The sequence below is a fragment of the Lentzea sokolovensis genome, assembly GCF_033949975.1.
Lineage (GTDB): Bacteria > Actinomycetota > Actinomycetes > Mycobacteriales > Pseudonocardiaceae > Lentzea > Lentzea sokolovensis.
The window spans coordinates 113,629-344,314 of sequence record NZ_JAXAVU010000013.1 but is presented as its reverse complement, the minus strand read 5'-3'; the positions used below and the strand labels follow the sequence as shown (position 1 = coordinate 344,314).

General features: G+C 69.3%; 212 protein-coding genes, 1 tRNA gene, 3 pseudogenes and 3 riboswitches (2 of these 219 running past the window's edge). Of the genes and pseudogenes, 109 read left to right on the top strand and 107 right to left on the bottom strand.

Translation table 11 applies throughout. From position 1 onward, the window contains the following. On the bottom strand, nt 1-5,750 hold the 5' portion of the coding sequence (locus SK854_RS32785; protein ID WP_319979003.1) for a LamG domain-containing protein. 838 nt of this gene lie to the left of the window's left edge; only the first 5,750 of its 6,588 coding nucleotides appear in the window; its start codon is at nt 5,748-5,750; the stop codon falls past the left edge of the window. Nucleotides 5,751-5,898: 148 nt separating this feature from the next. Here SK854_RS32785 and SK854_RS32780 point away from each other — a divergent pair, with 148 nt between their 5' ends. The 23 genes from SK854_RS32780 (at nt 5,899) to SK854_RS32670 (ending at nt 40,621) form a co-directional block, all read left to right on the top strand. After that, nucleotides 5,899-8,697 carry an AfsR/SARP family transcriptional regulator gene (locus SK854_RS32780; protein WP_319979002.1) on the top strand — a complete coding sequence of 933 codons (2,799 nt, stop codon included), beginning with the start codon at nt 5,899-5,901 and terminating at the stop codon, nt 8,695-8,697. 59 nt (nt 8,698-8,756) lie between these two features. Continuing rightward, the gene (locus SK854_RS32775) at nt 8,757-10,235 is read left to right on the top strand and encodes a peptidoglycan DD-metalloendopeptidase family protein (RefSeq protein ID WP_319979001.1); all 1,479 of its coding nucleotides are present in this window, start codon (nt 8,757-8,759) and stop codon (nt 10,233-10,235) included. A 520-nt stretch (nt 10,236-10,755) separates the two neighbouring features. Then, nucleotides 10,756-14,175 carry a penicillin-binding transpeptidase domain-containing protein gene (locus tag SK854_RS32770; RefSeq protein WP_319979000.1) on the top strand — a complete coding sequence of 1,140 codons (3,420 nt, stop codon included), beginning with the start codon at nt 10,756-10,758 and terminating at the stop codon, nt 14,173-14,175. Further along, nucleotides 14,172-16,262, top strand: coding sequence for a protein kinase family protein (locus SK854_RS32765; protein ID WP_319978999.1), 2,091 nt, complete (start codon nt 14,172-14,174; stop codon nt 16,260-16,262). The genes SK854_RS32770 and SK854_RS32765 overlap by 4 nt, the downstream gene beginning before the upstream one ends. Nucleotides 16,263-16,266: 4 nt before the next feature. Further along, nucleotides 16,267-16,551 carry a hypothetical protein gene (locus SK854_RS32760; protein WP_319978998.1) on the top strand — a complete coding sequence of 95 codons (285 nt, stop codon included), beginning with the start codon at nt 16,267-16,269 and terminating at the stop codon, nt 16,549-16,551. Between the two features lie 13 nt (nt 16,552-16,564). Continuing rightward, nucleotides 16,565-18,304, top strand: coding sequence for a hypothetical protein (locus tag SK854_RS32755; RefSeq protein WP_319978997.1), 1,740 nt, complete (start codon nt 16,565-16,567; stop codon nt 18,302-18,304). Next, nucleotides 18,301-20,220 carry a hypothetical protein gene (locus SK854_RS32750; protein WP_319978996.1) on the top strand — a complete coding sequence of 640 codons (1,920 nt, stop codon included), beginning with the start codon at nt 18,301-18,303 and terminating at the stop codon, nt 20,218-20,220. The genes SK854_RS32755 and SK854_RS32750 overlap by 4 nt, the downstream gene beginning before the upstream one ends. A 2-nt stretch (nt 20,221-20,222) precedes the next feature. Beyond that, nucleotides 20,223-21,602, top strand: a complete 1,380-nt coding sequence (locus SK854_RS32745; protein WP_319978995.1) for a hypothetical protein — start codon at nt 20,223-20,225, stop codon at nt 21,600-21,602. After that, nucleotides 21,602-22,096, top strand: coding sequence for a hypothetical protein (locus SK854_RS32740; protein ID WP_319978994.1), 495 nt, complete (start codon nt 21,602-21,604; stop codon nt 22,094-22,096). The genes SK854_RS32745 and SK854_RS32740 overlap by 1 nt, the downstream gene beginning before the upstream one ends. Then, a complete protein-coding gene (locus SK854_RS32735; protein WP_319978993.1) occupies nt 22,096-22,692 on the top strand; it encodes a hypothetical protein in 597 nt (198 codons plus the stop codon). Before SK854_RS32740 ends, SK854_RS32735 begins: the two co-directional genes overlap by 1 nt. Then, nucleotides 22,685-25,378, top strand: a complete 2,694-nt coding sequence (locus SK854_RS32730) for an NACHT domain-containing protein (RefSeq protein ID WP_319978992.1) — start codon at nt 22,685-22,687, stop codon at nt 25,376-25,378. The genes SK854_RS32735 and SK854_RS32730 overlap by 8 nt, the downstream gene beginning before the upstream one ends. 99 nt (nt 25,379-25,477) lie before the next feature. Continuing rightward, on the top strand, nt 25,478-27,103 hold the full coding sequence (locus SK854_RS32725) for a serine/threonine-protein kinase (RefSeq protein WP_319978991.1): 1,626 nt from the start codon (nt 25,478-25,480) through the stop codon (nt 27,101-27,103). Continuing rightward, on the top strand, nt 27,100-28,641 hold the full coding sequence (locus SK854_RS32720) for an SPFH domain-containing protein (protein WP_319978990.1): 1,542 nt from the start codon (nt 27,100-27,102) through the stop codon (nt 28,639-28,641). Before SK854_RS32725 ends, SK854_RS32720 begins: the two co-directional genes overlap by 4 nt. Beyond that, a complete protein-coding gene (locus tag SK854_RS32715) occupies nt 28,628-30,184 on the top strand; it encodes an Hsp70 family protein (protein ID WP_319978989.1) in 1,557 nt (518 codons plus the stop codon). The genes SK854_RS32720 and SK854_RS32715 overlap by 14 nt, the downstream gene beginning before the upstream one ends. Nucleotide 30,185: 1 nt before the next feature. Continuing rightward, nucleotides 30,186-32,651 carry a hypothetical protein gene (locus SK854_RS32710; RefSeq protein WP_319978988.1) on the top strand — a complete coding sequence of 822 codons (2,466 nt, stop codon included), beginning with the start codon at nt 30,186-30,188 and terminating at the stop codon, nt 32,649-32,651. A 10-nt stretch (nt 32,652-32,661) separates the two neighbouring features. Beyond that, a complete protein-coding gene (locus SK854_RS32705) occupies nt 32,662-33,507 on the top strand; it encodes a hypothetical protein (RefSeq protein ID WP_319978987.1) in 846 nt (281 codons plus the stop codon). A gap of 3 nt (nt 33,508-33,510) precedes the next feature. Further along, nucleotides 33,511-34,725, top strand: coding sequence for a hypothetical protein (locus tag SK854_RS32700; protein WP_319978986.1), 1,215 nt, complete (start codon nt 33,511-33,513; stop codon nt 34,723-34,725). An 11-nt stretch (nt 34,726-34,736) separates the two neighbouring features. Continuing rightward, nucleotides 34,737-35,183 (top strand): hypothetical protein, encoded by a 447-nt coding sequence (locus tag SK854_RS32695; RefSeq protein ID WP_319978985.1) that lies wholly within the window; start codon nt 34,737-34,739, stop codon nt 35,181-35,183. 181 nt (nt 35,184-35,364) lie between these two features. Next, nucleotides 35,365-37,023: a SpoIIE family protein phosphatase gene (locus SK854_RS32690; RefSeq protein WP_319978984.1), complete on the top strand. Its 1,659-nt coding sequence runs from the start codon at nt 35,365-35,367 to the stop codon at nt 37,021-37,023. Nucleotides 37,024-37,101: 78 nt separating this feature from the next. Continuing rightward, nucleotides 37,102-37,905, top strand: coding sequence for a GAF and ANTAR domain-containing protein (locus SK854_RS32685; RefSeq protein WP_319978983.1), 804 nt, complete (start codon nt 37,102-37,104; stop codon nt 37,903-37,905). Nucleotides 37,906-37,972: 67 nt separating this feature from the next. Next, nucleotides 37,973-38,377, top strand: a complete 405-nt coding sequence (locus SK854_RS32680; RefSeq protein WP_319978982.1) for an ATP-binding protein — start codon at nt 37,973-37,975, stop codon at nt 38,375-38,377. 172 nt (nt 38,378-38,549) lie between these two features. Beyond that, complete coding sequence (locus SK854_RS32675) at nt 38,550-39,221, top strand: response regulator transcription factor (protein WP_319978981.1); 672 nt, start codon at nt 38,550-38,552, stop codon at nt 39,219-39,221. Further along, a complete protein-coding gene (locus SK854_RS32670) occupies nt 39,218-40,621 on the top strand; it encodes a sensor histidine kinase (protein WP_319978980.1) in 1,404 nt (467 codons plus the stop codon). The genes SK854_RS32675 and SK854_RS32670 overlap by 4 nt, the downstream gene beginning before the upstream one ends. Here SK854_RS32670 and SK854_RS32665 read toward each other — a convergent pair whose 3' ends face one another. Next, nucleotides 40,622-42,394 (bottom strand): sugar phosphate isomerase/epimerase and 4-hydroxyphenylpyruvate domain-containing protein, encoded by a 1,773-nt coding sequence (locus tag SK854_RS32665; RefSeq protein ID WP_319978979.1) that lies wholly within the window; start codon nt 42,392-42,394, stop codon nt 40,622-40,624. Beyond that, nucleotides 42,384-43,232, bottom strand: coding sequence for a shikimate dehydrogenase (locus SK854_RS32660; protein WP_319978978.1), 849 nt, complete (start codon nt 43,230-43,232; stop codon nt 42,384-42,386). The genes SK854_RS32665 and SK854_RS32660 overlap by 11 nt, the downstream gene beginning before the upstream one ends. Before the next feature lie 110 nt (nt 43,233-43,342). Between SK854_RS32660 and SK854_RS32655 the strand changes: the two genes are divergently transcribed. From SK854_RS32655 to SK854_RS32635, 5 genes are all read left to right on the top strand, one after another. Beyond that, complete coding sequence (locus SK854_RS32655; protein WP_093600852.1) at nt 43,343-43,984, top strand: TetR/AcrR family transcriptional regulator; 642 nt, start codon at nt 43,343-43,345, stop codon at nt 43,982-43,984. Between the two features lie 75 nt (nt 43,985-44,059). Further along, the gene (locus tag SK854_RS32650; protein WP_319978977.1) at nt 44,060-45,364 is read left to right on the top strand and encodes an MFS transporter; all 1,305 of its coding nucleotides are present in this window, start codon (nt 44,060-44,062) and stop codon (nt 45,362-45,364) included. A gap of 64 nt (nt 45,365-45,428) precedes the next feature. After that, nucleotides 45,429-46,775, top strand: coding sequence for a hypothetical protein (locus tag SK854_RS32645; RefSeq protein ID WP_319978976.1), 1,347 nt, complete (start codon nt 45,429-45,431; stop codon nt 46,773-46,775). Between the two features lie 266 nt (nt 46,776-47,041). After that, nucleotides 47,042-48,391: an endo-1,4-beta-xylanase gene (locus tag SK854_RS32640; RefSeq protein WP_319978975.1), complete on the top strand. Its 1,350-nt coding sequence runs from the start codon at nt 47,042-47,044 to the stop codon at nt 48,389-48,391. A gap of 76 nt (nt 48,392-48,467) precedes the next feature. Then, a complete protein-coding gene (locus SK854_RS32635; protein ID WP_319978974.1) occupies nt 48,468-49,901 on the top strand; it encodes a WGR domain-containing protein in 1,434 nt (477 codons plus the stop codon). 37 nt (nt 49,902-49,938) lie between these two features. On the opposite strand, the gene SK854_RS32630 is transcribed toward SK854_RS32635, so the two are convergent. Genes SK854_RS32630 through SK854_RS32620 form a run of 3 tightly spaced genes read right to left on the bottom strand, consistent with a single transcriptional unit; the run spans nt 49,939 to nt 56,227 of the window. After that, nucleotides 49,939-52,632, bottom strand: coding sequence for an AfsR/SARP family transcriptional regulator (locus tag SK854_RS32630; protein ID WP_319978973.1), 2,694 nt, complete (start codon nt 52,630-52,632; stop codon nt 49,939-49,941). A 21-nt stretch (nt 52,633-52,653) separates the two neighbouring features. Beyond that, a complete protein-coding gene (locus SK854_RS32625; protein WP_319978972.1) occupies nt 52,654-54,741 on the bottom strand; it encodes a glycoside hydrolase family 2 protein in 2,088 nt (695 codons plus the stop codon). Nucleotides 54,742-54,787: 46 nt separating this feature from the next. After that, complete coding sequence (locus SK854_RS32620; RefSeq protein WP_319978971.1) at nt 54,788-56,227, bottom strand: IucA/IucC family protein; 1,440 nt, start codon at nt 56,225-56,227, stop codon at nt 54,788-54,790. A gap of 21 nt (nt 56,228-56,248) precedes the next feature. Between SK854_RS32620 and SK854_RS32615 the strand changes: the two genes are divergently transcribed. Continuing rightward, a complete protein-coding gene (locus SK854_RS32615; protein ID WP_319978970.1) occupies nt 56,249-57,592 on the top strand; it encodes an IucA/IucC family protein in 1,344 nt (447 codons plus the stop codon). Here SK854_RS32615 and SK854_RS32610 read toward each other — a convergent pair. Then, complete coding sequence (locus SK854_RS32610; RefSeq protein WP_319978969.1) at nt 57,582-58,595, bottom strand: hypothetical protein; 1,014 nt, start codon at nt 58,593-58,595, stop codon at nt 57,582-57,584. The genes SK854_RS32615 and SK854_RS32610 overlap by 11 nt on opposite strands. A 72-nt stretch (nt 58,596-58,667) precedes the next feature. After that, nucleotides 58,668-59,015: a hypothetical protein gene (locus tag SK854_RS32605; RefSeq protein ID WP_319978968.1), complete on the bottom strand. Its 348-nt coding sequence runs from the start codon at nt 59,013-59,015 to the stop codon at nt 58,668-58,670. A 178-nt stretch (nt 59,016-59,193) separates the two neighbouring features. Between SK854_RS32605 and SK854_RS32600 the strand changes: the two genes are divergently transcribed. From SK854_RS32600 to SK854_RS32585, 4 genes are read left to right on the top strand one after another with little or no spacing between them, the layout of a single operon-like run. Continuing rightward, on the top strand, nt 59,194-59,724 hold the full coding sequence (locus SK854_RS32600; protein ID WP_319978967.1) for an NUDIX hydrolase: 531 nt from the start codon (nt 59,194-59,196) through the stop codon (nt 59,722-59,724). Then, the gene (locus SK854_RS32595; RefSeq protein WP_319978966.1) at nt 59,724-60,584 is read left to right on the top strand and encodes a cobalamin-binding protein; all 861 of its coding nucleotides are present in this window, start codon (nt 59,724-59,726) and stop codon (nt 60,582-60,584) included. The genes SK854_RS32600 and SK854_RS32595 overlap by 1 nt, the downstream gene beginning before the upstream one ends. Next, the gene (locus tag SK854_RS32590; RefSeq protein ID WP_319978965.1) at nt 60,575-61,546 is read left to right on the top strand and encodes a D-cysteine desulfhydrase family protein; all 972 of its coding nucleotides are present in this window, start codon (nt 60,575-60,577) and stop codon (nt 61,544-61,546) included. Before SK854_RS32595 ends, SK854_RS32590 begins: the two co-directional genes overlap by 10 nt. Nucleotides 61,547-61,572: 26 nt before the next feature. Further along, nucleotides 61,573-62,205, top strand: coding sequence for a GTP pyrophosphokinase (locus tag SK854_RS32585; protein ID WP_406601855.1), 633 nt, complete (start codon nt 61,573-61,575; stop codon nt 62,203-62,205). 20 nt (nt 62,206-62,225) lie between these two features. Here the strand turns inward: SK854_RS32585 and SK854_RS32580 are convergent, their stop codons facing one another. Continuing rightward, entirely contained in the window at nt 62,226-63,047 is an 822-nt protein-coding gene (locus tag SK854_RS32580) for a MerR family transcriptional regulator (RefSeq protein WP_319978963.1), read from the bottom strand. 102 nt (nt 63,048-63,149) lie between these two features. Here SK854_RS32580 and SK854_RS32575 point away from each other — a divergent pair, with 102 nt between their 5' ends. The 3 genes from SK854_RS32575 to SK854_RS32565 all read left to right on the top strand — a co-directional run bounded on the left by SK854_RS32575 (nt 63,150) and on the right by SK854_RS32565 (nt 65,072). Next, nucleotides 63,150-64,073: an anti-sigma factor RsbA family regulatory protein gene (locus SK854_RS32575; protein WP_319978962.1), complete on the top strand. Its 924-nt coding sequence runs from the start codon at nt 63,150-63,152 to the stop codon at nt 64,071-64,073. 216 nt (nt 64,074-64,289) lie between these two features. Beyond that, a complete protein-coding gene (locus SK854_RS32570) occupies nt 64,290-64,643 on the top strand; it encodes a DUF742 domain-containing protein (protein ID WP_319978961.1) in 354 nt (117 codons plus the stop codon). Between the two features lie 48 nt (nt 64,644-64,691). After that, nucleotides 64,692-65,072 (top strand): LapA family protein, encoded by a 381-nt coding sequence (locus SK854_RS32565; protein ID WP_406601854.1) that lies wholly within the window; start codon nt 64,692-64,694, stop codon nt 65,070-65,072. Here the strand turns inward: SK854_RS32565 and SK854_RS32560 are convergent. Beyond that, nucleotides 65,026-67,650: a helix-turn-helix transcriptional regulator gene (locus SK854_RS32560; protein ID WP_319978960.1), complete on the bottom strand. Its 2,625-nt coding sequence runs from the start codon at nt 67,648-67,650 to the stop codon at nt 65,026-65,028. The two genes, SK854_RS32565 and SK854_RS32560, sit on opposite strands and share 47 nt — an antisense overlap. Before the next feature lie 281 nt (nt 67,651-67,931). Here SK854_RS32560 and SK854_RS32555 point away from each other — a divergent pair, with 281 nt between their 5' ends. Together SK854_RS32555 and SK854_RS32550 are read left to right on the top strand one after the other, a co-directional pair. Continuing rightward, a complete protein-coding gene (locus SK854_RS32555; protein WP_319978959.1) occupies nt 67,932-70,475 on the top strand; it encodes an AAA family ATPase in 2,544 nt (847 codons plus the stop codon). A gap of 56 nt (nt 70,476-70,531) precedes the next feature. Further along, nucleotides 70,532-71,047: an EF-hand domain-containing protein gene (locus tag SK854_RS32550; RefSeq protein WP_319978958.1), complete on the top strand. Its 516-nt coding sequence runs from the start codon at nt 70,532-70,534 to the stop codon at nt 71,045-71,047. Here SK854_RS32550 and folE read toward each other — a convergent pair. Continuing rightward, on the bottom strand, nt 71,035-71,583 hold the full coding sequence (gene folE / locus SK854_RS32545) for a GTP cyclohydrolase I FolE (protein WP_319978957.1): 549 nt from the start codon (nt 71,581-71,583) through the stop codon (nt 71,035-71,037). The genes SK854_RS32550 and folE overlap by 13 nt on opposite strands. Nucleotides 71,584-71,638: 55 nt before the next feature. Here folE and SK854_RS32540 point away from each other — a divergent pair, with 55 nt between their 5' ends. Then, the gene (locus SK854_RS32540) at nt 71,639-72,316 is read left to right on the top strand and encodes a helix-turn-helix transcriptional regulator (protein ID WP_319978956.1); all 678 of its coding nucleotides are present in this window, start codon (nt 71,639-71,641) and stop codon (nt 72,314-72,316) included. Here the strand turns inward: SK854_RS32540 and cobN are convergent. Next, complete coding sequence (cobN, locus tag SK854_RS32535) at nt 72,277-75,840, bottom strand: cobaltochelatase subunit CobN (RefSeq protein WP_319978955.1); 3,564 nt, start codon at nt 75,838-75,840, stop codon at nt 72,277-72,279. The two genes, SK854_RS32540 and cobN, sit on opposite strands and share 40 nt — an antisense overlap. A gap of 35 nt (nt 75,841-75,875) precedes the next feature. Then, nucleotides 75,876-76,010, bottom strand: a riboswitch (cobalamin riboswitch). Nucleotides 76,011-76,018: 8 nt separating this feature from the next. Between cobN and SK854_RS32530 the strand changes: the two genes are divergently transcribed. From SK854_RS32530 to SK854_RS32520, 3 genes are read left to right on the top strand one after another with little or no spacing between them, the layout of a single operon-like run. After that, nucleotides 76,019-77,050: a hypothetical protein gene (locus SK854_RS32530; protein WP_319978954.1), complete on the top strand. Its 1,032-nt coding sequence runs from the start codon at nt 76,019-76,021 to the stop codon at nt 77,048-77,050. Next, nucleotides 77,047-77,667, top strand: coding sequence for a precorrin-8X methylmutase (locus tag SK854_RS32525; RefSeq protein WP_319978953.1), 621 nt, complete (start codon nt 77,047-77,049; stop codon nt 77,665-77,667). The genes SK854_RS32530 and SK854_RS32525 overlap by 4 nt, the downstream gene beginning before the upstream one ends. Beyond that, nucleotides 77,664-79,130 (top strand): precorrin-2 C(20)-methyltransferase, encoded by a 1,467-nt coding sequence (locus tag SK854_RS32520; protein ID WP_319978952.1) that lies wholly within the window; start codon nt 77,664-77,666, stop codon nt 79,128-79,130. The genes SK854_RS32525 and SK854_RS32520 overlap by 4 nt, the downstream gene beginning before the upstream one ends. Here the strand turns inward: SK854_RS32520 and SK854_RS32515 are convergent. The 5 genes from SK854_RS32515 to SK854_RS32495 form a co-directional block, all read right to left on the bottom strand. Then, nucleotides 79,102-79,803 carry a cobalt-precorrin-6A reductase gene (locus tag SK854_RS32515; protein ID WP_319978951.1) on the bottom strand — a complete coding sequence of 234 codons (702 nt, stop codon included), beginning with the start codon at nt 79,801-79,803 and terminating at the stop codon, nt 79,102-79,104. The genes SK854_RS32520 and SK854_RS32515 overlap by 29 nt on opposite strands. Next, nucleotides 79,800-80,540: a precorrin-4 C(11)-methyltransferase gene (gene cobM, locus SK854_RS32510; protein WP_319978950.1), complete on the bottom strand. Its 741-nt coding sequence runs from the start codon at nt 80,538-80,540 to the stop codon at nt 79,800-79,802. Before cobM ends, SK854_RS32515 begins: the two co-directional genes overlap by 4 nt. Continuing rightward, nucleotides 80,537-81,691 (bottom strand): precorrin-6y C5,15-methyltransferase (decarboxylating) subunit CbiE, encoded by a 1,155-nt coding sequence (gene cbiE, locus SK854_RS32505; RefSeq protein ID WP_319978949.1) that lies wholly within the window; start codon nt 81,689-81,691, stop codon nt 80,537-80,539. The genes cobM and cbiE overlap by 4 nt, the downstream gene beginning before the upstream one ends. Next, nucleotides 81,672-82,052, bottom strand: coding sequence for a TIGR03618 family F420-dependent PPOX class oxidoreductase (locus SK854_RS32500; RefSeq protein WP_319978948.1), 381 nt, complete (start codon nt 82,050-82,052; stop codon nt 81,672-81,674). The genes cbiE and SK854_RS32500 overlap by 20 nt, the downstream gene beginning before the upstream one ends. 74 nt (nt 82,053-82,126) lie before the next feature. Next, a complete protein-coding gene (locus SK854_RS32495; RefSeq protein WP_319978947.1) occupies nt 82,127-84,676 on the bottom strand; it encodes a chitobiase/beta-hexosaminidase C-terminal domain-containing protein in 2,550 nt (849 codons plus the stop codon). Nucleotides 84,677-84,824: 148 nt separating this feature from the next. On the opposite strand from SK854_RS32495, the gene SK854_RS32490 reads away from it, so the two are divergent. Together SK854_RS32490 and SK854_RS32485 are read left to right on the top strand one after the other, a co-directional pair. Then, nucleotides 84,825-85,667, top strand: a complete 843-nt coding sequence (locus tag SK854_RS32490) for a helix-turn-helix domain-containing protein (protein WP_319978946.1) — start codon at nt 84,825-84,827, stop codon at nt 85,665-85,667. Further along, nucleotides 85,639-85,821 carry a DUF397 domain-containing protein gene (locus SK854_RS32485; RefSeq protein WP_319978945.1) on the top strand — a complete coding sequence of 61 codons (183 nt, stop codon included), beginning with the start codon at nt 85,639-85,641 and terminating at the stop codon, nt 85,819-85,821. Before SK854_RS32490 ends, SK854_RS32485 begins: the two co-directional genes overlap by 29 nt. On the opposite strand, the gene SK854_RS32480 is transcribed toward SK854_RS32485, so the two are convergent. Genes SK854_RS32480 through SK854_RS32465 form a run of 4 tightly spaced genes read right to left on the bottom strand, consistent with a single transcriptional unit; the run spans nt 85,799 to nt 89,935 of the window. Beyond that, the gene (locus SK854_RS32480) at nt 85,799-87,463 is read right to left on the bottom strand and encodes an aminotransferase class V-fold PLP-dependent enzyme (protein ID WP_319978944.1); all 1,665 of its coding nucleotides are present in this window, start codon (nt 87,461-87,463) and stop codon (nt 85,799-85,801) included. The genes SK854_RS32485 and SK854_RS32480 overlap by 23 nt on opposite strands. A 1-nt stretch (nt 87,464) precedes the next feature. Then, a complete protein-coding gene (locus SK854_RS32475) occupies nt 87,465-88,223 on the bottom strand; it encodes an amino acid ABC transporter ATP-binding protein (protein ID WP_406601853.1) in 759 nt (252 codons plus the stop codon). Next, nucleotides 88,210-89,043 carry an amino acid ABC transporter permease gene (locus SK854_RS32470; RefSeq protein ID WP_319978942.1) on the bottom strand — a complete coding sequence of 278 codons (834 nt, stop codon included), beginning with the start codon at nt 89,041-89,043 and terminating at the stop codon, nt 88,210-88,212. Before SK854_RS32470 ends, SK854_RS32475 begins: the two co-directional genes overlap by 14 nt. Then, nucleotides 89,033-89,935: an ABC transporter substrate-binding protein gene (locus SK854_RS32465; protein ID WP_319978941.1), complete on the bottom strand. Its 903-nt coding sequence runs from the start codon at nt 89,933-89,935 to the stop codon at nt 89,033-89,035. The genes SK854_RS32470 and SK854_RS32465 overlap by 11 nt, the downstream gene beginning before the upstream one ends. A gap of 134 nt (nt 89,936-90,069) precedes the next feature. On the opposite strand from SK854_RS32465, the gene trxA reads away from it, so the two are divergent. The 8 genes from trxA (at nt 90,070) to SK854_RS32425 (ending at nt 94,681) form a co-directional block, all read left to right on the top strand. Beyond that, nucleotides 90,070-90,450 (top strand): thioredoxin, encoded by a 381-nt coding sequence (gene trxA / locus SK854_RS32460; RefSeq protein ID WP_319978940.1) that lies wholly within the window; start codon nt 90,070-90,072, stop codon nt 90,448-90,450. A gap of 33 nt (nt 90,451-90,483) precedes the next feature. After that, nucleotides 90,484-90,873, top strand: a complete 390-nt coding sequence (locus SK854_RS32455; RefSeq protein WP_319978939.1) for a phage holin family protein — start codon at nt 90,484-90,486, stop codon at nt 90,871-90,873. Further along, nucleotides 90,870-91,223 carry a DUF3618 domain-containing protein gene (locus SK854_RS32450; protein ID WP_319978938.1) on the top strand — a complete coding sequence of 118 codons (354 nt, stop codon included), beginning with the start codon at nt 90,870-90,872 and terminating at the stop codon, nt 91,221-91,223. Before SK854_RS32455 ends, SK854_RS32450 begins: the two co-directional genes overlap by 4 nt. Further along, nucleotides 91,220-91,489 (top strand): DUF4235 domain-containing protein, encoded by a 270-nt coding sequence (locus tag SK854_RS32445; RefSeq protein WP_319978937.1) that lies wholly within the window; start codon nt 91,220-91,222, stop codon nt 91,487-91,489. Before SK854_RS32450 ends, SK854_RS32445 begins: the two co-directional genes overlap by 4 nt. Nucleotides 91,490-91,574: 85 nt before the next feature. After that, nucleotides 91,575-92,423, top strand: a complete 849-nt coding sequence (locus SK854_RS32440) for a chorismate transformation enzyme, FkbO/Hyg5 family (RefSeq protein ID WP_319978936.1) — start codon at nt 91,575-91,577, stop codon at nt 92,421-92,423. Between the two features lie 38 nt (nt 92,424-92,461). Then, entirely contained in the window at nt 92,462-92,980 is a 519-nt protein-coding gene (locus SK854_RS32435) for a VOC family protein (protein ID WP_319978935.1), read from the top strand. Nucleotides 92,981-92,993: 13 nt separating this feature from the next. Beyond that, nucleotides 92,994-94,082: an S-(hydroxymethyl)mycothiol dehydrogenase gene (locus SK854_RS32430; protein WP_319978934.1), complete on the top strand. Its 1,089-nt coding sequence runs from the start codon at nt 92,994-92,996 to the stop codon at nt 94,080-94,082. After that, on the top strand, nt 94,082-94,681 hold the full coding sequence (locus SK854_RS32425) for an MBL fold metallo-hydrolase (RefSeq protein ID WP_319978933.1): 600 nt from the start codon (nt 94,082-94,084) through the stop codon (nt 94,679-94,681). Before SK854_RS32430 ends, SK854_RS32425 begins: the two co-directional genes overlap by 1 nt. On the opposite strand, the gene SK854_RS32420 is transcribed toward SK854_RS32425, so the two are convergent. Both SK854_RS32420 and SK854_RS32415 read right to left on the bottom strand, forming a co-directional pair. Then, entirely contained in the window at nt 94,678-95,067 is a 390-nt protein-coding gene (locus SK854_RS32420) for a hypothetical protein (protein ID WP_319978932.1), read from the bottom strand. The two genes, SK854_RS32425 and SK854_RS32420, sit on opposite strands and share 4 nt — an antisense overlap. A 2-nt stretch (nt 95,068-95,069) precedes the next feature. After that, complete coding sequence (locus SK854_RS32415) at nt 95,070-95,828, bottom strand: enoyl-CoA hydratase/isomerase family protein (protein WP_319978931.1); 759 nt, start codon at nt 95,826-95,828, stop codon at nt 95,070-95,072. Nucleotides 95,829-95,932: 104 nt separating this feature from the next. Between SK854_RS32415 and SK854_RS32410 the strand changes: the two genes are divergently transcribed. The 3 genes from SK854_RS32410 to SK854_RS32400 all read left to right on the top strand — a co-directional run bounded on the left by SK854_RS32410 (nt 95,933) and on the right by SK854_RS32400 (nt 99,268). Then, a complete protein-coding gene (locus tag SK854_RS32410; RefSeq protein WP_319978930.1) occupies nt 95,933-96,901 on the top strand; it encodes a DUF2332 family protein in 969 nt (322 codons plus the stop codon). 11 nt (nt 96,902-96,912) lie between these two features. Beyond that, on the top strand, nt 96,913-97,830 hold the full coding sequence (locus SK854_RS32405) for a hypothetical protein (RefSeq protein ID WP_319978929.1): 918 nt from the start codon (nt 96,913-96,915) through the stop codon (nt 97,828-97,830). Between the two features lie 70 nt (nt 97,831-97,900). Continuing rightward, the gene (locus SK854_RS32400) at nt 97,901-99,268 is read left to right on the top strand and encodes a glycoside hydrolase family 28 protein (RefSeq protein WP_319978928.1); all 1,368 of its coding nucleotides are present in this window, start codon (nt 97,901-97,903) and stop codon (nt 99,266-99,268) included. Here the strand turns inward: SK854_RS32400 and SK854_RS32395 are convergent, their stop codons facing one another. After that, nucleotides 99,269-100,003, bottom strand: coding sequence for an SDR family oxidoreductase (locus SK854_RS32395; RefSeq protein ID WP_319978927.1), 735 nt, complete (start codon nt 100,001-100,003; stop codon nt 99,269-99,271). It abuts the gene before it with no gap. Between the two features lie 68 nt (nt 100,004-100,071). On the opposite strand from SK854_RS32395, the gene SK854_RS32390 reads away from it, so the two are divergent. Next, nucleotides 100,072-100,854, top strand: coding sequence for a helix-turn-helix transcriptional regulator (locus tag SK854_RS32390; RefSeq protein WP_319978926.1), 783 nt, complete (start codon nt 100,072-100,074; stop codon nt 100,852-100,854). Here the strand turns inward: SK854_RS32390 and SK854_RS32385 are convergent. Further along, the gene (locus tag SK854_RS32385) at nt 100,851-101,669 is read right to left on the bottom strand and encodes an esterase/lipase family protein (RefSeq protein WP_319978925.1); all 819 of its coding nucleotides are present in this window, start codon (nt 101,667-101,669) and stop codon (nt 100,851-100,853) included. The genes SK854_RS32390 and SK854_RS32385 overlap by 4 nt on opposite strands. Before the next feature lie 221 nt (nt 101,670-101,890). Between SK854_RS32385 and SK854_RS32380 the strand changes: the two genes are divergently transcribed. After that, the gene (locus SK854_RS32380; RefSeq protein WP_319978924.1) at nt 101,891-103,447 is read left to right on the top strand and encodes a WS/DGAT/MGAT family O-acyltransferase; all 1,557 of its coding nucleotides are present in this window, start codon (nt 101,891-101,893) and stop codon (nt 103,445-103,447) included. Between the two features lie 128 nt (nt 103,448-103,575). Further along, entirely contained in the window at nt 103,576-104,001 is a 426-nt protein-coding gene (locus tag SK854_RS32375) for a hypothetical protein (protein WP_319978923.1), read from the top strand. Here the strand turns inward: SK854_RS32375 and SK854_RS32370 are convergent. Genes SK854_RS32370 through SK854_RS32360 form a run of 3 tightly spaced genes read right to left on the bottom strand, consistent with a single transcriptional unit; the run spans nt 103,911 to nt 106,274 of the window. Then, a complete protein-coding gene (locus tag SK854_RS32370; protein ID WP_319978922.1) occupies nt 103,911-104,825 on the bottom strand; it encodes an alpha/beta fold hydrolase in 915 nt (304 codons plus the stop codon). The two genes, SK854_RS32375 and SK854_RS32370, sit on opposite strands and share 91 nt — an antisense overlap. Before the next feature lie 46 nt (nt 104,826-104,871). Continuing rightward, nucleotides 104,872-105,708, bottom strand: coding sequence for a hypothetical protein (locus tag SK854_RS32365; RefSeq protein WP_319978921.1), 837 nt, complete (start codon nt 105,706-105,708; stop codon nt 104,872-104,874). Next, a complete protein-coding gene (locus SK854_RS32360) occupies nt 105,705-106,274 on the bottom strand; it encodes an RNA polymerase sigma factor (protein WP_319978920.1) in 570 nt (189 codons plus the stop codon). Before SK854_RS32360 ends, SK854_RS32365 begins: the two co-directional genes overlap by 4 nt. Before the next feature lie 71 nt (nt 106,275-106,345). On the opposite strand from SK854_RS32360, the gene SK854_RS32355 reads away from it, so the two are divergent. Then, complete coding sequence (locus SK854_RS32355) at nt 106,346-107,251, top strand: phosphotransferase (protein WP_319978919.1); 906 nt, start codon at nt 106,346-106,348, stop codon at nt 107,249-107,251. Here SK854_RS32355 and SK854_RS32350 read toward each other — a convergent pair. Further along, on the bottom strand, nt 107,248-108,978 hold the full coding sequence (locus SK854_RS32350; RefSeq protein ID WP_319979253.1) for a discoidin domain-containing protein: 1,731 nt from the start codon (nt 108,976-108,978) through the stop codon (nt 107,248-107,250). The two genes, SK854_RS32355 and SK854_RS32350, sit on opposite strands and share 4 nt — an antisense overlap. 235 nt (nt 108,979-109,213) lie before the next feature. Between SK854_RS32350 and SK854_RS32345 the strand changes: the two genes are divergently transcribed. Genes SK854_RS32345 through SK854_RS32315 form a run of 7 tightly spaced genes read left to right on the top strand, consistent with a single transcriptional unit; the run spans nt 109,214 to nt 115,267 of the window. After that, on the top strand, nt 109,214-109,303 hold the full coding sequence (locus SK854_RS32345; RefSeq protein WP_319978918.1) for a putative leader peptide: 90 nt from the start codon (nt 109,214-109,216) through the stop codon (nt 109,301-109,303). Nucleotides 109,304-109,344: 41 nt separating this feature from the next. After that, entirely contained in the window at nt 109,345-110,460 is a 1,116-nt protein-coding gene (locus SK854_RS32340; RefSeq protein WP_319978917.1) for an ROK family transcriptional regulator, read from the top strand. A gap of 44 nt (nt 110,461-110,504) precedes the next feature. After that, nucleotides 110,505-111,464: a TauD/TfdA dioxygenase family protein gene (locus SK854_RS32335; RefSeq protein WP_319978916.1), complete on the top strand. Its 960-nt coding sequence runs from the start codon at nt 110,505-110,507 to the stop codon at nt 111,462-111,464. Next, nucleotides 111,464-112,486, top strand: a complete 1,023-nt coding sequence (locus SK854_RS32330; RefSeq protein ID WP_319978915.1) for an ABC transporter substrate-binding protein — start codon at nt 111,464-111,466, stop codon at nt 112,484-112,486. Before SK854_RS32335 ends, SK854_RS32330 begins: the two co-directional genes overlap by 1 nt. Beyond that, a complete protein-coding gene (locus tag SK854_RS32325; RefSeq protein ID WP_319978914.1) occupies nt 112,483-113,316 on the top strand; it encodes an ABC transporter permease in 834 nt (277 codons plus the stop codon). Before SK854_RS32330 ends, SK854_RS32325 begins: the two co-directional genes overlap by 4 nt. Beyond that, a complete protein-coding gene (locus SK854_RS32320) occupies nt 113,292-113,954 on the top strand; it encodes an ABC transporter ATP-binding protein (protein WP_319978913.1) in 663 nt (220 codons plus the stop codon). The genes SK854_RS32325 and SK854_RS32320 overlap by 25 nt, the downstream gene beginning before the upstream one ends. Continuing rightward, nucleotides 113,951-115,267: an LLM class flavin-dependent oxidoreductase gene (locus SK854_RS32315; RefSeq protein ID WP_319978912.1), complete on the top strand. Its 1,317-nt coding sequence runs from the start codon at nt 113,951-113,953 to the stop codon at nt 115,265-115,267. The genes SK854_RS32320 and SK854_RS32315 overlap by 4 nt, the downstream gene beginning before the upstream one ends. Here the strand turns inward: SK854_RS32315 and SK854_RS32310 are convergent. Next, on the bottom strand, nt 115,256-116,116 hold the full coding sequence (locus SK854_RS32310; RefSeq protein WP_319978911.1) for a patatin-like phospholipase family protein: 861 nt from the start codon (nt 116,114-116,116) through the stop codon (nt 115,256-115,258). The genes SK854_RS32315 and SK854_RS32310 overlap by 12 nt on opposite strands. Nucleotides 116,117-116,161: 45 nt before the next feature. Then, nucleotides 116,162-117,259, bottom strand: a complete 1,098-nt coding sequence (locus SK854_RS32305; protein ID WP_319978910.1) for an alkaline phosphatase family protein — start codon at nt 117,257-117,259, stop codon at nt 116,162-116,164. Between the two features lie 49 nt (nt 117,260-117,308). Between SK854_RS32305 and SK854_RS32300 the strand changes: the two genes are divergently transcribed. Further along, on the top strand, nt 117,309-119,636 hold the full coding sequence (locus tag SK854_RS32300; protein ID WP_319978909.1) for a Tex family protein: 2,328 nt from the start codon (nt 117,309-117,311) through the stop codon (nt 119,634-119,636). Between the two features lie 54 nt (nt 119,637-119,690). Here the strand turns inward: SK854_RS32300 and SK854_RS32295 are convergent, their stop codons facing one another. Further along, nucleotides 119,691-120,929, bottom strand: a complete 1,239-nt coding sequence (locus SK854_RS32295; protein WP_319978908.1) for an ABC transporter substrate-binding protein — start codon at nt 120,927-120,929, stop codon at nt 119,691-119,693. A gap of 266 nt (nt 120,930-121,195) precedes the next feature. Between SK854_RS32295 and SK854_RS32290 the strand changes: the two genes are divergently transcribed. Beyond that, on the top strand, nt 121,196-122,734 hold the full coding sequence (locus SK854_RS32290) for a phytoene desaturase family protein (protein ID WP_319978907.1): 1,539 nt from the start codon (nt 121,196-121,198) through the stop codon (nt 122,732-122,734). Here the strand turns inward: SK854_RS32290 and SK854_RS32285 are convergent. The 7 genes and pseudogenes from SK854_RS32285 to SK854_RS32255 form a co-directional block, all read right to left on the bottom strand. Further along, complete coding sequence (locus SK854_RS32285; RefSeq protein ID WP_319978906.1) at nt 122,728-123,594, bottom strand: ABC transporter ATP-binding protein; 867 nt, start codon at nt 123,592-123,594, stop codon at nt 122,728-122,730. The genes SK854_RS32290 and SK854_RS32285 overlap by 7 nt on opposite strands. A gap of 26 nt (nt 123,595-123,620) precedes the next feature. Beyond that, the gene (locus tag SK854_RS32280) at nt 123,621-123,998 is read right to left on the bottom strand and encodes a GntR family transcriptional regulator (protein WP_319978905.1); all 378 of its coding nucleotides are present in this window, start codon (nt 123,996-123,998) and stop codon (nt 123,621-123,623) included. A gap of 44 nt (nt 123,999-124,042) precedes the next feature. Beyond that, nucleotides 124,043-125,011: an ABC transporter permease gene (locus SK854_RS32275; protein WP_319978904.1), complete on the bottom strand. Its 969-nt coding sequence runs from the start codon at nt 125,009-125,011 to the stop codon at nt 124,043-124,045. A 224-nt stretch (nt 125,012-125,235) separates the two neighbouring features. Then, nucleotides 125,236-125,742 (bottom strand): annotated as a pseudogene (locus SK854_RS32270) (ATP-binding cassette domain-containing protein); the annotation flags it as partial. Nucleotides 125,743-125,809: 67 nt separating this feature from the next. Next, nucleotides 125,810-126,439: a DUF4041 domain-containing protein gene (locus SK854_RS32265; RefSeq protein ID WP_319978902.1), complete on the bottom strand. Its 630-nt coding sequence runs from the start codon at nt 126,437-126,439 to the stop codon at nt 125,810-125,812. Between the two features lie 75 nt (nt 126,440-126,514). Continuing rightward, the gene (locus SK854_RS32260) at nt 126,515-127,273 is read right to left on the bottom strand and encodes an LLM class flavin-dependent oxidoreductase (RefSeq protein ID WP_319978901.1); all 759 of its coding nucleotides are present in this window, start codon (nt 127,271-127,273) and stop codon (nt 126,515-126,517) included. A gap of 41 nt (nt 127,274-127,314) precedes the next feature. Beyond that, entirely contained in the window at nt 127,315-127,785 is a 471-nt protein-coding gene (locus SK854_RS32255) for a hypothetical protein (RefSeq protein ID WP_319978900.1), read from the bottom strand. Between the two features lie 304 nt (nt 127,786-128,089). On the opposite strand from SK854_RS32255, the gene SK854_RS32250 reads away from it, so the two are divergent. After that, a complete protein-coding gene (locus SK854_RS32250) occupies nt 128,090-128,641 on the top strand; it encodes an NlpC/P60 family protein (RefSeq protein WP_319978899.1) in 552 nt (183 codons plus the stop codon). Here the strand turns inward: SK854_RS32250 and SK854_RS32245 are convergent. Both SK854_RS32245 and mug read right to left on the bottom strand, forming a co-directional pair. Then, complete coding sequence (locus SK854_RS32245) at nt 128,631-131,465, bottom strand: AfsR/SARP family transcriptional regulator (protein ID WP_319978898.1); 2,835 nt, start codon at nt 131,463-131,465, stop codon at nt 128,631-128,633. The genes SK854_RS32250 and SK854_RS32245 overlap by 11 nt on opposite strands. 191 nt (nt 131,466-131,656) lie before the next feature. After that, nucleotides 131,657-132,151: a G/U mismatch-specific DNA glycosylase gene (gene mug, locus SK854_RS32240; RefSeq protein WP_319978897.1), complete on the bottom strand. Its 495-nt coding sequence runs from the start codon at nt 132,149-132,151 to the stop codon at nt 131,657-131,659. 38 nt (nt 132,152-132,189) lie between these two features. Here mug and SK854_RS32235 point away from each other — a divergent pair, with 38 nt between their 5' ends. Beyond that, nucleotides 132,190-132,651 carry an HAD domain-containing protein gene (locus tag SK854_RS32235; RefSeq protein ID WP_319978896.1) on the top strand — a complete coding sequence of 154 codons (462 nt, stop codon included), beginning with the start codon at nt 132,190-132,192 and terminating at the stop codon, nt 132,649-132,651. Here SK854_RS32235 and SK854_RS32230 read toward each other — a convergent pair. The 4 genes from SK854_RS32230 to SK854_RS32215 all read right to left on the bottom strand — a co-directional run bounded on the left by SK854_RS32230 (nt 132,648) and on the right by SK854_RS32215 (nt 135,752). After that, nucleotides 132,648-132,965 (bottom strand): sunset domain-containing protein, encoded by a 318-nt coding sequence (locus SK854_RS32230; protein WP_319978895.1) that lies wholly within the window; start codon nt 132,963-132,965, stop codon nt 132,648-132,650. The two genes, SK854_RS32235 and SK854_RS32230, sit on opposite strands and share 4 nt — an antisense overlap. A 10-nt stretch (nt 132,966-132,975) precedes the next feature. Further along, on the bottom strand, nt 132,976-133,431 hold the full coding sequence (locus tag SK854_RS32225; protein WP_319978894.1) for a hypothetical protein: 456 nt from the start codon (nt 133,429-133,431) through the stop codon (nt 132,976-132,978). 74 nt (nt 133,432-133,505) lie between these two features. Further along, entirely contained in the window at nt 133,506-135,158 is a 1,653-nt protein-coding gene (locus SK854_RS32220) for a bifunctional metallophosphatase/5'-nucleotidase (RefSeq protein ID WP_319978893.1), read from the bottom strand. Nucleotides 135,159-135,248: 90 nt separating this feature from the next. Continuing rightward, nucleotides 135,249-135,752 carry a hypothetical protein gene (locus SK854_RS32215; RefSeq protein WP_319978892.1) on the bottom strand — a complete coding sequence of 168 codons (504 nt, stop codon included), beginning with the start codon at nt 135,750-135,752 and terminating at the stop codon, nt 135,249-135,251. Nucleotides 135,753-135,861: 109 nt separating this feature from the next. Between SK854_RS32215 and SK854_RS32210 the strand changes: the two genes are divergently transcribed. The 4 genes from SK854_RS32210 to SK854_RS32195 are packed head-to-tail and all read left to right on the top strand — an operon-like array spanning nt 135,862 to nt 141,519. After that, nucleotides 135,862-136,587: a response regulator transcription factor gene (locus tag SK854_RS32210; protein ID WP_319978891.1), complete on the top strand. Its 726-nt coding sequence runs from the start codon at nt 135,862-135,864 to the stop codon at nt 136,585-136,587. Next, nucleotides 136,565-137,959: a sensor histidine kinase gene (locus SK854_RS32205; protein WP_319978890.1), complete on the top strand. Its 1,395-nt coding sequence runs from the start codon at nt 136,565-136,567 to the stop codon at nt 137,957-137,959. The genes SK854_RS32210 and SK854_RS32205 overlap by 23 nt, the downstream gene beginning before the upstream one ends. A gap of 18 nt (nt 137,960-137,977) precedes the next feature. After that, nucleotides 137,978-139,699 (top strand): ArnT family glycosyltransferase, encoded by a 1,722-nt coding sequence (locus SK854_RS32200; protein WP_319978889.1) that lies wholly within the window; start codon nt 137,978-137,980, stop codon nt 139,697-139,699. Then, the gene (locus SK854_RS32195) at nt 139,696-141,519 is read left to right on the top strand and encodes an ArnT family glycosyltransferase (RefSeq protein ID WP_319978888.1); all 1,824 of its coding nucleotides are present in this window, start codon (nt 139,696-139,698) and stop codon (nt 141,517-141,519) included. Before SK854_RS32200 ends, SK854_RS32195 begins: the two co-directional genes overlap by 4 nt. Nucleotides 141,520-141,522: 3 nt before the next feature. Here the strand turns inward: SK854_RS32195 and SK854_RS32190 are convergent, their stop codons facing one another. The 8 genes from SK854_RS32190 to SK854_RS32155 form a co-directional block, all read right to left on the bottom strand. Further along, nucleotides 141,523-142,338: an SGNH/GDSL hydrolase family protein gene (locus tag SK854_RS32190; RefSeq protein ID WP_319978887.1), complete on the bottom strand. Its 816-nt coding sequence runs from the start codon at nt 142,336-142,338 to the stop codon at nt 141,523-141,525. A gap of 11 nt (nt 142,339-142,349) precedes the next feature. Continuing rightward, nucleotides 142,350-143,522, bottom strand: a complete 1,173-nt coding sequence (locus SK854_RS32185; RefSeq protein WP_319978886.1) for a hypothetical protein — start codon at nt 143,520-143,522, stop codon at nt 142,350-142,352. 284 nt (nt 143,523-143,806) lie between these two features. After that, a complete protein-coding gene (aspS, locus tag SK854_RS32180; RefSeq protein ID WP_319978885.1) occupies nt 143,807-145,618 on the bottom strand; it encodes an aspartate--tRNA ligase in 1,812 nt (603 codons plus the stop codon). A gap of 66 nt (nt 145,619-145,684) precedes the next feature. Further along, complete coding sequence (locus SK854_RS32175; protein WP_319978884.1) at nt 145,685-146,059, bottom strand: hypothetical protein; 375 nt, start codon at nt 146,057-146,059, stop codon at nt 145,685-145,687. Nucleotides 146,060-146,064: 5 nt separating this feature from the next. After that, nucleotides 146,065-147,096 (bottom strand): HEAT repeat domain-containing protein, encoded by a 1,032-nt coding sequence (locus SK854_RS32170; protein ID WP_319978883.1) that lies wholly within the window; start codon nt 147,094-147,096, stop codon nt 146,065-146,067. 62 nt (nt 147,097-147,158) lie between these two features. Next, on the bottom strand, nt 147,159-148,328 hold the full coding sequence (locus SK854_RS32165; RefSeq protein ID WP_319978882.1) for a S8 family peptidase: 1,170 nt from the start codon (nt 148,326-148,328) through the stop codon (nt 147,159-147,161). A 118-nt stretch (nt 148,329-148,446) separates the two neighbouring features. Further along, on the bottom strand, nt 148,447-149,520 hold the full coding sequence (locus SK854_RS32160; RefSeq protein WP_319978881.1) for a S8 family peptidase: 1,074 nt from the start codon (nt 149,518-149,520) through the stop codon (nt 148,447-148,449). Between the two features lie 79 nt (nt 149,521-149,599). Continuing rightward, nucleotides 149,600-150,760 (bottom strand): S8 family peptidase, encoded by a 1,161-nt coding sequence (locus SK854_RS32155; RefSeq protein WP_319978880.1) that lies wholly within the window; start codon nt 150,758-150,760, stop codon nt 149,600-149,602. A 181-nt stretch (nt 150,761-150,941) separates the two neighbouring features. On the opposite strand from SK854_RS32155, the gene SK854_RS32150 reads away from it, so the two are divergent. Next, on the top strand, nt 150,942-151,847 hold the full coding sequence (locus SK854_RS32150) for a hypothetical protein (protein WP_319978879.1): 906 nt from the start codon (nt 150,942-150,944) through the stop codon (nt 151,845-151,847). On the opposite strand, the gene SK854_RS32145 is transcribed toward SK854_RS32150, so the two are convergent. The 8 genes and pseudogenes from SK854_RS32145 to SK854_RS32110 all read right to left on the bottom strand — a co-directional run bounded on the left by SK854_RS32145 (nt 151,787) and on the right by SK854_RS32110 (nt 161,038). Further along, nucleotides 151,787-152,590, bottom strand: a complete 804-nt coding sequence (locus SK854_RS32145; protein ID WP_319978878.1) for an alpha/beta fold hydrolase — start codon at nt 152,588-152,590, stop codon at nt 151,787-151,789. The genes SK854_RS32150 and SK854_RS32145 overlap by 61 nt on opposite strands. A gap of 13 nt (nt 152,591-152,603) precedes the next feature. Beyond that, entirely contained in the window at nt 152,604-153,743 is a 1,140-nt protein-coding gene (locus SK854_RS32140; protein ID WP_319978877.1) for an acyl-CoA dehydrogenase family protein, read from the bottom strand. Nucleotides 153,744-153,745: 2 nt separating this feature from the next. Continuing rightward, complete coding sequence (locus tag SK854_RS32135; protein WP_319978876.1) at nt 153,746-155,587, bottom strand: ATP-binding protein; 1,842 nt, start codon at nt 155,585-155,587, stop codon at nt 153,746-153,748. A 5-nt stretch (nt 155,588-155,592) separates the two neighbouring features. After that, nucleotides 155,593-157,143, bottom strand: coding sequence for an acyl-CoA carboxylase subunit beta (locus SK854_RS32130; RefSeq protein ID WP_319978875.1), 1,551 nt, complete (start codon nt 157,141-157,143; stop codon nt 155,593-155,595). Continuing rightward, the gene (locus SK854_RS32125) at nt 157,143-158,255 is read right to left on the bottom strand and encodes an acyl-CoA dehydrogenase family protein (RefSeq protein WP_319978874.1); all 1,113 of its coding nucleotides are present in this window, start codon (nt 158,253-158,255) and stop codon (nt 157,143-157,145) included. The genes SK854_RS32130 and SK854_RS32125 overlap by 1 nt, the downstream gene beginning before the upstream one ends. Further along, nucleotides 158,252-159,732: pseudogene (locus SK854_RS32120) on the bottom strand (acyclic terpene utilization AtuA family protein). Before SK854_RS32120 ends, SK854_RS32125 begins: the two are co-directional and overlap by 4 nt. A 47-nt stretch (nt 159,733-159,779) precedes the next feature. Next, a complete protein-coding gene (locus SK854_RS32115; RefSeq protein ID WP_319978873.1) occupies nt 159,780-160,514 on the bottom strand; it encodes a TIGR03084 family metal-binding protein in 735 nt (244 codons plus the stop codon). Continuing rightward, the gene (locus SK854_RS32110; protein WP_406601865.1) at nt 160,511-161,038 is read right to left on the bottom strand and encodes a TetR/AcrR family transcriptional regulator; all 528 of its coding nucleotides are present in this window, start codon (nt 161,036-161,038) and stop codon (nt 160,511-160,513) included. The genes SK854_RS32115 and SK854_RS32110 overlap by 4 nt, the downstream gene beginning before the upstream one ends. 126 nt (nt 161,039-161,164) lie before the next feature. Here SK854_RS32110 and SK854_RS32105 point away from each other — a divergent pair, with 126 nt between their 5' ends. Next, nucleotides 161,165-161,896, top strand: coding sequence for a putative protein N(5)-glutamine methyltransferase (locus SK854_RS32105; RefSeq protein WP_319978871.1), 732 nt, complete (start codon nt 161,165-161,167; stop codon nt 161,894-161,896). A gap of 19 nt (nt 161,897-161,915) precedes the next feature. Continuing rightward, nucleotides 161,916-162,263: a nuclear transport factor 2 family protein gene (locus SK854_RS32100; protein ID WP_319978870.1), complete on the top strand. Its 348-nt coding sequence runs from the start codon at nt 161,916-161,918 to the stop codon at nt 162,261-162,263. A gap of 48 nt (nt 162,264-162,311) precedes the next feature. Here SK854_RS32100 and SK854_RS32095 read toward each other — a convergent pair whose 3' ends face one another. Next, on the bottom strand, nt 162,312-164,306 hold the full coding sequence (locus SK854_RS32095; protein ID WP_319978869.1) for an intein-containing Rv2578c family radical SAM protein: 1,995 nt from the start codon (nt 164,304-164,306) through the stop codon (nt 162,312-162,314). A 26-nt stretch (nt 164,307-164,332) separates the two neighbouring features. Here SK854_RS32095 and pnuC point away from each other — a divergent pair, with 26 nt between their 5' ends. From pnuC to SK854_RS32080, 3 genes are read left to right on the top strand one after another with little or no spacing between them, the layout of a single operon-like run. Beyond that, the gene (pnuC, locus tag SK854_RS32090; protein WP_319978868.1) at nt 164,333-164,902 is read left to right on the top strand and encodes a nicotinamide riboside transporter PnuC; all 570 of its coding nucleotides are present in this window, start codon (nt 164,333-164,335) and stop codon (nt 164,900-164,902) included. Continuing rightward, on the top strand, nt 164,899-165,960 hold the full coding sequence (locus SK854_RS32085; RefSeq protein ID WP_319978867.1) for an AAA family ATPase: 1,062 nt from the start codon (nt 164,899-164,901) through the stop codon (nt 165,958-165,960). The genes pnuC and SK854_RS32085 overlap by 4 nt, the downstream gene beginning before the upstream one ends. A gap of 34 nt (nt 165,961-165,994) precedes the next feature. Next, nucleotides 165,995-167,326, top strand: coding sequence for a YibE/F family protein (locus SK854_RS32080; protein WP_319978866.1), 1,332 nt, complete (start codon nt 165,995-165,997; stop codon nt 167,324-167,326). Here the strand turns inward: SK854_RS32080 and SK854_RS32075 are convergent. After that, nucleotides 167,247-167,600, bottom strand: a complete 354-nt coding sequence (locus SK854_RS32075) for a DUF1304 domain-containing protein (RefSeq protein ID WP_319978865.1) — start codon at nt 167,598-167,600, stop codon at nt 167,247-167,249. The genes SK854_RS32080 and SK854_RS32075 overlap by 80 nt on opposite strands. A 45-nt stretch (nt 167,601-167,645) precedes the next feature. Between SK854_RS32075 and SK854_RS32070 the strand changes: the two genes are divergently transcribed. After that, nucleotides 167,646-168,482, top strand: a complete 837-nt coding sequence (locus SK854_RS32070) for a spermidine synthase (RefSeq protein ID WP_319978864.1) — start codon at nt 167,646-167,648, stop codon at nt 168,480-168,482. A 46-nt stretch (nt 168,483-168,528) separates the two neighbouring features. Here SK854_RS32070 and SK854_RS32065 read toward each other — a convergent pair whose 3' ends face one another. From SK854_RS32065 to SK854_RS32055, 3 genes and pseudogenes are all read right to left on the bottom strand, one after another. Beyond that, on the bottom strand, nt 168,529-169,155 hold the full coding sequence (locus SK854_RS32065; RefSeq protein WP_319978863.1) for a hypothetical protein: 627 nt from the start codon (nt 169,153-169,155) through the stop codon (nt 168,529-168,531). Between the two features lie 89 nt (nt 169,156-169,244). Next, a pseudogene (gene hisS, locus SK854_RS32060) lies at nt 169,245-170,504 on the bottom strand (histidine--tRNA ligase); the annotation flags it as partial. Then, a complete protein-coding gene (locus SK854_RS32055) occupies nt 170,501-171,196 on the bottom strand; it encodes an MBL fold metallo-hydrolase (protein ID WP_319978862.1) in 696 nt (231 codons plus the stop codon). The gene SK854_RS32055 and the pseudogene hisS, both read right to left, overlap by 4 nt. A 114-nt stretch (nt 171,197-171,310) precedes the next feature. Here SK854_RS32055 and SK854_RS32050 point away from each other — a divergent pair, with 114 nt between their 5' ends. Continuing rightward, complete coding sequence (locus SK854_RS32050) at nt 171,311-172,168, top strand: peptidylprolyl isomerase (protein WP_319978861.1); 858 nt, start codon at nt 171,311-171,313, stop codon at nt 172,166-172,168. A gap of 68 nt (nt 172,169-172,236) precedes the next feature. On the opposite strand, the gene SK854_RS32045 is transcribed toward SK854_RS32050, so the two are convergent. From SK854_RS32045 to SK854_RS32030, 4 genes are all read right to left on the bottom strand, one after another. Further along, nucleotides 172,237-174,522: a RelA/SpoT family protein gene (locus SK854_RS32045; protein ID WP_406601852.1), complete on the bottom strand. Its 2,286-nt coding sequence runs from the start codon at nt 174,520-174,522 to the stop codon at nt 172,237-172,239. A gap of 215 nt (nt 174,523-174,737) precedes the next feature. Further along, nucleotides 174,738-174,917, bottom strand: coding sequence for a DUF397 domain-containing protein (locus SK854_RS32040; protein ID WP_319978859.1), 180 nt, complete (start codon nt 174,915-174,917; stop codon nt 174,738-174,740). Continuing rightward, nucleotides 174,892-175,746 carry a helix-turn-helix domain-containing protein gene (locus tag SK854_RS32035; protein WP_319978858.1) on the bottom strand — a complete coding sequence of 285 codons (855 nt, stop codon included), beginning with the start codon at nt 175,744-175,746 and terminating at the stop codon, nt 174,892-174,894. The genes SK854_RS32040 and SK854_RS32035 overlap by 26 nt, the downstream gene beginning before the upstream one ends. Nucleotides 175,747-175,824: 78 nt before the next feature. Continuing rightward, complete coding sequence (locus SK854_RS32030) at nt 175,825-177,039, bottom strand: HNH endonuclease signature motif containing protein (protein ID WP_319978857.1); 1,215 nt, start codon at nt 177,037-177,039, stop codon at nt 175,825-175,827. A 283-nt stretch (nt 177,040-177,322) separates the two neighbouring features. Here SK854_RS32030 and SK854_RS32025 point away from each other — a divergent pair, with 283 nt between their 5' ends. Further along, nucleotides 177,323-177,598, top strand: a complete 276-nt coding sequence (locus SK854_RS32025; RefSeq protein ID WP_319978856.1) for a hypothetical protein — start codon at nt 177,323-177,325, stop codon at nt 177,596-177,598. A gap of 26 nt (nt 177,599-177,624) precedes the next feature. Next, the gene (locus tag SK854_RS32020) at nt 177,625-177,909 is read left to right on the top strand and encodes a hypothetical protein (RefSeq protein ID WP_319978855.1); all 285 of its coding nucleotides are present in this window, start codon (nt 177,625-177,627) and stop codon (nt 177,907-177,909) included. 55 nt (nt 177,910-177,964) lie between these two features. Here the strand turns inward: SK854_RS32020 and SK854_RS32015 are convergent, their stop codons facing one another. The 7 genes from SK854_RS32015 to ruvC form a co-directional block, all read right to left on the bottom strand. Continuing rightward, nucleotides 177,965-178,456, bottom strand: a complete 492-nt coding sequence (locus SK854_RS32015; protein ID WP_319978854.1) for an adenine phosphoribosyltransferase — start codon at nt 178,454-178,456, stop codon at nt 177,965-177,967. A 23-nt stretch (nt 178,457-178,479) separates the two neighbouring features. Further along, nucleotides 178,480-179,634: a protein translocase subunit SecF gene (secF, locus tag SK854_RS32010; RefSeq protein WP_319978853.1), complete on the bottom strand. Its 1,155-nt coding sequence runs from the start codon at nt 179,632-179,634 to the stop codon at nt 178,480-178,482. Between the two features lies 1 nt (nt 179,635). Continuing rightward, nucleotides 179,636-181,423, bottom strand: coding sequence for a protein translocase subunit SecD (secD, locus tag SK854_RS32005; RefSeq protein ID WP_319978852.1), 1,788 nt, complete (start codon nt 181,421-181,423; stop codon nt 179,636-179,638). 129 nt (nt 181,424-181,552) lie between these two features. After that, nucleotides 181,553-181,903, bottom strand: coding sequence for a preprotein translocase subunit YajC (gene yajC, locus SK854_RS32000; RefSeq protein WP_319978851.1), 351 nt, complete (start codon nt 181,901-181,903; stop codon nt 181,553-181,555). A 94-nt stretch (nt 181,904-181,997) separates the two neighbouring features. Continuing rightward, nucleotides 181,998-183,011: a Holliday junction branch migration DNA helicase RuvB gene (gene ruvB, locus SK854_RS31995; RefSeq protein ID WP_319978850.1), complete on the bottom strand. Its 1,014-nt coding sequence runs from the start codon at nt 183,009-183,011 to the stop codon at nt 181,998-182,000. Next, a complete protein-coding gene (ruvA, locus tag SK854_RS31990; protein WP_319978849.1) occupies nt 183,008-183,589 on the bottom strand; it encodes a Holliday junction branch migration protein RuvA in 582 nt (193 codons plus the stop codon). Before ruvA ends, ruvB begins: the two co-directional genes overlap by 4 nt. A gap of 133 nt (nt 183,590-183,722) precedes the next feature. Next, nucleotides 183,723-184,292 (bottom strand): crossover junction endodeoxyribonuclease RuvC, encoded by a 570-nt coding sequence (gene ruvC, locus SK854_RS31985; protein WP_266040685.1) that lies wholly within the window; start codon nt 184,290-184,292, stop codon nt 183,723-183,725. Nucleotides 184,293-184,438: 146 nt separating this feature from the next. On the opposite strand from ruvC, the gene SK854_RS31980 reads away from it, so the two are divergent. The 4 genes from SK854_RS31980 to SK854_RS31965 are packed head-to-tail and all read left to right on the top strand — an operon-like array spanning nt 184,439 to nt 187,670. Then, complete coding sequence (locus SK854_RS31980; RefSeq protein WP_319978848.1) at nt 184,439-185,923, top strand: GGDEF domain-containing protein; 1,485 nt, start codon at nt 184,439-184,441, stop codon at nt 185,921-185,923. Beyond that, a complete protein-coding gene (locus SK854_RS31975; RefSeq protein ID WP_319978847.1) occupies nt 185,920-186,351 on the top strand; it encodes a cupin domain-containing protein in 432 nt (143 codons plus the stop codon). The genes SK854_RS31980 and SK854_RS31975 overlap by 4 nt, the downstream gene beginning before the upstream one ends. An 18-nt stretch (nt 186,352-186,369) precedes the next feature. After that, a complete protein-coding gene (locus SK854_RS31970) occupies nt 186,370-187,173 on the top strand; it encodes an alpha/beta fold hydrolase (RefSeq protein ID WP_319978846.1) in 804 nt (267 codons plus the stop codon). Then, entirely contained in the window at nt 187,170-187,670 is a 501-nt protein-coding gene (locus SK854_RS31965) for a S1 RNA-binding domain-containing protein (RefSeq protein WP_319978845.1), read from the top strand. The genes SK854_RS31970 and SK854_RS31965 overlap by 4 nt, the downstream gene beginning before the upstream one ends. Here SK854_RS31965 and SK854_RS31960 read toward each other — a convergent pair. Both SK854_RS31960 and SK854_RS31955 read right to left on the bottom strand, forming a co-directional pair. Further along, nucleotides 187,657-188,259: an alpha/beta hydrolase family protein gene (locus tag SK854_RS31960; RefSeq protein ID WP_319978844.1), complete on the bottom strand. Its 603-nt coding sequence runs from the start codon at nt 188,257-188,259 to the stop codon at nt 187,657-187,659. The two genes, SK854_RS31965 and SK854_RS31960, sit on opposite strands and share 14 nt — an antisense overlap. Nucleotides 188,260-188,278: 19 nt before the next feature. Beyond that, nucleotides 188,279-188,962, bottom strand: a complete 684-nt coding sequence (locus SK854_RS31955) for an SDR family oxidoreductase (RefSeq protein WP_319979252.1) — start codon at nt 188,960-188,962, stop codon at nt 188,279-188,281. Nucleotides 188,963-189,012: 50 nt separating this feature from the next. Here SK854_RS31955 and SK854_RS31950 point away from each other — a divergent pair, with 50 nt between their 5' ends. After that, nucleotides 189,013-190,047 (top strand): serine hydrolase, encoded by a 1,035-nt coding sequence (locus SK854_RS31950; RefSeq protein WP_319978843.1) that lies wholly within the window; start codon nt 189,013-189,015, stop codon nt 190,045-190,047. Nucleotides 190,048-190,158: 111 nt separating this feature from the next. Here SK854_RS31950 and SK854_RS31945 read toward each other — a convergent pair whose 3' ends face one another. Genes SK854_RS31945 through SK854_RS31935 form a run of 3 tightly spaced genes read right to left on the bottom strand, consistent with a single transcriptional unit; the run spans nt 190,159 to nt 193,116 of the window. Continuing rightward, nucleotides 190,159-190,965, bottom strand: coding sequence for a sugar phosphate isomerase/epimerase family protein (locus tag SK854_RS31945; protein WP_319978842.1), 807 nt, complete (start codon nt 190,963-190,965; stop codon nt 190,159-190,161). After that, on the bottom strand, nt 190,947-191,981 hold the full coding sequence (locus tag SK854_RS31940; protein WP_319978841.1) for a dihydrodipicolinate synthase family protein: 1,035 nt from the start codon (nt 191,979-191,981) through the stop codon (nt 190,947-190,949). The genes SK854_RS31945 and SK854_RS31940 overlap by 19 nt, the downstream gene beginning before the upstream one ends. After that, nucleotides 191,974-193,116 carry a Gfo/Idh/MocA family protein gene (locus SK854_RS31935; protein WP_319978840.1) on the bottom strand — a complete coding sequence of 381 codons (1,143 nt, stop codon included), beginning with the start codon at nt 193,114-193,116 and terminating at the stop codon, nt 191,974-191,976. The genes SK854_RS31940 and SK854_RS31935 overlap by 8 nt, the downstream gene beginning before the upstream one ends. Before the next feature lie 122 nt (nt 193,117-193,238). On the opposite strand from SK854_RS31935, the gene SK854_RS31930 reads away from it, so the two are divergent. The 3 genes from SK854_RS31930 to SK854_RS31920 all read left to right on the top strand — a co-directional run bounded on the left by SK854_RS31930 (nt 193,239) and on the right by SK854_RS31920 (nt 196,702). Beyond that, nucleotides 193,239-194,255: a LacI family DNA-binding transcriptional regulator gene (locus tag SK854_RS31930; RefSeq protein ID WP_319978839.1), complete on the top strand. Its 1,017-nt coding sequence runs from the start codon at nt 193,239-193,241 to the stop codon at nt 194,253-194,255. A 114-nt stretch (nt 194,256-194,369) separates the two neighbouring features. Continuing rightward, complete coding sequence (locus SK854_RS31925; RefSeq protein ID WP_319978838.1) at nt 194,370-195,680, top strand: hemolysin family protein; 1,311 nt, start codon at nt 194,370-194,372, stop codon at nt 195,678-195,680. After that, nucleotides 195,677-196,702: a hemolysin family protein gene (locus SK854_RS31920; protein ID WP_319978837.1), complete on the top strand. Its 1,026-nt coding sequence runs from the start codon at nt 195,677-195,679 to the stop codon at nt 196,700-196,702. Before SK854_RS31925 ends, SK854_RS31920 begins: the two co-directional genes overlap by 4 nt. Here the strand turns inward: SK854_RS31920 and SK854_RS31915 are convergent. Both SK854_RS31915 and SK854_RS31910 read right to left on the bottom strand, forming a co-directional pair. Beyond that, nucleotides 196,699-197,031, bottom strand: coding sequence for a cupin domain-containing protein (locus SK854_RS31915; RefSeq protein ID WP_319978836.1), 333 nt, complete (start codon nt 197,029-197,031; stop codon nt 196,699-196,701). The genes SK854_RS31920 and SK854_RS31915 overlap by 4 nt on opposite strands. Continuing rightward, nucleotides 197,031-197,807, bottom strand: coding sequence for a carbon-nitrogen hydrolase family protein (locus SK854_RS31910; RefSeq protein WP_319978835.1), 777 nt, complete (start codon nt 197,805-197,807; stop codon nt 197,031-197,033). Before SK854_RS31910 ends, SK854_RS31915 begins: the two co-directional genes overlap by 1 nt. 55 nt (nt 197,808-197,862) lie before the next feature. Between SK854_RS31910 and SK854_RS31905 the strand changes: the two genes are divergently transcribed. Beyond that, a complete protein-coding gene (locus SK854_RS31905; protein ID WP_319978834.1) occupies nt 197,863-198,480 on the top strand; it encodes a GntR family transcriptional regulator in 618 nt (205 codons plus the stop codon). Here the strand turns inward: SK854_RS31905 and SK854_RS31900 are convergent. Then, entirely contained in the window at nt 198,441-199,802 is a 1,362-nt protein-coding gene (locus SK854_RS31900; protein WP_319978833.1) for an MFS transporter, read from the bottom strand. The genes SK854_RS31905 and SK854_RS31900 overlap by 40 nt on opposite strands. A 46-nt stretch (nt 199,803-199,848) precedes the next feature. Between SK854_RS31900 and SK854_RS31895 the strand changes: the two genes are divergently transcribed. The 3 genes from SK854_RS31895 (at nt 199,849) to SK854_RS31885 (ending at nt 201,874) form a co-directional block, all read left to right on the top strand. After that, nucleotides 199,849-200,529 (top strand): DUF2848 domain-containing protein, encoded by a 681-nt coding sequence (locus SK854_RS31895; protein ID WP_319978832.1) that lies wholly within the window; start codon nt 199,849-199,851, stop codon nt 200,527-200,529. Between the two features lie 87 nt (nt 200,530-200,616). After that, the gene (locus SK854_RS31890; protein WP_319978831.1) at nt 200,617-201,207 is read left to right on the top strand and encodes a dihydrofolate reductase family protein; all 591 of its coding nucleotides are present in this window, start codon (nt 200,617-200,619) and stop codon (nt 201,205-201,207) included. Next, complete coding sequence (locus SK854_RS31885) at nt 201,191-201,874, top strand: hypothetical protein (protein ID WP_319978830.1); 684 nt, start codon at nt 201,191-201,193, stop codon at nt 201,872-201,874. The genes SK854_RS31890 and SK854_RS31885 overlap by 17 nt, the downstream gene beginning before the upstream one ends. Here SK854_RS31885 and SK854_RS31880 read toward each other — a convergent pair. Then, entirely contained in the window at nt 201,871-203,337 is a 1,467-nt protein-coding gene (locus SK854_RS31880; RefSeq protein WP_319978829.1) for a multicopper oxidase family protein, read from the bottom strand. The two genes, SK854_RS31885 and SK854_RS31880, sit on opposite strands and share 4 nt — an antisense overlap. 139 nt (nt 203,338-203,476) lie before the next feature. Then, nucleotides 203,477-204,133, bottom strand: a complete 657-nt coding sequence (locus SK854_RS31875) for an SDR family oxidoreductase (RefSeq protein ID WP_319978828.1) — start codon at nt 204,131-204,133, stop codon at nt 203,477-203,479. A gap of 82 nt (nt 204,134-204,215) precedes the next feature. Between SK854_RS31875 and SK854_RS31870 the strand changes: the two genes are divergently transcribed. After that, nucleotides 204,216-204,644: a winged helix-turn-helix transcriptional regulator gene (locus tag SK854_RS31870; RefSeq protein WP_319978827.1), complete on the top strand. Its 429-nt coding sequence runs from the start codon at nt 204,216-204,218 to the stop codon at nt 204,642-204,644. Nucleotides 204,645-204,654: 10 nt separating this feature from the next. Further along, complete coding sequence (locus SK854_RS31865; RefSeq protein WP_093604692.1) at nt 204,655-204,900, top strand: hypothetical protein; 246 nt, start codon at nt 204,655-204,657, stop codon at nt 204,898-204,900. Here the strand turns inward: SK854_RS31865 and SK854_RS31860 are convergent. Beyond that, the gene (locus SK854_RS31860; protein ID WP_319978826.1) at nt 204,897-205,334 is read right to left on the bottom strand and encodes an iron chaperone; all 438 of its coding nucleotides are present in this window, start codon (nt 205,332-205,334) and stop codon (nt 204,897-204,899) included. The two genes, SK854_RS31865 and SK854_RS31860, sit on opposite strands and share 4 nt — an antisense overlap. A gap of 19 nt (nt 205,335-205,353) precedes the next feature. On the opposite strand from SK854_RS31860, the gene SK854_RS31855 reads away from it, so the two are divergent. After that, on the top strand, nt 205,354-206,226 hold the full coding sequence (locus SK854_RS31855) for a 3-methyladenine DNA glycosylase (protein ID WP_319978825.1): 873 nt from the start codon (nt 205,354-205,356) through the stop codon (nt 206,224-206,226). A 63-nt stretch (nt 206,227-206,289) separates the two neighbouring features. After that, entirely contained in the window at nt 206,290-207,996 is a 1,707-nt protein-coding gene (locus SK854_RS31850; RefSeq protein ID WP_319978824.1) for a substrate-binding domain-containing protein, read from the top strand. A 17-nt stretch (nt 207,997-208,013) separates the two neighbouring features. Here SK854_RS31850 and SK854_RS31845 read toward each other — a convergent pair whose 3' ends face one another. Together SK854_RS31845 and SK854_RS31840 are read right to left on the bottom strand one after the other, a co-directional pair. Further along, on the bottom strand, nt 208,014-208,826 hold the full coding sequence (locus tag SK854_RS31845) for an aldo/keto reductase (RefSeq protein WP_319978823.1): 813 nt from the start codon (nt 208,824-208,826) through the stop codon (nt 208,014-208,016). After that, on the bottom strand, nt 208,814-209,785 hold the full coding sequence (locus SK854_RS31840) for a helix-turn-helix transcriptional regulator (RefSeq protein WP_319978822.1): 972 nt from the start codon (nt 209,783-209,785) through the stop codon (nt 208,814-208,816). The genes SK854_RS31845 and SK854_RS31840 overlap by 13 nt, the downstream gene beginning before the upstream one ends. Before the next feature lie 49 nt (nt 209,786-209,834). Between SK854_RS31840 and SK854_RS31835 the strand changes: the two genes are divergently transcribed. The 4 genes from SK854_RS31835 to SK854_RS31820 are packed head-to-tail and all read left to right on the top strand — an operon-like array spanning nt 209,835 to nt 211,686. Continuing rightward, nucleotides 209,835-210,212 carry a DUF3224 domain-containing protein gene (locus tag SK854_RS31835; protein ID WP_319978821.1) on the top strand — a complete coding sequence of 126 codons (378 nt, stop codon included), beginning with the start codon at nt 209,835-209,837 and terminating at the stop codon, nt 210,210-210,212. 2 nt (nt 210,213-210,214) lie between these two features. Continuing rightward, on the top strand, nt 210,215-210,874 hold the full coding sequence (locus SK854_RS31830) for a maleylpyruvate isomerase family mycothiol-dependent enzyme (RefSeq protein WP_319978820.1): 660 nt from the start codon (nt 210,215-210,217) through the stop codon (nt 210,872-210,874). Between the two features lie 11 nt (nt 210,875-210,885). Continuing rightward, nucleotides 210,886-211,491: a class I SAM-dependent methyltransferase gene (locus tag SK854_RS31825; RefSeq protein WP_319978819.1), complete on the top strand. Its 606-nt coding sequence runs from the start codon at nt 210,886-210,888 to the stop codon at nt 211,489-211,491. A 12-nt stretch (nt 211,492-211,503) separates the two neighbouring features. Further along, nucleotides 211,504-211,686, top strand: a complete 183-nt coding sequence (locus SK854_RS31820) for a hypothetical protein (RefSeq protein WP_319978818.1) — start codon at nt 211,504-211,506, stop codon at nt 211,684-211,686. Nucleotides 211,687-211,733: 47 nt separating this feature from the next. On the opposite strand, the gene gcvP is transcribed toward SK854_RS31820, so the two are convergent. From gcvP to SK854_RS31775, 9 genes are all read right to left on the bottom strand, one after another. Beyond that, a complete protein-coding gene (gene gcvP, locus SK854_RS31815) occupies nt 211,734-214,625 on the bottom strand; it encodes an aminomethyl-transferring glycine dehydrogenase (protein ID WP_319978817.1) in 2,892 nt (963 codons plus the stop codon). A 49-nt stretch (nt 214,626-214,674) separates the two neighbouring features. Further along, nucleotides 214,675-214,782, bottom strand: a riboswitch (glycine riboswitch). A 3-nt stretch (nt 214,783-214,785) separates the two neighbouring features. Further along, nucleotides 214,786-214,881: riboswitch (glycine riboswitch) on the bottom strand. A 56-nt stretch (nt 214,882-214,937) separates the two neighbouring features. Beyond that, on the bottom strand, nt 214,938-215,909 hold the full coding sequence (locus tag SK854_RS31810) for a Clp protease N-terminal domain-containing protein (RefSeq protein WP_319978816.1): 972 nt from the start codon (nt 215,907-215,909) through the stop codon (nt 214,938-214,940). A gap of 91 nt (nt 215,910-216,000) precedes the next feature. After that, entirely contained in the window at nt 216,001-216,567 is a 567-nt protein-coding gene (locus SK854_RS31805) for a MerR family transcriptional regulator (protein WP_030476305.1), read from the bottom strand. A gap of 304 nt (nt 216,568-216,871) precedes the next feature. Continuing rightward, nucleotides 216,872-217,345, bottom strand: coding sequence for a bifunctional nuclease family protein (locus tag SK854_RS31800; protein WP_030468959.1), 474 nt, complete (start codon nt 217,343-217,345; stop codon nt 216,872-216,874). A gap of 150 nt (nt 217,346-217,495) precedes the next feature. Beyond that, entirely contained in the window at nt 217,496-218,050 is a 555-nt protein-coding gene (locus tag SK854_RS31795; RefSeq protein ID WP_319978815.1) for a MerR family transcriptional regulator, read from the bottom strand. Between the two features lie 33 nt (nt 218,051-218,083). Next, entirely contained in the window at nt 218,084-218,533 is a 450-nt protein-coding gene (gene garA / locus SK854_RS31790; protein ID WP_093604716.1) for a glycogen accumulation regulator GarA, read from the bottom strand. Between the two features lie 113 nt (nt 218,534-218,646). Then, nucleotides 218,647-219,030, bottom strand: a complete 384-nt coding sequence (gene gcvH, locus SK854_RS31785; RefSeq protein ID WP_319978814.1) for a glycine cleavage system protein GcvH — start codon at nt 219,028-219,030, stop codon at nt 218,647-218,649. Between the two features lie 42 nt (nt 219,031-219,072). Further along, nucleotides 219,073-219,654, bottom strand: a complete 582-nt coding sequence (locus SK854_RS31780; protein WP_319978813.1) for a CDP-alcohol phosphatidyltransferase family protein — start codon at nt 219,652-219,654, stop codon at nt 219,073-219,075. Between the two features lie 122 nt (nt 219,655-219,776). Then, the gene (locus tag SK854_RS31775) at nt 219,777-219,992 is read right to left on the bottom strand and encodes a hypothetical protein (protein ID WP_319978812.1); all 216 of its coding nucleotides are present in this window, start codon (nt 219,990-219,992) and stop codon (nt 219,777-219,779) included. Nucleotides 219,993-220,245: 253 nt separating this feature from the next. Between SK854_RS31775 and SK854_RS31770 the strand changes: the two genes are divergently transcribed. Then, on the top strand, nt 220,246-220,914 hold the full coding sequence (locus SK854_RS31770) for an ANTAR domain-containing protein (RefSeq protein WP_319978811.1): 669 nt from the start codon (nt 220,246-220,248) through the stop codon (nt 220,912-220,914). Nucleotides 220,915-221,065: 151 nt separating this feature from the next. Next, a complete protein-coding gene (locus SK854_RS31765) occupies nt 221,066-221,425 on the top strand; it encodes an STAS domain-containing protein (protein ID WP_245822551.1) in 360 nt (119 codons plus the stop codon). A gap of 9 nt (nt 221,426-221,434) precedes the next feature. Here the strand turns inward: SK854_RS31765 and SK854_RS31760 are convergent, their stop codons facing one another. Continuing rightward, entirely contained in the window at nt 221,435-222,100 is a 666-nt protein-coding gene (locus tag SK854_RS31760; RefSeq protein ID WP_406601864.1) for an ATP-binding protein, read from the bottom strand. 137 nt (nt 222,101-222,237) lie between these two features. On the opposite strand from SK854_RS31760, the gene SK854_RS31755 reads away from it, so the two are divergent. Then, nucleotides 222,238-222,636 carry an ATP-binding protein gene (locus SK854_RS31755; RefSeq protein WP_319978809.1) on the top strand — a complete coding sequence of 133 codons (399 nt, stop codon included), beginning with the start codon at nt 222,238-222,240 and terminating at the stop codon, nt 222,634-222,636. Further along, a complete protein-coding gene (locus SK854_RS31750) occupies nt 222,633-223,445 on the top strand; it encodes a SigB/SigF/SigG family RNA polymerase sigma factor (RefSeq protein WP_093604728.1) in 813 nt (270 codons plus the stop codon). Before SK854_RS31755 ends, SK854_RS31750 begins: the two co-directional genes overlap by 4 nt. On the opposite strand, the gene SK854_RS31745 is transcribed toward SK854_RS31750, so the two are convergent. The 7 genes from SK854_RS31745 to SK854_RS31715 form a co-directional block, all read right to left on the bottom strand. Then, nucleotides 223,418-223,735 (bottom strand): WhiB family transcriptional regulator, encoded by a 318-nt coding sequence (locus SK854_RS31745; protein WP_319978808.1) that lies wholly within the window; start codon nt 223,733-223,735, stop codon nt 223,418-223,420. The two genes, SK854_RS31750 and SK854_RS31745, sit on opposite strands and share 28 nt — an antisense overlap. Before the next feature lie 73 nt (nt 223,736-223,808). Then, entirely contained in the window at nt 223,809-225,542 is a 1,734-nt protein-coding gene (gene argS, locus SK854_RS31740; protein ID WP_319978807.1) for an arginine--tRNA ligase, read from the bottom strand. An 86-nt stretch (nt 225,543-225,628) separates the two neighbouring features. Further along, a complete protein-coding gene (locus SK854_RS31735) occupies nt 225,629-226,309 on the bottom strand; it encodes a M50 family metallopeptidase (protein WP_319978806.1) in 681 nt (226 codons plus the stop codon). 98 nt (nt 226,310-226,407) lie between these two features. Next, on the bottom strand, nt 226,408-227,079 hold the full coding sequence (locus SK854_RS31730) for a DUF4383 domain-containing protein (RefSeq protein ID WP_319978805.1): 672 nt from the start codon (nt 227,077-227,079) through the stop codon (nt 226,408-226,410). 71 nt (nt 227,080-227,150) lie between these two features. Next, on the bottom strand, nt 227,151-227,813 hold the full coding sequence (locus SK854_RS31725; RefSeq protein ID WP_319978804.1) for an SAM-dependent methyltransferase: 663 nt from the start codon (nt 227,811-227,813) through the stop codon (nt 227,151-227,153). Between the two features lie 119 nt (nt 227,814-227,932). Then, nucleotides 227,933-228,004: transfer RNA gene (locus tag SK854_RS31720), tRNA-Glu, on the bottom strand. A 142-nt stretch (nt 228,005-228,146) separates the two neighbouring features. Then, nucleotides 228,147-229,517: a PucR family transcriptional regulator gene (locus SK854_RS31715; protein ID WP_319978803.1), complete on the bottom strand. Its 1,371-nt coding sequence runs from the start codon at nt 229,515-229,517 to the stop codon at nt 228,147-228,149. Between the two features lie 82 nt (nt 229,518-229,599). On the opposite strand from SK854_RS31715, the gene SK854_RS31710 reads away from it, so the two are divergent. Beyond that, on the top strand, nt 229,600-230,686 hold the 5' portion of the coding sequence (locus SK854_RS31710; RefSeq protein WP_319978802.1) for a sodium:solute symporter. It continues 338 nt past the right edge of the window; only the first 1,087 of its 1,425 coding nucleotides appear in the window; its start codon is at nt 229,600-229,602; its stop codon lies off the right edge, out of view.

Genomic DNA, 230,686 nt, shown 5'->3' with positions numbered 1-230,686 from the left:
AAGAAGCCGGACGGGCTGCCGTTCACCTTCTCCCGGCCGAGCACCACGTTCCCGGTCGCCTGCCACAGCACCACGTTGTTGCGCGTGCCGGCCAGTTCACCGTTGAGGTACAGGCGCAACTGCCTGGCCGCGTAGTCGTAGACGCCGTTGACGTGCGTCCACTCCCCCGCCTTGGGCGGCACCGACGAGGCCACGTAGGTCAACTGTGCGTTGTCGGTGTCCGACGCGGCCGCGCCGAACACCCACCGCTGCAGGTCAGGCCGGTACTGCAACACGAAACCGCTGTTGCGGTCACCGTCCTGCGAGGCGATCGTGGCCACCCGGTCGGTGCGGTCGAGCTTCGCCCACGCGGCCACCGTGAAGCTGTCCCTCATCGACAGTCCGGACGGGGTGACTGCGGTGCCCGCGACACCGTCGAGCTGAAGGGCCTTGCCGCTCACGCCGGCGCCGAAGCCGGTACCGGTGCTGAGCGACGCGGTGGCCTTGCGCCAGGTGATGTCCTTCGCCGCGCCGTCGTCGAACCGGTAGAACGCCAGGTCGCGGTCTGGCATGTCGTCGTGGATCCGGCGTGCCTCCCCGTCGCTGACCGCCTTCGAGTACACCCTCGGGTCGTCGATGCTTCCCCGGTGGAACGCCGCGTTGGCGCCGTTCACCTTCGCCCGGCCGAACGTGAGCGGACCGGACGACGGCAGCACGGTGATCCCGGTCTGCGCACCGGACAGCAGGCCGTTGACGTAGAGCCGGACCTGCTTGAGGTTCGCGTCGTAGGACAGCGTGAGGTGGGTCCACTCGAACGGTGTCGCGGCCTCGCCCGAGGTGAGCACCGCGACCGCCGCGTTGTCGGTGTCCGCGCCCGTTGCGAGCACGGCCCACTTCTTCGAAACGCCGTGGTAGGCAAGCGAGAACGCGCTTTGGCGCGCCGCGTCCTGTGCGAGGACGGTCCGGTTGCCCGAGCCGGTGTCGGTCAGGAACGCCCACGCCGACACCGAGAAGCTCTGGCCGGTGTCGACCACGCCCGCGGAAGTCCCGCCGTAGCCGGTGGTGCCGTCGAACGTCGCGGCCGCGCTGGCCATGCCACCACCCCAGCCGGTACCGCCCTGGAAGGTGATCCGCTGGTCCCGTCCACTGGCGTCGTCGCCGTTGTCGTTGAGCTTCCAGTGCCCCGCGTCCGCGACGGGCAGCGTCGTGGCACCCTGCTGCGCCGGGTAGGACCGGTAGAGGCCCGTGATGCGGTCCTTGTCGAGCTGACCGGTGTAGAGCCGGACGTCATCGACGCCGCCCTTCCACTGCGCGGCCGCGGTGCCGCCCTCCTTGCCCCGGCCGATCGCGAGTGCGCCGGTGGCCTGCCACGCGGTGCCGAGCGTGCCGTCGCCCACCCTGGTTCCGTTGACGTACAACCACATCTTCTTGCTCGTCGGGTCGTAGACGCCCACCAGGAACGTCCACTGGTCCGTCTCGGACGGGAGCGTGGACACCGCTGCCTTGGTGACCCGCCCGTTGTCCTGCTCGGGCATCTCGAACGTCCACGCCCCGAGCTGGCTGTTGTCGTCGTCGATCACGTGCCCGAGGCGGAACTTGCTGGCGGTCGGCCCGTCCACGGTGACGGCATCCATCCGGCAGACCCGCGCGTCGCACGTCTTCTCACCGAGCCGCACCCACGCCGACACGGTGAACGCCTGGTCGAGCCGCACGTCCACACCTGAGGCCGTCGCGGAGCCCGTGCCCGCGAAGGTGACGCCGTTGCCGACCCGGCCGGGTGCGAACGCCGCGTCACCGGCCAGCGTCACCGGCCGCGAACCGGCCGCGTCGGCGGCGTTGCGGCCGCTGCCCTCGTCGAACGGGTAGTTGTGCGCCAGTGTCAGGTCCCGGCCGGCCATCGCCTGGATCTCCGCGGCGAACAACGCCCTGGAGTACACGCTGACGTCGTCGATCGAGCCCTTGAAGTACTCGACCGGCGCACCCCACTTCGCCCGGCCGATCTGCACCCCGCCGGCGGCGTTCCAGGTGTGCGCGTGCGGGACCGATGAGGCCAGCACACCGTTGACGTACAACAGGACCTGCTTCGCACTCGCGTCGTACACCGCCACGAGGTGCGTCCACTGTCCGATTTGGACCGCCCCGCCGACGGCCTCGTCACGCGCGCTGTCCGTGCCGTCCTTGGCGAACATCACGAAGCCCCACTTGCCGTCCTCGCGGGCTCGCACCTTGAAGCCGCTGACGTTCGCGCCGTCCTGGGACACCACGGTGGTCAGGCCCTTGTTCTCGTCGGCCCGCGCCCAAGCCGCGACCGCGAAACTGCGGTCGAGGTCCACGGCGTGCGGGGTGGACACGGCGGAGGCGCCGTCGAGCCGCAGAGCGAGGTCGTTCGGGTCGGGCATGCTCGACTGGCCGCCGACGTACGCGGTCGCGCCGACCGGCGTGCCGTGCCGTGCAAGCGCGGAGGAGTCCTGCAGGTTGCCGTCGAACCTCCAGCTGCCCGCCGCCACGCTGTCGCGGGAGACGATGCCGCGCACCTCCTCCGGCGCCACGGCTCGGCTGAACACGCGGACCTCGTCGAGTGAGCCGCGCCATTCGAAACCTGTGTCGCCGTGCCACTTGCCGCGCCCGATCATCAACGGCCCGGTGGCGTTGAAACCCTTGGTGCGCGATGCGGTCGCCTCCAGCTCACCGTTGACGTACAGGCGGATCTGCCGCGCCTGCGCGTCGTAGACACCGGTGAGGTGCGTCCAATCGCCGATCTTCGCCCGCGAGGTGCTCCACACCCCCTCCGCCGGCTTGTCCTTCGCGTCCTCGGTGGGCAGCACGAACTCCCAGTTCCCGCCGCCGTCCATGCGCTGGCGGTAACCCAGGTAGAACGCGCTCATCACCGAGCCCTCCTGGGTGACGGCACCGGACGGGTGTCCCGGCGCCAGCTCCTGCTCCTGACGCACCCACGCGGACACCGTGAAGCTCTGGTCGGTGCGCACAGCGGGTTGCCCGGTGGTCACGTGGCCGGTGGTGTCCTCGAACTTCACCGCGCCGCCGACCGCGCCGTCCCCGACGAACTTCGCCTTGCCCTGCAGCACACCCGCGGTGCCACCCGCCACCGCGTTCGCCGCGGTCGCCCCCTCGCCGTCGTCGAACTTCCAGTGGCCGACCTGCACCGAGTCCCGGCTCACCACCGAGCGGATCTCGGACTCGGACAGGATCCGGTCGTAGACCTTCAGCTCGTCGACCGCGCCGGCGAGGTGGTCCAGGCCCGGGTTCGAGTCCCACTGCGTGCGCCCGACGCGGAGCTCACCGGTCGAGTTGACCGGGGCGACGAGCCGCTTCTGCGTGTCCGACAGCACACCGTTGACGTAGAGCCGCAGTTCGTTCGCGGGTGCGTCGTACACGGCCGTCAGGTGCGTCCACACCCCGAGTTGTGCGGTGGTGGCCGACCACGCGGTGTCAGCCCACTTGTCGGAGGCGTCCGGGTTGACCATCGCGAACACCCAGCGGCCGCCGTCGTCCGGCCGGTACCACAGGGTGAAGCCCGCGAAGCGGTTGCCGTCCTGGCTCACGATCGCCCGCGAACCGGTGCCGTTGTCGACCTTCGCCCACACCGACACCGACAAGCTCGTGTCGGTGCGCACGGTGTTCGGCGCGGAGGCGTACCCGGTGCCGCCGTCGAGTTGGAGCGCCGAACCGACCGCGCCGGAGGCGGTGTAGCTCGCGCCACCGGTCAGCGTCGCGTGCCGATCGCCGAGGAACGCGCTGTCCCGCGCGTTGCCGTCGAACGACCACTGCGCCAGCGGACCGTTTCCGGCACGCACGTAGATGTGGACCTTCTTGGTCGGGCTGCGGTGCCCGGCACGGTCCACGCTCTGCACGTACAGGTCGCGAGGACCGTCACCGGGCGGAGCGATGTCCAGCACCGCCTTGCCACCCAACGCGTCCGCGTCGACCTTCGTCGACGGCGGGTCGTTCCAGCCGTACAGGTAGTGGTCCACATCGGACACTCCGGCCGCGTCGAAGGTGAACCGGCCCGGCACCCCCGCGCCACCGTGCCACCGGTTGTCCTCCTGGTACAGCACGCCGGTGACGTTCGGTGCCTTGTCGATCCCGATCCGGTCGACCTTGAAGCCCGGTCCGTTCTTCCAGTCACCACCGTCGTTGGCGGGGTCACGGCCCCACAGCGTCCACGTGACGTTCTGGTCGTGCCGGTCGCGCAGGTCGACGGTCGTGCTGAAGACGTTGCCCGACCGCATCGTCGGGCCTTCGACGTGCGTCTTCACTCCGCCGTAGACGTCCCACACCGCCGTCAGCTGGTCGTTCTCCGCGTCGGTCAGCTTGCCCTTGAGCCGGATGAAGTCGTCACCGACGTACGGCACGCCGCCGCACCACCTGCACGCCGTGAGCGGTGGGTCGGTGACGAGCTCCACCGGCGGGTTCGGCCGGGTGTTGTAGTTGACGACGATCTTCGTGCCCGCCGCGTCGTACTTGCGCCACGCGTACTTGTCACCCTCGTTGGCGGCCTTGATGAAGTAGGCGGACCAGCCGTTCGGGTTGATGAACTGGCCGACGCTGAAGCCGACCGGCTTGTAGCCCGCGCAGCCCTCGTAGTTCGCACCGGCCGGGCTGGTGTCGACGTACGTGCCGCCTGGTGCGTTGTTCCAGCTCGTGCCCGACCCGAAGGTGTCGTTCGCGATCCACAGCTCGTGGTCGCGGGTGTTGCAACTGGGCCCGTAGACGACCGTCGCGTTGAAGTCCGCGCTGATGATCCGTTTGCCGCGCAGGAAGTCCGTGTTGAACTGGAAGTACGAGCGCGCGACGTTGACGCCGCCGCAGAAGTCCCAGCCGTTGCAGGTACCGACCTTCGCCCACGTGTCCACGTCGTTGCCGCCGTACCAGTGAATGCTGTCCGGCTTGCCGCTGAAGACCTTCGTCCAGTCCTTGCGGTCGTTGGTCCACCAGTCCGGGTCGATGGTGACCGGGTACTGGCCGGTGGTCAGCAGTTCCTGATCCGGTAGGAGCGTCAGCGAGGTCGCGTCGACCGCCAGCCCGACCTTCGCCTGCTTGCCGGCGGCATCCCACATGATCGTCGGCGGCGTGCCGAGCACGACCTCGCCCTCGCCGTCCACGGCCTCCAGACCGCCCTCCCGCGTGGCACGCACCGTCAAGCCGTCGTGCGTCAGTCCGAACCGGATGCTCTGCGGCTTCGCCTTGGCGTCCTTGACCACCACGTGATGGGTCACCCCGCTGGCCTGTGTCCTCAACACCAGGTCAACGCCGGGAAGCACGTCGCGGTAGGTCGCGGTCGCGCCCTCGACCACGGGCGCGGGCAGCTCACCTGGCCACGTCAGCGCGACCGAACGCTTCGGGGTGCCGATCGTCAGCAACGGCCCGTTGCCGCCCTTGGACAGCACCACGTCCACGCCCGCTGCCTTGGGGACGAGGCCGCCGGCACCGTCGACCAGTGCGGGGTCCGCGTCGGCCCACTTGCCGTCCTTGCGCACCCGCACCGGCACGGCGTTGATCTCGGCGGTCAGCGTGCCGTCCGGCTGCGCGGCCACGACGCGCGTCGGCGTCGTCAGATCCGCGACGGTGACCGCCTCACCCTGCCGATGCGCCGCCGTCAGCGCGGCGGCCGTGTCCGGTGCCTCGTCCACGTGCTCGACGGGTGCGGGTGCGTCCCACTTCGGCAGCGACGTCACAGTGACCGCCGCGGCGCCGAGCACCACCACCACTCCCACAGCCAGCCGTCTCCAGCCGGCACTCGCACGGTTCATCGCCGCACACCCCCCATCGTCACCAGCCCGTCCCTCGCGGGCCGCCGCTCATCGTCGATGCGGGTGATCACGCGGAACAGGTCACGAACCGGCAATCTGTGACCGGTCGGACTGGTAGGAAGATCGAGGGCGGACCAGGGCGGGTGTGGTGTCGTGGTCGGGGGAACGGGGCGAAGGGGCGTTGCGCGTGGCCGTGGTGGTGCGCCTGCTGGGCGAGGTCAGCTCGGAGGTCGACGGGCAGCCGGTGGACCTGGGCACACCCAAGCAACGGTGCGTGCTGGCCGCGCTGGCCGTGGACGCGGGCCGGGTCGTGCCGATGGACCGCCTGGTCGAGCGGGTCTCGGGCGCGGACGCGGCGCATCGGTCACGGGCGACGGTGCAGAGCTACATCTCGCGGTTGCGTCAGGCGCTGGCCGGCGCGGGTGGCGTCAGCATCGTGCGCCGTTCCGGCGGCTACGCCCTGGTCGCCGACACGGCCGAGCCGGTGACGGACCTGCACCGGTTCCGCGACCTGTGCGCCCGTGCCCGCGGCGATGACGTCCAGGCGGTGCGGGTGTGGACCGAGGCGCTGGCGCTGTGGCGGGGACAGCCGCTGACCGGCGTGGAAGGCGAGTGGGCCGAGGCCGAACGCGACCGGCTCGCACAGGAACGGCTGGCCGCCGAGCACGACCTCGCCGACGCCGTGCTGCGGCTCGGGAAAGGCGGGCAGCTGGTGAACGAGCTGTCCGCGCGGAGCGCACGGCAGCCGTTGGACGAGCGGGTGACGGGGCAGTACATGCTCGCGTTGCACCAGGCCGGCCGCACCGTCGACGCACTGGACGTCTACCGGCGGGTCCGGGCGCGCCTGGTCGAGGAACTGGGCACCGAACCGGGGGCGGCACTTCAGGACCTGCACCAGCGGCTGCTGAACTCGGACTCCGTCCCCGCCGGTGCCTCCCAGGGCCCGCGAGCGTTGGTGCCCAGGCAGCTGCTGATGGCACCCACGCCGTTCGTCGGCCGCGAGGACGAACTGGCCGCCCTGGACGCCGCTCTGAACACCTCCGCCGTCGCGGCCATCGTCGGTTCTGGCGGCATCGGCAAGTCCTGGCTCGCCCTGCACTGGGCGCACCGGCACGCCCACCGGTTCCCCGACGGCCAGCTGCACGTCGACCTGCGCGGCTTCAGCGCCGACGGCGACGTGCTGTCCGCCGCGTCCGCCGTGCGCGGTTTCCTCGACGCCCTCGGGGTCGAGCCCGGCCGCATCCCGGTCGAGCCGCACGCTCAGGCGGCGTTGTTCCGCAGTCTCGTGGCGGACAAGCGGATGCTGCTCGTGCTCGACAACGCCGCCGACACCGCCCACGTCACCCCGCTGCTGCCGGGCGGCGGGTCGTGCGCCGTGCTGGTGACCAGCCGCAACCGGCTGCCCGGCCTCGTCACCGGGCACGGCGCCCGGCACGTGGTCCTCGACGTCCTCGGCGACACCGAGTCACGCGACCTGCTCGGCGCGAGGCTCGGGACCGCACAGGCCGAGGCGGAACGCGCCGCGGTCAAGGACCTGGTGGAACTGTGCGGCGGGTATCCGCTGGCGTTGAGCATCATCGCGGGGCGCGCCCACACCGGTCCCGGCTCGTCCCTGCCCGCTCTCGCCGCCGAGCTGCGCGAAAGCCTCCTCGACGTGCTCGACGAAGGCGACCCCGCCGCGAGCCTGCCCGCCGTGTTGTCGTTGTCCTACAACGCGTTGACCGCCGCGCAACGAGCGCTCTTCGGATTGCTCGCCATCGCCCCGGGGCCTGGCATCGGCCTGCCCGCCGCCGCGTCCCTCACCGGTCTGTCCCAAGCCAGGACCAGGACCGTGCTGCGCGGTCTGGAACAGGCGTCGCTGATCAGTCAGGACGCCTTGGGCCGCTACGGCATGCACGACCTGATCCGCCGCTACGCCGACGACGCCGCGCACCGCGACCTGGCCGAGCAGCAACGGGAGTCGGCGTTGCGACGGGTGATCGGCTTCTACCTGCACACCGCCCACGCCGCCGATCGCCTCGTGTACCCGCACCGCGTGGACGTCCTGCTCGACCCGCCCGCACAGGGTTGCTCACCCCAGCCGCTGCCCGACTCGGCCGCGGCCGTGGTCTGGTTCGACGCGGAACACCTCTGTCTGCTGGCCGCCCAGCACGTCGCGGCGGAGCTCGGGTGGCGGCAGGCCGTCTGGCAGCTGGCGTGGTCGCTGTCCACGTTCCACCAGCTGCGGGGGCACCACCACGACCAGGTCCGCACCTGGCAGGCCGCGCTGGTCGCGAGTGAGCTCCTGCCCGACCCCGCCGCCACCGTGCTCGGCCATCGCCAGCTCGGCCTCGTCCACGCCGAACTCGGCCGGCGCGAGCAGGCACTGGACCACCTGCTGCGGGCTCTCGCCCTGGCCGAGCAGCACCACGACGTGACCGCTCAGGCCCACACCCACACGGCCCTCGCCAGGGCGTACGAGCAGCAGGGAGACGACAGGAGGGCGCTGGAGCACTCCGTCCGGTCCCTGGAACTCTGCCGCGTGCTCGGCAACCCGGTGTGGGAGGCGGGAGCGCTCAACGGCGTCGGCTGGTACGCCGCCCGGCTGGGCGAGCACGACCGGGCACGGGAGCACTGTCAGGCCGCCCTGGCCTTCTACCGCGCGCACGACGACCCGTCCGGTGAGGCGGGTGTGCTGGACAGCCTCGGCTACATCGCCCACCTCGCCGGTGACCACGCGCAGGCCGTGGACCACTACCGCCGATCCCTGGCGCTGCAACGAGAACTCATCTACGACTACGCGATCGCGGAGGCCCTGGCCGGACTCGGCGCTCCGCACGCCGCGCTCGGCCAGTTCGACGAGGCGCGCGCGGCGTGGCAGGAGGCGCTGGAGATCTATCAGCAGCAGGGCCGGACCGAAGAGGCACAACGGATCCAGGAGCGACTCGACTCCCTCGACCGCGGCTGAACTGCGCTTTGCAGAATCCTGCAAAGGATTCACATGATCGGCCGGACATCGTGACCGGCATGAGCACGCCAAGTACCAGGAACACGCCGGGAGTCCGGTCTTTCCTCCTCGTCGCCGCGATCGTCACGTCGTCGCTGGCGGTCGCGACACCCGCACAGGCCGCCGCGCCCAGCCTTGAACTGCCGTTCGTGTGCGGTACCTCGTGGGACGGCAACTCCGGCGACAGCAACGCGCACCGCAACAAGGAAATCGACTTCAACGCGACCGGCACGAAAGGCGACGCCGACAAGGGCAAGCCCGTCGTCGCCGCTGCCGCCGGCACCGTCAGGTGGGAGGGCGGCGAGAACTCCGACTACGGCAACTACGTCGAGATCGATCACGGCGACGGCTACTCGACGTTGTACGCCCATCTCGACCAGAAGTCCGTGGGCACCGGCGACACCGTCCAGCAGGGCGAGCTGATCGGCACGGTCGGCAACACCGACGGCAACTCCCCCGGCATCTCCGCGCACCTGCACTTCGAGTTCCGCAACCGGGGCAGCGGCCAGAGCTACCCCGACTACATCAGGCCCGCGTCGTTCCACGGCAACCCCTTCGACTACGCGACGGGCAAGGAGACGTTCGTCAGCCAGAACTGCGGCACGCAGACGCCGCCGACGATGCCGGGTGTCTCCTCGGTGTCGCGGGCGGACGGGTCGATCGACGTGTTCGCGGTGACGTCCGACTACCGCCTGAAGCACCGGAACTTCTCGGCCGGCAAGTGGTCGTGCTGGTCCACCCTGCCCGGCAACGCCAAGATCAAGGGCGACCCCGCCGCCGTGGTGTCCAACAACGGCAACAGGATCGACGTCTTCGCCCAGGGCATCGACAACCGGCTCAAGAAGCTGACCTGGATCGCGGGCCAGCAGTGGTACGACTGGGCCGACCTCGGCACCTACGCCATCACCTCCTCCCCCGCGGTGACCATGCGGTACGACACCGGATTCGACGTCTTCGCCCGCAACGCCACCAACAAGATCGTCTACCGCCACTTCAGCATCGCCGACGGCTGGGTCAACGACTGGGCGGGAATCGGTGACAACTGGAGCACCGTCACCGCCACCAGCGCGCCCGCAGCCGTGGCGAGCGCGGACGGCACCCGGATGAACGTCTTCACCAGGGCACCGGACGGCAGCCTGCTGTCGGTGATGTGGACCAGCGGCGCCGGTTGGTACAACTGGGCCGACCGCGGCGGCAACTACGTCGGCCGTCCCGCCGTCACCACGCGCGGCGGCACCAGCCTGGACCTGTACCTGCGGCACAACGACAGCAGCCTCGTCCAGTGGTACTCGCCCGACGGCGCGGACTTCACGACCTACAAGCCGCAGGACTTCGGCGGCTACATCACCACCAGCCCGACCGCGACCACGTGGGGCAACCAGCGGATGGACGTCTTCAGCCGCAACAGCAACGGCGACCTCATCCAGAAGTTCTGGACCGCCGGCAACAACTGGACCCCCTACATCGGCCTCGGCCCCGTCGGCGCACCCGCCTGCTGACAGAACAACCCCACGATTCGGCCGTTGCGGCTCCTCGCCGCAACGGCCGTTCTGTCGTCGTCGGCCCCGTCACCCGAATGAGTTGAACTTCGACTGCAACAAGACCGGGCGATAGCGCGTTCCAGCAGCATGCGGAGTCGAAGTCGACGCCGCACTCACGAGGAACTTCGACCCGGAGGTAATTGGCCACTTTCTGACAACGAAACCCCGCCCCGCCGCTCGCCGACATGGGCACACTCTGCGGTGACGACGTCGATCCGTTGCCGCGCAACAGACTCCGCCGCTAACGCGGTGCCATAGAAATCGCGAATCAGCGGCGCTCAAAGGCCTTTTCGAGCGCGCGGAAGAATGTCGAGTCTACGTCGCCGGGAATATCCAGAATGTTCACCGCCGCGCGTAACGCGGATCGATGCGGGTCCGATCAGCAATGTGGTTCAACGGGAGCGCGACTCACCGCGTCTCCCCATTCAGCAATCAGTGACGTTCATCCCTGTTCAGGAATCGGAGGGCTGCAGCGGCGATGAGTAACGGCCTCTCCGCATACTTGTCGATGTTCTTCGGCGGGACGGCAGGTTTCAGCCGGCTGTTCGTTCTGCTCGGGCTGGCGCTGGCCGTCGGCAACGGGCTGCGGTTCCTGACCAGCAGGCCCTCGGTGGCGATCGGCGCGCTCGGCTCGCCGCAGCCGGGGCGGTTCTTCACCGTGCCCGCCGTGCTGGTGCGCGGAGGTGTTCCGAGCCTGTGGTGGCCCTTCGCGCTGCTGTGGCTGGGGTTCTGGTTCGGCACCGGGTTCCGGACCACGCACTGGTCGCTCGCGGTGCTGGTGCTCGTGCTGGTCGCGGTGGCGTTCGGGCTGCACCTGCTGAGGGCGGCGCACGGACGGCGCGGAGAAGAAGTGGTGTCCGGGCCGGCGTTGGCGGTGTTGCTGACGACGGGGGTGCTCGTTCTCTTCGGGTTGTTGCTCACCGTGCGGCTGGAGGTCGTGCGCGATCCGGGTGTCGGGTTTCTCGGTGCGCTCGAAGGGGATGCCCCGGCGGCGGCGCTGACCAAGGTGATCCTGCCCGCCGCGGTGCTCGCGGCGGCGCTGGCGCTGCTGGCGCTGAAGTTGCGGCCTGGGCGCATCCGGTTCGAGCGGCCGCGGCACGACCGGTGGCACGCGGGCGGGCTGGCCGTGGTCTTCCTGCTGTTCGCGGCGCCGCTGCTGGGCGACGGGCAGCTCACGCTGGGCGGGATCGCGACGCCGGAGTACGGGAAGATCATCTACCTCGCGGTGCTCGCGATGATGCTCGCGGACCACGCGTACGGGTTCCGGATCGAGCGCGACTCGCTGCGGAACGCGAAGAACGACCCGAGGCTCGCGATCAAGGCGCGGCGGCATCTGCTGTACCCGTTCGCGTTGTTCGGCGTGGTCGGTGTCGCCAGCACGCTCAAGTCCGACATCGGACCGTTGATCCCGGTGTTCGCGGCGACCGTGACCATGGTGTGGCTCGTGGTCCGCGCCGAGGTGTCGAAGTCGCTGTACGTGAGCGGCCAGCGCGGTGCGAAGCGGTCGATGGCCGCGACGCGGACCGCGTGGACGTTCGTCAAGCCCGCGGTCGTGCCGCTGCTCGCGCTGGCGGCGCTGGGGCTTCTGGTCATGGTGACCACCTCGTACATCACGACGCGGTGGGAGACGCAGCGCAATCCGTGGGTCTACAACTGGGCACAGTCCTGTGTGGACGCTCCGCGGGGAGCGGCACCACCGGTGGCTCCCCCGGGAACCGAGGTGTGCCAGGAGACTCTCGCCGGCGGTTTCGCCAGCACGAACTCGCAGATCGCGCAGTCGCTCGCCACCATCGCCGACGGCGGCATGTGGGGCCGCGGACTCGCCGACACGACCTCACGGGGATTGCCCGCGGGCAGCTCGGACCTCGTGCTCGCGGTGATCTGGAGCAAGCTCGGCGGCTTCGTGGTGCTGCTGCTCAGCGCGTTGCTGGCGCTGCTGGCCGCGGCGCTCGCGAAGCTGTCCCGCACCACGGGCCAGGCCGCCTCGCCGGAACGGCTGTTCATCGGCGGGTTCGCGGGCATGGTGCTGGTGCAGTTCCTCTTCGTGCTGGCCGCGACGGTCAACGCCGTGCCGCACTCGGGCATCACCGCGCCGTTCCTGTCCTACGGCGTGCAGTCCACGGTCGCGCTCGGCCTCGGCGTGATCATCGCGGTCGCGCTGCACTACCGGACGGAACCGCGACCCCAGCCGCCGCTGAGACCGAAGCAGGCGCTGAGCCTGAGCTTCTCCCCCGTGCTGCTGGCGTTCCTGACCTGTCTGATGCTCGCGTGGGGCGTCACGGTCTGGCCCTACACCGGTCTCGCGGAGAACCGGCCCTTCTGCGCGACGACGTCGGCCGTGGTCGACGCCGAGCGGTGCTCGACCGACCGGATCGCGCACGCCCGCACGTCGGTCGAACTCGTCGTCGGCGGAAAGGCGCAGTACGTGCGCAAGGGCGCCGACCCGACCTGGGCACCGGTGGGGCAACCCTCCGTCGCGCTGGCCGATCTCGCCGGGATCGTCGACGGCAGTGCGTTGAACGACGCCCTGTCGAGCGGATCCGGCACGTCGCTCGCCGAACGCGTCGGCCCGGCCGCGATCGCGACGCCGGGTTCGGTCGAACTGTCGGTCGACCCCGCGCTCCAGGCCGCCATGGCGACGGCGCTGCGGACGCCCTCGGCCGGTGCCGGCCCGCTCGCCGGTGGACTGGTCGTGCTGGACGCGCGCACCGGGCACGTGCTCACGTCGGCCAGCGCGCCGACCGAGAACGCCCGCGCCACCGCCGACGTCACGGTCACGCCGGAGATGGAGAACTTCCTCACCGCGCACCGGAAGTACTACCACCGCAAGAAGGACGGCACGCCGGACGAGACGCGGCCTTGCAACGCGGACCAGCCGACCGCGGAAGAACGCGCAGGCTGCGTTCGCTGGGGTCTGCGCGCGGATCCCGGCCCGCGTTCGGACGAGGTGCAGGCGGGCCTGCGTGCTTACGTCGGAGGCCTGGAGGGCGTGGCGCTGCCGGGCCCGACGGTCAACCGGGCGCTCGGCAAGCGGTACGGCCTCGGCTCCACGTTCAAGGTGGTCGTCGCGGCGGCGTACCTGCGCCAGCCGGGCACCACCGCCCAGGACCTGATCCCCGCACCGCTGTTCCTGGAACTCGGTGGCCAGCGGATCAACAACTACGGCAAGGCCCTCTGCCCCGGCACGTCCCCCGACGGGAAGATCTCACTGACCCAGGCGCTCGCGGTCTCCTGCAACACCGCGTTCGTCCAGCTCGCGGGCAAGATCGGGTGGCAGAGCGTCGAGGAGACGGCGAAGGCGTTCGGGTTCTCGCTCACCGGGTCCGAGCCGGGGCCCGCGTGGCTCGCCGGGGTGACCGCGGGCGTGGATTCCGTTGTGCCGCACGGCCTCGCGGCGTCCGACATCGGCAACCCGGTGCTCGGCGGCGGCGAGGTCGAGGGCACGCCGCTGCAGATGGCCGCGGTGATGGCCGCGGTCGCCGGCGACGGCACCACGGTCCAGCCGTCGCTGGTCACCTCGGTCACCGACCCGAACGGCGGGCAGCGCCGCCCGGTCACCGGTGAGACGCGCAAGGTGCTGGAACCCGCGCAGGCCGAGCAACTGCGGCAGGCGTTGTCCGCCACCACGACCGCGGGCACCGCGACCGGACTGTCCACTGCGGACGGACGGGAGCTGTGGGTGAAGACCGGCACGCACGTGCTGGTGGAGGACGACGCGGCGGCGCCGGAAGGACAGTTCGTCCGGCAGATCGCGTGGCTCGTCGGCGCCATGCCGACGCCGAAGGGACCGGTGTCGTTCGCGGTCGCCGTCGAGACGAGCGACGAGCAGGCCGGGGCGGCGCGAGTCCGCCTGCTGGCGCAGCAGGCGATCAACAAGGTCACGGAGGTGCGCGGATGACCGCCGACATCGACCCCCGCTTCGAGGAGGCGGCGCGGATCGAGGCCACCACGAGGTTCCACGAGTTCCTGGTGCGCGAGAAGGCACCGGCGAGCGGCGTGTGGCTGGTCAAGATCCGGATCGTGACGTCGCGCCCGCTGTCCGACCCGGTCCGGGCGAAGATCCGCGAGTCGCTCCTCGACGTGCGCGGCGGCCACCGCGACGTCCGCACCAGGGTCACGTTCGTCGTCGACCCGGTCGTGCCGCGCGGCTGCGAGGTGCGCTGCGACGCGGCGGAGGCGGGCCGCGAGGAGGTCTCCGAGCCACCCCAGGAGTTCGACGACGACCAGTCCGAACTGCTGGTGCTGAGCTGGGGCACCCTGCGGTTCGAGTTCGTGCTGTCGGCGAGCCCGAAGTGGTTGCCGTTCGGCCGTCCGCACGCCAGGGACGACTACGGGCCGGGCGTGGTGCTCCCCCGCTCGATGCTCGCCGTGCCGTCCGGCAGGCTGCTGGACTTCCGCTTCCACAACGGGAAGCTGGAGCTGCGTCGGTTCCCGCACGGCCCGCACATCGCGGTGTCCGCCGACGACCACCTGCTGATCGCCGAGCAGAGCCCGCACGTCGTCGGCCGCCGCGGCCGCATCACCTACACCGACGTGAACACCGGTCTGGGCTGCACGCTCGACTACGAGCTGCAGGACTGGCTGGTCGGACAGCCGAGCGTGCCGGGCGAACCCGACCACCTGGACGGCTCGCCGCACCCCACCGTGCACGAGACCGGCCGGATCCTGCTGATCGAGCCGCCGTCCACCGCGAACAAGCCGGAGGAACGGCTCTTCCCGGTGCCGTCGAGCAGCCCGGAACGGCCGATGCGGCACCTGGTGACGCAGGTGCTCTACTCCGTGGCCACCGAGCAGGACCGGCCCGCACACCGCTGGCACGTCAAGATGTACCGCTGCGCGACCCCGCAGCACGCCGCCCAGCTGCGCCGCTACCTGCGCACCCAGGCCGTGCTCATCGAGCAGGTCAACGCCTCGGTCGGCGGCACCGCGCAGGCACCGCCGTGGGTGATCACGCCGGTGCACGTGCTGTCCGGCAGGACCGGTCTGACCGGGCCACCGCAGGCGACGGATCTCCTGATGCCGGAACACGAGGTGGTGTCCGACCCGGAGAACCGGCTGTCGGCGTGGTTCGGCGTCGCCGACCGGCCCCAGCCCGCCTGTTTCGTCCTCGTCGTGTCGCCGCTGCTGACGACGGTCGGCTGGCCCAGGGCGGACATGCGCACGGTCGCGCCGGGAGTCGAGCAGCTGCCGGAGCTGCGCACCCTCGCGATCGGCCTGGACGCCATGCACAAGCGGGACATCGCGCACTGCGACATCAAGCCGGCGAACGTCTGCCGCTACCTCACCGCGAACAACCGCAGCGGGTACGTGCTGATCGACGGCGACTCGGTGGCGCGTGCCACCGCGCAGTTGCCGGAGCTGAGGTTCAGCGCCGCCTACGCCTCACCGGAGGTGCTCCACCAGCGGCACCGCATGCGGGCGCCCGGCAGGGAACGGCAGGAGATCGACCTGCGCGAGCACGACCGGTTCGGCTTCGCGCTGGTCGTGCTCACCGCCGTCGCCGGCGAGGACCGGGTCGCGCCGATGCTGACGCAGGACGACGACGGCCGGCGCACGGTCGACTCGCCGGACGTCGTGGCCGGTGCGCTCGCGGCCTACTGGCCGGAGCACTGGCGGCCGTTCGCGAAGGTGCTCGCGGCGCCCTTCCAGCCGAGCGCGCTGAGCGGCGACGAGTGGAGCGCGACCAAGTGGATCGACGAGCTGCAGTCGCTCATCCGGACTCGTCCGTCCACACAGGACGATCGAAGCGAGGACGAGCCGCTGCCCCCGGTCGGCAGGCACGCGCGGCACGTGGACGAGATCCGCGCGGAGGTGCGGGCGCAGCCGCCGGGGCACAAGAACCGCGTCCCCGCGGTCGTCGCGGCGGTGCGGCGGCACCAGTTGTCCGTGGCGCGGCACGCGTACTGGCGGGAGGTCGCGGTGCTCGGCCTGCTGCCGATGGCGATCCCGCTGATCCTGCTGTTCGGCCTGTGGATGGGGAGGTGATGTCGTGCGCTACGAGGAGACGCTGCCCGGTGCGTTGCGCGACGCGGTGAGCCGGGTGTGCCCGCCGCCGGACTTCGACGAGTCGATCCGGCACGTGATCGGCGACTGGGTGCTGTGGGAGGAGCCGACCGCGACGGTCGCGCGGCGTGAGGCCGAGCCGCACGTGCACGGCTATCTCGAACAGGCGGCCGCGGCGGGAGCGACGTGCGGCAGGGCGTTCGCCCGGATCGTCCTGCTGCCGGTCACGGCGTTGTTGCTGGTGCTGTTCGTCCTGCTGGCCCTGCTGTGAACGGAAGACGCGAATGACGTGGTCCCACAACCTCAACCAGCTCAGGCGATGTCCCGCGTGCGACGACGACCTGGGTGTCCCGCCGTCGCACGCCGAGGACGGCTCCTGGCGACGGCCGAGCCTCCTGCTGGAGGTGTGCGGTACCGAGCGCGGCGCGATGGAGTGGCGGCTCAGCTCGTTCGACAAAGCAGTCGAGGCGCAGTCGAAGGGCTACCACCGGTCCCGGCCCGGCTGGGTGTACCGGATGTGCGGTGACGGCCACGTCTTCCTCGACCACATCAGGATGACCGGCGAGAGTGTCGGTACGGAGTGGACGGTCGACGACTTCGACGTGGCCGCCACGATCGGCGGCGTCGCGGCCGGCAAGAGCTACCTGGTCCTGCGCACCCTGCACCAGCAGCTGTCGGTGAGCGGCCTGCCGCACATCACCTCGCCGGACCGGCCGATGCAGGTCAACAGCCACACCGTGGACTGGCTGGAGGACACGCCGCTGCAGGTGCTGCTGCAGAACTACCGCGAGACCGAGGAGAAGGGGCTCCCGCTCGGGCCGACGGTGCTGCGCACCACGGTGCCGTTCCACTTCCTCAGCGCCAACATCTCCCCCGACGTCGTACCCGCTCTCCTCGAACTGCAAGAAAAGCTCGGCGGCGAGGGACACCTCGACCGGTCGTCGTGGGGACGGCGGATCCGTCAGCCGATCCTGTGCCGGTACCAGATCGGCGGCAAGCGGGTGCTCGTCGCGATCGCCGACCTCGCGGGTGAGCAGTTCGCGAAGTCGGCGCTGGAGGACGACTACCACCAGCGGCTGCTGCGCAACTACGGCACCCTCACCTGGGTCATCGACCCGGCGATCGCGAAGCCGTTCGCCGCGTTCATCCCCGAGGACACCGCCGAGGAGACGATCGCGGCCAGCGTCCGGCCGGGTGAGAGCGTGAACAACGACCTGCGCGGCGTGCTGAACCAGCGCAACGCGGTGCAGCGCCGGGTCGCGGGCACCCTGGCGCAGGAGTCGAGCCCGCTCGCGTCCAACATCGGGGCGCGGCAACACGTCCTGGTGTGCATCACCAAGATGGACCTCGTCCACCTGGGGTTGCGCCGGGGCAGGAGACTCGACGAACTCGGTGCGCCAGGGGCGATCGTCAAGGGCGCCGCGCGGTATCTGGCGGAGCTCGCGGTCCGGTTCAGCGGGCCGAACCGGAGGATGGTCGAGGACGCGGCCCTGCACTCGATCCTCGACCCGATCGACCGGACGCGGCACGAGCCGAACCTGTTCGAGGCGACCGTGCGCCAGTTCGCCACGGCGATCGTGGAGCACCACGCGAACCCGGACGCCTGGTGGAACCTGGTGCACGTCGGTGGTGGCGCGGTGATCGAGGTGCGCGAGGGCGAGCACTCGTCGGTGCTGCCCGCGAGCCGGATCCTGTTGCCGTCACTGGACTCGCACATCGCGGGCGCGCTCACGCCGCACCAGTCGGCGGTGCTGCGCACCAGGGACCTCGTCATGTCCGCGCTGGGGTGCGGCATCGCGTTCGCGCTCGGGTTCGAGCAACGCGTCGAGTCGATGCTCGGGCAGAAGTGGCGCGACGTCCGGTTCTTCCTGTGCTCCCCGCTGGAGCACGCGCCCGTCCGGGTCGCCGCGACGAGCGAGCTGATCGAGCCGCAGGACGCGAGCGCGGTCTTCCCCGATGTCGACGAGAGATCAGCGGCACTGTCCCAGTTGCTGCTCTGCCTGCTCCGGAGGATGCGGCCGTGACCGAACACGTCGTCGTTGAGTGGGGTGACCACGCCGGCAGCGGCTTCGCGCCGTACGCCGATCCGCGGCGGGGTGAGGCGCCCGCACCCGCGTTCGTCAGGGCGGCGAACGACCTGCAGGACGAGATCGTGCCTCAGCCGCCGGAGGACGCGCGCGACAACGACCGGTTCCCGGTGTGGGGACTGCAGAAGGTCGACGTCGAGGACCACGGTCCGCACTGGTGCTTCACCGTGCAGGGCCGGGGTGGCGCGTTCGGGCGGGCGGGCAGCTGCCAGTTCCTGTTCGCGCCCGTCACCGCGGATCCCGCCGAGGTGTGGGCGCACGGCGTCGCACTGATCGGCAGGGACGGCAAGCTCGGTCACGAACCGCGCCCGGTCCCGCCGCACGGTGTGGACCCGTCTCTGCTGCTGGGGCCGCTCACGGCGCTGGCCGAAGGTCGCAGACGCGTCGCGGTGGCCGGCCCTCCCGCCGAGGTCGCGGCCGTGATCGGCTGCCTCGTCACGGCGTTGCCGAGCGCGGTGGTGGCCGAGCACATCTGGATGACGTTCCCGCTGAGCACGCCGGTGCTGGACAAGCGTCCCAGCGTCACCGGACGGTGGCCGGCCGAGCAGTCGGACACGCTCAGCGCCCGGCGGGTCGCGCGCTGGCTGGAGCCCGATCGGGACGAGCTGCCGGAGTCCCTCCCCCGTCGCGCGGACGAGGCGCTCGGGTGGCTGGCGCAGCTCGCCGCGGCCGGGCGCCGCACCCCGGCGCACCGCCGTTCGTCGTCGTTGCGGGCGTTGCTGGACCTGATCATCGCCGAGGAACTGGGCATCACCGAGGCGGACATCGCGAACCTGGTGCACACGCACGACCAGCGACTGCGCAACGGCACCAACCCGGACATGGTGCTGCGGTGGGCGACCCAGCAACCCGGCTCCGCGATCAGCGAACTGCTCCGGAACCCGCCGCAGTGGCTGGAAACGCTGCTGTTCGACGGGTTGATGCACGCGCAGCTGCACGCCGGACCCGGCCAGAACCCGGCGCTCTTCCCGCCCGCGCACGCCGCCAGCGGCAACTGGCACGCGCGGCTCGCCGACCTCCTCCGTGCGCGTCACCCCCAGCAGGAGGAGCTCCAACGGTTCGTGCGCGACCACGTGGTCGCGCCCGGCAAGCCACTCGGCACGCCCGATCTCGTGCAGCACTGGCGGAACTGGCTGGTGAACCTCGGCGTCTCGCCGAACGATCCGTCCATCTTCCCGTTGCCCGTCAAGGACATCGCGGCCGCTCTGATGCAGACCGGCCGGATCTCCGACCCGCACCAGCAGTTCCTGCGGGCCTCGGGCGATCCGGCCGAGGCGATCAGGTCGGTCGTGCAGCGCATGAAGCACGTGACCCCGGCGGGCGCCGCCGTGCTGATGGCGGTGCCGGACAACTCCGAGGGCAGGGTCCAGGTGCTCAAGACCGTGCTCGCGCACAACACGTTCCGCGAGTCGGAGGCCGCGGCGTGGCTCGTCGAGCTCATGACGACGACCGGGTCGAGCCGGGTGAAGGAGGCGACGGTCATCGCCGGGACCCAGCACCTCGAGAAGGCCGGGCCGCTGCCCGCCACGTTCCTGGCGTCGGTGCTGGAGTACTGGAGCGTGCTGTCGGAGGAGGAGCCCGTCGCACAGGTGGTGCTGCGGGACGCGGGGGTTCTGTTGCGTCCCAAGACACCTGCCAGGAGAGCACCTTCACCGATGCCGCGGCAGGACGACGGCTGGCCGGTGCGCGACGAACCGGCGCGGTCGCTCGCGCTCGTCCCCGAGCCCGTCCAGGAGGACGACCGGGCCGACGACGGACAGGGCTCGTGGTGGGCCGTGTCCGCACTGGTCGCGACGTCGGTGGTGGTCGTGCTCTTCCTGCTGGTGAGCGCCGTGCTCGGTCGATTGGGGTAGTGATGACCGAACCGTTGTCCGCGGCCCGGCAGATGGCCGCCCTGACCAAGGCCGCCATGTCCACGATGGACAGGACGGCCGGGGTGTCCGCCCGCAACCGTCCTCCGCACCTCGCCCAGCTGCACGGCGTCCTGGAGATCGCCGTGCAGCAGGCCAAGCAGGTCGAGTCGAACCCGGCGGCCGCCGACCGCGACGCCGACCTGTGGCGGCTGCGCGAACCCGGCTACCTGCGGGCGATCTGCGAACACCCGCCCGCACACCCCGGCAACGCGCTGGTGCTGCTCCCGGTCGTCCTCACCTGGTCCGCGCTCGGTGTCGCGGAATGGCGCTACGTCGAGCAGTACACGTCGAGCGATCCCGGCGCCCGCCCGTCGTTCTTCGCGGACTGGCTCTCCCAGCCCTGGTACCTCGGTCCGGTGATGCTGTCGCTGGTGATCGTCGTGACGGTGCTGTGGATCATGCTGAACCACCGCCGCACCTGGTCGTCGCACCGCCGCGCCGACACGATCGACCGCGTCGCACACCAGCTCGAGGTGGACCTGCTCCCGCCGCTCGCCGTCCTGCGTGCCCAACTGGGCACGTCGTCGCCGGAACAGCAGACGCGCGAGGCGGCCGCCACCCTGGCCGGTGCCGCGCAACGCCTCGGCGAGGCCTCCTCCCGCCTGGCCGCCGCCTCCGAGGTGGTGGACCGCCTGGGCGCGGTGGCCAGGGAACTCGTGGCCGCCCTGCCGGACCTCGCCCGCCAGGTGGACGCGTTCTCCGCGGTGCAGCAACGGTTCGGCGAGCAAGCCGGCGAGATCGTCACCGCGGTGGCACCTCTTGAGACCGTGGTGGCCGATGTCGGCGTCGCGGCGGCCCTGGCGCGCGAGGCCTCGGCCACCTCCGGGGAGGTGGTGCGCGCGGCGACCGTGCAGACGTCGCTGGCCCACGACCTCTCCACCCGCAACGCCGCACACCGCGACCTGCTGGAGGAGGCGCAGAAGCCGTTCTCCGCGGCCGCCGACTCGGTCGCAGGTGCGGCGGATCGCTTCCAGGCCACCGTGTCCGCGCTGCAGGAGACCACCGGCAAGTTGCGGGAGACGATCCGCGAGGTGAACTGGCTCGCGATGGTGTCCGACGGTCTGCGCCATCCCACCGAGCACCCGGACCACGTCCAGCCCGGCCACACCGAGCCACGCCGCCACGGTGACCAGCCTGGCAACGGCGACCGGCCAGGCCACACCGACTCGCCAGGCCACACCGACTCGCCAAGTCATACCGGCTCGCCAAGTCACGCCGACCGGCCAGGCCGCACCGAGTCGCCGGGCCACACGGACCCGCCAGGCCACACCGGCTGGTCGACGCCGCCCGACCAGGCCACACCTCCGGGCCAGGTGGCGTGATGGCGCGCAGGCAACCGGTCAACGCCCTCGGCATCGCCGGCTGGCTCTTCGCGGAACTGGCCCTGGTGCTGATGATCGTCGCCCTCGGGTCGGACGATCACGTACCGGCGGCGGCCCGACCGGCCACCCCGTCCGCCTCACCCGCCCCGACCACGAGCACCACCGCCTCGCCGGAAGGCCTGTCGCTGACCACGAAGTCGTTCATCATGTCCGTGGACGGGTCCAGCGCGGGCGTGGTGGACGAGTTCCGCCGCAGGCTTCTCGACGAGGTCGGGCCGGACGCGCGGGTCGGGCTGATCCTGGTGTTCGGGAAGTCACGCGACCCGTCCGTGCCGACGCAGGGAACCCTGGTCTCGCAACAGCTCAAGGACCTGGTGGTGCCGGCGGGCCTGCCCCAGCTGAGCACCATGAACGACATGCGTGCCTACCTCGGGTCGGACGGCGCGCCCGGTGACGCCAAGGTCGAACTGTTCCTGCTCGGCGGCGGCCGCTGATGCGGCGGCGCGGTCCGGACGTCGTCGTGGTCGACGGGTCAGGCGCGGAGCGCGGCTCTGCGCTGTGCTCTGTCCTGGGACGCAACGGACTTACCGCGGAGCCCGCGTCCGCTTTGGACATCAAGACGCATCCGAAGGCGCGCGTGCTGCTGCTGATGCCCGTTGACGAGCTGCCGGACGACGGGCATCACGTGCTGTCCGTGGTGGCCGGGCTGCGCGGACGGTTCGAGGGGCGGTTCGTGGTGGCGTGGCACGTGCCGCACCGGGTCCGCGCCAAGGTCGCCGCCACCATCGGGAACAGTGCCGCGTTGCTGCTCGGCACCAGCTGGCAGCGGGAGCTGGCGCGGCACGCCACGGCCTTCGACGCCGTGCGGTGCCGGGACCGGCAGGTGCGCGAGCTCATGTCGGCGCGGCGGATCGGCGGCAAGGCCGTCGAGCGGTTCCGCGCCGACCTCGACGCGGTGGATCCGTTGGCACTGCACGACATCACCGCGCAGGTGGCCGATCACGGGGAGGAGACGCGGCTGTTCTGGCCGCCGCCGGAGTCGATCGTCGAGGCGCTCCGGCTCCGGAACGCGGCGGTGCCCGGTGGCTGAGTACCGGAACGTCTTCAAGGGGACCGCCGACAGGGTGTTGCAGGCGGGGTACGTGCGGACCGTGCGGTTCGACGCGTCCGGAGACGTGCCGGTCGACGAGGCGGTGCGCGATCTGGCGCCGTTGTTCGCCGACGTGCTCGCGGACGGGTTCACCGGACGGCGGTGGCTGATCGAGCAGATCGACGGGTTCGTGGCCGAGCAGCCGTGCGGTCATGTCTGGGTGGAAGGGGATGCGGGCGTCGGGAAGACCGCGCTCGCGGCGCATCTCGTCCGCGAACGGGGCTGGGCCGGGCACTTCTCACGGCTGACGCTCGGCGGTTCGGCCAAGGTCGCGCTGCGCAACCTGGCGGGGCAGCTCGCACGCGATCACGGGCTCGCGACCGACGGTCTGCTGCCCGAACGCTGGTGCACGCCGGAAGGGTTCCCGGCGTTGCTCGCCAAGATCACCCCTCCGCTCGTCCTGGTCGTGGACGGCGCCGACGAGGCCGAGCAGGTGGCTGGCGCACAGCCGTGGGGGCTGCCGATGGAGCTGCCGCAAGGGGTCTTCGTGGTGGGCACCTACCGGACGGGCAGCCCGCCGCCGAGATCCACGGCACCCGCTGCGGTGGTACGGCTCTCCGCGACCGATCCTCGCAACGTCGCCGACGTGGCAGAGCACTTGGCCCAGGTCCGGCCCGACGCCGCCGGTGAACTCGTCGAACGCTGCGGCGGCGTGTGGGTGTACCTGCGGTACGTCCTCAACGAGATCCAGCTAGGCACCCGCACCACCGCCGACCCGCTGCCGAAGGACCTGGCGAGGTACTACGTCGACACGCTGGAGCGGTGGAGCCGGACGGACGCGCTGCTGCCGCTCCTCGCGACCCTGGGCGTCGCGGGTGAACCGCTCGACGCCAGAACCCTGGCCGCACTGTCCGATGTGGACGAGAATGCGGTGAGGGAACACTGCCACCGGACGCTGCGGCCGTTCCTCGGCGCCGTAGACGGGCAGGACGGCCGCGGTTTCGCGCTGTACCACGCCAGTCTGCGGGAGTTCCTCGCCGGCGTGCGCCCCGGCGACGAGAGTCCCGAGCAGGACTGGAAGTGGTGGGATTTCCTGCGGTCGGCCACCATCGCCGCGCACGACCGGATCGCGGAGCACCACCTGACCGGAACGGTCGACGACGGCTATCCGCTCAGGCACCTGGCACGCCATCTCGTGGGCGCGGGTCGCGACGAGGACCTGCACCGGCTGCTGCACGCGGACGACGCGAGCGGAAGGCCCATGTGGTTCGCCGCGCACGACCGAGCCGGCACGGTCGACGGTTTCCTGTCCGACGTCGAGGTCGCGCGCGGCCTCCATGCCTCGACGACCGACCAGGCGCTCGCTGAGAAACAGCCCGCATCAACGCTGTGCGACGAGGTCTACTACCAACTGGTCACGGCTTCGGTCGTCAGCCGTACCAACGCGATCCCCGCCGAACTGGTCGCCGCACTCGTCACCGGCGGCGTGTGGACGCAGGCTCGTGCGGTCACCCACGCACTCAGATTGCCCACGGCCACGGCGCGAGCACACGTGCTGGCCGTGCTCGCGGCCGAGACCGCCGCACAGGACGTCCTGGACCTGGCGCTCGCCCAGGCCGGGAAGGTCAGCTCCCCGTATCCCCGCGCCGAGGTGCTGCTCAAGCTGGTCCCCCACCGCCCCAGCCTCGCCGCGGAGGCGTTGCAGGCCATCGAGGAAGTCGCCGGTGAACACGAACGGGCCGGCGCCATCGCGGACCTGGTTCCCTGGCTGAGCGACCTCGGCGCCGCGCGCACGCTGGCGGAGGACCTCACCAACCCCCACGCACGAGCGCGCGCGTTGACCGCGCTCGGCGACCGGACCGGCGCCCTCGAAGCGGTGCGCACGATCAGCAGCGAAGAGGACCGGGCCAATGCGCTCGCCGTCCTCGCGCCGCACCTGTCCGACGCCGATTCGGCCGAAGCCCTGGCCGTGGCCGGGACCATCACCGGACACCACCGCGCCGCCGCTGTGGCAGCGCTGACCACAAGGACACCGGCACCTGATCGCAAGCCGATCCAGGAAGCACGGGACGAGGCCTTCGCGATCGCTGATCCGTGCGACCGTGCCGAAGCGTTGACGCGACTCGCACCCCTGCTGCCCATCGCGCAACGACGAGAAGCGCTGACCGAAGCACTCGCCGCCGCCACCGCACCCGACGACGGCGGCCGGGACCTGCCCGCGGGCCTGGACTGGCCGGGCCTCACCGCGACCCGCAGCCGGCCGGACACCCTGACGACGATGTCGGCCTACCTGAAGAGAAGACAAGAACCCGTTGTCCAGCAAGGAACCGATCTCGACACCCTCCTGTCGCGAGCGACCACCCACACCGACGACCGCTCCCGGTCCCGCGCACTCACCGAACTGGTGCCACACCTGTCCACGCCCGCCCAGCTCACCGCCGCGCTCGCCTCGACGCCGTACGGGGACCGGGATCTGCTCTGCGCGGTGCTGCTGCGAGCCGGCGACGTGGTGGCCGACGACGCGGTCTTCGTCGCCCTCCTCCGCCACGCGCTGAGCAGCGGCGGCCGCGTCACCTGCACGGCGATCCTGGCCGCGGCGCTGCCCAGGATCGAGGGCCTCGCCGGGGACGACGCGGCGGAGCGGCTCGAGGCGGCGCTGCACGACGTGCACCGGCGGTGGCCGTGACCCAGTGGCCAATAAGTGGACAAAAGCCCAGTTCACAGTCGTTCGATCCTACGATTCACCCATCAGGCGGCACCTGTTGCGACATCACGAGGACGACCGATGAGTGAGGTGACCGCCCTGGGGCCCGGTGATCCGCGGCGGCTGGGGCCGTACCGGCTGCTCGGCAGGCTCGGCGCGGGCGGCATGGGCGTCGTGTACCTCGCCGTCTGGCCCGGCACCGATCGGCAGGTCGCGATCAAGGTGATCAACCGGTCCTACGCGGAGGTCCCGAAGTACCGCGTCCGGTTCGAACGCGAGGTCCGGACCGCGACGTTGATCAGGTCCCCGCACGTCCCGCGGCTGCTGGACGCGGAACTGGAGTCCGACGAGCCGTACGTGGTGACCGAGGTGGTCCGCGGCACGAGTCTCGCCGGCCTGGAAGAAGGCCTCGCCCCCGATCGGCTGCTGACCGTGGCGAGGGACACCGCCCAGGCGCTCATGGACATCCACGCGCACCAGATCGTGCACCGCGATCTCAAGCCCTCCAACGTGATGATGGCCGGCGAACGGGCGGTCGTGATCGACTTCGGGATCGCGGCCGACCTGGCCGACCTCGTCCGCGTGACCACCACCGGCCACGTCGTCGGGACGCTGCCCTACCTGGCGCCCGAACTGGTGGACCCGCGGCGGGCGGCACCGGCCTCGCCCGCCTCCGACGTGTTCTCCTGGGGCTGCCTGCTCTACTTCGCCGCCACCGGCCGGGCCGCCTTCTCCAGCGCGGGAACCACGCTCACCCAGCCGATCCCGGACCTCACCGGCGTTCCGGGCGTTGTCCGCGAACTGGTCGCGCGCACCCTCGACAAACGTCCCGAACGACGCCCGTCGGTGCGGAGCATCCTGGACGAGCTGGCCACCGTGGGCGCGGAAGTGGTGCTGTGCGGCGGGAACGGGCGAAGCCACACCGCACGCCTGCTGGCCGTGCTGCTCGACAACGGACTGGCCGTGCGGGTGTCGGCCGACCCTGATTCCCTTGCCGACGCGCGGGTTCTGGTCGTGGTCGTCTCCGAACGGCCGGACGCGGCGGTGCGGGACATGCGGCTCGCGGCGAGGCAGCGCGGGGTGACCGTGCTCGTGGTGCTCGCCGGCGGCCACCACGAACCGGACGTCTTCCTCGACGCCCGCACCGGAGCGCTGCCCGATGCCACTCAGCTGCGGGCCCTGCGCGTTCTCGCGATGGGCTGGGACACCGTTCCGGTCCCGGAGTTCTTTCCCACGGCACCGCTCGACGCCACGGCAGCGCTCGACCCCGCGGTGGCCGAGATCGCCGCCGCACTCGCCGAGGGCGACCTGGTGACCGCGGATCTGCACACCACGGCGGTGTTGCTGGCCGCGGCGGGCTGCGCGGACCACGGCTGGGCAGGGCTCGACGAGGTCGCGTCCATCGGCGAACGGCTACTGCGGGACTGCGCGCGCGTCTGGCACGAAGGCACGGACGGCAAGCACGGTTTCCTGGCTCAGCGCCTGCTCATGACGGACCGCACCGGGACCGAGGTCGCCGACCTGGCCCACCTGTTCGGCTGGGGCGACCCGCTGGGCATTCCGGCCGACTACCCGGTCTGGGTGACGTGTGCGGGACCCGGGTTCTTCCCGACCCTGCGCCACGAAGTCCCGTCAGACGCTTGGTTCGACAACTGGAACATCACTGTTTCCGCACTCTACGGGCGAATCCGGAGTGAGTTCTCATGATCGTGGTCATCGTTGTCCTCGTCCTGCTGGCCGTGGCGTTCACCGCCGCGGCGGTGCCGATCCTGCGCAGGATGCGGTATCTCCCGCTGCACCGGTACGCCGTCGCGACCCGCAGGTGGGGCCTGCCCGCGCCGAACCAGTCGCGGGAGGAGTTCCTGCTCCGACGCACGCGGATCGTGCGAGGCGGGCAGACGATCCCGCCGTGGTCGTGGCTGTACGACATCCACGAGTACGACTACATCAGCATCCCGACGGGCACCGTGGGACTGGTCAAGGCCAAGATCGGCGCCAACGCGCCGGCGGGCCGCAGGCTGTCCAGGTACGTCGAGTGCGACCGCTTCCAGAGCGTCACGATGTTCCTCAAGGGCGACTGCGAGCAGGGCGTACAGCCGGAGCTGTTGCGCGGCGGCGAGGCGTACGCCATCGACCCGCAGGTGTTCGACGTGTACACAGTGGACACTCTGCCCGCCGACTTCCCGGCCAAGGCGGACGACCTGCAGCTGGTCTCCGTCGACGCCGAGGACGTCGGCGTCGTCATCGTGACCGACGCGCCGGCACCCGACGACCTGCGCGCGCCCGCGCCCAAGGTGGACGGGCACAACAACTTCCAGAAACCGTGGGAGTTCCTCTGGAACGGCGGGCGCAGCGGGCCGCAGACCGACATCCTGCCGGGCGGCGCGACCTACGCGATCAACCCGCTGTTCGCACGGGTCGTGCACATCCCGACCCGCGAGCTGACCCTGACCTGGGGCACCAAGTCCGGCACCGAGGACCGCTACGACTCGGAACTGGGCCCGCTGCGGGTGACCATCCAGGGCTTCCAGCTGGAAGTGGAGCTGACCCAGACGCTGTCCATCCCTCCGCACGCCGCGCCGTTCCTGGTCAAGCGGTTCGGTGAGGAGGCGGACGGCGACATCGGCGACCACAAGTCCACCGCCGTGAAACGGTTCGTGGGCAGGGTTCTGGGCGAGAAGGTTCGGGGCTACTTCAACGAACGCGCCAGCGGCGGCGAGATCGACAGGTTCCTGCACGAGCTCGCCGACCTGCGCGGGAAGCTGAAGGTCCAGATCACCCAGGCGCTGGCCGAGGTCCAGGTCGACGCCGGCGAGACGACGATCGGCGAGATCCGGTTCGCCTCCGACGAGCTCAACAAGGAGTACCGCGAGTACGTGGTGCTGCAGCAGCGGTTCCGGAAGCTCGAGCAGGAGCTGCTCAGCCAGCACGTGGCCAACGACATCGAGCACGCCCGGCTGCAGGTGCACAAGGCGAAGCTCGCCGCCCAGCTGGACGTGCTGATCGAGCGGCTGGGTCTGGATCACGTCAGGGACGAACGCAAGCTGGACCGCGATGTCCTGCGCATTCCACCGACCTACATCGTTGCCGGCATCGGGACGGGCGCCGAACCGATCGGCCCGTCGCGGCCGTCGGAACGGATCGCGATCCCCGCGTTCGACGCCGCCGAAGGGCTGGACGTGTTCGACATCAGCCCCGGTCTGCCGTCCCGGAACGAGAGGACCGAGACCGGTGCCCCCGAATGAACAGGCCCGGCCGGTGCTGGGCATCGACCTGGGCACCACCTACACGTGCGTGGCCGGGATCGACCGGCGGGGCGAGGTCGTGCTGCCCAACGCCGACGGCGAGTCGATCACACCGTCGGTGGTCTACTTCGCCGACGACGGCACGGCTCTGGTCGGCAGTGCCGCCGTGGCCCGGCGCGATCAGGAACCCGGCCGGGTCGTCTCGCTGATCAAACGGGAGATGGGCAGGGCCGACGTCACCGTGGACGCGGGCGGGCGCCGCTACCACCCGCAGCAGGTGTCGGCGGTGATCCTGCTCAAGGTCGTCCAGGACGCGTTGCGGCACCTGGGCCGTGCGATGCCCGCGACAGGGCCGGTCGCCGACGCGGTGGTCGCCGTGCCCGCCTACTTCGGCGCGGCCGAGCGCAAGGCCACCGCCCAGGCGGCCCAGCTGGCGCGGCTCAACCTGCTCGACCTGGTCAACGAACCCGTTGCCGCGGCGGTGGCCCACGGCCTGCACCGCGGCGGCGAGCGCACCGCGATGGTGTACGACCTCGGCGGCGGGACGTTCGACGTGACCGTCATCCAGGTCCGGCCGGACGGCCCGGCCAAGGTCGTCGCCATCGAGGGCAACCACCGCCTCGGCGGGGCCGACTGGGACCGGCAGCTGACCGAGCTCCTGCTCGGCAGGCTGAACTCCGCCGCGGAATCGCTGCGCGGCGACCCGAAGCTGATGGGCGGCCTGGTGCGGCAGGTGGAACAGCTCAAGATCGCCCTGACCGGCGCCGAGCGCCACACCGCGCTGATCACCGTCCCCGGTGGCGCGGAGCACGCCGTGACGATCACCCGGGACGAGTACGAGGAGGCCACCGCCGACCTGCTCGGCCGCACCGTCGAGCTGACCCGCGACGCACTGGAGAAGGCACGCCCGCACGGCGTCGAGAAGATCGACGATCTGTTGCTGTCCGGCGGTATGTCCCGCACTCCGGCGGTGGCGCGCCGGCTCGCCGAGGAGCTGCCGGAACTGCCCGCCGCCCGGCTGGCCCACGACGCCGACCACACCGTCGCCAAGGGCGCGGCCCGGCTGGCGTGGCACGCCCTGGGCCACGACACCATCGACGAGATCAGCACCGTCACCGCCAAGGGGTACGGGGTGGCGGTGGTGCGCGACGCGGCCCGTCCCGCGCTCGGGCACGGGGTGCTGTGGATGATCCCGCCCGGCGCGGACGCCCCCGCGGTGCGACGGCATCAGGTGTGCACGATCCGCGACGACCAGCGCCGCATGGCGATCCGGGTCTACGAGTCGGCCACCGGGTTCGTGCACGGAGACCTCGCGGACGATCCGGCCGACCACGTCGGCCTGGTCGCGGGCGAGATCACCGGACTGCCCGCGGGTCTGCCGAAGGGCGAGCCGGTGGAGATCTGCTTCGAGCTGAAGGCCGACGGCGTCCTGCGGGTGCACGCCCGCGCGGGCAACGGCGCGTCTCTGCGGCTCGACGCGGAGGTGGCCGGGGCGATGACCGAGACCGAGATGAGCGCGCCGCTGCCGGGAATCCGTCGCTGACATGACCTTCAGCGAAGAGTCCTATGTGGATGAGGTGCTCGTGCCGGTGTGGACCGGCTGGTCTCCGCACCGCAACTACTTCCGGGTGTACCGCCTGCCGCCCCACCCTCGTCAGGCTGAGGTCGACGCGGCACTGGCCGACCTGCCCGCACGGTGGGGAACGCCCGAGTTGCGTCTGCACGCGGTGGCCTGCGAACGCCTGCACGCCTGCCACGCCACGGCCATCGCGGTGCTCGGCGACCCCGCCGCCCGCGCCCGGCACCGGGAGTTCGTGGAACGTGAGCACCAGGCCCTCGTCGAGGTCGTCCGCCACCGTCTGCACGGAGCGCCGGCCCTGGCCCGTGACGACGTCGCCGCCGTGGTGCGCGTCGCCGGTGGCCGGTGGAGCACTCCCGACGTGGTGGCCGCGCTGCACGCCGTCGGCGCCGCCGTGCGCGAGCCCGTCCCGCTGCCGCGCACACCCCGGCCGAAGCGCTGGCAGACGTTGCGCGAGCACCTGGCCGACCTTCCGCACGACTCGTTGTGGGAATACCTGTCCCGCACCGCGGAACTGCGCGGTGCGGACACCACCCCGGCCGAGGTGGAGACGCGGCGACAACGTTTGCGGGTCTCGCGCGACCGGGCCGCGGACGCCGAACGGGCCGTTCTCACTCTCGTCCGGCTGTGGGCGGCGGCGCCCGGTGGCCTGTCCGCCGCACTCGCGCACGACCTGCTGGCCGAACTCGCCGCCGCGACGGTGTGCGGCTATCAGGCCGTGCGAGACCTGGCCTCACCACAACGTTGCGCCGCGACCCTTTCCTCCGATCCCGACGCAGTGGCGTACGCCGTCTGGTGCGCTCGCGAGGAGGCGGCGTGGACGGAGGCCTACTTCGCGGCGGTCGACGAGCACCGGCTCCCCGTCGCGCTGGACCTGCTGGAGTCACGCCCGCTGCCCGACTCGTGGGCCCGCGTTCGCGACGGGCTACGCGCCCAACTCGACCGTCTGCTCGCAGATCTTGCCCGAGCTCGCGAGGCGGAGGCCGCGAACCCCGAGGACGCCGCCGCCCGTTACCTTGCGATCGATCGCGAGCTGACGGACCCGGCTGTCGACGAGGGTCTTCTCCGTTGCCCTGCCGCCGCTCCTGCCGCGGTGTCGGCCACTGTGGACGGTGCCGCGGTCGTCGTGGACTGGCAGCCATCGCCTTCCACCGCGGGAAACATCGGCTACCGGGTGAGCCGCGGAGCGACGCTGCTGGCCGAGAAGGCGACCGCGCCTCTCGCCGACCTCGAAGCTCCAGCCGGCGTGCCCCTGATCTACACCGTGACGACGTTGCGTGATGGCGTGCCAGGGGGAACCGCGGCCGCCGAACCGGTCGCGGTGCTGCCCGAGGTGACGGACCTGAGGCTCGTCACCGAACCGGGAGTCGTCTTCGGGCGGTGGAAGCTGCCGCCGGGGGCGTCGCGGGCGGTCGTCCGGCGCACCGGTTCCGACGTGCCCGCTGACGAGACCGGCTTCACCGATCGGAACGTGGAGCCCGGAACCGCGTACACCTACCGGGTGCTGGTCGAGTACGCGACGCTCCGCAGCCCCGGCATCGACGTCCGGGTGGTCTGCCTGGGCGAGCCGGACGCCGTCACCGACCTGCGGGCCGTGGCGGCGGGCGACGTCGTCGACCTCACCTGGACACCTCCGCACGGCGACGAGGTCGAGATCCGGCTGCTCACCGCGCCCGAGGCCGCGCCGGGTGGCGTGGTCCGGCTCGACCAGGCCGCGCTGGCGGGACCGGTTGTCGCCACGAGCCGGTGCGGACGCGTCCGGGTGCCCGCCGCCGACCTCGCGGGCGGGCGCACGCTGGTGCCGGTGACCGTGTCGGGACCGGTGGCCACCATCGGCACACCGGCGACCGTCGACATCTCGTCCGTGGAGGTGACCGGCCTGCGCGCGGTGCGGCTCGGCCCGCAGGTCCAGCTCTCCTGGCACTGGCCGGCCTGGGCGCGGGAGGTGCTGGTGGTGTGGCGGCACGGCGGCCCGCTCGCCGGACCGGACGACCCGGCGGCACACCGTTGGCGCGTCACGAGAACCGCCTACCTGAGCCGCGGAGCGCGACTGAACGCGGCCGAGGCGGGCAGTCACCGGTTCGGAGTGTGCGTCCTCGGCGACGGGCAGCTCGGTCCACTTGCGACGGTCGAGTCGCCCTGCCCGGTCCAGCTGCGCTACCGGCTGCACGGGCGGGCGCGCACGTTCGCGGTGGAGGTCGAGTGCGACGCGGACCTTCCCGACGTCGTCGTTCTCGGGAAGGAGGCCCGGCGGCCGCTGGATCCCGACGACGGTGTCGTGCTCGCGACGGTGCCGGGCGGGCAGCGGGCCGGCCGGGCAGAGTTCACCGTGCCCGCCGAACTGCGCGGGCCGGTGCACCTGCGGGCGTTCGCACTCGACGACTCGATGTGGGTGTGCCATCCCGACCCGCGCGACCTCGTCGTGCGGTGATCGGAGCGCCATGATCTGCCCGTACTGCCGGACTCGGTGCTCCGGCGACCAACTGCTGATGAGCTGCGGGCCGCTGTGCGCGTCCGCACGACCGTTCCCGGTGAAGGCCCTGCGGCGCAACCGATGCCCGCACGGCCGCGTTCCGCTGGCCCGGCGCGTCTGCCCGGCCTGCGGACGCGCCGTTCCCCGCGAGTACGCCGAGGCGACGGGCCGCGCGATCGTCGTGGTGGGAGAACGCGAAGCGGGCAAGAGCACGTGGATCTCGGCGGCCGTCCGCCAGTTCGAGACCGGCGAGGCCGCGCTGGCGGGACTGTCCGTGCACCTGCTCGGCGAGAGTTCCCGCAACCGGTACGCGGACCTGCGCACACTCACGACAGAGCCGCTGCTGATGAGCATCCGGTCGGTGAGCGCCAAGCCGTCGGTGCTCGCGCTGTACGAATTGCCGGAGGACGACTGCCCGCCGGACGTCATGGCCACCGCGGCGGGGGTGGTGCACGTGATCGACCCGGTGCGGCTGCCCGGCGTTCGCACGCTGTTCGGCCTGGAACCCCAGCCGACGCGACTCACGCCGTGGGCACACCAAGTCCCGACGGCGATGACGGTGAGCAAGCTGGACCTGATCCGGGACATGTTCACCGACGGCTCCCCGCTGCGGCGCCCCGGCCTGCAGGACCGCGGTCACGTGGAGTCGGACAGCCTCGACGTGCACCACGAGGTCGAGGCCTGGCTGGCCCGGTGGGGCGGCATCGAGACCCCGTCCGGTCATCGCTGCTTCGCGCTGTCCGCAGTGGACGGACAGCGGGTGGCGGAACCGTTGCTGTGGCTGCTCTCCCAGCTCCGCGCGACGAGGACCTGAGCCGTGGGCGTCTTCGCTGTCGTGGCGTTCGTCGTCCTCGCGCCGCTCGCCCTCGTGTCGTTCGTCGCGGCGTTCGCGGCGAGCACGGCGATCGGCATCGCGACCGCGATCCGCAGCCCGGCCCGCCAGGAACCGGCGCACCGGACCGGCGAGGATCCCGCACACCGGCTCTACCTGGCAGGCCCTGCGCTCCAAGACGTCGTGCGACTGAGCCGCGCCGCCGTGCACGCGACCTGTCGCCGGCTCGTGGCACTGCCGGATCAGGAGTTCCCGGACTCGATGTTCGCCCGGATGTGGCGCAGGCGCTCGATCAGGAACCTGGACGGGCCGCTGATCCTCCCGCCCGCGGGCCTGGCAGGCGGGTACGCGCTGGGGTTCCTGACCGTGACGCTGCTGATCGCGGCCGTCACAGCCCTGCACGCGGTGCTGGCGGGCACGGTCGTCCTGGCCGTGCGCGGCACGGCGTGCGGCCTGCGCTGGTTCGAGATCATCACGCTGACCCTGCGCGGCATCACCACCGAATGCGGCACGTGCGAGCAACGGGTCCGCCCCGCGTACACGTGCGCGTGTGGACGGGTCCACCACGACCTCGTCCCAGGCGTCCTGGGCGTCTTCCGGCGAACCTGCCTGTGCGGCCACCGCCTGCCGGTGCTTCTGCTCAACGGCAAGCACTCCCTGCCCGCGAGCTGCGGCCGGTGCCACACCCCGCTGCCACCGCTGGCGCAGTCGGTCCCCGCCGTGCACCTCGCGATCGTGGGCGGCACGGCGGGACGGGCGGCCTTCGCCGATGCCGTCCCGGCGCACGGCATTCTCCTGGGAGAAAAGAACTCCCGGCGCCGAGTGCACCTCCACGACGTCATCGGCGACACGTTCGAGCACGCCACGGTCCTCGGACTGGCCGGCGGCGTGATCCTCGTCGTCGATCCGTTCGCCGGTCCCGACCCGAAACTCGTGCTCGACCGCGTGACCGAGGCGCAGACCGAGCTGCGCGGAACCGCGATTCCACTGGCCGTGGTCCTCACCGGCACCGACGCGCCGGCCACGGGAGACCACTCGATGACCATCAGGCAGTGGCTGCTCGACCACGGCCGCGTCGACCTGGTGAACACCGCGCGGAACCACTTCACCCGAGTCCGCTACTTCGTGGCCGCCGACGCCCCCTGGGCGCCCGTCCTCTGGCTGCTGGGCCACGTCCCACCTGGGCGTTCGGCGGTATGATCCGGCGCATCATGGGCGAAGGCACGGAGGACCCCGCGGGCAACGGCGACGCCGTCATCGACGACCCCATGCTCACCACGCCGCTGGCCAGGATGATGGCGCTGGCGATGGGCACGGACGTCCGCGTGTTCGAGGTGCCCGTGGCACACAGCGCGGGACTCGCGGGCCTGGTCGGCGTCGGCTCCGGCCCGGACGGCGAGCCGCAGTGCAAGATCGGGCTCACCGACGACCTGGACGACGGCCTGCGCGCCGACGTGCTCGCGTTCGGCCTGGCGGTGCTCGTCGGCACGCCGGAGATCCTCGACGAGAGCCCGGACGGCGTCCTCGGCATCAGCAGGGAGCGGCTGCCCCAGGCCGGCAACGGCCCCGGCAATCTGGCCTGGCACATGCTGCAGACGTGCGGGCGCGAGTCGCCGTCCGCGACGTTCCGGCTGATGATCATCCAGCCCGACCTGTAACCCGCGCCGGCTCGAACACCGCGCACTCACCCGCACGTCCTCTGTGGACCTGCCGTGCCTCCGTCAGGCTGATTCCGTGTTTACCCGCGCCAGGAGCCGGGTATGAAGATTGCCGGAAGTACCGGCATGCCAAAGAACCTGGAGCCAAGCCTGTGTGGTGAGACAGGAGGAACGACCAGTCATGTGGTTCGTGGACGGGAAGAACGCGGAGTTCCTCAACGGCGCGCCGGCGGGCACCATCGACCTCGCCCGCGGCCTCGCCGGGTCGGGCCGGTCGTTGCCGGAGATCGCGGCGATGATCGAGCGGGCGCCGGTGGGCTTCGCCGTGGTGGACGAGCGGATGCGGTTCCTCTACGCCAACCCGGAGTTCGTGTCGATGCACGGCCTGGCGGGCAGTGACCACGTCGGGCTGACGGTGAGCGAGGTCGTCTCCCCCGCCTATGAGGCCACGCTGGAACCCCACGTCGCCGAGGTGCTCGGGGCCGGTGCCGTCCACCGCGACGTCGAGACCCGTGCCGACGTCGGAAACACCAGGAAACAGCTCCTGCTCAACCTGTTCCCGCTGTGCGATCACGAGAACGAGGTGATCGCCGCCGTGGTGGCGGTGCAGGACCTCACCAGGTCCCACGAGGTCGCCGAACTCGAAGGCCTGCGCGTGGAGGCCGAGTGGGCCGACCGGCTGGACCGGACGCAACGCGTGGGCGGCACGGGTTCCTGGGAGATAGAGCTGCGCAGCGGCAGGATCGTGTGGTCGGCCAACCTATGCCGCATCGCCGGTGTCACCCACTCCCCGAACACGCTCGAGGAAGTCCTCGCGCTCGTGCATCCCGAGGACCTCGAACCGGCCAGAGCGTCCTTCACCGGCCTCACCCTGCACTCGCCGACACCCGACATCGAATACCGGCTGTGCACGCCCGACGGCCGTGTCGTCGTGATCTCCGCGATCGCCGAGGCGGTCGCCGACGCCACCGGAACCGTGGTCGCGCTGCGCGGCATGTGCGTCGACCGCACTGCCCGGCGAACGGCCGAGGCCGACGCGCGGGCCGCCGTGGTACGGGCGGACGAGATGACGGAGCAGCTGAAGGACGAGCGGGAGATCGTGCTGCAGTTGCAACGGGCCCTGCTCCCGCCGAGCATTCCCGCCGTCGAGGCGACCGAACTGGCCGTGGCCTACCAGCCCGCGAACAGCTCGGCCGGTGTCGGCGGCGACTTCTACGACGCCTTCCCGCTCGCCGACGGCAGGCTCGCGATCGCGGTCGGCGACGTGATCGGCCACGACATCAGGGCCGCGGTCACGATGGGCAGGGTCCGCAGCGCCATCCGCGCCTACGCGATGCTGGACCCGCTTCCCGAGCGCGTGCTGCGGGACCTGAACCTGCTAGTCCACTCCGGCAACGACATGACGATGACGACGGTGTTCTACGGCGTTTACACGCCGTGGGACGGCACTCTCCGCTACGCCAACGCCGGTCACCCTCATCCGCTGCTGGTCCGCGACGGCGTCGCCCGTCCGATGGCGCACCGGCACGGCCTGATCACGGGCGCCGTGAAGCACGCCGAGTACCTCGCGTTCGAGACGTCCCTTCGCCCGGATGACGTGCTGGTCGTCTACACCGACGGGCTCGTGGAACATCGCCACGACGACATCGACACGGGTGTCGAGAAGCTGTGCGCCGCCGTGACTGCGCCGCACCTGCCCGAACGCCTCGACGAGCTTGTTCCGGCGGTCATCAGCGCCGTCGCTCCCGAACAGGGTCGCGACGACGTCTGCGTCCTCGCGCTGCGCCCCAGACCGGATCCGCCCAAGTTCACCGCGGCGAGACCGGACCCCGCACGGTGAACAGCCCTACGATGCTCTAGCGAGCGTCGAGCAGCCTGCGCCGTGTACTCCCCCAGGCGAAGTAAGGAGTGCGGCGGCATGGCCGACGAAACAAGAACGTTCCCGCCGTCACCGGATCACCCGGACGACGACCGGCCTGATCTGGTCGAACGTCTCGACGAGACGACGGAAGCGCTCGCGGTGCTGCGCGACGCGCTGACCGGCGAGGAAGACCTGAACGAGGCGCTGCAGCGGCTGGCGGAGACAGCGGCCAAGGCGATCGTGGACGCCGACGCGGTGACGGTCTCGGTGCTCAAGCTGGACCAGACGCACACGGCGGCCGCGACCGACCAGCTTCTCGTCGAGGTCGACGAGAAGCAGTACAGCGCCGACCGCGGTCCGTGTCTGGAGGCCGCCCGCACCCTGACGGCCGTCCGCGCGGTGGTCGGCGAGCACCTCAACGAATGGCCCGAGTTCGAGACGGCCGCGGCGGCACACGGCATCCGCGCCTACCTGTCCGTGCCCGTGGTGCTGCCGGCGTCGGAGAGATCCGAGGCGCAACACGTGGGCTCGCTCAACATCTACAGCCGCACCGCGGCCGCTTTCGATCCGTTCGACGAGAGCCTGATGCGCCTGTTCACCACCGCGGCCTCGGCCACGATCACCAGCGCGCAACGGTGGCAGCGCTCCCGCAAGCACATCCAGTACCTGGAGCAGGCGCTCGAGTCGCGTGCCGTCATCGAACAGGCCAAAGGCGCACTGATGGCCGCGTACGAGTGCACGGCGGACAAGGCCTTCACGATGCTGGTCGAGCGCTCCCAGCGCGAGAACGTCAAGCTCCGCCAGGTCGCCGTCACCCTCCTGCAGACCGTTACCCGCTCAGGTGAGCCCGGCAACGGTTGATCGCTTCGCTGAGCGGGCATCCCATCGGCGACGCACAAGGCGTGACATCGCGAAGGAGGGCGCAGTGATGAACGGCAGAACCTCTTCGGATGCCGCGCACGTCCTGGAACTCGACCGCGACGCCACCGACCTCGGCAGGATTCGCCGGTGGACCGAGGCCGCCCTCCCCGGCGTGCACCAGGACGAGCTCGTCGACGTGCTGCTGGTGGTCACGGAGCTCGTGTCGAACGTCTACGACCACGCGCGGTTCCCGGCACGTCTCCGGCTGCGGAAGTCCGCCGAGCCGTGCACGGTCACCATCGCGGTCGAGGACGCCTCCCCGTCGAAGCCCGTGTTGCAGCCGGTCTCGCCCGACTCGGTGCGCAGCCGCGGCCTGGTGATCGTGAACCAGCTGGCCAAGCAGTGGGGCGTGGTCCAGCGCAGGGTCGGGAAGTCCGTGTGGGCGCTGGTCCCGTGCCCGCTCACCTCGTGAGGTGATCAGAAGGTGGCAGCGCCGCTCCCCCCGCTGCGCCGCCACCTTCTCCCCCGATCGCGGATCCCCTCATCCACGCGGCAGAGCCTGCCAGGGTGAACCTGAAGGGACGCTGAAAGAACCTGAACCGGATTTCAGGACGCGATCATGAGCGATGCGGCACGCTGCTCCCATGCGCGTGCTCGTCGTGGAGGATGATCCCCGTCTCGCCGACCTGCTCACCCGCGGCCTGACCGCCGAAGGGTTCGCCGTCGACGTGGAGCGCACCGGCACCGACGGACTGTGGCGGGCGCGGGAGCACCCGTACGACGTGATCGTCCTGGACATCATGCTGCCCGGTCTCAACGGCTACCGGGTGTGCCAGGAGCTGCGGGACGCGGGCGTGTGGACGCCGATCCTGATGCTCACCGCGAAGGACGGCGAGTTCGACGAGGCCGAGGGCCTGGACACCGGCGCGGACGACTACCTGACCAAGCCGTTCTCCTACGTGGTGCTGGTGGCCAGGCTCAGGGCGCTGGCCCGGCGGTCGCGCACCTCCCAGCCGGTGCTGCTGCGGGCCGGTGACCTGGTGCTCGACCCGGTCAGCCGGGAGTGTCACCGGGGCACCGCGCGGATCGACCTGAAGGCCAAGGAGTTCTCGGTGCTGAGCTTCCTGCTGCGGCACGCGGGCGAGGTCGTCACCAAGACGGAGATCATCGACGGGGTGTGGGACGCGGCGCAGGATCCTGACCCGAACCTCGTCGAGGTCTACATCAGCGCACTCCGCCGCAAGATCGACGCACCGTTCGACCGGCGGAGCATCACCACCGTGCGAGGTGTCGGCTACCGGCTGGTGGACCGATGAAATCCTTGCAGGTCAAGGTGACCGTGCTGGCCACGGTGATCACCGCGGTGCTGATCGGGCTCGCCGGAACGCTCATGCTGACGGCGCAGCGCCGGCAGATCGCCGACCAGACCGCGGACAGCTCGCGTGTGCACTACATGTGTTCCAGCCAGAACTGCGTCGAGCTGCGCGCGCAGACGACCGCCCCCACGCCCAGTGCGCTGGTCCGGTACGCGAGCACCGAGGTGCGGCCGGAGTTGTCGATGTGGCCGTTCACCGGACTCGGCGAGACCCCGTACCAGGTGATCGGGAGAGGGCCGCACCCCGACGAGGAGTTGACGCTGACGGTCGTCTACCAGGCACAACAGCAGCTGAACAACGCGACGCTGGTCCTGTTCGGCGTGCTCGCCTCGATCACCGCGCTGGTGTCGGTCACGGTGCTGGCCGCGGCCAGCCGGGTGCTGCGGCCGGTGGAGGCGATGCGGGCCGAGGTCGCCGAGATCAACGAGCACAACCTCACCCGGCGCGTCCCGGTGCCGTCCTCCGACAACGAGATCGCCCGGCTGGGCAAGACGCTGAACGAGACGCTGGACCGGATGCACCGGGCCGTCGAGGACACCCGCAGGTTCGTCGGGGACGCCTCGCACGAGCTGCGCAGCCCGCTGGCCGCGTTGCGCGCCGAGCTGGAGATCGCGCTCTCCCACCCGCACCTGGCCGACTGGACCACCGTCGTGAAGGCGGCGCTGGAGGACGCCGAACGGCTGCAGGAGCTGACCACGGATCTGTTGCTGCTGGCCAGGTTGGACGCCGACGCACTGGACAGGCAGGACACCGTCGACCTCACCGCCGTGGTGCGGCGGGAGGTCTCCCGCCGTGGGACGGTCACCCTGGAGGCCGACGACCATGTCCTCGTTCCCGGGCGGCAGGCCCAGCTGTCCCGGCTGCTCGGCAACCTGCTGGACAACGCCGAACGCCACGCGGGCACCGCGGTCGTCGTGCGCCTGCGCGGCGGGCCTTCCGCGACACTGGAGGTCATCGACGACGGCCCCGGCATCCCCGAAGCGGACCGGGAACGCGTCTTCGACCGGTTCACGCGGCTCGACGAGGCCCGCACCCGTGCCGCGGGCGGCGCCGGTCTCGGGCTCGCGATCGCCCGGCGCATCGCCACCAGGCACCACGGCACGCTGGAGGCCACCGACGCCGAGGGGTTCCGCGGAATCCGTTTCGTGGCAACGATTCCGACCGGTGTTCCGCTGCCGAGGAAAGCCGCCGCGCAGCAGCGCGCGGGCGACGAGGTGTGGCAGTTCCTCAACGGCTCGATCGTCCCGACGCACGGCCACATCCCCGAACCGCGCCCGGCTCCCGGGCAGGAGCTGGAGTGGGAGCTCATCTTCGGGGAGCACCCGCCGGTGCCGAGGTGATCAGGTGCGGGCGAACCGCCGCGCCTCGTGGTGGGCTGCCATCCGGACGGGCGCGTTGACCACCCCGAACCCGCGGTAGCCGCCGATCCGTTCGACCACCTCGAAGAACACCCTCGCACCCGCCAGTTCGGTGTAGAAGTGCAGGTACTCACCGAACTCGTCGCGGTCGTAGAGCACCGAGTTCCGCCGCAGCGCGCCGACCCGATCGGCCGGCAGATTCGTGCGCGCCATCAGGTCGTCGTAGTAGTTGCCGGGGATGTCGAGCAGCCGTGCGCCCAACTCCCGCAACGTTTCCGCGCACGCGACCGCGTCGGCACAGGTGAACGCGATGTGCTGGGGCTCTGCCACCGCCGGTGCCCAGCCCCCGCGCCGGACCAGCGCGCAGTCCAGGGTGAGCCGGACGCCGCCGCCACTCACGCCGCGCCCGCGCACCAGGCCGAACGGCGCCGCGAACTCCGCCGTCACCCCCGGTTCCAGGCCCAGCACCGACCGGTAGAAGAGACCGGCCTCGTCGAAGTTGTCGAACGGCTGGGTCAGCGCGACGTGGTCGATGCCGGTGATGCCGGCCTCCGGCGCCGACTCCCCGGTCGGCACGAAGTCGCCGAGCCAGTCGTCGTCCGCGCACAGGAAGATCTCGGTGCCGTCGGGTGCGGCGATCGCCGTCAGCGGCGCCTCGCCAGGACCGGCCTTGCGTGCCAGTGGGGGCGCGAGCAGGACCTTCGCGCGCAACGCGGCGGCGGCCGGGTCCGGCACGGACACGCCGAGCGCACCGATCGCGCCGAGTTCGCCTTCCGCGTTGACCAGCACGCGCGCTTCGCCCTGCGTCCACAGCTCCACCGGCTTCGAGCGATGCACGCCCGTCCGCGTGAAGCCCAGCACGCCGAGGTCGGACTCCCCCACGACCTCAGCGAAGGCGTAGCCGGTCGGAACGGGCGCGGCGGGAACGTCCAGCAACCGCAAGGAGTCCTGCAGACCGACGAGCGACCGCATGGCGTCGACCGCGGCGCGGTGCGGGTCGGACTGGCGGAAGACGTCGTTGAACACCTCGAGCGAGAGCGGACCGCGGTACCCGGCGTCGAGGACGTCACGGGTGAAGGTGGTCAGGTCGAAGTCGCCCTGTCCCGGGAAGAGCCGGTGGTGGCGGCTCCACGGGAGGACGTCCATCGGCAACGTCGGCGCGTCGGCGAGCTGCAGGAAGAAGATCTTCTCGCCCGGGATCGCGCGGATGGCCCTGGGATCGTCCCCTTTGGACAGGATGTGGAAGCTGTCGAGGCAGACGCCGAGGGACGGATGCCCGGCGCGGCGCACGATCCGCCACGCGTGCTCGTAGCCGTTGACGTACCTGCCCCAGGCGAGCGCCTCGTAGGCGATGCGCAGGCCGCGTTCGCCCGCGCGCGTCGCGAGCAGGTGCAGCTGTTCCGCGGCGAGATCGTCGTCGTCGATGGCTTCTGGCGAAACGGAAGAACACACCAGCACGGTGTCCACGCCCAGTTCCGCCATGACGTCGAACTTCTGCTCGGCGCGGCGGAGGTTGGCGGCGAGCACGTCCGGCGGCACGGCCTCGAAGTCGCGGAAGGGCTGGTACAGATCGATGCTCAGGCCGAGGTCGGCGCAGCGCTGCCGGATCTCCGCCGGGCCGCGGCGGTCGGCGAGCAGGTCGTTCTCGAAGAGCTCGATGCCGTCGAAACCCGCCTCGGCGGCCGCGGTCAGCTTGTCGTCCAGGGTTCCGGACAGGCACACGGTGGCGATGGCGGTGCGCAGCTCAGGACGCATGAGCGGGCTCTCCTTCCAGCTCCTCGAAGTGCGCGAGCATCCGGTCGGCGTCCGGTTCGACGCCGGTGAACAGCCGCAACGACTCCGCGGCCTGCAGCACGACCATCCCGCCGCCGTGCAGCACCCGGCAGCCTCGTGCCCGTGCGGCGGCGAGGAGTGCGGTCTCCAGCGGCCGGTAGACGATGTCGGCGACCCAGAGTTCGTCCCGCAGCAACGACTCGTCGAGTGGCAGGCCGGGATGTGCCGCCATACCGGTAGGAGTCGCGTGAACGAGACCGTCCGCCGTGCGCACGGCCTCAGGGGTGCAGGTGGTGGCCCGGCCGACGCCGAAGCCGCGCTCCAGTGCCGCCACCAGCTTCGCGGCACGGTCCTGGTCGACGTCGTGGACGCCGAGGTGGCCGATGCCGAGCGAGAGCAGCGCGTGGGCCACAGCGGCGCCCGCCCCGCCCGCGCCGAGCAGGACGACGTTGCGCATCCCGGCGTCCGGCAGGCCCCGGCTCAGACTGCGGGCGAACCCCGTCGCGTCCGTGTTGTGGCCGATCGCCCTGCCGTTCTCGAAGACCACGGTGTTGACGGCGCCGAGCGCGGCGGCCTGTGGGACGAGTTCGTCGAGGTGCGGCAGGATCGCCTGCTTCGCCGGATGGGTGATGTTGAGGCCGTCGAACCCCTCGGCCCTGGCCTGCGCCAGCACCTCGTTCAACGGCAGTCCGATGACGTCGAGGTCGAGCAACCGGTAGCTGTAGCGCAGCCCGAGCTCGGCGGCCTCGCGCTCGTGCAGCGCCGGGCTCAGCGACGGGCCGATGCCGGAGCCGATGAGCCCGATCAGGTAGGTGGTCACCCGGCCTCCACTTAATGTACGAACTAGTGAGTTCACTATACCGCTCCGAGTCGCCTGCAGGAAGTGCTGCTCTAGAGTTGGCTGGTCATCCGCAGATCGAAGGGGGCTCGGTGGCCGCACCGCCGTCATCCGATGAGCGCCAGCGGGACAAGGACCGCACCCGCGCCGACATCCTGGACGTAGCCACGCGGGAGTTCGCGGACAAGGGCTACACGGGAGCGCGGGTCGACGAGATCGCCGAGCGCACCAGCACGACCAAGCGGATGATCTACTACTACTTCGGCGGCAAGGAACAGCTCTACATCGCCGTTCTGGAGCAGGCCTACCTCGCGATCCGGGCGCTGGAGGCCGAGCTCGACGTCGAGCACCTCGAACCGGAGGACGCCATCCGCCGGCTCGCGGAGCTGACCTTCGACCACCACGAGGCGCACCCCGACTTCATCCGGCTCGTCAGCATCGAGAACATCCACCGCGCCGAGCACATCGCGCGCTCGGAAGTCCTGGCGGGACTCGCGAACCCGGCGCTCGACGGCCTGACGCAGATCCTCGAACGGGGCCGCGCGGCCGGCCGGTTCCGCGACGACGTGGACCCGCTCGACGTGCACATGGTGATCAGCTCGTTCTGCGTCTTCCGGCTCGCGAACCGGCACACGTTCGCCGCCATCTTCGGCAGGGACATGCTCGACCCCGGCCGCCGCGAGCACTACCGACGCATGCTCGGTGACATGCTGATCGACTATCTGACCAGCTGAAATCTCACTCTTGACACACGGGGGTCACATATCCGACCTTGTATTAACTAACTAGGTCGTACATGGGAGTACGCCGTGACCACATCGATGGCCCGCAAGACTGCGCTGGCAGCCTGGATCGGCAGCGCCCTCGAGTACTACGACTTCTTCATCTACGGCACCGCCGCCGCACTGGTCTTCAACAAGGTCTTCTTCCCCGCCGCCGATCCGGCGACGGGCACTCTGCTCGCGCTCGGCACGTTCGGCGTGGGCTACCTCGCCAGGCCGCTCGGCGCGTTCATCCTCGGCCACGTCGGGGATCGCTTCGGCCGCAAGAAGGTCCTCGTCTTCACGCTGCTGCTGATGGGCGTGGCCACGTTCGCCGTCGGCTGCCTGCCCACCTACGCCACGGCAGGTGTCCTCGCACCGATCCTGCTCGTCTTTCTCCGCCTGCTGCAGGGAATTTCGGCCTCGGGCGAGCAGGCGGGTGCGAACTCGATGTCGCTGGAGCACGCCCCGGACAACCGCCGGGCGTACTTCACCAGCTTCACGCTGAGCGGCACGCAGGCGGGGCAGATCCTCGCAACGGCGATCTTCCTGCCCGTGGCGGCACTTCCGCAGGAGGACCTGCTGTCGTGGGGCTGGCGCGTGCCGTTCTGGTGCAGCGCGATCGTCGTGGTGGTCGGCTTCGTCATCCGCCGCAAGATCGACGAGACCGCGGAGTTCAAGCGCACCAAGACGGCGAAGCTCCCGGTCGCGGTGCTGTTCCGGACGCATTGGAAGGACGTCCTGCGGGTCGTCCTCGCGGCCACCATCGCCTCGGTCAGCACGATCTTCACCGTCTACGCCCTGAGCTACGCGGTGAACACGATCGGCCTGGCGCGCACGCCGATGCTGTGGGTCGGCGTGCTGGCCAACGTCGTCGCGCTGGCCGCGATCCCGTTGCTGGCAGGGCTTTCCGACCGGATCGGCCGCAAACCCGTGTTCCTCGCGGGCTGCGGCGCGTGCGCGATCCTGATCTTCCCGTACCTGTGGTCGATCTCCATCGGCGCGTACGGACTGGTGTTCGCGCTCGGCATCCTGCTGTTCGGCGTGTGCTACTCCGCGATCAACGGCATCTGGCCATCCCTGTACGGCGAGATGTTCAGCACCGAGGTCAGGCTGTCCGGCATGGCGATCGGCACGCAGATCGGGTTCGCCATCGCGGGCTTCGCGCCGAGCGTGGTGGCGGCGATCGGGTCCGGGCGAGACGACTGGCTCGGCGTCGCGATCTTCACGGCGGCGGTGTGCGCGCTCAGTGCGACGGCGATCGCGACGGGACGTGAGACGTACAAGCGTCCCACGGCCGAGCTCGGCCGCCTGCCGCAGGAAGCACCTGTCGGGGCCTCATTGGGCCGTTGAGTGGTGACCGGGGCGGCTCCGCCGGGGTGCAATGATCCGGCGGAGTCGCCAACGGAGGTGTGCCATGCGAACACGGTTCGTGGTGTCGTTGCTGGGGCTCGTGCTACTCGCGGGTGGTGCGCCCGCGGTGGCCGAGCCACTGCACGTGCCCGGTGACCAGCCGTTGCCCGGTTACACGATCGTCAACCCTCCGCTGGCGCCGGAGGTGATCGACGGGCGGCCGACGAGGGTGCTGCAGGGCGTTCACAAGCACTCCGCGTACGTCGTCGAGGTGCCCGCGAAGTGGAACGGCCGGCTGGCCATGTGGGCGCACGGATACCGCGGCACCGGCACCGTGCTCACCGTGGACCCGCCGGCGTACGGCCTGCGCACCCGGATGCTCGGCCAGGGTTACGCCTGGGCCGCGTCCTCCTACTACAGCAACGGATACGACGTCCGTGCCGGCGTCACGGCGACGCACGACCTGGCCCAGCACTTCGGCACTCTGGTCGCCAGACCGAAAGAGGTGTTCGTCGCGGGGGTGTCGATGGGCGGGCACGTCATCGGCCGTTCACTGGAGCAGTATCCGGGCTTCTACGACGGCGCTCTGCCCATGTGCGGTGTGCTCGGCGACCACGAGCTGTTCGACTTCTTCCTCGACTACCAGCTGACGTCGCAGGCGCTCGCCGGGATTCGCGCCTATCCGATCCCGGCCGACTACCCGACGGCCGTGGTGCCGCGCATCCAGGAGAAGCTGGGGCTGACCGGACTCGTGCCCGGCGGCCCGGACACCGTCACGGACCGGGGCGCCCAGTTCCGCGCGAACGTCGTCGAGCTCAGCGGCGGACCGCGTCCTGGCTCGACGCCTGCTTTCGCGTACTGGAAGGACTTCCTGTTCAGCCTCGCCTCGCCGGCGAACGACAGCGCGCCGCTCGCGCTCGACCCCGGCCGGCTGGCGACCAACCTCGGCACCCGGTATCGGCCGAACACCCCGGTCGATCTCAACCGCCAGGTACAGCGGGTGGCGCCGCGCGACTGGCGGACCCGCCTCTCCCCCGCGCTCACCGAGGTGCCGGGCATCGCGGGCAGGCCACAGGTTCCGGTGCTCTCGTTGCACGGCCTGGGCGACCTCTTCGTGCCGTTCTCGATGGAACAGGACTACCGGACCGACGTCGCCCGCCACGGTCAGTCGAAGTTGTTGGTGCAGCGGGCGATCCGCACGGTGGACCACTGCGAGTTCTCGCCGGCGGAGGCAGGTGCGGCGTGGGACGACCTCGTGGCGTGGACCGGCCGCGGCCGCAAGCCCGCCGGTGACGCGATCGGCGATCGTGACGCGGTCGCCGCGCCCGGTTTCGGCTGCCGGTTCTCCGATCCCACCGCCTACAGCGGTCCCGGCACCCGCAGGTTGTTCTCGCCCTGTCCGGTGAACTGAAGTCGATGGCGGTTTCGAAACTTTGCCGTTCGACGTCCTTCACCGCGACGCCGGGCGGGGCATTCACCTGGAAGTTCGACGAATTCGACAGGTGATTCAACGGATTCGACGGCTCTTGATTCGTCGAACCGATCCGGTCGACACTGCTGGAAGTTCGATTCGGGCGGTATGTGGATTTGGCGCAATCCCTGCCGCCCGCACCGAACGGTGTGTTGACCGATCCACTCCACCCGCCTCTCGCGGGTGCTTCTCAGAAAGCGCCGAAAATGACGCTGACAGCGAAGTCAGTCGCACGAGTCACGCTCGTGTCAGCCCTTCTCACCGCCGTCGCGGGTGCCGCGATCATCGGAGCCTCGCCCGCCAGTGGCGCCGCCTCCACACTGGGCGCGGCGGCCCAGCAAAGCGGCCGCTACTTCGGCACCGCGGTGGCCGCGGGCAAGCTGGGCGACTCGACCTACACCGGGATCCTGAACCGCGAGTTCGACATGGTCACGGCCGAGAACGAGATGAAGATGGACGCGACTGAGCCCAACCAGGGCCAGTTCAGCTACGGCAACGCCGACCGGATCGTGAACCAGGCGCGCAACCAGGGCAAGCGGGTGCGCGGGCACGCACTGGCATGGCACTCGCAACAGCCCGGCTGGATGCAGAACATGTCCGGCTCCTCGCTGCGCAACGCGATGCTGAACCACGTCACGCAGGTCGCGACCTACTACCGCGGCAAGATCTACGCCTGGGACGTCGTCAACGAGGCCTTCGCCGACGGCAGCAGCGGCGGGCGCCGTGACTCCAACCTCCAGCGCACCGGCAACGACTGGATCGAGGCGGCGTTCCGCGCGGCCCGTTCGGCGGACCCGAACGCGAAGCTCTGCTACAACGACTACAACACCGACAACTGGTCGCACGCCAAGACCCAGGGCGTGTACCGAATGGTGCAGGACTTCAAGTCCCGCGGCGTGCCGATCGACTGCGTCGGCTTCCAGGCGCACTTCAACAGCGGCAACCCGGTGCCGTCCAACTACCACACCACCCTGCAGAACTTCGCCGCTCTCGGCGTGGACGTGCAGATCACCGAGCTGGACATCGAGGGCTCCGGCAGCTCGCAGGCCCAGCAGTACCAGGGCGTCACCCAGGCCTGTCTCTCCGTCCCGCGATGCACCGGCATCACCGTGTGGGGCATCCGCGACTCCGACTCGTGGCGCGCGTCCGGCACCCCGTTGTTGTTCGACGGCAACGGCAACAAGAAGGCCGCCTACACCTCGGTCCTCAACGTCCTGAACAACGGCACGGACCCCGGTCCGACGAGCACCACCAGCACGACCACCACCACGTCGTCCAACCCCGGCGGCGGGGGCTGCACGGCGACGTACTCCGAGGGCGAGAAGTGGAGTGACCGCTTCAACGGCAACGTCACCGTCTCGGGCACCGACAACTGGATCGTCACGGTCACCGTCAGCTCGCCCCAGCGGATCATCGCCACCTGGAACACCAGTGCCTCGTGGGACTCGGCCAACGTGATGACCGCGCGCCCCAACGGCAACGGCAACACGTTCGGCTTCACCATCCAGCACGGCGGCAACTGGAACTGGCCGAGCGTCTCCTGCCGCGTCGGCTGATCGACCGAGGTCGCCGGAATTGTCGGACCCCCTTGCTACGGTCGGTTTCAGCTGATCAACGCGAGGGGGAAAGACAGTGGCCGCTGCCACCACCTACCTGGAGCTGTCGGAGTCCGGCGGAAGTGCGCACAAGTTCTACGAGGTGGTCGTCGCCGGCACGACGGTGACCATCACGTTCGGCCGCATCGGTGAGCGCGGGTCCACTCGCGAGTCCACGTTCGCCGACGAGGCGAAGGCGGTGAGCGCGGCCGAGAAGAAGATCGGCGAGAAGGTGCGCAAGGGGTACGCGCCCGCGGTCAAGGGACAGCGGGCGCGGCGGGCGATCACGCGGCGCGAGATCACGAGCGTGCAGTCGAGTGCCCGGCAGGCGCCCGTGTTGTGGCGCTTCCACTCCGGCGCACCGGCTTTCGGCATCTTCATCGGCGAGGACGAGGCGTGGGTCGGCAACGAACGCGGTGACGTCTTCACGCTCGCGCACGACGGCCGGGTGACGGGGCGGTACGGCCTTCCGGACGGCGTGAAGTGCATCGTCGCCGACGACTTCTGGATCTACGCGGGCTGCGACGACGGCCGCGTGTACGACCTGGGCGGCAAGGTTCCGCGCGTCGCGTACGAGATCGCCAACGACGTCGACATCTACTGGCTCGACATCGACGACGGCGTGCTCGGCGTGTCGGACCGGCAGGGCGGCATCACGATCGTCGACCACGAGGACGAGTTCCAGTGGTCGCGCCGCAGCACGGGCGACAGCGCGTGGATGGTGCGGTGCGCGCCGGAAGGGGTGTTCCACGGGCATTCTCGCGGCGTCACGCACTACGCGGCGCGCAGCGGTGATCCCGTGTGGCACGCCGAGACGGTGGGCGCCGTGCTGTTCGGCTGGCAGGAACCGGCTGAGGTGTTCGCGGGCACCAGTCGCGGCTGGGTGCACCGGTTAGCTCGCTCGAACGGTGCCGAGAAGGCGCGTTACCGTTGTGACGCCGCGGTTTTCTCGTGCGCCACCTCACCGGGCGGCGACTACGTGTTCGCCGGCGACAACCACTCGTCGGTGTACTGCTTCGCGGCCGACGGCACGCGGTTGTGGAAGCTCGGCACGGGCTGCGGTTCCGCCTACTCCATGCAGTACCGCGACGAGCGCCTGTACATCGTCACGACCGATGGTTCGCTGGCGTGCATCGACGCCAGCCCGGCGGCGATTCACGCTGCCGAGCAGGGAGAACTGCCGCAGCGCAGCGACATCAAGGCCGACCACTGGCAGCGCGTCGAGGCCACGGCCGCGGTCGAGACCGTGGTGGCCAGTGCGGTTCCGGCCGGTGGCGTCGTCGTGGAATGCGTGCAGGACGGCGGCCGTCTGCGCGTGCACGTGATCTCGGACGGATACGACCGCGCTCGCGCCGTGCAGTTCCCGAAGGACATCCGCGTCCCCGGTGCGCGCTATCTGGTGACCGAGATCCACACCTCGGCGAGCGGCGGCTTCTACCGCGCGAGGGGAGAGATCAAGCGGCTCCTGTGATCGCGGCAGGCGTTGCGCCGGCTGGGGATCTTCTCCTTCACCGGGTGAGCAGGTCGTGAACGCGCTCGGTCTCCGCCTTCATCCCACGATGGAGGTAGATGCCGAGCGCTTCCCGCCACACGGCTTCGGCGCGCGAGTGCCTGCCCAGAGCGACGAGGGTGTGGCCCAGCCGTTCGAGGCCGTCCGCGAGCCCGAGGAGGTGTCCCAGTTCCCGCACCACGGCGATGGATTCCTCGTAGTGCCGGGCGGATTCCTCGTAGTGGCCACGGCGGTGGGCGACGAGACCGAGACACGTCAGCACGGCCGCCTCACCGGTGCGGAAGCCGTGCCTGCGGTGCCGGGTGAGTGCGAGGCGGCTGTAGCCGCGCGCCGCGTCGAGCTGCCCCAGGGCGGCCGCGTGCCAGCCCATCTGCGCGAGCGCACGCGCCTCCCACCTGGGTTCCCCGACGGCCCGGTAGAGCTCGAGCGCCTGGCGGGCGTGCGTCAGGGCCTGACGAGGGTCCTGCTGTCCCCAGGCGACGCCGAGCGAGTAGTGCACGCCGGCCAGGTGCACGGTGTCGTCGCAGTGCTCGGCCAGGGCCAGGGCCCGGTGGAGGTGCTCGACGGCGATCTCGTGGTGTCCCAGGGAGATGTGGGCGACGCCCGTCATGCGTTCGGTGTTCGCGAGCACGGCCGGATCGTCAAGGTGCCCGGCGGCCTTGGCGGCCAGCCGCCACGTCGTGAGCCTGGCCCGCACGAGCCCTCGCCGGACCGTGAACGTGTGCAGGTGCCACGCCAGCAGCCACGTGACGGCGTATCGCCGCTGGTCGAGCGCGCATTGCTGGGCGGCGACCAGGCACGCGAACTCGGCCTCGAACCACGCCTGCGCCGTCGCGTCGTCCGGCACCGGGTCGAGGTGGACGTCGCCCGTGACGTGGTCGAGCGGCGACGGGAAGCAGATCTGGTCCATGACCTCTTCCGCCACCCGCGCGGCCTGCACGTAGTGGTCGAGCACCCGCCGCGAAGCGTCCTCCCGCACCCGTTCCGGCAGGTCCTGGGCGACCGTCGTGGCGTAGGCGCGGACCAGGTCGTGCATCCGCCATCGGCCAGGAACGTCCTGGTGCAGCAGGGAAGCCTCTTCCAACGCCCGCAGCACCTGCCTGGCCCGTGCCGGTGCGACTCCGAGGAGGTTCACCGACGCGGCCAGACCGATGTCGGGGCCGGGAGCGATGCCCAGCAGCGCGAACGCGTCGCGCAGCCGAGGACAGAGAGCGCGCAACGACCACGACAGCACGGCGGGCAGGCTGGCGGACGGTTCCTCGCTGTCGAGCACGTCGATGACGGCTTCGTCCAGTTCGGCGGCGAGAGTCGCCAACGGGAGGCCCTGCCTCATCTGGGCGTGGGCGGCGACGATGCTCAGCGCCAGCGGGAATCCCCCGCACACCGCGATCAGCCGGTCGGTGGCGAGCGGCTCGGCCTCCAGCCGGCCCGCGCCGAGCCTGTCGGTGAGCAGCGCGCGGCCCTCGGCCTCGGTGAGCTCGCTGAGCAGCAGGTGCTGGGCCGCGTGCCGGGTGATCAGGCCGGGCAACCGGTTGCGGCTCGTGATGATCACGGCGCACTCGTCGTCGCCCGGCAGCAGCGGCACGACCTGGTCGGTGCAGGCGGCGTTGTCGAGCACCAGCACCATCCGCCTGCCCGCGACGAGCGAGCGGAACAGCGCCGCGCGCTCCTGGGTGCAGGCGGGGATGCGGCCGGGTTCGACGGACAGCGCGTGCAGCAGGCCTCCCAGCGCCTCCCCCGCGGTCATCGGCTCCTCGGTCGGGGAGAAGCCGCGCAGGTCGACGAACAGCTGACCGTCGGGGAACCGGCCGGCGTGCCGGTGCGCCCACCGCAACGCGAGTGTGGTCTTGCCGATCCCCCCGGTGCCCGCGATCGCCGAGACGGCCGCGGTGCGGACGGCGTCGAGGCGGTCCAGTTCGTCCCGGCGCCCGACGAACGTCGCGGGCTCCGAAGGCAGTTGCCGCGGCACCACCGGAATCGTCCTGGCCGCGGCCAGCCGGGGATCGGCGACGAGGATCCGCTGGTGCAGTTCGCGCAACGCGGCGGACGGCTCGGTACCCAGCTCCGCCAGCAGCCGCTCGCGGACCTGGCGGTAGTGCTCCAACGCGTCGATGCTGCGCCCTGACCGGTGCAGTGCCACCAGGTACTGGCCCGCCACGCGCTCGTTCAACGGGTGCCGCGCGACCCGTGCGGACAGCTCGGCCACCAGCTCCCCGCCCTCACCGGCGGCCAGCCGCGCGTCGACGAGTTCGTTCGATGCCGCCAGCCGCTCCTGCTCCAGCCGGTCGCGTTCCTCGCGCACCCACTCGCCGTCGAGGCCGGTCAGCGCCTCCGCCCGCCACAACGCCAGTGCCTGGGTCAGCAACCCGATCGCGTCGCCCTCCCGCGCACGGGCCCGCAGGTCCTGGAACCGCAGCAGGTCGATGGCGTCACCGGTCAGGACGTACCCGCCGGACCGGTGCGCGATCTCCAGCCCGCCGATCCCGGCCACCGCCCGGCGCAACCGCGACACGTAGCTGTGCAACGTCGTCCGCGACCGGGGCGCCGCATCGACGCCCCAGACCCGCTCGACCAGCCGCTCGACCGGCACGACCTTCCCCGCGTCGACCGCCAGCGCCGCCAGGACGCACCGCTGCCGGGGCGGTCCCAGGTCCACCGCTCCCGCGCTCACTTCTCCCAGAAGACGCAACACCCGGCGTCACCTCCGGAACACTCACGCGGCAGCGAGCGTCCAGGTTGCCGTGTCGGAGTAAGTCCGTCCGTCGCGCGTGCCGGTGATCGTCACCGTGTTGGCGCCCGGCCGCAGGGTGATCGGCCAGGTGTGGATGTGGTCGGCGGCCGGTGGCTTCGGGGCGCCGACCGCCACGCCGTTCACCGTGAGCTGCACGTTGTCGGTGGTGCCGTAGGCGCGAACGGTGGTGGCCGCGACCGTGCGCTGGGTCCAGCGGGCGCTGTTCAGGTGCACGAACGGGGTGTTCGTCCAGTTCGCCTTGTACAGGTAGAAAGCGTCTTTTCGGGTGTTGCGGTCGTAGGTGACCAGGCCCTTGTCGTTGCGTCCCAGCGTGTCGCCCTCGGAGCGGCTGTCGACGGCGAAGTCGAACATGTTCCAGACGAACGTGCCCCACAGGTACGAGCGCGTCTTGATGTCCGCCCAGTGGTTCTCGTGCACGAGGGTCTGGTACTCCTCGGGGTGCCAGCGCGAGGTCGTCACGGGCGGGCGCGGGTTCTCCTCGTGCTGCGCGATGCTGCCGCCGGCGCCGTACTCGCTCAGGGCGATCTTGCGGGCCGGGTCGCGGGCGTGCAGGCGGTCGGCCCAGCCGCCGGGGCCGGTGCTGCTGGTGTCGTACCAGCCGAAGTACTTGTTGTAGGCGGCCAGTTCCGCGTGGCCCGACACCGGGTCGAGGTCGCCGATGTGGCTCGCGTAGGTCGAGTGCCGGCCGGAGTCCTCGGCCCGGACTGCGGCGGCGAGGTCGCGCAGGAGGTTGTTGGTGGCGGTGTTGCTGGTCTTCTGCTCGTTGCCGATGCCCCAGAACGCGATGGACGGGTGGTTGAAGTTCTGCCGGATCATCTCCAGCAACTGCTGCTGGGCGTTCGCGCGGAACGCCGCGCTGTCGGTGATCTCGTTGACCAGCGGGATCTCCGTCCACACCACGTACCCGCGTTCGTCGGCGAGGTCGTAGACCTGCTCGGCCTGCTGGTAGTGGGCGGTGCGCAGGGCGTTGACGCCCATCTCGTCCATCAGGTCGAAGTCCTGGCGCTGGTTCGCGGGCGTCACGGCCCAGCCCGCGTTCAACCTGTCCTGGTGGGCGTTCACGCCGTGGAGACGCAAAGGCCTGCCGTTCAAGGAGAATCCGGTGTCGGCGTCGACGGCGGTGGTGCGCAGGCCGAGCGGTTCGGTGACGACGTCCTTCACGACGTTCGTGTCGGCGTCGATGATCTCCACGCTCGCGCGGTAGAGGTACGGGTCGGCCTTGCCGTTCCAGCGGTGCGGACGCGCGATCGTGACCGTCTGCAGGGTGTCGAACCCGGTGGCGGCGTTGACGGAACGGGTCGCGGACGTGGTCTCGCCGACGATGACACCGGCGTGGTCGGCGACGACCGTGCGGATCTTGACCCGCGCCGTGGAGGCGCGGTTGTTCCAGGCCTTGGTGGTCACCTCGACGCTCGCGGACGCGTCGCTCAGAGACCGTTGCCTCAGATGGACACCGGGACCGCCGGAGTCGCCCATGCGCGCGGCGAGCAGGTCCAGCGCGGTCAGCGAGACACCCCGGTAGATGCCGCCGAAGAAGGTGAAGTCCGCGGAGATCGGGGCGATGTCGGCCTTCGCGGCGTTGTCGGCCTTGACCGCGATCACGTTGTCCTGCCCCAGTTTCAGCGCCGCGGTCGCGTCGAACCGGAACCCGGCGAAGCCGCCGCGGTGCTGGCCCAGCTTGACGCCGTTGACCCACACGTCCGCGACCTGGTTCACCCCGTCGAACTGCAACCACAGCCGACGCCCGGCCAGCGTCGTGGACGGCGTGAAGTGCTTGCGGTACCAGCCGATTCCCCGGTAGTAGTTCGCTCCGCCGTCCTGACCGTCGGTCGCGTTCCACGTGTGCGGGACGCTGACCTGCGACCACGCCGCGTCGTTGAATCCCGGCGCCTCGGCACCGGCGGCGTCCGCACGCAGGAACCGCCAGCCCGCGTCGAGGCTCACCTGCGCGCGTGTCACCGGTGGCACGTAAGCCGAAGCCGCTGGTGTGCCGACGAACATCGCCGAGAGCAGAAGCAGCGGCAGGAGGAACGCCGGCAGACGTGTCATGTCCCTGAACGTATGGGCGCGATGAAAACGGTGTCAACGAAAGGAGCTAGTTCCGGTACAACGGGTTCGGGCAGTCGACGTACCGGCTCGCCGCGCCCTCCGCGCGTGTCCAGCGCAGCAGCAGGTTCGCCTTCGCGGGCACGAACCGGCTCTCCAGCAACGACATGACCTGTTCACATCCGTGATCTCTTGCATACGCAAGGAAAACAGACCGTGCCTCGGCCCACACGTCGAGACCGGGGTGCCGGACCAGCACCGCGCCGGCGATCTCGATCAGGTGGTTGACGATCAGGCAGTACCGCAGCCGCTCCCAGCCCCTCGCCTCGGAGACCCCCCGCGATCCGTCCAGTCCGTCCATTGAGGACAGCAGATCGGCATGGCGAGGAAGCAGCCGCATGCCTTCGGGGTCGCGGTAGATCGCCTGCACCGGCATGCCCGCGGAGTCCACGCCCACCAGAACGTTCTGCAGGTGGCACTCCATCACGATGCCGTGCGCGAAGAACGCGTGCAGCACCGGAGGAACGACGACCGAGACGTACTGCCGGAACCAGCGCAACGCGCTCCCGGAATCCAGTCCGTCCAACGGGTTGCCGTCGAAGCCCTCGCTGATTCCGGCCGCCAGCAGCGGGGTCACGCCGGGAAGGACGTGCTGCCGGACGCCGTCGCGCACCACGACCGCCAGGCCCTCGAACGAGTCCGGGGAGGTCCGGTAGCCGCGGTCGATCAGGAAGGCCGCGCCGGGGAAGTCCGCCGCGATGTCCGCGAACACCGGTCTCAGCAGACGTGCGAGCGGCGGGATCCAGCGCAGGTCGTGCTCCCACAGCCGGCGCACGTCGTTGGTGATCTGCACGTCGAGGCTGAACTTGTAGAACAGATCCGCCGGTGGGTCGTAGACCGTCCGCACCGACGACGTGGGCCACACCTCGTGCTCCGCCACCGCACCCGTGAGGCCCAGCAAGGAAAGTTGCCACGGATGCGCGGGCAGCACACCGGCGGGCAGCGGCACCTCACCGTCGTCGATGAAGTCACCTTCCAGGTGCGCCAGCGAGAAGCTCGCGTGCACCTCGGGTGAGTACGGCAGCCACTGCGAGGCGGGCAGGCCACCGCGGCCCTTCGGCGCGGGGTGATAGCGGTGCCCGGCGATCAACGCCTGCTCGGAACGCCGGTAGAGGTCGGCGGGGGCGGGGGCGCGGGCGTCGAGGACGGCGGCGATGGCCGATCGCGAGCCCGCGATCTCGTCCAGGAAGCCAACCGGCGGGTCGCCGAGTTCCTTCGTGATGAGCACAGCGAGTTCGTGCCACGACAACGGCTGCCACGATCCGCTGAACACCTCGGGATCCGACAGCCAGCGCCCCTCCCGCACCCGCAGCAGAACGCCGGTGCGGGGCAGGCGGATCGTGCCATTCGCCCACTCCCCCACCTCGCGGCGCAGGCAGTTCAGCAGGGCCGTCGTGGTGATGGCGTCGGGGTCAGTGCTGGCGTCCACCGGTGTCCGCTTCCTGTGGGGATGTGTCAGGATCAGATCATTCTGACGCAGACACCGGTCGAGTCCGAGTTCGCCGCAGCGCTGGACGAAAGACGTGCCGAAAGGTTCATCGCGGCGCTGCCGGGAGCCCGTGCGGCGATCCTCGCGCGCCTGCTCCGGGCGTTCGCGATCGAGCCGTTGCCGCAGGTCAGCGTGCATCCGGCCGAGTACTCGCATCCGGTCGGCCTCCTCACCGCACTGCGCTGGCGCCGCGCTGAGAGCCTGATCACGGAGGTCGCCCACAGCGTCGCCGGACTGGCCCTGTCCCGCACGACGAGCCCGCTCACCACGCCGTTCCTGAGCAGGTCACTGGAGGAGCACGAGCAGAGCGTCGTCGACGGCCATCCGCTGCACCCCTGCTGCCGCAACCGCACGGGGTTCACCGCCCAGGACCACCTCGCGTACGGCCCAGAGCACCGCCCGATCGTCCGGCTGCGACTGCACTCCGCGCCGAGTCACGTGGTGTTCGGCGACTGGCCCGACGAGCTTCGCGACGGCGAGCGGATCCTCCTGCCCGTGCACCCGTGGCAGGCAGACCGGCTGAACGTGCCTGCCGAGGGCACCCTGGACGCGAGCCCGCTGATGGCGCTGCGCACTCTCTCGACCGGTTCCTGGCACGTGAAGACGACGCTGAGCGCCCAGATCACCTCGGCCGTGCGGGACATCTCCGGCGGCTCGATCGCGACCGCGACGACGGTCTCCGACTTCCTGAGCGCGGCCGTCGAGGGCATCGAACTGCAGCACAACCGGGCATCGGCCGCGGTGCTGACCAACGGTGAACCGGACCGCAGGCTGGGCGTGATCCTGCGTGACAGACCCGTGCCACGCGAGGGCGAAACCCTGCTGCCCCTGGCCGCGTTGAGCGCCTGGCGGATCCCCGACCCGATCGAGTGGCTCGCCGAGTTCGCCGAACTGACCGTGCCGCCGTTGATGACGCTGTTGGCGCGCGGCGTCGCGTTGGAGGCGCACGAGCAGAACCTGCTGGTGGGCCTGGTGAACGGCAGACCGAGCCGGGTGATCTACCGCGACCTGGCCGACATCCGCGTCAGCCCGCGCGCCGATCTGCCCGCACGACTGCACGCGGACCCGGAAGCCTTGCGCGCCAAGACGTTCGCGACCTTCTTCGCGACCGCGCTGACCGGGTTGATCGGCGCGGTCGACGCCCCGGACGCCGACCTGTGGGACGTGGTGGCGAAGACCGTCCCGGACACGCCGGACCGGCACGCGTTGCTGAACGACCCGCTGCCGGCCAAGCCGCTCACGTTGATGCGACTCGACCCGAAGACGACTGCCTGGGCGTACCTGCCCAACCCGTTCAGGCGCTGAGCAACGCCGAGCGGTGCTGCCACGCCAGCGACAACAGTGCGGCACCGGCTGCCTGCGTCGGCTCGTGATGGACGAAGCGCTCGACGTTCTCCGCCGTGAACGGCAGCCCGCGCAGCACCTCGCCCTCCTCGTTGTGCGACACCAGATCGCCGAACAACTCGTCGAACTCCCCCGCCTCGATCACCGCGACCGTCAGCACGTCGGTGGCGAACGTCAGCGGATCCACGCCCATGCCGAGGTAGAACACCCGCGCGGCCGCCGTCAGCCGCCGCGCGAACGGCCAGGCCGCGTAGTCGACGGTGTGGATCTCCTCCGCCCCCAGCATCTCCTCGGCGAACTCGCGGATCATGCAGTGCCACAACGAGAAGTCGTCCTCGGACGAGCCCTGGAACACGCCGACCGGCAGCACCTGGAACATGCCTCCCGCGTGGCCGACGCGCTTCGGGTCACGCCAGTGCAGGAAGAACGTCGCCTCCCCGGACGCCTCGTCGTGCCGCAGGGTGAGGGTGCTGATGGCGACGTTGACCGGGCGGCGTCGGGGATCGCACGGATCACCGACCGCCGAACGCGACGGCAGCGCGCCGATCCGGCCGAGTTCCCGCGCCGCGTACTCGTGGGCACAGGCCTCGCCGACGTCGATGCCGTCGAAATAGGTGCCGAGGCCGAACGTCAGGTGCCGGCCGGAGAAGCCGAGCAGCCGGTAGGTCTCGCGGTTCTGGAACACCGCGGGCGACGCGAGCGCGGCCATCGCCGCCGAGTAGCTGCCGAACCCGTCCGGCAGCAGGGAGGCCGGCACGCCGGGCAGTTCCGCGGACGTCTTCAGTTCGAGCGAGAGATCGGCCAGCGGGATCGGCGCGGCCGGCATCCAGTCCAGCGACGTGAGCAACGGCGTCCCCGCGACCCTGGGCACGTCCGGGTACTCCGAGACCGCCTTCATGGCCAGCGCGTGGCGGTGTTCGAGCAGGTGGGCGCGCACTTCGAGCCACTCGGCAGACGTCGGCATGGCGCCATTGTGCCGACGACACGGGGAAATGACCGGACCACCTGCTGGCCCGGCCTCCTCACCCTGCGGCGGTCAGGCCCGCCAGCGCCGGGACGCGTGGACGACTTCGCCGACCGCGCGTGCCAGGCTTCCGTCGGCGTCGACGTGGCTCTCGTAGTGCGCCGGAAGCGGCTGGGCCACCTCGGGCGGTGCCTCGTACGAGTCGCTGTCCTCCCACCGCAGCCTGCGCGCCGTCTTCACGAACACGATCGCCGCGGCCAGCAGCAACACCCCGAGCACGGCCGGCCACCAGACCGATTCCGCGACCGCGATGGCGAACTGGACCTGGGCCACCACGACGAACACGACGGTCAGTCCGACCACCGACCACGGGGCCGAACCGCTCTCGTGTCTGCGCTTGGCGGCACCGGTTGCCCCCATTGGCGTCACCTCCACCGATGTTGCCGTGGACATCGGCGATTGATCGCACGGAGTTACAGGTCCAAGCGTACTCCTCGGTCGTTTGGTTGCAGACCGTCATTTTCGGGACGTCCACCCACCGGTGCGAAACCCCTGTACAGCACGTGCGCGATTCACCCGGTGGTGTGATCATCAACTGGTGTCCGCACTGCACGCGGGGAATCCCGCCTCCTTCGCCGCCGATGTCCTCGACGAGGGTCCGGCCGAGCTCGAGCACGTGCCGGGAGTGGCGTCACGACGCCCCACCAAGACGTGCGCGGGCGGCGCGCTGATCCGTGATTCCACCGGACGCGTGCTGTTCGTCGTGCCGACGTACAAGGCGGTGCTGGACATCCCCGGCGGCATGACCGAGGACGACGAGTCCCCGAAGGCGGCGGCGCTGCGGGAGATCCACGAGGAGCTCGGTCTGTCGCTGACGCTCGGGCCGTTGCTGGTGGTGGACTGGACGCCGCGCAACGGGGTCTGGCGCGACTGCCACCAGTTCGTGTTCGACGGCGGCGTCGTGGACGACGCGACGGCGTGCGATCCCGAACTGGAGGGCGTGCTGTACCTGACATTGGACGAGGCACGGCACCGCGTCTACCCGTCCCTGCACCGGCGGCTCACCCTCGCCGTCGAGGCCCTGGAGAGCGGTTCCACGCGGTACGCCGAGTTCGGCCGGGAGGTCTGATGCGGATCGTCTCGCTGCTGCCCGCGGCCACCGACGTCGTCGCCGAACTGGGACTGGTCGAGCACCTGGTGGGACGCACCCACGAGTGCGACTGGCCGGCCGAGGTCGAGGGCGTCCCCGTCGTCACGAGCACCGGGATCGACCAGAACACCCTGAGCAGCCGGGAGATCAACTCGACCGTCCACCACGGGTCGTCGCTGTACGGCCTGGACGCGGACCTGCTGAACGACCTCAAGCCGGACGTGATCCTCACCCAGGACCTCTGCGACGTCTGCGCGATCTCGTACCGCAAGGTCACCGACACGGTCCGAATGATGGACGTGGGCCCGAAGGTGCTCAGCCTCGAACCCTCCACTTTGGACGAAGTACTGGGTTGCCTGAAGACCGTGGGCGACGTCCTCGGTGCCGACAGCACGGACAAGATCGCCGCACTGCGACACCGCATCGGGAACATCGAGCGCCAGACCAGGAATCTCGCGCACCCGCGAGTGGCGGCGATCGAGTGGCTCGACCCGGTGTGGCCCGCGGGTCACTGGGTTCCCGAGCAGATCGCGGCAGCGGGTGGCATCCCGCTGATCGCGGAGAAGGGCGAGCACACCAGGCCGATCACCTGGCAGACCGTCCACGACGCGCAGCCGGACGTCGCCCTCCTGATGCCCTGCGGCTTCCCGGTCGAACGGACGCTCCAGGAGCTGCCGCACCAGCCACTGCCCGAGACGTGGGTCCTGGATGGACCGTCGTACTTCAACCGGCCTGGGCCGCGCGTGGTGCGCGGAATCGAGGTCCTCGCCCACGTTCTGCACGGAATCGGGCAGAAGCCCTCCAAATCCGAGGCCGTTAAGCTCGAACCATGGACCTGAGCGCGTTCCCCCGAGTCTCACTGGGCACCTGGCCGACCCCGCTGGAGGACGCCCCGAGGCTCGCGACCGAGCTCGGCGGCCCGCCGGTCCTGATCAAGCGCGACGACGTCAACGGCCTCGGCGCGGGCGGCAACAAGCTGCGCAAACTCGAGTTCCTGCTGGGCCAGGCCATCGAGCAGGGCGCGGACACGATCATCACGTTCGGCGCGCTGCAGACCAACCACGGCCGGCAGACCGCGGCGGCGTGCGCGAAGCTCGGCCTCCGGTGCGAGCTCGTGCTCACGGCCAAGGTGCCGATGAAGGGCGACGCGTACGAGAGGTCCGGCAACGTCGTCCTGGACCACATGTTCGGCGCAAACGTGCACGTCTGCGCGGACGCCGACGAGACCGTCCAGGCGTACGAGAAGATCAACCACGACAAGGCCGTCACGCTGCCCGTCGGTGGTTCGAACGGACTGGGCGCGCTCGGCTACGTCGCGGCGGCCATCGAACTCGTGGGACAGCTGAACGAGCGCGGCATCGACAACGCCACCATCGTCGTGCCGGACGGCAGCGGCGCCACGGCGGCCGGGATCGCGCTCGGCACCGAACTGCTCGGCTGGCCCGGCACCGTGCACGCCGCGAGCGTCTCGCACACCGCCCAGGACGCCGAGCGGGAACTGCGGAACCTCGCCACCGACGCCGCCGCCCTGCTCGGGCAGCCGGCCCCGGAGCTCGCCCACGTCACCGTCACCGACGACACCATCGGGCCTGGCTACGGCGTGCCGACGCCGGAGATGTGGAGCGTGCTGAAGCTCTTCGCGCGGACGGAGGGCGTGATCCTCGACCCGGTCTACACCGGCAAGGCCGCGGTGAAGTTCCGCGAGATCGCCCCGCACAGCGACGTACCGGTCGTGTTCCTCCACACGGGTGGTCTTCCCGGCTTCTACGGGTACGCGCCGGAGGCCGTGGCCCAGTTCTGATCCGGAGTGATCAGTACTCTGGTGTGGTGACCGACCTGGCCGACGACCTGAGCCTGCTGCGCGACCTCGAACGACGTTTGCTCGTCTACAAGTTCGCGATCGAGGAGCTCATGACGAAGCTCCGCATCCTCAGCGAGGAGTTCGACTCGGTCCACCAGCACGACCCGATCGAGCACATCACCAACCGCGTGAAGAAGCCAGAAGGCATCCTGGAGAAGCTGCGGCGCAAGGGCTTCCCGCTCGACCTCGACGCGATCGGCGACTGGCTCGACGACATCGCGGGCGTGCGGGTGGTGTGCCCGTTCGTCTCGGACGTCTACCGGGTCAAGGCGATGCTCGCGCGCCAGCACGACGTGGAGATCCTGCGCACCAAGGATTACATCGCCACACCGAAGCCGAACGGCTACCGCAGCCTGCACCTGATCGTGCGCATCCCGGTGTTCCTGTCGGACCGGGTCGAGCACGTGAAGGTCGAGGTGCAGCTGCGGACCATCGCGATGGACTTCTGGGCCACGCTGGAGCACAAGCTGTTCTACAAGTACGACGACAGCCCGCCCGCGGACTTCGTGGGCGAGCTGATGTCGACGGCGATGATCGCGGCCCAGCTGGACGACCGGATGGAGTCGCTGCACCGGCGCATCCACCAGGACGACCACTAGGCCGGGCCGCGATCGCCCTCCTACGGCTTGCTGATCTCCAGCTGCAGCTCGGTCACCCAGTCGGCGGGGTCGCCCTCGCCGTAGTTCAGGTACACCTCGCGGGCGAACCCGTTCTGCTTGTACCCGTGCGCCTCGATCCACGCCGCGACGGCCTGGTAGGTCACGTCGACGTCGTCCATGGTGCCGCGGTGCACGACGGTCGCCGCCTCGGCCAGCGCGGGCAGGTCGACGACCTCGAACTCGTAGGCCGGCGACGACTCGACGGCCACGGTCACCCCGGCGTGCACGACGACCTGGTCGCCCTCGGCGGGCTCGTAGGTGGCGATCCCGTAGCCGGACGGCGCGACCCCCGCACGGCCCAGTCGTTCGAAGAGCTGCGGGTACAGCGGCTGGATGACCGGGCCGATGTCCTCGGGCCCGTACGAGGCGGCGGTCGCGGTCAGCCGGGCGACGCGGACGGCGGGAACGGGCTTCACAACGATCTCGTCGGTGGGCATGGCGCCTTCTCTTTCGATGGCACGGAGACGTGCCTCAACCCGCCGCAGCCGCGACTCGTCCGCGAGGATCTGCTGCCGCAGCTCGGCGCGCCGCAACGAAAGCATGCCGTGCAACTGCTCGACGGAAAGCTTTTCGTCGAGCACCACACGCACCTGGTCGAGCGTCAGACCGAGGTCCTTCAACGCGAGCAGGCGGTTGAGTCGTTGCAGCTGGGCGGCGGTGTAGAAGCGGTAGCCGGTGGCCGGGTCGACGCGGGCGGGCAGGAGCAGCCCGACCGCGTCGTAGTGGCGCAGCATCCGCACCGACACCCGCCCCAGATGGGCGAAGTCTCCGATGGTGAACATGACTGCTCCTGTGTAGGGGCTGACACGGTGTGAGGGTCAAGAAATGATGGGTTTGAGCAACGCACCGGGTGGACATCCTGGGACGTTGACGAGAGGTGGCACATGACGTTCGCACATCCGGCGCTCTTCTACTCAGATGAGGACTCCTACATCGACGGGACCGTGCCGTTCGTCATGGAAGGTCTCGCGAGCGCCGAACCGGTCGCCGTGGCGGTGCCCAGCACGAACCTGGAGCTGCTCAAAGAGGCGCTGAGCGGGTTCGCCCACCTCGTGACGTTCATCGACATGGCGGACACCGGCCGCAACCCCGGCCGGATCATCCCCGAGCTCCGCGCGTTCGCCGACCGGCACCGCGGGGCCGTCCGCATCATCAGCGAGCAGGTGTGGGACCTGCACACCGACGTCGAGTACCCGGCGTGCGCGCTGCACGAGGCGCTGGTCAACTACGCGTTCAGCGGCCGTGACCTGAGCATCCTGTGCCCCTACAGCATCACCACCCTCACCCACGACGTCCTGGCCGACGCCGAGAAGACCCACCCGGTCGTGATCGACGCGAGCGGCCACCGTCCCAGCGACCACTTCCACCCCGCACGGGTGGTCGTCGCCGCACACTCGATGCCGTTGCCCATCCCGTCCGACGCGGTGAGCACGTCCGCCGGTGCCGGGACGATGGCGGCGGTGCGCGCGTTCGCCCGTGAGCAGGCCGTCAAGCTCGGTTTGTCCCATGGTCGCGTCGACGACTTCGCGCTCGCGGTCACCGAGCTCGCGACGAACAGCGTGCGGCACGGCGGGGGCGAGAGCACGGTCCGCGTCTGGGCCGAACCGAAAAGTATTGTTTGCCAAGTCAACGACAACGGGCACATCACCGATGTTCTGGCCGGCCGAACGCCTGTTCACGCAAACGAACCAGGCGGTCGCGGTCTGTTGCTCGTCAACCGTTTGGCGGACCTCGTGCGCACCCAAACGACGTCGTCGGGCACTGCAATCCAAGTCAGATTCGATCTGGGTGACAAAAAGGCAACGTGATCCACATACATTTGGGCGACTTCGTTATAGCTTGAGCACGTGCACGACGAGGAAGCGACGGCAATCGGTTACACGGGGGCGCGTTTCGGGTCGCCCGCGACCCGTAGACGGCTACGCGCCGACGGAAGTGAAGACTTCACTGGCGCGGAGACGCAACAACTGCCCCGTCAGCAACCGTTGCGCCAACGCCCACCGGAACCGCCACCGGAGTGGCCTGTGCAAGAGCAAGAACCGACCCACGCCCCTGCTAGGGACAGCTCGCTCATCCGTCCCTACGCCCGCACCGGCGGCCGCACGACGGCCCGCCACGACCTGCGTCTGGAAACGCTGCTCTCCACCGACGAGGACCGGCTCTACCGCGCCACCAACGACCAGGCGGCGATGATGCGCCTGTGTCTGCAGCCGCGGTCGGTCGCCGAGATCTCGGCGCTCATGAAGATCCCGCTCGGCGTCACGCGGGTACTGCTGAGCGACCTGATCACGCTCAACCTGGTCGCGGTGCACGAGCCGGCCGCCCAGCCGAACGTCGCGCTGCTCGAACGCGTGCTGTCGGGGTTGCGCAAGTTGTAACCGTTCGCCAACGCGCGGGACGACGCTCGGGCGCCGATAATGTGGATCGTGGCGAACCCGAGCGACGAGTCCCCGAAGACGCCGGTCACGGAACCGATCCCGGCCGCTCCGGCACCGGTCGTGCCGAAGAAGACGACGCGGCCCACCCGGATCAGCGGTACCTGGGTCGCCGTGCTGGTGGCGATCGTCGTGCTGATCTTCCTGCTGATCTTCATCCTGCAGAACGGCGGCAACGCCACGATCCACTTCCTGTGGGGCGAGTTCAGCCTTCCCCTCGGGGTGGCGCTGCTGTTCGGCGCGATCGGCGGTGCATTGCTCGTCGCCGTGGTCGGCGCGGCCCGCATCCTGCAACTCCGTCGGCAGGCCAAGCGGACCGCCACGCCTATTGGTCGTCCCGCGACCTCATCACCAGCTCGACGCGAGAGCTGATCTCCAGCTTGCGGAAGATCTTGCGCAGGTGGAAGTTCACCGTGTGCGGTGACATGAACAGCTGCGTGGAGATCTGCCGGTTCGTCTGACCCTTGGCCACCAGGTTGGCGATCGCCCGTTCGGTGTCGTCCAGACTGGACCATCCGGACGCGGGGCGCGCCGGCGCGGCCCTGCGGCGCCTGCCGAGCTTGCGCAACCGGCCCAGGACCCGCGCGCCGTCCCGTGACGCGCCGATCTCCCGGTACAGGCCGAGCGCGGTCTCCAGCGCCCTCACCGACTCCGCCCGGTCCGGCGTGCCCGTGAGCAGCACGCCGAGGTCCTCGGCCGCGTTCGCCCGCGCCCACAGGTCGCGGTGCTGCTGCGCGGCCAGTTCCAGCAGCTTCGCGTCGGCGTCGAACAGACCGCGTGCGTGCACCGCGGCCGCGGCGACGGCGCCGAACCCGGGGTGTTCCTCGGCGAGCCGTTCCGCGCGGTCCACGACGGCGTTCGCCAGCCGCTCGTCCCCCGCCTCCAGCGCCCGGCGGACGAACCAGCCGGCGGCGCGGGGTTCCTCCGCGAAGAGCCCCGACGTCACCAGGCACGGGTACTCGTCGGTGAGCAGTGCCAGCGCCTTCTCCAGCCCGGAGCCGACGTGCGTGACGAGCACGTCGGCCCACTGGTAGTAGGCGCGGGAGAAGAGGATCCCGTCGGCGGGGACCTGCTCGCGGTAGCGCTCGACGTGCTCGATCGCGGCGGGCAGGTCGCCGGTGTGGATCGCGACCATCGCCAGCACCACCAGCGCGGGCGCCACCACCGTCTCGTGCCCGGTCTCCTCCGCCACCGTCAGCGCGGCGCGCGCCTCGACGGAGGCCTCCTCGATCCGCCCTGCCTGCAACAGGATCCGCGCCTGCACGACCGCGGTCATGACCTCCCTGGTCACCACCGCGGACGGCCCGCTGCGCACCCGCCGCACCACGTCGTCGGCGTCGGTGAACTCCCGCAGCCCCGCGAGCAGCGTCGCGAACAGCAGCTGCGGGTAGGCGCTGAGGTCGTGGGAGGTGCTCGACCGCGCGGCCTCGCGGGCGAGTTCGAGGGCGGCGCCGGGCCGCCCGGTGTCGCGCGCGATCGCCGCGAGCACGGCCAAAGCCGTTGCCAGCACGTCGTCCGGCCCGCCCTGACGGGTGCGCACGACCTCCTCGGCGAGCTCCTCGGCGCGGCGCCGGTCGTGGCCGAGCAAGGCCATCAGCCGGGTGATCTCCACCCACGGCGCGAGTTCCGGCGCCAGGTCGGGTTCGCGCAGCAACGCCTCGGAGAGCTCCAGCGACTCGGCGTGCCGGGCGCCCAGCAACGTCGTCGTGGCCACGCAGTGCCGGAGTTTGGCCGCGGGTTCCGGGGACACGTGCCGGGACAGCGCTTCCCGCGCGAGCGCCTGCGCGGCGGTGAGCTTGCCGGCCGCGGTGAGCGCGCGCACCGCCATGACCGTGCGGTGGACCAGCGAAGCAGACGCTTGGTCGGTCAGTTCGAGCGCGCGCACCGCGAGTTCGGCGGCGGCCTCGGGAGCGTTCCACAGCACGGCTTTCGCCGCCGCGACGAGGCCGTCGATCGACCGGGCGTCGCCGCGCTGGGCGCCGTGCAGCAGGTGCCTCGCGGCCAGCACGGCGGAATCTCCGCGTGCCAGCAGCATCTCGCCGGCCTCGCGGTGCAGCGCGCGCCGCACGGGCAGGGGCACGGAATCGGCGACCAGCCGCCAGAGCAGTTCGTGACGGAACGCCAGCCGGTCGTCCAGCGATGTCACGACGCCAGCGCCGATGACCTCGTCCAGTGCGGGCAACAGGATCGCGGTGCTCGACGCCAGCATCTCCGCCACGTCACCGGGTTCGAAGCGCGGCCCGAGCACCGAGGCGACCTGCAGGAGGTGCCTCGCCTTGCCGCTCAACGCACTCACGCGGTCGCGCAGCAACGCCTCGGTGGCGCGGGGAGAGCGGTCGGTCCTGATCGAGGCGTGCTCGGCGGTGACCACCACCTGGTCGTCCAGCCGGAGAGCGGCGAAGAGTCCGACCAGCGCGGCGGGATTGCCCTGGGCGAGCGAAGCAAGCGCTTTCAGGTCCTGGTCGGGGATGCCGCCGGTCAGGTCGGTCACGAGGTCCTCGACCACGTTGTCCGCCAACGGCCTCAGCTCGATCCGGGTCGCTCCGCGGCCTGCCGCGGCGGCGAACAGGCGGTCCGCGCCCTCACCGCGGCGTCGGGCGAGCAGCCACACCACCTTCTCGTGCGTGGACGCGGGTAACAGTGCGCGCAGGGCGGCCAGGGTTTCCGGCTCGGCCAGGTGGAGATCGTCCAGCACGACGAGGGCGGGACCGTCCGGGCGCCGGTCGGCCAGGCGGGCGAGCAGGAACGGCTGATCGAACTCGTCCTGGGCGGTGGCCACCTCGAACCCGCGGCCGGCGGCGACGACGGCGATCTCGGCCAGCAACCGCGTCTTCCCGGTGCCCGCCTCCCCCTCGATCAGCACCACACCGGTGCCCGCGTTCAGCACACCGCTCAGGAGCTCCCGTTCTCCCTCACGGCCGCGAAACACTCCGTCCCGATTCCCCGACACCCATTTTTCCTTTCGCTCCGCGGCGGCGGAGAACACTCGTTGCATTACCACAACGACCTGCGCCACGACCAGCCCCGAAGCGCCTCTCCTAGGCCGTTGGGATGAGCGGGTCAGGCCACCGCCACGCTGCCGCTACCCATTCGAGTAGTTGCCCGCGGGATCATACGTGCAGCCCTCCTGTTGAGACGGCCTTGACGCGGGAACCTTTACCTGGGCAAGTGGAGCGCTTTCTCCTAACATCAATTCCGCTGATACTTTCAGCGGCGGATTGTGGAGAGATCTTGGAAAACCGGCTGAAAGTGTGGTGCGCCGGAATCAGCGATCAGGTGGCGCCGGGCACGACCACGGTGGTGGAAGGCGCACCCGGCACGGGCAAGACGGCGGCGCTGGACGACCTCGCCGCGCGCTGGCAGGGACAGGTCGTGCGGGCGCGGGGCAGCGCCCTGGAAGGCGACCTGCCGTTCGGGATCGTGGCACAGCTCTTCGACCTGATCGACCCCGATCTCGTGCCCGCGGAAGCGATGAGTGCGGTGCAGCTCACAGCCGTGGCCGCCGATTTCCCCCTGTTGCACGGTGTTTACCGACTTGCCGCCGCACTGGCTTGTCGCGGCGACCTGCTCATCGTCGTGGACGACGCGCACTGGGCCGATACCGCTTCTCTGCGCTGGCTGGCGTATCTGGCGTTGCGGGTGCGGAGACTGCCCATCGCACTGGTGCTTGCCGCGAGCGCGGGCGAGCGACGCCACGACCCTTCGTTCAGCGAGATCATGGCCTCCTGTCAGCGGATCACGCTGGACAACTTCACCCCTGCCGAGACGAGACGTCTCGTCTCGGCAGCACTCGGCGAGGCAGCACCCGAGTTCGCGGCGGCCTGCTTCGACGCGACGGGCGGCAACCCGCTGGCCGTGACGCGCCTGGTGAAGGCGCTGGCGGAGGACGAGGTCCAGCCGACCGCGGAGGCGGTGTGGCGGGTGGCCCAGCGCGGCGCGGAGGTGTCCGGGGAGATCATGGCGGCCCGGCTGCGCCGCTGCTCCGCGTCCGTCGTGACCACGGCGCAGTTCCTGGCCGCGCTCAGTCCGTCCCCGCATCCCGGTGTGCTGGCCGAACTGACGCGACTGAGCCCGGTGGAACTCGCGGAGGCCGTGCGCACCGTCGAACTGCTCGGCGTCGCCGGGCCCGCGGTGCTGAACGACATGCCCGCGCCGGCACGGGCCGCGTTGCACCTCCGGGCCGCACGGTCGTTGCGCACGCACGGCGCATCGGACCGGGCCGTCGCCGACCATCTGCTGGAGACCTCGCCCGGCCTGGAATCGTGGGCGGGCGAGGTGCTCGACCGGGCCGCGCAGGAGGCGGTGAACCACGGCGACACGTCCGGTGCCGCGCGGTTGCTGTGGCGGGCGTTGCGCGAACCGGTGGCGAACCCGTCACGGGCGTTGCGGCTGCTGGGAATCGCCGAGCTGGTCGGCGACCTGCCCGGCGCGACGGTCCGGCTGCGCGAGGCGTTCCAGTCCGATGTGGACGACGTGGAGTCCGCGGTGGCCCTGTCCTACGCGCTGCACGCCGAGGGCAGCCCCGCCGAGATCCCCGTGGTTCTGGGCGGTTCCCCACTGGCACAAGCACATTTGGCCGTGCACGGGCTGGTGTGGCAGGAGGCCGTGCCGTCGTCGGTGCCGCTCGACACGCCCGCCGGGGTGCTGCACCACGTGATGGTCGGGGACATCAGCGCTGTGGAAGCGGTTCCGCTCGTGTCGGCCACGGGCGTGCTGTCGTCGCTGGCGTCCGCGATGACGCTGAACCTGGCCGACTCGCTGGACGAGGCGCTGGCCGTGCTGGACGAGGTCGACCGCGCGCAGGCCCCGGCGTTGCGGGCGCTGACGAACGTGATGCGCGCGAACGTCCAGCGCCGCAAGGGAGATCTCGTCTCGGCCCGCGCCGACCTGGAGGTCGCGGCCGGCCATCTGCGCCAGGACCGGCGCTGGCACGCGGTGTCCACGTGGCACGCCGCGTTGCTCGCCGACATCCTGCTCGAAGAGGGCCGCCTGGACGAGGCCGCCGCGGTCATCGCCGAGGCCTCGACGGACGAGGCGCGGCGCGTCTGGTCGTACGGCGGCGTGCTGACCGTGCGCGGACGGATGCTGACCGCGCGAGGCGACGATCACGAGGCCCTGGAAGCGTTTCTGGCCGCCGGACGGCACTGCGCGGCGTGGCCGTACCGCAATCCGGCGGCGCTCGCGTGGCGTTCCGGCGCGGCGCTGGCGAGCGCGGCCATGGGCGACGGCGAACGAGCCCGCGACCTGGCCATGGAGGAGGTCACGCTCGCCCGCGACTGGGGCGCGCCCAGGGCGTTGGGCATGGCGTTGCGCGCGGCCGGCCGGGTGACGGCGGGTGCGGCCGGGCGGACGTTGCTGGAAGAGGCCGTGCGGGTGCTGCGCGGCTCCCCCGCCCGCCTGGAGCTGGCGCGCGCGTTGGTCGACCTCGGCGTCGTGGTACGACGTCAGGGCGACACGGCTTTCGCGCGCACTTGTCTGCGTGACGCGATGGACCTGGCGCAGAAGTGCGGATCTTCGGCGATGGCCGCGCGGGCCTACTCCGAACTGGTGGCGACGAGCGCCGGACCTCGGCGGATGCGCCAGACCGGGCCCACCGCGCTCACCCCGGCGGAGCATCAGATCGCGGAACTGGCGGCACGCGGCCGTTCGGATGACGAGATCGCGTCCACGCTGCTCATGCCCGTCGGCGGCGTCGAGGGCGTGCTCTCGGGGATCTACCGCAAGCTCGGTGTGTCCGGCCGTTTGCAGCTGGCCGATGCACTCTTCGTGGACTAGTTCGGACCCATTCGGCCGATAGATCCGGTTCCGGCATTCGGCCTATGGTCCTGCGCATGGCGAGCGAATTTCAGCGCAGCAAGGTGCACCTGGTGTTCGGCGCGATGGACACCACCGGCGACGGCTTCCTCACCAAGGAGGACTTCGAACTGCTCGCCCAGCGCTGGGCCGGCCTGCGCGGCAGCGACGAGGACCTGCTGACCAGGGTGATGCTGAGCTGGTGGACCACCCTGCAGTCGGCGGCGGGAGGCGCGGAGCAGGTCACGCTGGACGACGTCCTGAACGTCGTCGACGTGCTGCCGGACAACATCGAGCCGGTGCTGGGGACGGCGGACGCGATGTTCGGCGCCGTGGACGCGGACGGCGACGACTACGTGTCCGAGGACGAGTACCAGGCCATGATCAACGCGTGGCTCGGCGGCACGACCGAGACCGTCTTCGAGAGGCTGGACCTCGACGGCGACGGCAGGTTGTCGCGCAACGAGTTCACGACGCTGTGGGCGGAGTTCTGGGCGGGCGACGATCCCGAGGCCGCCGGCTCCTTCGTGTTCGGTCCCGTTCAGGCCGCGTGAACGAGGGTGAAGAACTCCTGACGTGACGCGGCATCGGACCGCAGCACGCCCTTCAACGCAGAGGTGACCGTGCGGGATCCACTGACCCGCACGCCTCTGAGCGCCATGCACATGTGCTCGGCCTCGATCACGACGCCAACCCCCAAGGGCCGCAAGTGTTCCTGCAGCCAGTCGGCGACCTGCTTGGTGAGCCGTTCCTGCACCTGGAGGTCGCGGGCGAACATCTCCACGACCCGCGCGAGCTTCGACAGGCCCAGGATCCGTTCTCCCGGCAGGTATCCGACGTGCGCGACGCCGTGGAACGGCAGCATGTGGTGCTCGCACAACGACTGCACGGGGATGCTGCGCGCCAGCACGAGTTCGTCGTAGCCCTCGTCGTTCGGGAACGTCGTCATGGTGAAGGCGCGCGGGGTCAGCATCTCCTCGTACGCCTCGGCCACACGGCGCGGGGTGTCGGCCAGGTGCGCCGAGTACGGGTCCTTGCCCAGAGCCTTGAGCAGGTCCGTGACCGCTCGCTGCGCCGCCTCGACGTCCATGTTCGTCACGGTAGATCCGTTCGCCGAATTTAGTCAACAAGAGTAGGTTTTAGAGATGGCCGACCCCGTCGCCGCCGTCGCGACCCTCGACGAGCCGAACCGCCGCCGGCTCTACGACTTCGTCGTGCACCAAACCGCGCCCATCAGCAAGGACGAGGCCGCACAGGCCGTTGGTCTCCCTCGTACGACGGCAGCGTTCCACCTCGACAAGCTGGTGGAGATGGGGTTGCTCACAGTCGTGCACCAGCGGCGCACCGGCCGCACCGGACCTGGCGCGGGCCGGCCGGCGAAGCTCTACCGGCGCTCCGAGGAGCAGATCGAGGTGTCGCTGCCCGACCGCCGCTACGAGGCCGCGAGCCATCTGGTCACGGACGCGTTGATGGAGGCGGAGAGCACCGGCGAGCCTCCGCGCGAGATCCTGAACCGGCGTGCCTACGAGTGGGGCGCGGACCTGGCCTCCACGGCCTCGGGCGATCTGACCGGGGCGTTGGGAGACTTCGGTTTCGAGCCCCGGACCGAGGACGACTCGATCCTGCTGGGCAACTGCCCGTTCCACAGCCTGGCGCAGCGGCACGCGCAACTGGTGTGCGGCATGACCCTGTGCCTGATCAACGGCCTGCTGGACGGGATCAAGGCGAACGACGTGTCCGCCCGCCTTGATCCGTCACCGGGTCAGTGCTGTGTCCGGGTCGTTCAGGCGCCGTCCTCGAGGTCGCCCTCGGTCTCGAGGTAGGCCGCCCGCAGCGCGTCCAAAGTGGACTCCTCCGGGTGCTCCCACATCTTGCGCTCGGCCGCTTCCAGCAGACGCTCGGCGATGCCGTGCAACGCCCAGGGGTTGCTGGTCTGCAGGAACTTCCGGGTCTCCGGGTCGAGCACGTACGACTCGGTGAGCTTCTCGTACATCCAGTCCGCGACGACGCCGGTCGTGGCGTCGTAGCCGAACAGGTACTCGACCGTCGCCTGCAGCTCGAACGCACCCTTGTAGCCGTGGTTGCGCATCGCCCCGATCCAGCGCGGGTTCACCACGCGGGCGCGGAAGATCCGTGAGGTCTCCTCCGTCAAGGTGCGCGTGCGGACCGCCTCCGGGCGCGTGCTGTCGCCGACGTACGCGGCGGGTGCCTTGCCCGTCAACGCCTTCACCATCGTGACCATGCCGCCGTGGTACTGGAAGTAGTCGTCCGAGTCGGCGATGTCGTGCTCGCGGGTGTCGATGTTCTTGGCCGCCACCGCGATCCGCCGGTACGCCGACTCCATGTCCGCGCGCGCCGCCACCCCGTCGACGCCACGCCCGTAGGCGTAGCCACCCCACACCGCGTAGACCTCGGCGATGTCGGACGAGTCGCGCCAGTTGCGGCTGTCGATCAACGGCAGCACGCCCGCGCCGTACGCGCCCGGCTTGGAACCGAAGACGCGCAACGTGGCCCTGCGCTGGTCGCCGTGCTCCTCCAGGTCCTTGAGCATGTGCGCCCGCACGAAGTTCTGCTCCGCGGGCTCGTCCAGCGCGGCCACCAGCTGCACGGCATCGTCCAACATGGACACGACGTGCGGGAAGGCGTCCCGGAAGAAGCCGGAGATGCGGATCGTGACGTCGATGCGCGGCCTGTCCAGCTCCTCCAGTGAGATGACCTCGAGGCCGGTGACGCGGCGCGACTGGTCGTCCCACACCGGCCGCACGCCCAGCAGTGAGAACACCTCGGCGATGTCGTCACCGGCGGTGCGCATCGCGGACGTGCCCCAGACCGACAGACCGACCGAGGGCGGCCATTCGCCGTCGTTCTCCTCGCGGTAGCGGGCGAGCAGCGAGTCGGCCATCGCCTGGCCGGTCTCCCACGCGAGCCGCGACGGGATGGCCTTCGGGTCGACCGAGTAGAAGTTGCGGCCGGTCGGCAGCACGTTCACCAGGCCGCGCAACGGAGAACCCGACGGGCCCGCCGGGATGTAGCCGCCGTCCAGCGCGTGCAGGACGTTCGTCATCTCGTCGGTGGTGCGCGCCAACCTCGGAACGACCTCGACCGCCGCGAACTCCAGGATCTTCTGGACGTCCTCGGACTCGTGCAGAGTCTTGGCCGTGTCCCGGTTCCAGCCCGCGTCCTCCATCGCCTGGACGAGTCCGCGCGCCTCTTCTTCAATCGCGTCAACGTCTTCGCGCGCCGTGGTCGTGAGCCCGAGAGCCTCGCGCAGGCCGGGCAGCGCGGCGACCTGACCGCCCCACATCTGCCGCGCCTGCAGCATGGCGAGCACGAGGTTGACGCGGACGGAGCCCGTGGGAGCCTCGCCGAGGATGTGCAGGCCGTCGCGGATCTGGACGTCCTTGACCTCGCACAGCCAGCCGTCGACGTGCAGGATGAACTCGTCGAACTCCGCGTCGTGGGGCCGGTCGTCGAGTCCGAGGTCGTGGTCGAGCTTCGCGGCCTTGATCAGCGTCCAGATCTGCGCGCGGATCGCCGGCACCTTGGCCGGGTCCATCGCGGAGATGTTGCCGTACTCGTCGAGCAGCTGCTCCAGCCGCGCGATGTCGCCGTAGCTGTCGGCGCGGGCCATCGGCGGCACGAGGTGGTCGACCAGCGTGGCGTGCGCGCGCCGCTTGGCCTGCGTGCCCTCACCGGGGTCGTTGACGAGGAACGGGTAGACCAGCGGCAGGTCGCCGAGCGCCGCGTCCGTGCCGCAGGACGCCGACATGCCGACCGTCTTGCCCGGCAACCACTCCAGGTTGCCGTGCTTGCCGACGTGCACGACCGCGTCCGCGCCGAAGTTCGACTCGATCCACCGGTACGCCGCGAGGTAGTGGTGCGACGGCGGCAGGTCCGGGTCGTGGTAGATCGCGATCGGGTTCTCGCCGAACCCGCGCGGCGGCTGCACGATCACGACGACGTTGTTGGACCGCAAGGCGGCCAGCACGATCTCGCCGTCCTTGGACTTGCTGTGGTCGACGAAGAGCGTGCCCGGGGCCTCGCCCCAGTGCTCCTGCATCGACTCGCGGAAGTCCTCGGGAAGCGTCTCGTAGAACTCCCGGTAGTCCGCCGCGGCGATGCGCACGGGGTTGCTCTCGAACTGCTCCTGCGTCAGCCAGTCCGCGTCCTGGCCACCGGCGGCGATCAACGCGTGGATCAGCGCGTCGCCGTCCAGCTCCTGCACGCCCGGCAGCGCGTCGCCGATGTCGTAACCGTGTTCCTGCATGGCCTTCAGCAGCCGCACGGTCGACGCCGGCGTGTCCAGGCCGACCGCGTTGCCGATGCGGGAGTGCTTGGTCGGGTACGCCGACAGCATGACCGCGATCCTGCGGTCCGCGACCGGGATGTGACGCAGCCTGCCGTGCCGGACCGCGATGCCCGCGACGCGCAGCGCCCGTTCCGGGTCGGCCACGTAGACGGTGAGGCCGTCGGAGTCGATCTCCTTGAAGGAGAACGGGACCGTGATGATCCGGCCGTCGAACTCGGGGATCGCGACCTGCGTCGCGGTGTCCAAAGGAGACAGTCCGTCGTCGTTGGAGTCCCACGACTCGCGGCTCGACGTGAGGCACAACCCCTGCAGGATCGGCACGTCGAGCGCGGCCAGCGCGCCGACGTCCCACGCGTCGTCGTCGCCACCTGCGGACGCCTTCGCGGGGTTCGTGCCGCCCGCCGCGAGCACCGTCACGACGAGCGCGTCGGCTTGGCGCAGCACGTCGAGCAGTTCGGGTTCGGCGGTGCGCAGCGAAGAGCAGAAGACCGGCAGGGGCTTCCCGCCCTTGGCCTCGATCGCGTCGCACAGGGCGTGGACGAACGCCGTGTTCCCGGCCACGTGGTGCGCGCGGTAATAGAGCACCGCGACCGTCGGACCGGTGCCCTCGGTCTCCCGTTCCAGCACACCCCACGTGGGGGTGGCGGCGGGGGCCTCGAAGCCGTGGCCGGTCAGCAGCACGGTGTCCGACAGGAACTTGTGCAGCTCGGTGAGGTTCGCCGGACCGCCGTGCGCGAGGTAGAGGTGCGCCTCGGCGCACACGCCACCGGGCACCGTCGACAGCTCCATCAGCGCCGCGTCCGGCTGCTGCTCGCCACCGAGCACCACCACCGGCAGGCCGCACGCCAGCAGCCAGTCGAGGCCTTCCTCCCACATCCGGCGCCCACCGAGGATGCGCACGAGGACGAGGCCGACGTCCTGGATCAACTCGGGCAGGTCGTCGGTCGTGAGTCGCGCGGGGTTGCCGAGCCGGTACTCGGCACCGCTCGCACGCGCCGACAGCAGGTCGGTGTCGGAGGTCGACAGCAGCAGGATCACGCAGGCTCCATCCCTCGTGGGGTCCTCGCCCCAAAATGCGGGTGACTGGCGAAGCGGAGTTCCTGACTCCCAGCGGTGTTCGCTGGTCACAGTGGCGGGACCGCGCCGGATTCGCACCGGCTTCCTCCTGCGCTTCGTCGTTCGGGCTCACCCTAACCGGCGGGTTACAGTCCGACCTATGCGTAGTCACCCGGACGCCTGCCCCGGCGCCGTCGAGCTGCACGCCGCGGCCGACGGCGGGCTGGCGCGCATCCGGGTGCCGGGCGGCACTCTTTCCGCTGCTCAGTGGGACGTCGTGCGCCTCGCGTCGCTCGAACTCGGCTCCGGCTCGATCGAACTGACCTCGCGGGCGAACCTCCAGATCAGGGGGCTGGCCGACGGCGTGGAACTGGGCGCGCGGCTGGCCGCGGCCGGCCTGCTGCCCTCGGCGTCGCACGAGCGGATCCGCAACATCATCGCCGCCCCGCTGGAGGACAACCAGGCGCTGGTCGACGCGATCGACTCGGCCCTGTGCGCGGACCCGGCGATGGCGGATCTGCCGGGAAGGTTCCTGGTGACGGCGGGGGCCGCGGTGAGCGGGCTGGGCGGCGACTTCGGCCTGGTCAGCAGCGATGTGGGCCAGACGGGCGGCGATGCGTCCCGCACCACCCCCTCCCCGTGGGTCCTCCTCCTCGCCGGCCGCGACACCGGCGTCCGCGTCACCGACCCGGTCGACGCCGTGCTCACCGCCGCCCGCCTCTTCCAGCAGCTCCGCGGGCAGGCCTGGCGCCTGTCCGAAGTAGACGACGGTGTGCGAAAGATCACCGCTCACTTCGGTGCCTCCGACGCCCCGCGGATCACCCCGGCTGTGACTCCTGTCGCACCTTCACCTTTGACGCCAGGCGTCCCGCTCGGCCGGCTCGACGCCCACCAACTCCCCGGCGTCGCCCTGCGCCTGACGCCGTGGCGCAGCCTGGTCGTCCCCGCCGGCACCGACACCTCCGGCTTCATCACCGACCCGGCCTCCCCGTGGCACGGCGTCAGCGCCTGCACCGGCCGCCCCGGCTGCGCGAAGTCGCTGTCCGACGTACGGGCCGACGCGCGCGCGTGGCTCGGCACCCCGCATGACCGTCCCGTCCACTGGTCGGGCTGTGCCCGCCGCTGCGGCCGTCCCGCCGGCGATGTGACCGAGTTCGTCGCGACCGGCGACGGCTACGAGGAGATCCGTTGACGCAGTACATCAAGGACGGGGCGGAGATCTACCGCCAGTCCTTCGCCACCATTCGCGCGGAGTCGGACCTCACCAGGTTCCCCGCCGACGTCGCGAAAGTCGTCGTCCGCATGATCCACGCGTGCGGCATGACCGACCTGCCGGACGACGTCGCCTTCTCCCCGAACGTCGTGCGCGACGCCCGGGAAGCGCTGCGCAACGGTGCGCCGATCCTGTGCGACGCCAACATGGTCGCGTCCGGCGTGACCCGCCGCCGCCTGCCGAAGGACAACGAAGTCCTTTGCCACCTGCAGGATCCGCGGACTCCGGAGCTGGCGCAGACCATCGGCAACACGCGCAGCGCCGCCTCCCTGGAACTGCTCGCGGACCGGTTCGACGGCGCGGTGATCGCGATCGGCAACGCCCCCACGGCGTTGTTCCACCTCCTCGACCTGATCGCCGCCGGAGCCCCGAGGCCCGCCGCGGTCCTGGGCATCCCGGTCGGGTTCATCGGGGCCGCGGAGTCCAAGGAAGCTTTGGCCGCAACGGATCTGGAGCACCTCGTGGTGCGCGGCCGGCGCGGCGGCAGTGCCATGACGGCGGCGGCCATCAACGCGATCGCGAGCGAGGAAGAATGACGGGCAAGCTCTACGGCGTCGGCCTGGGTCCCGGCGACCCGGAACTCCTGACGGTCAAGGCCGCGCGACTCATCAACGAAGCCGACGTGGTGGCGTTCCACAGCGCCCGGCACGGCAAGTCGGTCGCCAAGACCATCGCGGCGCCGTACTTCCGCAGCCAGAACGATCCGAACCCGCAGATCATGGAACAGCTCGTCTACCCGGTCACCACCGAGGACACGGACGACTACCAGGGCGAGATCGACGCCTTCTACGAGGAGGCCGCCGCCAAGCTGGCCGCGCACCTCGACGCCGGACGCGTCGTCGTCGTCCTGGCCGCTGGAGATCCGTTCTTCTACGGCTCCTACATGCACATGCACAAGCGCCTGGCCGACCGCTACGAGTGGGAGGTGGTCCCCGGCGTCACGTCCGTGAGCGGCGCTTCAGCAGTACTCGGCACACCGCTCGTGGAACGCGACGAGGTGCTCACGATCCTGCCGGGCACGTTGCCGCCCGCCGAGCTCGCGACCAGGCTCGCCGACACCGACAGCGCCGCGATCCTCAAGCTGGGCCGTACTTTCGGCAACGTCCGCGAGGCCCTCGAAACGGCCGGCCGGCTCGACGGCGCGTGGTACGTCGAACGCGCCACCACCGGTCGTCAGAAGATGTCGCCGCTGGCCGACGTCGATCCCGCGAGCGTCCCGTACTTCTCGCTTGCCCTGCTGCCGAGCCAGTCCAAGCCCGCCAAGCCGAAGGGCGAGGTCGTGGTCATCGGCCTCGGCCCCGGCGCCCGCGCGTGGCTCACCCCGGAGGCCCGCCAGGAACTGGAGGCCGCCGACGAACTGGTCGGCTACAGCACCTACCTCGACCGGGTTCCGCAACGCCCCGGCCAGAAGCGCCATTCCTCGCACAACCAGGTCGAGTCCGAACGCGCGGCCTTCGCCCTGGACCTCGCGCGGAAGGGCGCGCGGGTCGCGGTCGTGTCGTCGGGCGATCCCGGCGTCTTCGCGATGGCCACCGCGGTGCTGGAAGTCGCCGCGGAGACCCAGGACGTGCCGGTGCGCGTCATCCCCGGCGTGACGGCCGCGAACGCCGTGGCGGCCAAGGCGGGCGCGCCGCTCGGGCACGACTACGCGGTGATCTCGCTGAGCGACCGGCTCAAGCCGTGGGACGTCATCGCCGAACGGCTCGAAGCCACCGCCAAGGCCGACCTGGTCATCGCGATCTACAACCCGGCGTCCAAGGCCCGCACCCATCAGGTGGCGGACATGCGCGATCTGCTGCTCCAGCACCGCGACCCGGAGACGCCGATCGTCGTCGGCCGCGATGTCGGCGGCCCGGAGGAGGAGATCCGCGTCCTGACGCTCGGCGCGCTCGACCCGGCCACGATCGACATGCGCTGCCTGCTGATCATCGGCTCGTCGCAGACGATCGTGACGCCCCAGGGGGTCGTCTTCACGCCCCGACGGTACCCAACCAGCTGACGGCACCGTCGACGTCGGCCACCGTTTCCGCAGGTGGGAGCGGCGGCCGACGCACGATCACGACCGGCACACCGAGACGGCGCGCGGCTTCGAGCTTGGCCGACGTCATCGAGCCGCCGCTGTCCTTGGTCACCAGGACGTCGATCTCCCGGGACCGCATCAGCCCCAGCTCACCGTCCACAGTGAACGGACCGCGCGACAGCAGCACCTCGATCCGTTGCGGCAGCGGCGGTTCCGGCGGCTCGACCATCCGTGCCAGGAACCACTGCGGGCACGCGGCGAACTCGGCGAGGTCCTGCCGGCCGGTCGTCAGGAACACCCGCGCCCCGGGCAGATCCCGCGCGGCCTCGGCGACGCTGTCGACCCAGTGCCACCCGGGCTGCGGCGTGAACCCAGCCCGGCGCAGAATCAGGAACGGCACCCCGACCTGCTCGCAAGCCTCGAAAGCGTTCGAGGTGATCTGCCGGGCGAACGGGTGCGTGGCATCGACCACGGCGCTGACATCGTTGTCCCGCAACCACTCCGCGAGCCCGTCGACACCGCCGAAGCCGCCGATCCGAACCTCACCGGCGGGCAACCGAGGCGAGCTGACCCGCCCCGCCAGCGAAGAAACGGCCGGTACGCGGGACGCGAGCTCGCGCGCCTCCCCCGTTCCGCCGAGGATCAGGATCATCGAACGCGCGTGGCCGAGTACAGGTGGCTGTCCGGGAACTGCGTCGCCCCGAGCACGTTCCCCACGATGATCACCGCGGTCCGCTTGATCCCGGCGGCCTCGACCTGCGCCGCGATGTCGTCCAACGTCCCGCGCAACACGACCTCGTCCTCACGGGAGGCATAGGCGACGACCGCGACAGGGCAGTCCAGGCCGTAGTGCGGCACGAGCTCCGCGACCACGTCCGAGATCCGCTGCACGGCCAGGTGCAGGACAAGGGTCGCGTGACTGCGTCCCAAGGTGTCGAGGTCCTCACCGTCCGGCATCGGCGTGGCCCGCTGCGAAGTCCGCGTCAGGATGACCGTCTGCCCGACACCCGGCACGGTCAGCTCACGCTGCAACGACGCCGCCGCGGCCGCGAAAGCCGGCACCCCGGGCGTCACGTCGTAAGCGATCTCCAGCGCGTCCAACCGGCGCATCTGCTCGGCCATCGCGCTGAACACCGAAGGGTCCCCGGAGTGCAGCCGGGCCACGTCCAGCCCCTGCTCCGAGGCCGCGACCAGCTCGGCGACGATCTCGTCGAGCGTCAGCGAAGCCGTGTCGATCTTGCGCGCCCCGTCAGGGCAGAAGTCCAGCAACTCGACGGGCACCAACGCGCCCGCGTACAGGCAGACCGGCGACGACTCGATCAGCGAGCGCCCCCGCACCGTGATCAGGTCGGCCGCACCGGGGCCTGCCCCGATGAAGTGCACGGTCACTTGGTAACGCTCCACGTCGTCACGGGCATGTGCGGCCGCCAGCCGGTGAACTTGCCGACGGCGGAGCCGCGGTTCACCGCGATCCGCACCAGGTCGCCGCCGAGCCGCGCGTACCACTGCGCCACCACGGCCTCGGACTCCAGCGTCACGGCGTTCACCACCAAACGACCACCGGAAGCCAAAGCGTCCCAGCAGGCCTGCATCACGCCGGGCACGGTCACGCCACCGCCGACGAAGATCGCGTCGGGCTTCTCCAGCCCCTCCAACGCGTCCGGCGCCCGTCCGATGTGGACCTCCACACCCGGCACCCCCAGAGACGCAGCGTTACCGGCGATTCGCTCTGCGCGTTCGGCCGACTGCTCGATGGCGATCACGCGGCACGTCGGATGCGTGCGCGCCCACTCGATCGCGATGGAACCCGACCCGGACCCGACGTCCCACAGCAGCTGCCCCGGCAGCGGCGCCAATCTCGACAACGAAATAGCCCGCACCTCTCGCTTCGTCAGCTGACCATCGGATTCGTAAGCGTCGTCAGGCAGTCCGGGAACCCGCGAGAGAGCGCTCCCGCGGTACTCGACCGCGATCACGCACAACGGGTCCGAGTCCTGCCCGGACCAAGGGTAAACCCGCTCGGCGGACCCACCTAGCTGTTCGAGCACAACGATCTGCCCGTCCGCGCCGACAACTTCAGCGACAGCGGCCGGGTCGCCACCGAGCACGAGCACACGCCGTCCCGGAGTCAACACGGGCCGTAGCAAATCGATCGAACGCGCTACCAGGGACACGACCTCGACCTCGTTCAACGCCCACCCGAGCCGCGCACAGGCCAGCGACACCGACGACGGATGCGGGATCACCGTCACGCGCTCGCCGAGCAGCCGGACCAGGGTCGTGCCGATGCCGTGGAACATGGGGTCACCGGACGCCAGCACACACACGTCCCGGTACTTCTCGAACAACTCGGGCAACGCCGGTACCAGCGGCGACGGCCACGCGACCCGCTCGAACTCCCCCGGCACCAGGTCGAGCTGCCGCCGCGACCCCATCAACACCCGCGACCTGGAAACCGCCTGCTGAGCGGCGGGCGACAGCCCGTCCCACCCGTCGGCCCCGATGCCGACGACCACGACGTCAGACGGTGCCGGTGACACGCTTCACCTGGATCTCGATCACCACGCGCTGCGGATTGACCCGCGGCTGCCTGTAGCGCAGCGCATACCGCCGCACGGCCTCGTCGACGGATTCCACGTCGTCGCGCACGACCGCCGGACCCTCCAAGGTGGACCAGCGCCGACCGTCCACCTGGCACACAGCGGCGTACCCGGCCTTGCGAACGTGCTTGACCTTCCACGACGCGCCGCTGGTGATCACCCGCGCGACACCGGCCTCGGCGTCGAGCGTGACCCCGACCGGGACGACGTGCACAGTCCCGTCGGGACGGACGGTGGACAACGTGCACAGGTGCCGTTCAGCCCAGAACTCGGCGAACTCGGCGCCCCGCTCGATCGACATGGCCGCATCATATGTGGCGGCAGCGATACGGCCCGTCACCAGGAGGAGGTGACGGGCCGTACTTCAGAGCAGCACTACGGGTAGTTGACGACGTTCACCGGCACGGTGCCCGGCGGCGTCACCGCCCCCACGTCGTTGATCACGTGGGTGATCGTTCCCTGGTAGTTGAGCGACACGGTCAGCAGGTTGTGCATCCGGACGCCGGATCGGTTGGGCACCTCGAACGCGTGCTCCGCTCTCACCGACGGGTTGACGTTGAAGAAGCAGTAGCTGCCGAGCCCCCACGCCTCGTGCGTGGTGACGTTGTCCGCGACCTTGTAGGCCGCGTAGCCCGTCACCCCGTTGGGCGCGTTCCAGGCCGCCTGGTTCGGCACGTCGTACGGCATCTCGTTCTGGTAGAAGATGGTCCGTCCGCCGTTGCCGTTCCAGATGACCTGGTACTTCTGGTAGTGCTCGACGAACAGGCCGGTGGCCAGCACGTCGTTGCCGTTCACGACCAGGCCGGTGTCACCGATGGCCTCGTTCCAGCCCCAGGTGCCGGCGTTGCCGTGGTCGGCGCGCCAGATCCAGCTGTGGTCGATGATCGTGTTGTTGCTGTTGACGACGAGGCTGTTGGTGGCCTTGCCCGCGACCGCCCCGCCGACGCGGAAGAACACGTCCTGCAGCGTGGTCGGGTTGGACGCGTGCGAGGCAGAGGAGCCCGCGGGGCCGACGGTCAGCAGCGAGTTCGACAGCGTGGTGCCGGCGTCGAACAGGATGCCCTTGATCCGCACGCCGTCGACGTCCGCGACCTGCATCGCGGTGACGCCGTTCTGCGGCACGATCGTCGCGTAGCCGATGCCCAGCACGACGGTGTTGGGCCGCGTGATGTTGATCGTCTGGTTGACGTTGTAGATGCCGGGCGTGAAGAACAGGTTGCAGCCCTGACCCAGCGCCGCGTTGATCGTCGCGGCGGTGTCGCCGGACTTCACGACGTAGAACTGACTCATCGGCAACGACGTGCCGGGCGTGCCGCCGTTGATCCACGACGCACCGGAAGCGTTGGTGCGCAGGGAAGGCAGGAACACGCGGTACTGGCTGCCGTCGAGGTAGAGGTAGGGCACGTCGCGCGAGATCGGCGTCGTCGCGAGGTTCGTCGACGGCGGGCTCGGGAACGTGTTCGCGGGTGCGCCCGGCGTTCCGGAGAACACCATGTTCCACACGCCGCCGTTCCAGCTGCCGTAGTTCGTGTCCCGCGTGTACCACTGCTGCTGCGAGACCGACGCCGTCTGACCGGACACGCGGCTGTCAGCCGTGTAGCCGCCGGACGCGAACCCGTAGCTCGCCGGGTAGAGCGCCAGGTTGCCGCGGATGTCCATGCGGCGGAACGGCGCGGCCTGCGCGACCGCCCACCGGTTGGTGCCGCTGGCCGGGTTGACGGCCATGTTCTCGGCGGAGCGCCAGAAGTTCTGCAGCGCCACGCCCTTGTCGGACTCGTTGAACGCGTCCACGGTGATGTCACCGTTGATCAGCACGTCACCGGGGTTGCGGCCGAGACCCGAGACGGACGTGTAGTAGCCGACGTCGTCGTGGATGCCGTTGTAGGTGCCGGGCTTGAACAGGTGCGCGACCCGCCGGGGCGCCATCTGCGCGGTCAGCGTGTCCTTCTGGTTGTTGAAGTCGATGTCGAGCTGCGTCTGGATGCTCGTCGCCGACATGCTCGGGTCGAAGATGCGCGTGTTCGGCCCGAAGTTCGGGTTGTCGGACTGCGTACAACCCTGCTGCGTGCCGATCGTGTAGGTCGCGCTGGCCACGGCCGAGTTCGCGAGCCCCGACTTGATGCCGATCGCGTTGATGGTCCTGTTGCTGGGCACCGAGATCGGCCCGCTGTACAGGGTCGACGACGAGGTCGGCGTCGAGCCGTCCACTGTGTACCGGATCGTGGAGCCGGAGGTCGCGGTGGAGATCGTCACCGTCTGCGCGGACGCGTAGGCGCCGCCCGGCGGACTGAAAGTCGGCGTCGCGACCGGCGTGCCGATCACGTACGACGCGCTGCCGACCGACGAGTTCGCCTGACCCGACTTGATACCAATCGCGTTGATGGTCCTGTTGCTGGGCACCGAGATCGGGCCGCTGTACAGGGTCGACGACGAGGTCGGCGTCGAGCCGTCGATCGTGTAGCGGATCGTCGCGCCGGACGTGGCGGTCGAGATCGTCACCGTCTGTGCGGTCGAGTACGTACCGCCAGGCGGGCTGAACGTCGGCGTCGCGACGGGTTGCGGCGCGCTGTTGTGCGTGTAGCTGAAGTGCGGGGTGTCGTACTGCGGCCCGGATTTCTCGTAGGTGAACCAGTAGTCGATCACCGTGCCGGACGACAGCGACCCGACGGTCTTCTGCCAGGTCCCGGCGTTGTTGGTCATCCGGAAGTTCTGCTGCGATTGGCCGGAGATCAGGTAGTGCACGTCGACGTAGACAGCAGGGGTCGTCGGCGTGAAGTTGATCCGGGCTTGAGTCGCGTCGATCGCGGTCACGTTCTGCGTGTAGTCGTCGGCCGCGTACGCGGCCTCGACCGTCGCCAATGACGACAGGGCAATCGCTACGGCGGCCAGTCCGCGCCGCCATCTCACCTTTGAGAGCGCTCTCACACCTGGAACGGTAAAGCCGAGATGGCAACGAGGGAAGACGCAAGTTACGGGAAAGCTGAGTGGCTCCAGCGGGACCCGATCCGGACCGGGACTGTTTTCACCCGAACGAGCAGCTGATTGTATTGAATACAACCCATAGCGTCGGTGTATGACTGCATCCACCGCGTACAGCCGGGATCTGGGTGACGAACTCCGGCGCCTCCGCGAGACCTGCACGGGCTTCGTCGGCAACAAGATGGCCGAGAAGCTGGGCTGGGACCCGAGCAAGGTCTCAACGGTAGAGCATGGCAGGGCGAAGGCCAGCGAGGTCGACCTCATCCAGTACTTGTCCATGTGCGGCAAGGACATCGACTTCATCAACGACTTCAAGCGCCGCTACCAGTACGCCTTCGAAGAGTACATCGTGCAGGTGTCCGACAACCTCAGGGCGATGGTGCGGGCGGAGGCGACCGCCGTCACGATCATGAGCTACGACGCGCTGGCGATGCCCGGATTGACGCAGTCACCCGAGTACGCAGACGGCATCTACCGCATGACCGGGCTGGTCACCGAAGAGCGGATTCCGAACCTCGTCCAGTATCGGATCGAGCGCCAGGCGATCCTGCGCCGACACGATCGGCCGACTTGCGTGTTCTACATCCATGAGCATGCGCTGGACCGCCAGGTCGGCAGCGCCGCGGTCATGGAGGATCAGTACGCCCGGCTGTTGTTCAACACGCACACCGTCAGGATCGTGCCCAAGGACGCGCCGATCGTCGCATCCAGCTTCGTGCTCTGGGAGTTCGAGAAGGCGAGGTCGCTCGTCTTCAGCGAGACGATTCACGCGAACGTCTTCGTGGAAGATCCGGGTGCCATCGCGCGCACCCGACTCCTCTTCGACCGCCTGGATCAGGTCGCCTTGAGTGCGGAACAATCGCGGAGCAAGCTGGCGGACTACGTCAGCCCACCGCGAGAGGACTTCGATGACTCAGGACCGCACTTGGCGTACTAGCAGCTACAGCGGTGGAGCCGAGGACAGCAACTGCGTTGAAGTGTCGCTGTCTCACAACGCCCTCGTCCGGGACTCGAAGAACGCGGGTGGCGACGTCCTCGCGTTCTCGGTCCCCGCCTGGCAGAACCTGCTCAGGTCCCTCGGTTCTCGTTGAGGTAGTTGTAGATCGTGTAGCGGGTGACCTCCAGGACGCCCGCCAGGTGGTCGACCGAGTCGCGGATGAGGAAGAAGCCCGCCTCGTCCAGCACTCGGACGACCTGCGACTTGTGCACCTTCTTCATCAGCTCGACGGGCACGCCCACGTCGGCGATCGCCTTCTCGACCAGCACGCGCTGAAGCGTGTCCACGTCCTGCGGAAACGACTCCACGGGCCCGGAAGCCTCGTGCGCCGCGAGTTTGTTGACGCACAGGCAGCCCACGGCCACGCCGGCCGCGTCGCGCACGAAGGTCGTCGACGACCAGATCGCGCGGCCGTCCGGGGCGTAGGTCTCGTAGCCGGGCATGTCGGTGGTCGTGCCGCGCCGGACGAGGCCCAGCAACAGGTCCGTCATCGGACCGCCCACCTGGCGGCCGGTCAGCGAACCGGCGATCGCGATGATCGAGTTCGGCAGCCTGGACAGGTCGTGCACGACGACCTCGGTGTCCGGGCCCAGGGCCGAGGCGAGGCTGTCGATGGTCGGCACCAGCGCCGACAGCGCGGCCGGGATCGGGGAGGAAGCCGAGGCGGACAACGACTTCAGGGCGGCGCGCAGGCGTTCCAACGTTGCCCGCGACGTGGTGGCGTGGGGCGACAGGCGGACGTGCTCGGGGCGGACGGTGGCGGTGATTCCGAAGGCGTTCAACGCCTCCCCGACCACCGAAGCGGCTTCGGGCATGGTGAAGGCGAGGATGCCGGCGCGGCGTTCGCGGGCGGACACGATCTTGCCGCCGCTCGACAGCACGATCTCCTCGACCTCCGCGACGATCTCGCTCACCGCCGAGTCCAGCGAGGAAACGCCTGCCAGCTCGACGAGTTCCAGCGCTTCCGCGAAGGCGCCGGACACGACCGGCGAGAGGTTCGTGATGTTCCAGGAGGCGGCGTCCGGGGCGGCGGTGTGCACCGAGTCGTCGAACAGGCCCGCGTCCACGGCGCCGGTCCAGCCCGACAAGACAGGCGACAGGCGTTCCAGCGCACGGTCCGACAGCACGACGAAACCGGTGCTCCAGCCCGCCCGCAGCCACTTCTGCCCACCGACGACCAGCACGTCGGCCAGTTCCCACGGTTCGTCGACGACGCCGAAGCCCTGGATGCCGTCCACGATCAGCAGGCGGTCGCCGACGACCTCGCGCAACGTCGCCAGGTCCGCGCGGTAGCCGGTGCGGAAGTCCACAGAGGACACCGACAGCGCGGAAACGTCACCAGTCAGACGGGTTGCGACGGCCGCGGGATGCACGGGACCGTCCAACACCACTGACGGAAGTCCCGCCCGCACCCACGGATAGGTGTTGGACGGGAACTCCGCCGCGGAGTACATGACCGTGCCCGACAGGCCGAAGGCCGCCTGGAACAGGCCGATCGACGTGTTCGGCACCAGAGCCACGTGGTCGGTGTCGGTGCGGCACAACCGCGCGACGGCGGCCTTCACCCGTTGTTCCTCGCGCATCAGCGTGTCCACAGTGGACGGCCCGGCGAGGGACGCTTGTTCCATCAGGCGCGAGGTGGCCGTCACCACCGCCAGGGACGGTGGGCCGAAGCGGGCGAAGTCGAGATACCCCTCCGGTTCGCGGAACTGGGCGAGGTACGGGGCGTCGATCAACTCAGAGCACCTTTGCGAGGAACTGTTGCGTGCGCGGCTGCTGCGGATTGTCCAGCACGTCGGCCGGCGTGCCGCTCTCCACCACGGCGCCGTCGACGAGGAACACCACGCGGTCGGCGACCGAGCGGGCGAAGCCGATCTCGTGAGTGACCACGATCATCGTCATGCCGTCGCGGGCGAGCGAGGTCATGACGTCGAGCACCTCGCCGACCAGCTCCGGGTCCAACGCGGACGTGGGCTCGTCGAACAGCATCAGCTTGGGCTTCATCGCCAGAGCACGGGCGATCGCAACACGTTGTTGCTGCCCACCCGAGAGCTGCCCGGGGTAGGCGGAAGCCTTCTCGGACAGTCCCACCCTTTCCAGCAGCGCCAACGCCTCCGCGCGCACCTCGGCCCGGCCGCGTCCGAGGACCTGGACCGGGCCCTCCATGATGTTCTCCAGCGCCGTGCGGTGCGGGAACAGGTTGAACCGCTGGAACACCATGCCGACGTCGCGCCGCTGGTGGGCCGCGTCGCGTTCGCGCAGTTCGTAGAGCTTCCCGCCCGCGGCACGGAACCCGACGGGCACGCCGTCGACCCAGATCCGGCCGGCGTCGATGGTCTCCAGGTGGTTCACGCAACGCAGGAACGTCGACTTGCCCGCGCCCGACGGCCCGAGCAGGCAGACGACCTCGCCGCGCTCGACCTCCAGGTCGATGCCCTTGAGCACCTCGGTGTGGCCGAACGACTTGCGGACCCCAATCGCCTCAACGAGGGCCATAAGCACGCTCCAGGTAGTGCTGCCCGATCGACGCGACGGACACCATCACGAGGTACCAGGCCGCGGCGGCGAACAGGGTCTCCATGATCTCCAGGTTGCGCGAGGAGATGTTGTTCGCGGCGTGGATGAGCTCCAGGAAGGCGATCACCGACGCCATCGAGGTGCCCTTGATCATGTTGATGAAGTTGTTGCCGGTCGGCGGGATGATCACGCGCATCGCCTGTGGCAGAACGACTCGGCGCAACGTCGTCAGCGGTGTCATGCCGATCGACTTGGCCGCCTCGGTCTGGCCCTCGTCGACGCTGCTCAGGCCCGCGCGGACGATCTCGGCCATGTAGGCGCTCTCGTTGAGCCCCAGGCCGAGCAGCGCCGCGACGAACGCGGTCATGACCACGTTGGTGGGCACGGAGAACACCATCGGGATGCTGATGTTCTGGAACACCAGCGCGAGGTTGAACCAGATCAGGATCTGCAGCAGCACCGGCAGCCCGCGGAACAGCCAGATGTAGCCGACCGCGAACCACCGCGCGACGGGGTTCGCCGACAGCCGCATCAACGCGATGATCACGCCGAGCACGATCGCGCCGCCCTGCGCGGCCAGAGCCAGCACGATGGTGTTGAGCAGGCCTTCGAGCATCACGGGGTGCGTGAAGAACCCCGGCACGTCCTCCCACTGGATCTGCGCCTCGGCCATCGCCCAGCCGAGCCCGCCGATGACCAGGAGGATCACCGCGCCGCTGAACCACCGCCAGGGGTGGCGCAGCGGCACGACGGTGAGCTCCCCCTGCTGGAGCTCACTGGTCTGGAGATCACTTGCCATTGATCGCGGCCTTCGTGATCGCACCCTGCTTGATGTCCCAGGTGGTGACGATCTTCTCGTAGGTGCCGTCGTCGATCAGGGACTGGAGCGCGCCCTTGATCGCCTCGGACAGCTTGGCGTTCTTCTTCGCGACGCCGATGCCGTACGGGCCACCGTTGATCGGTGCGAGCGGCACGACCTCGAAGTACTGGCCGTCACCAGCGGTCTTCGCGACGTAGACGGCGGTCGGCAGGTCGTTGAGGATCGCGGCGACGCGGCCGGTGCGCAGCTGGTTCTGGTTGCCGGTGTCGCTGTCGGTGACGCTCAACGTCACCTCGGGCTTGCCGGCGGCCACGCACTTGGCGCTCTGCTCCTTGCCGAACTGCTCCTGCGAGCTGCCCAGGTTCACCGCGATGCCCTTGCCGCACAGGTCGTCGGGCCCCTTGACGCCCTGCGGGTTGCCCTTCTGCACCATGATCGTGATGCCGGAGGTGAAGTAGTCGACGAAGTCGATCTTCTGCTGGCGCTCGGCGGTGTCGTTCATCGCGGCCATCGTCACGTCGACGCGGCCGGTCTCCAGGCTGGTGATCAGCGAGCTGAACGCCATGTCGCTGTGCTCGGCCTTGAGCCCGAGCTTCGCGGAGATCGCCTTGATCAGGTCGACCTCCGACCCCAGCGGCGTCTTGCCGTCCTGGTCGTAGAAGTTGTTCGGCGGGTTCTGGATGTTCGACCCCACCTTCAGCGTGCCGGCCGAGGCGATCTCGGGCGGCAGCAGCGCGGCGAGCGCGTCGTCCTTCTTGACCGAGCCCAGGTCGGACGACGGAGGCGTGGACGTCTGAGCGGGGTCAGACGTGGACCCGCAGGCGGCGAGCCCCAGTACGAGCAGCGAGGTCACGAGCAGGCGCGGCTTCATGGCGGGGACCGTACAACGTCCAGTTGAAGACGTCCACAAAAAGTTGAAAGCAGGCGTGACCGGGAGCACGCGGGGAATTCCACCGGCCTCTGCTCCGTTGGATCGGGTGCCCCCAGCGAACGAGGAGGACCAACATGGCGACGGTCGAGCTGACCAAGGAGAACTTCGACGAGGTGGTCGGTGACTCCGACGGCTCCGGCATCGTCCTGGTCGACTTCTGGGCCGAGTGGTGCGGCCCGTGCCGCGCGTTCGGACCGACCTACGAGGCCGCGTCGGACAAGAACGAGGACATCGTGTTCGGCAAGGTCGACACGGAGGCGCAGCAGGAGCTCGCGGCCACGTTCGGCATCCGGTCGATCCCGACGTTGATGATCGTGCGCGAAGGCGTCGTGCTGTTCTCGCAGCCCGGCGCGCTGCCCGCACCCGCGCTGAACGACCTGATCCAGCAGGCGCGCGAAGTGAACATGGAAGAGGTCCACGCGAAGGTCGCGGAGGCACAGGCCCAGCAGGGCTGATTGGTCTACCGCACCTGTGGGTACCTGACGTGCATGAACACCGACACGTCGACCGCACAGCTGGTCCACCAGCTGTCCGAGCAGGTGAGCAGGCTAGCGCGCGATGAGATCCGTCTCGCTGTCGCGGAGCTGAAGGACAAGGGCAAGCACGCCGGTGTCGGCGCCGGGATGTTCGGCGCGGCCGGCGTGTTCGCGTGGTGGGGCGGGCTCAGCGTCGTCGCGGGCCTGATCCTGCTGCTGGCACTCGTAGTACCGCCGTGGGCGGCCGCGTTGATCGTCGCGGCCGCCCTTCTGCTGTTCGCGGGCATCTTCGCCCTCGTGGGCAAGGGCCAGGTCAAGCAGGCGGCGCCCCCGGTGCCGAGGCAGGCGATGGACAACGTCCAGCAGGACATCGCGACGATCAAGGAGAAGGCGCACCGATGAGCGACCCCAAGGAAGAGCTGCAGCGCGACGTCGAACGCACCCGGCGTGAGCTGGGCGAGACGGTGGAAGCGTTGGCGCACAAGGTGGATGTTCCCGGCCGGGTCAAGGAGCAGGCACACGAGACGGCCGAGCGGGTGAAGGGACAGGCCCAGGAGACGGCTGTCCGGGTGAAGGAGCAGGCGCACGAGACGGTCGCGAAGATGACCGCCGCCACCAACCAGGCGGTCGACTCGCTGCCCGAACCCGTCGCCGTCCAGGTCGAGAAGGCCCGTCGCCACCCCGGCGCCATGGCAGCGGCTCTGATCGCGCTCATCGTCGCGATCTGGGCGATCTCGAGGAGGAACCGATGAAACTCCTGTACCGCCCGCTGGGAATGTTGATCGGTGCGCTGGGAGGCTTCCTCGCCACCGCGATCTTCGGTCAGATCTGGAAACTCGTGGCGGGCGACAAGGAAGCGCCGAGTGCCACCATGCGCAACCGCGCCTGGACCGAGGTGCTGATGGCCGCGGCCATCCAGGGCGCCATCTTCGGCCTGGTCAAAGCCGCCATCGACCGCGGCGGCGCCAAGGGCTTTCAGAAGCTGACGGGCGAATGGCCCGGCGACGAAGAGGATTGAGCACCACTCAGTCCAATCAAGACGAATGAGTGCGCACGAGCCGACGGCGTCCTAATCTGGCCCGGTCCCCTGGGAAAGGCCAGTGATGACTCGTCGGTTGCGGTCTCGTGCGCTGTCTTCGACGTTCGAGCCGCTCACCGCCGTTCCGGACGACCCGGCCCGTTCGCGGCTGGGTGTCGTCAAGTTCGCCGGCACGTCCTTCAACCCCGTGGTGAGGGCCGGGTGTCCGGAACTGACGGTGCACCTGGCCGACGAGGGCCGTGGCTTCGCGGAGGTCTGGACGAGCGCGCACGGCGTGGAATCCGGTGAGCACAAGGCGATCGCCTATGCGCACGACGGCGAGTACCTGTTCTGCGCCGGACGGATCCCGCCGTGCGACGAGCACACCTACGCCGGCCGGCTGGCGTTCCGCGCGGCACTGGAACTGGCCGGCAAGCTCGGCTACCACCACGTCTTCCGGATGTGGAACTACCTGCAGGACCTGAACCCTCAAACCTACCGCGAGTTCCTGCTGGGCCAGGCGGAGGCGTTCGCGCGGCGGCCGGTGACGTGGAGCGGCCTGACCGCGGCCACGGTCGTCGGCTCGCTCGGCGGCGGCATCGCGTTCCACTTCCTGGCCTGCCGGACGGGCGAGCCGGTCACGATCATCTCCCCCAGCGGCGCTCGCGGCGTCTACGCGCACGGGCGGCTGTACTTCTCGGCTCCTTCGCTCGACGACGCCGAGGAGCTGATGAGCGCGGCGAACCTCGCCCAGTGGGGTGTCGACGACGGGTTCGGGCTGCACGACGTGTCGTCGTTGAAGATCTACGCCCGGCAACCGGGTGATCTTTCCCAGGTCGAGACCCGCCTGAATCCCGCGACCTCGGTGGCGTTCCTGCAGGCCACCCTGCTCGCCCGGGCCGACGCGGTGGAGTTCGAGGGCATCGCCGGATAGGCCTGCGGACGTTTGAATCCTCAACTACTCTGACGCGCATGCCACAGCCAGAGGGTGATGACCTCGCCGCGATCCGGGCCAAGCGCGACGAGCTGCGCAAGAAGTACGTGAAGCCACTCGCCGAACGGGGCGGGTCGCCCACGCAGGGCGTTCACCACATCGCGTTGATCTGCAAGGACGTCGAGGAGACCATCCGGTTCTACCAGGAGTTCCTCGGCTTCCCGCTGGTCGAGCTGGTGGAGAACCGCGACTACAACGGCTCCAGCCACTTCTTCTTCGACCTCGGGGCCAAGAACCTGCTGGGGTTCTTCGACTTCCCCGGCCACGACCACCCGCCGTTCTCCGAGACGATCGGCGCCGTTCAGCACCTCGCCCTGTCGACCTCCCCCGAGCGGTTCGACGAGATCAAGTCCAAGCTGGACGAGGCGGGGATCGAGTACCTGGGCCCCGACCGCGGCGTCGAGGACAGCCTGTACATCCGCGACCCCAACGGTGTAGGGATTGAGTTCTACCGGGAAGAACTCGGCGAGTTCGAAGGCACGACACTGATCAACTGAGGACGGAGTCGCAGTGGCGCAAGAGGTCAAGGGCATCGTCGCCCGGGGCAAGGGACAACCGGTGGAACTGACCTCGGTGCTGGTGCCCGATCCCGGCCCCGGCGAGGCAGTGGTGAAGATCCAGGCGTGCGGCGTCTGCCACACCGACCTGCACTACCGCGAGGGCGGCATCAACGACGACTTCCCGTTCCTGCTGGGCCACGAGGCCGCGGGCGTCGTGGAGTCGGTCGGCGAAGGTGTTTCAGACTTGGCGCCCGGCGACTTCGTCGTGCTGAACTGGCGCGCCGTCTGCGGCACGTGCCGCGCCTGTCGTCGCGGCAAGCCCTGGTACTGCTTCTCGACGTTCAACGCGTCGCAGCCGATGACGTTGGCCGACGGCACGAAACTCTCGCCCGCGCTGGGCATCGGCGCGTTCGTGGAGAAGACTCTGGTCCACTCCGGACAGTGCACGAAGGTCGACCCGTCCGCCCGCGCCGCCGCTGTCGGCCTGCTGGGCTGCGGCGTGATGGCCGGCGTCGGTGCCGCGATGAACACGGGTGGCGTGGGCCGCGGCGACTCGGTGGCCGTGATCGGCTGCGGCGGTGTCGGTGACGGCGCCATCGCGGGCGCCCGCATCGCCGGCGCCGCGAAGATCATTGCGGTGGACACCGACCCGCAGAAGCTGGAGTGGGCCAAGGGTTTCGGCGCCACGCACACCATCAACGCACGCGAGGTCGACGACGTCGTCGTCGCCATCCAGGACCTGACGGACTCGTTCGGCGCGGACGTCGTGATCGACGCGGTCGGCCGTCCCGAGACGTGGAAGCAGGCGTTCTACGCCCGCGACCTCGCCGGAACCGTTGTCCTGGTGGGCGTTCCGACGCCGGACATGCAGCTGGAGATGCCGCTGATCGACTTCTTCTCGCGCGGCGGCGCGCTGAAGTCCTCGTGGTACGGCGACTGCCTGCCCACGCGCGACTTCCCGATGCTGGTGGACCTGTACCAGCAGGGCCGCTTCGACCTGGACGCGTTCGTCAGCGAGGAGATCCCCCTGGACGGCGTCGAGGGCGCGTTCGAGAAGATGCACCGCGGCGAGGTTCTGCGATCGGTCGTGGTGTTCTGATGGCCCTTCGCGTTGATCACACCGTCACGTCCGGCACCTTCTCGCTGGACGGCGAGACTTTCGACGTCGACAACAACGTCTGGGTCATCGGCGATTCCAATGAGTGCGTTGTCATCGACGCACCGCACGACGTGGACGCGATCCTCAAAGCAGTCGACGGCCGCAAGGTCGTCGCGATCCTGCTCACCCACGCGCACGACGACCACGTCCGGGTCGCGCCGGATCTGGCGCACGCGACCGGCGCGCCGATGGCGTTGCACCAGGACGACCACATCGTGTGGTCGCTGACGCACACCGGCGTGATCCCGCACCAGGCGCTGGAAGACGGCCAGGTGCTCACGGTGGCCGGCGAGGAGATCCACGTGCTGCACACGCCGGGGCACTCGCCTGGCGCCGTGTGCTTCTACGTGCCGTCGCTGGGCGCGGTGTTCACGGGCGACACGCTGTTCCAGGGCGGGCCTGGGGCGACCGGGCGGTCGTTCTCGGACCGGCCGACGATCGAGGCGTCGATCCGGGAGAAACTGCTGACGCTGCCCGGCGAGACCGTGGTGCACACCGGGCACGGCGCGGACACCACGATCGCCGCTGAGGTGTTCTAGTTCGAGAAGACGATGTCGACAGACTCGGGGTACTCGACCGAGTCCGTCAGCACGTAGAACGCGTTCGGGCCCCGCTCAAGGTAGAAAGTCATCGTCACCGTGTCCTCCGGGTCGCGCAGCATGAACTTCCCGCGCGAGAGAACCAAGACACCGGAGAAGTACGGCAGCGTCGCGCAGCCGGGCTCGGGTTCACCTCGCCACACCCGCACGGTGACCATCCCGTCCACCGACGGAATGACGCTGAAGATGACGGAGTCGTCCTCCACGTCGTAGAGCACCTCCGCCGGGTTCCACGAGTCGTGCCGCAACCCCGCCGGCTGTTCGTCCTCCAGCAGCAGACAGCCGTGATCGGCCGCCGCGGTGAAGGCCCCCATCAGTTCACCCATGGCTAGAACCTGGGCGGCCGCTTCTCCAGGAACGCCGTCACGCCCTCGGCGTAGTCGGCGCTGGAGGCGGCCTCCGCGTACAGCGCGCGCACGAAGTCGTCCTCGTGCCCGCCGTCCGTGATCGAGTTGATGATCTTCTTGGCGCCCCGCACGGACACCTGCGCGCGCCCCGCGATCTGTTCGGAGAGTTCCTTCACGCGGGCGTCCAAGGACTCGACGACCTCGTTCACGAGGCCGATCCGCAACGCCGTGGCCGAGTCGATCAGATCGGCGGAGAACAGGATCTGCTTCGCCCAGGCCGGGCCCACCGCGTCGACCAACGCCTTCGTGGACGTGAAGTTGTAAACGATGCCGAGTTTCGCGGGCGTGATGCCGAATCGGGCTTCCGAAGATGCCACCCGAATGTCGCAGGCGAGAGCGATCTCGCAGCCTCCGCCGACGCAGAAACCGGAAATCGCGGCAATCGTGGGTTTGTCCAGCTGGGCAATGGCGCGTTCACCGTTGTGCACCGCCTCGCCGTAGTGGGCGGCGCCCTCGGCACCCCGGCGCAACGTCGAGAACTCGGCGATGTCGGCGCCCGCGGAGAAGTGGTCGCCGCCCCGGATCACCAGTGCGCGGATGCTCTCATCTGCGGAAACTTGAGCCAGGAGTCCTGGTATGGCCGACCACATCTCGTACGACATCGCGTTGCGCTTGGCCGGGCGGTTGATCGTCAACGTGGCGACCGGACCGGCCGCGGACAGCTCCAGGAACTCGCTCACCCGCCGCACGATACCTACCGCCTTCTGACGGCTCGCGCGGTCTCAGCTGGGTGGTAATGCGTTCACCTCCTTGTAAGGTCCCTCTGCCGGGGAGGGGAGGAAACGTGACCGCGGCCGCCATCGGCGCTTCCACGCTGCGCACGCTCGCGGTGCGGTTGCGCACCAGTGCGCCGGTGTCCGCGCGCATCCTCTCCGAACTCGCCAGCGAACTCGACCGGGGCGGTCCCGTGGCGGACCTGCTGTGCTCGCACAGCGCCGTGCACAGCCCGCTGTTCGGCATCCAGGCGCTCGCGGGCGTGCGGTTGCTGATGTTGTCGGGCAAGGCGCCGGAACTCAGTCAGCGGTTCGCCAGCGCGCACGCGGCGGCAATGGCCGGGGAGTCCGATTCCACGGCTCTGCTGGCGTGGCTGGCGGCACGGCGCGCGATCGTCGAGAACGCGGGCGAGATCCTGGCCGCGCTGGACCGGACGGTGCAGCAGCACCAGCCGAAGACGGCCGGGTTCCTGCTCCGCGGGCTCACGATGATCGGGGCGCCGAAGGTCCGGCTGCTCGAACTCGGCGCGTGCGCCGGGCTGAACCTCATCCTCGACCACTACCGCTGGTTCGGACTCGGCTGGGAGTGGGGCGACAAGGACTCGCCGGTGCGGCTGGCCGCGGTCGGGCCGCAGCCGCCGAACCTGGAGATCGTCGACAGGGCCGGCTGCGACCTGCAGCCACGCGACCCCGCCGATCCCAAGCACGCGATGATCCTGCACTCGTTCATCCCGCCCGAGCACGACGCGTTGCGGTGGGACCTCGACGACGCCATCGAACTGGCCGCCAAGGTCGGCGTGAAGGTCGCGCGCTCCCCCGCCGGACGGTGGTTGCGCGAGAACCTCGTGCCGCCAGAAGAACGCGGCACGTACACGGTGATCTGGCACAGCTCGTTCTGGGCGTACCTGACCGAGGACGAGCGCCACGAGATCGAGACGACGCTGACCGCCGCGGCGGGTTCGATGCCACTCGCGCGCGTTGCCTACGAGTCAACGGACTTTCGCTCAAACCCCCGCCTGACGGTCACCATCTACAGCTAATCTCCGGCGTCGTGAAAACGATCCGTGCCTCCCTGCTGGCCATCGCTCTCTTCACCACGGCCCTCACCGCGCCCGCCCACGCCGCGGTCTCGGACCACGACCTGGCACTGCACTGGGCGCCGGTCCACCACCAGGACACCGACGACTCGAACGCAGACGCCGATTATCTGTCCACTGTGGACTTCGACGGCGACTGGAACACGCTGAACAACTGGGAGAACCAGACCCAGCTCGCGAAACTCACCGGCGCCGCGTACTACTCGGTGGTCGAGACGTCCACCCACTGGTTCCTCGTCTACAGCTTCTTCCACCCGCGCGACTGGGACGACCAGCCCGACCCGTTCAGCACCAGGACGCACGAGAACGACCTGGAGGGCACCCTGTTCGTCGTCCGCAAGGACGCCGGGTTCGGCCGGCTCGAAGCCGCGGTCACAGTGGCGCACAGCGACTTCTACTCCTACGTGCCCGCCGGGTCGCCGTACCAGAACGGGTCGGAGACCATCGACGGCACGCTGTTGCTGGTCAACGGCCGTCCCGCCACGTTCCAGGAAGCCAAGGGACATGGCCTCTATCGCTGGAGCGGCAGCGACTTCCCCGGCGGCGACGGCGTGATCTACCAGCCCGCCGCCACCGGCGAGGTGCCGTCAGGTGGCAACGACCGCAGCGTCGGCTACCGCCTGGTGAACTCCCTCGACACCAACGGGATGTGGGCGCGCCGCACCAACGCGGAGACCTACTCGTCGTTCGGCACCTTCCGCGGTGACAACGGCAAGGACAACGCCGCCAACGCGCCGTGGGGCTGGGACGACCAGAACGACGGCGCGATCTATCGCGGCTACCTGGCCACCGACCCGGCCCTGGTGATCGACAAGTACTTCAGCAACAAGGGCGCCTTCAGCCTCACCTACACGCGCAACGCCTTCCGCTGACCCACCGCAAACGTTTACAGTCTTTCTGTAACACACCGCCGCCGTCACGCCTCCCACCGGAAGAGGACGCATGGACGGCAGGATCAACCGCAGGCTGCTGATGAAGTCCACCGTCATGGCCGCGGTCGCCACACCGGTCCTGACAGCGACCGCGCTCGCGGTCGCTGTCCCCGCACTGCCCTGGCCGGCCGCCAACGAGATCGTGCGGAACACGAAACTCCCGTCGTTCCCGGACCGAAATTTCGACGCGACGGCCTACGGCGCCAAGGGCGACAACAAGACCGACAACACCGACGCGTTCAAGAAGGCCATCGCCGCCTGCAACGCCGCGGGCGGCGGGCACGTGATCGTTCCCAAGGGCACCTACGTCACGGGCGCGATCCACCTGCTGAGCAACGTCGACTTCCACCTGGAGGACGGCGTGCTGCTCAAGTTCTCCGGCGACGCCTCGAAGTTCCCGACGGTGCTCACGCGCTACGAGGGCATCGAGTGCATGAACCGCTCCCCCATGATCTACGCGCACAGGCAGAGCAACATCGCCATCACCGGCAAGGGCACGCTCGACGCGGGCGCCACCGGCGGCTGGAACAAGGGCAGCGACCGCTCGTACCTGGAGTCGTTGGTGGCCAAGGGAACCCCGCCCGACAAGCGCGTGGTTCCCGGCTCCGGCAAGAACATGCGCTCGACGTTCATCGAGCCCTACGACTGCGACACGGTGCTGATCCAGGGCCTCACGCTGAAGAACCCCAAGTTCTGGCAGATCCATCCCACGCTCTGCAAGAACGTCACGGTCGACGACGTGCACACCGACCCGACCACGTCCGCCAACAACACCGACGCGGTAGACCCGGAGTCGTGCGACCACGTCGTGATCTCCAACAGCGACCTCGGCGCGCACGACGACAACGTGGCGATCAAGTCGGGCCGCGACGAGGACGGCCGCAGGATCAACGTGCCGTGCCAGAACATCGTCGTCGTCAACTGCCGCATGAACGGCAACTGGGGCGCCATCACGTGCGGCTCCGAGCAGACCGGCGGCATCCGCAACGTCTATGGCTACCGGCTGACCTGCGTCAACGCCACCAAGTTCGCCCTGTACGTCAAGTCGAACACCCGACGCGGCGGCTTCTCCCAGAACATCAACCTGGACAGCGTGTCGGGCGTCTTCGGGCGCGCGTTCGTCTACGTCACCACGACCTACAACTCGCAGACGGGCAGCAACGTGCCGAGGTTCGGCCCGTTCTCCGTCTCGAACTCCAGCTGCACCAAGGCTTCCAAGGTCCTCGACGTCTCCGGCCTCGCACAGGAGCACGTCAAGGGCCTCGACCTGCGCGACTCGAAGTTCAACGGCCTCGACAGCACCACCAACACCGTCAAGAACGTCGACGGCCTGAAGTTCACCAACGTCACCGGCAACGGAAAGCCGATGACCAAATAACTATGCCTGGGCAGTCGGCCGCACGGCGATCTCGTTCACGTCGACGTCGGCCGGCTGCTCGATCGCGAACGCGATGGCGCGGGCGATCGCGTCGGGCGGGATCGCGATCTCGTCCCGCATGCCCGCGATCCGTTCCCGCACAGCGGTGTTGCTCGACGCCTCCGCGAAATCGGTGTGCACGAAACCCGGATACACCGTGGTCACCCGCACCGAAGGACCCGCTTCCTGGCGCAGGCCCTCGCAGATCGACCGGACCGCGACCTTGGTGCCCGCGTAGACCGCCATGGCCGGCACGACGTTGAACGCGGCCGTGGAGGCGGTGGTGACGAAGTGCCCGGACTGCTGTTCCCGGAACACCGGAAGTGCCGCCGCGATGCCGTGCAGCACGCCCTTGATGTTCACGTCGACCATCTCGTCCCATTCGTCGACGCGCAGGTCGTCCAGCGGTGAGATCGGGCCGACCCCAGCGTTGCCGACGAGCACGTCGAGCCGCCCGAACCGCTCGCGGGCCAGTGTCACCAACGAGTGCAGGTCTTCGCGGCGGGTCACGTCGGTGCGCGTGTGCACGGCCGTGCCGCCGGCCTTCTCGATCCTGGCCACGAGGTCCGCGAGACGCTCCGACCGGCGTGCTCCGAGCACGAGGCGCGCGCCCCGTTCCGCGAGCAGCAGAGCGGTCGCCTCCCCGATCCCGCTGCTGGCGCCGGTGATCGCCACAACCTTGTCCTTGATTGCCATGACCCCAGACTGCGTTAGCCTCAGCCTGGTATCCAGAGCCCCTTTATTCTGGTACTGGAGGTGCCAGCATGCGGAGAACGGCCGATCAGCGGCACGAACTGGGCGCGTTCCTGCGCAGCCGGCGGGAGCGGCTCACCCCGGCCGAGGCGGGCCTGCCGCGCACGGGCCGGCGCCGGACCCCCGGCCTGCGCCGGGAGGAACTCGCGGTGCTCGCCGGGATCAGCGCCACCTGGTACACGTACCTGGAACAGGGCCGCGACGTGCAGGCGTCCGACCAGGTGCTCGGCGCGCTCGCCTCCGCCCTCGGGCTCGATCCGTCCGAAAAGGACCATCTGCTCCGGCTCGCGGGCCACACCAGGCCGCACACCCTGGAAGCAGAACCGTTGGCCGCCGAAGTGGCTGCCGTACCGGGGTTTCTGGACCCGCACCCGGCGTTCATCATCGGCGCCACCTACGACGTGCTCAGCCACAACGAGGCGGCGGCCGAGCTCTTTCCCGGCCTGCGCAAGGAGAAACCGAGCTTCGCGCGCTGGGTGTTCACCGATCCGGAGTCGCGGCACGTCCTGATCGACTGGGAACTGGAGGCCCGCGGCCTGCTCGCCCGGCTGCGCGCGCTCGCCGGCCAGCACCCCTCCGACGAGCGGTTCACCCGGCTGATCGACGACCTGCACGAGGCCAGCCAGGAGGTGCGCTCCTGGTGGCCCCACTACGACGTGCAGCCCCGGCACGGCGGCCGGAAACGCTTGCGGCATCCCGGACTCGGGCCGCTCGACTACGCCTACACGGCCTTCCACCTCGCCGAGCGACCCGACCAGACGCTGGTCGTCTACTCGGACGAACGGCCCTGCTAGGCCGCGCGCGGGTACAGGCGGGCCATCCCGGGCGGCGCGGCGAAGGGCGCCCACGTGCCCTCCGCCTGTGCAAGCCGGTCAGCGACGACCCACAGAACGCTGGAGTTGAAGCCATATCCCAGGTGTGAGGACGACACCTGGACGTTCTCCTTGCGCTGTCCCGGTTCCTCGACGCACGACTCCCACGAGACGATGCCGTCGGTCTTGGAGTAGATCGACGTGGCGGGCACCGGGATCGGCGGCCGCGTCGACTCCAGCGGCGGGAACTCGTCCTTCGGGATGTGCAGCCGGGAGAACAACGCGAACGCGGGCATTGCCCGTGACTGCACGGGATCGCTCATGTTGTACGGCGAACCCATGGTGATCACCTGGCGGACGCGGTGCGGGTGGTCGCGCGCCATCTCGCGCGCGAAGATCCCGCCCAGCGACCAGCCGACGATGGAGATGGGGCCGCCGTGGGCGTCCGAAACCTTCTTCACCAAGGCGTGCATGCCGTCCACGGCCTTGCGCGTCGGCCCGATGTTGCGGCCCAGGCCCCACGGATTCACCTGATAGCCCAAACCGGACAGGAAACGGCGCAGCATCACCGTGGACGAGTCGGCGGCACCGAGGCCGGGAAAGACCAGGACCGGGTGGCCGTCACCGGACGGCGCGCCGCGCAACATCGAGCGCGTGGCCACGAACTCGCTGACGTCGAGCGCGCAGCGGGTGGGCTCGGTGAGGTACCAGAACAGGCCGGGCGCACTGCCTCTGACGAGGTGGAGGGGCGAAACAGCAGGCACTTCGAAGACTTCGTCCGAAGGTACGGCAGACATAGGAGCCTCCCCACACGTCGACAACCCCGAGCCGGCGCCCTGGGCAGCGTTGCCCAGTGAGTCCATGATGTTTCGTGAACGATCTTTTCGCCAGTACTTTCGAGTCTCGATTTGCCACGTCCAGGTAACACGTCGGCAACTTCACAGGTGTGCACTGCCTCTCACCTGCATGGACGTCGATTGAGACGCTCCGGTCCTCTACTCTTTTTCAAGTGGATCGGATGAGCTCTCTGGACGCCAGTTTCTACTTCATCGAGGACGAGAACGTGCCCATGCACGTCGGTTCCGTCCTGGTTTTCGACGGGCCGGCCCCGTCCTACGGCGACGTGATCCGCCTCTTCCTGGCGCGCATGGACCAGGTGCCCCGCTACCGGCAGAAGGTGAAGGCGCTGCCGTTCCACGTCGGTCGTCCGGTCTGGGTCGACGACGACCACTTCAACATCCTCTACCACGTGCGCCACACCGCGGTGCCGTCGCCGGGCGGGGAGGACCAGCTGCGCAACCTCGCCGGCCGGCTCTTCGCGCAGAAGCTCGACGACAAGAAGCCGTTGTGGGAGGCCTGGCTGGTCGAGGGCCTCGAAGGCGGCCGCTGGGCGATCATCTCCAAGGTCCACCACTGCATGATCGACGGAGTGTCCGGTTCGGACATGCTGCAGCTCATCCTCGACTTCAAGAAGGAAAGCGTCCTTCCGGAGCCGAAGGAGTGGAAGCCGCAGCCGCAGCCGTCCACGCTCGATCTGGTCATCGACGGTGTCCGCGACGCCGTGGTGACGCCGGTGCAGCACCTGTCCGCGTTGCCCGCCGTGGCGCGGAACGTGCGATCGCTCAGCGAGATCATGGACTTCGGCAAGACCGTTCTCGGTTCTCTTCCCGGTACGGCGAAGCGTTTGGTGACGCGCGCGGCGACCTCTTTGAACGGTCCGATCGGACCGCACCGCCGCTGGGTGTGGGCGCGGGCGAATCTGGCTGAGATCAAACAGATTCGCACTGCCGCGGGTGGCACCGTCAACGACGTCATCCTCACGGCGATCACGCGTGGTTTCCGGGATCTGCTGGAGAAGCGCGGCGAGCTGACCGAGGGCATGGTCGTGCGGACCATGGTTCCCGTGTCGATGCGGAAGTCCGACCAGCACAACGAGCTGAACAACCGCGTCAGCGCCGTGCTGGTGAACCTGCCCGTGGGCGAGGCGGACCCGGTGAAGCGCCTCGCGTCGATCCGCGCGCAGATGGACGATCTGAAGAGCTCGCGCCAGGCCGCGGGCGCCGACGTCATCACGAACCTGTCGAACTTCGCCGCGCCGACGCTGATGGCGCTGGGGTCGCGGACCGCGATGCGGTTCCCGCAGCAGATCCTGCAGACCGTCACCACGAACGTCCCCGGCCCGCGCATCCCGCTCTACATGCTCGGCCGGCCGCTGGTGGAGATGTTCCCGTACGTGCCGATCGCCTCCACGATCCGGATCACCGTCGGCATCTTCTCCTACCTCGACAGGTTCACCTTCGGCATCAACGCCGACTTCGACGGTGTGCCGGACGTCCAGCTGCTCGCGGACGGCATCCGCGCCGGTTTCGACGAGATGGTCGCGCTGGCCGCCGAGGCGGCGGAGAGGGCGGAGACCGCCCAGAAGATCGTCGACGCCGCGCCGGCCGCCAAGCCTGCCGTCGCCAAGCCCGCCCCCGCCAAGCCGGCGGCGAAGAAGCCCGCTCCCAAGCCTCGTGCCCCGCGGGCGACGACCAAGTCCTCCACCAACGGTGCGAAGCCGGAGACGACGGCCTGAGACACGATCTGACGGTTCAGGCGGGCGAACACGACCTGAACCTGACCGTAGTAGGACTCGACGCACGGCTGGGCGCCCTCGGACTGGCGCTCGGTCAGGTCGACGACGTCCGCATCGAGCTGGAGGACGTGCGGTGGTCGCGCTGGCGTGCTCGCCGCGCGACCGTCGTGTGCCGGGACGTGCACGTGAACCCGCCCGCGGTCCTGGTGTCGTCGCCCGTCGAGTTCCGGGTCGAAGTGGACTTCGCGGACATTCCGGAGTTACAACCGGTCAGTTGGTTCCCGTTGACCGTCCAGTTGGTCGGCTCGGAACTGCACGTGCGGCTGCACAAGTGGCTGCCCGCACGCGTCTTCGCGGTGCCGGAACTGCCGCGCGGCATCCAGCTGACAGGCGTCGAGCAGTTCGACGACCACTTCGTGCTGACCGGAGCCGCCCCCGTGCTGCGGGAGCGGCTCACCCTGGGTCAGCTCGCGGACGTGCTCAGGCGGTTGGCGTCCATCCAGTCCAGGACCCGCTCGGACACGACCCCGGGGATCTCCATCTGGGGCACGTGACCGACGTTCGCGTACTCGTCGTAGCGCCAGTGCGGGTATTTCCGGGCCACGAACCGGGCGGAGGCGACGTTGACGAGCCGGTCGCGATCGCCGCTCATGAGGAACACCGGCACGCGGACCTTGGACATCGCCGCGTGGTAGGCGCCGCGCTTGGAGATCGTGAACACGACGCTGCGCGCGGCCTCGATGAACGCCTTGTCCAGTCCCTCGACCTTGGCGCGCTCGCCGATCAGGTGCTCGCTGGCCTGCTTGAGCTCTTCGGGGATGCCCGACGGGTCCGCGCAGACCATCTCCAGCAGGCGTTCGACCTGACGACGGGCCGGGACGGTCTTCGACCTGGCCAGGAACCGTTCGCCGAGGCCCGGCACGGAGTACATGAAGAACGTGCCGAGCATCGTCGGGTCCGGCCGCGTCCCGAGCACCATCGGCAGCGCGGGGTCGACCAGCACGAGGCCCCTGACCAGTTCGGCGTCGTAGGCGGCCTGGAAGAGCGAGATCAGCCCGCCCATCGAGTTGCCGACCAGGATCACCGGCTCCCCCACGACCTCGCGCAGGAACCGGCCCAGCAGCCTCGTGTTGGCCTGAACCGTGGTCTGCCGGCCCTCCGGGTTGGTCAGGCCGTGCCCGGCGAGGTCGACGGCCGTGACGCGGGCCTTCTTCGCGAGCAACGGCGCCAGCAGCACCCAGTTGAGGTGCGAGCCGCCGAGGCCGTGCACGAGGACGATGCGGGGCCCGTCCGCCGGTCCGCCGAAGTCGACCCAGTGCACGGGCCCGCCGAGGTCCGCGTGGTGGCTGGTGCCGCCGAAGTTCGCCACAGTCGTCATACCAACCAGTATGTCGCTTGACCGTACTGATCGGTAGCCGCCTGGGTCACTTCCACGGCGACGCGGGCCGGCACTGGTCCCGGGTCTTGCGCTTGTCGCCGTAGACGACCTCACCGGTGGCGGGGTCGAAGAAGCACTCCTTCAGCAGGTCGGAACTGGTGCCGAGCAGGGTGCCCCCGGCGTCGTAGGCACGCACGACGGGGTCGGGGACGCCCTGGGGGATGACCCAGGACTGCGAGTAGTACATGCGGAGGGCGTACGTGCCGTTGGCGATCTTGGCGTCGACCGTGTTGCCGTCGGCGGTGACCGTCACGCGGGCGACCTTCGAGTCGATCCGGCCGACCGCCTCGCGGTAGCCGGGTGTCCCGGCGTACGCCGGGCCGAGGTGCATGCCTCCGGCGGTCGCGCCGCCGCCTTCGACGGAGAAGTGCCCCGGCAGCAGCGCGACGGCACGCTTCCCGAAGCCCGCCCGGTAGTCCTTGCCGCCGGAGCCGATCGAGCAGAGCAGCACCTCCTTGTCCGTGTAGAGCAAGGCCCATCGCGTCTGCTCGTCCAGCAGCTGGTGCAGCTTCGCCCTGCCCTGCATGCCCGCGGCCTTCGTGCAGCCCGTCTCGATCGCCTCGACCGCCTCCTGCGGCACCCCGAAGCCGGCGGACGGTGTCGCCGGTGACGTGGTGATCTGGACTGCCGGCACCGGCAAGCTCGGGGTGGGCCTGAGCACCACGATTCCGGCGGTGACGACGGCGACGGCAGCCGCGGCGGCGAGGATCGGGACGGCGAGCCGCCGGGACCCGCGCCGGGTGGCCGCGCGTTCGACCTCGGCGCGGATGCGCGCCTGGCGACCGGGCGGCAGGTCGCGGGTGGGCGGAAGCATGCTGGTCATCGGTCCTCCCCGGTGTGCACGAGCTCCCGGTGCTGCTGGAGCTTCGACTTCGCCTTGCTGACCCGCGCCCGCACGCTGCCCTCGGTGATGCCGAGCACCGCCGCCGCGTCCGCGTACGACACCCCCGACCACACGCACAGCGCGAGCGCCTCACGTTCGTTGCGCGGCAGCCCCGCCACGGCGTCGAGCAGGTCCTTCATCTGCCGCTGGTCGTCGAGGCGCTCCGCGACCCGGTCCGCGTGGTCGGGCACCGGCCGTTCCTCGCCGACGCGCCGCAGGTTCTTCAGCCGTCGGGTGAGGGAGCGCTGCTCGTTGCGCACGACGTTCGTCGCGACCGTGAGCAGCCACGGCAGTGCCGACTCGCGCTCCAGCCGCACGTCGTCGCGCTTGCGCCAGGCCAGCAGGAACGTGGCCTGCAGGTGGTCCTCCGCCTCCGCCCAGGAGGCGGTCAGCCGGAAGCAGTGGTTGTAGACCGCCTTCGCGTGCCGGTCGAACAGCACTCCGAAGGCGTGCGCACTGCCCCCAGCGGCCTGCGACCACAACGCTCGGTCGTCTTCGGTCGTCATGTCTGTTCGTGTCCGCTCGCGACAGAAGTGTTGGCACCAGTTTCACGTGCCCGCCACTAACGTTCCGCAGCGTGGCACATCTGGGGGTGGCCGACCTCGCGGACATCGCGCAGGCGGCGTACGGCCGTGAACTGAGCGACGTGGTCCGCCTGCACGGCGGCACCAAGAAGGGCGTCTACCGCCTGACACTCGACGACGGCACGACGGGCGTCGCCTACGTGTGGCGCGCGACCGAGGACTACTGGCCCACGCACGAGCACGATCCGTTGTTCGGCAACGCGAGCGGCCGCGACCTGTTCCTCACCGCCCACACCGCGCTGGCCGAGGCCGGGGTGTGCGTGCCGAGGCTGGTGCTGGTCGACCGCGACGTGATCGTGGTCGAGGACCTCGGCGCCGAGTTCCTGGAGAAGCTGCTCGACCACGACACCGAGGTGCTCGAACGACTGTGGGACGACCTCGCGGCCATGCATCAGCGCACGAGCCCGCGCTACGGCCGTCCGAGCGCGCTGCAACCCTTGGACGCGCCACCGGTGGCGGACGTGGTGCTGGAGCGGGCCCTCGGGCATCTGGAAGCCTGCTGCGAACGGGTGCCGCGGATCGCGGCCGAGCGCGACCGCCTGGAAACCCAGCTGCGGCAACGGCATTCGGTGATCGAGCCGCGCACGGCCTACGGGCTGATCCACGGCGAGCTGGGCCCCGACCACGTGCTCGTGGCGGACGGGCGGCCGGTGCTGATCGACATCGAGGGCGTGATGTTCTTCGACGTCGAGTGGGAGCACGTGTTCCTGGAGATGCGCTTCGGCCCGCACTACCGGCCGGCCGCCGGACTCGACCCGGCACGGATGTCGTTCTACCGGCTGGCACAGCACCTGTCCCTCGTGGAGGGCCCGCTTCGCCTGCTGGACGGCGACTTCCCGCACCGGGACGCGATGCGGGAGATCGCCGAGCACAACGTGGAACTCACCTTGACCTGCTAGAGCCCGGCGTACGCCGAACCGAGCCACGCCTCGTCGACCCGCAGCTGCGCCTTGCCCTGCGTGGACGTCTTCTCCACCCGGACGTGCCGCGCGGTCGTGTTCGCGGGCAGGTCGATGAACTGCACCCCGCGATGGTTGGCCAGCGATCCGGACTTGACTTTCGTCCACTTGGAACCGTCACTGGACGTGTAGACGTTGTAGTTCTTGACGCGTGCGGAGTTCGACGAGGGGTAGGTCGTCGAGTCCTCGCGCTGGTTGAGCGCGACGTATGCGACCTTCTTCGCCGAGCCCAGATCGAAGCGCAACGACACTGTGCCCGCACCCGTTGCGTCCCAATAGGTCTGGTAGTTGCCGTCGGCCGCGTGCGAGGCCGGGTGGCCGGACCCCGCGGCCGACGCGCTCATCGTGTACGACGAGGCCGGGATGATCCCCTCGCGCTCGCCGGTCTCGACCTTGAACACCGTGTCGTACTGGTCCCAGTTCGAGATGCCGCTGAGCGTGATCGTGCCGCCGGCCTGCGACCAGTTCACCGCAGCGCCCGTGCGCAGGTTCGTGACGCGGCTGACCTCGTACCCGTTGTCGCGCACCTTCAACGTGCTGCCGGACGGCTTGGTGAGCACGTGGACGTAGTGGTTCTGCGGGTTGGTCTTGGAGACGGTCGTGACGCCGTGCGCGCCGTCGTTCCAGAACCCCGGTTTGAGCCCGCCGTTGAGATACCCGCCGCCGTACGTGCCGCCGATCGACTCCCAGATGTCGCCGAGGTAGGTGCTCGTGAAGTTGTTGAACGCGGCCTGGTTGGAGGGGAACCTGCCGTTGACCATCGCGGTCTCCGCCATCAACGCCTTGACGTCACTGCCCGCGTTGGTGATCAGGCGTCCCAGGGTCAGCTTGTAGTCGACCGTCGAGTTCGAGCCGGAGTACCACCACGCTCCGCTGCTCGGCAGCTTGAAGCACGCCTCGATCAGCCGTGGCGCCGCCGTGTAGACCGCCTGCGGGTAGTCGTAGTTCGGCGTCATGCCGGTCTTCTGCTCGTTGCTGATCGTGTCCATGATCGCGGTGTCCTCGTTGTTGTTGCTGAGGACCATGTCCGGCCGATCACGCCGGATCCGTTCGTACAGGCCGTTCTGCTCCCAGTACGCGTTGTCGTTGTCGATCCAGAACCCGGCGAGCTTCGGGTAGCGCGCCATGACCTCGACGAAGTTGTCGTAGCTGAACTGCCCGAACCCCGGCCGCTCCTGCAGGTTCACCGTCTTGCCCTTGTACTTCGAGTACGCGGCCGAGTCGAGCCACTCGTGCCCACCCTCGTCGTGCCACTGCGGGTCGTCGGTCATGTAGTTGATGACCTTCACGCCCTCCGCGGCCGCCGCGTCGATCAGCTCGCCGAGGAAGTCGCGCTTGGTCGAGCAACTGCCAGGAACCGCCGACGGCCACGCCCGCGCGTAGCCCAGCCGCGAGTGGAACGACGCCAGCACCAGGTACTGCGCGTGCAGCTTCTTCGCCTCGTCGACCCAGTACTTCGCACTCCACCCACCACCCGTGACGGCGGCTTCCCAAGCGCCGCAACTGGTGTAGCCCGGACTCGTCCGCATCCCCCAGTGCAGGAACAGGCCGGACGTGGACGCCCGCAGCCAGTCCTGCCGGGGATGCAGCACCTCAGCGTGAGCCGGCGTGCTCACACCTGCGACGAGTAGAACGGCGGTCATCAACACGCCGAGACGACGCGACATTTTGCCCACGAGCCAGCCTCCTGGTGGACGCTCCCCGCGGCGGTAGGAAGACGTGCTCGGTGTTCCGCGCAAAGGTCTACGCCACTCCGCGCCCTGACTTCAAGAGGTCATCGGAGGTCTGAGCGTGTTACATCGCAAAAGGATCGATAAAGGCTCCAAATGAGCCGACCTTTCGGCGCATCTCACCACGTGGGCGTGCTTGGCCAGGACGGGACCGGGTGTCAGCATCGAAGGCATGTCCCAGGCATCCGTGCTCAGCACGCGCCGCCACGTCGACCTCCGTCGGCAGGCGAGCGCGATCTGTGCGGCGCCCGCCTTCGCCTGACCGGAGATCAGACGAGCCCCTGCGAGAAGGGGAGGGACCGCATGAGCCGCACCGCCGCCACCGTGCTCAGGTCCGTGCTGGACCACGGACCCGTCGCGCGCAGCACCATCGCGCGCCTCACCGGGCTGAGTGCCGCGACCGTCACGAAGCAGTACGCCGAGCTGGCCGAACGCGGGCTGGTGCGCGAGGTCGACACCCGTGTTCCGCGCGTGACGATCGGGCGGCCGCACGTGCCGGTGGACATCGACGTGGACCGGCACGTGGTGTGCGGGGTGCACATCGCTTACGGGCACACGACTTTGGCGCTCGTCGACCTGCGTGGGCGGGTGCTCGCCGAGGAACGGGAGCCGCACGACCGGCCGGCGCCGGACCGGGCGTTGCGGCGGATCGCCGAGCGGGTGCCCGCGTTCCTGCGCCGGCACGACCGCGTGCCGATCGGGGTCGGGGTGGCCACCGGCGGGCGCGTGGACGGCGGCACGATCGTCGAGCACAGCCAGCTCGGCTGGAAGGGCGTGCGCGCCAAGGAGTTTCTGACCACAGCGCTCGACATGGCGGTTCAGGTCGAGTCGCACTCGAGGGCACTCGCGCGGGCCGAGCAGCTCTTCGGGGCTGACCCCAGAGCCCGCACCAGCTTGGTGCATCTGTTCGTGGGCAACGTGGTCGACGCGGCCATCGTCACCGGCGGCGCCGTGCACAGCGGGCCGGGTGGTGCGGCGGGCGAGATCGCGCACCTCCGGCTGCGGCACGATGACACGCTGTGTCCCTGCGGACGACGCGGGTGTCTGCAGGCCGCGACGTCGAATCGGACACTCGCGGAACGGGGCGCGCGGGCCGGGATCATCGCGGAACCGTCGCTGGACCTGCTGATCGAGGCCGGCCGGCAGGGTGATCCACGCGCGATCGAGTTGTTCCGGCGGCGGTCGAGGCTCGTCGGGCAGGCCGCTCAGCTGCTGCTCGACGTGATCAACCCGGACGTGCTCGTGGTGGTGGAGACCGGTGCGATCCTCATTCCCGGATGCTGGGAGCAATTGACATCGGAAATCGGCGAACGTAATGGAGATGTCATTCAGACGAGTTTCGGCAGCGAGGTTCTCAGTGTCGCGGCCGGAAGTGTCGTGCTCAGTGAGATCTACGGCGGTCCGACTTATTTTTCCTGAGCGGAAAATAGACATCGGCAGCCCCTGAACTGCAGGCTTGTCCCATGACCTCAGTTCAGGAAAAGACCCTCACGGTCAAACCGATCGCCGGGCACATCGGGGCAGAAATCTCGGGCATCGACATTTCTCGACCGCTTCGCGCGGCCGAGCTGGAAACGGTGCACAAGGCACTGCACGCTCACAAGGTGATTTTCTTCCGAGACCAGGATCTGGACCACGCGAGCCAGATCGCGTTCGGCCGCCAGTTCGGCGAGCTCACCTACGCCCACCCGCACGACGACGCCCCGCCGACCGGTTTCCCGGAGATCTTCACGATCGACCCGCGCCGGTACGAGGAGCGCTACGGCAAGGACTTCAAGCAGCAGAACCAGAAGCGCCAGTACAGCTACTTCTCCGGCTGGCACACCGACGTCACCGCCGCGGTGAACCCACCGGCCGCGTCGATCCTGCGCGCCGAGGTGGTGCCGGAGATCGGCGGCGACACGACGTGGACGAACCTCGTCGCCGCGTACAACGGACTCTCCGCCCCGATCCAGTCCTTTGTGGACGGGCTGCGGGCCGAGCACCGCTACGGCGGCTCGGTGAAGGTCGGGGACGGCGCGTACGCCAAGCGCGTCAACGACAACCTGCTGGTCGCCGAGCACCCGGTCGTCCGCGTGCATCCCGTCACCGGTGAGAAGGGACTGTTCGTCAACCCCGGCTTCACGAGCCACGTCGTCGGCGTCTCCCCCAGCGAGAGCAAGGCGGTCCTGGACCTGCTGTACGCCGAGCTGACCAGGCCCGAGTACACCGTGCGGTTCCGCTGGGAGCCGGGCAGCGTCGCGTTCTGGGACAACCGCGCCACCGCCCACCTCGCGCCGCGCGACCTGGAGCACTTCGACGTCCAGCGCACCCTGCACCGCGTCACGCTCATCGGCGACACCCCGGTCGGGCCGGACGGGCGCGAGTCCACGCTGCTCGCCGGCCGTCCGTTCACCGCCGACCACGCAGTGGTGGTGGACTGATGCTGACCCGCCGTTCCCTGTTGCTCGGCCTCGCGGCTCTCGGTGCCGCGGGGTGCTCCGCGGGCAGCGCGACCACCACCCAGGTCCTCGGCGACCTGCCCACGACGGCCCCTCCGCCGGACACCAGGCTCACGATCTCCATCCGCACCACGCTCAAGCAGCTCGAAGCGTCGGGCGAGCTGAGCAAACTCCCGTTCCAGGTCAGCGACTGGCCCAACATCCAGGCCGGTCCGGACGTGATCCAGGCGTTCCGCGCCAAGTCCGTCGACCTCGGCGCCAACGCCGGCATCCCGCCGATCCAGGCGCAGGCGACCCGGCTCGCGACCAAGATCGTGGCGGTCGGCGAGCGCGACAAACCCCTCTACACCTACGCCACCAGGCCAGGTTCGCCGATCAGGTCCCTCGAAGACTTCAAGGGCAAGAAGATCGCGTTCAGCCAGGGCCAGGCGCAGGGCGTGGTCGTGCTGCGAACCCTGAAAGAACTCGGGCTCAAGCTGACCGACGTCGAGCTGATCCCGTTGACCAGCAACCAGTTCCTCACGGCGGTGCAGGCGGGGCAGGTCGACGTCGCCGTGCTCGCCGAACCGCAGCTCACCAAGTACCTCGGCCAGTACCCGGACGCGCGAGCCATCCAGATGAAGTCCGTCGACCTGCTCACGGTCCTGTGGGCGCCGGTCGAGGTGCTCAACGACCCCGCGAAACTCGCCGCGATCAAAGCGTTCATCCCGTTCTGGGCCCGCGGAACCGTGTGGAGCTACGAGAACCCGGACAAGTGGGTCGACACCTACTACGTGAAGGACCAGAACGTCTCCAAGGCCGACGGCGACCGGATCGTGCAGTCGACGCCGCCGCTGACCTTCCCGACGAACTGGGACCGCGCGGTCAAGTGGGAGCAGGAGACCGCGGATCTGCTGGCAGAGGGCGGTTTCGTGCCCAGGTTCGACGTGACCGAGCTGTTCGACCGGCGGTTCGAGAAGGTCGCCGCCGAGGCCGTCGACGCCAAGTACCGGAGCCGGACATGACCCACGTTCTCGACCGTCCCGCCGCCATCGCCACGCCCACCACCCTCACGCGCCGCAAGCGTCTGGGACTCGGCAAACCCATCCCGTACGGACGAGTCCTCGGCCCCGCACTGGTCATCGCCGTCTGGAGCATCGCCTCCGCCAGCGGCGCGCTCGACCCGCGCATCCTGTCCGCTCCGTGGACGATCGTCCACACCGGAATCGAGCTGACCGGGAGCGGCAAACTCCCGGAGAGCATCCTCACCTCGCTCCAGCGGGCAGCCCTCGGGTTCTTCTTCGGCGCCACGGCCGGCACGGTGCTCGCGGTCCTCTCCGGCCTCAGCCGCGTCGGCGAGGCGCTGATCGACGGCACGGTCCAGGTCAAGCGCGCGATCCCGTCGCTGGGCCTGATCCCGCTGCTGATCCTGTGGCTCGGCATCGGCGAGGAGTTCAAGATCGTGGTGATCGCCGTGACCATCGCGACGATCATGTACCTGCAGACGTACGCGGCACTGACCGGCATCGACAGCCGGTACGTCGAACTCGCGGAAGCCGTCGGCCTCACCCGCACCCAGTACGTGCGCAGGGTCGTCTTCCCCGGCGCGCTGCCCGGCTTCTTCCTCGGCCTGCGCCTCGCCGTCACGGCGTCGTGGCTGTCGCTCGTGGTGCTGGAGCAGATCAACGCGACCAGCGGCATCGGCTACCTGATGTTCCAGGCGCAGAACTACGGCCAGACCGACGTCATCGTGGTCGGGCTCGTCGTCTACGGCCTGTTCGGGTTCGTGTCGGACGCGCTGCTGCGGATCATCGAACGGAGGGCCCTGGCATGGCGACGCACGCTGTCCGGGTGAAGAACCTGACGAGGCAGTTCCAGCAACGCAAAGTGCTCGACGACCTCGACCTCACGATCGCGCCCGGCGAGTTCGTGGCGTTGCTGGGCCGCAGCGGCTCCGGCAAGTCAACGCTGCTCAAGGCCATCGCCGGACTCGACCACGACGTGACCGGCGAGGGCACCCTCGAAGTCCCCCACGAGGTCGCCGTCGCGTTCCAGGACTCACGACTGCTGCCCTGGCTGCGCGTCCTCGACAACGTCGAACTCGGCGTCAAACCGGGCAGAGGCAAAGCGGCACTGGACGAAGTCGGGCTCAAGGGCCGCGAACGCGCCTGGCCCGCGGAACTGTCCGGCGGCGAACAACAAAGAGTCGCGCTCGCCCGCTGCCTCGTCCGCGAACCCCGCCTGCTGCTGGCCGACGAACCGTTCGGCGCACTGGACGCCTTGACCCGCATCAAGATGCACGCCCTGCTGCGCGAACTGTGCGCGAAGCACCGGCCCGCCGTCCTGCTGGTCACCCACGACGTCGACGAGGCCGTCGAACTCGCCGACCGCGTGCTCGTCCTGCAGGAAGGCCGCATCGGCCTCGACCTCCCGGCGCACGACGCCGACCGCACGCACCTGTTGTCCGCACTCGGCATCGGAGTCGCCGCATGACGCTGCACCTCAACCTCTTCATCCACGACACCGGCCACCACGAGGCGTCCTGGCGGCTGCCGGAGTCGGAACCCCTGGCGCACATCGACATCGCCTACCACCAGCGGATCGCGCGCATCGCGGAAGAGGCGAAGTTCGACTCGGTGTTCCTCGCCGACTCCCCCGTGCTGTGGGGGAACCCGAGCCGCCGCCCGTCCGGCAAGATCGAACCGACCATCCTGCTCACCGCGATCGCCGCCGCGACAACGAGAATCGGCCTGATCGCCACGGCGTCCACCACCTACAACGAGCCGTTCAACCTCGCGCGCCGGTTCAGCTCGCTCGACCACGTGAGCGGCGGCCGCGCGGGCTGGAACATCGTCACGACCGCCGGCGACGACGCGGCCCGGAACTTCGGCCTCGACGCCCAGCCCGCCCACCTCACGCGCTACGACCGCGCCGCGGAGTTCGTGGAGGTGTCGAAGAAGCTCTGGGACTCCTGGGACGACGACGCGATCATCGCCGACAAGGTCACCGGTGTGCACGCCAGGGACGACCGCGTCCACACCGTCGACCACGTCGGCCCGCACTTCAAGGTCCGCGGCCCGCTCAACGTGCCGCGCTCACCCCAGGGCTACCCGCTGCTGGTCCAGGCAGGCAGCTCGGAGGACGGCAGGGACTTCGCCGCCCGGCACGCGGAGGCCGTCTTCACCGCGCAGCAGACGCTCGACGACGCGATCGCGTTCTACCGGGACGTGAAGCGCCGGGCGATCGAGTTCGGCCGCGACCCGAACGAGGTCAAGATCCTCCCGGGCCTGGTCCCGGTGATCGGCTCGACGGAAGAAGAGGCGCACGCGCTCGACGCCGAGCTGGAACGGCTGATCGTCCCGGAGCACGCGGCCAGGCAGCTCGCGGGCCTGCTCAGGGTCGACCACCTGGAACTGGACGAGGAACTCCCCGCCGACCTGCCGGAGGAGGCCGCGATCGAGGGCGCGAAGTCGCGGTACACGCTGATCGTGGAACTGGGCCGGCGCGAACGGCTGACCGTCCGCCAGCTCATCGGCAGGCTCGGCGGCGGGCGCGGGCACAAGACGTTCGCCGGCACCGCGCTCCAGGTCGCCGACACGATCGAGGAATGGCACCGGGCGGGCGCCGCGGACGGGTTCAACATCATGCCCGCCGTGCTGCCGTCCGGACTGGAGCGGTTCGCGGAGGAGGTGTTGCCGATCCTGCGGCAGCGCGGCCTGTTCCGCACCGAGTACACCGGCCGGACGTTGCGCGAGCACTACGGCCTGCCGCGCCCCGCGAACCAGCTCTCGGCGCTACCCGTGTGACGGGTGCCCGTACAGGCCCACGCCGGCGATCTCCAGCGTCGTGAGGAACGTGGTCGAGGCCAGGTAGGAGGCCTCGACCAGTTCCGCGGTGTGCGAGAAGTCCAACGGCGTCACGGCCTGCACGGGCGGACCCGGCAGGTACAGCACCGGGGCGGTCTGGGAGGCGAGCTCGACCTCCAGCACGGCCTGGTTGCGCATCCCCAGCGTCGCCCAGAACAGCAACGTCTCGGCGAGCGTCTCCGGCACGGTCGGCAGGTGGCCGGGGAACGCGCAGTCCAGCACCACCAACGACTTCGCGCCCATCGCGAGCGCCTGCCGGATCGGCACGTTCGCGAGCACGCCACCGTCGTAGAGCACCTGCTCGCCGATGCGCACCGGCGGGTACACGCCCGGAATCGCCGCGCTGGCGAGGATCGCGGGGATCAACTCCCCCTCCACGATGTTCACGGCCTCACCGGTCACGCCGTCCACGGACACCGCGCCGAACGGCAGCGTCAGCTCGGAGAACGACGTGCACCCGCCGAGCCCCTCGGTCAGCACGTGCGCGAGACCGGTGTTCGGGAAGAGATAGGTCTTGTTGGTGCGCAACGACCTCAGCTGCGCGATCGGGCCGCCCGGGAACACCCGCTGGCGCGTCATGCCCTCCCACAGCACGGCCAGCCGTTCGGCGGCCTTGTCCGGGTCGAGGGCGAGCAACGAGCCGTTGACCGACCCCACCGAGGTGCCGACGACGAGGTCCGGCCGGACGCCGTGTTCCCGCAACGCGCGCAGCATGCCGACCTGCGCGGCACCGAGGCTTCCGCCTCCTCCGAGCACGAACCCGACTGGTCCTGGCAGTTCGATCGTCACGTCCGGTGATCCTAAAGCGAGGCAACGGAAAGGGCTGACTTCGATCTACATTGAAGTCACTGAGTGGACGAGTAGCGGAATCGCCATCTCCGCGGAGGTGCGCGAGCCGTGGAACCCCGTCATGCCGTTCCACGTGGGCTCGGCCTGGCCGCGCAGGACCACCGCGGAGTCCTTCATCGCCACCACCACGTCCCCGATCCGGTCGGCCGCCAGCGGGCTGACCGGGCCGAACCACCCGGCTTCCACGGCCTCCTCGCGCGTCAGCACGTCCGCGCGGTCGCCGAGGAACTCCCGCCACACGGCCTGCACCTCGTCGGTCTCGGTGTACAGGTACCGCACCCGAGGCTCACCGGCGATCACCCGGACTCCCTGCCACAGCAGCGGTTCGGTGTCGAAGTCGATCCGGTCGCCCGCGGTGACCATGCCGTGGTCCGCCGTCACGACGAGCAACGAGTCCGGGGGCATCCGCGCGGCGACGCGCGAGGCCAGCACGTCCACGAACTCCAGTTGCATCAGCCACTCGTCGGAGCCCGGCCCGTAGATGTGCCCGATCGTGTCGAGATCCGCGTGGTAGGCGTAGCAGAACGAACGGTCCTGCCGGACCGCCGCCACCGCTCCCAGCGCGAGGTCGCCGAACCCGGCCGTGCCACGGAACCACGAGCCGCGCAGCACCGCCCGCGTGAGGCCGGAGGAGCGGTGGACGAGCGGCGCGACCGTGCTGGCGGCGACCCCGGCCGCCGCCGCCCGTTCGAACAGCGTCGGGTGCGGCTGCACGACCTCGGGCACGAGCGTCTTGCGCAGGTCGTGGTGGCGTTCACTGGCCCGCGTCCAGCTCAGCGAGTTGAGGACCTCGTCGCCGACCTCGAACGTGTAGCCGACGACGCCGTGCTCCCCTGACCGCAGCCCGGTGCCGATCGAGGCGAGGCTGGTGGCCGTCGAGGACGGGAAACCGGCGTCGATCGAGCGGTCGGGCAGCGAGGACAGGAACGGTGCGTGCGAGGCATGAGCGCGCAGCAGCTCGTGGCCCAGACCGTCGACGAGCAGCAGGACGACACGCCGGGCCGCGGGAAGGCCGAGCGTGTTGTCGGCACCCGGTACGTCCAGGCCCGACAGCAGTGAGGGGACGACCTCGGCGATGGTCATGAAGGACACCGTGCCACGTCGAATCGGACAGCGGGCAGAATGGCGCGCTGTGACAACGCTCATCCACCAGAAGATCGCTGACGAGCTCGGAGTGGCCGCAGGCCAGGTCGGCTCTGCTGTCGAACTGCTCGACGGTGGCGCGACCGTCCCGTTCGTCGCCCGCTACCGCAAGGAGGCGACCGGCGGTCTCGACGACACCCAGTTGCGCACGCTCGAGGAACGGCTCGGCTACCTGCGCGAACTGGAGGAGCGCCGCGCGGCCGTCCTCAACTCCATCCGCGAACAGGGCAAGCTGAACGAGGCCCTGGAAGCGCAGATCCTCGCCGCCGAGTCCAAGGCGCGGCTGGAGGACCTCTACCTGCCGTACAAGCAGAAGCGCCGCACGAAGGCCCAGATCGCGAAGGAGGCCGGTCTCGAACCGCTGGCCGACGCACTTCTGGGTGATCCTGGCCTGAACCCGCAGGAGGAAGCCGCCAAGTTCGTCGCCCCGGCGAAGGAGGTCGCGGACACCGCGGCCGCCCTGCAGGGCGCGCGGGCCATCCTGGTCGAGCGATTCGGCGAGGACGGCGACCTGATCGGCGAGCTGCGCGAGCAGATGTGGACGCGCGGCCGGGTCGTCTCCAAGGTCCGCGAGGGCAAGGAGACCGACGGCGCCAAGTTCTCCGACTACTTCGAGTTCGACGAGCCGTTCTCCAAGCTGCCGTCGCACCGCATCCTGGCGCTGTTCCGCGGCGAGAAGGAGGAGGTCCTCGACCTCGTCCTGGAGCCGGAGGAGCCGCGTGAGGAGGGTCCGTCGACGTTCGAGGTGCGCATCGCCTCGCGCTTCGGCATCGACGACCGCGGCCGTCCCGGCGACAAGTGGCTCACCGACACGGTGCGCTGGGCGTGGCGGACGCGGATCCTCGTGCACCTGGGCATCGACCTGCGCGGCCGGCTGCGCCAGTTCGCCGAGGACGAGGCCGTGAAGATCTTCGCCTCGAACCTGCGCGACCTGCTGCTGGCCGCCCCGGCCGGCACGCGCGCCACGATGGGCCTCGACCCCGGCTACCGCACCGGCGTGAAGGTCGCGATCGTCGACGCCACCGGCAAGGTCGTCGCGCACGGCGTCATCCAGCCGCACGTGCCCGCGAACCGCTGGGACGAGTCGATCGCGAAGCTCGCGGCGTGGTCCAAGCAGTACAACGTCGACCTGATCGCGATCGGCAACGGCACGGCGTCGCGGGAGACCGACAAGCTCGCCGCCGACCTGATCAAGCGCCACCCCGACCTGGGCCTCACCAAGATCGTGGTGTCCGAGGCGGGCGCGTCGGTGTACTCGGCGTCGGCCTACGCGTCGTCCGAGCTGCCGGGCCTCGACGTGTCGATCCGCGGCGCGGTGTCGATCGCGCGGCGCCTGCAGGACCCGCTGGCCGAGCTGGTGAAGATCGACCCGAAGTCGATCGGCGTCGGCCAGTACCAGCACGACCTCGCGGAGTCGAAGCTGTCGCGCTCGCTGGACGCGGTGGTCGAGGACTGCGTGAACGCGGTCGGTGTGGACCTCAACACCGCCTCGGTGCCGCTGCTGAGCCGCGTCTCCGGCATCACCGCCGGTCTCGCGGAGAACATCGTGCTGCACCGCGACGCCAACGGTCCGTTCAAGTCCCGCAAGGCGTTGAAAGACGTGGCGCGGCTCGGCCCGAAGGCGTTCGAGCAGTGCGCGGGCTTCCTCAAGATCCGCGGTGGCGACGAGCCGCTGGACGCCTCCTCGGTGCACCCCGAGGCGTACCCGGTCGTGCGGCGGATCCAGGAGGCCGCGGGCGCCGAGCTGATCGGCAACACCGCGGTGCTGACGAAGGTGCGGCCCGAACAGTTCGTGGACGAGCAGTTCGGTCTGCCGACGGTCACGGACATCCTGCGCGAACTCGAGAAGCCAGGCCGCGACCCGCGTCCGGCGTTCAAGACGGCGACCTTCGCGGACGGCGTCGAGAAGATCGCCGACCTCAAGCCCGGCATGGTGCTGGAGGGCGTCGTGACGAACGTGGCCGCGTTCGGCGCGTTCGTGGACATCGGCGTGCACCAGGACGGTCTGGTGCACATCTCGGCCCTGTCCAACACCTACGTGAAGGACCCGCGCGACGTCGTCAAGTCCGGTGACGTGGTGCGGGTGAAGGTGCTGGAGGTCGACGAGGCCCGCAAGCGCATCGGCCTGACGCTGCGCCTGACCGACGAGCCGGGCAAGCCCGCGCCGAAGCAGCAGGGCGGTGGCGGCGGTGGCCGTGACCGTCGTCCGCAGCAGCGTGGCGGACAGCCCCAGCGCGGCGGCCAGCAACGCAGTGCGCCGCCGGCCGCGAGCGGCTCGATGGCGGACGCGCTCCGCAAGGCCGGATTCGGCAAGTAGGACGACGAAAACGGCCCCTCCCGAGTGCGGGAGGGGCCGTTTACCATTTGGTCGTTACTTGGCGCGGGTGCCCTTCATCTTCACGAGCTCGGACTCGAACAACTCCTCGACGGTCGTGAGACCGCCGGGCGCCTTCGAGTCGACCTTGGTGATGTAGGACTGCGTGGCCGACGGCCGCCCGACGAGCGAGTAGTGCAGCGCGCTGGTCAGGCCCTGGGTGTCCAGGCCGTTGGTGTTGTGGAACGCGTCCAGCACGCCGTCGCGCGAGAGGTCGCCGTTCTGGCACGCCTTCTCGATGACCGAGAGGAACACCTTGGCGACGGTGTAGCCGTGGTCGACGTAGATCGCCGGCTTGTCGTTCGGGTAGTACTTGTTGAACGCCGCCGCCACCTCGCGCGGGCCGGGCTGGGTGCCGGTGAACGGCGCCACCGACGTCACCACGGACACCTGCTTCTCCACGGCGGGGCCGACCGGCGAGTCGAGGATGGCGGTGTCGAAGCCGACCACGTTGACCATGAACGGCACCTCCCACTTCAGCGCCGCGGCCACCCCGACGGCGGCGGCGGTCTGGGCGGGGGTGGTGCTCAGCACGACGGCCTTCGCGCCCGCGGCCTTCAGCGCGCCGATCTGCTGCGCGAGGTCGGCCGTGGTCTCGCCGATCGGCTGCTCGGCGATCTTCATGTTCCACTGCGTCCCGACGAACCTGCTGCCCTCGACGGCGTTGTCGCCGTAGCTGCCCTGGACGAAGACGTGGCCGACGGTGTCGCCCTCCTTGATGACACCGCGGCGCTTGTAGTGATCAAGTCCGTTGATGACGTCGAGGTCGTACGTGGTGCCGACGATCATCATGTGGGGGTTGCCGAGCAATGACGCGGCCCACGACGCGGGGGCGGTCAGCGTGCGCGTCTGCATGATGTCGGGCTCGATCGCGGCGGTCATCGGGGTGCCCGCGAGCTCCAGCAGACCGAGCACCTGCGGCTCCAGGTCGAAGTACGCGTCGAGCGCCTTCTGAACGTCGTACGCGTGGTCCTTCTGCTTCAGCTCGATCTTGCGGCCGCAGATGCCTCCGCGGTCGTTGACCTGCTTCACGTAGAGGTCGTAGCCCTTCATGCGGGTCAGCGCGGAGGCTTTGAACGGGCCTGTCATGTCCGTGAGGATGCCGAGCGAGATCGTGTCGTCGGTAACGCCCGGCCCGGTCTTCACCTGGACCTTCTCGTCTGTCTTGGCGCCACAACCGGCCGCGAGGACGGCAAGCGCCAAGGCGGCGGTGGGCAGTACACGGCGGAGGGGCATGCAGCAGTCCTTGTCCAAATGATCTCGGCATACTAAGCGGTAGCTCAGTATTGATTTCGTCGTCACATAATGCCTCTCTATGTGGTACGGAACACAGATACGTAAGGTTCATGTGACTACCGCTCGACTACGGAGTGTGCTAGCTCTTCGGTGCCGAACGAAATGAGATACGGCGTTCCCGGCCGAATTTCACACCTCCGTACGGACGCATCCGAACGCGTGAAGATCTGGAATCGTGGCTCGGACACGGGCAACAGGAGGCGTGCGTGAACGAGGTCGACGCGGTCGTCATCGGATCCGGGCCGAACGGCCTGGTGGCCGCGACGTTGCTCGCGGACGCGGGCTGGGACGTCCTCGTGCTGGAGCAGCGCGACAGGCCCGGCGGGGCTGTGACGTCGGCCGAGCTCACCGCGCCGGGCTTCACCAACGACGTCTTCAGCGCCTTCTACCCGCTCGGGCTGGGCTCGCCGGTCCTCGGCGCGCTGGGCCTCGACGTCCAGTGGCAGCACGCTCCGGCCGTACTAGCGCACGTGCTGCCGGATGACCGAGTGGCCTTGCTCTCGCGAGATGTCGCGGAAACGGCCAAATCCGTCGGTACTTTTGCCCACTCGGACGCCGAGCGCTGGCAAACGGAGTACTCGAAGTGGCTCCAGGTGCGCGACGCGGTACTTCACTCTCTGTTGCAACCGTTTCCACCCGTGCGGGGTGGTCTTTCACTGCTGCTTTCCGCGGGAGTCGGCGACGCCCTGCGGCTGGCCCGCCTGCTGACGTTGCCGGTGCGCCGGCTCGGCGAGGAACTCTTCGACGGCGAGGGCGCCCGCGTGCTGCTGGCGGGCAACACGATGCACACGGACCTCGGCCCGGACCAGGCCGGCGGCGCGGGCTTCGGCTGGCTGCTGGCGATGCTCGCGCAGGAGGTCGGCAACCCGGTCCCGCGTGGCGGGGCGGGTGAGCTGACCGCGTCACTGGTGCGGCGGTTCGGCGGCCGCATCGAGACGAACGCCCGAGTGACGGGTGTGCTGCACGCGCGCGGTGTCGCCGTTGGCGTGCGTCTGGCCGATGGCTCGGTCGTGCGCGCACGCCGTGCGGTCCTGGCCGACGTGCCCGCGCCGTCGCTCTACCTGGACCTGATCGGCGCCGACGCGTTGCCGTCGAAGCTCGCCGAGGACCTGAAGCGGTTCCAGTGGGACACCGACACGATCAAGGTCGACTGGGCGCTGTCCGGCCCGATCCCGTGGACCAACCCCGAGGCGGCGCGGGCGGGCACGATCCACCTCGGCGGCGACGTCAACGGCATGGCCACCGTGGCCCACGAACTGGCCTGCGGCAAGGTGCCGCGCAACCCGTTCATGCTCATCGGCCAGATGACGACGACCGACCCGACCCGCTCCCCGGCGGGCACAGAGGCCGCCTGGGCGTACACGCACGTGCCGCTGAGCGGGAACTGGACGCCGGACCGGCTGAAGCGCCGGGCCGACCGCCTGGAGCTGATGATCGAGGAACGCGCGCCCGGCTTCCGGTCCCGCATCCTCGGGCGTTCCGTGCTCGGACCGGCCGAGATCGGCTCGGTCAACGGCGGCACCGGGGCAATCCACCAGCAGCTGGTCTTCCGGCCGGTGCCGGGCCTCGGCCGCGCGGACACCCCGTTCGACCGGCTCTACCTGGCGGGTTCGTCGGCGTGGCCGGGCGGAGGCGTGCACGGCGCGGCGGGAGCGAACGCGGCACGGGCGGCGCTGGCCCGCTGGGGCGCGGCCGGCGGTCTCTACAAGACGTTGATCCAGGGCGTGAACAAGGCCCTCTACTGAGTGCGGGCGAACTTGCGGGTGCGTGATGCCCGCAGGTAGCCCATGACCAGCGCTTCCAGGTCGGGGTGCGTGGTCTCGAAGCCCTCGGGCACGAAGCCGCCGCGCACCAGCGCCGTCGTCTGGCGGGACGTGTGCGAGGTGTCGACCACGACGCCGTCCGTCTCCAGGTCCAGCCCGGCGGGCCCGACGACGACCTGGTGCTCCTCCAGGATCCCCTCGATGTCCCCCGCCACCTGCACGCGGCCCTCGTCCAGCAACAGCAGGTGATCGCAGACGTCGCCGAGGTCGGTGAGCAGGTGCGACGACAGCAGCACCGTCGTGCCCCGTTCGGCGACATCGGTCATGACGATCCGCAACGTCTCGTCGCGCGCCAACGGGTCGAGGTCGGACAGCGGCTCGTCCAGCAGCAGCACCTTCGGCAGCCGGCCGAGCGCCAGCGCGATCGCGACCTGCGTGCGGGCGCCGGCGGACAACGTGCGCACCTTCGCGTCCTTGTCCACTCCCGCGAGGAGATCCAGCACCTCGTTCGCCCTGCCGGACGACCAGCGGTCGTTCATCGCCGAGCCCGCCCGCATCATCTCGCGGACGGTGAACTGGTCGTAGAGCGGCCTTTTCTGGGTCAGCAGCGACACGTCGGGGTGCATCCGGCCGTTCACCGCGGTGCCGTGCACGGTGATCTCGCCGCCGGTGGGCTTCGCGAGCCCGGCGATCAACGACAGCAACGTGCTCTTGCCCGCGCCGTTCGGTCCCACCAGCCCGGTCACGCTGCCCTCCGGCAACGAGAACGAGCAGTCGTCGAGCGCTCTGGTCCGCCCGAAGTGCTTTGCGACGTTCTGCGCCTGCACAGGACTGGCGTTCATCGTGCTCCCAAAGTCCACAGTGGACATCAGTAGTGCGTGCCCCGCACGTCGGTGTAGATGGCGTCGACCTCGTCGGCCGACAGCCCGTCGTCCACGGCGCGGTCCATCCACTGCTCCAGGTCCTGCCGCAGCGGCGCGTCCGCCTTCGTCGCGTCGGTGGCGAGCGAGGCCGTGATGAAGGTGCCCATGCCCCGGCGACCTTCCACGAGACCCTCGTGTTCGAGCTCGCGGTACGCCTTCAGCACGGTGTTGGGGTTGACCCTGGTGGCCTCCACCACCTCGCGTGCCGTCGGCAGCTTGTCGCCGGGTCCGAGCAGCCCCATCCTCATGGCCTGCTTGACCTGCGCGGCGATCTGGAGATAGGTGGACACCCCGGAGTGCCGATCGATGCGGAACTCGATCACGCCGCCCAGCATAGGTGTCCACCCGTCCCCGCGATCGCCGTCCGTCACACCTGCCTGCGCACGGCCCACACCGAGCCGAGCACGAACAGCACCCCGAGCCCCGCGAAGATCGACGCCTCCAGCAGGTGCAGCGTCGTCGCCTGGTCGACCGGGATGACGTCGGCGTACCTCTGCGCGAGGCCGTTCTCCCGGTAGCAGGCCGCGAAGTCCACCGCTCCCTGCGCGTCCCCCTTGCCCGCGCAGTTCATCATCGGCGTCGGATCCGCCACCACCGCGCCCTTGGCGTCCAGGAAACCCGACTCCACCACCAGCGGACCGCGCACGACCGTGCGGCTGTCCAGGTCGTCGGAGAGCACCCTGGTCGGCGCGATCAGGGACTCCCGCACCCCACCGATCACGACCCGCACCGCGATGAACAGGCCGAGCGTCAGGGTCATCGCCACGAGGGTCCGTTTGAACACCGCACCCGCGAACATGCCGAGCGTGTAGGCGAAGAGCGTGTAGGCGACCGGCGAGACTCCGTGAGCGTCGAACGTCGTGAAGTAGAACGGCCCCATGCTCAGCGGCCCGAGCTGACCGGCCGCGTCCAGCCAGCTGTGCACGACCAACTGGTAGGCGAGCACCACGACCAACGCCGGCAGTGCGGCGACGACGAACTTGGTCGCCATCCAGCGCGTCCTGCTGACCGACTGCGTGAACGCCAGCGCGTGCGTGCCCTGCTCGAACTCCCGCGCGAACAGCGGCGCACCAACGAAAACGCCGATCAGCACGGGCGCCGCGAGCACCGTGACCTCGGCGAGGTGCAGCCGGTCGAACCAGGTGGTCTGGAAGTCGTTCGCGGCAGGGCTGTTGCACGCGTCGATCCCTTTGCCCACGCAGTCGAGGAGGTTGCCCGCGGTGAGGTCGGCGACCATCACGGCCCGCAGCAACAGGATCGCCACCACCGCCACGACCAGCCCGGCGACGAGCGTGATGAACACGGGCCGCTGCTGACGCCACACGATCCAGGTCATGCCGCGACCTCCATCCGCATGTATGCGAGCGCGAGCTGGCTGAGCGTCCGATGCTCCGCGTGCGCTTGCAGCAGCGCGCTGACATCACCCGCGAGCCGCACACGACCGTCGGCCAGCAGCACCAGGTGATCGCACACGTCTTCCAGCTCCGCCAGCACGTGCGACGACAACAGCACCGTGATCCCTTGCGTCCGGCACTCCTGCACGAGCGTCTGCAGGACGTTCTCGCGCGCCAGCGGATCAAGATCGGCGAGCGGCTCGTCCAGCATCAGCAACCGAGGCCGCTTCCCCAGCGCCAGCGCCAGCGCGACCCGCGTCCGCTGCCCACCGGACAACGTCCCGACCTTGGCCGCGAACGGCACCTGCGCCTTCTCGACCAGTTCCTCGGCGTACGCCTGATCCCACCCCGGATTGGCGTTGCGCCCGTACCGCAGCGTCTCGGTGACCGTGAACTGCGGGTACAGGGGCTTGGCCTGCGTCAGGAACGCCACCGCCCCATGCATCCCACGCCCGTTCGGCGCGTCCCCGAACACCGAGATCCGGCCCGTCGTCGGCCGCAGCAACCCGGTGATCATGCCCATCAGCGTGCTCTTGCCGGCCCCGTTCGGCCCGACGAGCGCGACGATCCGGCCCGCGGGGATCTCGAGCGCGCAGTCACGCAACGCCCAGCCCCGCGAGTACTTCTTCCCCAGGTCCTCCGCCAGGACCGGCGGATGCTCCCTCTGTCCCATGCACACCACCGTAGCACCCTTTCACTAGTTATCTAGTGAAAGGGTGCTGAAGTGCGGTCCCCGCTGGTCAGGAGGCGATTCGGCGGGTGCGGCGGCTTTCCGCCTTGCGCTGCAGGTGGTCCGCGGTGAGTTCCAGTTCGTAGGTGCGCAAGGCCTGGTAACGCGGCGAGACGCGGAGCGCGAACGTCCCGCTGAGGCGTTCGATCGCCGACGCCGAGCGATCGAGCCGCCTTCTCGCCGCGTCCAGGCCACCGGCTCGCAGCATGCGCAGGCAGTTCTCGGCCTCGCAGTTGTACGAGCGGAGCATCAGCGCGGACCAGTCCTCGACGAGCCTGCGGCCGGTCGCGTCCGATCCGTTGTAGGTGACCTGCCCGCCACCTTCGATCGCCGCGCCGGTCTTGATCAGGGTCTTCATCTCGTCGTGGATGAGGTCGAGTTGCGCCTGGTGGTCCGCGACGGCGTCGGCGCGGAACACACCTGCCCGCTGGAAGGTCAGTTCTTCCTTCAGGGGCTGGAGTTCGGCGCGTGCGTTCTTGATCCGGTGCCGCAGCGCTACTAGTTCGGCACCGGCTCTGTCGACCTCGTCCAGCACGCTGGTCTGCGCTGATTGGGCGTCACCGATTCGGGCGAGGAGTTCCTGCAGGCCCTCCACGGCCCGCTGCAGCTCTGCGATCCGGCGGTTCTTGCGCCCGAGCATGCTTACCTCCCCGAACAGCGACGAAAGGCCCATGACCGTTCCATCGCACGGAGGTATCCGCCGTTATCTACGACGCTATGCACTCACACCATCGAGTGATCCCACGAAACGAACGAACCCTTCGGGGTCCTCGCTCGTGGCGGACTGCTGCAAGATCACGCTGGTAGCGCCCGCTTCGGCCACCTGGGAGACCAGATCCGTGACGAACGCGCGGTCACGGGAGTCCGTCTCGACGTAGACGATCACCGGGTGCTCGCGGCCCGCCCTGACGGCACGGACCCGGTCGAGATCGGCCGACGCGTCGAGGATCGTGCCGTCGCCGACCTCGCCCGCCAGGGCCAGCGTCTTCAGGCCCAGGCCGCCCACGTAGATCGGCATCGGCGCGGCCGGCGGCCAGTCCAGCGCGACGTCCTTCAGCTTGACGTACCGGCCCTCCACGGTGACCCGCTCGCCGGCCAGCAGCGCCTTCAACGCCTCCGTGTACTCGCTCAGCAACGTCAGCGGCGACGCAACCCGTGCTCCGACCTGACCCATCCAGTCCTGCACGCCGTGCCCGACGCCGATCGTGACGCGACCGGGGAACAACCGGTCGAGCGTCGCGGCCTCCATCGCGGTGATCGCGACGTTGCGCAACGGCACCGGCAGCAGTCCGACACCGACCTTCAGCCGGGAAGTCCAGGCCAGGGCGGCGGAAGCGCAGGCGATGCCGCTTTCCAGGAAGCAGTCCTCCCACAGCCACAACGAGTCCACACCGGACTCCTCCGCGGCCAGGACGACGGAACGCAGGTTCTCGGGCGGAAGCTGAGGCCGGTAGACGGCGCCGAGTGTGGTCACCCGTCAACATCTACCGGCCCCCGGCTGGTTGAGCAACAAACTCAGCAGCCGCAGCTGTGGTACGTGACGTCCCAGTGGTTCGACTCGAGGTAGTAGATGTTGCCCGCGTTCGACTTCCACTTGTTCCCGCCGATGGACGAGAAGCTGCCCTTGATGTAGTTCGTGACGCAGCTGGTCAGGCGGTAGTCCACCTTGTACCCGTTCCAGTGCGAGTACGTGCCCGACGCGTGGCCGGTCTCCGTGCCGCCGGTGATGGTCAGCGCACAGCCCGACGCGCTCTTGAACGTCTTGGCACCCGCGATGGTCGTCTGGTTGATCTGCTCGAACGAGGTGCAGTTCGACTGGTTGCGGTTGCTGCAACCACCACTGGACGTCCAGCTGATGCCGGCCGCGCTCAGCTGCGCGGTCGCCTGCGAGTGGGTGTACTTGGCCGGGGCCGCCGACGCGACGGACGCGCCCATGATCAGAGCGGCGAACATCGCGATCACGGCTGCGATCGTGCGAACGAACATGTGCTCTCTCCTTATGCCCAAGGTGCCGCGAAAGCTGCATCGCGATCCGAACTCTTGGCGAGCTGGTTCACGCCCAGTGGGGCGGCTCGCGGCACCGCCCCCACGCCCCCGTACAACCAGTACGAGGACGTGGGGGCGTCACCGCGATCCACCCGCCTGACCGCGAACCAGCACGGCAAGATTTCGGATCGCGACGCTAGGAAGGAGCGGTAAAGGAACGCCTAAATCGGCTTTAGGCCGTTCTTTGGCGCCACGGCGGACAGTTCCGGTCATCACCAACAGCAAGTCGATCGGAGCTACACACATGCGCATTCGCCACGCCGTCGCGGCGACCGCGATCTCGCTGGGGCTGCTGGGTGGCCTGAGCGGCATCGCCCAGGCCGCACCGGAGGGTCCTGCCGAGCAGGAGACCGCCATCTCGCAGGTCGAGGCGGCGGCCGGATACGGCGGCTCGATCTCCCGCACCGAGGTCATCAAGCGCGCCAAGGACTGGTGGGACCGCAAGGTTCCGTACAGCCAGTCGGCTTACGCCTGGGACATCGGCAAGGGCAAGAAGTACCGCACGGACTGCTCCGGCTTCGTGTCCATGACGTGGAAGCTGACGACGAGCCGCAACACGTCCACTTTGGACGAGGTCGCCACCAAGATCTCCTGGGCGAACCTCAAGCCGGGCGACATGATCCTGCGCAACGGCCACGTGAAGCTGTTCGAGAAGTGGGCGAACACGGCGAAGACGTCCGCGTGGATCTACGAAGAGGGCAGCACCGCCACCGACATGGACCACGAGACCGTGACGATCTCGTCGCTCAAGAGCGGTGGCTACGCCCCGTGGAAGTACAAGAAGATCACCGGCTGAGTGCCCGCGAGGCCCACTGAGCAGGCCACTGGCGCACCTCCCCCATCTCTCTGGTGCCCAGTCGCGTGAAGAGCTCCGCGGCCTCGCGCCAGGAGCGGTCCGCGCCTTCGACGTCCCCCAGACAGGCGTGGACCGCTCCCAGGTCCCGAAGTGTCCGAGCCCGCCACAGCGGCAGGCTCAGGTCGTTCCACACCGGCAGCAGGTCGGTCAGCGCCACCCGCGCGCCGGCGTGGTCGCCCGCCGCGAGCCGCCACTCCCCCACCGTGCGGCGGACGAGCGCCTCGCCGAACCGGTCGCCGACGTCGCGGCAGCCGTCCAGCGCCTGCCGCAACAGCACTTCCGCCGGGTCGAACAAACCCCTGCGCAGCAACACCTTCGCCCACGCCTGGGCGGTGTAGCAGCCGAGCAGCTCGTCGCCGGTGCCCGCGACCATCTCGTGGGCGCGCCGGATGTGGTCCTCGGCGAGGTCCAGCTCACCGCGAGCGCGGTGCACGAGCCCGATCCCGCGGGCCGCCAGCGCCTCACCCCGCCGGCTGCGCGCCTGGCGGTAGATCGACTCGGCGAGACGAAGAGTCTCGAACGAACCCTCGTCGTCGCCCAGTTCCCGTTTGATGGAGCCGATTCCGTACAGCGCGTGCGCTTCGCCTTCGAGATCCTGCGACTTCATCAGCTCACGCGCCCGGTCGAGCGCCTCCAGTGCGCACGGGTACTGGCCGAGATCGCGGCACACCATGCCGATGCCGTTCATCGCCACGGCCTCGCCGCGCTTGTCGCCCATGTTCACGAACAACGTCTGCGCGGTGTCGAACCACGACCGCGCCTCGACCAGGTTGTCGCGCTTGTAGTGCATCTGCCCGAGGCTGCACCGCAGCACCGCCTCCAGGCGCAGATCTCCGGTCCTCCACACGGCCTCCAGCGCCGCCGTGTGTGTTCGTTCCCAGGCCTCGTAACGGTTCCTGAGCCCGAACCAGGCGAACACCAGCACCTCGGCCAGCTGCGAGGCGATCTCCGCGAGACCGAGTTCCGCCGCGCGTTCCACGAGCCTGGTCAGCAACGACTCCTCGCGCGCGAACCAGGCGTCCTTGTCGGTCGGGCGTGCCGCCGTCGCGACGATGCCCAGCGAGTCCTGCATGCGCGGCACGGCGAGGAAGAGCTGCTCGGTCAGTCCATCCACAGTGGACAGAGCAGCGACCACGGCCCTTCTCACGACGTCTTCCCGTTCCTGCTGCCGGTCCTCCGCCTCGGCGAGCTCACGGGCGTGCAGCCGCACCAGCTCGTGCATCCGGTATCGCGCGCTGCCGATGACGTCGAGCAGCCGCGCGTCCACGAGCTGGTCGAGCACGTCCTCGTCCAGCAGGTGCGCCCACAGGAAGCTCGGCACCTCGGGCAGCCCGAGGAACCCGAAGATCCGGTACGCGCGGCGGACGTTCTCGTCGAGCGCCCGGTAGGTCAGCTCCAGACCGGCCCGCACCGCGAGGTCGTCCGCGACGAGCTCGTCGAGCCGGCTGCGTTCGTCGGAGAGCCTTCTGACCAGCTTCGACACCGGCCAGTGCGCGCGACCGGCCAGCCGCGCGCCGGTGATCCGCACCGCGAGCGGCAGGTACCCGCACAGCCGCGCGACCTCCTGCGCCTGGTCGGGTTCGGCGGACACCCGGTCGTCGCCGAGGATGCGCTGGAGCAGGGTGACCGCCTCGTCGCTGCTCAGCACGTCCAACGGGATGCGGCGGACGCCTTCGAGCCCGCACAACCGGCTGCGGCTCGTGATCAGCGTCAGGCAGCCCGGGCTGCCCGGCAGCAGCGGCCGGACCTGCGAGACGCTCGTGACGCCGTCCAGCACGATCACCACGCGCCGCCCGCCGACCGTGGCCCGCCACAGCGCCGCGCGTTCCTCGGCGGACTCCGGAATCCGTTCGCTCGGCACGTCCATCGCGCGCAGCAACGCGTCGAGGGCCCCGGACGGCGAGTGCAGGTCGACGAACAGCTGCCCGTCCGGATACCGGTCGGCGAGCCGATGCGCCGCGTGCACCGCGAGCGCCGACTTGCCGACACCGGCGGGCCCTTCGATCCACCACACGCCGCCGTCGCTGTCGAGGAGCCTGCTCAGCTCCCTGTTGCGGCCGGTGAAGTCGCCCGCGTCGCGCGGCAGGTAGTTGCGGCGGCTGTCCCGCGAGCCCTCCAGCACGTCGCGGTAGAGCTGCTGGAGCTGCTCGCCGGGCTCGACCCCGAGCTCGTCGACGAGCACCTTGCGCGTCTCGCGGAACACCCGCATGGCGTCCGCGCGGCGCCCGGCCCGCGTGAGAGCGGTCATGAGCTGTCCGCGCAGCCGTTCGGCCAGCGGGTACTCGGCGACGAACGCCCCGAGCCGGTCGATCAGCTCGGCGTGCCGGCCCAGCGCCAGTTCGGCGTCGACCCAGGCCTCGGCGGCCGCGAGCCGTTGCACGTCGAGGGTCTGCGCGAACACCACCGGCGTGCCGCGCCAGAGCTGCAGCGCCTCGTTGAGGACCTCGGCCTTGACCTTGAGGTCGGCCTCGTCGCCCGCCCTGGTCACGAGCCTGCGGAACGCGTGCAGGTCGACGCTCTCGGGGTCGGCGTTGAGCACGTAGCCCGCCGCCCGGTGCTCGACCGGCAGCCCGGAGCGGCGCAGGCTGGAGATGTGGACCTGCAACGACTTGCGCGCCTGCGGCGGCGGCTCCTCGCCCCAGATGAGATCGATGAGCCGTTCGACGGGCACGATCCTGCCGCACTCGACCGCCAGGACGGCTAAGATCTGCGCGGGCTTCGGCGGCACTGACGGCTCGACCGGCCCGAGAATCCTGACCTCCACTGCGCCCCCACCAGTGTTGAACATTCACCAAGTTCTGCACGGCATTGCCAAATTTTGACGCATTCCGATGCGCGGGGGTTCCACTTCAGAGTGAATGCACTCGAACGGACGCAGATCTGGATGCAACCAGACCAGAGCCCACTCCGTCCAGCCCACTTTCAGTGGGCATGAATGTGAACTCTTGTTCCGTTCTAGAGGCTGGCTTTGAGTCGCCCGAACTCCTGCGCCAACGCCGGCAACTGCCAGTGCGCGTTCAGCCCACTCGGATTCGGCAGGACCCACACCCGAGCACCGCCCACGGTGTCCTGCTGCGCCCCGACCTGCGCCTTCTTGCGGCCGAAGGCAGCACGATAGACCGTCACGCCGAGCACCGCGAGAACCTTCGGTGAATACCGCTCGACCTTTTCGGCGAGCTCGATCCCACCCTGACGCATTTCGTCAATTGTTAATTCGTCGGCTTTGGCACTGGGCCGCGCGACGACGTTCGTGATGCCCAGACCGAGGTCGAGCAGCTTCTCCTGCTCGGCGGGCGCGAACTGGGACGGCGTGAAACCGGACAAATGAAGGGCGGGCCAGAACCGGTTTCCCGGCCGCGCGAAGTGGTGCCCGGTCGCCTCCGACACGAGGCCGGGGTTGATGCCGCAGAAGAGCACGTCGAGCCCGGGCTTGATCACGTCGGCAATCACGTGGCCAAGCCTACGAGGTGAGCCGTAGCGTGCCCGTCGTGGCCGCGCTCCCGATCCTGTTCCTCGACGTCGACGGCCCGTTGCTCCCCTTCGGCGACGGCGTCCCAGGCACTCCGGGCCTCGCACGGCTCGACCCCGCGCACGGCCCGTGGCTCACCGCCCTGCCGTGCGAGCTGATGTGGGCCACGACCTGGATGGACGACGCCAACACGCACATCGCGCCCCTGCTCGGCCTGCCGACGCTGCCGGTCACGACCTGGCCGGACGACCCGGACGCCGAAGCCGCCGACGCGCGCCAGGGCCTGCACTGGAAGACCCGCGGCCTGGTCACGCTGGCGGGCACGAGACCGTTCATCTGGGTGGACGACGAGATCGGCGAGAAAGACCATGCCTGGGTCGCCCAGCACCACGGCAAGGCGTTGCTGCACAAGGTCGACCCGCGCCACGGCCTGACAGACGCCGACTACCTCGAACTCGACGCCTGGCTGCGCGAGCGCTAGGCGCCGGCCGGCACGCGCGGGCGGGGCGTCCACATCGTGTAGCCGGCGCGGCGGGCGTCCTCCGGCGAGTGGAAGAACGCGTCGCCCTTCATGCGCTTGTAGTAGGGCGACTCGGGGGTGTGGAACATCATCGTGCGCGAGTTCGCCTTGATCGCGGGAGCGACGGCGGCGGGCTCCTCCATGATCGACAGAGGTGCGGCGTCCTGAGCGGCGGTGGTGGACGCGCGGGAGCGCAGGGTGAGCCAGGTCAGCACGACGCCGGCGAGGAAGGCGCCCGCGCACAGCAGGAACATCTGGAAGAAGAACCCGAACACCGAACAGCTCCTAGCCCGTAGTCATGAAGTCCTCGTCGACGCGCAGTCCGGGAGCGGCCGAGCGCAGGGCGTCGCTCAGCGAGCCCGCGTGCTCCGGGTCCACGACGCGTGCCGACGCGATCAGGTGTCCGGCGCGCACGACACCGGTGAAGTCGGTGACGTCCCGGTCCAGCACGGCCCCGAGCAGCGCGGCGGCCACCGCCGGGGAGACGGGCAGGCGTTCACCGGCGTCGGGGGTGATCACGTCGGTGATCCGGTAGGTGGTCAGCGCGCGCACGGCGTCCACGACCTCCTGACGTTCCCGCGGGGACGCGGCGGTGCCCGCCAGCACGATCTCCGACGACCGCACCGCGAGCAGCAGGTGGCCGGCGGGCACGCCAGGGGCGGGGTGCGCGACGAGGCCCACCGCGGCGAGCAACGCCGGCACGACGAGAGCGCCGACGAAGACGCGGAGCGGCAACTGCACGGGGCTGGCCTATCTCATTCGGCCGACCGGCTGCCACCACCTGGACCGGAACACCCAGGACACCGCACCCGAATTCACTCGTTCGTGGAGACCACGACAGGCTCGCCGGACGCCACCAGACGCCAGTCCGAGCCCGCGAAGTCGGCGGGATCGAGCACGCCCGCGGCCTTCACCCAGTCGATCAGCAGCTGCCGGATCTCCTGCTGCTGGTTGTGCAGCACGGCCGCCGAGGCGATGTGCGGGAAGTCGCCGCCACCCGCCTGCCGATAGTTGTTCACGGCCACCGCGAACTCGAACGAGTCCGCCACCGGCTCACCGCCGAAGCGCAGATCCACGATCCGGGACCCGACCGGCTGGGAGATGTCGACGTCGTAGGTCAGCGGCGCGGACAGCCCGTAGGCGATGTCGAAGTTGTAGTCCGGCACGTCGGCGGACAGTTCGGCCGCCGAGAACGGGCCAGGACCGGACACCTGCAGGAAGTACCGCGCCGACTCCTCCAGGAAGTCGCGCAGGTGCCCACCGGTCATCCGCACGCCCACCAGCGTGTTGTCGAAGATGTAGAGCCCGGCGACGTCCCGCAGGGACACCTCCCCCGCCGGAATCGCGGCGGTCCGGTTGAAGGGCGCGCACAACGACAGCACCGGCAGCGACGTGGACTTCGAGACCTCCAGCGCCTGCACGTGGTTGATGAACCGCAACGCGGGCGTGTCCTCGAACCGGGACCGCGAAGCCGACATCGCCGACGCACAGGTGCCGACCCGTCCGTTCACGTACGACACGACCCGCTCGTGGTCGTGCCGCAGCAGCCGCACGATCCGCGGGTCCTCCGCCACGGTGGCCGACGACAGCACGGACGACCGCGACTCGGCCAGCTCCCAGCGCCCGTCGTAGCGCAGGTCGAACTCCATCACCGACAACCGCTTGCCCGAGTACAGCGGCTCGGTCAGCAGCACCGGCCGCCCGGTCACCTTGTTCGTCACGAACCGCGACGGGATCTCCACGTGCGCGTGCCCGACCAGCACCGCGTCGATCCCTGGCACCGTCTCCGCCAGCAGTTCGGAGCAGTTCTCCGGGAACGGCACCTGGTCGCCCAGCGACGACGACAGGTCGGCCCCGGAGTGCGCCACCACGATCACCAGGTCGGACTTGTGCCGGATCTCCGGCACCCAGTGCAGCGCCTGCTCCACCAGCCCTGGGAACGTCAGCACGCCGTCGACGTGGGCGCGGTCCCACACCGCGATCCCCGGGTTCGTCAGCCCGAGGATCCCGACGCGCAACGGCGCCCCGCCCGTCAGCCACACGGTCTTCACCACGTACGGCTGGAACGCGGGCAGGCCCGTGGCCACGTCCAGCGCGTTGGCCGCCAGCAGCGGGAACTCCAGCTGCCGTTCGAAGGTCCGCAGCACCGGCAGCCCGTAGTTGAACTCGTGGTTGCCCAGCGCGGCGGCGGTGTAGCCGATGGCGTTCATCGCGGCGGCCATCGGATGCACGTGCGCACCGCGCGTGATCGGCTCGACCTTCGCGTAGTAGTACGCCAGCGGCGTGCCCTGGATGGTGTCACCGGCGTCGAGCAGCAACGTCCGCTGGCGTCCCACGGCGGCACGCACGTCGTTCACGAGCGTCGAGATCTTCGCGAGCCCGACGTCGTTGTGCGCGAAGTCGTCGAACTCGCGGTTGAGGTAGTAGTCCCAGTTGAAGAGATTGCCGTGCAGGTCTGTCGACCCCATCACAGTCAGTGTGAACGTGCGCACGCCGCTCACCTCCGGTTGTGGTCGGGCCTGATCACCCGACCATAACCGCTCACACTTGACCCCAAATCACCTCGTGGGAGGGGCCTGCCCGTCCCGCTGACCGCGCTGACCAGGTTCGACCACGCTGGACGCGACGGACTTGCCGTCCTCTGTGGTGGCGATCACGGTCACCGCGTCCCCCTTCTCGACACCTTCGGCCACGGTCTCGGCGTCGATCACGTACGTCTTCGTGTACCCGTCGGTGGACTTCACCTCGATGGACGAGTCGCTGAGCGCGGTGACCTCGCCTGACTGGAACTCGCCGTGCGTCGCCGTGCCGAACCCGAGTCCGCCGCGCATGCCGCCGCCACCGTCCGGCGGTGCCCCGCCCATGCCGCCGGGTCCCATCCCTCCGGCTCCGGTCTGCTGGTTCGTGCCGCTGGCGGCGTAGATCGCGACGCCACCGGCACCGGCGATCGCGACGGCGATGGCCACGGCCGCCACCGTCTTCTTCGCGGTCCACGCCGGGCGCGCCGCAGATTCGGCGGACTGCTGGGGTGCGCCCCACTCCGGGGGCTGTTGTTCGGTCATGACAGCCACCGTGGCGGCGCCGGCTGTGCCGAACCTGTGCCTGACGTAGGCACGGCCTGTGCGCGTCGCTCACAGCTGGTACACAGGATCCGCGTTCACGATGGGAGCCATGCGCGCGATGAAGACCGAACTCCGCAGGCCGGACGGACAGCCGGTCAGGGTGCTCGTCGTCGACGACGAGTCCACTCTGGCCGAGCTGATGTCGATGGCGCTGCGCATGGAGAAGTGGGACGTGCGCACGGCTCTCGACGGGACGACGGCGGTGCGGACCGCACGCGAGTTCCGCCCGGACGTGGTGGTGCTGGACGTGATGCTGCCGGACTTCGACGGTTTCGAGGTGCTGCGCCGGATGCGTGCAGAGGCACCGATCCTGCCGGTGTTGTTCCTGACGGCGAAAGACGCCGTGGAGGACCGCATCGCCGGGCTCACCGCGGGCGGCGACGACTACGTCACCAAACCGTTCTCGCTGGAGGAGGTCGTTCTGCGGCTGCGTGCACTGCTGCGGCGCACCGGCGTGACCGACGCGGACGCGGGCACCCGGCTGATCGTCGGCGACCTGTCGCTGAACGAGGAGACGCGCGAGGTCGAACGCGCCGGCGCCTCGATCGACCTCACCGCGACGGAGTTCGAGCTGCTGCGCTACCTGATGCGCAACCCGAAGCGCGTGCTGAGCAAGGCCCAGATCCTGGATCGCGTGTGGAGCTACGACTTCGGCGGCCAGGCGAACATCGTCGAGCTCTACATCTCCTACCTGCGCAAGAAGATCGACGCCGGGCGCACCCCGATGATCCACACGATGCGAGGCGCCGGTTATGTCCTCAAGCCTGCGACCTAGAACGCTGCGGGCGAAGCTGGTCTCCGGCCAGATCGTCCTGCTCACCGCGCTGTGCCTGGTGATCGGCGGGGTCTCCGTGCTCGCGCTGCACGCGTTCCTGATGAGCAACCTGGACCGCGAGGTCACGACACTGCGGCCCGCGCCACCCGGTTCGCCCTACGGACCACCTGGCATCAACGCGAGGATCTTCGGCGACGGCAGCATCGCCGGCACGATCGAACTGCCGGGCTGGCAGGCGCCGCGCATGCTCACCGCCGACGAGATCAAGCTGCTGGCGGCCGCGCCGTCGAGCCTGCACACCGTCGACCTGGGCGAGGCCGGCGAGTTCCGGGTCGTCACCGACCGCAGGGACATCAAGGGCCTGCCGCTCGCGCCCGTCACGGACATCGTGTGGCAGATGGTCTGGATCCTCGCCGGCCTCATCGTCGCGGGAGCGGCGGCGGTCGCCCTGGCGGGCCGGGTGATCGTGCGGCGCGCGCTGGTGCCGCTCGACCGGGTCGCCGACACCGCGACCCGCGTCTCCGAGCTCCCGTTGCACGAGGGCGAGGTCGCGCTCGCCGAACGCGTGCCGGAGGAGGACACCGATCCGGCAACCGAGGTCGGCAAGGTCGGCCTCGCGCTGAACAAGCTGCTCGGGCACGTCGGCGAGGCACTGAAAGCCAGGCACGACAGCGAAACGAGGGTCCGGCAGTTCGTCGCCGATGCCTCGCACGAGCTCAGAACGCCCCTCGCCGCCATCCGCGGCTACGCCGAGCTGACCAGAAGGACCACCGAGGACCTGCCTCCCGAGGTCACGCACGCGATGAGCCGCGTCGAGTCCGAGGCGGTGCGGATGACGTCACTGGTCGAGGATCTCCTGCTGCTCGCCCGCCTCGACGCGGGCCGGCCACTGGAAAGCAAGGACGTGGACCTGTCGCGGCTGGTGCTGGACGTGGTCGGCGACGCCCGGATCGCGGGCCCCGGCCACCGCTGGAAGCTCGCACTGCCGGAGCAACCCGTCACAGTTCCCGGTGACGTGCAACGGCTGCACCAGGTCATCGGCAACCTGCTGTCCAACGCCCGCGCGCACACCCCGCCGGGCACCACCGTCACGACCGGCCTGTCCGTCCACAACGGACAGGTGGACCTGACCGTCACCGATGACGGCCCTGGCATCCCCGAGGGCCTGGAGGTCTTCGAACGGTTCGCGCGCGGTGACTCCTCGCGCTCGCGGGCGGCGGGGAGCACCGGCCTGGGCCTGTCGATCGTGTCGGCCGTGGTCGGCGCGCACGACGGCGACGTGTCCGTGACGAGCAAGCCGGGGCGCACGACGTTCACGGTCTCGTTGCACACAGGTCGTTCACAGCGGGAGCACACGACCGACCCAGGCTAGGCCGCGACTCTCGTCCCCATGAGACGAGAACGCCTGGCGCTGGCGGTCCTGCTGATCGCGACCGGCGCGCTGTACCTGTGGCGGCTGGGGGACTCGGGCTGGGCCAACGCCTACTACTCCGCCGCCGCGCAGGCCGGTGCGACGAGCTGGAAGGCGTGGTTCTTCGGCTCGTCGGACGCCTCGAACGCGATCACCGTCGACAAGACGCCCGCCTCGCTGTGGGTGATGGGCCTGTCCGCGCGGCTGTTCGGCGTCAACGCGTGGAGCATCCTGGTGCCGCAGGCGTTGATGGGCGTGGGCAGCGTCTGGCTGCTGCACGCGACGGTGCGCCGCTGGTTCTCCCCCGCGGCCGCGCTGATCGCCGGGGCCGTGCTCGCGCTGACCCCGGTCGCGGTGCTGATGTTCCGCTTCAACAACCCGGACGCGTTGCTGGTCCTGCTGATGGTCGCGGGCGCCTACTGCGTGACCCGCGCGGTCGAGAAGGCCAGTCCGTTCTGGCTCGCGCTCGCGGGCGTCGCGGTCGGGTTCGGGTTCCTCACCAAGATGCTGCAGGCGTTCCTGGTGCTGCCGGCGTTCGCGCTGGTGTACCTGCTCGCCGCACCCGCATCGACAGGCAGGAAGCTCCTGCACCTGGCCGGTGCGTTCGGCGCCATGGTCGTCGCGGGCGGCTGGTGGATCGCCGCCGTCGAACTGACGCCGGACCGGCCCTACATCGGCGGGTCGCAGACGAACAGCGTGCTCGAACTGACGCTGGGCTACAACGGTTTCGGCCGCCTGACCGGTGACGAGGTCGGCAGCGTCGGCGGTGGCCGCGGCTGGGGCTCGGCGGGGTGGAGCCGCCTGCTGGGCGCGGAGATGGGCAGTCAGATCGCGTGGCTGCTGCCGGCCGCGGTGGTGCTGCTGGTCGCCGGGCTGTGGCTGGCGAAGGGCCGCGCCCGCACCGCGCTCGCACTGTGGGGTGGCTGGCTCGTCGTCACCGCCGGGGTGTTCAGCTTCATGAACGGGATCATCCACTCCTACTACACCGTGGCGCTGGCTCCCGCGATCGCCGCCGTCGTCGGCATCGCGGCCACCGAACTCTGGGACCGTCGCAGCGAACCCGTTGCGGCAGCGGTGCTTTCGGGTTCCGTCGCGCTGAGCGCGCTGCAGTGCTACGTGCTGATCAACGAGCTCTCCACGCCCGTCGCGGTGCTGGTGCTGATGACGGGACTGATCGCCGCAGTCGGCCTGGTGCTGTCGATGCGCTGGGCCATCCCGGTCGCGCTCATCGCCGCGTTGCTCGGCCCGACCACGTACTCCTTCGCCACCGTCACCACCCCGCACACCGGCGCGCTGCCCGTCGCGGGCCCGTCGAACGGCCGGATGGGCGGCATGGGCGGTGGCCTGCTCGACGCGACGACCCCGGACGCCGAGGTCGTGACCCTGTTGCAGGACAACGCGGATAGTTACAGGTGGGCCGCCGCGACGATCGGCTCCAACAACGCGGCCGGGCTCCAGCTCGCCAGCGGGCAGCCGGTCATGGCGCTCGGCGGCTTCAACGGCACCGACCCCGCGCCGACCCTGGAGCAGTTCCAGGAACTGGTCCGAAGCGGACAGATCCACTACTACGTCGCGGCCGGCCGGATGATGCAGGGCGAGAGCGGCAGCGACGCCGCCCACGACATCGCCGCGTGGGTCGCCGAGAACTACACCGCGACCACCGTCGCCGGTGCCACCCTCTACGAACTGGACGCGTCATGACCGCCACGCTCGCACCCGCGCCCACCGCTGCCCGGGCACCGGAACCACAACGCAAGCTGAAGTCGAAAACGTTGCACCGCATCGCCTTCCTCGGTCTGCTCGCCGGCACCGCCGTGCTGTACCTGTGGAACCTCACCGCGTCCGGCTACGGCAACGAGTTCTACGCGGCGGCCACCCAGGCGGCGTCGCAGAGCTGGAAGGCGTTGCTGTTCGGCTCGCTCGACCCCGGCAACACGATCACGGTCGACAAGCCGCCCGCGTTCCTGTGGGTCAGCGGCCTGTTCGCCAAGGCGTTCGGCTTCTCCAGCTGGGCCGTGCTCGCCCCGCAGGCGCTGGAAGGCGTTGCGGCGGTGGGGCTGCTGTACGCGACGATCAAGCGCACGTCCGGCCCGGCCGCGGCGTTGTTCGCCGGTGCGACCTTCGCTCTCACGCCGGTGGCCACCCTGATGTTCCGGTTCAACCTGCCGGACGCGTTGCTGGTGCTGCTCATGGTCGCGGCCGCGTACTGCACGGTGCGGGCGCTGGAGAAGGCGAGCCCGCTGTGGCTGGCGCTCGCGGGTTCGGCGATCGGGTTCGCGTTCCTCACCAAGATGCTGCAGGCGTTCCTGGTGCTGCCCGCACTCGCGCTGGCCTACCTGATCGCGGCTCCGACGTCACCGCTCAAGCGGCTCCTGCACCTGCTCGGCGCCGGTGTCGCGATCGTCGTCTCGGCCGGGTGGTTCATCGCGCTGGTCGAGCTGTGGCCGGCGGACAGCCGCCCGTACATCGGCGGGTCGACCAACAACTCGTTGTGGGAACTGGCCATCGGCTACAACGGGCTCGGCCGCATCTTCGGCGGTTCCGGCGGCGGTCCCGGCGGTGGCGGAATGGGCGGCAACGGGAACATCGGCTTCGGCGGCGAAACGGGTATCGGGCGGTTGTTCGGCGCCAGCATGGGCCCCGAGATCTCCTGGCTGCTGCCCGCCGCGTTGATCGGACTGGGTGCCGGACTGTGGTTCCTGCGCCGTGCGCCCCGCACTGACCGCACACGTGCGGCGCTGGTGGTGTGGGGCGGCTGGGTGCTCGTGAGCGGCGCGGTGTTCAGCTTCATGAGCGGCATCACGCACCCGTACTACACGGTCGCTCTGGCCCCGGCGATCGCCGCGGTGGTCGGCATCGCCGGGCGTGAGCTGTGGCGCGGCCGTGGCCACTTCCCGGTGCGAATGGCGTTGACGGCGATGGTCGCGGCGACCGGCGTGTGGGGCTTCATCCTGCTCGACCGCACGCCGGACTGGACGCCGTGGCTGCGCTGGGTCCTGCTGGCCGTCACCGCGCTCGTCGTGTTCGCGCTGGTGTTCGGGCTGAACGGACGTCGCTGGATCGCGGCCGCGCTGGTGGTCACCGCGTTGCTCGGCACGTCCGGCTACGCGTTCGCCACCGCCTCGACGACGCACAGCGGGTCGATCCCGTTGTCCGGCCCGCGTTCCCAGCAGGGCGCCGGCACGGGCATGCGGGAAGGCGGCTCGTCGACGGAGGTCGTGCAGCTGCTGAAGGCCACGGACACCGAGTGGGCGGCCGCGACGACCGGCGCCCAGAGCGCGGCGTCGCTGCAGCTGGCGTCCGGCCGGTCGGTGATCGCGATCGGTGGCTGGAACGGCAGCGATCCCGCGCCGACGCTGGACGAGTTCAAGGCGCTCGTCGCGCAGGGCGAGGTGCGGTACTACGTCGAAGGTGGCGGCGGCGGACGGGGTGGCGGCAGCGAGATCGCCGAGTGGGTCGCGGCGACCTTCCAGTCCACGACGGCGGGCGGCCAGACCCTCTACGACCTGACCACGGGCTGATCCTCAGAGACGGCCGGTGTCGGCGGGGAGCACTTCCCCCGGCACCGGCCCGATCGTCTCGGCCGGCTCGTCGGCCCACAGCAGCGGAAGCAGGTCGGCTCCGCGTTTCCACAACCACGGAATCCCTTTGAGCATCAGCCACGCCATGTGGTGCCACACCGTGAGCTCGCGACCGCCGGAGCACTCCAGGCTGACGTCGCCGAACTGGAGGCCACCAGCGCGCAGTTCGGCCGCGAACGCGCGCGCCAGCATGCGATGACCCCGTTCGGACGGGTGCAGCCGGTCGACGGCCCACGTGTCCAGCTCGTAGGCGCCGGGCATCGTGTGCAGGTCGACGCACCGCACGCCGTGCCGCGCGACCACGACGTCGACCACGCGGTTGTACTCGTCGATGCGGTCCTTGAGCACCCGCCGCAACCGGCCCGGCAGCTTGAACACGCGGCCCTGGTCGTGGAACCGCACGGTGACGACGGCGACCCCGGCCGCGGTCAGCTCGCGGCAGACGTGGTCGAGGTCCTCGTACATCCGCCGCACGGAGAAGTCGGACCGCAGCGTGTCGTTCACGCCGGCGATGACGACGGCCGCGCTGGGCCTGTCCCGCAACGCCCGCGGCAGCTGGACGTGTCGGACGTCGGCCAGCCGGGCACCGGAGACGGCGTGGTTGCGATAGCCGTTGTCCGAGTAGGCGGACGAGAGGATCGGGCCGAAGCCACGCCATCCGCCGGGCACGAGGTCGCCGATCCCGACCGCTGTCGAGTCACCTAGTAACACCAGCACGCGGTTCAGGATCAGCCTGCCCGGTGAGCCGGGAATGGCCACGCGGGAACGGTTCAGCGAAATGCTGGGTAAAGCGGGAGTTCGAGCACCTCAGGGCCGTAGCGGTCGGCCAGTGCCCCGATCACCGCGTCGGCGTGCGACGCGACCGTCTTCTCGCCCAGCAGCAACGCGTCGGACCTCAGCCGCATCCACCGGCCGGTCAGCACGACACTGCGCGGCGGGGCGTTGACAACGTTGGGCATGGGCTTGGAGAGCGCTCGCCACGTCGCGAGCCACACCCACAGCAGCTGGGCTTCCAGCAGCCGCGGTAAGAACACCGCGTCGTCGTCCATCTCGGGCCACACCGACCCGACCTCCGCGCGCCAGGCGGCGACCATCGCCTCGGACATCCCCGGCGGCAGGCCCCAGCCGCACCAGCAGGACGGGAACGGCACGCGCAACGCGGCGGCGTCGAACACGATGTCGCGGACGCAGCCGCCCTCGAAGTCGACGAACCGGACGCCGCGCGAGGTGACCAGGTGGTTGTCCGGACAGGACGTCGACGGGCTGAACGCGCGCCGCCGTGAGGTGCTGAACGCCCGTGCGGACTCGGCGGCGAACTCGATGGCCTGCGTGGACGTGCCGACGCCCAGGGTGGACTCCAGCAAAGCCGGTAAGCCGACGATCGCCGCGTGCACGTCGACCGCGATCGGGTCCTGGCAGCACTGCGCGCCGGCCCGCCGCATCAACGCGTCGAAGTCCGCGTCACGACCCGCCGTCGTGGCGTGCAGGCGGCCCATGGCGTGTGCCCACGAGAGCAGGCCACGTTCCGCGGCGCGCGCGTCCGGCGCGTGCAGCTTCTCGGACAACCGCGGCGCACGGCCCAGGTCTTCCAGCACGACCAGACGCATCGCCGCGTCGTGGGCGAAGAGTTCCGGGGTGGCGCGCTCTTCGGCCGGAAGGGCCGTGAGCAGCTGATGGCTGACCGCCTCGTGCGCCCACGGGTCGCGGTCGCCGGTCCCTGCGGGATAGCGCTTCACGACCAGCGTGCGCGGCATGGAGAACGGCGAGGAGGCCACTCGGACGCGAATGACGACGGAACGACCGGTACCCCCGAGAGTCTCGGGGTCCGCGAGGCGCACCTGTGCGCCCAGTCTTCTGGTCAGTACGCGTTCAGCCGCCCCGACAGCGTCTGCGATCTCAGGTGAAGTCGTGTCGGGAGGGCCCGCGGTGATCTCCACGCTCATCCCCTCCGACCCTACTCCCCAAGTCCGTGAGCCGGACCGACGCTAATCGGGCCAGGCTGCGACCACCACTACTCGTTGATAACGGCTCGCGGTGTTTCCGGATCCCCCTCCGACGTGTGGACGTGTGGAAACACCTTCCGTTGCCCACTACGTGCCGATCAACCCGATCGATCGCCGCCCTTGGGTCAATACCGATCAAGTAGTTGCTCGATCGGGCGAACGGTTCTCATGTTCTGAGACGCGCGGAGGCATCCGGTGGGTTGCCTCCGCGCGCGAAAAGATCGTCAGGCCTTCTGCTCGGCCTTGTCAGCCGCCTTCTGCTCGGCCTTCTCCTGCGGCTTGGCGTCCACGCCGGCCTCCTTGCGCTGCAGCGCCGTGATGGGCGCGGGAGCGGCCGTCAGCGGGTCGTAGCCGCCACCCGACTTCGGGAACGCGATGACCTCGCGGATCGAGTCGGCGCCCGCGAGCAGCATGCAGAGGCGGTCCCAGCCGAGCGCGATGCCGCCGTGGGGCGGGGCGCCGAACTTGAACGCGTCGAGCAGGAAGCCGAACTTCTCCTGCGCCTCCTCGGCACCGATGCCCATGACGTTGAACGCGCGCTGCTGCACGTCCGCGCGGTGGATACGAATCGAGCCACCGCCGAGCTCGTTGCCGTTGAGGATCACGTCGTAGGCGTAGGCCAGCGCGTTGCCCGGGTCGGACTCGAAGTTGTCGATCCACTCCGGGGTCGGCGAGGTGAACGCGTGGTGCAGCGCCGTCCAGTTGCCGCCACCGACCGCGACGTCGCCCGCGTCGAGCTTGTCGACCGACTCGAACATCGGGAAGTCGACGACCCACGCGAACGCCCAGGCGTTCTCGTCGATCAGGCCGACGCGGTGCGCGATCTCGACACGGGCCGCGCCCAGCAGAGCACGCGCGTCCCGCGGGTCGCCCGCGCCGAAGAAGATGCAGTCGCCCGCGTTGGCGCCGACGGCCTTCGCGAGACCCTCGCGCTCGGTGTCGGTGAGGTTCTTCGCGACCGGGCCGCCCAGCGTGCCGTCCTCCTGGACCAGCACGTAGGCGAGACCCTTGTGGCCGCGCTGCTTGGCGAACTCCTGCCACGCGTCGAGCGTGCGACGCGGCTGCGAGGCACCACCCGGCATGACGACGGCGCCGACGTACGGCGCCTGGAACACGCGGAACGTCGTGTCCTTGAAGTACTCGGTCAGGTCGGTGAGCTCGAGCTCGAAGCGCAGGTCCGGCTTGTCCGAGCCGTACTTCGCCATCGCGTCGGCGTAGGAGATCCGGCGGAACGGCAGCGGCAGCTCGACGTCCTTGGTCTCCTTCCAGATCGCGGCGAGCAGCTTCTCGGTGAGCGCGATGACGTCGTCCTGCTCGACGAAGCTCATCTCGATGTCGAGCTGGGTGAACTCCGGCTGGCGGTCGGCGCGGAAGTCCTCGTCCCGGTAGCACCGCGCGATCTGGTAGTAGCGCTCCAGGCCACCGACCATGAGCAGCTGCTTGAACAGCTGCGGCGACTGCGGCAGCGCGTACCAGGAGCCGGGGCGCAGCCGCGCCGGCACCAGGAAGTCACGCGCGCCCTCGGGCGTGGAACGGGTCAGGGTCGGCGTCTCGATCTCGGAGAACTTCTCGCCGTGCAGCACCTCGCGGGCGATGCGGCTGACCTCGCTGCGCAGCCGGATGGCCTTGGCCGGGCCGGAGCGGCGCAGGTCGAGGTAGCGGTGCTTGAGGCGGGCCTCCTCGCCGGGCTCCACGTCGCTCTCGACCTGGAACGGCAGCGGCGCGGCCTCGTTGAGGACCTCGAGGTCGGTCACGTAGACCTCGATGGCGCCGGTGGAGAGGTCGGGGTTCTCGCTGCCCTCGGGACGCTTGCTCACGTCGCCGGTGACCTTGATGACGTACTCGCTGCGCAGCCGGTGCGCGCGCTCGGCCATCTCACCCTCGCGGAACACGACCTGGGCCACACCGGAGGCGTCGCGAAGGTCGATGAAGATGACACCGCCGTGATCCCGCCGGCGAGCGACCCACCCGGTGAGGGTGACGGACTGCCCGGCGTGCTCGGCCCGGAGTGATCCGGCCTCGTGCGTGCGCAACACGGTGGTGGCTCCTTGTAGACGAAGTCAGCTTTGCCGTCAAGGCTAGCCGGAGCCACCGACAGATTTTCACGCAGGGCTTTCTCGCTGCGGAGATGATCTCCCCAGCACCGGTTTCGCCTTCGCCCAGGCCGCGTGCCAGCCGGGGTCTACCTGCTCGGCGTCGCCCCACTCCGCGATGCGGTGGAGCAGGTCGAGCAGCCGCGCCCGCGGTGCCGGCGCGAGCGACGGCAGCACCTCGACGAGGAACGGCAGCACCGCGGTGGCGGCCCCGCACACGAACCCGCCCTCCTCGTGCACTGTCCGGTCCAGGTCGGTGATGGCCCGCTCGACCGCCTCGGGATCGTCGGACAGCAGCGCCCGCACGTGACCGGGTGTGTCCAGCGCGGGGCCGTAGGCGTGGTCGATCGAATGCCACGCGACGTCGTCCAGCCCTTCCAGCACCGGCCTCACCCCAGGTCCAGCAACACCGACGTGGCGAGCGTCGAGACCTTCTGCCCCAACGACGTCACGGAGTGGTCGTGCACCCTCTCGGCGACGAGGTCCCGGTACTCGCGAGCCCGCGCGACACCGACCAGCCACACCGCGAAGGCCCGCAACCGGACGTCGGGGTCGGCGATCCACACCGGCACGAACGGCACGACCAGGCCCACGTCCGTGGTGTCACGTTCGAAGAGCCTGCGCAGGTAGTCGAGCGCCTCGGTCCGCCACGGCAGCACGTCCACCAGCGCCAGCACGAGGTCCATGCCGTCGAAGTCCTTGGGCCCCACCAGCCAGAGCACGTGCTCCAGCACCTCGTCGTAGCCCATCTCGAACGACCCGGTGGCCAGGAACAGCTCCAGGTCCCCGGTCAGCGCGCGCAGGATCACGTCGGCGTCGGGCCGGGTCGCCGCGGACACCAGCAGCCGCGAAAGCGGTTCGTCGTCCGGCACGTCCAGCTCCCGCAACCACGAGACCGCGGCCTCGTCGCCCCGCCCGGCGAACTCCGTCGCGACGAGCACGAGGCACAGCCGCGTGGCCGGGTCCGTCTCCTCTTCCCATCGCCGCGTCAGGGCGGGCAGCACCGGCGCGCTGTCCCCGCGCCCCTTCCCGAGCACGAAGAGCACGCCCCGCCGCACGCCCGCGGAGCTGTGGTCGAGCAGGGCGAGCAGGGCGGGTTTCGAGGCCTCGAACGCGGGTGGCCAGCTCGGGTGGACGCCGTCCGAGCCGCTGCCCCCGGCGACCGCGATCGCGCCGCAGAGGTTCTCGAGGAGCCACTCGCGGCTGGGCGTGTTGTCGTGGGCGACCAGCTCCAGCAGGAACGGCCAGGCCGCCGCGGTCGCCTCGCTGACCTCCGACTCCTCGCCGGTGAGCAGGCCCACGAGCTCCTCGTGCGGCTCGACGGAGGTCCGGGCCTGCTTCAGCAGACGGGGAAGCTCGTCGGCGTACCCGTTGTGACCGCGCAACCGGTACCAGTCGATCTTCCTCAGAGCCTCCACCATGGAACCAACAATAGGAAAAGGCCGCGACCGGGTAGGTCGCGGCCTTCTCACGGCGAACTAGCTCACGCGGTGGGCGCGAGGTACAGCAGGCGGTTCGGCGAACCGGTGCCCGGGTTCGTCACCTTCGACGGCGTCGACTGCCCGATCAGGTACGAGGCGACCTGGGCCGGCGTGGCGGACGCGTTCGTCGAGAGGTAGCGAGCGGCGGCACCCGCGACGTGCGGGGTGGCCATCGACGTGCCCGAGATGGTGCTGGTGGCGGTGTCGGAGGTGCTCCAGGACGACGTGATGTCGCGGCCCGGGGCGAAGATGTCGAGCACCGCGCCGTAGTTCGAGAACGACGAGCGGGCGTCGTTGCGGTCGGTGGAGCCGACCGTGATCGCCTCGGTCACGCGGGCCGGCGAGAAGCCGGACGCGTTGGCGTTGGAGTTGCCGGCCGCCACCGCGAACGTGACGCCCTTGGCGACGGCGTTGCGCACAGCGGTGTCGAGCGTGGCGTTGGCGCCACCACCGAGCGACAGGTTGGCGACGGCCGGCTTGACGGCGTTGGCGCCCACCCAGTCGATGCCGGCCGCGACGCCCGCGAGGGTGCCGGAGCCGTTGTTGTCGAGCACGCGGACGGCGACGATCTTCGCGGCCTTCGCGACGCCGTACTGCGAGCCCGCGATGGTGCCGGCGACGTGCGTGCCGTGGCCGTTGCCGTCCTGCGCGACGTTGTCGTTGTCGACGAAGTCCCGGCCGTTGGCGGCGCGGCCACCGAACGTGGAGTGGCTGATGCGGACGCCGGTGTCGATGACGTACGCCGTCACGCCGGAACCGGTGGAGGTGTAGCTGTAGGAGCTGTTGAGCGGCAGGTTGCGCTGGTCGATGCGGTCGAGACCCCAGGACGGCGGGTTCGTCTGCGTGGCCTGCGTGTGGACGACCTGGTCGGCTTCCACGAACTCCACCGACGGGTCGGCCGCGAGGCGCTTGGCCTGCTTCTCCGTGAGCTTCACGTTGAAGCCGCCGAAGGTCTTGTACTCGCGCTCGACCGTCCCGCCGAAACGGGACGCGAGGGCGTGCCCGTTCGCCTTGCCCTCCTTCAGCTTCACGATGAAGCTGCCGGCGATCTTCTCCGGTGCGTTGAGCGACAGCACCTCGCCTTCCGCGGCGGAGGCGTTGGGAACCATCAGAACCGACATGGCGAGAGTCGCCGCGCCGGCACCGGCCAGGAACCGGATCTTTCGCGTCATGATTGCATTCCGTTCATTGCAGGGGAACGAAGCGCTTTCGACGTTATGGAGAGATCCGGTTCCTGCCAAGGGTGTCTTACGGATTAAGACGCGCTTGCATTGCCGGACAATTCACCTTTCACAGGGATGGCGGCCAGTAGAGGATACGAGTGACGGGTGGCGTCCCAGGGGTGCCCGTGGTAACCAGCGCGCGCTCGACCTGCGCGGGCGTGGCGGCACGGTTGCGTTCCAGGAACCTGGCCGCGACACCGGCCGCGTGCGGTGCGGCCATGGACGAACCGCTCAGCGTGTTGGTCGCCGTGTCGGAAGTGTTCCAGGCGGACGGAATGCTCACGCCCGCCGCCCAGATGTCCACCAGGGGCCCGAAGTTGGACGACGAGGACTTGGTGTCGTTCTGCGTCAGCGCACCCACGCAGATCGCCTGCGAGACCCGTTGCGGGGACGAGTTGACCGGATCGGTGTTGCTGCCGCCGGCCGCGACCGTGTACGAGACGCCGGAGTCGATGGACTTCTTCACCGCCGTGTCCAGCGCCGCGGAAGCGCTGCCGCCCAACGACATGTTGGCCACCGCGGGCTTCACGGCGTTGGTCGTCACCCAGTCGACGCCCGCGATGACGCCGGAGATCGTGCCGGAGCCGGAGCCGTTCAGCACCCGCACACCCCACACCGTCGCGTGCTTCGCGACGCCGTACTTCGTGCCCGCCGCGATACCGGCCACGTGCGTGCCGTGGCCGTTGTCGTCCTGCGCGATCGCGTCGTTGTCGACGGTGTCCCAGCCGTTGCGCGCGCGGCCGCCGAAGTCCGCGTGCGTCACGCGAAGACCGGTGTCGATCACGTAGATGTTCACGCCACGGCCAGTGGTCGTGTACTCGTAGCGCTGGTCGAGCGGCAACGCGCGCTGGTCGATCCGGTCCAGGCCCCAGGGCGGGTTGAGCTGGACGCTGTTGGCGTGCACGATCCCGTCACGCTCCACAGAGGACACGTTCGGGTCGGCTTTCAGCACGCGGAGCTGCGCCGATGTCAGCCGGGCGCTGAAACCGTTCAGAACACTGGTGTACCGGTGCTCCACGGCACCGCTGAAGGACGACACAGCGCCGTCCTTCAGCACGACGATGTACGACGACGTGGCCGCGGACGCCGGGGCGACCACGACCGTTGCCGCGAGGGCGGCGACTGCCAGCAGGGCTCTCACGGGCAGACTTCCTTTCATTTGCAGGGAAAACGGCCCCGGCTCGCAGGGAGCCGGGGCCGCACATCCGAAGTGGCCGCGATCAGCTGGTCGGCGGCCAGTACAGGAGCCTCGTGGTCGTGTTCGCTCCGGGGTTGGTCACCTTGCCGTTGGTGGCGTTGGAGGTGATCGCGGTCGCCACCTGCGCGGGCGTCACGTTGAAGTTGCCCTGCAGGTACCGGGCCACCACACCGGCGACGTGCGGCGCCGCCATCGAGGTGCCGGAGATGGTGTTCGTGGCCGTGTCACTGGTGTTCCAGGTGGACGTGATGCCACCACCGGGCGCGAAGACGTCCACCACGGGGCCGTAGTTGGAGAACGAGGAACGGGCGTCGGTGCGGTCGGTGGAGCCGACGGTCAGCGCCGCCGCCACACGTGCGGGCGAGGTGTTCGCCGCGTTGGTGTTGGAGTTGCCCGCCGCGACGGCGAACGTCACGCCGCGCGTGATCGCGCCCGAGACGGCGTTGTCGAGCGAGGTGTTGGCGCCGCCGCCGAGCGACATGTTGGCGACAGCGGGCTTGACGTGGTTGGACGCCACCCAGTTGACGCCCGCGACGACACCGGCGATGGTGCCGGAGCCCGAGTTGTTCAGCACGCGGACGGCGACGATGTTCGCCTGCTTCGCCACACCGTGCAGCGTGCCGGCGACGGTGCCGGCGACGTGCGTGCCGTGGCCGTTGCCGTCCTGCGCGACGGCGTCGTTGTCCACGAAGTCGTAGCCGTTGCGCGCACGGCCGCCGAAGTCGCGGTGCGTGATGCGGACACCGGTGTCGACGATGTAGGCGTTCACGCCGGAGCCGGTGCTGTTGTAGGTGTAGCGCTGGTCGAGCGGCAGGTTGCGCTGGTCGATCCGGTCGAGGCCCCACGACGGCGGGTTGACCTGCGTGGCCTGGGTGCTGACGACCTGGTCGCGTTCGACGTACTCGACCGACGGGTCAGCGGCGAGTCTGCGCGCCTGCGCGTCGCTCATCTTGACCGAGAAGCCCTGGAAGACGGTGTCGTAGACGTACCCGACCTGGCCGCCGAACCGGGAACCGAGAGTCTGCGCGCTCGCGGTGACCCCGCCGTCCTTCAACTTGACGATGAAGCTGCCCGCGATGTTCTCACCTGGTGACACCCGGATCTCACCGACCGCGGCCGTCGCGGGAGCCGCGAACGCCGCGATCATGACCGCCGAGCCCAGCAGAGTTGCGGTCTTGCGCATTGTGTAGTCCTGTTCGTCGCAGGGATGCTCAGGAACCCAATCGGGGCGTATTGGCGGCGTAATAGTCCCGAGATCTGAACCTGCCGAGTTTCGAACCCGGACAAAACCGCCGATCGGCTGTACCGCGTTCCCTTTGCTGCCGATAGCCTTCCGACCTTGACTCCGTGAAACCGGAGGAGCGATGCTCACGATTTACCCACCGCGCGAGGAGCTCGCCGACCTTCTCGTGACGGGTCCGTTCGCGGACGCGTTGCGGGTCGCGATCCAGGTGCGGGGACTCAGTCTGGAACGGCTGCAGCACCGCCTGAAAGTGCGGGGCGCGCCGATCAGCGTGACGGCGTTGAGCTACTGGCAGTCGGGCCGGCGCAGACCCGAGCGACCGGAGTCGCTGATGGCGCTCGCGCAGCTGGAGAACGTCCTCGGGCTGCAGGAGACCGCCCTGAGCCGCCTGCTGGGCCCGCCTCGGCCGCGTGGCCGTTCCCGCAGGCGGGAGCTGTCGTCCCGGGCACCGTGGGACGGTTCCGGACTCCTGCTGACCGCCCAGCACGACCGGGTCGACGTCGCACCCTGCGGTGGGGTGCGCGGTATCCGCTCACGGCAGGTCATGCAGGCCAGCTCCGCCAATGTGGACCGCTGGATCCTGTGCCAGGAAACAGGTTCCGCGCAGCCCTCGCTCACCGCCGTCCGTTCCTGCCGGGTCGGCCGGATCGCGCGGGAACGCACGAACGGCGTGCTCGTCGCGGAGCTGTTGTTCGACGAACCGATCTCCGCCGGCGAGTCGATCGCGATCGAGTACGAATTGATCTATCCACATCCGACCGTCGAGCACACGCATTTCCGGCGGTTCGGCGAACGCGTGCACGACTACGTCCTGGAGATCAAATTCCCGGCCGAGTCCCCGCCCGCGTCCTGCGAGCAATTCGCTTCCGGCCCGGCGGGAACGGAAATGCCCGGCGGCACCCGCCCGGCCCCCGTGGATGAAGGGGGCTACGCGCACGCCGCCGCGCTCGACTTCGGCCCTGGTCTTTACGGAATGCGCTGGACCGCCGCCGCGAACGCCTCGGGATCATCGCCCCAGGGGAAGTGACCGGCGCCGGACTGCACGACCAGCGTCGCGCGCGGGAACAGCTTCGCGTACTCCTGCGCGCGGATCGGCGGCAAGGCCACGTCGTACTCGCCGGCGAGCAGAAGTGTTGGCACGTCGAGGTTCCCGAGCTCCTCGCGGACCTGCCGCGGATCGAACGCGCCCTCCGCGTAGTACTCCTGGGCCGCCTCGGGGTTGCGCGGGTGGTCGTCCAGCGCCCGCGCCGCGTCGTCCCAGCGGCCGTGGAAGAACGGGCTGATCCTCGCGAACGCCTCTGGCGTCACGTTGCCCGCCCAGATCTCCTCGAACCCCTTGATCGCCTCGGCGTACCAGGGCTCACCGCCGCGCCGCAGCGCGATCTCCCTGCGGTCGTCGTCGGTGACATCGATGCCGACCACGCGCGGGCTCGGTGCGACGAGGAGGAGTTCCTTGACGTGCCGCGGAAACCGCGTCGCGTACAGGATCGCGAGGGCGGCGCCCGCGGAGTGGCCGAGCAGCCTGATCCGATCGAGCCCGAGGTGCTGACGCAACGCCTCCACGTCGCCGACCTGATGATCGACGCGGTAGGCCGCAGCCTTCTCCGAGTCGCCGGTGCCACGCAGGTCCAGCCGGATCACGTCCTCCAGCGGCAGGCCGCCCAGGTACGACGACGCCTGCATCGGCCCGCCGGGCAGGCAGATCAACGGATCGTCGGCCTCGCCGTGGTAGACGAGGCCGACGCCGTCTGAAGTGCTGAAAGTCCCCATGCCCCGCAGTGTGTCAGTAGGAGCGCGGCAACTTCAGCGAGTTTTGCGCGACGAAGTTGAGCACCATCTCCCGCGACACGGGCGCGATGCGGGACAGCCGGGACATGCCGAGCATCGACGCCAGCCCGAACTCGGAGCTCAGCCCGTTGCCGCCGTGCGTCTGGATGGCCTGGTCGACGGCCGCCGCGATCGCCTCGCCGGCCGCGTACTTGGCCATGTTCGCGGCCTCACCGGACTCCTTGTCGCGGCCGGAGTCGTAGAGCGCGGCGGCTTTCTGCGTCATCAGCCTGGCCAGCTCGATCTCGACGTGGATCTTCGCCAGGGGGTGCGAGAGGCCCTGGTGCGCGCCGATCGGGCGGTCCCAGACCTGGCGCTGCTGGGCGTACGACACCGCCTTGCCGATCGCCAGCCGCGCCGACCCGGTCGCCATGCTCGCGCCCATGATCCGTTCGGGGTTGAGGCCGGCGAAGACCTGCAGCAGCCCCTGGTCCGGCGAGCCCACGACGGCGTCGGACGGCAGCCTGACGTCGTCGAAGAACAGCGTGAACTGCTTCTCCGGCACCACGAGGTCCATCTCGATCTGGTGGTGGGTGAAGCCCTCGGAGTTCGTCGGCACGACCACGAGCACCGGCCCGGTCGCCTGGATCGCGACCACCAGCACGGCGTCGACCTCGTCGATGCCGGAGATGTACGTCTTGGTGCCCTTGAGGATCCAATCGTCACCATCACGCCGGACGTGCGTCTTCAGCTTGTGCGAGTTGGACCCCGCGTCCGGCTCGGTGATCGCGAACGCCATCTTCAGCGTGCCGTCCGCGAAACCGGGCAGCCACTTCGACTTCTGCTCGTCCGTGCCGAACCGCGCGATCACCGTCGCGCAGATCGCCGGCGACACCACCATGAGCAGCAACGGACATCCCGCCGCCGCCAGCTCCTCGCACACCGCCGCGAGGTCACCGATGCCGCCGCCACCGCCGCCGTACTCCTCGGGCACGGCCACGCCGAGGTAGCCGAGCTTGCCGGCCTCTTCCCACAGCTCGGTGGTCTTCTCCCCCGCCCGGGACTTGGCGATGAAGTAGTCGTGGCCGTACTTGGCGCCGAACTCGGAGACGGCCTTGCGCAGCGCGATCCGCTCATCGGACTCGACGAAGCTCACGATCAGTCTCCACTCTCTTCGGCTACTACGGCCAGCACATCGCCGGCGTTGACCTGCTGGGCTTGCTCTACGAGGAGTTCGGTGACGGTGCCCGCGTTGTTCGCGAGCACGCGGTGTTCCATCTTCATGGCCTCCAGCACCAGGAGTTCGGCACCGGCCTCGACCACATCGCCTTGCGCAACGCTGACCCTGACCACGGTGCCGGGCATCGGCGCGATGGTGGCGCCCGGCGCGAGCTTCGTCTCCGGTTCGGGAAAGCGCGGCACGACCTTCAACGACAGTGACCCGCGCGGCGAGTCCACCTCGACCAGATCGCCGTAGCGGGCGACGTGGAACGGGGTCCGCACGCCGTCCAGATCCAGCGCGATCACACCGGGAGTCGCCTGCGCGGGGTCGTACTCGACCTCGACGAGCTCCTCACCGACCAGGAACCTCGCCTTCGGCTGCTGCGACCGCACGTTGCGCCAGCCGAGCGGCAGGTGCCCGATCTTCCTGCTCGCCGCCTGAGCCAGAGCTGCCGCACGCGCAAACGGTTGCGGATCAACGGTTCGGCTGAAGTCGTGCTCGGTCAGGAACCCGGTGTGCGTGTCACCGTTGAGGAACGCCTCGTTCCCGAGGATGTCGACGAGCAGCGCGCGGTTCGTGACCAGGCCGTGGATCTGGGCGCTCTCCAACGCCGTGGCGAGTTTGCGGGCGGCCGCCCTGCGCGTCGGGGCGTACGCGATCACCTTGGCCAGCATGGGGTCGTAGTGCACGGAGACCACGGAGCCGTCCTCGACACCGCTGTCGAGCCGGACGTCGCCGGGCACGTGGAACCGGTGCAGCGTGCCGCTCGCCGGGCGCCAGTCGTTCGACGGATCCTCGGCGTAGAGGCGGACCTCGATCGCGTGCCCGCGCGGCTGCGGCACGTCCGCCGGCAATCGAGCGCCCTCGGCGATCCGGAGCTGCCACTCGACCAGGTCCACGCCGTGCACGAGTTCGGTGACCGGATGCTCGACCTGCAGCCGGGTGTTGACCTCCAGGAAGTGGAAGTCCTCGCCCTTCAGCATGAACTCGACGGTGCCCGCGCCGACGTACCCGATCGACTCGGCGGCCGCCGTCGCCGCGGCGAACAAACGCTTGCGGACGTCGTCGGTGACCGCCGGGCTGGGCGACTCCTCGACGATCTTCTGGTGCCGCCGCTGGATCGAGCACTCGCGTTCGCCGAGCGCCCAGACCGTGCCGTGCGTGTCGGCGAGGATCTGCACCTCGACGTGCCGCGCGTGCTCCAGCAGCGGCTCGCAGAACACCGTGGGGTCACCGAACGCAGACTCGGCCTCGCGCCGCGCACTCGCCAGCGCATCCGCGAACCCGGCCTTCTCGCGCACGATCCGCATGCCCCGGCCACCGCCACCGGCCGATGCCTTGATCAGCACCGGGAACTCGGTGACGGTCTCCGGGTCCAGTTCGGGCAGCGTGGGCACGCCCGCGGCGGCCATCCGCTTCTTCGCGGCGACCTTGGAGCCCATCGCCTCGATCGAGTCCGGTTCCGGGCCGACCCAGGTGAGTCCCGCCGCCTGGACCTTGCGCGCGAAGTCGGCGTTCTCGCTCAAGAACCCGTAACCGGGGTGAACGGCGTCCGCACCGGCCTTCGTCGCCGCCTCGACGAGCAGGTCGGCACGCAGGTAGGTCTCGGTGGGCGACGCACCGGGCAACCGGACCGCGAAGTCGGCCTCGCGGACGTGCGGCGAGTCGTCGTCCGGGTCGGAGAACACCGCGACCGTGCGAATACCGTTGGCCTGGCAGGTGCGGATGATCCGGCGGGCGATCTCGCCGCGGTTGGCGATCAGGAGAGTCTTGATCACGAGGCTCACATCCGGAAGACGCCGAAGCCGTCGGCGCCCTTGATCGGTCCGCTGTGGACAGCGGAGAGGCAGAGGGCGAGCACGGTCCTGGTGTCGCGCGGGTCGATCACGCCGTCGTCGTAGAGCTTCCCGGACAGGAACGGCGCGAGCGACTGCTCCTCGATCTGCGCCTCCACCATCTTGCGCATGGCGGCGTCGTGCTCCTCGTTGTACTCCTGCCCCTTGGCCATCGCGGCCTGCCGTCCGACGATCGACAGCACGCCGGCGAGCTGCGCGGGCCCCATCACGGCGGACTTGGCGTTGGGCCAGGTGAACAAGAAGCGAGGGTCGTAAGCCCGGCCGCACATGCCGTAGTTGCCTGCGCCGTACGAGGCGCCCATCGTGATCGTCAGGTGCGGGACCCGGCTGTTGGAGACGGCGTTGATCATCATCGAGCCGTGCTTGACGATGCCGCCCTGCTCGTACTGGGCGCCGACCATGTAGCCGGTGGTGTTCTGCAGGAAGACCAGGGGCGTGTCGCTCTGGTTCGCGAGCTGGATGAACTGCGTGGCCTTCTGCGACTCCTCGCTGAACAGCACGCCGCGCGCGTTGGCGAGGATGCCGACCGGGTAGCCGTGGATGCGGGCCCACCCGGTGACGAGGCTGTTGCCGTACAACGGCTTGAACTCGTCGAACTGCGACCCGTCGACGAGCCGCGCGATGACGTCCCGCGGGTCGAACGGCACGCGCTGGTCCTCGGAGACGACGTCCAGGATGCTCTCGGCGTCGAACTTCGGCTCCTCGATCGCGGCCGGTTCCGGCCCGAGCTTGCGCCAGTTCAGCCGCGCGACGACCCGGCGGGCGAGCCTGATCGCGTCGGTCTCGTCCTCGGCCACGAAGTCCGCGAGCCCGGACGTGGCGCCGTGCATGGTCGCGCCGCCCAGCGACTCGTCGTCGGAGTCCTCCCCGGTCGCCATCTTGACCAGCGGCGGACCGCCCAGGAACACCTTCGATCGGTCCTTGATCATGATCACGTAGTCGGACATGCCCGGCACGTACGCGCCGCCGGCCGTCGCGTTGCCGAACACCGCCGTGATCGTCGGAATGCCTGCCGCGGAGAGCCGGGTCAGGTCACGGAACGCCCGGCCGCCGGGGATGAAGATCTCGCTCTGCGTCGGCAGGTCCGCACCGCCCGACTCGACCAGGCTGACCAGCGGCAACCGGTTCTGCAACGCGATGTCGTTGGCCCGCAACGACTTGCGCAGCGTGTACGGGTTCGACGAGCCGCCGCGCACCGTCGGGTCGTTCGCGACGATCACGCACTCGACGCCTTCGATCCGCCCGATGCCCGTGACGACCGAAGCGCCGACCGGGAAGTCGGTGCCCCACGCGGCGAGCGGCGACAGCTCCAGGAACGGGCTGTCCTCGTCGACGAGCAGCTCGACCCGTTCACGGGCGAGGAGCTTGCCGCGCTTGTGGTGCCGCTCGACGTACTTCGGCCCACCTCCCGCGAGCGCCTTGGCGTGCTCGGCGTCCAGTCCCGCGATCTTCGCGAGCAGCGCCTCCCTGTTGCCCATCAGGCGAACCCCAATCGTCGTGCCGCGAGCTCGGTCATCACTTCACTCGCCCCGCCCCCGATGCCGAGGATGCGGGCGTCCCGGTAGTGACGCTCCACTTCGGACTCCCGCATGTATCCCATGCCTCCGTGCAACTGCACCGCTTCGTCGACCACCTCGGAGCAGGCGTCCACGGCGGCGTTCTTCGCGAAGCAGACCTCGGTCACGCAGTCCTCGCCGCGGTCGATCCGCGCCGCGACCTCGCGCGTGTACGTCCGCGCCAGGTCGATCTTCTGCGCCATCGCGGCGAGCTTGTGCCGCACCACCTGGTTCTTGATCAGCGGTTTGCCGAACGTCTCGCGGTTGCGCGTCCACTCGACGGTCAGGTCCAACGCACGTTGCGCCGTCGCGTAAGCCTCGACCGCCATGGTCACGCGTTCGACCTGGAACTGCTGCATGATCAGCGCGAACCCCTGGTTCTCCTCGCCGACCAGGTTCGCCACCGGCACGCGCACGTCGTCGAAGTGCAGTTCGGCGGTGTCGCTGCAGTGCCAGCCCATCTTGTCGAGCTTGCGCCGGGTGAACCCGTCCTCGATCACGAGCAGCGAGATGCCCTGGTAGCCCTCGCCACCGGTCCGCACCGCGGTCGTGACGAAGTCCGCGCGGCAGCCCGAGGTGATGAACGTCTTCTCGCCGTTGACGACGTAGTGGTCGCCGTCCCTGACCGCCCTGGTCCTGATCGCCGCGACGTCGGACCCGGCGCCGGGCTCGGTGACCGCGAGACTGCCGATCTTCTCGCCCCGGATCGCGGGCTTCGCGAACCGTTCGATCAGATCCTCGTTCTTCGACTGCCAGATGTGCGGGATCGCGATGCCGAGCGTGAACAGCGCGGCCATCACGCCCGACGAGCCGCCGTTCTGGATGATCTCCTCGGTCAGCGCCACCGAGTCCAGCAGGTCACCGTGCTCGAACCCGATGCCGAGCAGGTCGAGTTCCGCCGCCTTCTTGTGCAGCTCGCGCGGAACCTCGCCATCGCGTTCCCACTGGCCGAGGTGCGGCGCGATCTCCCTGCGGGTGAAGTCGCGGACGAGTGCCCTGAGTTCTTTTCGCTCGTACAGGTCCTTCGTGATCACAGGAGCTCCTCGGGGATCTCTACTTCCCTGCAGCGCAACCACTCGCCCAGCGCCTTGGCCTGCGGGTCGAACCGCGTGCTGCTCGCCACCCCGTCGCCGAGCAGGCCGTGCAGCACGAAGTTGAGCGCCTTGAGGTTCGGCAGCTCGTACCTGCTGACGTTCTGGGCCTCCGGCAGCAGTTCCTTCAGCTTCTCGGTGGTGAGAAACCCGTTGAGCCACTCGAAAGCTTCTTCGGTGCGAACCCACACGCCGAGGTTCGCGTCCCCGCCCTTGTCGCCGCTGCGCGCGCCGGCGATCGTTCCCAATGGCCGCTTCACAGCAACACCGCCTTGGCACTGACCTCGTCACGGTTCACGTACGCGGCCCGGTAGACCCCGAACGGCGTCCCGTCACCGGGCGGTGCCGTCACGTGGAACCCGGGATAGCTCGCCAGCGCCAGCTCGATCGCCGCCCGGCTGAACCCCTTGGCCCGCTTGGGATCCGGCGTCTTGATCGTGACGTGCAGCAACGCACTCGCCTGCTCTTCGGTGGCCGCGTTCGGCTGATCGGTCCGCGCCAGCGTCCAGGTCAGCCCTTCCTCACCGATGGCGTCGTGGAGCTGCCGCTGGACGAGCTCGGCCTTGGCGTCGACGTCCAGTCCGGTGAGGACGAACGTCGTGGAGTTCCTGAACCCGCCCAACGTGTTCAGGCAGACCTTCAGCGTGTCCGGCGGCGGACTTCCCTTGACACCGCTGATCCTGACGCCACGCTCGTGCTCGCCGAGCCGGACCGTGTCGAAATGCGTGATGACGTCCGGACCCAGGTACTCCGGCGCCCCGATCTCGTACAACAGCTGCGCCGTGACGGTGTCCGTGGTGACCGCGCCGCCGGTGCCGTCGTGCTTGGTGATCAGGCACGACCCGTCCTCGTCGATCTCCGCGATCGGAAACCCCGGCCGGGTCACGTCGATCTCGGTGAAGAACGAGTAGTTGCCGCCAGTGGCCTGCGTCCCACACTCCAGCACGTGCCCGGCGACGGTGGCTCCCGCGAGTCGATCCCAGTCGTCGCGCGCCCACCCGAAGTGCGCCGCGGCAGGCCCGACCACCAGACTCGCGTCCGTGACGCGCCCGGTGACCACGACCTGCGCCCCCTGGTTCAGGCACTCCGCGATCTCCCACGCGCCCAAATAGGCGTTGGCGGTCAAGGCCTCCGGGAACCGCGCCTTGAGATCGTCCCCGGTGACGTAGCCGACCTCGACTCCGAGGTCACTGAGCTTGCGCGCGAGCCCCTCGGGGTTGAGCCCGCCGGCGTTGACGACGATCTTGACGCCCCGGTCGAGCGCCAGCGCCAGGCAGTCCTCCATCTGCCGCAGGAACGTCTTCGCGTAGCCCAGCGACGAGTCCTTCATGCGGTCGCGGCCGAGGATGAGCATGGTCAGCTCGGCGAGGTAGTCACCGGTCAGGACGTCGAGGTGGCCACCTTCGAGCTGCTCCCGCATCGCGGAGAGCCGATCGCCGTAGAACCCGGACGCGTTGCCGATCCTGATCACCGGCCACCTCCTGGCGGACCCGCGAACGCCTGCGCGATCGGCACCCACTCCTCCGCGACCGGGCCGGAAGCCTCGATCGCGAGCTCCTTGCGGTTGCGCCGCTGCGTCACCAGCCACGCAAAGTCCAGCGCCGGCCCGGAAACCCGGTTCCCTGCGTCCTCAGGCCCCCAGGTCCACGACTCCCCGCCCGGTCCGGTCAGCTCCACCCGCACCTCGGCGGCCGGCGCCGCCAACCCGTTGAGCAGGAACGCGAACCCCATGGTCCGCACCCCGATGTGACACACGTGCCGGATCCGCGCGGTCGGTTCCCGCACCACGCCGAGCGCGTCCGCGACGTCCTGCCCGTGCGCCCAGGTCTCCATGATCCGCGCGGTCGCCATCGAGGCGGGGCTCATCGGCGGCCCGAACCACAGGATCTTCCCGGAGGCCTGGGCGAGGTGCTCCAGCAACGACTTCCGGCTGTCCCGCCACAACTCCAGCAGGTCCGGCAGCGCCGCACCCTCCGCCGCCGTCCGGTCGACGATGTCGGCGGTCAGCGGCTGCGCCTGGAACGCCTCGGGGTCGGTGATGGCGAGGACCGACGCCCTGTCCGTCCACATGAGATGGCCGATCTGGTGCCCGACCGTCCAGCCCTCGGCGGGAGTCGGCACCGACCAGTCGTCCGCCGCCGACACGATCTCGTCGAGCGAACGCGACTCGGCGTCGAGATCCGCCAGCAGTTCGGTGATCACAGCTGTTCCTCCAGCATCCGCGCCCAGTAACGCACCACGTGCGCCCGGCGCTTGGCGTCGTCGGCGAGCTGGTTGGCGAGCGCCAGCCCGCGCACGAGATCAAGGGTTGCCTGCACCGCGTCCTTCACACCCGGCAAGGTGTCGTCGACGTCGAGCAGTTCCAGCGCCAGCCCGTACACCTCGCGGCCCAGCCGTGCCTGCAGCTCCAGCACCTGCTCGCGCAGCTCCGGATCGGTGCGCGCGGCCACCCACAGCTCCAGGGCCGCGGTGAACAGGTCGCTGGCGTGGAAGTCCGCGATCAGCTCCACCACGGCGTGCGTGGTCTTCTCAGCGATCTCCGCTCGCCGTTTGAGCACCTCGACGCTCTCCGCGCCCACGTGCTCCACGGCCGCCGCCACCAGCTCACCGCGCGTGCGGAAGTGGTGCAGCTGAGCGCCGCGCGACACCCCGGCGCGTTCGGCCACCTCGGTCGTCGTCGTGCCTGACCAGCCGCGTTCCACCAGACACTCGACGGTCGCCTCCATCAGCTTCCGCTTGGTCTCGCGGCTGCGGTCGGCCTGGCGCTGCCTCGTCTCCACGCTCCCGAGTGTTCCGGCGAACAAACAAACAGTCAAGCCTGCTTGTAAATGCCGCTGCTAGCGTCCGACGCGATGAGCATCGTGGAACGACTGCGGGCCGCCGGCTGCGTTTTCGCCGAGGAAGAGGCCGCACTACTGGAAGAAGCCGCCCACGACGACCAGCACCTCGAGGAGCTGGTCAGGCAGCGGACCGACGGACTGCCGCTGGAGCACGCCGTCGGCTGGGCGATGTTCTGCGGGCAACGGATCGTGGTGACGAAGGGCGTCTTCGTCCCCCGCCACCGCACCGAACTGCTGGTGGACCTCGCCACCGACCTGAAGCCCGCCCTGGTCGTCGACCTGTGCTGCGGATCAGGCGCGGTCGGCGCGGTGCTGCAGCACCGGCTGCCGGCCGCCACGGTCTACGCCGCCGACATCGACCCGGTGGCCGTCGCGTGCGCGCGCCAGAACCTCACGAACGTGTCCGAGGGTGACCTGTTCGACGCCCTCCCCGCACACCTCAAGGGCCACATCGACGTCGTGGTCGCCAACGTGCCGTACGTACCGACCGACGACATCCGTTTCATGCCCACCGAAGCCCGCGACCACGAGGCACGGGTGGCGCTCGACGGCGGCGTGGACGGCCTCGAGGTGATGCGCCGCGTGGCTGCGCAGGCAGCGACCTGGCTGCGCCCCGGCGGGCACCTGATGAGCGAGACCAGCGAACGCCAGGCACCGGCCGCACTCCAGGCCTTCACCGCCGCAGGACTCGACGCCAAGCTCGTGACCAGCGAGGACACCACGGCAGTGGTCGGCAGCGCCTAAGTTCCGTACAATGTACGGTATGTCGTACGACGAGGTCATGCAGTGGTTTGCGAAGTGGGACGAGCTCGCGGTCAAGGGCGACGTCGAAGCGATGGCCGACATGGCCCTGTTCCCGATCAACACGGTCACCGACGGCTCGGCCACGTCGTGGGACCGCGAGACGTTCCTGAAGGAGATGGGGGCACAGCTGGGCGGTGACGTGCAGATGGAGTCCACCAGGACGCCGCACTTCATCAACGACAACCTGGTCTTCGTCATCACGGACGGCACGATCAACGGGATGACGGTCCGCTACGGCGACCTGCTCACGAAGGTCGGCGGCGAGTGGAAGTTCCAGACGATGGCCCAGGGCGGCTGGGCCGAGTAGACCGCGCGAAGGACACCCTGGGGAAGAGGGTGCTCCTCACGCTGAAGTTCACAGCAGGGTGAGTTGTTCCTGATCCACGCGAGGCGCCGGCACACCCACCGGCAGGCTGCCGTCGGGCCACACACCGTCGTCGTCACCGGGCACACCGGTGACGGCCTCGGTGGGACGTCCACGCGGTACCAGCCCGTGCTTCTCGATCAACGGCACGACCCGCGCCGCGAGCCGGGCGCGATATCGCTTGTCCACATAGGACCCACGTCCGTAGAGGTACCGGTACGTCTCGACCAGATCCGGGTGCTCGCGGCGAAGCCAGGCAGCGAACCACTCCTTGGCCCCCGGACGCAGGTGCAACGGCAGCACGGTCACGCCGGTGGCTCCGGCCGCCGCGATCTGCTCCAGCAGGAAGTCGAGCTGTTCGACGGAATCCGTCAGCTCGGGCAGCACCGGGGCCACGAACACCCCGCACGGCAAGCCCGCCTCCCGCACCTTCCGCACCAGGTCGAGCCGGGCGGCGGGTGTCGGCGTGCCGGGCTCCAGCGACTTGTGCAGATCCCGGTCCATCAACGCCAGCGACACCGCGATCCCGACCGGCACGACCTGTGCGGCGGCCGACAACAGCGGCAGGTCCCGTGCCAGCAGCGTGCCCTTCGTCAGGATCGAGAAGGGCGTGCGGGAGGCGGTCAGCGCCTCGATGATCCCTGGCATCAAGGCGTACCGCCCCTCCGCCCGCTGGTACGGATCGGTGTTCGTGCCCAGCGCCACGTGCTCCTGCTTCCACTTCGAGGAACGCAGCTGACGCGACAGCACCTCCCCCGCGTTGACCTTGACGATGAGCTGGCTGTCGAAGTCGTGGCCGGTGTCGAGGTCCAGATAGGAGTGGGTCTTGCGCGCGAAGCAGTTGTGGGACACCACTCCGTTGGCGATGAAGTCCGCGGTGCCGGTCGAGATGTCGTAGAGCGTCATCTCCCCCAGCGGTTCCACGGACACGACGCCGAGCGGCTGCTGCGACTTGATCGCCACGCCGTCGATGTCGCGCTTGCGGGTGATCGCCGGGTCGACGGTGTGGAAGAAGCGCAGGTTCTCCCGCAGTCCGCCGCGCAGCCGCACGACCCGCACGCCACGACGGCGACGCAGTTCCTCGATCGCGAAGTCGAAGTCGAAGTGCTTGAGAGCCAAGCAGATCGCTTCCAGAACGGTGGCGTTGCGCGTCGACATCCGCAGGATGCTGCGCGAGCAGGTCCCGAGGTAGTCGAACGCGCCGGCCAGGAATCCCTTGAGCCAGTCGGGGTTCGGGGCTATCTGCCAGTGCGCGAGCTCGCGCACTTGGGGCAGAAATCCCCTCCCTTCTCGCACACCGAAGTAGTCGAGATACTCCCGGGTGCGGTCCATGGCCTCGATGTCGGCCGCGGGGATGCGGATCTCGTGCTCGTCGTCCACCATGCCGCGCAGGTAGCCGCGGCGGTAGTCGTCGGTCACGGCGGGCTGCTCGACGAAAGCCCCCGTGCCCATCAGCTTGTTGCCGGTCGTGAGGTGCGGACGACGGCCCGTGCCCGCCGTTTCGCCCGTCACGTGCTTCCAGCCGCGGTCGGTCAGGAAGCGGTGGTCACCCGAGGCGACCACGGAGGTGCCGTCCTCCAGCGTCAGCCGGTACGCGGTCTTGCGCGTCTCCCAGTGCGCCAGCACGGTCGTGAGCTTGTAGCGCCGGTAGTTGCCGACCAGTTCGGTGCCGTAGATCTCATCGCCCTCCCGGATCTCGGACAACGGCTTGGTGCGGCCGTTGCCCATGAGGATCGGCGTGTCACCGGCCAGGCAGTAGGTGCAGGCATGTGAGCAGCCGCGATACGGGTTGACCGTCCACGAGAAGGGCAGCGACGAACCCGGCACTCCGTTGAGCACGGATTTGGCGCGGACCTCGTGGAACACCACGTCCGCGAACTCAGGAGTTCGTACGCTGCGCACCAGTCCCGGTAGCCCCGGTAGCGCCTGCTGCGGCTCTGCCTCGAGTTTCTGTCCGTCCCATCGCACACCTCGATTCGAACACATGTTCGAACAGCGGTCAAGGAGCGCACGTGTCACCCGAAAAGGTTGTCGAGATCGCGGGCTTCATCACCGGAGCACTCTGCGTGTGGCTCGTGGCCAGGCAAAACGCCTGGAACTGGCCCATCGGAATCGCCAACAACGTCGCGTTCTTCGTGCTGTTCTGGGGCAGCGGCCTGTACGCCGACTCCGGGCTCCAGGTCGTCTACGTCGTGCTCGCGGTCTACGGCTGGTGGGCGTGGCTGCGCGGCGGCGACCAGCACAGCACGCTGCACGTCAGCCGCACGACGACGCCGCAGTGGATCTGGCTCGCGGTCGCCGGCGTGCTCGGAACCGGTCTGCTGCACTGGGTCCTGGTGACCTTCACCGAGTCGACCGTGCCCTTCTGGGACGCCATCACGACGGTGTTGTCGCTGCTCGCGACCTGGGGACAGGCGCGCAAGAAGATCGAGTGCTGGTGGCTGTGGATCGCCGCGGACGTCATCTACGTGCCGCTCTACGCGTACAAGGAGCTCTATCTGACGGCAGTGTTGTACGTGGGGTTCATGGTGCTGTGCGTGATCGGACTGCGTAACTGGATGAAGGACGAGGTGCGCGTGTGAAGGAGTTCGAACACGCTCTCGTGCTCGGAAAGTTCTACCCGCCGCACAACGGGCATCACCACCTCATCGAGACGGCGGCCTCCCGGAGCGTTCGCACGACCGTCACGGTGCTGGCGGCCTCGCACGAGACCCTCCCTCTCGAACACCGCGTGCGCTGGCTGACCGAGACGCACGCCGCGACTCCGGGTGTGCGGATCATCGGCGACCTCGACGACCACCCGATGGACTTCGACTCCGACGAGGTCTGGGACCTGCACGTCGCGCTGACGCGCGCGGTCCTGGCCAGGCGGGCGATCGCGGACGGAGACCCGTCGAAAGCCCCGGTCGACGTCGTGTTCTCCAGCGAGAAGTACGGCGACGAACTGGCCGAACGACTCGGCGCGCGGCACGTCCTCCTCGACCTCGACCGCCTCACGCACCCGGTCTCCGGCACGGCGATGCGGACCGATCCCGTCGCGAACTGGCACCACCTCGCGCCCGCGACCCAGCGCGGCCTCGGCTGGAAGGTCGTGGTCGTCGGCGCCGAGAGCACCGGCACGACGACACTGTCCACACAGCTCGCTGAGCACTTCAAGGCGCCGTGGATCCCCGAGTACGGCCGCGAGCACACCGAACACAAGCTCACCGCCGCACGATCGTTCGATCCGTCGGCCACCGTGGACAGTCTGGTGTGGACGCTGGGCGACTTCGAAGACGTTGCCCACGAACAGGAACGCCGCATCCAGGCCGAGACCGCACCACTGGTCGTCGCGGACAACGACGCGTTCGCCGCGACCGTCTGGGGCGAGCGCTACCTGGGTTTCCGGCCGGAACTCCTCCCCGGCACCGAACCGGACCTCTACCTGCTGACCGACCACGTCGGCGTTCCGTTCGAACAGGACGGCTGGCGTGACGGCGAACACCTGCGGGAGTGGATGACCGGCCTGTTCGAACGCGAGCTCACGCGGCGCGGTGTGCCGTGGCTGAAGCTCACCGAGGACAGGTTCGCAGCGGCCGTAACGGCCGTCGAACATCTCATGAGGCAGGATGTCGCGCGTGGGTCACGGTCACGGGCATAGCCATGCGCAACCAGTAGAACCCGCCTCGGAGCGCGTGCGCACGTTGCTGATGTGGCTGTTGGTGCCGTTGGCGCTGGCCACGATCGTCGGCGCGGCGCTGCTCTACCCGTTCGGGGTCGAGCAGAAGACCGGCGCGGAGATCGGCCTGCACCAGACACCGGTCGAGGCCGTCGTCACCGGCGTGGCCGAGAACTGCGGCGAGAAGTGCGTCGCGGTGACCGTGAAGATGACCGACGGCGCCGCGAGCGGGCAGAGCATCACGATCCCGAGCGTGAAGGGCCCTGGAGCACCGAGCTTCCAACTCGGCGACGAGGTGGTGCTGTCCTACGCGGGCAGCCAGCCGCAGGCCGCCGAGTCGTACCAGATCGTCGACTTCCAGCGCGGCTGGTCGCTCGCCGTGCTGGCGCTGCTGTTCGCGGCGGCCGTGCTGCTGCTCGGGCGATGGCAGGGGCTCGCCGCGCTGGGCGCGCTGCTGCTGAGCTTCGTGGTGCTGGTGCTGTTCGTCATGCCGTCGATCCTCGCGGGCCAGAACCCGCTGATGGTCGCGGTGGTCGGCGCCGGACTGATCATGTTCGTGGTGCTGTACCTGACGCACGGCATATCGGCGCGCACGTCGACCGCGGTGCTCGGAACGCTGGTCAGTCTCGCGCTGATCGGGGTGCTGGGCGCGCTGTTCTCGGCGCTGTCGAAGCTGACCGGCCTGGACGAGGACACGACGAACCTCGTCACGCTGCTCGGCACCAGCATCGACACCCGCGGGCTGCTGCTCGCCGGAACCCTGATCGGCGCGCTGGGCGTGCTCGACGACGTGACGGTCACCCAGACCAGCGCGGTGTGGGAGCTTCGGCGGGCCAACGACAAGCTGACGTGGCGCGAACTGTTCGCGGCGGGCTCGCGGATCGGGCGCGACCACATGTCGTCCGTGGTGAACACCCTGGTGATGGCCTACGCGGGCGCGGCGCTGCCGTTGCTGCTGGCGATCTCGCTGGCCGGGCGGTCGATGGGCGAGATCCTGACCTCGCAGCAGATCGCGCAGGAGATCGTGCGGACCCTGGTCGGCAGCATCGGCCTGGTGGCGGCGATCCCGGTGACGACGGCGCTGGCCGCCCTGGTCGCGGTACGCCAGGAGGTCGCCCCGATCGAGTCTCCACCAGCCTCCGAACCCGAGCCTGAGCCCGAACCGAAGACCGTGAAGCGCGCCGCGAAGCCCGTGAAACCACGGCCCGCGCGGATCGAGGGCGACCTCTTCACCGGCTACGACCCCGACAAGGGGCCGTGGGAACGTCCTAGTGAGCCAAGAGCACGAAGAGCAGCGTCAGCACGCCAGGCACCACCTGCACGAAGAAGATCTTCCGGCTCGCCGTGAACGTGCCGTAGATCCCTGCGACGATCACGAACACCGTGAACAGCACGGACGCGCCGAAGTCCTGGCGGATCAGCGCGTAGATCAGGCCGGCCGCGAGGAAGCCGTTGTAGAGGCCCTGGTTCGCCGCGAGGGCCTTGGACTCCTGCGCGAACTCCGGCGTGAGGCCGAACGCCTTCTGGCCGCGCGGCGTCGTCCAGAGGAACATCTCCAGCACCACGATGTAGAGATGGATCACCGCCACGAGGGCGATCAGAACGTTCGCGACAACCTGCACTTGGGTCCTCCTCTGGACTGACACACCCGGTGAGACAATAGAGCAGTGGGAAGACAGCGGCCCGACACCGAGGCGATCACCGAGTCGATCGACTCCGGCGTCGCCGAACTGGTCCCCGATCTCGGCGGACGACGCTCCTGGACGTTGCGGGTCAACGGAACCCCACAGTCGCATGTGGACCTGGACGACCCGACCTATCTGGAGTTCGAGTACGTCCGCCGGCTGGGTCACATCGTCGATCTCACCGCGCCTTCGCGGGTGCTCCACCTGGGTGGTGGCGCTCTCACGCTAGCGCGCTACGTGGCCGATCTACTGCCTCGGGCGTCTCAGCAGGTGGCCGAGATCGACGCGGGCCTGATCGCGTTCGTCCGCCGCGAACTCCCGCCGCCGCCGCGAGTGAAGATCACCACAGGTGACGCCCGCGCCGTGCTGGTCAAGGCACGCCCCGGCTCGTTCGACCTGATCGTGAGCGACTGCTTCGCGGGAGCCCGCACGCCCGCGCACCTGACGTCGGTCGAGTTCGTGAAGCAGGCGTCCACGGCACTGGCCGACGACGGGATCTACACGGCGAACATCGGCGACGGCAACGGCCTGCAGTTCGCACGGGCCCAGTGCGCGACCGTGCGCTCGGTGTTCGAACACGTCTGCGTGCTCGCCGAACCGGGCGTCTTCCGGGGCAGGCGCTTCGGCAACTTCGTGATCATGGCCTCGCACAACGGCCTGCCGATGCAGCAACTGACCCGAGCGACGGCAGGAGACCCGTTTCCCGGCCGGGTAGAGCACGGCACGGGGCTGACGAAGTTCATCGGCGGCGCGCCCGTCACCACCGACGCGACCGCGATCCTGTCCCCCGCACCGCCCTCGGGCCTCTGGGGCACCTGAGAAGCCGGACGCCGCCACGAGGTGACGGCGTCCAGGCCATGGGACTTCAGTCCAGCGAGGTGACGAACTTCGAGACGGCGTCCGGATGGAGCTTCTGCGCCATCCGCCCGGCCGGGGCCAGCGACCCGAGCCGGTACAGCGGCCGTTCCGCCGCCGCCATCCCGCGCGCCTCGGCCCGCAACTGGGCCACGAGCAGCTCCGAGAACACCAGACCAGGCGTGTCACCACGCGCGGCCAGCGCGTCGGCCAGGCGGCGGAGCTGGTAGACGCCCAGCTCGCGGCCGCCGGTGCCCGCGTACATCGACAGGGCGATGTTGATCGCCTTCTTGTTGCCGCGCACGAACAGGCCGACGGTCCGCGCGCCACGCAGGTCGGTGACCAGCAGGTCGAGACCGTCCGCGACGGCCAGGTCGACCTTGCGCGTCCCGAACGCCCGCACGTAGACCGTCGTGCCCTCCAGCCACACCGTGCGGCGCGCCTCGGACATCGCCAGCAGGATCACCGGCACCGACACGATCAGCCCGGCGATGACGCCGGACCAGCGGCCACCGATGAACCCGACGATCGCGCCGAACGCGAGGGCGACCATCAGGCCGCCGATCGCCACCATGCGCGCACGCTTGCGGACCGTCGCCTTGTCGAGCAGGTCGAGAACGAGCTTGTCGTCGCTCACGGAGTCTCTCGCACCGCCTCGGCCGCCACGGCTCCCGCGTCCGACGCCAGGCCCTCGACGCCGCCCGGCACAGCGGCCACGAGTGCGGACGGCTTGAGCGCCGCCTGCACGGCCTCGATCACGTCCGCCAGCGCGACGGTCACCTGCTCACCGGTCGCGAGGGTCTTCACGCCGATGTTGCCGGCTTCCAGGTCACGCTCGCCGAGCACCAGTGCCAGCTTCGCGCCCGACTTGTCGGCGGCCTTGAAGCCCGCCTTCATCGACCGGCCGCCGTAGACCAGATCGGTGCGCACACCGGCGGCACGCAGCTCGCCGGCGATCGCGACCAGGCGGGCCCGTGCGGCCTCGCCCAGCGGCACGCCGATCACGTCGACGCGGCTGAACTCCGGCAGCACGCCCTCGGCCTGCGCCGCGAGCAGCGCGCGGTCGACGCCGAGACCAAAGCCGACGCCGGACAGCGACTGGCCGCCGAGCTGTTCCATCAGGCCGTCGTAGCGACCGCCGCCGCCGATGCCCGACTGGGCGCCGAGACCGTCGTGGACGAACTCGAACGTCGTCTTCGTGTAGTAGTCGAGGCCGCGGACCATGCGCGGATTCTCGACGAACTTCACGCCCAGCTCGGTCAAGTACCCCTTGACGAGCTCGTAGTGCTCACGGCACGCGTCGCACAGGTGATCCACCATCAGCGGCGCCTCGGCGACCAGCGCACGCACCTCGGGACGCTTGTCGTCGAGCACGCGCAGCGGGTTCAGCTCGGCGCGCTGCTGAGTCGCCTCGTCCAGCGGCAGCTTCGCGAGGAACGCCTGCAGCAGCTCGCGGTAGGCAGGGCGGCAGTTCGCGTCGCCCAGGGACGTGAGCTCCAGGCGGTAGCCGGTGAGGCCGATCGCGCGGAACCCGGCGTCACCGACGGCGATGACCTCGGCGTCCAGCGCCGGGTCGTCGATGCCGATGGCCTCGATGCCGACCTGGTGGAACTGCCGGTACCGGCCGGCCTGCGGGGCCTCCGCGCGGAAGAACTGGCCCGCGTAGTAGAGCTTCGCCGGCAACGAGCCGCGGTCGAGGCTGTGCTCGATCACGGCCCGCATCACGCCCGCGGTGCCCTCGGGGCGCAGCGTGATGGAGCGGTCACCGCGGTCGAGGAAGGTGTACATCTCCTTCGTCACCACGTCGGTCGACTCGCCGACACCGCGCGAGAACAACGCCGTGTCCTCGAAGACCGGCAGCTCGATGTAGCCGTAGCCCGCGAGCTCGGCGGCACGGGTCAGCGTCGACCGGACGTGCGCGAACGCGGCGGACGTCGGCGGGATGTAGTCGGGAACGCCTTTGGGTGCGGAAAACACGTTTCTCAGAGTCCTCGGTGCGGGGCGGCCGGAGCGTCCTGCAGCTGAAGCAGGTAGGGGTTCGTCGCACGCTCGCGGCCTATGGTCGTCGTCGGGCCGTGGCCGGGCAGCACCACTGTGTCATCGGGCAAGGTCATGACCTTGTTCTGCAGGGACGACAACATGCGTGAGTGGTCACCGCCAGGCAGGTCGGTGCGTCCGATGGAACCGGCGAAGAGCGTGTCACCCGAGATCACCAGGCGACCGCCTTCCTGCACGCCGGAGCGGAACATCACCGACCCGCCGGTATGGCCCGGCGTGTGGTCGACGGTGATCTGCAGCCCGGCGAGGTCGAGCGCGGCGCCGTCGGTGAGCTCGCGGACCTCCGAGGGCTCGCGCATCTCGAGGTTCCCGCCGAAGAAGGCGGCCGACTCGGCGCTGATGCCCTTCAACGGGTCGGCGAGCATCGCTACGTCATCCGGGTGGATGTACGCGGGGATGTCGTTGCCGTCGCAGACCGGGGTGACGGAGAAGGTGTGGTCGAAGTGCCCGTGCGTGAGCAGCACGGCGACAGGCGCGAGACGGTGCTGGCGCAGGGCCTGTTCGATCGGTTCGACCGCGTCCTGACCGGGGTCGATGATCACGCAGGGCTCGCCCTCACCGGCCGCCAGGACGAAGCAGTTCGCCTGGAGCGCACCAGTCGGGAACCCGATCACGAGCACGAAAATGACCTCCCTGTTCAACGACAGCCTAACCACCACACAAAGCTCATATGCCCAGGCCCTAGACTGCCGAGCCGACCGCCCTATTCGCATGAGTCCCTGGGGAGGGAGCACGTGCCCACCAACGAGCAGCGACGCGCGGCAGCCAAGCGCAAGCTTGAGCGTCAGATGGTCTACCGCCAGGAGCGGGCCAAGAAGCGTCGCATCATCGCCGTCGTGTCGACGGTCGTCGTTGTTGCGCTCGTCGGAGGTGGCGTGTGGTTCCTCGCGACTAACGACGTATTCGGCAATGGCGACGCCGCCGCGTCGGAGACTCCCACCCAGGAGTCGGTGGACAAGGCGGAGAACATTCCCACCGCGCTGCACCAGATCCCGAAGCGCCCGGCCGCGCTCCCGGAAAAAGTGAACTGTGAATACACGAAGGGCCAGGAGCCGGCGGCCAAGGAGAACACGCCGCCCGCGAACGGCGAGCAGTCCGCCACCGGCACGGTCGGCGTCACGCTCGGCACCTCGATCGGTGACCTGAAGTTCAACCTGGACCGCGCGCTCGCGCCGTGCACGGTGAACAACTTCGTGAACCTCGCCAAGCAGAAGTACTTCGACGGCACCACGTGCCACCGCCTCGTCGTCACCGGCATCCAGGTCCTGCAGTGCGGCGACCCCGGCGGCAACGGCATGGGCGGCCCGGGCTACTCGTTCAAGGACGAGGTCTACCCGGAGCTCACCTACGGCCGCGGCGTGCTCGCCATGGCGAACTCGGGCCCGGACACCAACGGCTCGCAGTTCTTCATCGTCTACGGCGACGGCGCGAACCTGCAGGCGAAGTACTCGATCTTCGGCACGGTCGACGAGGAGTCGCTGAAGAAGATCGACGAGGTCGCGAAGACCGGCACGATCTCGCAGCAGCCCGGCCAGGGCGACGGCAAGCCCAAGACCCCGGTCGACATCAAGTCGGCACTGGTCGCGAGCTAGCCCTCACCGCTCAGCGAAACGGCCCCGGAGCGCTCGCTCCGGGGCCGTTCTGCGTGCTTGGGCCGGAATTACGAGGCTGACGTCACGCGGTACACGTCGTAGACGCCCTCAACGCTCCGCACAGCCTTCAGAACGTGGCCGAGGTGCTTCGGGTCGCCCATCTCGAACGAGAACCGGCTGACGGCCACCCTGTCGCGTGTCGTCGTCACCGACGCCGACAGGATGTTGACGCGCTCGTCGGCCAGCACCTTCGTGACGTCCGAGAGCAACCGGTGCCGATCGAGCGCCTCGACCTGGATGGCGACCAGGAAGACGCTGGAGGCCGACGGCGCCCACTCGACGTCGAGGAGACGTTCCGGCGACTTCAGCAGCTCGTCCGCGTTCGTGCAGTCGGTGCGGTGCACGGACACGCCGCCGCCCCGAGTCACGAAGCCGAGGATGTCGTCGCCCGGCACCGGGGTGCAGCAGCGGGCGAGCTTCACCCACACGTCGCCGGCGTCCTTGACGATCACGCCCGCGTCGCCGGTGGGGCGGCGCCGGGTGACCGTGGACGGGGTGGCGCGGTCGGCCAGTTCCTCCTCGGCGTGATCGACACCGCCGAGCTGGGCGACGAGCCGTTGCACGACGTGGCGGGCCGAGGTGTGACCCTCGCCGACCGCCGCGTACAGCGCGCTCATGTCCGTGTGGTGCAGTTCCTTGGCGAGGGCCTGCATCGAGTCGACGCTGACCAGGCGCTGGATCGGAAGCCCGACGCGCCGGACCTCCTTGGTGATCGCGTCCTTGCCCTGCTCGATCGCCTCTTCCTTGCGCTCCTTGGCGAACCACTGCTTGATCTTCGCCTTGGCGCGCGGGGACGCCACGAAGCTCAGCCAGTCGCGGGACGGGCCCGCACCCTCCGCCTTGGAGGTGAAGATCTCGACGACCTCGCCGTTCTCGAGCTTGCGCTCCAGAGCGACCAGGCGACCGTTCACGCGGGCGCCGATGCAGCGGTGACCCACCTCGGTGTGCACGGAGTAGGCGAAGTCGACGGGCGTGGACCCCGTCGGCAGCGTCTCCACGTCACCCTTGGGGGTGAACACGAAGATCTCGCGCGCGGCGAGGTCCCAGCGCAGGCCCTCCAGGAACTCACCGGGGTCCGCGGCTTCCCGCTGCCAGTCGAGGAGCTGGCGCATCCACGCCATCTCGTCGATCTCGACGGACTTGCCGTTGTGCGTGCCCTTGGTCTCCTTGTAGCGCCAGTGCGCCGCGATGCCGTACTCGGCCCGCTGGTGCATCTCGGAGGTGCGGATCTGCACCTCGAGCGGCTTGCCGTCGGGACCGATCACGGTCGTGTGCAGCGACTGGTACACGCCGAACCGCGGCTGCGCGATGTAGTCCTTGAACCGGCCCGGCATGGGCTGCCAGGCGGCGTGGACGACACCCATGGCGGCGTAGCAGTCCCGCACCTCGTCCACGAGGATCCGGACGCCCACGAGGTCGTGGATGTCGTCGAAGTCCCGGCCGCGGACGATCATCTTCTGGTTGATCGAGTAGTAGTGCTTCGGCCTGCCCTCGACCTTGGCGACGATCCGCGCGGTCTCGAGCTGCGAGTTCAGCTCCTGGACGACGGTGCGCAGGTACGTGTCGCGACTCGGCGCGCGCTTCGCGACCAGGCGGACGATCTCGTCGTACTTCTTGGGCTGCAGGATCGCGAACGCGAGGTCCTCCAGCTCCCACTTGACCGTCGCCATGCCCAGGCGGTGAGCGAGCGGCGCGAGCACTTCGAGCGTTTCGCGGGCCTTGCGGGCCTGCTTCTCCGGCGGCAGGAACCGCATGGTGCGCATGTTGTGCAGCCGGTCGGCGAGCTTGATGACCAGGACACGAGGGTCCTTCGCCATCGCGATGACCATCTTGCGGATGGTCTCGGCCTCGGCCGCCGCCCCCAGCTTGACCTTGTCGAGCTTCGTGACGCCGTCGACCAGCCGGGCGACTTCCTCGCCGAAGTCTTCCTTGAGCTGGTTGAGCGAGTAGTCGGTGTCTTCCACGGTGTCGTGCAGCAGCGCGGCCACCAGCGTCGTGGTGTCCATGCCCAGCTCGGCGAGGATCGTCGCCACGGCGAGCGGGTGGGTGATGTACGGGTCGCCGGACTTGCGGCGCTGCGGGCGGTGCTTCTCCTCGGCAACGTCATATGCGTGCTGCAGAAGCGCCAGATCGGCCTTGGGATGGAGGTCGTAGTGCGCGGCGGCGAGAGGTTCGAGGACCTGCTTCACCGGGGCCGCACGTTGGGCGGTGATGCGCCGCGCAAGGCGGGCGCGCACACGCCGGGTCGCCGACGGTTGAACAACCGTCGCAGCGGGTTCGGTGTCTTGACTCAACCCCACGCTCCTCGGGTCTCGCGAGTACCGAGGATAACGCGTTTACGATGCGGAAACTTCCGATGACGCGTTGAGCGGCACAGCTCACACGGTGAACGCGATCCGAATTATGGCTGGGCCGATCAGGCGACACGCCTCAGACACGCCCCCTACATGCCTCAGCCGTGGGGCCCGCCGCTCACGCAGAGCACCTGCCCGGTGACGTAGTCGACGGCCTAGACCTGCGCCTGCGCGACGAACGCACGCCAGGCGGAGAGCGAGAAGGCCAGGACGGCGCCGCCCGAGGTCTTCGAGTCCCGCACGAGAGCAGCCTGGCGCAGGGACACCTCGACACAAGTTCCGCTGTCCGTGCTGCCGCTGTAGGTGCTCTTACGCCAGCTCCGGTCGAGCGTCATGGAGGTCCTCTCGCAGTCCGCTGACGTAGTCCGTCAGCATGCTCCGCGATTGTCCCTCATCCAACGCAAGGGCATCCAGCCACTTGAAGAACTCCCGGCTACTCGCGATGGCTTTGCCGTCGTGCGCGAACAGCTGTGCCACATCGGTCTCGCTGTAGGCGACCGGCACCATCTTCTCGAAGCTGAACAGCCTCCGTGCCGACCTCATCGCGATGGCAATGCCCGCCGACATCGGCAAGATACGGAGGCTGTGGGACTGGAAAAGCAGGCGCAGATACTGCTCTTCCATGATCTGGGCGCTGCCCACGCGCATTCGCAACGCGAGCTCGTGCACGTAGAACGTGCACTCCGGCCGATTCGGGCGCCTCATGATCGACTGCCGGTCGATGCGGAGCTGGACGTACTTCTCGATGTTCTCCGGGGCTTCGTTGCCACCCTCGGTGAGTAGTGCCCGTGCGTACTCAGGGGTCTGGGCGAGTCCCGGCATGGTCAGACCGTCGAAACTGGTGATCTTCGTCGCCTGCGCCTCCGCCATGGCGAGCGTGCGCAGGTTGTCGGGCACGACCAGCACGTATGGGTCGAAGGCGTAGCGGTAGCGGTCTCGGAAGGCCTCGAAGTAGTTGCTGTCTCGGCCGCACGTCATCAGGTACTGAACTAGGTCGATCTCGCTCGCTCGGGCTTTGCCGTTTTCGATGTTGGAGACCTTGCTCGGGTCCCAGCCGAGTTGTTCGGCGAAGCCGAAGCCCGTCAGCCTGGTGTGTTTCTCGCGCAGGCGGCGCAGTTCGTCGCCCAGGTCGCGGCTGTAGGCGGTGGAGGTGATCGCAGTCATTCGTCCGACGGTAGGCATTGACCCTCCTCCACGAACCTGCTCATTCGGGTGAAAACGGTTGCTCGCGCGCGGGTGTCGTCAGGCGACTTCGCGGTGGCCGGAGTGGGTGTTGGTTCTGGGTGTCCGGGTGGGATCGAGCCAGGCGGGTGGGGTGAACGTCGGGGTGCCATCGAGGAGCCTTACCTCCCATTCGCTTTGGTGGATCAGGGTGTGGTGGTGGCGGCACAGCAGGGCCGCGTTCTCGACTGAGGTGCCGCCGCCCTCGGACCAGAATCTGATGTGGTGGGCGTCGCAGTGCTTGGGCGGGCGGTCGCAGCCGGGGAAGGAACAGCCCTGGTCTCTGGCGACCAGGAGGCGGCGGATCGAGGCCGGGAAGGTGCGGGTCTTGCGGCCGATGTCGACGTGCTCGGACCGGCCGCCCAGCACCACCGGGATGACGCCGGCGTTGCAGGCCAGGCGGCGGACCAGCTTGGCCTGCACGCGCTCGCGGGTGTCCAGGGTGGCGAAGCCGGTCTGCTCGGCCAGGTCGCGGTAGGCCATCGTCAGGGTCAGCGTGACCGGCTCGCCGCCGTGCTCGGGGAGGCGGTCGGCACGCAGCATGAGGTCGATCAGGTCGGCGAAGGCGTCGCCCTCGCGTTCGGCACGGGAGCGGGGGTCCTGGCCTTCTTCCGGGGTGGTCGGACGGGGCTTGGCCAGCGGGTCGATCATCGCTTCGAACTTGGCGCCGGCGATCTTGTCCAGCTTCGCCGACACCTCCAGCTGGTCGCCTTTCCACTCCATCCGCAGCCGGTTGACGGGCGGCGCCGGTTCGGCCTCGCTCGGCTCCGCGTCCTGCTGATAGAGCCGGTACGCCAGCTCTTTGCCGAACGAGCGCACCGCGCTGGGTTCGTGGGACTGGGCGAACTCGACCACGGGCCCCTCGGCGTCGGGCGGCAGGTCCTTCATCACCTCGGCCACCGCCGAGATGTGCTCCCCGGAGAGCGCGCCCTCCGCCACCACGGCAGCGGTGACCGGCAACTCCGGCTCCACCAGCGAGCCGGACAGCGTGAGCTGAGGAGCCAGCACTTCGGCGCGGGCGACCCACTGACGCGCGGTCTTCAAGTCCCATCGCACGGCATGACGCAACACGTGCGCCACATTCCTGTACCCCAGCTCAGTCGCCGCTCCACGCCGCTCCAGTTCGGCGATCTTCTGCATCATCACATTCTCAAGAACGCGAATTTCCACCACGTCTCCGACGACTGCGGCAAGCAGTTCGTCAGTAGACAGAAGGCAGAAGTCTCGTTCGCTCATGCGTTCGACACTACCGCAAGATCACAAGATAAAGGCACGTCAGGCACTACACGTTCGGGTGAACGATCTAGCCAATGGCCATAGGTTCCGTTAGTGCGCATCTCTCTAGACGCAACGCAACCACTAGCAACCACGCACGCACGAAAACGCGAAATACGCACAACAACCACGCCCCGCGACCACCGACGAAAACGGACCACAGAAATGCGGTCCGGCACACGCCCGACGAAGGAGGGCATGTGCCGGTTCGGCGCAGCCGTGCACGCCTGGAACACTCGGCACGGTGAGGACTCTGATCTGGTGCGCCGCGATGACGTTCGTGTGGCTGGGCACGATGGCGTACCTCGCCCTGGACGACCCGAGCTACATCGACCAGCGGTCGATCATCGGCTCGGCAGTCGGCTGGACGGTCGCGACCACAGTGAGCTGGCTGGTCCTGCGCCGCGCGAAGACCCCGAAACTGTGGGAGATCGCGGTCGTGACGGCACCGGCGTCGCTGGTGACGCTGGTCTTCGTCAGCATCGGCGCCGCCTTCGTGGCCCCACCGCCCATCGCCTGAGACCGTCCGGCTGAGAAACTGGGCCCATGCACTCGCACCGCCCGATCTGGCACTGCCTGGCGTTCGCAGGCATCTGGTACGCCGCGATCGTCCTGCTCAACCTGCTCACCAACGGCGGCAGCGAGGCACTCCGCACGGCGATGCTCGGGGTCGTCCCGTGGCTCGGCGCCTCCGTGGCCCTGACGCGGGTCGGGCACGGCAACATGAAGGCCTGGCGCCTGATCCTGCTGGGGCTGCCGATCTTCTACTTCCTGTGGGCGATCACCGTCGTGGTCGCTTCCCGGTTCATCACCGCACCAGTCACGGGCTGACACGCAAAAGGGACCGGCGACAAGCGTCACCGGTCCCCTGAGCGCGAAAAGTCCTCTACACAGCCATCAGAGCGCTGACCTCGCGGCCCGCGAGCCGGGAGCGGCCGCCCAGAGCGGTGATCTCCAGAACCACGGACACACCCGTCACGATGCCGCCGGCCCGTTCGACCAGCGTGCACGCGGCCTCAGCGGTGCCACCAGTGGCCAGAACGTCGTCGACGACCACAACACGCTGCCCGGGCTGGATCGCGCCCGCGGGCAGCTCCAGAGAAGCCGTGCCGTACTCCAGCTCGTACGACTCCGAGTCGGCGACGACGGGGAGCTTGCCCGGCTTGCGCAGCGGCACGACGCCGTAGCGCCAGCCGTACCCCAGAGCAGCACCCAGGAGGAAGCCGCGCGACTCGATGGCGGCGATCACCTGGGTGCTGTCGTCGATCTTGTCCTGAAGGGCGTCGACCACGGCGCGCAGGGCGTCCGGGTCGGTGAGAACCGGCGTGAAGTCCCGGAAGACGACCCCTGGCTTGGGGAAGTCCGGGACTTCACGCATCAGTCCCAGAGCACGATCCAATTTCAACGCTGACGCTTTCCGGTCGGACGGCGGCGGGCGTCGCCTGCCTTGGCGGTGCGGTGAGGCACCGAGGCAGCGGCGGCGTACGCCTCTTCCTTGCGCAGGTCGGCGTTGAGGGCCTCGTCGTCGACCGACTCGATGCCCTCGGCGACCTGCGGGCCCGTGGCCTTGGCGCGGCGGGCGGCCACGCGCTTGGCCTGCGCGATGTACTTCGGGTCGCGCATCTTCAGGTCCACCAGCACCGGGGTGGCGAGGAAGATCGAGGACAGGGCACCGATGAACATGCCGACGAGCTGCACGAGCGCCAGGTCCTGCAGGGTGCCGACGCCCAGGATGCCGACGCCGACGACCAGCAGGCCGATGACCGGGAGCAGCGCGATCAGCGAGGTGTTGATCGAGCGCATCAGGGTCTGGTTCAGCGCCAGGTTCGACGCCTCGGCGTACGTGCGGCGGGTCAGGCCCAGCAGGCCTCGGGTGTTCTCCTTGACCTTGTCGAACACGACGACCGTGTCGTACAGGGAGAAGCCGAGGATGGTGAGCAGACCGATCACCGTCGCGGGCGTCACCTCGAAGCCGAGGAGCGAGTACACGCCCGCGGTGATGATGACGTCGTGGAAGACGGCGACGAGCGCGCCGACGGCCATCTGCCACTCGAAGTAGAACACCAGGAAGATCGTCACCGCGACGAAGAACCAGAACAGGGCCCACAGGGCCTTGCCGCTGATCTCACCGCCCCAGGACGCGGAGACGGCACTGTCGGAGATCGCCGTCTGGCCGCCCTGCGGCTGGGTGTCCTGCGCGAGAGCCGTCTTGAGGGTCGCGACCTCGGCGATGTTCAACGCGGACGACTTGATCTGGATCGACGCGCTGGCACCGGAACCGACGGCCTGCACGGCGGTCGGCTTCTTGCCGGGCAGGGCCTTCGCGTACACGTCCTCGACGGTGGCCGTCGAGATGGTCTGGCCACTGGTCGACACGGACGGCATCGAGATCTTGGTGCCGCCCTCGAAGTCGATGCCGAAGTTGAAGCCCTTGAACACCATCGAACCGATGCAGACCAGCAGGATGATGCCCGAGACGATGTACCAGCGGGTGCGCTTGCCGACGATGTCGAACGCACCGTTGCCCACGTAGAGGCGTGAGAAGACGCTGCTCATGTCAGGCCTCCTTCACGGCGGTGGTCTTGCCGGTCGAGGTGGCGCGGTGTGCAGCACCCTCGCGGGTCGCACCGCCCAGGCCGGACAGGCTGGACTTGGACAGGAACTTGGACTTCGACGCGATCGCGACCAGCGGGTGCGTCACGAGGAACACGACCACGAGGTCGAGGACCGTCGACATGCCCAGGGTGAACGCGAAGCCCTTCACCTGGCCGACCGCGATGATGTACAGCACGGCGGCGGCGATGAAGCTGACCGCGTCGGCGGAGAGGATCGTGCGGCGCGATCGGATCCATGCGCGCGGCACGGCCGAACGGAACGTGCGGCCCTCACGCACCTCGTCCTTCAATCGTTCGAAGAAGACGATGAACGAGTCCGCCGTGATACCGATGGCGACGATGAACCCGGCGATACCGGCCAGGTCGAGCGTGAAGCCGATCAGGCGGCCCAGCAGGACGAGCACCGCGTAGATGACGACGCCGGACAGGACCAGCGACAGGATCGTCAGGACGCCCAGCAGGCGGTAGTAGAACATGCAGTAGACGAAGACCAGCGCGAGGCCGATACCGCCGGCGATCAGACCTGCCTTGAGCGACTGCAGGCCGAGCGTCGGGGAGATCGTCTGCGCCTCGGACGAGTCGAAGGACAGCGGCAGCGCGCCGTACTTCAGCGTGTTCGCGAGGTTCTGGGCTTCCTTCAGCGTGAACTTGCCGCTGATCTCGGTCGAGCCGCCCGAGATGGCCGACTGGATGGTCGGCGCGGACATGACCTCGCCGTCGAGCACGACCGCGACGGCCTGCTGGACGTTGGCCGCGGTGAACGCGCCCCACTTGGTGCCGCCGTCGGACTTGAAGTCCAGGTTGACGACGTAGCCGGTGCCGTTCGGGTTGTTGTTCGCCGCGGCGTTGCTGATGTCCTCACCGGTCAGGCGGGAGTAGTTCGTGTAGTCGTCCGCCTTGGTCTCGGTGTCCTCCTTGGGAGGGTTGACCGGGGCCAGCGTGTACTTGAACTCGCCCTTCTCGTCACAGGTGACGAGAGGCTTGTCCAGGTCGTCGTTGCCGCGCAGCGGGTCGGGCTGCGAGCAGTCGAGCATGAGCGCGGCCTGCTGCAGGATCTGCGGGTCGGTCGCCTGGCGCAGGGCCTTCGCCTCCTGGATCTCCTTCGCGACCTTCGGGTCGACGTTGGAGGGAGCGGACGGCGTGCTCGAAGGCGCACTGCTGGACGGCGCGGTGCTGTTCGACGGCGGCGTGCTGGACGGCTGCGCGGCCAGGTTCGGCGCGGGGCGGCCCTGCGGAGCACCACTCGACGGCGGCGGGCTGCCGGCGCTCTGGCTCGGCGGCGTCGACGGAGGCGTGCTCGCGCTGCCGGACGGCGGCGTGCTCGTCTGGGTCTGCGGCACGGCGCCCGCGGGCACCGGCTGGCCGATGACCTTGCGGAACGCGAGGCGAGCGGTCTGGCCGAGGCCCTTCGCGCCTTCGCTGTCCGCACCCGGGACCGTGATCACCAGGTTGTTGCCGTCTCGCACGACCTCGGCACCGGAGACGCCGAGACCGTTCACGCGGACCTCGATGAGGTCACGTGCCCGGTTGAGCGCTTCCTCGCTCGGCTGTGCGCCGTCTTCCTGCCGAGCTGTCAGGGTGACGAGGGTGCCGCCCTGGAGGTCGATTCCGAGCTTGGGTTTGGCCGAACCGTTCCCGGTGAGAAACACCAGGGCGTAGAGCGCGACCACGATGAGGACAAAACTCGCCAGATACTTCGCAGGGCGAATTTGCCCGGCCGGAGGTGCCACGATCCGTCCGTCTCCTAGTAGCTATGGTTTCCGAGCGCGCAGCGTAACGCGCGCCACGTGAGCTGGGCGTCACTACCTGGAGTTGGCGGTGTTCACAGTTGCCAACTCCAGGTGTCACGGGCCTGTTGGTTACTTCTTGGCGCCGTGGTCCAGGGGCTCGGCGACCTGTGCGGTGGTCGCGGGCACCTCTTCCTCGACGTCGTCGGTCTTGTCCTCGATCACGGCCTCGTCGGTCTCGGCGACCTTCTCGCGAATGGCGGCACGCAGCCAGCGCGTGACGACACCCTCGGAGATCTCGATGTCGATGGTGGTGTCGTGGCTCGCGTCGGCAACGGTGCCGTACAGGCCGGACGTCGTCATCACCTTGTCGCCAGGGGCGAGCGAGTCCTGCAGGTTCTTCTGCTCGGCCATCGCCCGCTTCTGCTTGCGCGCGCTGAGGAACAGCGGCACCGCCAGCAGAACCAGAAGCAACGGGAACATCAAAGACGAAAGGTTGCCCATCATTCTCCGATCAGGTGGACATGCCTTCGACGCACGTCCGATATGTCCAGGTGCTTTTACCGATTGTGCCAGGTCACCACAGTTGATCACCGGCGGGCGGCTCCAGCCCCAGGTGGTACCACGCGGCGGGCGTCGCCACTCTGCCGCGCGGTGTCCGGGCCAGCATGCCAGCCCGCACCAAATACGGTTCGCACACCTCTTCCACGGTGGTCGGTTCCTCACCGACCGCGACCGCGAGGGTCGAGACGCCGACCGGGCCGCCGTTGAAGCTCTTGACCAGGGCGTTCAACACCGCGCGGTCGAGCCGGTCGAGGCCGAGCTCGTCGACGTCGTAGACCTGCAGCGCCTGCTTCGCGATCTCCTCCGTGACCCTGCCGTCGGCCCTGACCTCGGCGAAGTCGCGGACGCGGCGCAGCAGGCGGTTCGCGATGCGGGGGGTGCCCCTGGAGCGGCCGGCGATCTCGATCGCGGCGTCCACGGCGACGTCGACGCCGAGGATCTTGGCGCTGCGCTTCACGATGAGGTCGAGCTCTTCCGCGCTGTAGAACTCCATGTGGCCGGTGAAGCCGAAGCGGTCGCGCAGCGGGCCGGTCAGCGCTCCTGACCTTGTCGTGGCTCCGACCAGCGTGAACGGCGCGATGTCGAGCGGGATGCTGGTCGCGCCGGGGCCCTTGCCGACCACGACGTCGACGCGGAAGTCCTCCATCGCGAGGTAGAGCATCTCCTCCGCCGGCCGGGCCATGCGGTGGATCTCGTCGATGAACAGGACGTCGCCCTCGACCAGGTTGGACAGCATCGCGGCCAGGTCGCCCGCGCGTTCCAGGGCCGGGCCGCTGGTGATGCGGATGGCGGAGTTGAGCTCCTTGGCGATGATCATGGCCAGCGAGGTCTTGCCCAGGCCGGGAGGGCCGCTGAGCAGGACGTGGTCCGGGGCCGTTCCCCGCCTCATCGCGCCGTGCAGGACCAGTTCGAGCTGCTCGCGCACCCGCTGCTGGCCGACGAACTCGTGCAGGTCGGCCGGGCGCAGGCTGGTCTCGAGATCGCGTTCGGCCGGTGCGACGTAGGGGCTGAGCTCGTCCTCGGTCACTTGCGCCCCAGGGTCGCGAGCGCACGGCGCAGGACGGCGGACGTGGACTGGTCCGGGTTCGCGGCGAGGACGTTGTCGACCGTGGCCTCCGCGGACTTGGCGGGGAAGCCGAGGCCGAGGAGCGCCTCCACGACGTGGTCACGCGTCTGGCTGTGCGCGGGCGTCGTGGGCGTGGGGAGCTGACCGACCTTGTCGCGCAGCTCGATGATGAGGCGTTCCGCGCCCTTCTTGCCGATGCCCGGGACCTGCGTGAGCACGGTGATGTTGCCCTCGGCGAGCGCGTGGCGGAGCTTGTCCGGCTCCAGGACCGCGAGGGTGGCCAGTGCGATGCGCGGGCCGATGCCGCTGACCGTCTGGAGCAGGCCGAACAGCTCGCGGGCCTCGGCGTCGGCGAACCCGAACAGGGTGAGGCTGTCCTCGCGGACGATCAGGGTGGTGGCGAGGCTCGCCTCCTCGCCACGGCGCAGGGTGGCGAGCGTGGTCGGCGTCATCTGGACGGCGAACCCGACGCCGCCCACCTCGACGACGGCGTGGTCGAGGCCGACGTGCTGCACCTGGCCGCGCAGTGACGAGATCACCTGTGTCCTCCGGACTTCACGCTCACGCAGGCGTCCCCTCGCGAAGGGGACCCCTTGATTTCATTCTTCCAGCCGACCCTGACAATTTCGGCGCGCACTGAAACTGAAGCCGTCATGACCCGTTCCACCGCCGTCATGACCCGCTCCGGCGGGCGGCTTCCGCCAGCTTCGCCTTGTGCACGCGGGCGAGTTCCGCCGCGCGGGCCTGCGCTTCTTCCAGCCTGTTGCGCATCGGCGCGCGCCAGTGGTGGCAGATCGCGAGGGCCAGCGCGTCCGCCGCGTCGGCCGGCTTCGGCGCGACCTTCAGGCCGAGCAGTTTGGTCACCATGGCGGTCACCTGCGCCTTGTCCGCGCGGCCCGAGCCCGTGACGGCGGCCTTCACCTCGGACGGCGTGTGGAACTCGACCGGCAGGTTTCGTTGCGCGGCAGCCAAAGCGACGACGCCCGACGCCTGCGCGACCCCCATCGCGGTGCGGACGTTGTGTTGCGCGAAGACTCGTTCGATGGCGACGACCTGTGGTTCGTAACGGTCCAGCCACACGCAGACGCCGTCGTACAGCTCATGAAGACGCACGGACAGCGGAGCGTCAACGGGCGTGCGGAGGACATCGACGGCCACGGCGCGCACGACTCGGCCTGGTCCGCCGTCGACGACGCCGAAGCCGCACCTGGTCAGACCGGGGTCGACCCCGAACACCCGCACAACAGCTCCCCGGATCGCTGAACGAACAACAGTTCGAACCATATCCGGTGCACCGATAGGGGACTTGCACCGACACGGACTGACACGGTTCGACAAGTCCACGCCGCCGTTACTACGGTGGTCGGGTTTCGATCACGGGAGTCACGGTGAAGAGGTTCTGGATCGTCGCGGGGTGGGTCGGCACCTTCATCGCGATCGCCATCCTCGTCGCCCTCTCCGCGCCGCGCGATATCGGTATCGCAATCGACAAAGTCGTGCAGCTGGTGTTCGCCATCGCGGCGTTGGTCGTCTACGCGCGGGCACGCGACCGTTGGATGACGGCGGCGATGATCAGCCTGAGCGTCGGGTTGTCCGCGTGGATCTGGGGCCAGCAGATCATGGGCGTGCAACTGCCGTCGTCGACGATCGCGCCGATCGGCTTCACGATGGTGCCGGTGCTCTGCCTGGCCGCCGTGATCGCGAAGGCGCAGAAACGCCGTTCCGACGATCTGCTGCCGAACTACCGCAGCCGCACGGTCCTCGTGCTCGACGGACTGATCGTGATCGGGTCGCTGTTCGTGCTGACGTGGGTGTCGGCGCTGGAGTCGCTGACCCGTGCGTGGGCCACCGAGGGTCCCGGGTTCGCCACGGTCATCGCGCATCCCGCCGCGTACCTCGTGCTGCTCGTGGCGATCGTGGTGATGTCGTGGACGCATCAGGCCGTGCGTCAGTGGCCGATGCTTTTCGTCGCGCTTGCCGGTATCGCGCAGTCGTCGTCGGGCTGGGTGTTCGCCTTCTACATCGCCAAGGGCAACACGGCGATCCCGGCGGCCGCGGACATCGGTTTCATGCTGTGCCCGGCGTTCTTCCTGCTGAGCGCGCTGGCCCCGGTCCGCAACCTCGAACCCACGCCGGGCCGCATGCGCACGGCCGACCTGCTGCACCTGCTCGTGCCGTACCTGCCGCTCGCGATCACCGGCCTGTTCGTCAGCTGGAACACCGCGACGGGCGGCCGCCTCAACCCGGTCGAGATCTACGTCGGGCTTCTGGTCGTGTGTCTCGTGATCGTGCGTCAGCTGCTCACGATGATGGACAACGTACGGCTGATGGACCAGCTTCGCGTCTCTCGCGAGGAGCTACGGCACGAGGCGACGCACGACCCGTTGACCGGCGTCGCGAACCGCTCGCTCTTCCGCGAACGGCTGGAGCGCGCGCTCGCGGTTCGTGATCGCACGAAACCGTTGATCCTGCTGTTCATCGACGTGGACGGCTTCAAGGCGGTCAACGACAACAACGGGCACGCCGAGGGCGACATGGTTCTGCGCAACGTCGCCGCACGACTGGAGAACAACGTCCGGCCAGAGGACACGGTGGCGCGGCTCGGCGGTGACGAATTCGGGGTGCTGATCGACGGCGGTGACGCGGACGAGATCGGCGCGCGGCTGCTGGACGCGCTGGGGCATCCGCACGAGGTGCTCGGCCGGGTGCACCGGGTGCACGCCAGCATCGGTGTGGCGCAACGGTTCTCGTACGATCCCAAGATCACCGCCGACGACGTGCTCGGGGCCGCGGACGCCGCGATGTACACGGCGAAGCGGCTCGGCAAGGGCACGGTCGTCGTGCACGGTTCCCCGCTTCCGGAGATGACGTGACCCCAGAGCAGTTGATTTCCGCGTTGAACATGCAGGAGCTGCCCGTCGAGGGCGGGTACTTCGCGCAGACGCACCGGTCCGAAGAGGTGTCCGCGATCGCGTACCTGTTGCGCCGCCCGGACTTCTCCGGCATGCACGTGCTGAAGCACCTGGAGATCTACCACTTCCACGCCGGGTCGCCGTTGCGGATGCTGCTGCTGCACCCGGACGGCACGGTGACCGAGCTGGTGCTGAGCGAGTCGAACCCGCAGGTCGTGGTGCCGGCGGGCGTGTGGCAGGGCAGCACTCCGGCCGGTGACTGGTCGCTGGTCGGCACGGTCGTGGTGCCGCCGTACACCGACAACATCGTGGAGTTCGGGCACGCGGACGACCTGTGCGCGCGTTATCCCTCACACGCTGCCGTCATTCGACCGCTGTGCAGGTTCTAGCTCTCTAGGATCTTGGGAATGGCGCTTGTCCCGCTCAACGGCATCGAGCTGAACGTCCAGACCGAGGGTTCCGGTGACCTCGTCGTGCTCGTCATGGGCACCGGCAGTCCCGGCAGGGTCTGGCGCACCTACCAGGTGCCGGCGCTGGTCAAGGCCGGTTATCGCGTCGCGTACTTCGACAACCGCGGCATCAGGCCGTCGTCGGAGTACGCCGGGGGTTTCACGCTCGACGACATGGTCGCCGACACCGCCGCGCTGATCGAGCACCTGGGCGGCCCGGCGCACGTGATCGGCACGTCGCTGGGCGGGCGCATCACCCAGGAACTGGCGCTGGCGCACCCGTCGCTGGTGCGCAGCGCGGTGATGATGGCGACCGCCGGCCGGCCCGAACCGGTGCAGCAGGCGTGGTCGCAGGCGCTGTGCGACCTGCACGACAAGGGCGTCGAGATCCCGCCCGCGTTCTACGCGGTGGCGTCGGCGGTTCGGAACCTGTCGCAGGCGACGCTGGCCGACCCGGTGGTCGCCCGCGACTGGCTGCAGATGTACGAGTTCGCCGGGTCGTCGTTCGGCGCGGGCCACCGGATCCAGCTCGGCCTGGCCGAGTACGACACGCGCCTGGAGGCCTACCGGGCCATCGCGGTGCGGTCGCTGGTGATCGGGTTCGCCGACGACCTGGTGCTGCCGCCGCGGCTGTCGCGCGAGGTGGCGGACGCGATTCCCGGCGCTCGGTACGCCGAGGTCACGGACGCCGGGCACGTCGGGTACCTGGAGCGGCCGGACGAGGTGAACCGGCTGCTGGTCGAGTTCCTCGGTGGCGCGTGAACCCGCAGGAACACCCGGAACTCGACGCGTTCCTCTCCTCGCTGCGCCGTGGTGACCTGCTCTCCGGGACGGTCGCGGCGATCGAATCGTTCGGCGTGTTCGTGCGGCTCGACGACGGCCCGGTCCATCCGCACTTCGCGGGCGTCGGGTTCGTCACGGCTCCCGAACTGACCTGGCACCGCGTCGAGGCGCTGTCTGACGCCGTGCGGGTCGGGCAGCGCGTCACCGGCGAGTTCCTGCAGTACGACACGTGGAACATGGAGGCGCGGCTGTCGCTGAAGGCGTTACAGCCGAACCCTCATCTGGCGATCGCCGCCGGGCAGGAGTTCCGCGGCCGCGTGACCAAAGTGGTTCCGTTCGGCGTCTTCGTCCAGATCGCGGACGGCGTCGAGGGCCTGGTCCCCGATCCCGATCTCGCCCAGGTAGGCGACGCGGTCGACGTCGTCGTCACCGAGGTCGACCGCGAGCGGCATCGGATCGTCCTCAGCGGAGCGTGAACTCGTAGGTCTCGTCGACCATCCGCGCGAGGAACCGGTCGCGATCGAACTCCGGATCCTCGTCCATGCCCGGCGGCGGCACGTGCACGAAGCTGAAGTGGCCCGCCTTCGGCACGACCCGCAGGTCCACCTCGGCCGGAGCTGTCTTCAGCGCCTCCACTTCGGACGCCGGGACGAACGTGTCCAGCTCGCCGACGTAGGCGAGGATCGGCACCTTCACCGCGTCCAGCGCGCCGGGGGCCGCGAACCAGCCGGCGGGTGGCGTGTAGAGCACCAGGCGGCTGACGCGCGGATCCCTTGGCACGTCAAGGGGCTCGCGTTCCTCGCTCCACGGCGTCGCGCCCGCCAGGCACAGGCCCGCCCAGGCACCGATCGAGTGGCCGATCACGGCCACCTCGGCGTCCGGGGCGACGTCGCGCAGGGCCTCGACCAGGCCCAACGGCCGCGCCAGGTAGTCGTCCCAGGTCGCCTGCTGCGGGTGCAGGCGCGGGAAGGACGGTGCGATGACCTGGTGGCCCTGAGCGGTGAAGTGGTCCAGGAGCGGGCGGTGCCGTTCCGGGTCACCACCGCCTCCGACAGCGAAGAGCACGATCAACGAAGTACCCCCGTCAGCGATGCGCGGCCTGTCCGGTCGGCCGCAGCAGGATCTCGTTCACGTCCACAGTGGACGGTTGGGACACGGCGTAGAGAACAGCCCTGCCAACGTCTTCCGGTGCCAGCTTCGGGTCGTCCACCCGCGACGCCGGGATGGCGTCGGTGTCGACCAGGCCCGGCTGCACCACCGTCACCCTAACCCCGGTGGCCACCGCTTCGGCGCGGATCGCCTGCGCCAGGCCGGTGATCGCCCACTTCGTCGCCGAGTACAGGTTGCCCGGCCGCACCCCCCGGCCGGCGGCGGAACCGGTCATCACCAGGTGGCCGCCGGAGCGGATCAGCGCCGGCATGGCGGCACGCGCCGTGAACGCGGGCCCGCAGACGTTCGTGACGACCATGTCGGTCCACTCGGAAGGCTTCGCGCCGGCGTCGGTGACGAACGACGTGTCGACGGAAACTCCAGCGTTCGCGAATACAACGTCGATCCGGCCCCAGCGGGACTCCACTCGGGACATGAGATCCTGCACGGAATCCCAGGAAGAGACGTCGCATCGGGCGTCCCAGCCGCGATCCCCGACGGATTCTTCGGCGCTGCGGGAGGCCCTGACCACGCGGTATCCCGCCTGAGCTGCGAGAACGGCGGTCGCCGCCCCGATTCCGCGGGAAGCACCGGTCACCACGAAGACGTGTTCCATGATCCGGAACCCTAGTCAGGGAAACGTCAGGGGCGCCTGTTTTGATACCGCTCATGACTTTGAACCGCAGGTCCGTGTTCGGGCTGGGAACCGTCGCGGCCGCGACGGCCGTGCTCGGCTCCAACGGTGCAGCACAAGCCCAGGAAGACGCGGAGGTAGAGATCGAACGCTCCCCGGCGACAGCCGACCGGTCGCGCAAGCGCGTGGCCCAGATCTACCGGCGGCAGGCCCGCAAGGCGAAGGGCAGCTGGTCGTCGCTGATCACGGTCGCCGATCTCGACGGGACGACGAAGGCCGCCGTCGACGAGGACGCCGACAAGGTGGTCGAGGCCTACAGCGTCAACAAGATCGCGGTCGCGGTCGCCGTGCTGGACAAGGTGGACCGCGGGCTGATCAAGCTCGATCAGACGGTCACCGTGTCGTCCGCCATCGTCATCCAGGACACCGACGGCATCTTCGCGCTCGACGGCGCGTACCCGAGCGAGGTCACCGTCGGCCACGCGCTGGCGAACCTGCTGACCGTCTCGGACAACACCGCGGTTCGCCTGTGCGGCCTGGTCGTGCCTGCGCTGGAGCTCAACGAGATCCTGCGGTCCAAGGGCTTCGTGCACACCCAGGTCGTTCCGGTCGCGAACCCGAACCGGTTCTTCCTCGGCACCACGACCGCGCGTGAGACGCACACGTTGCTGCAGAAGCTGGTCGACGGTCAGCTGCTGTCCGCGGCGTCCACCGCGTACCTGCTGAACATCCTGCGTGCGACGGCGAGCTTCACCGACGGCGTGCGGCTCAACCTCACGACGAACGAGCGTCTGCGCGTCGCGACGAAGGCCGGTTGGTTCGAGGACGGCCGCAACGAGGCCGGGATCATGTTCAGCGCGGACAACCGGGCGATCCTGATCTACTCGATGTTCGCGTCGGGAACGTTCGCCGGTGACAAGGCCGTGAACGACGAGGACTTCAGCACCACGCACCCGGCCGTAGCGGCCCGCGCGGAGCTCGGACGGTCCATGTTCGACGCCGTCATCAAGATCACGACCGCGAAGCCGAAGCACAGTGCAAAGGTTTACAGGTTCGTCAACGGTGGCTGATTCCTGAGATTTATCTGAAATCTGGACCAAAGAGCACTGATTTTCGGATATACACGATCCAACGCCGGGGTCGGTCGTCGCCGCCGTCGACGACCGGCTTCCCCGCGTCGGTCAGAGCGCCGGTTCCACAATGTCGTGGTACCTGCGCGTCACCTCTTCGATCACCTCGTCGAAGTCCGCCGCCCAGATGGCCGCGTTGAAGATCTCCACTTCGACGTCCCGCGAATATCCGGTCGCCGCGACATGCCGTGTCAGTCGGTCCAGGTCGATGTCGCCGTCACCGGGATAACCGCGTCCGAGCAGCACATCGGCGGGCACGGGCGTGAGCCAGTCACACACCTGATACGACGCGATGTGCGGTCCCGCGCGCACGATCTGCGCGTCCAGATCGGGGTCCCACCACACGTGCAGCGCGTCCACGACGACGCCGACCGACTCGTGCTGTTCGGCGATGTCCAGTGCCTGTCCCAACGTCGACAGCACTCCGCGATCCGCGCAGAACACCGGATGCATCGGTTCCAGCGCCAGGATCACGCCCGCCTGCGCCGCGTGCACCGACAGTTCCGCGATGGCGTCCGCAACGCGCTGACGTGCGCCGATGAGGTCCTTGTCGGCCTGCACTCCCCCGACGACCATGACCAGCGTGTCGGTGCGCAACGCCGCCGCCTCGTCGATCGCGCGGAGGTTGTCGTCCAGCGCGCTTCGGTTGTCCACGGCCGTGAGGAACCCTCCGCGGCACAACGACGACACGCGCAGTCCGGCGTCCGCGACGAGTTTGGCGGTGCGTTCCAGGCCGTGGTCGGCGACGGGTTCGCGCCACAGTCCGATCGACTCGATGCCGTGCCGCGCACAGCCTTCGACGGCCTCGGCGACCGTCGCGCGTTTGATCGTGGCCTGGTTCAGCGAGAGGCGAGCCATTGGCTCCACCGCCGTTCCGCGAACTCCGGTTCGATCACGCCGGCGATCTCCGCGAGACGTTTCGCCTCGGCCAGGTGCTCGACGCTGCGCGCGGATTCCAGGCCGCCGAGGAGTTGGAATCGTTCCTGATGCCCGGCCAGCCAAGCAAGGAACACGACACCTGTTTTGTAGTAGTAAGTCGGCGCGCTGAACAGATGGCGGGACAACGGAACCGTCGGCGCCATGATCCGGTGGAACTCGTCGGTGTCGCCCTCCGCCAGCTTGGCCAGCGCACGAGCGGCCACCGGGGCGATCGGGTCGAAGATGCCGAGCAGAGCGTGGCTGTAGCCCTCCTCGTCGCCCGCGATCAGGTCCGGGTAGTTGAAGTCGTCGCCGGTGTAGCAGCGGACGTTCCCCGGCAGCGCGCGCCGCAGCCCGATCTCGTGGTCCGCGTCGAGCAGCGAGACCTTCACACCGTCGATCTTGTCCGGCCGCGAGTGGATGATCTCCAGGAAGTTCCGGGTGGCCTGCGGGATCTCGCCCGCGCCCCAGTACCCCTCCAGCAACGGGTCGAACGCGGTGCCGAGCCAGTGCAGGATCACCGGTTCGCTGACGCGGTCGAGCAACGTGCCGTAGACCTTCTCGTAGTCCTCGGGACCACGGGCCGCCGCCGCGAGCTGACGGGAGCACATCAGCACGGGCTGCGCGCCGGCCTCCTGGACGATGTCGAGCTGTTCCAGGTAGGCGTTCAGCACGTCGTCGAGGCCGGGCTCACCGGTGAGGTGGTCGGTCGCGACGCCCGCGCAGATCCGTCCCGCCTTCTCGGCGGCGCTGCGGCGGATGAGCTCGGCGGCCGTCGGCCAGTCCAGGCCCATGCCGCGTTGCGCGGTGTCCATGGCTTCCGCGACACCGAAGCCGTGCGACCACAGGTGGTGCCGGAACGCGAGAGTCGCGTCCCAGTCCACCGTGCGTTCGTCCTCAGCCACAACGTGTGCGGCGGCGAACACGATCCGATCACCTTGCTTCTGGCTAGACATCCGCGATCTCCACTCGGCGACCCTCCGAAGAGGACTGGAGACCGGCGGCGGCCAGCGCGACGCCCCGTGCCCCGGCGCGGAAGTCGTGCGGGAACGGCGTGCCGTCGTAGACGTGCCGCAGGAACTCCGCCCACTGCACCTTGAAGCCGTTGTCGAACTCCTCGTTGTCCGGCACCTGCTGCCACTGCTCGCGGAACGGGTGCGTGACCGGCAGATCCGGGTTCCAGACGGGTTTCGGCGTGACGGCGCGGGTCTGCGCGAAGCACTCGCGCAGACCCGCGACCGCACTCCCCTCGGTGCCGTCCACTTGGAACTCGACGAGCTCGTCGCGGCGCACGCGCACGCACCAGGACGAGTTGATCTGGGCGATGACGCCGTTCTCGATCTCGAAGATCCCGTACGCGGCGTCGTCCGCGGTCGCCTCGTAGGCGTTGTTCTGCTCGTCCCAGCGGGTTGGAATGTGCGTGACGGCCTTCGCCGTGACGGCCTCTACCCGGCCGAACAGGTCGTGCAGCAGGTAGCTCCAGTGGCAGAACATGTCGGAGACGATGCCGCCACCGTCCTCCGCCCGGTAGTTCCAGCTCGGGCGCTGCGCGGGCTGCCAGTCGCCCTCGAAGACCCAGTAGCCGAACTCGCCGCGCACGCTGAGGATCCGGCCGAAGAAGCCGCCGTCGATCAGCCGCTTGAGCTTGCGGATGCCCGGCAGGTACAGCTTGTCCGCCACCACGCCGTGCTTCAGGCCCAGCGAGTCGGCCAGGCGCCCGAGCTCCAGCGCCTGCTCGACCGTGTCCGAGACCGGCTTCTCGGTGTAGACGTGCTTGCCGGCCCGCAGCGCCTTCGTGATCGACTCGACGTGCCTCGACGTGACCTGCGAGTCGAAGTAGATCTCCACGGACGGGTCCGCGAGCGCTCCGTCGAGGTCCGTCGTCCAGTGCGCGAGGTCGTGCCGCTCGGCGATCTCCTTGAGCTTGTCGGCGTTGCGGCCCACGAGGACCGGTTCCACCTTCAGCACGGTCCCGTCCTGCAACCGCACGCCCTCGTCGCGCAACGGCAGCAGTGAACGGACCAGATGCTGGCGGTATCCCATCCGCCCCGTGACGCCGTTGACCGCCACGCCAATGGTCCTGACCGCCATCGCACCTCCCTGGTAGCAGCGCTGGAAAGCGCTTTCCCGCCACGCTAATCGCGGTCCTTCACGGCCGTCAACCTCCTCGCGAGTTAGTCTCAGCGCTCACATGCACGTTGACGGAGGTGGTCGTGTCCGCCCGACAGGTGACGCTCGCCGAGGTGGCGAAGCAGGCGGGTGTGTCGCTGGCGACCGCTTCTCGCGTGCTCAACGGCAGCACGCGGCAGGTGAGCGAGGATCTGAGCGAGCGGGTCCTGCGCACCGCGGAGGAGCTCGGCTACGTGCCGAACGCGTCCGCGCAGGCGCTGGCCCGCAACTCCAGCTCGCTGGTCGGGCTGGTGGTCCACGACATCACCGACCCGTACTTCTCGTGCATCGCGGCGGGGGTGACGAAGGTGGCCGAGGCCGCCGGGCTCTCCGTCGTCCTCGGCACGACCGGGCGCCGTCCCGAGCGTGAGGCGGAGCTGCTTTCTACTCTGCGTGCGCATCGGGCCCGTGCGGTGGTGCTCGCCGGTTCCCGCACCACGGACCGTGCGGCGCAGTCGCGGCTCGCGGCCGAGATCGACGCGTTCACCGAGCAGGGCGGGCGTGTCGCGTGCGTGTCGCAGGCGAAGCTCGGCACCGACACAGTCGTTCCCGGCAACCGTGCGGGTGGCCGGGCCCTGGCCCGTGCGCTGGCCGAACTCGGGCACAAGAAGTTCGCCGTATTGGGTGGACCTTCCGAACTCGTGGTGGCCCGCGACCGGCTCGCCGGGTTCAAGGCGGGGCTCGCGGACGCCGGGATCGCGCCGCCCGCGGTGATCAACGGGGCCTTCACCCGGGATGGCGGGTATGCCGCCGCGATGGAGCTGCTGGCGTCGAAATCGCGCTCCACCTGCGTGTTCGCCGTGACGGACGTCATGGCGATGGGGGCCATGGCCGCGCTGCGCGAACGTGGCGTGCGCATCCCGGAGGACATCTCGATCGCCGGGTTCGACGACATCCCGACGCTGCGCGACACGGTTCCGGCGCTGTCCACCGTGCGACTGCCGCTGGAGGAGATGGGCGAGATCGCCGCAGGTCTCGTGCTGGACGCCGGGGGTGACGAGGCCCGCACCGTCCGGGTGGCGGGTGAGGTGGTGCTCAGGGCGTCGACTGCCCACAATTAGACTCGTCTGGCTGTTCACGTACTTAGTCATGAGGAGTTGAGCCGTCCCCATGGGGTCTGGCCCCGGCTGGCATACCAACCCGGTCCCTTGTTCCTGCAGTTCAGGAGCGCGTAGGTGACCGGAATACTTCTGAGCGTGCTCGGTCTGGTCGCCGTCGTGGCGCTGACCGCGGGCACCTTCATCGCGGTGGCGGCGGAGTTCTCGCTGACCGCGCTGGAACGAAGCACCGTCGAACGCCATGTCGCCGAGGTCGGCGACGCCAAGGCGCGGACCATCGACCGTGCGCATCGCACTCTCTCGTTCCAGCTCTCCGGCGCACAGCTCGCCATCACGCTGACCACGCTGATCACCGGTTACATCGCGGAGCCCGCGATCGCGAACCTGATCGAGCCCGGCCTCACCGCGGTGGGCGCGTCCGAACCCGTGGCCGACTGGTTGTCGCTGGCCCTCGCGCTGGCGATCGCCACGGCGTTGTCGATGGTGTTCGGCGAGCTCGTGCCCAAGAACCTGGCGATCGCGAAACCGCTGGAGACCGCGCGGGGCGTGGTCAGCATCCAGGCCGGCTTCTCCACGGTCTTCCGCTGGTTGATCAACTGGATGAACAACTCGGCGAACTGGCTGGTCCGGCGCCTGGGCGTCGAGCCGGTCGAGGAGCTGGCGTCCGCGCGGTCGCCCGAGGAGCTCGGCGCGCTGGTGCGCAGTTCGGCCGAGCACGGCACGCTGGACCAGGGCACCGCGGTGCTGCTGGACCGGTCGCTGCGCTTCGGCGACCGGACGGCCGGCGAGCTGATGACGCCGCGCGTGCGGGTCGAGGCGTTGCGCGCCGACGCGACGGTCGCGGATCTCGTGCTGAAGGCGCGGGAGACCGGCTTCTCGCGGTTCCCGGTGCACCACGGCTCGTTGGACGAGGTGAGCGGGATCGTGCACGTGAAGCAGGCCTTCGCCGTGCCTTCCGCGTTGCGGGTGTCCACTCCCCTGTCTGCGTTGACCCGGCCCGTGTACTCGGTGCCGGAGACGCTCGAAGGCGACGCGCTGCTGGACCGGTTGCGGGCGTCCGGGCTGCAGACCGCGCTGGTCGTCGACGAGTACGGCGGCACGGCCGGGCTGGTGACGCTGGAGGACGTGGTCGAGGAGATCGTCGGCGACGTGCGCGACGAACACGACCGGGGCGAGGCGGCGCCGGTGCGTTCGCTGGGCAAGGACAGCTGGATCGTGTCCGGCCTGCTGCGCGACGACGAGGTGGAAGAGGCGACCGGGTTCACGATGCCCGAGGGTGACTACGAGACGCTGGCCGGCCTGGTGCTGGCGCGGCTCGGGCGGATTCCGGACGTCGGCGACGAGATTCGCGTCGACGGGTGGAGGGTGACCGTCATGAGGATGGACAAGCACCGCGTGGCCGAGCTACGAGTGGTGGCGTCCTCATGAACTTCCTCGTCATCGCTTTGCTGCTGGCCGGTAACGCCTTCTTCGTCGGCGCCGAGTTCGCGGTGATCACCGCGCGCCGGGACCGGCTGGAAGCGTTGGCGGACAAGGGTTCTTCCCGGGCCCGTACCGCGATCAAGGCGTCGCAGCAGCTGCCGTTGCTGATCGCGGGCGCGCAGCTGGGCATCACGTTGTGCTCGCTGGGGCTGGGCGCGATCGCCGAGCCCGCGCTGGCTTCTGTGCTGGAGGGGCCCCTCGGCGCCGTCGGGTTGCCGTTGCCTGTGGTGCACGGTGTGGCGTTCGCGGTGGCGTTGGTCATCGTCGTCGCGCTGCACACGATCCTCGGCGAGATGGTGCCGAAGAACCTCGCGATCGCCGGTCCCGAACGGGCCGCGGTGTGGCTGGTTCCGGTGCACTACGGGTTCTCGCGGATGATCGCGCCGGTGTTGGCGCTGTTCAACGCCGTGGGCCGGTGGGTGCTGCGCCGGTTCGACGTGGAGCCGGTCGACGAGTTGGAGTCGGCCTACACGCCGGACGAACTGGCGTTGCTGATCGGTCAGTCCCGGTCGGAGGGGCTGCTGGAGGACTCGGAGCACCGGCGGCTGGCGCAGACGTTGTCGTCCGCCGCGCGCACGGTCGCCGATGTCCTGGTGCCGCTGGAGAAGCTGACGACGGTGTCGGCCACGCCCACCGTGGGCGAGATCGAGAACGTGGTCGCCACGACCGGGTTCTCGCGCTTCCCCGTGCTCGCCGACAACCGGTTGATCGGATACCTGCACGTCAAGGACGTGCTGGACCTGGAGGGCGCGGAGACCTCGGTGCCGCGTGATCGTGTGCGCGGGTTGCCGGAGGTGCCCGTCGAGGCCCGTCTGGACGAGGCGCTGGCCGCGTTGCGCCGGGCGCAGTCCCACCTCGCGCGCGCGGTGGCCGCTGACGGCACGGTGATCGGTGTCGTGGCGTTGGAGGACCTGGTGGAGGAGTACGTGGGCACCGTGCGCGACGGCACCCACGTGCGCTGGGTCTAGGTGCTTTGGGCTGTGCGGATTTCCAGCATCGTGCAGCCCTCGTCCGTCCGATAGGGACCGTGGGGCATTCCGGGGCGGCGGCTCGCGAAGTCGCCGGCCCGGAACGTCTCGCCCAGCGTCAGGTCGGTGAGGTCGCCTTCCAGCAGGTAGACCTCCTCGTGGTAGTCGTGGCGGATCACGCCCTGGGTCTCCAGGCCCGGTTCCCAGCGCGCGATTCTGGTGAGGGTCGAGGTGTCCGGGTCGCGGCTCAGGACGCGTTCGGTGACGCCCGGATCGGCCGGGCGCCAGTCGATCGCCCCGACCGGGAAGAACTCGTGTTCCTCGCGCATCACAGCCTCCGGTTCGCCAGCACGGGCAGCTTCGCGCGGACCTCGTCGACGAGGTGGGTGTCCACATCGGACAGGATCGTGCCGGGGGCTCCTTCGAGTCGCTCGCGCACGGAGCCGATCGGGTCGATCGCGGCGCTGCGGCCGATTCCCGTGGGGGCGGAACCGTGGTCGGCGGCAGGGTCTGCCTGGCCGCACGCGAGGATCCAGGAGGTCGCGTCCAGGGCACGGGCGCGGACCAGGAGGTCCCACTGGTCGGCCTTGCCGGGGCCCGCTCCCCAGGAGGCGCCGAGCAGGATGACGGGCGCGGTGGCGGCGAGCGCGCGGAAGAGTTCGGGGAACCTGACGTCGTAGCAGGTGGCGAGGCCGATCGTGGTGCCGTCGACCTCGAACGTCACCGGCTTCTCGCCGGGGGTGACGGTGTCGGACTCGCGGAAGCCGAACGCGTCGAACAGGTGGATCTTGTCGTAGCCGAGGTGCAGGCCGGCTCCGGTGACGAGCGTGGTGTTGGTGACCCTGTCGCCCTCGCCGGGCGTGAACATCCCGGCGACCACGACGACGTTGTGCTCATCGGCGATCTCGCGGACCGCCGTCGCCCACGGGCCGCCGAGGGGTTCGGCGATCGGCTTGAGCGGCACGCCGAAACGGCACTGAGTGGCTTCCGGGAACTGCACGACGCGTGCGCCGTTCGCAGCGGCGGCGGCCACTTCGTCGCGGACGGTGGCAAGGTTCTCCTGCGGATCAGCGGTGGAGCTGATCTGGCAGAGCGCGAAGCGCATGATCCTCCTCTGGTATACATGTTGTATGCAGGGTGCGGCCAAAGAGAGTGACAGCTTGTCTGGCAGAGAAAAGGCCTACGAGTTCCTCAAGGACACGATCCTCGCCGACCCTGAGATGCAGGGGCGGTTCATCAGCGAGCAGGACGTCGCCAACCAGATCGGCGTCTCCCGCACGCCGATCCGCGAGGCCCTGCTGCTGCTCGCGGCCGAAGACCTCGTCCAGCTCATGCCGAAGAAGGGTGCGTACGTCGCGCCGTTGTCCTCGCGGCAGATCAGCGAGTTGATGGAGCTGCGCGGCATCGTCGAGCGGTACGCCGCCGAGCGCACGATGTCCGAGGGCACCGTTCCGTTGCGGCAGATGCAGGAGCTCGTCGAGCAGCAGCGGTTCCTGGTCGAGGACGCCCGGCAGTTCATCGACGTCGACAGGCAGTTCCACGCGCTTCTGGTGGCGGCGACGGGCAACGACCTGTTGACGAAGACCTACGAGGGATTGCGCGCACGGCAGGTGCGCGCGGGTGTCGTCGCGTTGTACCGGGCGCACGGCAGGCAGCAGGCCGTCATCGACGAGCACAACGAGATCGTGGCCGCGCTCGAGTCCGGAGACGTCGGCGCGGCCACCGCGGCGATCACCGCTCACTTGGACACCACGCTGAAGGTGCTGCTCAACGGCTGAATCTCGTCCTCCGGCTGAGGATCGCGGCCGAGCCAGAGCCCTGCCAGCGTCACCACGCACGCCACCGAGACGTAGAGACCGACGATCACCCACGTGCCGAACCCGGCCAACAGAGCGGTGAAGAGCAACGGGGCGATGGCGCCGCCGATCACGCCGGCCAGGGTGTAGGCGAGCGAGCTTCCGGTGTAGCGCAGGCGTTCGGTGAACTGCTCGGCGATGAACGCGGCCTGCGGCCCGTACATGAACGCGTGGAAGGCCAAGCCCACCACGACGCCGAGCACGATCAGCGGCCACGACTTCGTGTCGATCAGCGGGAACAGCACGAACGGCCAGACCGCGCCGCACACCGCGGCCGCCGCGTAGAGGCCGCGCCGGTTGACCCGGTCGGACAGCCAGCCGGCGAACGGCATCAGGAACAGCTGGAAGCCCGAGGCGATCAGCACGGCGACGAGGCCGACGTTGCGCGGCAGCTTCAGCTGGGTCGTGAGGTAGGTCAGCACGAACACGGTGTGCAGTGCGTACAGCACGTCCGGGCCGACGCGGCACAGCACGGCGGCGACCAGCGGCCGGGTCTGCGTGCGGAACACCTCGCTGATCGGCGCGGTCGGGCGGTCGCCGCGTGCCTCGATCGCCTTGAAGACCGGGGTCTCCTCCAGCTTCACCCGGATCCACAGGCCGAAGATCACGAGCACCGCGGACAGCAGGAACGCCACGCGCCAGCCCCACGACATGAACGCCTCTTCCGACAGCGCGACACCGAGGAGCGCGAGCACGCCGTTCGCCATCAGGTTGCCGGCGGGAGGACCGATCTGGGCGGCCGACGCCCAGAAGCCGCGTTGCTCCGGGTTGCCGTACTCGCTGGACAGCAGCACCGCGCCGCCCCACTCGCCGCCGAGACCGACGCCCTGCGCGAACCGCAGCAGCACCAGCAGCACACCGGCGGCGGGACCGATCGCGGCGTGCGTCGGCAGCAGGCCGATGAGCAGCGTCGCGATACCGGTGATCAGCAACGTCGTGACGAGCACGCGTTTGCGGCCGATCTTGTCGCCGAGCCGGCCGAACAGGAATCCGCCCAGCGGCCGGGACAGGTAGCCGACGGCGTACGTCGAGAACGCGAGCAGCGTCGCGGTCAGCGGTTCGGAGCTCGGGAAGAACAACGGGCCGAGCACGACGGCCGCGGCGACGTTGTAGATCGCGAAGTCGTACCACTCCAGGGCGGTACCGGAGAGCGAGGCCACGAAGGCGCGCACCAGGGCCGAACGAGGCACGTCCTGTGGTGTGCCCGCATTTGATGTGGCTGTCGTTGCTGAATCAGGCGGCATGGCGTAATACTGCCTGTATACAACTCGTATGCGCAAGGAGTACTGGATGTCCACCGCTTGTACGCTGAAGTTCGATCTTCCTGACGGCACCGTCGCCGAGGTCGCCGTGACGACCTTGCTGAACGGCGGATACGCAGGTCGCAGCCAGGACGACGTCGCCGCTCACGTGCGCGAACTCGCCGAACTGGGCGTGCCGGCGCCGTCCGTGACGCCGAGCCTCTACCCCGTGTCGCCGTACCTCGCGCAGCAGACCTCGACGGTTCCCGCGCAGCACGGCAAGACGTCCGGCGAGGCCGAGTGGGCGTTGATCGTCACTGATTCAGATGTGCTGCTGACGGTCGCATGCGATCACACGGATCGCGCGCTGGAGGTGCACGGCGTCGCGTGGAGCAAGAACGCCGGACCCGACGTGCTGGGCAGCAAGGCGTGGCGGTTGTCCGATGTCGCGGACCGGGTCGACGAGATCGAGCTGACCGCGTGGGCGGACGGCGTGGAGATCCAGCGCGGCACCCTCGCCGAACTGCTGACCCCTCAGTACTGGGTGGAGCGGTTGCGCGAACTGGACCTGCTCGAGCCGGGCACCGTGCTGCTGTCCGGCACGATCCCGATGCACCACGGCGTGGACCAGTTCGCGGAGAAGTGGCGGGTCGAGCTGCGCGACCCGGCGACCGGTGATGTCCTCGACTGCGACTACGAGGTCACCAGGCTGCCCGAGCCCATCGGCTGAACCGGTATGTGCCCCGGCGATCGTGTCGATCCGGATGCCGGCGTGTTCGACGTACCTGTGAAGGAACACGACACAGGGAGGCACAAGATGGGCAAGGTCTACACGGGCGCCAGCACCTCGATCGACGGTTATGTCTCTGGCCCGGACTTCTCCGGCTTCGACAAGCTGTTCGCCTGGTACGAGGCCGGTGACGTGGCGTTCACGGTCCCGACCGGCGCCATGACCGTCCACCTCACGCCGGCCAGCGCCGCCTACTTCGGCGGGCTGATCCAGGCGACCGGCGCGTTGGTGGTCGGGCGCAAGCTCTACGACTTCACGAATGGCTGGGGTGGCCGGCACCCGATGGGCGTGCACACCGTCGTGCTCACCCATCGGCCGTTGGAGGACACCGAGCACTTCACGTTCGTCACCGGCGGCATCGAGGAGGCCGTCGCGGTGGCGCAGAAGCACGCGGGCGAGAAGGTCGTCGGCCTGAACTCCGGCGAGATCGCGCGGCAGGCCATCGACGCGGGCCTGGTGGACGAGATCTTCCTCGACCTCGTGCCGGTGATCCTCGGCGGAGGCACGCCGTTCTTCGCGCCCGGCAAGGGATACGAGCTGGACGGACCGATCTCGGTCGTTGAGAGCACCTCGGTCACGCACCTGCGCTACAAAGTCAAGTATGGGGTGGATGCGTAAGGCGGCGCTGCTGCCGCTGGTCTTCGTGGCGGCGTGCGCGGGTCAGGACCCGCGGGCGGAGGCGGAACAACTCGTGAAGCCACCGCAACTGGGGCCGGTGCGGGCCGCGTTGCCCGGTGCGGCCGCGCCGACGCTCGCCGCGAACGACGCCCTGACGTGGCTCGAACGCGGGGCCGAAGCGACCGAGGACGCCTGCGGCATGCAGGCGGAGGACAGCAAGGGCTTCTTCCCCCACCAGTCGTGGAGGGTGAGCTGCGACTGGCAGACGACCCGGTACTACGGCTTCGACGGCGACTTCGCGGAGCGCACGCAGGCGGTCAACGACGCGCTCGTCGCCGCCGGTTGGCCGAAGTCGGACGAAGCCCTGTCCGCGGCGATCCGCTTCTTCCGGCAGACGCACAAACCCGATTACGACGTGTCGCACGTGCCACCCGTCGTGTACGGCAGGTACATCGGCGACCAGTCGTGGACGGTGAGGCTGAGCTGGGCCGAGGCCGGCAAGGTGCCGCCGGGGTTCAGCGCCACGCGGACGTCTGGGGAGCCCCTGCACCGCGAGGCCGCGGAAGTCGACCGCGAGCAGGTCTACCGCGACCTCACGAGCAGGCATCAGTTCGTGCTCGTCCTCTCGGTGAGCGCCCGCTACTTCGAGCGCACGATCGAGGACTAGGGAACGATCTCCAGCTGCGCCATCATGCCGATCCACGAGTGTTCGAGGAAGTGGCAGTGGTAGACGTAGCGGCCGGTGTAGCCGGTGAACGTCGCCTGCACCTTCACCGTCTCCCCCGCCGTGATCGGGATGGTGTCCTTGAGGCCCGCGTCGCTCGGGTGGGGCGGGCCGCCGTTGCGTTCCAGCACGCGGAACTGCACGAGGTGCAGGTGGAAGTTGTGCTTCACACCGGCCGGGTCGGAGCTCTTGATGAGCCAGGTCTCGGTGGCGCCGCGTTTGATGGTGAAGTCGACGCGGTCCATGTCGAAGACCTTGCCGTTGATCACGCCGTCCGGGCGGTCGTTGGGCTTGAAGACGTAGAAAAGGTCGACCTCGCGGTCCACTGTGGACAGCGGCAGCGCGGGCAGCGGGCGCAGGTCGGCCGGGACGCGGCTGGAGTCGGACGCTCGGCGGACCACGTCGAAGCGGAGGATCTCACCGCCCACGGAGTCGGTCAGCGTCACCTTCGAGCCCACCGGGTACTTCGAGAAGTCGATGACGACGTCGGCGCGTTCGGCCGAGGAGAGGAGCAGTTCCTCCGCCTCCACGGAGTTGGCGTACAGACCGCCGTCGGAGCCGATGCGGGTGAACTTGTCGCCGGTCAGCCTGAGGTGGAAGATCCGCTGGTTGGCCGTGTTGATCAGGCGGAAGCGGTACTTGCGGGCGGCGACCTCGAAGTAGGGCTGGGGCGCGCCGTTGGCGAGGACCGTGGTGCGCTTGCTCGGGTCGTCGAAGACCACGATGTTGCCGCTGTCGTCGAACTGGATGTCGCGCAGCATGATCGGGACGTCGTAGGCGCCGGAGGGGAGGTTCAGGCCCCGTTCGGAGTCGTCCTCGATCACGTAGGCGCCGTGCAGTCCTAAGTAGACGTGCGCGGCCTCGGTGCCGTGGCTGTGGTCGTGGTACCAGAGGGTCGCGCCCTGTTGGGCGTTCGGGTAGAGGTAGAGGCGGGTGCGGCCGGGATCGATGAGGTCCTTCGGGTGGCCGTCGTGCTCGGGTGGCACGTGGCCGCCGTGCAGGTGGACGTTCGCGGCCTCGTCCATCTTGTTCTGGAACATGATCAGGGTCTTGCGGCCCGTCTTCGCCTTGATCGTCGGGCCGATGAACTGACCGCCGAAGCCCATGACCGGCGACTGCAGGCCGGGCAGGATCTCGGCGGTCGTGCGTTCGATCGAGAGCTGGTAGATCTCCTGCTTCGAGGTGGAGACCAGCGGCTTGAGCACCGGCGGGACGGGCATCGGGCGTGTCCACGGGACTATTTCCGGTCTGGTGCCCGAAAAAGTCTTCGACTCCTGGAACGCCACCGGCTCGTGCGCGGCGTGCGTCGTGCTCTCGTGCCCCTCGGCCGGCGCGAGCAGCTTCGGCACCCCGAACACTCCCGCCGCGATTCCGCCCGCGGCGAGCACACCTCGTCTGTTGAGCATCACTGTTCCCCTAAGCGCCCCAGGCGGATGCGATCAGGAGAACGCTCCCGCAGCGGTTGGATGCGGCGGAAACCTACGCCGGGCGATCGGGGGTAACACCTAGTTCCGAGTTGGGCTCACGTGTGCAGAGCCGACTGTCTCAAGAGGCCAGTGAGGCCTTCACCGCACGGGTGCCGTCGTCCGCGAGCACCTCGTCATCACCGTTCTGAATCGCTTGCAGTACTTGGGAAACGACATCCTCCGGCGCGACCTTGGGCCCCTCGACGTGCGCCGCCATGTCGGTGTCGATGTAGCCGACGTGCACACCGACCACACTGGTTCCCTGCTCCCGCAACGCATCCCGCGTGGACTTCGTGAACGACCACGCCGCCGCCTTGGACGCCGCGTAGCCACGAGCCGCCGGATAGCCGAGCCACGACAGGATGCTCAGCACGTTGACGAGAGTGCCGCCGCCATTGGCTTTCAGAATGGGCGCGAACGCGTCCGTCGTGCGGACGAGCCCGTAGAAGTTGACCTCGAATTCTGACTTGATGCTGTCAACTCCGTCGCCGGGACCGGTGACGCCGGCGTTGTTGATGACGATCGAGACGTCCCCGAGCTCCTTCGCCGCGGCCTCCACGGAAGCGTCGTCGGTCACGTCCAGCTGGACCGGGACGACGCCCTCGTCCACAACGGACGCCGGATTGCGCGCACCGCCGTAGACCTTCGCCCCGCGCTTCACGAGCTCCTGCGCGAACGCCCTGCCGAGCCCGCGGTTGGCTCCGGTCACCAGCACCGCCGCACCGTTGAAGTCCATGACCCCTACCTCCTAAGTTGGCTTTCCCAACTCACGTTAGCGAGGTAAGTTGGATTTGCCAACTCACTGATAGGATGGTCACATGGCCCCTCGAACCTGTTCCATCGCGAACGCGCTGGAGGTGGTGGGCGAGCGCTGGTCGCTGCTGGCGTTGCGCGAGGTCTTCCTCGGCAGCACCCGCTTCGACCAGATCGCCGCGAACACCGGCGCCTCCCGCGACGTGCTGACCGTGCGACTGAAGAAGCTGGTCGCGTCCGGCGTGCTGGAGAAGCACCAGTACTCCGAGCACCCGCCGCGGCACGAATATCTGCTCACGGACACGGGCCGTGCACTGCACAACGTGATGCTCGTGCTCAAGGAGTGGGGCGACACCTACGTGACCGAGGGCCCCCTCCCCCTCGTGTGGGAGCACTCGTGCGGCGCCGTGCTGGAGCCACGCGTCGTGTGCGCGGCGTGCGGCGAGGAGGCGACGCCGGAGTCGCTCACTCGTGCGGCGGAGCTGACCCACTAAGTTGGGTGGCATGAGTGAGGACGACGAGGACGAGTTCGCCGAGGACGACGACTTCGAGGACGAGGAAGACCCGGACGACCTCTTCGCCGTCACGCCTGAGCCGCGCACGGTCTGTCACCTGTGCGGGGGTGCGAGCTACATCGCCGCGCCGACGCTCGCGATCATCGGTGGCGCGCCGCGGACCGTGGACAACGGGCGGGAGTGCCCGCACTGCGCCGGCGCGCGGACGTTCACCGGGCTCGTGCCGCCCCTCTAGGGCTTGACCGTGCGGTACCAGGCGAGGAACGCGTCGACCGGCACGCTGGCGATCTCGTCTCCGATGACGTCGAGGGCGAGGTCGGAGGAGCGTTTGAAGCGCACGCAGCTCTTGCCCATGTCGAGCTTCTTGCCGGTGGCCTCGTACCTGGAGCGGAACGACTCCTCGCCCTCGCCCGTCACCGTGGTCAGGTAGACGGAGTAGTGGCGTTTCTGGGCCGCCAGGGCGACGTAGCTGAGCGGCTGCTTGTTGTAGGTGGGGCCGCTCACCTCCATCGGCACGGACCAGGTGATCATCCCCCACATCATCGCCTCGACGTAGCCGCTGGGGAGGTTCGCGACAATCACTTCGCGCACGGTCTCGACCTCGGCACGCCGCTCATCAGGGAGTTCTGCGAGATACTGGTCGACCGTCGAGGCTTGGCTCTGCACCATGCGCGTACGGTAATCGCTCGTGAAGGTCCTGTCCCGAGCCCAATGGCACGAACTGCGCGATTCGCACGTCGCGCGCGTACGCCGGTTCACGGGGCCGCATCAGGAGCGGAAGCTTCGCAAAGAGAAGCACCCGGTGATGGACTTCCTCTTCACCTACTACAGCCATCGGCCCGTGCGGCTCGAACGGTGGCATCCAGGGCCCGGCGTCGTCCTGGAGGACGCGGCGGAGTACCTGGAGTTTCCGCACTACAAAGCCACCGAAGACGGCGTCACGCTCGACGTCGAGAGCTTCGTCGGGCAACGGGCCAAGACTCTGGAGTTCGTGCAAGCGTTGCTCACGGCGACGCTCAGCCGCCCTGCCCGGCTCGGTTGTTTCGGACTGCACGAGTGGGCGATGGTCTACCGGCAGCAGCCGGAGGAGATCCGGCACAACGCGTGGCCGTTGCGCCTGGGCAGTGACGGCACGGACGAGGTGGTCGAGGCGAGCCGGATCCAGTGCGGGCACTTCGACGCGTTCCGGTTCTTCACGCCACCCGCTCGGCCGCGTAACGCTCTGCAGCCCACTCGCGACGATCAGTTGCTGAACGAACAACCCGGGTGCCTGCACGCGAACATGGATCTGTTCAAGTGGGCCTATAAACTGGAACCCGCTACACCGTCAGATCTGGTCGCGGACTGCTTCGAACTGGCCGCTGACGTGCGCGAACTCGACATGCAGGCCTCCCCGTACGACCTGGCGGGACTCGGGTACGGGCCGGTGCGGATCGAGACGCCGGAGGGGCGTGCGGAGTACGCGCGGCGGCAGGCCGAGTTCGCTGAGCAGGCACGACCGTTGCGAGAACGGCTCATCTTCGTTTGCCAGTCGATACATGGAGTGACTTCACTTCGCTGACGAAGTTCACCTGTTAGCGTGATTGGCGGTCGTCGGGGGCCGCTGAGTAGTTGTGAGGGATCGATGTCTCGACACCGCACTCTGCGGGCGAAGGTGAAGCGCGGAATCGCCAAGTGGCCCGTGCTCATCGTCGTGCTCGTGGTGCTGCTTGGCCTCAGCTGGCTCGCACTGTCGTGGGCCGGCGGAGTGCTCGACAAGCGTTCGCAGGCCCTGGCCCAAAGCTGCAGCGAGGGTGACTCGGTGCTGCGCGTCTCCGTGACGCCAAGCGTTGCCGAGGCAGTCCGGGACGTCGCACGCGCATACAGCGCGACACGGCCCGTTGTGTACGACCACTGCATCGCGATCGAAGTGACTTCCGCGGACTCCTCCGCGGTGCTGGAAGGCCTGACGACGACCTGGGACGAGTCGAAGCTCGGCAAGCGGCCCCACGCGTGGCTGCCCGACTCGACGCTCTGGGCGAACCGGCTGACCGCGCTGAACGCGAAGCTGGTCGGCTCGGCGCCGAAGTCCGTCGGCACGTCACCGGTGCTGCTCGCGGCTCCTGAGGCCGCCGCGCCGGTGTTGAAGGACTTCCGCTGGTCGGACATGCCCGGGGTGACGGACTGGAGCAAGTACGGCCAGTCCTGGGGCCGGTTCAGCGTCGCGATGCCCGACCCGGCGGCGAACACGGCGTCCGCGCTCGCGATCCAGTCGGCACTGGCCGGTGGCGTGGGTCCCGTCACGCCTGAGTCGCTCGGCTCGGACGCCTCGAAGTCCGCGCTGACGAAGCTCGCGGCCACCGTGCCGCCGGAGGTGCCGCCGACGACGCGCGACGCCTTGCGGCGCCTGGGTGACAGCGCGACGGTCAACGCCGCCGGCTTCTCCGCCACGCCGGTGTTCGAAGTGGACCTGTTCAAGCACAACACGGGCAAGGAAGCCCCGTCGAAGCCCCTGGTCGGTGTGCTGCCGGCAGGACCGGCCCCGGTGGCCGACTTCCCGTACGTGGCGCTGGGCGGCACCGAGGTCGGCGAGGCGGAAGTGCGTGCGGCGCAGGCGTTCCGCGACTTCATGACCGAACCGGGCCAGCAGGCCATCCTGGCGCGCGGCGGGTTGCGCGTCGAGTCCACTCAGGACCGCCCGTCGCCCTCGCCGGGCGTGTCCTGGTCCCCCGTCACGGAGAACCTCGTCGCCGCCGACGCGACGACCACGCAGCAGATCTCCTCTGCCTGGGCGTCGGCGGACCGCGGCGGGCAGGTCGTCACGGTGCTGACGGACGTGTCCACGTCGATGAAACCCCGGCTGGACAAGGTGAAGGCGGCCCTGCGCGGCCAGATCGACCGATCCGTGTCGGGCTCGTTCGGGCTGTGGGAGTTCGCCCGCGACCTCGACGGTTCGAAACCGCACAAGCAACTGGTCGCGACCGGGCCCGTCACCGACAAGCGCGACGCGTTGCGCAGGTCGATCGACGCGCTCAAGACCGCGGAGGGCTCACAGCTCTACAGCGCGCTCGCGGCCTGCTACGAGACCGCGCACGACGGGTTCGTGGCCGGGCGGGTCAACCGGGTCGTGGTGATCACCGACGGCACCTCGGACGGCGGGATCGACCTGGCGGCGCTGAAGTCGCAGCTGCACGGAACGGACCTGCCGGTCAGCTTCATCGCGATCGGCGGCGACGTCGACAAGGCGGCGCTGACGGACATCGCGCAGACGACCGGCGGGTCGGTGTCGGTGGTGGAGAACGTGGACGGCGTGGAGGCGGCGCTCGGTCAGGTGCTGTCGACGAAGGCCTGACCGAGCGCGGCTCGCGCCTAGGCGGCGTTGAAGCGGTCGGGGTCCGGGCCGGTGCGGGTGCCGTTGTCGAGCTCGGTGATCACGAGCATGTCGTCCTGGGCCAGCTCGAAGTCGAAGATGTCGATGTTCTCCTTGATCCGGTAGGGCGTGACGGACTTCGGGATCACGACGATGCCGAGCTGGACGTGCCAGCGCAGCACGATCTGGGCCGGCGTCTTGCCGTACTTCTCGGCCAGGCCGACGATGTCGGGCTCGCGCAGCAACGCGCCCTGCCCGAGCGGCGACCACGCCTCGGTGACGATGCGGTGCGTCACGTGCACCTTGCGCATCTCTTCCTGTTGCAGCAACGGATGCAGCTCGATCTGGTTCACCGCCGGAGTGGTCGGGAACTCGTCGAACAGCCGCTGCAGGTGCGCGGTGTGGAAGTTGGACACGCCGATCGCGCGTACGCGGCCGTCGGCGTAGAGCCGTTCCAGCGCACGCCACGTCTCGGCGTACAGGTCGCGTTTGGGCGTCGGCCAGTGGATGAGGTAGAGGTCGAGCACGTCGCGGCGCAGGCGCCGCATGCTCTCGTCGAAGGCGCGCAGCGTGGAGTCGTGGCCCTGGTCGGCGTTCCACAGCTTGGTCGTGATGAACAGGTCGGGGACGCCGGCGATGGCGTCGCCGACACCGGACTCGTTTCCGTAGGCGGCAGCGGTGTCGATGCTGCGGTAGCCGGCCTCGATGGCGGTCGTGACCGCGCCGGCCACCTGCTGCTCCGGCACCTGGTAGACGCCGAAGCCGAGTTGAGGGATCCGTACTCCGTTGTTCAACGCAATCAGCGGAACCATGCGGGTAGCTTCGCATCGTTGTAGACGTCCTGCATCGCCTTGATTGTTTCGACGAGTTCTCGTCTTACTTCGTTTGGCGCCAAGACTTCCACGTCCGCACCGAATTTGAGCAGGTCAGCGAAGACGTGCCGGTGCGACTCCGTGGGGAAGCCGAACTCCTCACCAGGTTCCGGTGCGGCGTCTCGAATGACGCGGGCCTGGTAGCCGCTGAGCAGGTACTGGGACTTGTCGAGTCCGGCACGCGTCATGCGGACCGTGACGCGTTCGCCGTACATGCGGGCCTCGAACTCCAGCGACCACTCCGCCCAGTACTGCGCGAGGTCGAACTCTCCAGGACGTTCGAACGAGTCCTGTGTGGCCTGAAGGGACAGCACGCGCGAGACGCGGTAGGTGCGGCCGCTGCCGACGAAGTACCAGGTGCCCGCCTTCAGCACGAGTCCGTACGGGTCGACCTCGCGTTCGACGGTCTGGTTGCCCCAACGCTGGTAGGTCATCCGCACGCGCCGTTGCTCCCACACTGCGTCCGCGATCGTGGCGAGGTGCTCGGTCGGTTCGTCGCCGCGGAACCACGTCGGGGTGTCGAGGTGGAACCGCTGCCGGATCTGGTCGGCCCGGTCGCGCAGTTCGGTCGGCAGCGCGGCGAGGAGCTTGAGCTGGGCGGCGGCCGCGAACTCCCCCAGCCCCAGCGCCTCGGCGGGTCCGGGCAGCCCGGCGAGGAACAGCGACTGCGCCTCGTCGGTCGTCAGGCCGGTCAGCCGGGTGCGGTAGCCGTCGACCAGCTGGTAACCGCCGGCCGGACCCCGGTCGGCGTAGATCGGGATGCCGGAAGCCGAGAGGGCCTCGACGTCGCGGTAGATCGTGCGCGGCGAGACCTCCAGTTCGGACGCCAGCTCGTCGGCCGTCATCCGGCCCCGGGACTGCAGGAGCAGGAGGACCTGGAGGAGCCTGCCGGATTTCATTCCTCAAACCTGACACGATCTGTCAGGAATAGCCAGCAGAGTGGTCCGCATGAAGGCAACCGGAACCATCGAAGTGAAGAGCTGGGACGAGAAGACCTGGGACGGCCGGTCCTACAAGGAGGTCGAGGGACGCAAGCTGACCGAGGCGCACGTCCAGTTCGGCTACACGGGCGACGTCAGCGGCGTCGGCAGCTGCCGGTACCTCATGTACTACGGCGACGACGTGGCGTGGACGACCGCGCTGGAGGAGATCGTGGCCGACGAGGGCACGCTGGTGCTGCGGCACGTCGGCGCGTACCGGTCCTCTGTGGAGGCCGTCATCGAGATCGTCGACGGCACCGGGAAGTACCTGAACGCGCGAGGTGCGGTGACGGTGGACTGGGCGGAGGATGGCAACGGCACCTACACCCTGGAGTACGAGGTCTGACGATGACCAACGCCCCCGTCTACGACGCGGCCAAGACCCGGATCACCTCACTCGTCGAGGGGCGTGATCCGCAGACGCCGGTCGCGGCGACGCCCGGCTGGTCGGTCAAGGACGTGGTGGCGCACCTCGCCGGCGGTCTGCGCGACTTCGCGGACCGCCGGTTCGACGGCGTCGAGTCCGGCGAGTGGGGAGAACGGCAGGTCCGCGACCGCCGCGACAACTCGCTGCAGGACGCCTTCGCCGAGTGGGACGCGAACCTCGCGCTGGTCCAGCCGTTGTTCGACACCCCGATGGGGCCGATCCTCGTGTCCGAGGTGATCGCGCACGAGCACGACCTCCGCGCGGCGCTGGGGGTTCCGGGCGATCGGGACGGCGTGGAGGTGCGGGCGGCGCTGGTGCGGCCGTTGCAGGAGCTCGACCAGCGGATGCGGGAGAACGACGTGCCGGCGTTGCGGATCACGCTGGAGCACGGGGACCGCGTCCTGGGGCACGGCGAGCCGGTCGGGACGTTGCGGACCACGTCGTTCGAGCTGATGCGGGCCATCGGCGGGCGGCGGTCGGCCGACCAGATCAAGGCCATGGACTGGGACGGCGATCCGGACACGTGGATCGCCGCGCTGGCACTCTTCGGGCGGCACCGCCCGGAGCCGTTCGAGGAGTAACTTCCCTCGGCGTGAGCGACTGGTTGACGGACACACGCGACTCCTACGACACGGTCTCGGTCAGCTATGCCGAGCAAACGCGCGATCTCCTGGACGGCCTCCCGCACCTGCGGGCGGCGCTGCGGTTGTTCGCCGAGGAGGTGCGCGGGCCCGTCGCGGACGTCGGCTGCGGGCCCGGTGCCATCACGGCGCTCCTGAACGGGCTCGGCGTGGACGCGTTCGGGATCGACCTCTCCCCCGCGATGATCTCGCTGGCCCGGCGGAACCATCCCGGGCTGCGGTTCGAGGTGGGGTCGATGACCGAGCCGCTCGGCGACTCGGTCGGCGGGATCATCGCCTGGTGGTCGCTGATCCACGTGCCGGACGACGAGGTGCCGGCCGTCTTCGAGCACTTCCACCGGGCGTTGCGGCCGGACGGGTTGCTGCAGCTCGGTTTTCACGTCGGCGACGAGTCACGGCTGAAGACGCAGGGCTACGGCGGGCATCCGATGCGCGTGCACGTTCATCTGCGCAAGCCCGAGCGCGTGGCGGAGTGGCTGCGGGAGGCGGGGTTCACCGTCGAGGCGCAGTGGTTGCTGGGCACCGACGGCGCGGTCCTGTTCGCGCGGCGCGGGTGAGACGATCTGACCGTGTCAGATGAACAGACGTGTCAGCGGTGCGGCGAGACGGTCGAGCTGGAACGGGAAGACTTCGAGCTCTTCGAGCGAATGCACCCCGACTGCTTCCACTTCGCGTTCGAGCACGACCTGAACAAGCCGGGCCTGAGCGTGGACGAGAACTGCGGCGACGACGCCTGCCCCGTCGGGGCATGAGAAAACGGGCGCACCCCCGAGCGCGCCCGTTTTCTCACTGACTCAGATCAGCTGCTGTACGCCTCGAGCGGCGGGCAGGAGCAGACCAGGTTGCGGTCACCCTTCGCGCCGTCGATGCGGCGGACGGGCGGCCAGATCTTCGGAGCACCGGTACCGGCCGGGTACACGGCCTCCTCGCGGGTGTACGGGTGGTTCCACTCGCCGACGGTCACGCAGGCCGCGGTGTGCGGGGCGTTGCGCAGCGGGTTGTCCTCGACGGGCCAGTCGCCGGCGCCGACGCGGTCGATCTCGTGCTTGATGGCGATCATGGCGTCGATGAACCTGTCGATCTCGGCCAGGTCCTCGGACTCGGTCGGCTCGACCATCAGCGTGCCGGCGACCGGGAACGACATGGTCGGGGCGTGCAGGCCGTAGTCCGCGAGGCGCTTGGCCACGTCGTCCACCGTCACGCCGGTGGCCTTGGTGATCGGGCGCAGGTCGAGGATGCACTCGTGGGCCACGAAGCCGCCCTCGCCGGTGTAGAGGACCGGGTAGTGCTCGTCGAGGCGGCGGGCCACGTAGTTCGCGGCGGCCACCGCGGTCAGGGTCGCGCGGCGCAGGCCGTCGCCGCCCATCATGCGCACGTACGCCCACGAGATCGGCAGGATCGACGCGGAACCCCACGGGGCGCCCGAGATCGGGCCGACGCCGGTGGCCGGTCCCGCCGTCGGCTGCAGCGGGTGGTTCGGCAGGAACGGGGCGAGGTGGGACTTCACGCCGATCGGGCCGACGCCGGGACCACCGCCGCCGTGCGGGATGCAGAACGTCTTGTGCAGGTTCAGGTGCGAGACGTCCGAGCCGAACTTGCCGTAGCGGGCCAGGCCGATCAACGCGTTGAGGTTCGCGCCGTCGACGTACACCTGGCCGCCCGCGTCGTGGACCAGGCCGCAGACCTCGCGGACGGTGTCCTCGTACACGCCGTGGGTCGACGGGTAGGTGATCATGATCGCGGCGAGGTCGTCGGCGTGCTCCGCGACCGTCGTGCGCAGGTGGCCCATGTCGATGTTGCCCTTGTCGTCGCACTTCACGACGACGACGCGCATGCCGGCCATGACGGCGGACGCGGCGTTGGTGCCGTGCGCGGACGACGGGATCAGGCAGACGTCGCGGTCGGCGTTGCCGTTCGCGCGGTGGTAGGCGCGGATCGCCAGCAGACCGGCGAACTCACCCTGCGAACCGGCGTTGGGCTGCAACGACACCGCGTCGTAGCCGGTGACCTCGGCGAGCCACTCCTCCAGGTCGGACACGATCTTCAGCAGACCCTTGGCGTCCTCGGCGGGCGCGAACGGGTGCAGCGTCGAGAACTCCGGCCACGTGATGGACTCCATCTCCGCGGTGGCGTTCAGCTTCATCGTGCAGGAACCGAGCGGGATCATGCTGCGGTCCAGCGCGACGTCCTTGTCGGACAGCGCGCGCAGGTAGCGCAGCAGCGCGGTCTCGGAGCGGTGCGCGTGGAAGACCGGGTGGGTCAGGTAGTCCGAGGTGCGGCGCAGGTCGCCCGGGATGCCGTCGGCGGTGTCGGCGTCGATCGCGTCCACATCGGACCCGGTGACACCGAAGGCCTCCCACACGGCGACGATGTGTGCGCGCGTGGTCTTCTCGTCGCAAGCGATTGCCACGACGTCCTCGTCGACCTTGCGGAGGTTGATGCCGGCCTCGCGAGCCTTCTCGACGACGGCGGCGGCCTCACCGGGAACGCGGACCTGGACGGTGTCGAAGAACTCGCCGTGCACGACGTCGAGACCGGCCTCGCACAGGCCCGTGGCGAGCACGGTGGCCAGGCGGTGCACGCGGGTCGCGATCGACCGCAGGCCCTCGGGACCGTGGTAGACGGCGTACATGGACGCGATCACGGCCAGCAGCACCTGCGCGGTGCAGATGTTCGACGTGGCCTTCTCACGGCGGATGTGCTGCTCACGCGTCTGCAGCGCGAGCCGGTAGGCCAGCGAGCCGTCGGAGTCGACGGAGACACCGACGAGACGGCCGGGCAGCTGACGCTCCAGACCGGACCGGACGGCCATGTAGCCGGCGTGCGGGCCGCCGAAGCCGATCGGCACGCCGAAGCGCTGCGTGGTGCCGACGACGACGTCCGCGCCGATCTCGCCCGGCGCGCGCAGCAGCGTCAGCGCCAGCAGGTCGGCGACGACGACGGCCTGCGCGCCGGCGGCGTGGATCTCCTCGATCAACGCGGCCTGGTCGCGCACGACGCCGGAGGCGCCGGGGTAGGACAGCAGCACGCCGTAGAAGTCGCCGCCCAGGCCGAGGCCCTCGATGCCCTGCGACAGGTCGGCGACGACGATCTCGATGCCCAGCGGCTCGGCGCGCGTCTCGATGACGGCCAGCGTCTGCGGCAGCGTGTCGGCGTCGATGACGAACTTGTTCGACTTGGACTTGCCGGCGCGGCGCACCAGCGTCATCGCCTCGGCGGCGGCGGTCGACTCGTCCAGCATGGACGCGTTCGCGACCGGCAGGCCGGTCAGGTCGCCGACCATGGTCTGGAAGTTCAGCAGCGCCTCGAGACGGCCCTGCGAGATCTCCGGCTGGTACGGCGTGTACGCGGTGTACCAGGCAGGCGACTCGAGAACGTTGCGCAGGATCACGCCCGGCGTCACGGTGTCGTAGTAGCCGAGGCCGATCATCTGCGTCATCGGGCGGTTCTGCGACGCGAGCTCACGCAGCTCCGCGAGCGCCTCGGTCTCGGTGGCCGGAGCGGGCAGGTCCAGCACGAGGTCGCGCTCGTGGATGGACGAAGGCACCGCGTGCTGCGCGAGCTCCTCGAGCGACCCGACGCCGATGACGTCGAGGATGCGCGCGAGTTCGGCGGGGCGCGGACCGACGTGGCGGTCGGCGAACGGGGTGCCGTGCTCGAGAGCTGCGAGCGGAATGCGGTCCTGCGTCATCAAACGCCTCCGGGGGGCTGCGGGCACACGTGTCCTGGTGCCCTCCCCGCTCTGTCCGTACCCCGAAGGGCGCCTGAGAGGTTCACCCACCGGTCAGGATGGGCTTTCACCGTCGGCGGGATCCCCAGAAGAACATCTGGCGATCCACTTTCCAGAGGCGTCTCGCTCGGCGGTCCTGGATGCCTGAGAGGTTCCCGGGGAGGGACTTGCTCCTTCGGCGCCGGGCTCGAAACCCGGTCTCTCCCGCCAGAGTTCAGCGACTACCCGAGAAGAATACCCGCAGGCAGCCCCGCTAGTCCCCAGGGACGCGACCTACATCTCAGTGCCAAGACCGGACAACGCTCCGGACAGCGGGTCAGAAGGGTCGTCACGCAACGCCACCAGCAGGTGCGTGGTGCCCACGACGTCGTCTCCGCGCCGGGCCGCGACGAGCTTCGCGCGTTCCATCGCACGCTCCACCTTGCCGCCGCTGACGGGTAACGCGGCCGGGTCGATCCCCGCCTCGCGCAACGCCGCCGCCCCGCCCGACTCGAACTCCGGCTTCAGCTTCCTGCCCGCCACCTTCAGCTGGCGGTCGACCGTCAGCACCGCCTCCACCAGATCCCGAGACGAGACGTCTCGTCTCGCGGCCACGGCCAGCCGTCCTGCCTCGTTGCGCACGACGGTCAGCACCGGACCGCCCAGTCCCTGGCCGCGGGCGATCCAGCGCATCAGCCAGCGCACGTACCCGCCGCCGGACTCCCCTTCCAACGCTCCCGCCTTGCGCAGCAACCGCACGGCGGGCGCTTCCTCGATCTCCGCGTGGGTTCGCGCGGCATCCGCTCGCACAGCGGCGGCCGTCGCGTCGACGTCCACTCCGCGCAGCACGAACAGGTCGGCGGCACGACCGGAACCCTGCTCCAGCAACGCCAGCGAGAGGTGGGTGGTGGTCAGCACGCCGTCACCGGCCTGGGCGAACGCCGAGAGCAGACACTCCTCCAGCGCACGGCTGACGGGCGGCACGGTCTCGACGTCAAGGCGGTCGCAGGCGACGTTCACCAACGCCGTGACGTCAGGATGAGCCTCGGGAACGACGCCACCGTCCTCGTCGGCCCAGTGCTCCGGCCCCCGCGCCATCGCCTGGGCCCGCAGCGACTTCACGCCGAGCTTGCGTCCGGGTCCGATGGTGTCGATCAGCGAGATCAGCAGGTTCTCGGTGCCGAGGAAGCCGAACTCCAGCCGGAGCGCGCGCTGCGCCGCCGCTTCCAGCACCTTCACGACCTGATAGGAGGGGGTGATCGTCATGCCTGAGACGCTAGAGATCGGCAGGGTCCGATCGCTGCTGCCGACCGGCCATCCCACAGCGCCAGTCGGCCACGTTCACCGTGCCGATCGATCAGCCGGTGGCGCGCTCGCGACGCCGGCGGGTCAGCTCGTCCTCGGTCATCGGAGCGATCTCGACGCCGTCCGCACGTTCGGCCGGGAACTCGTGGATCGTGCCGGAGATCTCGCGCATCGCACCGCTGACCGCGATGCCGAACACGCCCTGACCACCCTGCAGCAGATCGACGACCTCTTCCGGCGAGGTGCACTCGTAGACGGTGGTGCCGTCGGAGAACAGCGTGATGCGCGCCAGGTCCTGCACGCCGCGGCGGCGCAGGTGGTCGACAGCGACCCTGATGTTCTGCAAGGAGACACCGGTGTCCAGCAGCCGCTTCACGACCTTGAGCACCAGGATGTCCTTGAAGGAGTACAGCCTCTGGCTCCCGGAGCCGTGCGCCATCCTTATCGTCGGCGCGACCAGCCCGGTCCTTGCCCAGTAGTCGAGCTGCCGGTACGTGATCCCCGCGATCTGACACGCCGCAGGTCCTCGGTAACCGACGAGCTCGTCCGGCAGCGAGGAGTCCGGGAACAGTTCACCCTGCAGCCCGGATTCGGCCCGCAAGGGCGCTTCCTCGACCACGCCTGCCTCCCCTCGGAACGGCCACGAAACTCATGACCGTCAAGCCGCTACGTCAGCTCACGCGAACCAGCGACGTCCACTCGAGTTCGACGGTAAGACCGGTCCGAGGGCTGGTCAACGCGACGCGCGGGGAGTTGCGACCCTCAACCTCAAGTGGAGAGTCATACCGTCACCCGAACTGGGACGTTCAGGTGACGTTTAGTGATCGTTTAGCGAATAAAACGACCGTAAGTAGTCCGATCGAGGGACGTCCAAACGAACTGACTCACGGTCCATACGAGACGGAGTGCGACACCCGGAAAACTCAGGTGTCCGCTCCGCGGAAGTCTTCTGGAGAGACGGAGTCGAGGAACTCGCGGAACTTCTCCACCTCGTCCTCCTGCTCGTCCGGGATGATGAGGCCCGCCTCGGCCAGCACGGACTCCTCGGCGTGGATCGGCACGCCGACCCGCAACGCCAGAGCCACCGAGTCGGACGGCCGCGCGGACACCCGCACGTCGCCGTCGAACACGAGCTCGGCGAAGAAGGTGCCCTCCTGCAGGTCGGTGATCCGGACCTGTTCGAGGTTGCGCCCCAGCGCCCCGATGACGTCCTTGAGGAGGTCGTGGGTGAGCGGACGGGCAGGACGAACGCCCTGCTGCTCCAACGCGATCGCCGTGGCCTCGACGGAGCCGATCCAGATCGGCAGGTACCGCTCGCCCTCGGTTTCACGCAGAAGAAGGATCGGCTGGTTCTGGGGCAGCTCCACCCGCACGCCGACGACGCGCATTTCGCTCATCGGGCCTCGCCTCCCTCTGTTCGTTCGAGGACGACCCGGTTCACACCCGAGCATCCCCCGGCGTACATGTCCGACGCTACCCGCCAAGCGGGCCGTGTGCTCAATCGTTGCGGGTGGATAGTGATCAACACTGCACCCCTGTCCGGTAGATCAGGACTGCCGCAAGCCCGCTCTCACCAACAACGTGTGCAACGAGGTGAACAGGTCAGCCAATTCCCGAACCGTCTCGGGATCTGAGAAAGACTTCAGCACGACCACCTCGTGGTCCGCTGCCGCGCGGACCGCGCGCAGGTGCTCGCGCTCGACGCCGAGCCCGGTCATCGTCCGGATCGTGCGGAGCGCGGTGATGTCTTCCGTGGTGAACCGGCCACCGGGGCCGGGACGCAGCAGACCGTCGCGTTCGAGCTGGGACAGTTGCTCAGCGGTGAAACCGGTCTGGGACAGCAGATCGAACCGCGACAGCGACGTGGCGTCCTCAGGGACGGAGTCGAGCTGCTCGCGGATCACTTTGAGCGGCAGGTACCTGTCCCGTTGTGCGGACAGCACGAACCGCAACCTCTCGACGTCCGCCACGGCGAACTGGCGGTAGCCGGAGGCGGTGCGTGCCGGGCGGACCAGCCCCTCCGCTTCCAGGAAGCGGATCTTGGAGATGGTGACGTCGGGAAACTCGTGCCGAAGCTGTGCGAGCACAGCCCCGATGCTCAAGCCCCCGCGTTGTGGCCGCCCGGCCGTCACGCGTCAGGCTCCCGCGGAGCCAGGACCCGTCAGGAAGACGAGGCGGAACTTGCCGATCTGAACCTCGTCGCCGTTCGCGAGGACGGCCTGGTCGACCGGCTCGCGGTTGACGTAGGTGCCGTTGAGGCTGCCCACGTCGATGACGACGAACTCACCGCTTTCCCGGCGGAACTCGGCGTGGCGGCGCGAGACCGTCACGTCGTCCAGGAAGATGTCGCTGTCGGGGTGGCGCCCCGCACTCGTCGTGTCACGGTCCAGCAAGAACCGGGAACCGGCGTTCGGGCCGCGCTTCACCACGAGCAGCGCGGAACCGGCGGGAAGGGCGTCAACACCGGCAACAGCCGGCTCCGGGGCGGGGGTGCCTTCCATCTCCTGGAGGAAGTCCGCCCGGAAGACGGAGGTCCGCTCCGGGGACTGCTCCGGCGGAACGCCTGGGCCGTCGTTCGTGCTCACCTGAGCTCTCCTCCTGCTGCTGGATCCGTCACTTCCGGTAAAACCTATCGCGTTGGGGTCACCGCCTTCAGCGCGGCTCCCCTTCCGGCCGAAGATCCGGCGAAAGATCGACGTCACTCCTTCTCCACCAACGCCTTGTACGCGTCCGCGTCCAGCAGGCCTTCCAGCGCCTCGGGGTCGTTCAGCCTGATCTCGACCATCCAGCCCTCGCCGTACGGATCGGTGTTGACGGAGTCCGGCGTCTGGACCAACGCGTCGTTGATGGCGACGACCTCACCGTCGAGCGGCGAGTAGAGGTCGGACACGCTCTTGGTGGACTCGACCTCGCCGAACGTGTCGCCGGCCGCCACGGTGTGGCCGACCTCGGGCAGCTGGACGAAGACGACGTCACCGAGCTGTTCCTGGGCGTAGTCGGTGATGCCGACGCGCACTGTGTTCTCGCCGTGGGTGGCGATCCACTCGTGCTCCTCGGTGTAACGAAGCTCCTCGGGAATCAACTGACTGCGCTCCTCGTGCTGAACCTGTATGGGGTGATCTTTTCACGCGACCGTGCGAGGTGTACCCCGCAGGGCCAGGAAGAACTGGTGGACGTACAGCAGCGCCGACCACAGGTAGAGCGCCCCGCCCCACACCGTGAACGCGTAGGCGAGCGGCTGGGCGGCCTGCGCCCACGCCGAGTCGCCCTGCGCGAGCAGCAGCAGGGGGAAGGCGTACAGCAGGTTGAAGGTGGCGGCCTTGCCCAGGTACGTCACCTCGAACGGGCCCCAGCCCCGTTGCCGCAGGATCAGCAGGCAGATGCCGACGACCACCTCTCGCCCCACCAGCACGAGGGCGACCCAGAGCGGCACGATGTCCCTGATCACGAACGCCAGCAACGTGCAGAACACGTAGAGGCGGTCGGCGGCGGGATCGAGCAGCGCGCCGAGGTTGCTCATCTGGTTGAGCCAGCGCGCGAGCTTGCCGTCCAGCCAGTCGGAGAAGCCCGCGAAGACGAGGACGAGGATCGCCCAGCCGTCTTCGCGGGGTCCCAGCAACAGGTAGAGGAAGAGCGGAACACCGGCCAGCCGCAACACGCTGAGCAGGTTCGGAATCGTCAGCAGGCGATCAGCCGGATCACGCACACCCGCACTCTAAACGAGTGACTGCGCAAGGGCTGCCGGATGGCGTCACGGCACGCGGTGCGACTGGTTGCGGGTGGTGCCCGATGTTCGATCTCACTGTGTTCGTTTCCAACAGGTAAATCTCAGGCTGTCCGGGTGAACGTCCATCCTCGGCGCTGCATCTCGGCACCGGTGATGGCGTGCGGGCGGCCCCGGTCGTCGCGGCCCACCCAGCGAGCGCGGAAACCCTCGAGCACGTAGGCGTGACCCCGGCTCCACACCACGCTGCACGGCGTGGTCGGCAGCGCGGAATCGCACTCCGCGTCCTGCGTCGGCTGGGTTTCCATGGCGGTTCTCATTTCAGTCCCTCCGTGACATCAGGGATGTCGCGCACCGGGGCTCCGGCGTTATCCCTGGAAACGAATTCTGTCGGACTGTGGTTCAGAACACGTGTCCTGTTTGGGTCCTAAGCGTTAACTGGATCGAACCGCGCGCCGAGCTGTTCGGGCCCGAAGCGGAACGGAAGACGGGGTCCTTGCCTGCGCAACCGTTCGTCGTACGACGGTGACCGCACGGCTCGTCCAGTTCATCGGCCGGGCCTAACCTCAGCGCGTGAACCAGGTGAAATTCGGTGCGGAACTCATTTCACGAGTGATGGACCACCTGTGCTCGCAGCTGGACGGCTGCGAGGGCGTGGGCCTGAGCGTGTGGCCGGACGGCAAGTTGATCAGGGCACTCGGGGTCGCCGCCGAACTGGACGCCGAGCAGCTGACCAGCGGCGCGGGACCGCTCGTCGAGGCGTCGCGCGACGAACGGCAGGTGTCCGGCGAGGTCGGCGGCAAGCACGTGATCGCGGTGCCGGGCAGCTGGGGGGACAGCGGGCCGGTGGTGCTCACCGTGTACCTCTCGCACCCGCCCCAGGTCGCGGATCTGAAAGCCATCGAGGAGATCGAACCGCTCATCGCGACCGCGGCGGCGGTGGTCGAGTTCTGCGCGGGCGAGGTGATGCGCGCCGACCAGATGGTGCGGATGGTCCAGCACCGCCGCTACATCGAGCAGGCGAAAGGTCTGGTGATGGGGGCGCGGCCGAGCGCGCCCGGCGAGGCGTTCGAACTGCTGGTGCGGGCGAGCCAGCGCGCCAACGTGAAACTGCGGGACGTGGCCACGGCGTTGGTGCTGGTCGTGGGCGGGACTTTGGAGGACAGTCCGGAGGAGGTCACCGAGCCGCCGGCGGCCGCGTTCGACGTGGCGCGAAGACTTTGGGAGGCGCTGCGCGTTTGAACCGACCATTGTCCGGGTACGGATACCTCGATCTGTCCTGTCGAGCGGTCACTCCCGTACGGTGGTGTCCGCAGCGGTTGAGCCAGCAGCCGCACAGGAGCCGCTGCATTGGCGGCTCCCTTGTTTCTGTATCGCGAGAGGGAGTACATCAGTGACTGTGCAGGACCCGCGTGCGGAGCAGACCATCGCGCTGTCGGTGAGGCAGCCGGCGCCCGGTGCCACGGTCCTCGCCGTGTCCGGCGAGGTCGACATGGTGTCCGCGCCCACGCTGCGCGACGCCCTGGTCAACGGCATCGGCGACGGCGGCACCTTCGTGGTGGACATGACTGGCGTGACGTTCCTCGGCTCCGCCGGTCTGGCGGTCCTCGTCGAGGCCGCCCGGCTGGCCCAGCGGGAGAACGCCGCTCTCAAGGTGGTGGCGACCGCACGGGCGGTGACGCGCCCGTTGGAGGCCACGGGACTGGGCGAGGTCTTCAGCCTGCACGACTCCGTCGACTCGGCCCTGGGATAACTCGTCCGCTCAGCCGGTGCTGCGGACGGTGAGCCTGTTGCCCGCCGCTCCGAGCGCCTCGGCGACCGCGCGAAGGGCCTGTTCCACTCCGCCCTTCTCGACGCCGAGCCCGCTCAGGTCGACGGTCAGCGGCACGGTGCCCCCGCGTGCCGCCGTGGTCAGCGTGCGGCGCAGCGACGGGCCTGCCTCGGCCGGCACGTTTCCGCGCACCACCGCTACTACGCCGGAGGAGGTCTCGTGGACCTGGACGTCGCATTCAGGCGCGGCCCGGGCCACGGGCAGTGCGGGCGAACGGGCTCGACGCAGGCGCACGGTCGTGCCGCTCGCTCTGCGGTCTATCTCGACCTCGTCCACGCTTTCCCGCATGAGCAGAAGTCCCCGGCCCCGCGTGGTCAGCGCGGGAGGCGGTACGCGCCACTGGCCGTGGTCGGCCACGTCGACGCGCGCCGAGCCGTCCGCGTCGACGCGGGCACGCACCTCGACGGTGCCGTCCGCCAGGCCGGGGTAGGCGTGTTCCACGGAGTTGTTGACCGCTTCACTGACCGCGAGAACGAGGTCGCTCGCCTCGTCCTCGCCGAAGCCGCTGCCCTGCAGCCATTGGCGAAGTTGGTGCCGCACAGGCGCCACCTCGTGCGCGTCTGCCGGGAAATTGAGGGCAAGGAAGTCCTCGTGCACAAGCACAGCGCCCCTCCCGTTGATTGCTTCTGCCAGGTGATTTCCCAGGCCACGGCGCGAATACACGTGTGAAATGAGATCGATTCGGGTACGGCGATGACGTGCCCGCCTTCAGCAGAACGGACTACGAGGTGGCTGTGACTCAATTGTCAGGCGTCGAGCTTCGGATGGCCGCGGATCCCACGCAGCTGTCCATCGTGCGTGCGGTCGCGGCGGACATCGCGATGCGCCAGGACTTCGACCTCGACTCGATCGAGGACCTGAAGCTCGCCGTGGACGAGACGTGCTCGACGCTGATCACGCTGGCGGCCCAGGACGCGGTGCTCAGCTGCCACTTCGCGGTGGACGACAGAGGTGCCGTGCACGTCGCCGCGAAGGTGTCGGCGAAGTCCGCGGCCGGCCCGGACGAGGCCAGCTTCGGCTGGCGGGTGCTGACCGCGCTCGTCGACTCGGTGAAGACCGCGGTCGAGGAGACCGAAGGGTTCGTGGTTCACATCGACCTCGTGAAGTCCACGGCAGGGGCGGTGGATGCGTGACCGGGGCGGAAGAGGCCACCAAGACGGAGGAGACCAAGCCGGAGGCCAAGTCCTCCCGCTCCGGTGACTACGACCACCTGGCGCCGTTGTTCGCCGAGCTCGCGGTCACCGCCGCAGGCCCGGCGCGCGAGACGTTGCGGGACAGGCTCGTCACCGAACACCTCCCGGTCGCCCAGCACATCGCACGCAGATTCGGTCACCGCGGCGAACCGCACGAGGACCTGGTCCAGGTCGCGACGGTGGGGTTGATCAACGCGGTCGACCGCTTCGACCCCGACCGCGGCAGCGACTTCCTGTCGTTCGCGGTGCCGACGATCATGGGTGAGGTCCGGAAGTACTTCCGCGACTCCAGCTGGTCCGTGCGGATGCCGAGGCGGCTCAAGGAGCTGCACCTGGCGATCAACGCGGGTACGTCGAGGCTGTCGCAGTCGCTGGGCCGCGCGCCCACGCCGTCGGAGCTCGCCGAGCACCTCGGCCTGTCACGCGAGGAGATCCACGAGGGACTCGCGGCCGGAAACGCTTACCAGAGCGCGTCTTTGGACGACATGCTGATGTCGGAGGACTCGTCGATCTCGCTGGGCAGCACGATCGGCGAGGAAGATCCCGAGATCGCGATGATCGAACAACGCGAGGCGCTGCACCCGTTGCTGGAGAAGCTGCCCGAGCGCGAACGCAAGATCGTGGTCATGCGCTTCTTCGGCAACATGACCCAGACCCAGATCGCGCAGAAGGTCGGGATCTCCCAGATGCACGTCTCGCGTCTGCTCGCGAAGACGTTGCGTCAGCTCAGGGACGTGCTCGAGGAGTAGGCACGGACACGGCGCCGGGCCGCGACGACGATCTGGCGCCGTTCGTCCTCCCCCATGCCGCCCCACACGCCGTACGGCTCCTGAGCCTCAAGAGCGTGGGCGCGGCATTGCGCCAGCACCGGGCACTGCTCGCAGATCGCCTTCGCCTTCTCCTCCCGGGCAGCGCGCGCATACCCGCGCTCGTTGTCCGGGTGGAAGAAGACGGCGCTGTTCTGCCCGCGGCACAGACCGTCCATCTGCCAGTCCCACACCTCGGTGACCGGCTTGGGCAAACGAGTGGTGCAGGTCATCGCGACTCCCGGTGGGCTGGGGGGAAAGAGTTGCGATCACTGCGTACCCGTGGTCTGACCAGGCATAAACCTGTTACAGCCTTTCGGGTGCCCCAATACCCAGCAGGGACAGCCCCAGCGTGAGCACCCGCGACGTCAGCGCGAGCAACTGCAGCCGCGAGTCCTGCAGTTCCTGCGTCTCCGCGGTCGCGACGGGACAGTCGTTGTAGAAGGCGGAGAACGCCGTCGCCGTCTCGAACAGGTAGTTCGTCAGCTTGTGCGGGGCCAGCTCGTCGATGGCCGCCCGGATCGCCGTGGGCAGCTGCAGCAGCTTCAACGCCAGATCGCGCTCGGCCTGTTCCTGCAGCACCAGCGGCGCGTTCTCGGCGGGAACCCGACCGACCTTGCGCCCGATCGACAGGATCCTGGCGTTCGCGTACTGGATGTACACCGAGGTGTCGCCGGTGGTGGCGAGCATCTTCTCCCAGGTGAAGACGTAGTCCTTCTCCCGGTCGTTGGAGAGGTCCGCGTACTTGACCGCGCCCAGTCCGATCGTGCGGGCGAGCGCGTCCTTCTCCGCACCCTCCACTTCGGACGTTTCCGGCATCACCTTGTAGGAGTTCTCGACGGCCTCGGTGAGCAGGTCGATCAGCTTGATCGTCCCGCCGGCCCGAGTCCGGATCGTCTTGCCGTCGGCCCCGAGGATCGTGCCGAACCCGGTGTGCACGGCGGTGTGCGCGTCGTCGAGCCACCCGGCCTGCTTCGACGTCGCGAAGATCATCTGGAAGTGCTGCGCCTGCGGAGTCCCGACGACGTAGATCAGCTCGTCGACCTTCCGGTCCCGCACCCAGTACCGCACCGTCGCGAAGTCCGTGGTGGCGTACCCGTACCCACCGTCGCTCTTGCGCACGATGAGCGGCAACCGGTCACCCTCGCGGTTGCTGAACCCCGGCGGGAACACGCAGAGCGCGCCGTCGCTGGTCTCGATGAGACCCTTCTGCTGCAGCTCGGTGATCGTGTCCGCGAGGTAGGGGTTGTAGAAGCTCTCGCCGTAGTTGTCGCCTGCCGACAGCCCGATGCCGAGCAGCTCGTAGATCTGGTTGAAGTGCCGCTGCGACTCACCCACCAGCTCGTGCCACAACTTGAGCGTCGCCTCGTCACCCCCCTGCAGCAACACCACACGACGCCGGGCCCGGTCCGCGAAGCCGGGATCGCTGTCGAACTTCTGCCGGGCCTGCTGGTAGAACGCGTTGAGGTCGCTGATCTCGTGCTCAGCCCCCTGCCCCTCGTCCGTCAGGTGCTCGATGAGCATGCCGAACGGAGTCCCCCAGTCACCGAGGTGGTTGTGCGGGATGACCTCGTGCCCGGCGAACGTCAGCAGCCGGCAGAACGCGTCCCCGATGATCGTCGACCGCAGATGCCCGACGTGCATCTCCTTGGCCACGTTGGGACTGCTGTAGTCGATGGCGATCCGCCGGGGCTGCTCGGTCTTCGGCACGCCGAGCCGCGAGTCCCCCACCAGGTTCGCGGCCTGAGCCTCAAGCCACTCCCGCCGCAACTTCAGGTTGATGAACCCGGGCCCCGCGATCTCCGGCGTCTCCAGCGCGTCCTGCGCGTCCAGGTGCTCGACGATCAGCGCGGCGACCTCACGCGGGTTCTTCCCGATCTTCTTGGCAAGACTCATCGCGACGTTGCACTGATAGTCGGCACCGTCCCGGTTGGACGGTCGGATCAGCGCTTCCTCGGCGGTGATGTCCACGTCCAGGGCGACGCGCAGCGCCCGCGCGACCCGCTGGCCCAGCTCAAGCCCGACATCCCCACGCAGCACTGAACCCACCTCTCGACAACCGGCTTGTTCGCACAAGTATTTCACCCGCGCCAAACCAGTTGTGACAGCGCCCGCCGACGGCCGCGTCACCACCGCCCGAGCAACAACGCCCCGCCACCCACGAGGGCGGCCGCGCTGACCACCCCGAACACCGTCACCCATCCCAGCGCGGGCACCCCGGTCAGCCAGGCCAGCTGGTCGGCGTCCGAACGGGGAGCCTGCCGCCTCCACCGCTTGACCTGCAACTCCCACACGGGCCGAACCCCGCCCAGCAACAAGAACCAGGCGAACACGTACGCGGCAGCGTCCCGGACCTCAACAGACGCGTAGAACGAGACGAAGAAGAACACCCCACCGGTAACGATGATCGACAACACCCCGAACACGTTCCGGATCATGATCAGCATGGCGGCCAGGAACCCGATGCTGATCCACAACATCAACTGGATCTGCTCGTTGGTGATCAGCACGGCCGCTCCGAAACCGAGCAGCGACGGCGCGATGTACCCGGCCAGCGCCGTCAGCACCATCCCCGGCCCACGCGGCTTCCCCCGTGACACGGTGAGCCCGGACGTGTCGGAGTGCAGCTTGATCCCGCTCAGCCGCCGCCCGGTCAGCACGGCCAGCAACGCGTGCCCGCCCTCGTGGGCGATGGTGATGACGTTGCGGGTGAGCCGCCAGATCCCGTGCAGGGCAACGGCCAGGAACGCGGCGAGCGCGGTCCCCCACGTGATCAGCACTTCGTGCGTCAGCAACTCGGAAGGCATCGCGACATAGAAACAGACGCGCCGTGTGAGCCGTATGTGGGCTCGCACGACGCGTCTGTGCCGGACAGTGGTTCGCCCGGATGTCAGTGCTCGATGAACTAGTGCTTGATCTTGTCCTTGCTCACCCGCTCGGTCTTGGGGTCGACCACCGCCTGCTCCTGGGTGATCGGCTCGTTGCGGGTGGCGCGGCCCGAACCGGTCGGAAGCGGCTCGGTGATGGGCGCGGTCGGTCCGGTGCTGACGGTCGGGTCCATCTGCTCGACGCGCGGCGAGCCGTCCCGCTCATCGCGGAACGCCTCCGAGCGCGGCTCGGGCACGACCGGCTCCTCGTCGTGGTCCTCGACGAGCTTGCGGCGCGCGGGCATCACCGCGAGCAGCAGGCCGAAGACGGCGAGGCCGAGGTGCAACCAGTTGTCGTTCGTGTTGACCGCCAGCGGGTTGCCGTACTGCTCGGCCGGGTTCTGGGCGAGGATCCCGGTGATCATCAGGTCCCACACGAAGAGCGCGGCGAAGCCGGCGAACAGCAGCCAGCCGTACAGCCGCGAGAGGCCCGAACCGAGAGCCATCAGCAGGCCCAGCACACCGATGGCCACCATCACCGTGTTGTGCAACGGGTTCACCGAGAACCCGAGCACGAACGAGCTGGCAGCCCAGTCGCCGATCCCTGTGCGAGTGAAACCCACGATGCCGAACACGATGAACGCGATGCCGGCCAGTCCGGCCAGCAGCTGCACCGGCTGCAGACCGGCGACCTTGATGCGGTGGGTCATTTCGCCCTCCAGGCTCCGTGTCTTGTTGCCTGGCGGACTACCCCGACCTCACAGGGACCAAACGTTCAGCCTCAGCGGTGTCCTTTGCGCCCGATTCCCGCGTACGCGCCCGGCACCACGGCCGGCGCCTCCATCGACAGACCTTCCATGAGCTGCTCGACCGGCGTCGGATGCGACACCACCAGGAACCCGCCGGCCGGGAGCGCGTGCCGATAGCGGCGCACGACGCGGCCAGGTCCGGTGACGTCGTCGACGTACCGCAGGACGTCGACCATCAGCACCGCGTACGGCTCACGAAGGTCGAAATGCGACAGCACACCCGGATGCCGCAGCACCTGATCGGGACGGCGCAGGTCCGCTTCCACGGCGCACGCCCGCGGTTCACCGCGCAACAGTCCACGTGAGAACGCGACCGTGACCGGATCGGAGTCCACGTAGACCACGCGCGCGTCGGGCAGCGTCTGGTGCGTGGCACCGCACGTCGGTATGCCCGAGCCGAGGTCGAGGAACTGGCGCACGCCCGCTGCCCAGCAGTGGCGGACGGCGTGGCGCAGGAACGACCGCTGCGCTCGGGTCACGAGCGGCAGCTCCGGGTCGATCCGGACTGCCTGCTTGGCGAACGCGCGGTCGGCGGCGTAGTTGTGCGCGCCACCGAGATAGAAGTCGTGGATCCGCGCGGCGTTCGGCCGACGTACGTCGACCTCGTAGCGTGCGAAGGCGGGGACCGCAGCCATTCGCAGAGCGTAACTGGCGCCTAGACCATTCGGGCGAAGTTTTCGAAGATTCTTTGGGTCCGTCTGACATGGACACCTCTGCGGGAGGGCCCGGTCCACCCCACTGAGACCGGGCCACGTAGCGCGTACGGGGATCGAACCCGTGTTTCCGGATTGAGAATCCGACGTCCTGACCACTAGACGAACACGCCAGGAACGAGCATTGAGACAAAATGCTCGCAGAAATAGAAGAAAAGGAACTAGCAGGTCACAGCTTGGAGGGCGCTCCGGCCCATTCATCTGCTCGGATCATGGAACAATGATGACCGAGAACGCGCACCCGCCGCAAAGCAATTAATCGAGCCACCTCAGCGCGAGCCACAGCGAAGCCCGCGCGTCGGCCGTTCCAAGATCACGACCGAGCAGCCGTTCGACGTGGGAGATCCGGTGCCGGACGCTGTTGCGGTGCACGCCGAGCACTCCCGCGGCCCGGTCCCAGCTGCCGTGCTGACCGAGCCAGGCCCTCAGCGTGTCGATCAGTTCGGGGCGTCCGAGCAGTCCCGCGAGCTCGCGGCGGGCGAACTCCCGTGCCGCCACCGGGTCCACCAGAGAGGACAGATCGGACGCCGGAAAGGCGGGTTCGCCGGTGGCTTTGGCGCGGGCCAGCAGGGTCAGGGCTTCAGCCGCCGCGCGGTCCACCTCGGACCGGGGCACGGAGGCGGACCCGTCAGAGGAGGGGGAATCGACGACCGGCGACACCCCCACCGGCCCCGACACCTCGGTCCCCGCACCCAGCAACGCGAGGAACCCGCCACCCTCCTCTTTCGACACCAGCGGTCCGTACCGCTGGGCCAGCACGTCGTAGTCCGCCTTCGACTCCCCCGCCACGACCCGGTGCGGACCAGGTCCCAGGACCTTCTCCACCCCGGACACCCGCGCCCGCAGCAGTGCGGAGGCCGCGAGCCGGGCGATCTGACCGCGTTCGCTCTCCAGGTCCCGGCGCAGCAGCCCGAGCAACGCCAGCGCGACCGCGACGACGGCCCGTTCGGCGGGCGACAGCGGGGCCGACCGGCGCACCACGAGCACCGCTGACTCGACCGGGTCCAGCGTGACGTGGTCTTCACCCACCTGGGTCGAGGCCGAACGGGGTCCCCGGCCCGACGCGACCCGCCCGACGAGCGAAGCGACGTCGTCAGGCGCGAACCCGGGATCCACGAGATCGGCCCGGCAGTTCAGCACCACGGCCAGCGTGGTCAGCACCGACTCGACCGGACGGACGCGGGTCGCGGCACGGGTCAGGGCGCGCTGGCTGTCCGCGAGCATCCGCTGCTCCCGCACGGCGATCTCCGCGAGCAACGCCCCGAGCGCCTGCGAGACCGCGAGGAACGGTGTCGACGGCGGCACCTCCAGCAGCGGCATCCCCTGCGCCGCACAGGCCTCCACCAGCGACGACGGCACCGTCGGGAACTCCGGCTCGACCCCGAACCCGATCGCGGAGACACCCGACGCGACCAGCCCGGCGACGTAGGAGGGCACGTCGGACGGGAAGCGCACGCCGGCCGTGAGCAGCAGCTCCTCGCCGACCAGGTACGGCGTCGGGTCCTCCAGTTCGGACACGTGCGCCCAGCGGATCGGCCGGTCCAGCGCGTCGGCTCCACACAGGACGGTCAGCCCGAGATCGACTCGCGCGACGAGATCCCGCAGTGGGACGGTTTGCACAACCATGGTCCGCCGATTGTGCACAACGACCACTTACCGGCGCCAGCGCGCGTTCCTACTGTGACCTGCAACCCAAGGAGGTCCGACAGTGGCTCTCGACTACGCGGTGATCGCCGCCTACGTGCTCGGCATGATCGGCATGGGCTGGTGGGGCATGCGCCGCGCCACCAGCAAGAGCGAGTACCTGGTCGCCGGACGCAGGCTCGGCTTCACGATGTACTCCGGCACCATGTCGGCCGTCGTGCTCGGCGGCGCGTCGACCATCGGCGGCGTCGGGCTCGGCTACAAGTTCGGCGTCTCCGGCGCCTGGATGGTGTTCGCGATCGGCCTCGGCATCCTGCTGCTGAGCGCACTCTTCGCGCGCCGGATCGTCAAGTTGAAGGTCTACACCGTCTCGCAGATGCTCGATCTCCGGTACGGCGGCAACTCCAGCATGATCTCCGGCCTGGTGATGGCGGCCTACACGCTGATGCTCACCGTCACGTCGACGATCGCGTACTCCACGATCTTCAACGTCCTCTTCGGACTGCCGAAGTCCGTCGGCGTGATCATCGGTGGCGGCATCGTGGTGCTGTACAGCGTTCTCGGCGGCATGTGGTCGATCACGCTGACCGACATCGTGCAGTTCGTCGTGAAGACGGTCGGCATCCTGTTCCTGCTGCTGCCGATCAGCCTCGCCACCGCGGGCGGGTTCGACGGCATCCAGGCGCGGCTGGAGGACCCGGCGATGTTCGAGGTCGGCAACATCGGCGTCAGCACGATCGTCACCTACCTGCTGATCTACGTGTTCGGCCTGCTGATCGGCCAGGACATCTGGCAGCGCGTGTTCACCGCCAAGTCCCCGAAGGTCGCGACCTGGGGAGGCATCACCTCCGGCCTCTACTGCCTGGTCTACGCGGTCGCGGGCGCGCTGATCGGTCTCGCGGGCAAGGCGCTGTACCCGGACATCGCGAACAAGGACGAGGCGTTCGCGACGATCGTGGAGAACCTGCTGCCGACCGGCGTGCGCGGACTCGTGCTCGCCGCCGCGCTGGCCGCGATGATGTCCACCTCGTCCGGTGCCCTCATCGCCTGCGCCACGGTGGCGTCCAACGACATCTGGCGCCGGAAGACCGATTCGGACGTTCACAACAACCGCATGTTCACGCTCGTGATCGGTGTCGTCGCGATCGCCA

Bases quoted from the DNA above. Each gene is read 5' to 3' on its own strand.
- SK854_RS32775 (WP_319979001.1), top strand. From the start codon at position 8,757: ATGAGCACGCCAAGTACCAGGAACACGCCGGGAGTCCGGTCTTTCCTC.
- SK854_RS32770 (WP_319979000.1), top strand. From the start codon at position 10,756: ATGAGTAACGGCCTCTCCGCATACTTGTCGATGTTCTTCGGCGGGACG.
- SK854_RS32765 (WP_319978999.1), top strand. From the start codon at position 14,172: ATGACCGCCGACATCGACCCCCGCTTCGAGGAGGCGGCGCGGATCGAG.
- SK854_RS32755 (WP_319978997.1), top strand. From the start codon at position 16,565: ATGACGTGGTCCCACAACCTCAACCAGCTCAGGCGATGTCCCGCGTGC.
- SK854_RS32745 (WP_319978995.1), top strand. From the start codon at position 20,223: ATGACCGAACCGTTGTCCGCGGCCCGGCAGATGGCCGCCCTGACCAAG.
- SK854_RS32740 (WP_319978994.1), top strand. From the start codon at position 21,602: ATGGCGCGCAGGCAACCGGTCAACGCCCTCGGCATCGCCGGCTGGCTC.
- SK854_RS32735 (WP_319978993.1), top strand. From the start codon at position 22,096: ATGCGGCGGCGCGGTCCGGACGTCGTCGTGGTCGACGGGTCAGGCGCG.
- SK854_RS32725 (WP_319978991.1), top strand. From the start codon at position 25,478: ATGAGTGAGGTGACCGCCCTGGGGCCCGGTGATCCGCGGCGGCTGGGG.
- SK854_RS32720 (WP_319978990.1), top strand. From the start codon at position 27,100: ATGATCGTGGTCATCGTTGTCCTCGTCCTGCTGGCCGTGGCGTTCACC.
- SK854_RS32710 (WP_319978988.1), top strand. From the start codon at position 30,186: ATGACCTTCAGCGAAGAGTCCTATGTGGATGAGGTGCTCGTGCCGGTG.
- SK854_RS32705 (WP_319978987.1), top strand. From the start codon at position 32,662: ATGATCTGCCCGTACTGCCGGACTCGGTGCTCCGGCGACCAACTGCTG.
- SK854_RS32695 (WP_319978985.1), top strand. From the start codon at position 34,737: ATGGGCGAAGGCACGGAGGACCCCGCGGGCAACGGCGACGCCGTCATC.
- SK854_RS32690 (WP_319978984.1), top strand. From the start codon at position 35,365: ATGTGGTTCGTGGACGGGAAGAACGCGGAGTTCCTCAACGGCGCGCCG.
- SK854_RS32685 (WP_319978983.1), top strand. From the start codon at position 37,102: ATGGCCGACGAAACAAGAACGTTCCCGCCGTCACCGGATCACCCGGAC.
- SK854_RS32680 (WP_319978982.1), top strand. From the start codon at position 37,973: ATGAACGGCAGAACCTCTTCGGATGCCGCGCACGTCCTGGAACTCGAC.
- SK854_RS32675 (WP_319978981.1), top strand. From the start codon at position 38,550: ATGCGCGTGCTCGTCGTGGAGGATGATCCCCGTCTCGCCGACCTGCTC.
- SK854_RS32670 (WP_319978980.1), top strand. From the start codon at position 39,218: ATGAAATCCTTGCAGGTCAAGGTGACCGTGCTGGCCACGGTGATCACC.
- SK854_RS32665 (WP_319978979.1), bottom strand. From the start codon at position 42,394: ATGCGTCCTGAGCTGCGCACCGCCATCGCCACCGTGTGCCTGTCCGGA.
- SK854_RS32645 (WP_319978976.1), top strand. From the start codon at position 45,429: ATGCGAACACGGTTCGTGGTGTCGTTGCTGGGGCTCGTGCTACTCGCG.
- SK854_RS32640 (WP_319978975.1), top strand. From the start codon at position 47,042: ATGACGCTGACAGCGAAGTCAGTCGCACGAGTCACGCTCGTGTCAGCC.
- SK854_RS32625 (WP_319978972.1), bottom strand. From the start codon at position 54,741: ATGACACGTCTGCCGGCGTTCCTCCTGCCGCTGCTTCTGCTCTCGGCG.
- SK854_RS32615 (WP_319978970.1), top strand. From the start codon at position 56,249: ATGTGTCAGGATCAGATCATTCTGACGCAGACACCGGTCGAGTCCGAG.
- SK854_RS32610 (WP_319978969.1), bottom strand. From the start codon at position 58,595: ATGCCGACGTCTGCCGAGTGGCTCGAAGTGCGCGCCCACCTGCTCGAA.
- SK854_RS32605 (WP_319978968.1), bottom strand. From the start codon at position 59,015: ATGGGGGCAACCGGTGCCGCCAAGCGCAGACACGAGAGCGGTTCGGCC.
- SK854_RS32595 (WP_319978966.1), top strand. From the start codon at position 59,724: ATGCGGATCGTCTCGCTGCTGCCCGCGGCCACCGACGTCGTCGCCGAA.
- SK854_RS32590 (WP_319978965.1), top strand. From the start codon at position 60,575: ATGGACCTGAGCGCGTTCCCCCGAGTCTCACTGGGCACCTGGCCGACC.
- SK854_RS32580 (WP_319978963.1), bottom strand. From the start codon at position 63,047: ATGTTCACCATCGGAGACTTCGCCCATCTGGGGCGGGTGTCGGTGCGG.
- SK854_RS32575 (WP_319978962.1), top strand. From the start codon at position 63,150: ATGACGTTCGCACATCCGGCGCTCTTCTACTCAGATGAGGACTCCTAC.
- SK854_RS32550 (WP_319978958.1), top strand. From the start codon at position 70,532: ATGGCGAGCGAATTTCAGCGCAGCAAGGTGCACCTGGTGTTCGGCGCG.
- folE (WP_319978957.1), bottom strand. From the start codon at position 71,583: ATGGACGTCGAGGCGGCGCAGCGAGCGGTCACGGACCTGCTCAAGGCT.
- SK854_RS32540 (WP_319978956.1), top strand. From the start codon at position 71,639: ATGGCCGACCCCGTCGCCGCCGTCGCGACCCTCGACGAGCCGAACCGC.
- SK854_RS32530 (WP_319978954.1), top strand. From the start codon at position 76,019: ATGCGTAGTCACCCGGACGCCTGCCCCGGCGCCGTCGAGCTGCACGCC.
- SK854_RS32520 (WP_319978952.1), top strand. From the start codon at position 77,664: ATGACGGGCAAGCTCTACGGCGTCGGCCTGGGTCCCGGCGACCCGGAA.
- SK854_RS32515 (WP_319978951.1), bottom strand. From the start codon at position 79,803: ATGATCCTGATCCTCGGCGGAACGGGGGAGGCGCGCGAGCTCGCGTCC.
- SK854_RS32500 (WP_319978948.1), bottom strand. From the start codon at position 82,052: ATGTCGATCGAGCGGGGCGCCGAGTTCGCCGAGTTCTGGGCTGAACGG.
- SK854_RS32490 (WP_319978946.1), top strand. From the start codon at position 84,825: ATGACTGCATCCACCGCGTACAGCCGGGATCTGGGTGACGAACTCCGG.
- SK854_RS32485 (WP_319978945.1), top strand. From the start codon at position 85,639: ATGACTCAGGACCGCACTTGGCGTACTAGCAGCTACAGCGGTGGAGCC.
- SK854_RS32475 (WP_406601853.1), bottom strand. From the start codon at position 88,223: ATGGCCCTCGTTGAGGCGATTGGGGTCCGCAAGTCGTTCGGCCACACC.
- SK854_RS32470 (WP_319978942.1), bottom strand. From the start codon at position 89,043: ATGGCAAGTGATCTCCAGACCAGTGAGCTCCAGCAGGGGGAGCTCACC.
- SK854_RS32465 (WP_319978941.1), bottom strand. From the start codon at position 89,935: ATGAAGCCGCGCCTGCTCGTGACCTCGCTGCTCGTACTGGGGCTCGCC.
- trxA (WP_319978940.1), top strand. From the start codon at position 90,070: ATGGCGACGGTCGAGCTGACCAAGGAGAACTTCGACGAGGTGGTCGGT.
- SK854_RS32455 (WP_319978939.1), top strand. From the start codon at position 90,484: ATGAACACCGACACGTCGACCGCACAGCTGGTCCACCAGCTGTCCGAG.
- SK854_RS32450 (WP_319978938.1), top strand. From the start codon at position 90,870: ATGAGCGACCCCAAGGAAGAGCTGCAGCGCGACGTCGAACGCACCCGG.
- SK854_RS32445 (WP_319978937.1), top strand. From the start codon at position 91,220: ATGAAACTCCTGTACCGCCCGCTGGGAATGTTGATCGGTGCGCTGGGA.
- SK854_RS32440 (WP_319978936.1), top strand. From the start codon at position 91,575: ATGACTCGTCGGTTGCGGTCTCGTGCGCTGTCTTCGACGTTCGAGCCG.
- SK854_RS32435 (WP_319978935.1), top strand. From the start codon at position 92,462: ATGCCACAGCCAGAGGGTGATGACCTCGCCGCGATCCGGGCCAAGCGC.
- SK854_RS32425 (WP_319978933.1), top strand. From the start codon at position 94,082: ATGGCCCTTCGCGTTGATCACACCGTCACGTCCGGCACCTTCTCGCTG.
- SK854_RS32420 (WP_319978932.1), bottom strand. From the start codon at position 95,067: ATGGGTGAACTGATGGGGGCCTTCACCGCGGCGGCCGATCACGGCTGT.
- SK854_RS32400 (WP_319978928.1), top strand. From the start codon at position 97,901: ATGGACGGCAGGATCAACCGCAGGCTGCTGATGAAGTCCACCGTCATG.
- SK854_RS32395 (WP_319978927.1), bottom strand. From the start codon at position 100,003: ATGGCAATCAAGGACAAGGTTGTGGCGATCACCGGCGCCAGCAGCGGG.
- SK854_RS32390 (WP_319978926.1), top strand. From the start codon at position 100,072: ATGCGGAGAACGGCCGATCAGCGGCACGAACTGGGCGCGTTCCTGCGC.
- SK854_RS32385 (WP_319978925.1), bottom strand. From the start codon at position 101,669: ATGTCTGCCGTACCTTCGGACGAAGTCTTCGAAGTGCCTGCTGTTTCG.
- SK854_RS32380 (WP_319978924.1), top strand. From the start codon at position 101,891: ATGAGCTCTCTGGACGCCAGTTTCTACTTCATCGAGGACGAGAACGTG.
- SK854_RS32370 (WP_319978922.1), bottom strand. From the start codon at position 104,825: ATGACGACTGTGGCGAACTTCGGCGGCACCAGCCACCACGCGGACCTC.
- SK854_RS32365 (WP_319978921.1), bottom strand. From the start codon at position 105,708: ATGACCAGCATGCTTCCGCCCACCCGCGACCTGCCGCCCGGTCGCCAG.
- SK854_RS32360 (WP_319978920.1), bottom strand. From the start codon at position 106,274: ATGACGACCGAAGACGACCGAGCGTTGTGGTCGCAGGCCGCTGGGGGC.
- SK854_RS32350 (WP_319979253.1), bottom strand. From the start codon at position 108,978: ATGTCGCGTCGTCTCGGCGTGTTGATGACCGCCGTTCTACTCGTCGCA.
- SK854_RS32345 (WP_319978918.1), top strand. From the start codon at position 109,214: ATGTCCCAGGCATCCGTGCTCAGCACGCGCCGCCACGTCGACCTCCGT.
- SK854_RS32340 (WP_319978917.1), top strand. From the start codon at position 109,345: ATGAGCCGCACCGCCGCCACCGTGCTCAGGTCCGTGCTGGACCACGGA.
- SK854_RS32335 (WP_319978916.1), top strand. From the start codon at position 110,505: ATGACCTCAGTTCAGGAAAAGACCCTCACGGTCAAACCGATCGCCGGG.
- SK854_RS32330 (WP_319978915.1), top strand. From the start codon at position 111,464: ATGCTGACCCGCCGTTCCCTGTTGCTCGGCCTCGCGGCTCTCGGTGCC.
- SK854_RS32325 (WP_319978914.1), top strand. From the start codon at position 112,483: ATGACCCACGTTCTCGACCGTCCCGCCGCCATCGCCACGCCCACCACC.
- SK854_RS32320 (WP_319978913.1), top strand. From the start codon at position 113,292: ATGGCGACGCACGCTGTCCGGGTGAAGAACCTGACGAGGCAGTTCCAG.
- SK854_RS32315 (WP_319978912.1), top strand. From the start codon at position 113,951: ATGACGCTGCACCTCAACCTCTTCATCCACGACACCGGCCACCACGAG.
- SK854_RS32305 (WP_319978910.1), bottom strand. From the start codon at position 117,259: ATGACCATCGCCGAGGTCGTCCCCTCACTGCTGTCGGGCCTGGACGTA.
- SK854_RS32295 (WP_319978908.1), bottom strand. From the start codon at position 120,929: ATGCCCCTCCGCCGTGTACTGCCCACCGCCGCCTTGGCGCTTGCCGTC.
- SK854_RS32285 (WP_319978906.1), bottom strand. From the start codon at position 123,594: ATGAACGCCAGTCCTGTGCAGGCGCAGAACGTCGCAAAGCACTTCGGG.
- SK854_RS32275 (WP_319978904.1), bottom strand. From the start codon at position 125,011: ATGACCTGGATCGTGTGGCGTCAGCAGCGGCCCGTGTTCATCACGCTC.
- SK854_RS32265 (WP_319978902.1), bottom strand. From the start codon at position 126,439: ATGCTCGGGCGCAAGAACCGCCGGATCGCAGAGCTGCAGCGGGCCGTG.
- SK854_RS32255 (WP_319978900.1), bottom strand. From the start codon at position 127,785: ATGTTCGTTCGCACGATCGCAGCCGTGATCGCGATGTTCGCCGCTCTG.
- SK854_RS32250 (WP_319978899.1), top strand. From the start codon at position 128,090: ATGCGCATTCGCCACGCCGTCGCGGCGACCGCGATCTCGCTGGGGCTG.
- SK854_RS32220 (WP_319978893.1), bottom strand. From the start codon at position 135,158: ATGGGGTCGACAGACCTGCACGGCAATCTCTTCAACTGGGACTACTAC.
- SK854_RS32215 (WP_319978892.1), bottom strand. From the start codon at position 135,752: ATGACCGAACAACAGCCCCCGGAGTGGGGCGCACCCCAGCAGTCCGCC.
- SK854_RS32210 (WP_319978891.1), top strand. From the start codon at position 135,862: ATGCGCGCGATGAAGACCGAACTCCGCAGGCCGGACGGACAGCCGGTC.
- SK854_RS32205 (WP_319978890.1), top strand. From the start codon at position 136,565: ATGTCCTCAAGCCTGCGACCTAGAACGCTGCGGGCGAAGCTGGTCTCC.
- SK854_RS32200 (WP_319978889.1), top strand. From the start codon at position 137,978: ATGAGACGAGAACGCCTGGCGCTGGCGGTCCTGCTGATCGCGACCGGC.
- SK854_RS32195 (WP_319978888.1), top strand. From the start codon at position 139,696: ATGACCGCCACGCTCGCACCCGCGCCCACCGCTGCCCGGGCACCGGAA.
- SK854_RS32185 (WP_319978886.1), bottom strand. From the start codon at position 143,522: ATGAGCGTGGAGATCACCGCGGGCCCTCCCGACACGACTTCACCTGAG.
- SK854_RS32170 (WP_319978883.1), bottom strand. From the start codon at position 147,096: ATGGTGGAGGCTCTGAGGAAGATCGACTGGTACCGGTTGCGCGGTCAC.
- SK854_RS32165 (WP_319978882.1), bottom strand. From the start codon at position 148,328: ATGACGCGAAAGATCCGGTTCCTGGCCGGTGCCGGCGCGGCGACTCTC.
- SK854_RS32155 (WP_319978880.1), bottom strand. From the start codon at position 150,760: ATGCGCAAGACCGCAACTCTGCTGGGCTCGGCGGTCATGATCGCGGCG.
- SK854_RS32150 (WP_319978879.1), top strand. From the start codon at position 150,942: ATGCTCACGATTTACCCACCGCGCGAGGAGCTCGCCGACCTTCTCGTG.
- SK854_RS32145 (WP_319978878.1), bottom strand. From the start codon at position 152,590: ATGGGGACTTTCAGCACTTCAGACGGCGTCGGCCTCGTCTACCACGGC.
- SK854_RS32130 (WP_319978875.1), bottom strand. From the start codon at position 157,143: ATGGGCAACAGGGAGGCGCTGCTCGCGAAGATCGCGGGACTGGACGCC.
- SK854_RS32110 (WP_406601865.1), bottom strand. From the start codon at position 161,038: ATGGAGGCGACCGTCGAGTGTCTGGTGGAACGCGGCTGGTCAGGCACG.
- SK854_RS32105 (WP_319978871.1), top strand. From the start codon at position 161,165: ATGAGCATCGTGGAACGACTGCGGGCCGCCGGCTGCGTTTTCGCCGAG.
- SK854_RS32100 (WP_319978870.1), top strand. From the start codon at position 161,916: ATGTCGTACGACGAGGTCATGCAGTGGTTTGCGAAGTGGGACGAGCTC.
- SK854_RS32095 (WP_319978869.1), bottom strand. From the start codon at position 164,306: ATGTGTTCGAATCGAGGTGTGCGATGGGACGGACAGAAACTCGAGGCA.
- SK854_RS32040 (WP_319978859.1), bottom strand. From the start codon at position 174,917: ATGACGCTCGACCGGAGCTGGCGTAAGAGCACCTACAGCGGCAGCACG.
- SK854_RS32035 (WP_319978858.1), bottom strand. From the start codon at position 175,746: ATGACTGCGATCACCTCCACCGCCTACAGCCGCGACCTGGGCGACGAA.
- SK854_RS32030 (WP_319978857.1), bottom strand. From the start codon at position 177,039: ATGAGCGAACGAGACTTCTGCCTTCTGTCTACTGACGAACTGCTTGCC.
- SK854_RS32020 (WP_319978855.1), top strand. From the start codon at position 177,625: ATGCACTCGCACCGCCCGATCTGGCACTGCCTGGCGTTCGCAGGCATC.
- SK854_RS32015 (WP_319978854.1), bottom strand. From the start codon at position 178,456: ATGCGTGAAGTCCCGGACTTCCCCAAGCCAGGGGTCGTCTTCCGGGAC.
- secF (WP_319978853.1), bottom strand. From the start codon at position 179,634: ATGAGCAGCGTCTTCTCACGCCTCTACGTGGGCAACGGTGCGTTCGAC.
- yajC (WP_319978851.1), bottom strand. From the start codon at position 181,903: ATGTTCCCGTTGCTTCTGGTTCTGCTGGCGGTGCCGCTGTTCCTCAGC.
- SK854_RS31970 (WP_319978846.1), top strand. From the start codon at position 186,370: ATGGCGCTTGTCCCGCTCAACGGCATCGAGCTGAACGTCCAGACCGAG.
- SK854_RS31950 (WP_319978843.1), top strand. From the start codon at position 189,013: ATGACTTTGAACCGCAGGTCCGTGTTCGGGCTGGGAACCGTCGCGGCC.
- SK854_RS31945 (WP_319978842.1), bottom strand. From the start codon at position 190,965: ATGGCTCGCCTCTCGCTGAACCAGGCCACGATCAAACGCGCGACGGTC.
- SK854_RS31940 (WP_319978841.1), bottom strand. From the start codon at position 191,981: ATGTCTAGCCAGAAGCAAGGTGATCGGATCGTGTTCGCCGCCGCACAC.
- SK854_RS31935 (WP_319978840.1), bottom strand. From the start codon at position 193,116: ATGGCGGTCAGGACCATTGGCGTGGCGGTCAACGGCGTCACGGGGCGG.
- SK854_RS31920 (WP_319978837.1), top strand. From the start codon at position 195,677: ATGAACTTCCTCGTCATCGCTTTGCTGCTGGCCGGTAACGCCTTCTTC.
- SK854_RS31915 (WP_319978836.1), bottom strand. From the start codon at position 197,031: ATGCGCGAGGAACACGAGTTCTTCCCGGTCGGGGCGATCGACTGGCGC.
- SK854_RS31910 (WP_319978835.1), bottom strand. From the start codon at position 197,807: ATGCGCTTCGCGCTCTGCCAGATCAGCTCCACCGCTGATCCGCAGGAG.
- SK854_RS31900 (WP_319978833.1), bottom strand. From the start codon at position 199,802: ATGCCGCCTGATTCAGCAACGACAGCCACATCAAATGCGGGCACACCA.
- SK854_RS31895 (WP_319978832.1), top strand. From the start codon at position 199,849: ATGTCCACCGCTTGTACGCTGAAGTTCGATCTTCCTGACGGCACCGTC.
- SK854_RS31890 (WP_319978831.1), top strand. From the start codon at position 200,617: ATGGGCAAGGTCTACACGGGCGCCAGCACCTCGATCGACGGTTATGTC.
- SK854_RS31885 (WP_319978830.1), top strand. From the start codon at position 201,191: ATGGGGTGGATGCGTAAGGCGGCGCTGCTGCCGCTGGTCTTCGTGGCG.
- SK854_RS31880 (WP_319978829.1), bottom strand. From the start codon at position 203,337: ATGCTCAACAGACGAGGTGTGCTCGCCGCGGGCGGAATCGCGGCGGGA.
- SK854_RS31875 (WP_319978828.1), bottom strand. From the start codon at position 204,133: ATGGACTTCAACGGTGCGGCGGTGCTGGTGACCGGAGCCAACCGCGGG.
- SK854_RS31870 (WP_319978827.1), top strand. From the start codon at position 204,216: ATGGCCCCTCGAACCTGTTCCATCGCGAACGCGCTGGAGGTGGTGGGC.
- SK854_RS31865 (WP_093604692.1), top strand. From the start codon at position 204,655: ATGAGTGAGGACGACGAGGACGAGTTCGCCGAGGACGACGACTTCGAG.
- SK854_RS31860 (WP_319978826.1), bottom strand. From the start codon at position 205,334: ATGGTGCAGAGCCAAGCCTCGACGGTCGACCAGTATCTCGCAGAACTC.
- SK854_RS31850 (WP_319978824.1), top strand. From the start codon at position 206,290: ATGTCTCGACACCGCACTCTGCGGGCGAAGGTGAAGCGCGGAATCGCC.
- SK854_RS31845 (WP_319978823.1), bottom strand. From the start codon at position 208,826: ATGGTTCCGCTGATTGCGTTGAACAACGGAGTACGGATCCCTCAACTC.
- SK854_RS31840 (WP_319978822.1), bottom strand. From the start codon at position 209,785: ATGAAATCCGGCAGGCTCCTCCAGGTCCTCCTGCTCCTGCAGTCCCGG.
- SK854_RS31835 (WP_319978821.1), top strand. From the start codon at position 209,835: ATGAAGGCAACCGGAACCATCGAAGTGAAGAGCTGGGACGAGAAGACC.
- SK854_RS31830 (WP_319978820.1), top strand. From the start codon at position 210,215: ATGACCAACGCCCCCGTCTACGACGCGGCCAAGACCCGGATCACCTCA.
- gcvP (WP_319978817.1), bottom strand. From the start codon at position 214,625: ATGACGCAGGACCGCATTCCGCTCGCAGCTCTCGAGCACGGCACCCCG.
- SK854_RS31810 (WP_319978816.1), bottom strand. From the start codon at position 215,909: ATGACGATCACCCCCTCCTATCAGGTCGTGAAGGTGCTGGAAGCGGCG.
- SK854_RS31800 (WP_030468959.1), bottom strand. From the start codon at position 217,345: ATGAGCGAAATGCGCGTCGTCGGCGTGCGGGTGGAGCTGCCCCAGAAC.
- SK854_RS31775 (WP_319978812.1), bottom strand. From the start codon at position 219,992: ATGAGAACCGCCATGGAAACCCAGCCGACGCAGGACGCGGAGTGCGAT.
- SK854_RS31745 (WP_319978808.1), bottom strand. From the start codon at position 223,735: ATGACCTGCACCACTCGTTTGCCCAAGCCGGTCACCGAGGTGTGGGAC.
- SK854_RS31735 (WP_319978806.1), bottom strand. From the start codon at position 226,309: ATGCCTTCCGAGTTGCTGACGCACGAAGTGCTGATCACGTGGGGGACC.
- SK854_RS31730 (WP_319978805.1), bottom strand. From the start codon at position 227,079: ATGACCCACCGCATCAAGGTCGCCGGTCTGCAGCCGGTGCAGCTGCTG.
- SK854_RS31725 (WP_319978804.1), bottom strand. From the start codon at position 227,813: ATGGCTGCGGTCCCCGCCTTCGCACGCTACGAGGTCGACGTACGTCGG.
- SK854_RS31715 (WP_319978803.1), bottom strand. From the start codon at position 229,517: ATGGTTGTGCAAACCGTCCCACTGCGGGATCTCGTCGCGCGAGTCGAT.